Here is a 219,664-nt window from a genome sequence, read left to right as displayed (position 1 = left end):
AACTCTTCTGTATATTGATTACGTGGTTGTTTCTCCATACAGGACACCCCTTCTCGTTATTGTCATTATCCTCATACACTTAACGAGTGTCCACTTTTTATTCTAGCTGCAGTAATGCAACCTTAGCTGACTTCTAGTGCCGTCCCCACTGATTTGATTGCACTACATACAATGTAGCTCCAGCGCGCACAATTAATTAGTCAATCTCGCTTGATGCAGACTGTTTTTCATACAACCTTATGGCGATATATCAACAATAGCTTGCTATACATTGTACTCACTACAATTCAGTTTCCTGAAATTTACTTTTATGCGCCGAAACAACGGATTTGGTTGTATGTGATACAACCTTAGCTGACTTCTAGTGCCGTCCCCACTGATTTGATTGCACTACATACAATGTAGCTCCAGCGCGCACAATTAACTAGTCTATCTCGTGTGATGCAGACCGCTGAGCGGTGAGCAAGATCCGCGCATTAGCGTAATAAGGTTCACGAATAACGAAAAGGATTGCGCTAAGGAATCGTCAAGCAGGGTTACAGACATTATGCGGTCTTAAATAAACGAAGGACCCATATTCCCGAAGTCGGGAACGAGGGTCCTTCATTTATTTCTATGCTATTCCCGTGTGAAGCCTTCCTCTTCCATATATTGCTCAGCTTCCTCATGAGTTTCGAACGCCATCTCTAAGCTTAAGCCGGCGTACACATACCACATATCCTCTTCCAGCTTCAGCAGCAGATGCTGATCGTCCGGTCCAACCCAGCGCTCTTCCTTGTATTTCTTGCGGCGGCGGGATGCTTTGGGCTCTGGTGCCTCAGGCAGCTTGGATAGGGAATCGATCGCATCGCGGATCAGTGTCCGAAGCTGTTCGGCACTATAATCGCGAATGTTGACGAGCCCCTTCTCATCCTGCGAGAAATTGCGCAATAGACCTGCATATACATAGCCGTTGCCATTAGGATGCAGATGGTACACGACATTCTTGCGATCGTATACGCTGTCTTCAAATTGAAAGTTGATGCGTCCAAGCGAGACATCATTCCTCTGCAGCTCAGTGAATGACTCAATAATAGCTAGTTTATCTTCAAAAGTTAACATCGTTTCCTCCATCGTTGCTCACATCATCTGTGTGTAAGCCGTTTACTTCCTTGCTGGTAGTTGATTATACCATATAACCCGCCAAAGGCAGCATTATAGATGCTCCTTATTTACCTGCTCATTGCGAACCATCTGCTCCAGCTTCTCAACCAGCCGTTCATGCTCGGGCGTCACTTTGCTCAAGCCGAAAAAAGATGTACGCTTCTTCTCCTTCAGCAGCTTCAATAAATATAGCTTTTCCTTCAAGGTGAACATCGTAATCAACTCCGTTTATAGGCTTCTGCTTGCTATAATAAACGATTCGAGCGATGGCGGCTACCTGAAAGTCGAATTCAACAATGTTCGGAAATTCAAACAGATAGCTTAATAAATGTTAATAAAACTAACGTATTCCCTTCGAAATGTGCATGGAAAACAAATATAGGTGATGATATTGTTCCCTTATACAAATATAGTGTTAGGTTAATTGACGTAATCGGCGCTTGAATCTATGCTAAGGCTACAAAGAACTTCTGAAGCACGACAACAATGATAGCTAATATTTCATTAATATGGAATGAGGAGAGAGACGATGAACCAAGCTGCAGCTTCACCTTCACTAGAACGATCCCCAGAGCTAGTCGTCATGAACAAACTTGGCAAAATATATCCCGGCGGCATCACAGCGGTGAGCAACGTCGATCTCCATATAGTAGAAGGAGAGTTTCTTAGCTTCGTCGGTCCGTCAGGCTGTGGCAAATCAACGATCTTCAAGATGATCACAGGACTTACGAAATCCACTCATGGCAAGCTGGAGATATTGGGTACGACAGCGGAGGAAGCGCGCAAGCATAGTGATACAGCCTTCGTATTCCAGGATCATACGCTATTGCCGTGGAGCTCTGTTCAAGACAATGTCATGCTTCCATTAAAGCTGAAGGGAATGCCGAAGAAGCAGATGCTTGAGGAAGCGGAGAGAGTGCTTGAGCTGGTCGGACTGAAGGATTACATGACCTCGATGCCAAGGCAGCTGTCTGGCGGTATGAAGATGCGGGTGTCAATTGCTAGAGCGCTTATATCAAGACCGAAGCTGCTACTCATGGATGAGCCGTTCGGAGCACTTGATGAAATAACGAGACAGACGCTTCAGGATGAATTATTGAATATATGGCAGCAGGATAAAAAAATGACCGTGCTGTTCATCACCCATAATGTGTTCGAAGCTGTATTCCTATCGACAAGGGTCGTTGTGATGACACCGAGACCCGGCAAAATATCGGCGACAATAGACGTGCCGGTTCCTTTTCCAAGAACGGAGCATTTCCGTACGACGCCCGTATTCGGTGAATTAGTAAGAGAGGTATCCGCAGCACTAGAGCACTAAAGGCAGCGAGTAGACGATAAGGGGTTGATCAGTATGGGAGACATGAATCAAACGCCAGCAGTAATGACACCTGCTGCAAATTCAGCGCAAGCGGAATCAATGGGGGGGCTTAAGAAGCCGAATAAGCTTAACACGTATCTCGCTTCCTTCATGCCGCCTTTCATCGCATTCATTGTATTTATTGGTGGCTGGGAGCTTATTGTTACGCTAATTGGAACACCGAGCTATATTCTTCCGAAGCCCTCGGACATCGTTATCTCTGCAGTAGATAATTGGAGCAAGCTGACCGTATCGGTATGGACGACGATTGGCGAAGCGGTATTTGGTTTTATACTCAGTATTATTTTTGGGGTAGGCGGGGCTGTCCTGCTGGCAATCTCCAAGCTAGTGGAGAAGAGTGTGTATCCTTATGCAATCATTCTTCAGACCATTCCGATTGTTGCTATCGCTCCTATTATTGTCATATGGTTCGGTGCAGGGATGAATGCCATCATTATTATCGCGTTCCTGATTGCCTTCTTCCCGATGCTGTCCAATACGCTGATCGGACTCAATTCCACCGACAGCAACATGAAGAACCTGTTCTTCCTATACAATGCGAACAAGCTTCAGACGATGTGGAGACTGCGCCTGCCAGCCGCTCTTCCGTATATTGTAGCCGGACTCAAAATCTCCTGTACGCTGGCAGTCATCGGCGCAATTGTTGGTGAGTACATCGCGGGCATTGGCGGCGGAAAAGGTGGACTTGGCTATGCCATTACGATGGCTTCCTCAAGACTGGATACTCCTTATCTATTCGCTTGCGGGTTGGCAGCATCCGTACTAGGCATTGTATTCTACCTTTTGGTAAATGCCTTCTCGAAGTGGATGCTTAGCTCATGGCATGAGTCGGAGATGAAATCCGAAGGCTAATGTGTGCAGCATTACTTAACAACGTGAACAAGGGAGACAAGAGCAATGAAACAGGATCATTTGTATTATTTGCGCCAATGTATTGAAGTGTCTCAAAGCTCCAGAGCGAATGGAAATACGCCCTTTGGCGCGATATTGGTAGATGCGGAAGGTGAGATTCTGCTGAGGCAAGAGAACGTTGAGCTGACTGAGAAGCGTTGCACGGGTCATGCGGAGACAGCACTCATGGAGAAAGCTTCGCATCTTTACTCGCATGATTTTTTATGGAGCTGTACGCTGTACACGACCTTCGAGCCCTGTGCGATGTGCGCAGGTGCGATGTATTGGGGTAATGTAGGCAGAGTTGTATATGCAACTACAGAGGAGGTTCTGCTGGAGCTTACAGGAGCACATGAGCAGAATCCGACCTTCAATCTTCCGTGCAGAGATATTTTCTCCAAGGGTCAGAAGCCTATAGAGGTTATAGGGCCATTCCCGGAGATCGAGGCAGAAGTTGTAGCAGTGCATGATGGGTATTGGGTATAACGGGTTGCCGGCAAGTCTGGCGAGTCGAGCCACATATAGATTAGAGGAGTGGGATGAGAATGCTGGGTCGAAAAATGGGAATGAGAATGCTTATGCTAGTATCGTTGGTGCTTACAATTATCATTGCGGGATGCGGCGGCAACAACGCGAACAATACGGCGGCTACCACTGAGGCGATTCCGACTGCAGCGCCGACAACGGAGGCAACAGCAGAGCCAGCGCCTGAAGCGAAGGAACCGGTGGATGTCAAAGTCGTGTTGAACTGGTTCGCCAAAACCGAGCATGGCGGATTATTCGCTGCGCAGCAGCATGGTATTTATACAGAAGAAGGTCTTAACGTTACCATTGAGCAAGGTGGCCCACAAGTATCATCCATTCAGATCGTAGCCTCAGGCAAGGCTGACTTTGGCCTAGCGCATGCCGATCAGATTCTGCTTGCTCGTGAGCAAGGAATTCCAATCGTAGCGATTGCAACGACATTCCAGATCAGCCCGCAGAGCATCATGTTCCATGAAGGTGCGGTCAAAGACTTCGCCGACCTCAATGACCGTACTGTCTTCATCCAACAAGGCCAGCCTTACTGGGAGTACCTCAAATATACGTATAAGCTGGATAAAGCAAAAGAAGTTGCCTATACAGGCCAGCATGCGAACTTTATCAGCGACAAAACGTCTGCCAGCCAATCATTCGTAACTGGCGAGCCGTATGCTGTGGAAGAGCAAGGTATTCCTGTTGATACGCTGCTCGTAGCAGATTCCGGCTACCAGCCTTATGCGGCAGTTATTTATACGACCGAGAAGTTCATCAAAGAGAATCCGGACGCTGTCAAAGCATTCGTAAGCGGTACAGTGAAGGGCTGGGCAGATTACAAAGAAACCTTCGCTGAGATCGATCCTTACATCCGTACGATCAATACGGCGCTAACTCCGGGAGAGATGACTTTCGCCGAAGAAACACAAACGGAATTTATTTTTGGTCATGATGCAGCTGAGCATGGTGTAGGCTACATGACGGAAGAACGCTGGACTACTCTGATGGATCAGCTTGTAGAGATTGGCGTGCTGAAGGAGAAGCTGGATGTGAAGTCCGCATTCACGACAGAGTTCCTCCCAGCAGAATAGATCGTTCCATGTAGAAGAGAAGAGGGCTTGCGCTGCAAGCCTTCTTCTTTTTTGTCCTAGCTCTGCATAAGGATGTAGAGCTAGGACAAACGGATAGGGGGCGACGCATGTGGCTAAGTGGGGAAGAAGGGGATGGCTGTTTCGTATGGTGGGCCGGAACCGGCAGCTCTTATGGTCGAATCGTCCATTCAAAAGAGTCAAGACGATAAGTTGGGGCAGCCGCGCTTCAGCATCTCCATCAGGCGCGAGGTGGCATTCGCGCAAGCCAGCGGTTAACCGTGCCAACTCCTGGGGAGGAATCTGGCAGCCGAGAAAACGGGTTAGACCAGTCAGAACAGCGAGCGCTAAGCCAAGTAAGCCGGCTGCCGGAGCAGGAGGCTGGGGCTCTAAACCGATGGCTCCGAAGCGGCGGAGAAGGCTGTGGATCACCATAACACTGCTTATTCTGCTATTTGGGGCGGTGCAATCGTTCGTGTACATAGAGAAGCATTTGCGTCCTCCGCTCATGCATCTGGCGCAGCTGCGAATTAAGCAGGTGGCTACGCAGGCGATTAACAAAGCGACCACCGAAGAGGTTGCAGGCAGCTCGGATCTGGAGAAGCTGATTGATTGGAAGATGAACAGCAATGGCAAAATCTCAGGCTTCATGCTCAATTACGCGGAGCATACGAAGATTCGTGCCCAGACGATTAATACCGTACAATCCACACTTGATGAGCTGAAAGGTATTCCGGAGCATATCCCTATCGGCAATGCGCTGAAGAGTGCGATCATCTCATCCTATGGTCCGCGTATCGCTGTTATGTTCGAGCCGGTCGGCGCCGTGAAGGTGGATCTGAATACGAGGCAGAAAAATGCGGGCATTAATATGATCTTGATTGAAGTATATATTCGCATCGTTGCAGAGGTAGCGATCATCGTACCATTCGAGACGGACCCACAGCAGGTAGAGACCGAAATACCGATCTCTTACTTGCTCGTCGTTGGCGACGTTCCGATGTATTACTACGATAATAAAGGCAACCCTGTCGGGGAATCGGCTCCTAATGCACCGAACATATCCGTACCGTTAAATAATGGCTCGGGCGTATCGAAGCCTTCTGAGGGTGATGATGCAGAAGCGGGGACAGGAGTAACACAGCCTTCAGATGGCAGCATGCTTCAAGAGTATTTGGACGACTCCGAGAATCCCCTTGGCGGAGATACGGCTGTGAGCGGCTCTAGCAATGCGGGTAACGCTCCATAAAGAAAACGAACCAGCCGCACCTGCGGCTGGTTCGTATGTTTTCATTCCGTAGCTGGCTTAATTTCTGATCTTCAATCGTTTGCGCTCATCCTGCTCCCATCGCTTCAATAGCGGATACGGATCGAAGGACCATTCGATCAAGCCCCGGTCTCGGTAGACTCCATAATGAAGATGCGGCGGAAATTTCCCCTGTGTACCGGGCTTGCCATAGCCGGAGCTGCCGACCCAGCCGACCACTTGTCCGGGCTTCACGAGCGTACCGATTCCAACCGTCTTGTCGAAGCCGGACAAATGCGCGTAATAGTGATAGTAGTTGTTCAAGTCGCGGATGCCAATCCGCCAGCCGCCGTAAGGATTCCAGCCCTTAACTTCTACAATGCCGAAGCAGGTGCTTCTAACGGGCAGGCCATAAGAGGCGAAGATATCGGTGCCTTCATGGCTGCGCCTGCCACCCCAGCTGCGGGCATTGCCCCAAGTGCTCCTGTAAGAGTAATTCGTACCGACAGGTACGGGAAAAGCATGCTCATACAGATCAAGCCTCTCGAATGCGGCGTAGATCTGGGAGAACTGCTGAACGCGCTGAACGGCTCTGCTGTTATGATAATACTCCCATAATCCGATGGCGAAGTCGTCTTCTGTTGTGCCTCCGTACTGCAGCAGTCTAGTTGCTATGGCATACAGCAAGTCAGAGTCATTATACCGATCGGCTATCCCATCCCCATCTCCATCTCGTCCGATGCCGTTGAACCATTTGATCGTCGCGGGTGTATGGTCAGTAGGATCGGGATTGAGAGCACCAGCCCAGTTCTCCTCTTCAATATATATACCAACAATACTGCCAAGCTGAGGTCTTACTTTGGGACGGGCCTTGGAGAGCGTGCGCTCGTATTGGTCAACGGCAGCGAGGCGGTACCAAGGAATGTCGGTCTGTGCACTTAATTGTTCATATAGCAGTTGCCTAGATTGCAGGATCTCGGCCTCCTCCGGAGTAACCGAAGCAGATCGGGATGGTTCATTCTGCTTCCCGGTCCACTCTCCAGCTGCCTGACATATCTGCCCTGTCAAGAGCATGGAGGCGACAGTCATTGCCGCGACAATACAAATGGTTTGTTTCAATCGCTCCACCCTTTCACAAGCTCACAGCATAATCGTTATGTTCTGCAAATCATTGGATTTTATGCGAAGTATCATTTGAATTTGCGTATGGAGCCGGACGATCATACGTAGGGTTTGGTCATGCATGACAAATGAAGATGGTCCAATGTCTCCCCGTTAAACACCCAATCAATTAACAGCATCCCTTCATAACTTAAAGAGTACTCAAAACTCCAGGAGGTGCTGTTAAATGTCTGGTTTTGCAGGTGGAAATAACATTGGTATCATTCTTGTGCTGTTCATCTTGTTAGTCATTATTGCTTGCAGTTGCGGTGTCTTTGGAGGTAGTCATGTAGGTGGCTACGGTGGTGGCTGCGGTAATGTCGGCGGCAGCAATGTAGGCCCATACGGTAAAGGCTACTAATTCATTTTAATAACATGCCTCCATGTATGTTAGATTGAGAATATAAATAACTGCTTCGAATAAACACAAATGGCCCATTCTATGAGCCATTTGTGTTTATTCTTTTCAATAGGTATGTTCCAGGAATATTGTAGTGTGAGAAAGTGGAAAGGAAGGCTCATAGAAATAGAATGGCATTCTGAAAAAAAGGGATAAACATAGCACAAATGAACAGGAATGAAATTATGTGAAAGTGCTATTTTTATTCGAAACATGGTATAATAGACGGTATGGAATTGGACTTTTACAATAGAAAGTGAAAGTAGGGTGCGACATTGAAACAGAAACCGGAAGAAAAGTTGAAGAAACCGGACTGGCTGAAGATAAAATTAACGACTGAAGGCAATTATGCCGAGATCAAAGATATGATGCGTTCCAAAACGTTACACAGCGTCTGCGAAGAAGCGCGCTGTCCGAATATATATGAATGCTGGTCTAACCGGACAGCAACTTTTATGATTCTAGGCGATATTTGTACACGTGCATGCCGTTTCTGCGCGGTGAAGACGGGACTGCCTACGGAGCTTGATCTTCAAGAGCCAGAACGCGTTGCAGATGCAGCGGAGCAGATGGGACTACGTCATTGTGTCATCACTTCGGTAGCAAGGGATGATCTTGCAGATGGCGGTGCTTCGATATTCGCCGGTTCCGTAAGAGCTATTCGCGAGCGTATGCCATTCTGCAGAGTTGAAGTACTTATTCCAGATTTCCTTGGAAATACAGATGCGCTTCAAGTCGTAATGGATTCGAAGCCCGACATATTGAACCACAATATCGAGACAGTAGCACGCTTGTCTGATCGTGTACGCGCACGTGCGAAATATAAGCGTTCTCTTGAGCTTCTGAAGAATGCCAAGGAAATGAATCCGAAGATCCCGACCAAGTCGAGCATCATGCTCGGTCTAGGCGAGGAATTCGAAGAAATATTGCAAGCGATGGATGATCTGCGTGCAGTGGACTGCAATATCCTTACATTAGGTCAATATTTGCAGCCTACGCCTAATCATCTGCCAATTGTACGCTATGTACATCCTGACGAGTTCGCTAAGCTGAAGGAAGAGGGGCTGAAGCGCGGCTTCCGTCACGTGGAATCTGGCCCGCTCGTTCGCAGCTCCTATCATGCGCATGAACAGACGGATTCGGCTGTAGCGGCCGAAGAGCGCGAGCTAAGCAATGTATAGGTAATAGTTGAAGCATCGAGAGGTGGGAAACGGCATTGATCCAAATGAGCGGTAAAGTATATGAGCTTGTTCATGAGAACCGGAACGGATGGAATGCCGAGGCTTTCCGTGAACGATATAGCGAAGTGTTGGAGCGTTATGATTATATTATTGGCGACTGGGGCTATAGCCAGTTGAGGCTTAAGGGCTTTTTCAAAGACAACCATATGAAGGCTACTAAGGAGAGCACTTTCTCCAGTCTGTCCGATTATATTAATGAATATTGCAACTTCGGCTGCGCTTATTTTGTTCTAGAGAAGACAGGCAGTGTGAAGAAATCTACGGATGATGAAGAGCATGAGGAAGACGATTCGGTCGTTAAGCTGGATATTGACTATCGGCGTCATGCTTCTGAAGAGGATGCGACAGCATCGTTGACAGAGGCTGTGCTGGCAGCGGCTGCAACGGCTAGTATCGACAGCGGTTACAAGGAGACTGGCAGCGAAGAGCAGCAGAGTCAGTCACCTAAGCAGCGCAATTCTCGTCATGAGCATCAGCATCGCCGGAGCTATCGTCAGAATGGCGGGGAACGCAGCAAGAAGCCAATCCGACCAGCTGGCGGCAAGGACGTAGCAGCGGGTTCCGAGAAGGTACAGGCTAATCAGGCGAGGGACAACAGGGAGCACCGTGAAGCCAAAGAAGGCGGGTCGAGGGAGCCTAGGGAACCCAAACAGTCGAAGGAACATAGAGAGCCTAGAGCTCCTAGGGAGCCTCGAGAGCCTCGAGATCCAAAGGAGTCCAGAGAATCTAAGGAGCCTAGAGAATCTAGAGAAAACAAGAATTCGAAGGGTCAAGGCAATCCATAATGCACGAGATAAGAGCATTCTGACCACTAGTTAAAGTGGATTAGGATGTTCTTTTTTTACGTCATTTTACAATTTCTTCTTGACTTCATTTCATAAGGGTTGTTATATTGTATAGCAAAACCTATACAAGGCAATGATCAAAGACATGATCTGCTTCGTGAGCTGTCCAGAGAGAGAGGTCCAGGCTGTAAGCTTCTCCAGTTATCCATTGTAAGATTACCCCTTTGTAGCCGTGACGCCCAACCTATGGAGCTTGTTGCCTATAGCTGTAAGCGGCACCGATTAATCCTCGATATCGGATACCAATGAAGGATCTAGCAGCTGTATGCTATGGCGAATTGCCAGCGCAGTGGACACTGCAGATCGAATTAGGGTGGAACCACGAGCTTGAACGCGCTCGTCCCTTTCCGGGAGAGATGCGTTTTTTTTGCGTTCAATAATAATCGACAATCGAGGAAATGGAGGCTAAATCATGGAGATCGAAGTAACTTTGCCAGATGGAACAATTAGGAGGTATTCACAAGGAACGACCACCTTGCAAGTGGCGCAATCGATAAGCTCTGGATTGAAGAAGGGCGCAGTAGGAGGGAAGATAAATGGTACGGCGGTTGATCTTACACGGCCGATCGACCATGATTGCCACATTGAGATTATTACCCTCGATCATATAGACGGCCTGAGCATTTACCGGCACAGTACAGCACATGTTATGGCGCAGGCCATCAAGCGAATATATGGCGATCAAGCCGTGAAGCTTGGCATCGGTCCTGTTATCGAGGATGGCTTTTACTATGATATGGATATCGACAAGCCGCTCTCCACCGATGACCTTGCTGCTATTGAGAAAGAGATGAGCCGCATTATTCAGGAGAACCTGCCTATTGAACGCCGAGTTGTCAGCCGAATGGAAGCAGTAGAGTTGTTCAAGAGGCTAGAGGAGCCCTTAAAGCTGGAGCTAATACGCGATCTACCGGAGAATTCCGAGATTACGATATATGAGCAAGGTGAATTCGTGGATCTATGCAGAGGGCCACATCTGCCCTCTACAGGCAGAATCAAAGCATTCAAGCTGCTCAGTGTGGCAGGCGCCTATTGGCGTGGAGATTCCAATAATAAAATGCTGCAGCGTATTTATGGCACGGCCTTTCCGACGAAGGATCAGCTCGAGCAGCATCTGCATGTGCTTGAGGAAGCGAAGAAGCGAGATCATCGCAAGCTTGGCAAGGAGCTGGAATTGTTCATGTTCTCGGAGGAAGCGCCGGGAATGCCATTCTATCTCCCGAAGGGGATGACGATTCGTACAGAGCTGGAAGACTTCGCTCGTGAATTGCAGAGACAACGGGGTTATGATGAGGTGCGCACTCCGCTTATGATGAATAATCGAATGTGGGAGCAATCCGGGCATTGGGATCATTACAAGGATAATATGTATTTCACGAATGTAGATGATACCACATTTGCGCTTAAACCGATGAACTGTCCTGGGCATATGATTATCTATAAAAACAGCCTGCATTCCTACCGGGAATTGCCGATCCGCATCTCTGAGTTCGGTCAGGTGCATCGCCACGAGTTCTCTGGAGCGCTTAACGGGATGATGAGAGTTCGGACCTTCTGCCAGGATGATGCTCATCTATTCGTATTGCCGGAGCAGATTGAGGATGAGATTAATCGCGTGATGGAGCTGATTGACTATATTTATCAGGTGTTCGGGTTTGAATACCGAATCGAGCTGTCTACTCGTCCAGAGGATTCGATGGGCTCGGAGGAGCTGTGGAGCCAGGCAGAGGCTTCCTTGCGCAATGTGCTCGATAATCGTGGTGTTGATTACCGGTTGAACGAAGGGGATGGCGCTTTCTATGGGCCGAAAATAGATTTTCATATATTAGATGCCCTTAAACGGAGCTGGCAGTGCGGGACTATACAGCTGGATTTCCAAATGCCTGAGAAATTCGAGCTGTCCTATATTGGTGAGGATAATCAGAAGCATCGTCCGGTCGTTATTCATCGTGCGGTGTACGGATCGATTGATCGCTTCATCGGCATTCTAACCGAGCATTACAGCGGAGCTTTCCCGTTATGGCTAGCGCCTGTTCAGGCCAAGCTGCTGCCCGTATCGGAGCATGATCTGGATTACGCGCTTCAAGTGAAGCAATCACTCGAGAAGGCTGGCATTCGCGTTGAGGTGGATAGCAGGAATGAGAAGCTCGGTTATAAAATACGGGAAGCTCAGCTTGAGAAAGCGCCTTATATGCTCGTTCTCGGTGAGAATGAGAGAAATTCCGGTATGGTGTCGGTTAGAAAACGCGGCGAGGGTGATCTCGGAATGATGGGCACGCTAGAGGCTGCTGGGCTAATGAAGGAAGAGATTCAAGCGAGAAGATAATAACGATATGAACCACAAGCCCCACAAGGGACGGCAGCTGCTGGGCTGTCATCCCTTGTGGGGCTTGTGTGTATAGTCTGCACTACATATCAAGGAATGCGTCGCGTACCCGATTCCAGAACGGGAACGGGCGATATCGAGCGAAGCTGACTTTGCGACTGCCGACGCAGCAGCGAATGGAGGAGATGTCACTGCGCTGGATGTTCAGATGATCGATCGTCAGCAGCATCCGCTGTTCTTTTTTGGAGATGATATCGCAGTGGTGATGCTGTGGAAGCAGGACAGATGATCCCAGCGTCCGGTACACTCGATTGTTAATGGAAGCAATCTCAGCGATCTGGAGCGATTCGATCGTAGGGTGTACGATGGCTCCCCCAACGCTCTTGTTATAGGCGGTGCTGCCAGATGGTGTGGAGATGACGATACCGTCTCCTCTGAACATTTCGAATGGCTCATCATTAATATTAATCTGGGCAACGAGCGTGCCGTCAACGCCCTTGAGCGTAAATTCGTTGAGAGCTAAATAGTTATAGGTCTGATTAGACGTCTCGACCTGGATCTCAGCTAGAGGGTAACGGACGATACGCGGTGATTCATTCGCCATCATCTGAACGAGCTCATGGAGCTCATTGGCCTGCCAGTCGGCATAGAAGCCTAGATGTCCGGTATGTATACCCACGAAGGATACGTCTGTAATACGATCTACATATTTGTGAAAGGCCTGCAGAAGCGTGCCATCCCCACCGATAGAAATGACGATCTCCGGTGTTTCTTCGTGACGGATGAAGCCATGCTGAGCAGCCAATTGGTGTAGTTGTTCCGCTAATGATTGTGATAATGTGTCGCCCCGGTCAATCACGGCATATTTCAAGAAATTAAACCCCTTCCGATCTTCCATAGTTACTATAGATGATATCGGAATCTACAATGAAATTCAATGTTTGAGAGGAATGTTTACATGGGGATTACACGAAACAAGCAAGGAACTGTTACGGCGCCATCCAGCCCCATAGAGCATAGACAAGTGCAGCAGCGATGAAGCTGTGTGCGAGCCGAGCTAGGAATAAGGGGCGATAGCGCATATCCGTCCGGCTTAATAAGCTGATGACCTGCGCATGAACGGACAAGCCGCCCCAAGAGAGCACCCATGCTGCAATTGCGGCCTGATGCATTAGACCGCCCGTCGCACCTCCCGCCGCTCTTGAACCGAGTGTAACCTCGAAGATCCCATAGATGGCGGCATCGGCAAGCTGAGGTGCCAATCCGACGATATTGAATACAAATCGAAGCCCTTCTGCCAGCAGCTCAATAGCTCCAGCTCGAGTAAGCATTTCCATAATGACGGAGAAGAAGACGACTAGGCCGCCAACGACCATCATGAGCCGCAGTGCCGATTGGACCGAATCCTGCAGCAGCTTGCCTAAGGAGCGGCCATCGAGCAGCCTGGCTTCATGCATCGCACGGATTGCTGCTGCAAGTCGTGATTGACGCTTCCCACGGAGCCTTGCGCTAAGCTGAGGATCAACAGAAATAGGTGCATGCCGATCATGAAATCTCATCAATAGGCCAATAATCATAGCGCCGCCATAGTGGGCCGCAGCAAGGATAGGGGCTAGAGCGACATTGTGGAAAAAGCCAACCGACACCGCACCGATCAAGAAGATAGGGTCAGAAGTTGTGGTGAAGGCAACAAGTCTTTCTCCTTCTGCTCTTGTAACGAGCCGCTGCTCCCATAACTGGGCCGTAAGTCTTGCTCCTACGGGATAGCCCGATACGTAGCCCATAGCGACTACGAAGCTGCCGATGCCAGGCAAGCGGAATAATGGACGCATGAGCGGGTCCAGCAGCTTGCCGAAGAAATGGACGATCCCGAAGCCAAGCAGCAGCTCGGATATGACGAAGAACGGGAAAAGGGCCGGGAATAGCACCTGCCACCAAATGGATAAGCCCCGCAGCGAGGATTCAAGGGTTTGGACTGGGAATAAGGCCATGAGCAAGACAATGAGCAAAGCGCTCAGCGCTGTTAATGAAGCGGGATGGGTTAGCGTGCGAAGCATAGGGGCTGTCCTCCTTATAGGCCCAAGAATAATTGTACAACCTCTTATCAGATATATGTAAGCAAGAGGCCATCCATCACCTCTTGCTGCCTACAGCAAGCTTTAAATTTTGTAGGAGAGCCTTGCCCATTCGGTCCTCAGGAACCGCATAAAAGACCGCAGATTCGGTTATTATAAGCTTTGGATTTTAGAACGATGGTACAAAAAAATAAATATTAGAAAATAAAGAAAACGCTTGCAAAAAAGGGTGGACTCCGTGTTGTTTTATGTTACAATGAAAGTACCTTAAAGGCTTGGAGTGATGAGAATGAGTATAATCGCTGGCATCCTAGTCTGCGCATTCGTTTATGTCATCAGGGAGTCCCTTACTGCACCCGGGGAAGAGGACTATGAAGGTTAATCCATATAATTGAATGAATACCATAATAATGAACCCGCATTGGTGACGATGCGGGTCTTTTTTGTATAAGAGCTCGAGTGGCTTATTGAAGGGGCAGAGCAGCTAAATTTCTGACAGGGATGGCTTGCTGATTAGACGATGAAGCGGTATGGTGTTCTATGTCTGATAGATGGTTAATGAAATAGTTATTCTACAATTTAATTTGTGATATAATTCTAAATACCTACATAATGGAGCTGAAATTGACGATGAATAGGAATATAAGCATATATGAAGCGATGGGTGGATCTGAGACTTTAAGACGAGTAGTTGAATCATTTTACCCAAAGGTGCAGGCTCATGCCTTATTAGGCCCCCTGTTCCCAGAAGATATTTTACCCGTAATGGACAAGCAATTTTTGTTCCTGACGCAGTTTTTTGGAGGTCCGATGCTCTACTCTGAGCAGTATGGCCATCCGATGATGAGGGCAAGGCATTTGCCGTTCCCGATTACGCCAGAGAGGGCGGAGGCTTGGCTGGACTGTATGCGCAGAGCGCTGCAAGAGGTAGGGCTGGATGAGGAGCTGCAAGCGATCATTATCGAGAGGCTGTCGGGACCGGCCCATCATTTTGTGAATACACCACAATAGGGAGACGTGAGGGTTATGGAGCCGCTCTATCAGACAAAAATTCAATGCATTTGCTGTGAAACCAATTACATGACATCAAGAGTCCGCCCGAGTTTCAAAAAAGCGATGAAGACGGATACTGATTTTTGCGGTTACTATAAAAATGAAGTGAATCCCGATTTCTACGTCGTACGGATATGTCCAGCCTGTGGATTCGCATCGACAGAGAATGGATTAAGCATGCTTAATGACCAGCAGAAGCTGGAATATCGTAATACAATCGGTCTACGCTGGACATCTCGCGATTATGGGGGCGAGCGGGATGCCGCTCAAGCCTTGGCAAGCTATAAGCTGGCTTTGCTGACAGCCCAAGCTGTTGGAGAGAAGCAGCGTGTCATCGCAGGAATCCTCCATCATATTGCATGGCTGTATCGTTATGAAGGCAATGAGCAGGAAGAGGGACGTTTTCTAAGATTCGCTCTGCAGGCTTATATTCGTGTCTATGAGGGTGAAGGGGCAGAGCTCAACAACGCTAAGCTGATGTACATTATTGGTGAGCTGAATCGACGGATTGGCGAGCGGACCGAGGCGGTTAGATGGTTCTCTCGTATCGTCAATGATAAGCGTATTATGGATTCGGCAATGATTCGGGCGAGTAGAGAGCAGTGGCAGAATATTCGTCAGGAGATGGAGACCGGATCATTCGAAGTGTCTGGCACCACTATAGAGGGAAAGTCGGGCAAACAGGTGCAGACTACGGCATAGCTGGTAAATAGCTCGCAAGTCTGCACAGCTTGTCCAGGCTGATTAACGACGACGGGTATTGCGAAGAGATTCATCCGCAAGCAGATAATCGCGGTCCATATCGATAATCGTTACTTTATTGTGGCAGCAAGGAAAGACGAGAAGTTTTTTTTTACCCGTCTGGATCTCTGATACTTCTTTCATACGAATCGGAATAAGAACATTGTCCGTGCTGCAGAACGGACAGCTAGGAACGTACAGATCGTTCATAATGATGTCGTACGGCCATGTGTGGTCGAAAGGAATCATGAGGAAGAATCCTCTGATTCAGACTTCTCTCCAGCGGCAGCAGGTGCTTCGGCATCAGCCTTGGCAAGCTCGGCGAGCTTCTGCAGAAGAATGTGGCGTGGCATATGCATCAAGTGCTCGATTGGCACCCCTAGCTGTTCGGAAAGCTTAATGGCTGTGTCAGCTGAAATTTGTAATGGTTTTGACATGGTGAAATTCCTCCATTCTGGATATAATTAAGTTATACACCGCTGATAGAGATTGCGCAAATGAAACGCGGATCTTGTGGCGGTGTTTTTTGCATTGCTGCGAACAAATAAAGCGTTACATATGGAGAGGAGATGGCGGAATGACATTTGGACAATATCCAATGAAATGGGATTTGGATGTGTTCTACGAAGGTGGCTCAAGTTCGGCCGCCTTTGCTAGAGAGATCAGAGGAATTGAAGATGACGTAGAGAAGCTAGACCATCTGCTATCGAATACGGAGGGCAAGCTGCTTCAGACGATTGAGGCTGCAACGGAAATCGTGCAATCCATCCTTATACGTCTTAGAGAATCGGAATCATTCGTAGGCTGTCTTATGGCACAAGATATGAGGGACTCTGCAGCAAGTGGCTTGAATGACCGGGTGAAGACGGTTGCCGCTAAATTAATCGGTGGATTAACTCGTTACGATAATGCGCTTCGTCAGGTCGATGATGCTGAGTGGCAGCAATGGGTTCATACGGGAGCTGCTGCGGATGTAGCATTCAGTCTCTCTGAGAGACGTGAGCTCGCAAAAGAAAAGCTCGCGCCTGAGCTAGAAGCATTGGTAGGCGATCTGGCTGTGGATGGTTACCATGGCTGGGGTGACTTGTACAATCTGATCGTGTCCAAAGCCAAATTCACGATTACAGGTGCAGACGGGGAGAGCAAGACGCTGTCTGCTGGACAAATGCATAATAAGCTGTCTGATGGCGACCGTTCTGTTCGCCAAGCTGCATTTGCCGAGTGGGAACGCGAATGGGGCGAGCAGGCTGATCTATGCGCAGATACGTTAAATCGGATTTCCGGTTTCCGACTCAAGCTGTATGATAAGCGCAGTTGGGAGTCTCCGCTGAAGGAGCCGCTGCTAATGAATCGGATGAGCGAGGCGACGCTATCGGCAATGTGGTCTGCTATTAACGAGGGTAAGCCTGCGCTTGTACGTTATATGGAGCGCAAAGCAAAGCTTCTTGGGTTAGAGAAGCTGGATTGGCATGATGTCGGAGCACCTATCGGTTCCTCTGCACGAACAATCAGCTATGACGAAGGAGCGAAGTTTATTACAGAGCAATTCCGCAAATTCAGTCCTGATCTAGCGGCGTTCACGGAGATTGCCTTCAAGGACAGCTGGATTGAAGCCGAGGATCGCGCAGGCAAGCGGCCGGGCGGATTCTGTACCTCTTTCCCTAAGAGCGAACAGACTCGCATCTTCATGACGTACTCCGGTACAGCAGATAACGTGTCCACGCTCGCACATGAGCTGGGACATGCATACCATCAGCATGTGATGAACGATCTGCCAGCCTTGTCTCAGGAATATGCGATGAACGTTGCAGAAACAGCATCGACCTTCGCTGAGCTCATCGTATCGGATTCGGCAATGAAAGCCGCTGTAGACCATGAGGAGAAGCTTAGCCTGCTGGAAAATAAAATTCAGAACTCGGTTGCGTTCTTCATGAACATTCATGCTAGATTCCTGTTCGAGACACGCTTCTATGAGCAGCGCAAGCTTGGTATGGTGACAGTGGAAGAGCTGAACAGCTTGATGGAGGAAGCTCAGCGCGAAGCGTTCAGCGGAACGCTTGGAGAAGCACATCCTCTTTTCTGGGCATCGAAGCTTCATTTCTATTTGACAGATGTGCCATTCTACAATTTCCCGTATACCTTCGGCTACCTGTTCAGCGCGGGAATTTATGCAAGAGCACAGCAGGAAGGCGAGGCCTTCTCCGATCGTTATGTGCAGCTGCTTCGTGATACCGGCAGAATGACCGTCGAGGAGCTGGCATTGAGGCACCTGGGCGTTAAGCTCGATGAAGCCGACTTCTGGCGCGATGCTGTCGCTCTGACGACAGCTGATATAGAGCTGTTCTTGGAGATGACGGAGGAGAAGTAGAGATAAGAGCCAAGCAGCGGCCTTAGGGCTGCAGCTTGGTATTTTACTCCCAATAAAAATATTACGTTATCTAGGAGGTGCTTCATGCGACTAAGTACTCTCATCAAGATTTCGTTACTAACCGTATGCTTCGTAATCATTGCTATACTATTATTTCCGGGGAATATACCCAGTTCACTAAAATTATATTCTTCACAACAGTTGAAATCAAACTCATTAAGTACTGCTGTTGATATGAACGTGACATCTAGTTTGGAACAATTGGGACAACCATTCCAGGCACCAATTTACGCACGTAATGTTTGGGATATGCAAGTGTATAATGGGAAAATATATCTAGGTTATGGAAACAGCAGTAACTCTGAACCGTCTCCCAATGCCGGACCAATTCCAATCTATTACTATGACTTGCAAAGCCAAACTTTTTCTGCAGAAGATGTTACATCCATTCTCCCCTCAACTAACCCTCCTGTTATCAAAAACAACACAGATGAAGAACAAATCGATACCTTAAAGGTACTGAATAACCAGCTCTACATACCTGGACATGATGCTAAGAATGAAAGCTGGTCTCTAGGTAATTTCTATAAGTGGACTAATGATAAATGGGTGAAGTACAGAAATATACCAGAAGGTATTCATATCTATGATATGGCTTACTATGAAGGGAGGCTATTCGCAGCCCTAGGCACTGATAAAACAGCTGATGTTGTTATGTCAACCGATAATGGGGTTACTTGGACTAAGGTGGGTGCAATTAAAGGACCGCCAAGAGCTTATACTTTATTTGTATTCAAAAATATACTGTTCGCAGCAGGTTCATTGATCCCCAAGAACAGCAAAGTGCCTGATCGAGCGAATCTACTCTCTATTAGTGTCTCGAAGGCAGGTGGGGTAGAGAAAGTCGAATCATCTCAGGTGCCAGTCAGCGGAAGTAAGATGTTGCCGGGGGTTGATGAACAGCCTAATGAGTTACTTAACTTTGTTAAAATGGTTAGAACTAATGTTGTAAATGATGTTCTATTGTATATCGCGGGTGAAACTTATAATGACCATCAATGGAAGCCAAGAGGTCTGATGGTTGCAACGGAGATTAATGATGCTCGTAAGGTTGTCTTTCCTGATTCCGAAGCGCTGCCTATGGACATCTTGATACGGGGTAATGCAATCTATGTCCTAACTTTTACGCAAACCTCTAGTGGCAGATACATGAACAGGGTTTATAAGATTACTTCGAATGATCTTAAGAGTAACAAAAAATGGACGCAATTGTTTAAATTCTCACATGAAACGTTTGCTAGGTCATTCGAAGAAAGCTCTGGAGATTTCTACTTTGGAATGGGCAGTGATACAGAAAAGCTACCTGAATCTACTGGCAGTATAATAAGAGTTAAGAAATCATCATATATACAGCAGGGTAGTACATTATAAATAGACAAGAAAGCTCTCTTTCTTCAGGAAGAGGGCTTTCTTGTTGTATATAAGTCATATAGATGAATATATATTGTACATTAAATATATATATGATATATTAATCCCTGATAATGACGAATACTTCATAAAATGTGTGTAATAAATAGAAGGGGAGGGACTCGTTATTCAGTTATCTAGTCGGCAGCTGGAGCTTCTAGAGCTAGTGAAGAAGCAAGCGCCTATCACCGGAGAGCAATTGGCAGAGAATCTCGGCGTCAGCCGTCCAACTCTGCGGTCCGATCTCTCACTGCTCGTGATGCTAGGATTGCTGGATGCCAAGCCGAAGGTTGGTTATTTTCTTGGCACCGCGTACCAAAGCTCGGATAATTCAGCGGCTCGGCAGCGTTTTGACCGGATTAAAGTTCATGAGATTCAAGGCGTGCCAGTTAATGTGCCGGAGACATTGTCCGTCCATGATGCGGTCATCACCCTGTTCACAGAGAATGCGGATACATTACTTATAATTAATGAAGATAAAAGATTTGTTGGTATTGTGACACCGAAGGATTTATTGAAGATTACGTTAGGTAACGCAGGGGCTGCCGCTATTCCAGTTAGTATGGTCATGACTCGCTTCCCGAACATCGTCTCGCTATTTCCCGATGATTCCGTGTCGGATGCTGTTCGTCTAATGATGCTTCATCAAGTAGATTGCTTGCCTGTCATAACTCCTGCTGATGAGCAGGGCCGCGGGCCAGAAGCTACAGGATGGGTATCCAAATCGAATATCATCAGGCTGATCTCGGATGTTACAACAGCAGCGGAACTGGGGGAGTAAGGCAATGACAGAGCAGATTATTTACGTATGTTCTGATGCAGTAGGTGAAACAGCTGAAGCGGTGGCGAAGGCAACTTTGCGGCAGTTCACTTCGGACCAAGTGAAGATCAAGCGGTACGGGCACATCAAGACTGAGGATGAGGTTATACAGATTGTAGCGGAAGCTGCAAGAACCGGTGGATTCATCAGCTATACACTCGTACAGCCGGAGCTCTGTGAATTAATGAAGCAAGAAGCCATTCGCTGGGGTGTAAGAGCGGTTGATGTTATGGGACCGATGATGCAGGCTTATGTGGATACCTTCGGGAGCTTCCCGAAGCAGAAGCCTGGACTGCTGCATTCTGTAGATGATGATTATTATCGCAGGATGGAAGCGATTGAGTTCGCGGTCAAATATGACGATGGAAAAGACGCTCGTGGCTTCACACAAGCACAGGTCGTACTTATCGGTGTGTCTCGCACGTCGAAGACTCCGCTCAGCATATTTCTATCCCATAAAGGGATTAAGACAGCGAATTTGCCACTTATGCCTGAGGTAAGGCCGCCTGCTGAGTTATACCCAGCAACAGGGAGACTGATTGTAGGGTTAACCATGCAGCCAGAGCATCTTCTAGATATACGAACGGAGCGATTGAAAGCGTTAGGACTTCCAGGCTCCGCCCAATATGCATCCATGGAGCGAATCATGGAGGAGCTGGATTACGCCTCTAGTGTGATGGAGTCCTTCGGCTGTCCTGTTATTGATGTTACTAATCGAGCTATTGAAGAGACGGCGGGTATGATTACAGAATTACTATATCGATAATAAAATGCGATAAACGTATGGAACTTACAAATTTGGTAATACGGATGAGAGAGGGAGTTAGAATATGTTGGAACGCGAATTGTCTTTGGAGCTTATTAGAGTTACTGAGCTGGCAGCGTTGGCGTCAGCGCCTTGGATGGGACGAGGTGATAAAAACAGCGCGGATGGTGCCGCCACTGAAGCGATGCGAAGCATGTTCGACACTGTATCTATTCGAGGAACTGTCGTCATTGGGGAAGGCGAAATGGATGAGGCGCCAATGCTATACATTGGTGAGCAGGTAGGCAGTATGAACGGACCTGAGGTAGACGTAGCTGTAGATCCCCTTGAGGGAACCGAGATTGTAGCCAGAGGGTTAAATAATGCCATGGCTGTATTGGCCGTTGCTGGCAAAGGGCAGCTGCTCCACGCTCCCGATATGTATATGGAGAAAATGGCTGTCGGACCTGCATTGGTAGGCAAGCTCTCACTCAAGGACCCGATTCATACCACACTAGAGAAAGCAGCTATAGCGCTGGATAAGCCCGTATCTGATCTAACTGTTATGATACTGGATCGAGAGCGTCATCAGGCTATGATTTCCGACTTAAGGAAGGCAGGCGTTCGTATTAAGTTTTTGTCTGACGGAGATGTCGCAGGCGCGATGGCACCTTCATTCCCAGAAGCGGGTATCGACCTGTATGTGGGCTCTGGAGGAGCACCGGAAGGTGTGCTTGCGGCGGCTGCGCTTAAGTGCCTAGGTGGTGAGATTCAAGGACGACTCATGCCGGAGAACGAGGAGCAGTTCGAACGTTGTATTTCTATGGGCCTAAGCGATCCTCGTAAAATACTGACAGTCGACGATATGGTCGGCACCGATGATGTAATCTTCGCTGCAACCGGCGTAACGCCTGGCGAATTTCTAGGTGGCGTCCGTTATTTGCCCGACCAGCGGGCAGAGACTCATTCTATGGTAATGAGGGCGAAGACACGCACCATCCGCTATATTAAAGCGGAGCATTATTTACCGAATAAGCCGTTGCTGCGCAAATAAAATAAGAGATGAGAGAAGGAATGGGTATGGAGCGTACGTTCGTTATGGTGAAGCCAGATGGTGTGGAGCGTGGACTTATTGGAAGCATTGTATCTAGATTTGAGAACAAAGGCTTCAAGCTTGCGAAGGCTAAGCTAATCCAAATCGACAGGCCACTTGCTGAGATCCACTATGGTGAGCATGTGCAAAAACCATTTTTCGGCGAGCTCGTAGATTTCATTACCTCTGGCCATTGCTTTGCAATGGTGTGGGAAGGCAAAGGCGCTGTCAACAATGCCCGTTCACTTATAGGTAAGACCAATCCAGCAGATGCAGCGCCAGGAACGATTCGTGGGGATTACGGCCTTATTGTGGACAGTAACGTTGTTCATGGCTCGGATTCAGATGAGAGCGCGGAGCGGGAGATTAGGTTGTTTTTTGAGTAGGTGTGATTAGTTAATAGAAGAATACGAAGCCCGTATAAGGTCGAATACCTTATACGGGCTTTTCTTGTCAGCCATTCTTTCTGCCATATGGGGCATTTGAAGAATGGCTGTGTAACGTTTTGCATAATATATAAGCGCTTATGATACCAATTGTATCAATTGACATATCTGAGATTCTTCCCCCTCTATAGAAATACAATTGCACAATTTCTGTAAAAATAGCATATCCGATAGAAAAATAATAACCTCCTTTATATTTACCTAAATTCGATGCAAGTAGAGCCAGTAAAAAGAACCCTGCCATATGTGCTAGTTTTTTCAATACCCACTTTGTGCTTGAGAGATCTATGTCAGATAGTTTGAATAAATCCATGTAATCCGGCGTTTTATTTAATTCGAAATGAACATAGGAATGAGACATGAGTAGATCAAAATTGATGGAGCATGCAAAGACGAACAATATGATGCACCACACCACGATTGTTAATTTTCTCAGAAAAAAACCTCCCAAATCATGCTTAACTTATTAAATTTAGAATATTTTGATTCTGTCTGTAATAGGAATTGATCTAAGCTCCAGTTCAATAAAGTGCGACATTTCGTTGCAATTTTATGAAAATTCATGAAAAAAGGCGTTGACATGTTACGTTTCGTATCGTAATATAAAACTCAGATAATACATATTGTATCACAATCTGTTGCCCTTTGACTTTGAAAACGATGCGTTAATAGTAGTCTTTTGTCGGAAAGAGGAATAAGAGAGATAGGAAAAAGAGAAGCACATACGGGAGGAATCTATTGTGGAATTAAAGCAGTATTTTAAAATTATTAGGAAAAAAATGTGGCTTGTACTGGCAATTGTAATCCTTGCAACTTTAGCGACAGCAGTCAAAAGCTTCTTCTTTACCACCCCTATTTATGTAGCTCAATCCAAACTAATCGTTAATCAATCCCCTGAGCAAGCCGGTGTGCAACTGCCAAGCGTAAGCTTAATGCAGTCCAGCCTAATGCTAATTAACTCCTATAAGGACATTATTAAATCAGCAGCAATCATGGATAATGTTGCTGAACAATATCCGGATCTGGGAGTTTCCTCTGAACGCATGGCAGCTGGCATTAATGTATCATCAACTAAAGATTCTCAAGTTATGAGCCTTAGTTATTATGATACGTCATATACCAGAGCAGCCGAGATTGTGAATGCTGTTTCTACTGTATTCGCATCTCAAATTCCTCAAATCATGAGTGTTGACAATGTGACGATTCTTGATGAAGCAAATCCAGATCGCTCATCCTACCCAATTAATTACAATCCAATAATGAACATTATCATTAGTATCGTCGTATCCTTCATGATCGCAATCGGATTAGTCTTCTTCCTTGATTATCTAGATGACACGATTAAGTCTGAAGCCGATGTAGAACAAACATTAACAATTCCAGTACTTGCGATGATCACCAAGATTGGAAAAGATGATTTGCGTTCGAAGAAGACGCGAGCAGCAAAGCAAACATTAGAAGCGGGTGAAAGTAAATATGCGACACTCAACTAGTAAAACTTACCTCATTACTCAAGCTAATTTACAATCTCCTGTATCTGAAGCTTACAAAGCCCTGCGAACAAAAATTCAATATGCCGCAAATGATATGCCGATGAAAGTCGTTATGGTTGCTTCAACCCAGCAGGAAGAAGGGAAAACAACGACGATTAGTAATTTAGCTGTCGCTTTCGCACAAGAAGGAAAGAAGGTTCTTCTTATCGATGCGGATCTACGGAGGCCATTCCTTCATAAAGTGTTTGATCAACAGAATGGCAGAGGCCTCAGTAGCTACTTAACCAATAAAATCAGTGTCCAGGAAACGATTATAGAAACGATTGTCGAGAATTTATCTCTAATCACTTCTGGCCCTCTCCCACCCAATCCTGCTGAGTTGCTCGGTTCGGACAGAATGAAAGAATTAATGGATGAGATGAAGAAGCATTATGACATCATCCTAGTGGATACCCCCCCAGCTTTGGCTGTAACTGACAGTCTCATAGTGAGTGTAATATGTGATGGAGTTATTCTTGTGGTTGCTTCAGGCAAGGCTAAGAAGAGCAATGTAATAAAAACGAAAGAGAACCTTGAACACGTCAGTGCAAAAATAATTGGATGTGTGTTAAATAAAATTGACAGTAAAGATTTTAAAAATAGTGCCTATAAATTAAGCAATATTAAGTAAATAAAGGAACACAATATGCATTCTTAGGTAATGTCTACTGTACCTTTATCATTGTAGACACTCGGTCATGCTGTGGGTCAATAGACCTTAGACATTATTGTCATCGGTGTGATGTGAGGCGGGGTTTAATGCCCCTTTCTTAAAAATACTAGCTATGTCCTCTTGGCAGCGATAAGAAGACATACCTAGCATTTTTACTTCATGAGCTGTTCAAATAGATAAATAATAGGATAGGGTGATGGATGATTATGAAGGTGAAAAAAGCGATCATTCCTGCAGCGGGCTTGGGTACCCGGTTCTTGCCAGCAACAAAGGCAATGCCGAAGGAGATGCTGCCAATCGTCGATAAACCGACAATTCAGTATATTGTCGAAGAGGCGATTGAATCAGGAATTGAAGACATTATTATCGTAACGGGGAAGGGAAAGCGATCCATTGAGGATCACTTTGATCATGCATTCGAGCTGGAGCACAATTTATTCAGTAAAGGAAAGTTTGATTTGCTTGACGAAGTGCGGCGTTCCTCTAATGTAGATATTCATTACATTCGTCAGAAGGAAGCGAAAGGCCTTGGACATGCGGTATGGTGCGCTCGTAACTTTATAGGTAATGAACCGTTCGCTGTTCTTCTTGGTGATGACATTGTGCAAGGGGAGGTACCTTGCGTTAGACAATTGATTGAGCAATTTAATGTGCTACATCAATCAGTTATAGGTGTACAGACTGTTGCAGATGATCAGACACATCGATATGGAATTGTAGATCCTTTAGAGAAGCTGGATCGGTTGTATAAAGTGAATCATTTTGTTGAGAAGCCCATGAAGGGAAAGGCGCCTTCTAATCTCGCTATCATGGGGAGATACATATTGACCCCTGAAATATTTGATTATCTTGAACTACAAGAAGAAGGAGCAGGTGGCGAGGTTCAACTGACAGATGCCATTCAAAAGCTCAATGAAAGTCAAGGCGTGTATGCTTATGATTTTCAAGGCACACGATATGATGTTGGAGAGAAGCTAGGATTTATAACAACAACGTTGGATTTTGCGTTGAAAAATATGGAGTTAAGGGTCCCGCTGCTAGCCGCTATTGAAGATATTCTTGAACGTGAGAAGTTAAACAAGATTATTTAATTAAGAGGTGATAGAAGATGTCTCCAACTCCGCAAAGAAACGATGTTGAGGCTATATTCGACGGTGGTTCACTCTATACGAATTACGAAAGAAGAAGATCGTTGCAATTGTATTTAATGATGAAACGTGCATTTGACATTATAGGTGCGGCCGCAGGTATTCTTCTTCTCTCTCCAATTTTCTTTATTGTTGCTATTCTTATTAAAATTGAAGATCCTAAAGGTTCCGTGTTTTTTTATCAGAAACGTATTGGCCGTAATGAAAAGTCGTTCAATATGTACAAATTCCGATCAATGGTTTCTAACGCAGAGGAGTTACTAGAAGGATTATTAAGTCAGAACGAAATAGACGGGGCAATGTTTAAGATGAAAGAGGATCCTCGTATTACGAGAATAGGGAAGTTCATACGTAAAACGAGTATCGATGAATTACCGCAGTTGTGGAATGTGATTCGAGGCGATATGTCGTTAGTCGGCCCAAGGCCTCCACTACCAAGAGAAGTGAAAGAATACAGCAGTTATGACAAGCTTCGGTTGAAAGTAACACCAGGTTGTACGGGATTGTGGCAGGTGAGCGGGCGTAATGATGTCAGCTTCAATGAAATGGTTGAGCTCGATCTGCGATACATTGAACAGCGTGGGATCTTTCTTGATTTGAAGATTGTATTGTTGACCTTCAAAGTCATCCTACGATCAAAAGGCGCGTTCTAATAATAATGGGAGTTGATCATGTAATTATGAATTCTGGATCTAAGATATATGTTGCTGGTCACAAAGGATTAGTTGGTTCAGCTATTGTAAGAGCGTTGAAGGAGCAAGGCTATACGAACCTTCTTCTGAAATCGAGCTCAGAAGTCGATCTTAGAAACAGGGATGCCGTATTTGAATTATTTCAGCAAGAAGCAATCGATTATGTCTTTATGGCGGCAGCCAAGGTCGGGGGAATTGCTGCGAATAACAATTATCCCGCTGATTTCATAAGAGATAACCTACTCATTCAGAACAATGTCATTGATGCAGCCTTTCAGACAAACGTGGAGAAGCTATTATTTCTAGGATCTACATGCATTTATCCAAAGTTCGCCCCTCAGCCGTTGAAAGAAGCGTACTTGCTGACAGGTGAATTAGAGCCTACGAATCAGCCTTACGCAATAGCGAAGATTGCGGGGGTTACGATGTGTCAATCTTATAACCGCCAATATGGCACGAAGTATATTTCTGTTATGCCAACTAATATGTATGGTCCGAATGATAATTTTGACCTGGCGACCTCACATGTGCTACCCGCACTTATTCGTAAATTCCATGACGCCAAAGTCAGTGGTGCTTTGCAAGTAGAAGTATGGGGTACTGGAACACCTAGACGTGAATTCCTTCATTCGGATGATCTAGCAGAAGCTTGCCTGTTCTTAATGGATCATTACGAGGACAGTGAAATTGTAAATGTAGGTATTGGTGAAGATATCTCCATTCGTGAATTAGCAGAACTAATTAAAGACATTGTGGGATACGAAGGACAGATCGTATTCAATGACTCCATCCCGGATGGAACACCAAGAAAATTAGTTGATGTTGCTAAGATCAATCAGCTCGGATGGAAGGCACGAATCAACTTGGAACAGGGCTTACAAGAAGTGTATAACACATTCCAAAAAGAATATTTAATTAAACAATAAATGAGAATAGTGGAGGAAACAAACATGAAGAGAGCACTGATTACAGGTGTAACTGGACAAGATGGATCGTATTTGGCTGAATTATTATTGGATAAAGGTTATGAAGTATATGGGATGAGAAGACGTACAAGTACACCGAATTATGAGAATGTTCAGCATATTAAAGATAAGATTAAGTGGATTTCGGGGGATTTAACGGATCTGGCTTCATTAATCGAGGCGGTAAGAATCTCTAATCCGGATGAAGTGTATAACTTGGCGGCACAATCGTTCGTTGCTGCGTCTTGGCCACAGCCTTTGGCAACAGGACATTACACGGCACTTGCTGTTACGAACATGCTCGAAGCTGTTCGTATTATGAAACCTGACGCTAAATTCTATCAAGCATCCAGCTCAGAAATGTTCGGTAAAGTTGTGGAAACCCCGCAAAAGGAAACAACCCCTTTCTATCCCCGCAGTCCCTATGGTGTGGCTAAAGTATATGGACATTGGATAACAGTGAACTACCGGGAGAGCTTTAATATGTTCGCATGCTCTGGCATTTTATTTAATCATGAATCCCCCAGACGAGGATTAGAATTTGTTACGAGAAAAGTAACGGATGCAGCAGCAAGAATTAAGCTGGGACTTCAGAGCGAGCTTCGTATGGGGAATACGGATTCACTTCGTGACTGGGGCTTTGCTGGTGATTACGTCAAGGCGATGTGGCTCATGCTGCAGCAAGAAGAGCCGGATGACTATGTAATCTCAACCGGTGAGATGCATACCGTTCAGGAATTGTTAGAAGTAGCTTTCTCTTATGTCGGCTTAGACTACAAAGATTATGTCGTTATTGATCAAGAATTTGTAAGACCAGCAGAAGTGGATCTATTGCTTGGAGATTGCACGAAAGCAAAAGAAAAACTCGGTTGGAAACTAGAGGTTGGGTTTAAACAACTAGTGCATATGATGGTAGATAGCGATTTGGAGAGAGTAAGCCAAGAGAAAAACATACTTATAAAAATATAATATGAGAGCAATAACGGCTATCTAACGTAAAGATAGTCGTTATTGTTATTTATGGGGAATTTATTATGTCACAAAACATTTCTCAAGTACAAATTGGAAAAAAAAGTCTGCTCTTAAATATTTCTTGGTTGTTTGGTGATAAAGTTATTCGAATGTTTCTCGGCTTAACAGTAAATGTACTAATGGCACGTATGCTTGGTCCTGAGGACTTTGGAAAATGGAATTATGCTGAGTCATTCTTTGGTATGTTTCTAATACTAACAACTCTAGGATTTGATTCTATTGTAGTTAGGGATATAGTAAGAAATCCTTTAAAAAAAGACATCTTGGGTACCGTAATAGTACTTAAATTACTTGGGACAACTTTAGCGATAGTGCTGTCTATATTATTTATCGGTATTGTTCGTCCTGAAGATTCAACTGTTAGGCTTATTAACTTAATACTTGCGACAGCGTCTATATTTCAGCTATTTGATGTTATTGATTATTGGTTTAGGTCACAAATGTTACAAAAATTTACTGTAATTTCAAAAAACACAGCTTTTATAACTAGTAGTGTTTTGAAAATAATTCTGTTGCTAAATGGTACGCCAATATTATATATTGCTGTAATTTCGTATGTTGAATTTCTGATTGGAAGTATATTGTTGATATATTTCTATAAGAAACAGAGTCAAAGTATTAGATTATGGAAATTTAAATTTAGCACAGCTAAAGAAATAATGAGTAATAGTTGGATGATAATCATTTCTTCATCAGCAATCTACATTCAGGCTAGAATTGACCAGATTATGATTGGGGAAATGCTTGGAGATGCTGCAGTAGGACAATACTCAGTAGCATTACGGTTAATTGAAGTGCTTGGTTTTATCCCTGTTGTTATTAGTTCGGCATTTGCGCCAATCATTACAAGATCAAAAATGGAAAGTGAAGCTAAGTACAGAGAAACACTAAGAACTATCTACAGACTAATGTTCATTATATTCCTAATTACTGCAGTGCCGGTATTCTTAATGTCGAATATACTTGTTATTTGGTTGTACGGAGAAGACTTTGCTGAGGCAGGTTCATTGTTATCTCTATTTGCTATTCGATTGTTTTTCACGAATTTTTCCGTTGCCAAAAGTTTATTTATAACGAATGAAAACTTATTTAAATATATTGTAATTACATCATTAATCGGGGCAGGTAGCAACATACTGTTTAATTATTATTTTATTAGGCAAATGGGCGTTACCGGATCAATTATTGCTACTATTCTATCCTTCACCATTTCAGTATTCATGGTTGATTTATTCTTCAGAGGAATCATAAGAAAGAACTTATATTTAATGATTAATTCAATTATGTCATTTTATAAGTTTAAATTTAAAGACATGAAAGTTGGAGAAATCAATGATTCAAATTAAACCGGCAACGAGTCAAAAAATAACCTGCATTTCTTGTGAAAGAGTATTAAATGAAAATGAAATTATATGGCAAGGAATTCATGTCTGTATAAAGAGCCACTGTATGGATTGCAACAGAGATTATATTGAGGATTTGAAAGTAGGTCATGCAACATATTCACCATACATGGTTGATTTAACAAATAAAGAGCTGTTTGGTCATAATGGATCTAGAAAATGGTTGGGTGAGCCATTGATGGAATCGTTAATAAATCCTAATCCTCAAGAAGTTAAGTACACAATAAAAAAAAATAAAGTAGTTGATGATGTTATCATTTTGAACTGTATCGATTATTTGTATGGCCATTCTTTGTTGAAATTGTTAAATGCTCAAAGAGAGCAGGAGCAAAATTTTAATAAAGGTATTATTGTAATTATACAAAAACCACTTGAATGGATGGTCCCGGATTTTGTTTCTGAAATATGGGTAGTTAATATACCATTTAAGGATGCAAGAAATTATTATCCTCATCTTAACAATGTTATTTCATCAGAAATAAAAAGGTTTGATAATGTTTATTTGAGTCATGCGTACTCTCATCCGAATAAATTTGCAATTGAGAAATTTACTGGAGTACAACAATTTAATAGAGAGACTCGTTCTGAGAAAAGGATAACCTTTATCTGGAGGGAGGATCGACTATGGATTAATAACTATTTTATTTCAAAGGTTATACAGAAATTTCCAAAGCTCAATACACTTACAAAACCTATTATTTATTATCAAAGATGGAAAGTCATTAAATTATTTAAAAAACTTAAAAAACACATTCCAGATCATGTCTATTCTATTATTGGGTTCGGGAAGTCGGGGCAATTTCCAAAATGGATTGAAGATAAGCGTGTTTTGCAATTCAACAAGGAGATCGAGATACAAACCTGTGAGGTCTACAGTCAAAGTGAGATTGTTATTGGTGTACATGGTTCGAACATGTTGCTCCCATCTGCACATGCTGGAATGACATTTAATTTAATGCCTCTCAACAGATGGGGGAATTTTGCCCAAGATATTTTGATGCATGAGAGTAGTAACAAACTATCTGTATATAAATATAGATTTATACCAATTGAAACAAAAATTTCTGTTTTATCAAAAATAATATATAAGCAAATTGTAGGATATAACCATTATCAAATGCAAATGTCAGAGGATGAATCTCAAAGTTATATGCAGGAACAGGTAGTTTAATTTAATAGTAACGCTGATTAAAATGAGATGTAATTATTTCTAATTCAGTTGGGATGATGATATGAGAGCGTTATACATCCGAAATTTCGCCAGTAAAGTAAATCCAAATTCATATAATCTCCAAGAAATTGGTTTTGGAAAAGCATTAATAAAGAAAGGTTTTGATTGTGACATTGTCTATTATCATGATGATAAAAAAGTCATAATTGAAGAAATTGAACAATTCCAAAACCATAAACTGAGAATTATTTGGATGAAAGGGATAAAGATATTAAGCAACAGCGTCTACAGCAGCATACTAAAAAAGGATTACTTAAGCGAGTATGATGTCATTATAACGACAGAATATAATCAGATTATGACTTATTTATTATCATTGGCATGTCCAGAGAAACTTGTATTATATCATGGGCCGTACAACGACAATCATAATCAAATCGTTCAAAAAATTTATGATTTGATCTGTCTGCCTACGATGAAGAAGAAAATGAAGAATAATTTTGTTAAATCTGATCTAGCAAAGAATTATCTCATAAGTAAAGGGTTCTCGGAGGTATATACCTTGGGTGTTGGTCTCGATCGGGATAACATAAGCCAAAAGAAGCAACTAGATCCCGTATTGGATGAAGAGTTGTTGAAATTGAAAGACAAGAAAGTACTGCTATATCTAGGAGTGTTAGAGGATAGAAGAAATATTATGTTTTTACTCGAGGTGTTCAAAGAGATAATCAGTAAGAACAAGGATGTTTCTTTATTATTAATTGGTGAAGGAACCGCAAAGGATAAGAAAAAGTACTGGGATTATATTACTGTGAATGAATTGGAACAATTCATTGTATATGTTCCAAAGGTTGATCAGAAATTTATTTGGCAAGCATATGAAGCAAGCGATGTAATGGTATTCCCTACTACTTATGATATCTTCGGGATGGTATTAATGGAAAGCATGAACTTCCAGGTTCCCATTATTTCTTCCGTAAATGGCGGAGCATCAACATTAATCCAGAATAATATCAATGGAATAATAATTGAACAGTTTAATAAAAATCTGTGGGTTGAGCAAATTGAGAGAGTATTACATGATGAATTCTTTAGAAATAGCTTGATGGTAGCAGCGGCCAATACAATAACGAATGTAACGTGGGATAATATTGCCGATACAATGTTAAACAAGATCGGAGTTATTGATTGGAGAGATCATAATGAGAAGAGTGCTAATTATTCATAATTACTATCAGCAAAGCGGAGGAGAAGATAACGTTGTAGCACAAGAAGAAGCTTTGTTACGATCCAAGGGAATGGAAGTAGAATTATATGCCGTACATAATGATTCAATTAAACATCAGGGATTAGTTGGGAAGATAAATACTGCAGTAGATGCTGTCTGGTCTAGATCTGAATATAAAAAAATAAAGAAAAAACTTATGGATATGAAACCTGATGTGGTTCATGTCCATAATTTTTTTCCTTTAATTTCTCCTTCCGTTTATTATGCATGTCATCATATGAGAATTCCAGTTGTTCAGACACTGCATAACTATAGGTTGATATGTCCAGCAGCTACATTTCTAAGAGAAAATAAAGTGTGCGAAAAGTGTTTACATGGATCATTAATTAACTCGGTAATGAATGGATGTTATAGAGACTCTAGAGTACAAACGTTACCAGTCGTTTCTATGATTTCATTGAATAATATAGCAGGGACTTGGGATAACAAGGTTAGTAAGTATATTGCACTTACAGAATTTGCAAAGAGCAAGTTTATTGAAAGTGGAATAAGTGAAGAAAGAATTGTTGTTAAACCGAATTTCATATCCAATAAGAAACATACCATTGCTCAAAACTCTAATGATGATAAATATGTTCTCTTCGTAGGTAGAGTATCGGTTGAGAAAGGTGTACAGAATCTGTTGAAAGCCTGGCAAGCAATCGAGGATAAGAAGCAATACAAGCTCTTAGTCATAGGTGAGGGTCCTGAAAGAGAACGGTTATCTCAATTATTTCCCGGTGAAAGCATTGTTTTTTTGGGAAATCAACCATCGAATAAGGTATTAGAATACATGAGAAATGCTGCGTATTTAATAGTACCTTCCATTTGGTATGAGGGGTTCCCGATGACAATTGTAGAAGCATTCTCTGTTGGAACTCCAGTTCTATGCAGCAGAATTGGTTCTTTACAGGAGATTGTAAGTGATGGTAAGACTGGATTTCATTTTTTACATGACGATTTAAATCATATTCAAAGTGTAATTAGTAATGCATTAGATTATAAAAACTACGAACTCCTTCGAGAGAATGTAAGAAACACATTTGAGACTTCTTATACCGAAGAGATGAATTTTCAGACACTTATCAGTATTTATAATAGTGTCATAGAGGAGAACAATGAAAAATATGCAATCAAATTATAATATGGCGAGGGTTGTAAGTTCCAATATTACTGCATTAACCTTTGAGCAGACTGTGGCAGAGATAGAAAAATGGATTGAGCAGAGAGAAAATCAATATGTATGTATTTGTAATACACATTCAATTGTTACGGCAAGTAATGATAGTGATTTTGCCAAAACATTGGATCATGCCGGAATCTGTACACCAGATGGAATGCCTTTAGTATGGGCCCTAAGGTCTTATGGCTTCGAGCAACAAAATCGTGTAGATGGTCCGAATTTAATGCTAAAGCTATGTGAGTTATCTGATAGTAAGAAATATAAGCTGTTCTTCTACGGTGGTTCTGAGCAAACACTCGAACTTCTATCTAAAACATTAAGTGAACAGTACAGTGAGATTGAAATAGTAGGCAGTTATTCTCCACCGTATCGTAAACTAACGAGCATAGAGAATGATGGCATAGTTACAATGATAAACGATAGTGAACCAGATGTCATATTTGTAAGTTTGGGGTGTCCGAAGCAAGAGTTATGGATGTATGAACAAAAAGATAAAATCAAAGGAATTATGATTGGTGTAGGTGCAGCCTTTGATTTTGTGACTGGCAATATAAAGAGACCACCGCAAGTTTTTCAGAAAATGGGCCTGGAATGGTTATTTCGATTAATAAGCGAACCTAGAAGACTCTGGAAACGATATGCCTATAATAATCCGGTTTATATTTATCGATTTCTAAGAACATATACTCGAAACAAAAGAAATAGCGTTATCACAAATAAGTCTCCTAATGGAGGCTTTTTATAATTGGAGGGGTTAAATATGAAAATTGTACTGTTATCTGGAGGTTCAGGCAAACGACTCTGGCCGTTATCGAACGATGCAAGATCGAAACAGTTTCTTAAAGTCCTCGAGAATGGTAATGGTGACTTGGTATCAATGGTACAGCGGGTTTGGGGGCAGCTGATGGCTAGCGGATTAAGTGATTCCAGTTATATTGCAACAAGCAAATCACAGATTGAAATGATGCATAGTCAAATTAGTGAAGATCTGCCTCTTATTGTCGAGCCCGAGCGTCGTGATACATTCGCAGCAATTGCCTTGACTGCGACCTATTTATATTCCCATGAGGGAGTAGGGTTGAATGAGACTATAGCTATCCTACCTGTTGATCCTTATGTAGCCAGTGATTTCTTCGATGCGGTGAAATGTCTGGAGAATGTGTTGAATGAATCAGGTTCGGACTTAGCGCTAATCGGTGTTACTCCGACTTACCCTTCATCCAAATACGGATACATTATTCCTTCCGAAATGCTTGAGATTGGCGAGAAGGAAAACGAATATAAAACTGTAAGTCATTTTCGAGAGAAACCATCAGAAGAGGTTGCCGAGCTCTTAATTAGTAAGCAGGCGTTGTGGAATTGTGGGGTATTTGCATTTAAGCTAGGCTATCTTATTGATCTATTAGAGAGCAAGGGCCTCCCAATACAATATGAAGAGATGCTAAAGCAGTATGATCAACTGCCCATGATCAGCTTCGATTATGAGGTTGTTGAGAAGGCTAAGCGAATTGCTGTGCTGCCGTATAATGGATTCTGGAAAGACCTAGGTACTTGGAATACGTTAACAGAAGAAATGCAGAACAAGCAGATAGGTAGAGGCATTATTAGTGAAGATTGCGGTAATACCCATCTTATTAATGAGCTCGATATTCCTGTATCGATATTAGGTTTGTCTAACATCGTAGTGGCTGCCAGTCCCGATGGTATCTTAGTGACAGACAAGAGTGCAAGCCCACGCATTAAGGATTTCATTAACTTTAATCAAGGGCCAATGTACATGGAGCGACAGTGGGGATGGATCCGAGTACTGGATGATCAAATATATGAGGACGGGAGATGCGTTTCTACAAAACGTGTAGCTGTTCATGAAGGGAAAAATTTGAGCTATCGTATGCATTCCAATCGGGAGGAAGTATGGACCATCGTGAAAGGGAGCGGCGAATTTATTCAGAATGGGAACTTTATGCAAGTGAAAGCTGGGAATGTACTTCATATTCCGATGAAGACGTTGCACAGCATTAGAGCATTGTCAGAGCTAGAGATCATAGTTGTTCAGAGTGGCATAGAGCAAGAACGTAACCAAGTTGTTGAACTATACAACACATGGGATGAAGTTTCCCGGCATTGTATTAAAGCATAAGGGGTTCCTCAACCATTGAAGACGATCTGTTATTATATTTCGGATTACGGTTATGGCCATGCGACGAGAAGTATTGCTGTTATACGTGGTTTATTGCAGGAACTTCCTAGTCACTATCGTATAGTCATCTGTTCAAACGATACATTAGCGTTTGTTCAAGCATCGTTAGTCGGTATGGATCCAGCTATAATATCTTACCGCAAATGTGCATCAGACTTAGGATACGTGCTTCAAGATGGATCTATCGAGCCAGATATTTCATTGTTTCGAAGCAGATATATGGAATATATAAAGTCCTTTCCCTCTGAAATTAATAAAGAGGCTGCGTTCATAGCAAGAGAGCAGGCGGACTTGGTTATTTCTGATATATCTCCGATTCCGATTGCAGCTGCAAAGATTGCACGAGTGCGTTCGGTAGGCATTTCCAACTTCACTTGGTATACAGCATATGGTCGGATGCTTACAGAAGAACTATTAGAGCCATTGTATCAAGCTTATTCGCAAATGGATCATTTCATTAGTCTAGCAGGAGCAAATGAGCCTTGCTGGGGTAACCAGATACAGGTTGGCTTTCACAGCCGTAAGCCTGATACTGCAGAAGTAAATCGTATTATTAAAAGGTTAAATCCAAATCGAAAAAAAACAATTATATATTTTGCAATCGGTATGAGCATTCAAACTCGTAATCTTGATTCACTCAAGATGTGGAGGGATGATTCATGCTTATTTGTCGTGTCTTCTAATATGAGAGTCACTGGCAGCAATATCCAAGCAATCCCTGAGTGGTACACTGAATCGCAAAATTATGCAGCTGCAGCAGATGTTGTCATAACGAAGCCTGGATGGGGAACAGTGGCAGAGGCAATAACCTTTAGAAAACCATTAATTCTTCTGAACAGAGGCCAAATGAATGAGGACCAGAATACGATCAATGGGCTGGACAGCCATTATCCTTTTCACTTAGCAACATGGGATGAATTACAGGAAATAAACATTGAAGAAACATTGTCTCAATTGCGAGCATATCAAGAGAATTATATTGCATCGGTTGAAGATAGTAAGGAACCAATAAGCACGATTGTTGAGTTCATAGAAAGATTGCTTGTGAAGTAAATACAGATAACGCGGTATAGGGAGAGAGGAGTTAGTAAGATGAAACTAGCTGTAATTGGAACAGGGTATGTTGGTCTAGTATCGGGGGTTTGCTTCTCGGAGCTGGGTAATGATGTTGTATGCGTAGATAAATTGAGCGATAAGATTGAACTCCTAAATCGAGGAGAAGTGCCCATCTATGAGCCTGGCTTGCAGCAGCTTATCCTTAATAATAAAGAGAAGGGCAGGCTTATCTTTACTACAGATTTATCTGAAGCTGTCAAAAATTCCGATATTATTATCATTGCGGTAGGAACTCCTTCATTACCTAATGGCCAAGCAAATTTAAGTTATATTGAGCAAGCAGCAATGGAAATTGGTCAATCGCTTAATGGCTTCAAAGTCATTGTAACGAAGAGCACAGTGCCTGTGGGTACGAATGAGAAAGTGCAGTCCATTATTGCAGCGCACTCGTTGTACCCGTTCGAGGTAGCATCCGTGCCAGAGTTTTTACGTGAGGGAACTGCCGTACTGGATACCCTCAATCCGGATCGTATTGTAATTGGAACATCAGGAGAAACGGCGAGAGCTCAGTTAATGGAGCTGCATAAACCATTGACAGACAATATTCTAATTACAGATATTCGTAGTGCTGAGATGATCAAATATGCTTCCAACGCATTCCTAGCAACCAAGATTTCATTCATTAACGAAATCGCGAACATATGTGAAAAAGTTGGAGCAGATGTGACGGAAGTTGCTTCTGGAATGGGGTACGACAAACGAATAGGTTCTTCTTTCTTGAAAGCTGGCATTGGGTATGGCGGTTCATGCTTTCCGAAGGATACGCAGGCATTAATTCAAATTGCAGGTCAAATGGATTATAACTTTAAGCTGTTGAAATCGGTTGTGGAAGTTAATAGCGATCAACGATTTAATATTATACGGAAGCTTGATGTAATCTTAGGTGACTTAGAAGGAAAGACAATTGCAATATGGGGACTTGCATTCAAGCCGGAGACGGATGATGTAAGGGATGCTCCAGCATACGATATTATTTCGGTTCTCTTGCAAAGGGGAGCCAAAGTGAAAGCTTACGATCCAATAGCGATCGATAATTTCCGAATGATGATTAATCATAAAGATGTTGATTATTGTATGGATGCACAAGGAGCAGCTGAAGGTGCTGATGCTTTATGTGTACTGACGGAGTGGAAGGAATTCAGGGATATTCCTCCGATTGTTATTCAATCATGGCTGAGACAACCGAACCTTATAGATGGTCGTAACATGTACAGTGAAGATGAGCTTGCAGAAACTCAATTAATATATTATTCGGTGGGACGTCCTAGTATGAATAATGGCATTAGGGCAAACAGACCGATTCTATCCATATAAAAATCTGGAGAACAAAGAGGTTATCCAATGTTGAAATCGATTGATATTGGCCAAAATGATATTTCTAAAGAACTTTCATTTATATTGCTGCTCTTGAGAGAAGATTTTCTGCACAAAGAACAGACAATTAGCAATCAAATTGCTGAGATAGACTGGAATTTATTTTTAGAACTTGTTAATCACCATCGGGTCTATCCACTTATCTATATGAAATTGAAACAAGTTGGGGCTACAGATATTCCAAATCATGTTATGAATTATTTATGCTCCCGCTATAATCATAATGTCTTTAAAATGCTGCGCTTAAGTAGTGAAATGAACAAAATAGGTAAAGTTATGTCTTCACACCGAGTACGCTCTCTTTGGCTAAAAGGTCCTGTACTTGCCGTACAGCTATACGGAGATCTGTCACACAGAACATCAAAAGACTTGGATCTGTTGGTCAGTATAGAGGATGTTGAACAAACGGAAGATTTACTCATTCAACTTGGTTATGTGGCTAAGGAGGAGCGTACTCTCTCCAATTGGAAAAAAAAATCACATCACTTATCTTTTGTCCATTCACAGAATGGTGTGCAGGTTGAAGTTCACTGGGGTTTGAATCCTAATTTAGGAGAAGCCCATTCTTTCGATCAACTTTGGCAGCGTCGAAATGAAGTATTAATTTCGAACCAAACATTTCAGTGCATGGGCGATATGGATTTGTTGTTCTATCTCTGTGATCATGGCGCCAGACATGGTTGGTTTCGAATTCGTTGGTTGGTTGATATTGACCGCCTAATACAGCAACAGTATTATGTGTATACTTCTGACTACAATAAACAAAAGAGTTTAATCTATGTTGAACAAGCTTGCATACTTGCACATCAGCTATTAGGAACAAACATACCTGATTCGATTGAACCTACTTATATAAATGATAAATTAAAAAAATTTTTATCCCTAGCCTGCATTTGTATCAAGGAAAGTCACCGTAATCCAATGTATGTGGAAAACGAATATAAGAAATTTCTGCTCTCAACATTAACTAGTAAGCAAAAAATAAAATATTATTTGGCAAGAATTCTACCTTCCCAGCAAGATGCTTTTTTACTTCCCCTTGCCCAACCGTTTCATTTTCTATATATACCTTTGAAGCCTTTCTTATGGCTCTGGGGTCGTAAGAGGAGACAGTCAGCATGATGGAATGAAGCTGATGATGAGTATGGAAATTGTACCCTAATCAATGCAAGCGATTAGGGTACAATTTCTGTTATTCGTAATAAGAGACTCAGCTCCAGTATTGATTTTCGAATTTTTTTAATTGAGTACGCGGATCGCGAAAGGAAGGTTTTCTATGGATGGACAAATGGTTGCCAATTTAATTTTTTATGGAATGCTACTAGTGATTATATGTTTACCACTGAAATTTTCAATGCTGGCCTACATTATAATGTGTAATATTGATATGCCTGGTACTGGTAACATTATCAAAATTATTATTGTGCCCTTGCTAATTCTATTGAAATTCAGAAATTTAAGAAAAAAAACTTTACCGGATATTCGTATAGAAGAAAACAGCATTAAAAATAAATTTCCATATATTACATGGATTTCATTTACTATTTATGTATCGATTGCAATTTTGTGGTCTCAAACAGGAAATACGTTAGCAGGAATTAAGGTTCTCTACAATTTGGTAGGGATATTTTTGACCTACCTTATCTTTAAAGAAGCTAGTAAACACAGCCTACTGAATAATCGATTTCTTACAAATACAATAATTGTTACTTTATCGTTAGGATTTATACAAACTTATGTTGTAGAACAAACTTATGGTTCCCAATATTCCAGATTTACAGGCTTTATGGCTTCCCAGCCTTATGCAGGTTTTTTAGTCGGTTTATTAGCTTTGGTTGTATGGAATCATAAATATACGTTACTAAGTAAGATCACCCTAAGTTCTCTTCTTTTGATATTTTTAGTAATGAATGGAAGCAGAACTTGGTTTTTGGGGGCCTGTCTTGTATTAGGTATTTATACCTTGGCTCGCAGTAGAGTAAGTTCATTACATATGGGAGTCGTTTGTGCTTCTATTGGTGTATTCATTGGAGGGATTTTCTTATCCTACAATTACGTAATGGAACATAAGGAGAAACTTGAAGAGTCAAGTCGGTTGTTTGCGGGGCTGTATGCTTTAATTGACGATGAGGAAGAAAGCAGTGGTACAATTGGATTTCGTGAAGTTATGAATGCAGGGATGATTCGTGAAATAAAAAATAGTTCTCCTACTGAGCTATACTTTGGACATGGCACATCTACTTCAGAGTATGTCGGAAGACTATATTATCCATATCAATTTAATGGGGAGGTAATCGATGCGAATCGTGTGGCACACAACGAATGGTTAAGAATAATTTATGAGTTCGGAATATTTGGAATGACACTATGGCTTATGTTTCTTATTGGCTGTATTACTCATCTAATAAAACGAAATACAAAAGTAATTCCAATAATATCCTATGGATTAGGGATGGTTCTTGCACTGTCTACAGAAAATGTTTTATTGAGTGCTGGAAGTGCAGGGTTATGTGGTTTATTAATATTAATCGCTGTGAGACAAACTGCTAGTGTTGAAGAGAAGGTAGTTGTTATGAGTAAGGAAGTTCCTGTGACCATTCCTCAGTATATTTAAAGTATTAATTTATGGTTTGTTTCAATATACGATTATTTAGGAGGGTTATATCATTAGAATTGCATATTTAATATTAGCTCATATAGATCCCCATCATATAGCGCGATTAGCCAATAAAATAAGTGAAACTGATAACGCCGACGTCTATATTCATATCGATAAAAAACGGATATTATACCTTTTAAACATCAGCTATCAACTAATAAATCCATTTTCTTTGTTGAAAAAGGGGTTGCTATAAGTTGGGCAGCATACAGTTCAGTTGAAGCCACTTTAGCGTTAATGAAAGGTAGAATAGCAATTACGATAGATATGTTTTACTTAAAGACTTGGACTATCAGGTTGTTCCTTATAGTGAAAACATTAATTTTTTTGAAGTGAATTCTCTAATAGAGTTTATAAGGGCTTGTAAAATTACAGGCTCCAAGGATAAGAACCATACAAGGAAATACGAATGTTTTTGGTTTTTCAAAAATAATAATTTATTCAAGGATCAATAAATAAATTCAATGCTTTAGTTCCATTAAAATTAAGAAAGGGATACATCTATGATAGCGCTCGATTCGACATATATTGGGGAAGTGCGCAGTGGGCAATTACAGATGAATATGTGCAATATATTAAATTTTGCAAAATCACAAAAAAAATTCAATAACTACTTTAAGTATGTTTTTGGACCGGATGAGACCTATTTTTAATCGATAATCTTTAACTCTCCTTTTTCAACAAACACTTCGGCAAAAGAACCTGAGCCTGAAAAGAGATATCTTGTTAACTGGATAAATTTACATTATTCCGAATATGATTGAATAAAAATATTTACAGAAAATGATTATGAGAAAGTAATACATTCAGAGTGTTTATTTTTTCAAAAGCTACACCGGGAAAATCCACAAAGCTACTGGATAAAATAGATCAATATAGTTCAGCATTTAAGCTAATCGTATCGAGTACATGCATCATTGTCTTGCTTATGTGGTGGAAAGCGTACAGGAGATTCGAGGAAATCATTCAACATACGCTTTCACCGCAGCTATCTCATGCATTTATGCTCCAAGGCGATTTTTGTTGCAATATCGTTCGAGCAAGTATAGTGAATTCCAATGAATTTTAAGTGGTGGCAAGTTTTCGCCATTCTCCAATACTCGATGTTCCTGTTGAAATATAAATCACCTTATTGGTAGTATCAACATACTGTTGACCTGTAAAATTCGGAGCAGTTGTTGGTGCTCCAGAACCAGTAATATTCTGACCTACAAACTGTCGCCATTCATTCATATTCCCAATCCCTGTAGCAATCCACGATTTCTTACTGACTGCATCCGTCCAAAGTTGACCTACATATTCTGGAAGGTTTGGTGGTGGAATGTTGCCTGAACGGACTTCTCCATACAATCTTTTCCATTCTTTTACATTGCCAGTACCCGTTGCTATATAGATTCCACGGTTTGTAAAGTCGATATATATCTGGCCTATATACCTTGGATTAATGGCAGGAGGCCCATCTCCCTCAACTATTGAAGCAATATTATGAGATTCGCCATCGTATGTTATAACTGGTCGCCCGGACAGTATATACAATAACCAATTCTCTAGCTGATCTTTGTTACTATTTCGAACAGGTAACTGTATGGGGTCATTGACTTCAACTCGATCCTCTGACGTCCCTTTTGAATGGAATTGTAAAAATTTCTTCCGGCCTGATTGATTTAAAGTGGATGCCAGACCAAAGTATTCTTCACTTGCATAAAAATCAACGTATGACTCCTTGTTTTCGCTAGGATAGACACGCCAACCAGGTTCAGTTAGGCTTCCAAACCGACGGACAGATGCTTTATTAATATATTCTCTGTTGCCGCTTAATGCTTTAGTATCGTTCTGACTCCCAATAAGCAAGAGTTCTCCAATAAATCCTATTGTAGTAGAAATATCCGGCAAATGATCAGCGTTTAGACCAGATTTTTTCTTGAAAATTGAAAAGCCAGAAGCTGAATTATACCCATTGGAGTGCCCAAGATAAAATACCCTTGTTCCTGTATCCAAGTAACGGAAATACGCCGAATCAGTCAATAGAGAATTCCCCATATGCGCGCAGGATACTTGACCAATGTGTACGATATGAGAACTTGCAATATCTATACCATAAGCCAAAGCCTCCATGTGGATTTTATCGATTTGCAAATTAGCTACACGATTAATAAGAATTCCTTTTCCTCGTTGGGTCTGATCTACACGTGAATTCCAGTTAGCTTTACTTCCAACTGCGAACGGGATCGTATTCTCGACATAAAGATTCTTAATATTAACAAGACCGTCTTGCCCACTCGTTGAATCCTTATTGAATTCTATAGCATATCCATCGGTGATTTGAAAGCTTAGCCAAATATCCTCTAGAAATACATCAAGACCATATCTGAAAGAAAGCCCTGGGCCTTTCGTATTATAAATGAATACGTGTTTTAGATAACTACCAACGTAAGCACCCCAGAACATGACTGCTATATTTTCAGAAGTTTGTCCGCCTCCATTTCCATCAAAAACTAAGTTTTCAATTGCCATGTAATGTGTAGCATAGATAGAGCTTCCACCATCGACGCGGGGGGTTTTCAGCATGGAGCAATTGGAATTGTCAGCTAGAAAAATTGTAGAACCATTAATATTGTCTACTGTTGCAGATCCTCTTAAAATAATTCCACATTTCATTAATATTGGGGAACTGATTTTGTATTTTCCTGTTGGAAAAAAAACAACGCCACCTTCAATACTTCCTATTGCTTATTGCTTCGTTGATAGCGGAAGTGTCGTCGGTCACTCCGTCACCTTTGGCTCCTTTCCATTTAACATTAACCCCTCTGTCTCGCATTTCTTTGTCTAATGCTTCGAAATTCTGATTTAGCTCCTGCTGAAGGACTATATCATTATCAGTCCATTTGTTCATCTTCATATTTTCGGTTTTATTACTGGACATGTCCTTATACCAACCTCCTGAAAATTAAATAATATGACAAGCGATAGTTAACCTCCTCGAAATGGTTATAGGGGATCCAAATTTCAACAGAATAATAACAATTAAGGCTGATACTATTATGGAACTGGCTGCTTCTATATCTAATATATTCAGCCATATACTGTTTTTGATCCTGATATAGTTGATGCTTTAGAGAGAAATTAAATGATTAATGAAATTAATATTTTCATACGAAGTGATTTCAGGATTTTTTGAATTCTTGTATTTAAAGCATATAAGACTGATGGACCAAGATATTAGTTCCAGTGTGATGATACAATAAGTTTCGTCTATAGCAAAAAGAGGGAGTTTTTTGTAAATAAAAGGTTGAAATATTTCTAATCCATGCTATAATTGATACATAACGTAGCATATTTTATAGTTAATTATAACTACTTCTCGCACTTGGAATGGAGGACGCCATGAGCGCAATTACAGGTATTGTCGAACTTACAGACCAAGTGTTGAATTGTAAAGGGCTATATTTAATGGAGGCATTAAGCCTATTTCCTTCAGACGATGTTCAGACCTGGAGCAGCTCTGATGAATCTGTTTTTCTCGGATGTCATGCTCAATGGATGACCCCAGAGTCGGTGAATGAACAGAACCCGTTCTATGATGAACTAAGACAACTCGCTATTGCAGCAGATGCCATCATAGATAATCGTGAAGAGCTTTTTGAAAGACTCCAGATTGGCCGTGATCGGTGGGGAACAATTACGGATAGCGAGCTTATTCTACTAGCTTATCGCAAATGGGGTAAGGCTGCACCTCAGTATTTGATTGGTGAATATGCGTTCGTCATTTGGGATGAGAAAGAGCAGCTGCTGTATGGAGCTTGTGATATTTTCGGTAATCGGACATTGTATTACACGATGAATGAGCAGCGGTTCGCATTTTGTACGGTCATTGAGCCATTATTCACATTGCCTGGTGTTATCAAAAAAATAAATGACCAATGGCTATCAGAATTTCTAGCTTTACCAATGGTGCATGATGAGACGGATACGCAATCGACGGCATACGAAGGCATTCTTCAAATTTTGCCGGCACATTCCTTTATTGTGAAGGATGGTAGAATTCTTCTGCATCAATATCAACAAATTGGTGATGCTGATCCAATAAAATTGAAGTCCAATGGAGAGTACGAAGAGGCATTTCAAGCGGTATTCGGAGAAGCAGTTAAAGCTAGAACTCGAACGTTTCGACAAGTAGGCTCTACTCTTAGCGGGGGATTAGATTCAGGCGCTGTTGTGAGCTTCGCTTCGAGAGAACTCGAAAAACAGAATAAGGTACTTCATACGTACAGCTATATACCTACTAGTGACTTTCATGACTGGACATCAAATCGAATACTAGCAGATGAAAGCCCTTTTATCAAAGAGGCAGTGAATCATATAGGAAATATTAACGCCAACTATCTGGATTTCCTCGGGAAAAATCCGGTTGAGAGTATGGATGAATGGTTGAAAGTGCTCGAAATGCCCTTTAAGTCAGTCGAAAATTCATTCTGGATTAAGGGTATGTATGAGCGCTCTCGCCAAGATGGTATAGGAGTATTAATGACGGGGGCTATGGGGAATCATTCCATCTCATGGGGACCTGCGATAGGCTACTATTCCATATTATTAAAAAGGCTGCAATGGCGGCGTTTCTATCAGGAGACCAAGTTATTCGCTAGACGCAAAGGGGTAAGACGCAAGCTGCTATTGCGAGTAATTATGCAACAGACTTTCCCCAGCCTTGCATCACGAGGAGAACAAGCTGAGGAAGCCTTATCTTTAATTAACTCTGAATTTGCGGAACGAACCAAAGTATATGAAAGACTGAAGAGTCATCACATTTCGTGGAATGATGAACCCAAAAGTGACATATATCAATCGAGGCTAGATCATTTTCAAAAACAATCATGGCTTAATGTTGGGGGAACACAGAGAACTAAGTTTTCTCTCCAGTATGGGGTATGGGAAAGAGATCCGACATGTGACCCAAGGGTAGTTAACTTTTGTCTCTCTGTTCCTATCGAGCAATATGTACAGAATGGATACGACAGATCTCTGATTCGAAGATCGACGGCCAATTACTTGCCAGACCGTGTACGGTTGAATCAACGAATTCGGGGTATTCAGGGGGCGGATTGGCTTCATAGATCGATTCCTGCTTGGGGAGCTCTGACGGAAGAATTGGAGCATTATTGCAATGATTCGGCAATTGCGGGATACATGAATGTCGAGCAAATAAAAGCTTTGCTTCGAAAGATTGGCTCTCGTCCAAACCCAGCGGATGCGATGAAGGAAGATACGAGATATTTACTTCACAGTCTTGTGGCATGCAGATTTATTAATAAAACAATTCATTTATAGCTATGAGAGGAGGTGAGAAAAATGAAAAAACAATGGCAAGCTCCTGTTCTAGAGAAATTGGCTGTTAGTGAGACAATGGCTGGAAACGGAACAAAATACTTAGACTGGGTTAAAAAAGGCGATCTTGACATCAATGACTGGAATACTGACTTCCCAATCGGCGGTCCGTTGCCTGGTGAGCCATCTTAATTACTAGATAATTAATTGCTTACTGTGCCCTTATACGCAGATTAAGGTGTATAAGGGCTCCATTTTATTCATGAGTGCTGTGGGGGTGAAAGCAATTATTGGGATATCGAAGAAAAGTTATGTAGCATTTGGTATGAAATGGTGCAGTGAGATCCCTCTGCCAGAACTGATCGAGGCGGTACATACGACAGAGGGTACAGCAGATGTGCTCATCCAATATGGCTATATGCCTGCTTCCGAGCATGGTATCGTAGAAGAGGGTTTCCGATTCTCAGTCAAAGAGGAAAGGATGTATATCCAAATACCGGGTGCAGCAATCTTCTGTGTGCAGGGAGGCAGTAGAATCACAATCTCGCCTTTACCTGAAAGTGATGAAGCTCGAATTCGTCTTTATTTGTTAGGGTCTTGTGTGGGTGCACTGCTGCTGCAGAGGAACTTGCTCCCGCTCCACGGAAGCGCAGTTGTTATTGACGGCAAGGCATACGCATTCGTAGGTGACTCAGGAGCAGGCAAATCAACGACTGCAGCTGTTTTCCTGGAAAAAGGGTATCGATTGCTGACAGATGACATCATTGCAGTCACTTGGGATGAAGAGAATAAGCCTCTCGTTATACCATCTTATCCTCAGCAGAAGTTATGGCAGCAAAGCCTCGATCAGTTAGGTCTTAAGAACAATGACTATTCTCCTCTTACGAATGAATACACGAAATTCGCAATTCCTGTGCAGTTACAGTTCCGATCTGAGGCTATTCCTCTTGGTGGAATATTCGAGCTTATGAAAACAGATAGCTCTAGTGTCCAAATCAGAAGCTTGAATAAGCTTGAACGCCTCCCCGCCTTGCTCCATCACACTTACCGCAATTACTTTATTCCTTATCTCGGAATGAATCAATGGCACTTCAGTTCTATTGGCAGTATCGCTGGACAGATTAATATGATTCAGCTTCAACGGCCGGAATCATGGTTTTCTGCATATGATTTAGTAGAGCATATCTTAAATTCCATTGAAAAAGGAGATACGCAGCATGTCTATTGAGCTACAGCTTCTGGATAAATCCTTCGTACAAACGGAAGGTCATCTTGTTACTAATATGGATGAAGAGAAGGTTATGTTAAATATAAGCAAAGGGACCTATTATAATCTCGGTACAGTTGGCGGAAGAATATGGGATATTGTAGCTGATCCTGTATCGGGTCAACATATTGTAGAAACCCTTTTGAATGAGTATGAAATTGAACGTAAGACGTGTGAGGAACAAGTACAGTCATTCCTCCACCAGCTCTATGAACAAGGAATTATTACATTAAGCGAGTAAGAGGCTTAGAAAGGAAGACAGCCGTGTGGACTAAAGCGTACCGATTGCTGCAATTGCCAATTGGCATGAAGCTTCTATTATTGGAGGCTTATGTCTATCTAGGTTGGGCACGAATTCTGAAGCAAATTCCTTTTGCTAAGCTCGCTCCTACCTTAGGAATATCTATGAATGAAACGACGTATGAGTTAGATCCCTCTCAGGTAAGAACACTTAAGCAGGTATCACGAGTTATTCATACGATGAGCAAATATACATTTTGGGAGAGTCAATGTCTAGTGAAGGCAATTGCCGGCATGAGGATGCTTAGTAGAAGGGGAATTGAATGCACCATGTATTTGGGGACAGCAAAGGATGAACACGGCTCTTTTATTGCCCATGCTTGGCTTCGCAGTGGGCCAATGATCCTTACTGGTGCAGAAGGTAGAGAGAAATTCGCAGTCGTCGCGATTTTCGGTAAACAGGCAACAGCTAGGCAGCAATTGAAAAGGGTGAGCTTATGAAATATATTGTTAATTATTTGAGTAAGCTGCATCGGTATGCGGGATTGAAACTGTACGTTACCATAATCGGGATGATCTTTATCAGCTTGCTTGACAGTATAAGTCTATTGATGCTGGTACCATTGCTTGGGCTCGTAGGTTTATTTCCACTGAGTTCAATTGATCTTCCATTAATACCACAAGTAGTAGAGCTCATGCAAGGTATTTCTATTAATGTAAGCTTGGCTATTATATTAGGATTATTCATTGTATTAATGATCGGTCAGGCACTGCTGCAACGGTTACAGGTTGTGCAAGGAATGATTATTCTGCAAGGTTTCGTTAGCCATTTACGATTGGAAATTTACCAAACCCTGTTGCAAACTAACTGGAGATTTTTTCTGCGAAAAAGAAAATCGGATATTAATCACTTATTATCTTCTGAGCTCGCTCGAGTCAACCAAGGTACACAATTGTCTTTACGTGTTGTAACGACACTTGTGTTCATGCTCGTACAGATTGGGCTCGCCTTTTGGCTGTCTCCATTGTTGACGGGAATCGTTCTTGTATGCGGATTGTTATTAGTTTTCATATCTCGCAAGTTTCGTAGAGCAGCACGCACAATCGGGAATGAATCAACAAATTTATCACAAAGCTACATTGCAGGCATAATTGATCAATTTAATGGTATAAAAGAAATCAAGAGCAACAGGCTCGAAGTTCCCCATCTCTCATGGCTCCGTTCACTCTCACGTCGTATGGAAGATAATAATGTGGAGTTTGTAAGACTACAATCAACGAGTCAATTATTGTACAAAGCTGCTTCGGCTATTATCATCGGTCTATTTATTTATTTTTCTTATGTTATTCTTGAGGTGAAGCCGGAAGCTCTTATGCTTATCATCCTTGTTTTTTCTCGCTTATGGCCTAAATTTACAATGATGCAGAGCGTCATGGAGCAGCTTATTCAGACAGTACCTGCCTATTTGAATATCACTAATGTTCTTAAAGATTGCGAGAATAATAAAGAATTAACGCTGCAGGAGAAAAGACATATCACTGTACAACCGGCTGTAATCAAAGATTCTATTGAATGCCAGGACATGTATTTCAAATATGATAGTGAAGGCTCTTCTTATGCACTATCGAACATTCAATTACATATTCCAGCAAACAGTATGACTGCTATTGTAGGAAAATCAGGTGCGGGTAAAAGCACTTTAATTGATATATTAACGGGTCTTATCTTACCAGACGAAGGCCAGGTTCTACTGGATGGAGTACCATTAACGAATCAGAACATTTTGTCTCTAAGAGAATCTGTCAGTTATGTTCCCCAAGAGCCATTTCTCTTTAATGGGTCAATTCGTGACAACCTGCTGCTAGTTGCACCTGATGCTGCAGAACAAGAGCTGTGGGAAGCTCTGGAGTTCTCAGCATCAGCTCAATTCGTCCGTAATCTTCCGCAAGGACTTGATACTGTACTTGGAGATCGAGGAGTCAGACTGTCTGGAGGCGAGCGGCAACGCATTGTATTGGCGAGAGCCATTCTTAGGAAGCCGTCCATACTGGTATTAGATGAGGCTACCAGTGCATTGGACAGTGAGAACGAAAGTAAAATACAGGATGCATTAACATCGCTAAAAGGACACTTAACCATAATAATCATTGCCCATAGGCTGTCTACGATTCGTAATGCTGATCAAGTTGTCGTTCTAGAGGACGGGAGAATTATTCAACAGGGCGGGTATCAGCAGCTCTCAAGAGAAACAAGAGGTACGTTCAAGAAGCTACTGGAGTTCCAGGCAGGAGTCACTTCATGAAATAAGCGCTCACTTCCATTGGAGGTGAGCGCTTATTTTATGTTGAGAGAAGTTTAATGTTAGGTAATACACTAATTTCCCCTAACTAAGACATTGTGACTACTCCCATAGTCATGCTATAATTGATACATATTGTAACATAGTGCTTAGGGAGGCTGTTCCATGTCGGACTTATTTTATTTCCTAAAGAGACTCCATCTTACAGCAGGCTTTCGCTTGTACGTTAACTTTATTTCTATGCTGTGTATTAGTTTTATCGAAGTAATAAGCATTTATCTCCTTATTCCTCTTCTGGGCGTTATTGGTGTTTTAGATTTTACTATGGATAACATTCCTGTCGTATCTGGTCTGCTGGAGAGGCTCGATAAGTCGTCGCTCCAATTAAATTTACCAATCGTTCTTCTTATCTATCTGATGCTTATTATTGGGCAAGCATTACTGCAGAGAACTCAAGCTATCATGAGCACGAAGCTTCAGCAGGGCTACATTCAGGATTTAAGAAAAGAAACCTACAGAGCTTTAATGCAATCACAATGGTCATTCTTCCTCGGCAAAAGAAAATCAGACTTCAACGAAATATTATCCACGCAATTAAACAAAGTAAGCCAGGGTGTTGGTCTCCTTATTGGACTAAGCACAACCCTCGTATTCACAGTGATTCAGATTGTATTCGCCTTATGGCTTTCCGTCGAGATGACGGTTATTATTCTATTTACTGGATTATTTCTTATGCTATTCTCCCGCCGCTATATGAATAAGTCACGCGAGCTAGGGGCAACAGCTAATGAGTTGTCTCAGAGTTTTTTTGCTGGATTAACAGACCATTTCAATGGAATGAAAGATATTAAGAGCAATCGGCTTGAGCATTCCCATATTCAATGGTTCTACAATTTATGTACGAAGATGGAGACAAACTATATTCAATTCGTTCGTGTGAACAGCTATTCCCAGCTTTTATACAAGACGGTATCTGCCGTATTGGTTGTTTTCTTCATATATATAGCAATAGGCTGGTTGAAGGTAAGTCCGGAGCAGCTGATTCTGATCGTTCTTATTTTTTCAAGATTATGGCCGAGGTTCATGGGAATTCAATCAAGCTTGGAGCAGTTCATGACGAGTTATCCTTCTTTCAAAATCGTATATGACCTGCAACGGGAATGTGCTGCTAATGAAGATCACTCGATTAGTAGAGAAATTCCTCTCCGTTCTTCAGATCCTATGAAGCTTGGCCTAGAGTGCCGGGATGTATATTATCGTTATGACCGTACTCAATCTTCGTATGCGCTTACAAATATAAATCTTGAGATCCCTTCGAATAAGATGACAGCTATTGTAGGCAAATCGGGTGCAGGAAAGAGTACGCTTCTGGATATCTTAATGGGGTTGATAGAACCAGACAGGGGAGAGGTCTTGATCGATAATAAGCCGCTAAGTAGTGAAGAAATTACTGCTCTAAGATCCTCTATCGGGTATGTCGCTCAGGACCCCTTCCTATTCAATGGGACCTTACGGGATAATCTGAGAATGGTAGATCCTCATGCGACAGAGGAACAGCTATGGGAAGCACTGAGGTTCTCAGCATCAGATGATTTCGTAAGTAAGCTTCCCCAGAAGCTGGATACCATGATTGGGGATAGAGGCATTCGATTATCAGGCGGGGAGAGACAACGAATTGTTCTGGCACGTGCCATTCTGAGGAGGCCATCTCTGCTTGTTCTTGATGAAGCAACCAGCGCTCTGGATAGTGAGAATGAGCACAGGATTAAGGAGGCTTTGGATAGATTAAAGGGTACAATGACGATTATTGTAATTGCGCATAGACTGTCTACTATCCGTAATGCAGATCAGGTAATCGTGTTAGACAAGGGTGAAATCGTGCAGCAAGGAGGGTATTATCAACTTTCACAGGAAACACGCGGAACGTTCCGCAAGCTTCTTTTATATCAAACTGAGTTTCAAGTTCAATAGTAATTAAATCGCCCCTAGAATGCCGATAGGCCATTCTAGGGGCGATTGTTTTCAATAAGTACAATTCAGACTAGGAATCAGTTGGATCGCCACCACCACCGGGCCAACCGCCACCGCCGCCACCACCGCCGGGCCAACCGCCGCCGCCGCCACCGCCGGGCCAACCGCCGCCACCACCACCGCCGGGCCAACCGCCGCCGCCACCACCGCCGGGCCAACCGCCACCACCACCGCCGCCGCCACCGCCGCGTGCCATCGTCATTTTAACATCAAGGATTTCCAAAGAAAGATTTTGCCATTCTTTTTTCTTGTTAGACATTTGTCTTTCCTCCTTTTTTTGTGAAGCGCTTTCACATATCATAATAAAAGCGCTTCCAATTTGAACGAAACCACTCATTGTTACATATTGTATAGCAATTGTGTTTCAATAAGTAGTACTAGACTTCATCATTTTATTAGTGTAATCGGGATTTCTATTAATTAATGAAGTCTTTTGTACTACTTATTGATAGTAGTATAGCACCAATGATACAGTTTGTAACCATCTATTTTAGGTTTTTATTCACATTTTTTTCTTGCATTTTTTTTGGGGGTTGAGGCCTTAATTACACGGCGAGATCAGTATTTTTAATTCCAATAACTTATGTTTTTTATTGACGACACAACACCCCATATGGTAAATTCTTCTTAATCTTATATCGGCAAATACGGAAGCACCGTAGAAGGTCGCAGGTAACTGCGCCTTTTACGGTGCTTTTTTTGCGTTTGCCGGTGATGAAGGAGGGACTTTCTTTCATGCGGTATCAATTGATTGTTGCCGTGAAGGAGCAGGAATACATTAGAAGACTAGCAGAATATGTGCGGGATAGTCCATTTGGCAAACAGTGGCAATTGACTGCCTTTACGAATCCAGAGGCATTCGTTCATTTTCTGAAGGGTGGCTATCGAGCTGATCTTATTGCTGCGCAGCCAAGTATGCTGGAGGCAGCAGGAGACGCGATTTCTAATGTGCCGATTGTAGCTCTCGTAACTGGAAGGGGGCAAGCTTCTGAGTATCAGGAGCTGCTGCAATTTCAGCCCTTGCCGGAGCTGCTGCAGAGCTTTGCCTCTCTACATGCAGCATCAGGCAGCAGCACTACTCACACAATAGGTGAGAAAGCAATGCGGATCATTACAGTTTGTTCGGCCTCAGGTGGAGTAGGCAAAACAACGCTTGCCCTGCAATTGGTGAACACAGCTGCGAACAATGGATTACGTGTATTTTATCTTAATCTGGAGCGTTGGAATACGATGTCTGCAGGGCTGGGCAAGGAGACAGCTGCTGGATCAGAGGAAGGCTTCTCACAGTTGTTGTATATGGTGAAATCTCAGCCTGATAAGGTTGGGGGCTGGCTGGTACAGCATCGTCAGCGTCATTCAGCTTTGAAAGGTGATTTCTTACTTCCTTGCTCGAATGTGGATGATCGGCTGACTCTTAGTGCTATAGATGCAGATGCTGTCGTTCAGGCCATAGCCGCAACTGGTCAATATGATTGTTTAATTGTTGATTTGGATGATGGTCTGAGTGAACTGGAGCTGGTTATGCTCGAACGCAGTGATCAAGTGATATGGATGATGACGAATGATGTGACTGTGCAGCAAAAGCTGGAATGCGTTCATCAGTACGGGAGCAGCATATGGGAGGAACGCTTCAAGACTGCCTCAAAGCGCTTCAGGTATGTCATAAATCGTCATCGAGCCGATGCACCAATCGTGAAGCATTATAGAACGATATCTGATTATTTGCCCGCCGTTGATGTTATTCATCAGACAGGTGCCTCAGCTATGTTGGCTTCACCCTTATATAAAGCGGCTGTGGAGAAGCTGTTCCAGCAGTTAATTAAGGAGGGGGGAGTCGGGCAGCTTGTTAACCGATAGTATTGCGCTCGAACTTCGTGATCGCATCCGCTCTCAAATGGATTTCAGCGGCTCAGTATCTGATGAGCAGCTAATGAATATGGTGGAGCAGACGGTATTCGCTTGGTGCACTAGTCACCCGCTAACTGCAACGGATAAGGTAAAGCTCGTAAGGCGATTATTTCATTCCTTTCGGGGCCTCGACATTCTGCAGCCGCTGATGGATGATCCGTCTGTTACGGAAATTATGATAAATCATCATGAGGAGGTTTTTATAGAGCGACAGGGACAGATGTATCTGCTTCCTACGGCATTCGAGAGCAGGGAACGGCTGGAGGACTTAATTCAAGCAGTAGTCGCAAGCGTGAATAGGGTCGTAAATGAATCGTCTCCGATTGTTGATGCTAGGTTGAAGGATGGCTCTCGTGTCCATGTTGTCCTTCCTCCTGTGGCACTTCGCGGACCTTCGATGACAATAAGGAAGTTTCCTGAACGACCGATGTCCATGGAGGAGCTGGTGGCGATTGGTTCATTATCAGCTGAAGCGGCAAAATTTCTGAAGCTGCTGACGGCGGCGCAATACAACATTTTTATAAGCGGTGGAACAGGAACAGGCAAAACAACGTTCCTTAACGCATTATCGCAATACATTCCGCAGGATGAGCGGATCGTTACAATTGAGGATTCGGCTGAGCTTCAGATTAGAAGCGTGCCTAATCTGGTTTCCCTAGAAACGCGCAATGCGAATACAGAAGGAAAAGGGGAGATCTCAGTTAGGGAGCTTATTCGCGCTTCTCTGCGCATGAGGCCAAATCGAATTATTGTCGGAGAAGTACGAGGCGGCGAGTCACTGGATATGCTGCAGGCTATGAACACTGGACATGAGGGTTCCATGTCTACCGGCCATAGTAATGGTGCAAAGGATATGATGGCACGGCTGGAGACGATGGTGCTGAGCGCTGCAGAGATGCCTGTACCTGTTATTCGCCAGCAGATTGCATCGGCACTGGATATTGTCATCCATTTGTCTCGTTTCCGTGATCGATCTCGTCGGGTTACAGAAATTTGTGAGGTGACTGGAGTGGAGGAAGGTGAGATTCAGATTCGGCCATTATTCCGTTTCGTAGAGCAGGGTGAAGCGGATGGGAAGGTTATTGGTTCCTTACAGCGGACCGAATATTCTCTTCGAAGCAGAGATAAGCTGCGAATGGCCGGTGTATCTGAGGAGGAGGGGATAGATGCTTGAAGCTTGCTAACCGGTTGACGCGAGGGAATAGCAGATCAGTAGGACAAGGCACTAGGGGTCGACTAGCAGCGCTATTGGCATGGTGTGGTCTTGAGCTCGATGGACAAGCTTATACCGGTCTGAAGCCAGCTTCACTTCAAGACTATAACGTGTATCGCTTAACAGCGAAGCAATTCTGCATCTCTGCATGTGTTGGTTATGGTATGGCATTCACTGCATTCTACCTCATCTATCATTCGGTGGCGCTGTCTCTATTGCTGGGATTAGTCGGAATAATCGCTCCGAGAATCTATCGAGAATCTCTACTCATCAGTCGCAAAGAGCGTCTTAAGCTGCAATTCAAAGAGGCGTTATATTCACTCACTTCCTCCCTTGCCGCAGGACGATCAGTAGAGAATGCTTTCGTCGCAACACTTGATGATCTGAAGCTGCTGTATCCTGACCCAAGGACAGAACTGTTAATCGAATTTCAGATCATCAAATATCGATTGGATAATGCTGAGCCGCTCGAATATGCGCTGCGGCTGCTGGCAGGTCGAGCGCATATTGATGATATGACCCAGTTCGTCGACGTGTTCTCTGCCTGTAAGAGATCTGGTGGAGATCTAGTAGAGGTCATGAAACGAACTTCACAGACGATAGGAGAGAAGCTCGAGGTACAGCAGGAGATTATGGTCATGATCGCGCAAAAAAAATTCGAAGCACGCATTATGATGGCCGTCCCATTCGTCTTTTTAGGCTTTCTGAGTATAACCGCCCCCGATTATATGGCTCCACTATACGGAGGAGCAGGTTATGCTCTTCTGACGATTGGATTAGCCATTCTTGGCCTCTGCTTCTGGTTCATCCATCGAATTATGAGCATCCGTGTATAGCACAATTGAAGGGAGGAGAGAGGATGGCCCTGCTACCAATGTTACTGATCGTTGGTTGGCTGCTGCTCGTAGGGAAACAAACACTTTGGGCCATCAGTTATGGCTTATTGAAGAAAAAGAAGCAGGCATTAGATTGGAGAACGATGCTGCTTATGGAGCCATTCGCTAGCGTGATTGAGAAAATCGGTGTGTATGAGCATCTGCAGCTCCCTATTAGCAGCTTTCATGTGAAGCTGGTTATTCTTCGGGGGACGGACTGGCAGTTAGGTCAGACGAAGCAGCAGCTTGCATCCGCAGTTGGTAATGGTTATGCGGCATTAACAGGCTGCACCTTGCTAGCTTCGTTAGCTCAAGAGCGAGCCTTGCTGGCAATGGGGATAGTACTTGGTGTAATTATGTCCATACGCCCATTCATGGAAGCTGGAAGGCTGGTGGCAAGGCGCAAGCAGACAATTATTCTAGAGCTCCCAGAAATATTGAGCAAGCTGATGCTGCTAGTTGGGGCAGGAGAGACGGTGCTTCAAGCACTGGCACGCTGCCTTGAGGGAAAAGATACAGCAGGGCATCCCCTGTACAAAGAATGGGCCAGAGTCGTTCAAGCTACGCGTAACGGCGAGTCCTTCAGCACTGCGGTAGAACGTTTCAATCGAAGCTGTGCGGTACAGGAGGTTTCCATATTTACGACGGTGCTGCTGCTGAATTACCGAAGAGGCGGTGAGCATTTTGTTCTCGCGTTAAGAGAGCTGTCTTACACGCTATGGGACAAGCGTAAGGCGGTTGCAAGGACTCGCGGTGAGGAGGCATCCTCCAAGCTGGTTTTTCCGTTAGTCGGTATTTTGCTTGTGTTGATGGTATTCGTAGCAGCTCCTGCCATGCTGCTCATGTCTTAGCTGTTGGTGTACACATTCTAGTAAATGGAGAGAGGAAGCTGATTGATAATGAGGAAATTAGGCAAAGCTATGAGGTCGTTTTGGCGGTCGGAGAGTGGACTTGGCACACTAGAGGTTATTCTAATTATTGCTGTAGTGATTATTATCGCGCTGCTGTTCAAAGACTGGATTATTGAGCTTATTGAACGCTTAATGGGCAAAGCCGATGATCAAGCGGACCAAATATTCTCGTAGCTTGCGGCTGAAGCTGCATCAGTGGATCAGTCAGGAACGAGGAAGCTTTACGCTGGAATCAACACTCGTTTTTCCGATTTTGTTTCTACTGATTCTGCTGTTTATTCTGTTCGGTATGTATATCTATCAGAAGGTAGTGCTCTATTATTCAGCATCTATTACAGCGGAGCGGACTTCCTTCAGCTGGGATAACAGCTATCGCAATTCTCGTAGTGGAATGCTGATTGAAGGACAGCATGATGGCCTTTATTGGCGACTTGGAGAGGACCATATATTGCAATCTCTGTTTGGTGTTCATAACAAGGAGGACCTTATTCAACTGCAATTGCCAGCAGAAGAGAACAGTACTTCTACAGAATCTGAGCTTGCTTATCGTAAAATGGCAGCTGCCTCTGAATGGATGGGGAGTGCGGGGCTAACCTACCAGGGGGATGTTAGCTACTCTCCTGAACTATTGAAGCGAAGGATTACAGTTAAGCTCAAGCAGCCTGTGTCATTCGTGCCACTCGAGAGGATGCTAGGAAGGACAGAACCGAAGTCAGTGGCCTCTGCAACGATTGTTGACCCGGTTGAATTTATTCGAAGTGTGGACATGGTCCGCTATTATACAATGAAATTTGCTAAGTCGAGCGGTGGAATAGGAAATTCTCAAGCAGGCAGCGCTCTTGCGCCATATCACGGCAAATGAAGGGGAGAAGCAGGGAATGAGGGAGAGCAAGCTGCGAAGCGTGACAATGCTTAGAATAATTCAACGCGATGATGGGGCAGTGACGATCTTCTCGGTCGTAGTGCTCTCTGCTCTGCTTCTTTTTGTATCTGTATTAATTGATTACGCGAGAATTGCCGCTTTGCACAAAATGGCGGAGGATGCTGCCAGAGCCGGAGCGCGGTCAGTTCTCTCCGCCTACGATAGCATGCTCTATGAGAGGTATGGGTTATTCGGCCGGGGAGGAACAGAGGGCAATTCGATATATACGAAGGTAGCACAAGCGAATCTGGAGCAGGAACGATCTTTTTATGGCAATAGCCTGCGGATGGTGAACGCACAGATGGAGTCCGCACATGTGAATAACGCCGAGGTGCTCGGGAGCCATTCGGTTTTTGTGAGGCAAGTTCTAGAAGAAATGAAATATAAAGCTCCTGTGGATTTTACATTAGAGCTGGCATCTAAGTTCGCACCATTGTCAGCCACGATGAAAGAAGCATCCGTAACGGTTAATCTGCTGGAGAGCCTAAGAAAGCTCTATGATCGAAGAGAAGCAAGATTAATTGCCGTTCTAGAGCTTCAGCAGCAGGCGGCGAATTCACTTGGCAATAGTGGGCTTCCTAGTCTGCTTCCAGCCCAATCTATGGAGCTGGCAGCGGCAGGCAGCACGGCTATACATCTAGCAGGAGAGTACAAGCAGTACACCGCGTGGGCAATCCATGATCAGTCTACAACAGGACAAACCCCTCCCAAATATAAGAAAGAGAGAGAGGCATATGAACGTAAAGCTAGAGATTTGATAAATGAGCTGACCAAGAAGAGCCAAGCGGTTTTGGATGACCATGAGAAGCTGCATGGAAAAGCTATTCAAGAGCTTAAGGGAGCTGAGCAGCTTAATGAAGATATGAAACGAATTGCAGAAGAGGCAAGGACTGCTCCTGTCGACAATAGCTATGACCGAGTAGCAGGCTCGACTGTGACTGGCTCGGCTGAGTATCGGTTGGCAGGCGGTAATCCGGCGAATGAACTGCAGGAAATCCAGCAGCTATCAGATGAACTCGTATTGCCAGACAGCTGGTTCACAGAATATGAAGAAGAGCTTGCGAATCAGAGCAGCTCGTATGCATCCTTTCATATGGAGGCAGGGGGCTTCTCCTCCAATATGACGGCCAGCTTGGCAGCTCCGCAATCCTTCAATGAAACGCTCATGGAAGGTGTCGTTAACATGCGAATGGCGTATGAACAATATGAGAGAGACTATATTAGTCCGGATTCCATATTGAAGCAGCGAGAACGGAGTCTGACGAATAATGAGATTAGGAAGCAGCGTCAGGCACAGGAAGCGAAGGCAGATTCACTCTGGAAGCAAGCACGAGGCATCCTGCATGGGTTGACATCCGTCCCGCAGTCCGAAGAGCATCTGAGCGTAGTTCGGCAGGTTGAGGAAAGGTATAACCATAACCTCCTATTTAACCAAGCTACCCCATCGGCAGGAGAATCATCATTGAAAGGTGAGACACCCTCCGATGCATATGAAGAAGCAGAAGCTGCCTCCTCCTTGATGGGCGGACTGTTCGGAGGGCTTGCAGATATGCTTGAGCAAGCGAGAGATTCCGTCTATATGGGAGAGTATGTCCTGCAACGGTATTCCGTGTTCGCTCCGCAAAATCTGCGGGCTATGGTTCAGAATGGCGATACGAACGAGCTCACTCATTCGTTAGCCTTCAATAATCAGGAGGCTGAGTATATTATTTATGGATTTCATAGCTCGACAGCTAACCTTGCTGCGGCCTATGGGGAGCTGATTGGCATACGTATGGCTATTCGGACAATGGAGGGATTAGCGGCGTGCAGAGCTTCCGGACATCCGCTTCTTATCTTATCTTGTTCAGTCGTATATGGTCTTGAGAAAACGATAGAAGACATGCTTGCATTCACAGAAAGGGGAGCAGCACCACTGTCCAAATATGTGCAGGTTGACGTGTCCTATACGGATTATTTGCGATTATTCATGCTTGTACATGGAGGCTCAGACAATCCGGTGAGCTTGGCGAGAATGATTGCCGTCATCGAACTGAATGGTGGGGTTACTCTATCTAAGATACCGACTGCTGTAACAGGAGAGATTCAAGCTGCTGCAGATTTATGGTTCCTGCCAGGTGTGATGCAGCTTGTGGGCCACTTCGGGTTATTGCAGGGAAAGGTTGTCGACGGACGATATGAAACGACGCAAACGATGGGTTGGTCTTATTAACAAGCGTCGAAGCAATGAGCAGGGAAGTATTGTTCTGGAAGCATCACTCGTTATGCCGCTGCTTCTTATTGTCCTTCTTCTGTTTATTGTCATGATTCGCATGTGCGCAGTCCAGATGGCGCTGCAGGCAACAGCATCGCAGACAGCTAGACAGATCGCTGCACATATTCATCCTGTGGAGCTGGCTATGCAGCAGATGTCCTCAGCGATCCCATCTTTCGAGCCGATAAACATACCGATGTCAGAATGGAGCGAGGTAGCTGCACAAGCAGCAGAATGGCTGCCAGATCCAGTGGGGGCTGTTGCCGAAGCAGCGCTGCGGGGAGATTGGCAGCCTCTCGTTGATGCAGCGTCAACAGAGCTAGGCAGAACTGCTGTTGAGCCGCTGCTGCAGCAATATGCGGATGAAGCAATCCTTGAGAAGGAGAGAATCAAGCTTTCCAGTCTGTCATTGCCTGATTTGAAGGATAAAGAAGAGCCTTATATAACAATTGAGGCAGAGTATGAATTTCCAATGCGACTGCCGTTTATCAATAAGAAGCTTATACTGCGTGAACGGGCATCCGAGAGAGTATGGGTAAGTGATGCAATTCTCGCAAGGGATGATAGCGGGAATACGGAGTCGATCCCTATACAGATCGTCTCAATTGAACCGACTCCGCTAAGGCCAGGCCGCAAGGCGACGGTAACTGCCCTAACCGCTCCTGGAACGTCCGCAGCTCTTGAGGTTGTATATAAAAGCGGTCACAGCCAAGCGAAGAACTTGGGACAAGCTGCGGCTGATAACAACGGCTATGTGCAGTGGACATGGCTCGTATCAGGCAATACGACACCAGGCATTTGGGAGCTGACAGCTGCGTCAGCCTCAGGAGAGCAGGTATCGATGCATTTTACTGTAGAGAAGAAGGAGGCCGCACCGTGAATGCACCTGTTGCTGCTGCGTTTATAATAGTAGCTGTTGCTTTATATACAGACATGAAATTCCTGAAAATTCCTAATTGGCTAACCGTTCCTTTCTTCGCTGGAGGATGCCTTTATCATATGATAACAGGCGGATGGGCAGGTATTGGATATGCTGCTTGCGGCGCAGCAGCAGGCTTCATTCCTCTATTCATGCTTCATATAGCCAAAGGCGTTGGTGCGGGTGATGTGAAGCTGTTCGCAGCGCTTGGAGCTTGGGTAGGGACGCTCGCGATCTTGTATTTGATGATGTATGCCATTCTTTATGCTGGGCTGATTGGTATCGTATTACTGTTAATCAATCGACCATTTGCAAGGCGGATGGCTATGGGGATTATGTCGTTGTTCATCCAGAGCCAAGCACAGACAAGGAAAGAATGGCCAGTATGGGTCGCTGCCGGAAAGACTTTCCCATTCATGCTGGCGGTTGCACCTGGTGCTGTGACGGTATGGGTATTTCTATAGAATATAAGAAAAGGAGGCAAGCCATTATGTTCACGATGGATTTCTCTATGAGTCGAGGTCATGAGTTGATGATTAGTCGAGAGCAGGGAATTCGTAGAGATGAGTTAGATGAAATAGAGCTGCAGATGCTGCAATCCAGTCGCATCCCTCAGATGCTCCCGATTGAATGGTTCGAGCTTGATGGCGTCATTACCTTCCGGTATGCCTTGTCAGGCAGGAAGATGCTTTCGCATAAGCTGCAGATGCAGCAAGTGACAATGGAGCAATTCTATACCATGCTGCTAAGTATTGTTGAAGTACTGAATGAATGCAGACATTACATGCTGCGTCCGGAGGGCTGCTTGCTAGATGACCAGTATCTGTTCGTAGGCGAGCAGATAAGTGATATAGCTGTCGCTTATGTTCCATTGAAGGATATTGATTTAGGCAGCAGTGTACCAGGGATTGGCAGCTTGATGCCGCTAGTTGTTAGGTGGACAGCTTATATAGACATGATTGATGGGGAAGGGCTGCAACGAATTCTACAGCATTTGAGTGGAAGCGGGAGGCCGCTTGCGGAGCTCAGAACAACGCTGCTGGAGCTGATCGGCAGGGAAATTACATCACCTCTGTCGGGGAAGCAACAGCAAGCTGTTCAGGAATATGTACGATCAGAGCCAGCGACTGGGCAAGAAATAGACGACAGACAGAATTGGAGTGAGGAGCTCCCTCCTTATGAGTTTGAAATAGAGGAAGAGCACTCTGCTCCAGAGTCTCGTACAAGAAAATGGGTGCTTAGTGCAGCTATTCTGATTGCAGTAGCTTGCGCATGGAGATTCTTGTATATGCCGAATATGGCTAAGGGTGGATTCCTGATGAGTGCTGGCTTATCTGTCACGGGATTAGTCGGTCTTGCTGTTCTGTGGCTGAAGGGGCAGAGGGAGTCGAATTTCGAGCAGGAGCCTGATGATTTCATTCCGATCTCCCTCCCATTAGGAGAACGATCAGGAGGTGTTGGGAAATTCTCAGCAGCAGTGAGTATGCCCGTTCCTAGCACTGGACCCTATTATGGAGAAGCTGCTTCAATACCGTCAGCATATCCCTTTTCAACACTGCCTAAGACGCAATCGGGCACACCTGAGCCTACTGTTTTTTTAGGCAAAGAAGACCGGGAGCAGTCTATTGATCGTTCAAGCACGGCTTGGCTGCAGAGAGAGTGGAGAGGGGAACATACGAAGCTGCTCCTGACAGAAAAGAAATATACGATTGGTAGAACAGGTGAGAATGTAAGCTATGAGGATGCGGCAGAAGGTATATCTCGTCTACACCTGGAGGTAGAGCTGCTAACAGGGGAGAGCTATCAGGTTAAGGATATCGGATCTCGTAATGGGAGTCTATTGAATGGACAGACGATGATTCCGTACAAGGCTTACAAGCTGGAGCTGGAGGATACCATTCAGCTGGCCGGTACGAGCGGACCGAAATACGTATTGAAGCGGTAGAGTTGGATAGGTCTTGCTAGGAGTGAATAAGGTATACTCGTCCATATGACTGTTTCCTTTGTCCAATCGGCCTTCAACAGAAATAAGGCCCTACGAGGGCCTTATTTCCTTATTAGCACTATAATATCGATCACTTAAGACCCTCTCAGTCTCTTAAATTCCGTTATTCTCTCTTGTTTTCTCACCCAATCGGCCTTCAACAAAGAAATAAGGCCCTCCAAGGGCCTTATTTCCTTGTTACCGCCATAATTCCGATCACTTAAGACCTTCTGAGGGTCTTAAGCGATCGACGTTATCATGGAGTGGAATTGTTCTGAAATACCGAAAAAAAGCTCAAAAGCTGAATTTGAAATTGTGCTATCCATATAATTGTCAGACTTAACGCTAACCGATTGCCTTTAAGCCTTACCGGCAATCTCTTGCAGTGCACTGTCAATATCCGGATAACGGAATGTAAAGCCATGCTCTAGGGCCTTATTCGGTAAAGCCCGTTGACCGTCAAGCAGCAGTGTCGACATCTCGCCTACGACAGCTTTCATGAGGAATGCTGGCAGTGGGAACCAATGGGGTCTATGTATGGCTTGTCCAAGGGAACGTCCAAACGTATCATTCGTTACTGGATCTGGGGCGGAAGCGTTAATAGCCCCTCGAATCTCACGGTTGTCCAAGGAGAACAATATAAGACGAACAATATCCTCTAGATGAATCCAGGAGAGCCACTGCTGACCGCTGCCGATTCTGCCGCCACCGAACAGTCGATGAGGAAGAGACATTAAGGGGAAAGCGCCGCCTTGTTTATTAAGAACAACACCGACACGCAGCTTCACGAGTCGCTCTACCTTAATAGCATCAGCGGCTTTCTCCCATTGCTTCACGACTTCGGATAAGAAATCGGTAACCGCAGTTGGACTAGACTCATCGAACGTTTCTGTTAATGAGCTGCCATAAGCAGAAATACCGGAAGCGTTAATAACGACTTCCGGTTTGTGATCTAGCTCTTGAACGGTTCGAGCAATGCGTGCTGCTGCAGTAAGTCTGGAGTCAAGAATACGTTTCTTCGCTTCAGCAGTCCATCGTTGGTTGATGGACTCTCCCGCTAGATTGATAATAGCATGAACACCTGCCAGCTTAGCTGGGTTCTGTGCAAGCTCGGTCCAGGTCACATAATGCAATCCTTTGGCAGATTCTGAGCCTTGACGTCTGCCTGCTCTGGATATGACGATGACCTCATCCTTCCGGTTCAGTAGGGCCTTTACTAAAGCTTTACCGACAAAGCCGGTTCCTCCTGTTACAGCAACCCGCATTCCCTCACGCATCCTTTATTTATCGAATTTGATCGATTTGGGTCAGCCAGAATTGAGTGATCTTCTCGCCCCCGCCTTCAACTATCTTTTCCGTATATTCGAATTTCACATCTGCATCGGATTCAAGGTTGTTCAGTGTGTCTGTGAACTCGTCTGTAATCTGGAACACCTGCGGGCCATTATCGGTTTCTATTTCAATAGAATGAGAATCTATTTGACCTGTGTATATGCCTGTCCCAGTCTTAACAGCAGCACTATCGCTGTCGCCGCTTCCGCTACCGTTGCTAGGGTCAGCAGTTGCATCCGGCTCAGCAGTCCCAGGCTCCGTTACCCCATTATTATTATTGCTATCCTCTGGCGCAGTCGTTGACTCCGGTGCTGGTGTTTCTACGACATTGCCTGGGGCAGCGGTTTCTTGATTGTTGTTATTCGGTGTGTTGGCATTGTTGCTTCCGCACGCTGAGGCTGTCAGCATAATTGCGAGAAGCACCGCTCCAGTTACCATTCGTGTGCTGTTCTTTTTACTCTTAGTTGTTTTCATTACAACCACCTCCTGCCAATATTAACGAAAGCAAGCTGTTTAAGGTTTCATTTCTTTTGCCAAGCTGATGGAGAGTGGAGCTGCTGCATTCTAATTACACTACCTAGAGCTTAAATAAACAGCCATCGGGCTATCGGCCTATTTATTAAGCAAATGGCGATAGGGGCTGTAATCGATTCCTTGACGATCAAGGAACGAGACGAGACTCCGGTAATCGCGTTTCGGTGTGGCGCGTATGTATCCTTCTATGCAATGCGCCCGAGTCACCTCAGATGCTCCGTTATCAATAGCTACTTGTCCGATTCTTGCCGCGATAGAATGCTTGGCAATGTCACGAAAAGGGCCAGGCACAGGTGCGACAATCTCATCCAAAAAAGCTTTGGATTCGTTGGTCCACATGCTGCGGCTGCGTTCAACCCAATAGTTCTGCCAATCAAGCTTGGACTTCCCATCACGCTTAGGAAGCACTTTGAGAAACTTGCGGAACATGAAGAATCCGCCGATTGCCATAAATCCGACCATTACGATTCCCCAGAATACGATGAAATACATGAACCAATCAGGAGCTGATTTCATATTGGATAGTCACCTCAGCATGAATTATACCGTATTCCTAGATTTATTTCGACATTCCTTGTAAAATAAGGTTTGATCAACCGAAAGGGGCGTTTAAAAGATGTTGAAAATCGGTTCCCATGTTTCTTTTTCGGACAAAGGGCTGCTGACTGCAGCAAAGGAAGCTGTATCATATGGTTCGAGCTCATTCATGATTTATACCGGGGCACCGCAGAATACCCGGAGAAAGCCAATCGAATCTTTATATATTGAAGAAGGCAAGGCAGCTATGGCAAGTGCAGGGATCGGCGAGATCGTCGTCCACGCGCCTTACATCGTTAATCTGGGCTCTTACAAGGATTCTACGTTCGAGCTTGCTGTGAATTTTCTGCAGGAAGAAATTCGTCGTACACACCATATTGGTGTGAAGAACATTGTTCTTCATCCTGGTGCGTATACGGACAAGGATGCCGAGTATGGCATTGCAAGAATTGCTGAGGGCCTGAATGAAGTGCTCGAAGGCACCAAAGAAACCGATGTGAACATTGCACTGGAGACGATGGCAGGCAAAGGCACAGAGATAGGCCGCAGCTTCGAGGAGCTTGCCTCAATTATTGATAAGGTACAGAGCAATCACCGTCTGACCGTATGTATGGATACTTGTCACATGCACGATGCGGGCTATGATCTAGTTGACGATCTGGATGGCGTTCTGCAGCAATTCGACCAAATCGTTGGATTGGACCGCGTAGCGGTTGTACACGTCAATGACAGTAAAAATCCGCGTGGAGCCTCCAAAGACCGCCATACACCAGTTGGATCTGGCTGGCTCGGACATGAAGCGATCCAAGCGATTGTTCATCATGAGGCGCTCGCTGGTCGTCCATTTATTCTAGAGACACCTTGGATTGGCAAGGAAGACAAAACGCAGCGTCCGATGTATGAGACGGAGATTGCACTTCTTCGCGGTGATGTGTCGGGGCGCTTCGGCGAATCCTTCCTTGACCATGTTGAACGTCTGCATCATTTCTTCGGCAAGCAAGAAATCGACCAGCGTACTTTCGTACTAGGGACTTGGGAAATTCTTAAGAGTGATGCCAAAGCCAAAAAAGCCGATCCACGCGAGCCGATGGAGCGTCTGTACGATCTAGTCGCTGCAAGCGATGCACTGCCAGCCGAACTGACAGAGGAACAAATCAACCAACGGATTACGGCTTGGTTTGCTGGCAAACAGCTGCTTGTTAATGCGTAACAAATGAAATTTCGAACACACTATTATAGGAAGGAAGTTTGACTTACATGTCTTCTTCATCGAACAACAACCCGTCCGCTTCAACAAGCGGACGAGCACGCATGCTTATCTCTTGCCCCGATAGATCGGGAATCGTAGCGGCCGTCTCGCATTTCTTGTACGAGCATGGCGCTAATATCGTTCAATCCGATCAGTACACCATGGACCCGGAGGGCGGAATGTTCTTCATCCGTTTCGAATTCGATCTATCCGATTTGGATAAGGAGCTGCCAGTGCTTGTCGAGGATTTTGCCCGAGTGGCTGATCGCTTTGATATGAAATGGCATACGTTCCGTGCAAGTCGCAAGAAGCGTCTTGCGATCTTCGTATCCAAAGAGGACCATTGCCTGATGGAGCTACTATGGCAGTGGAAAGCAGGGGATTTGGATGCTGATATATCTATGGTTATTAGCAACCATCCGGATATGAAGGAAATGGTAGAATCCTTCGGCATTCCTTATCATCATATTCCGGTTACTCCAGATACCAAGGCAGAGGCAGAACGCAAGCAGATTGAGATTGTGTCCGATAACGCGGATATTATCGTGCTTGCACGTTACATGCAGATTATCTCACCTAAGTTCATCGAGCAATTCCCTAACCGTATTATTAACATTCATCATTCCTTCCTGCCTGCATTTGTTGGAGGAAAGCCTTACGCTCAGGCCTATACCCGCGGCGTGAAAATTATCGGCGCTACTGCTCACTATGTAACGGAGGAGCTTGATGGCGGCCCGATTATTGAACAGGACGTACAGCGCGTGAGTCACCGTGATAATGTAGATGAGCTCAAAAGAATTGGCCGAACGATTGAGCGCGTCGTGCTTGCACGTGCAGTGAAATGGCATATCGAAGACCGTGTTATCGTGCATCATAACAAAACGGTTGTATTTAATTAAAGCCGCTACGATGCCCGCAAACATTTTTTAAAAGATGGCAAACCGCTTTTTGGAGTGGTACAATATTCAAAGCCATTGCGCTTATTCATTGCGCTATATAAAGAAATAGAGAGAAAAACACGCAAGAAACACGAATGGATATCTAGGAGGAAGAATGTAATGACAGTTACTCAGAAATCGATTGACCAGCTTTCCATTGACACAATTCGTACACTAGCGATCGACTCGATCGACAAAGCCAACTCAGGTCACCCTGGTATGCCAATGGGCGCAGCACCAATGGGCTACCAGCTGTTCGCTAAAAACATGAACCACAACCCATCAAACCCAACTTGGATCAACCGTGATCGGTTCGTACTATCTGCAGGCCACGGCTCCATGCTGCTATACAGCTTACTTCACCTGTCGGGTTATGATCTTCCGCTTGATGAGCTGAAAAACTTCCGTCAATGGGGCTCCCTGACACCAGGTCACCCAGAGGTTGGACATACTGCTGGTGTTGATGCGACTACGGGTCCACTTGGACAAGGTGTTGCAATGGCAGTAGGTATGGCTATGGCAGAAGCGCAGCTTGCTGCTACTTATAACAAGGAAGGCTTCAACGTTGTTGATCACTTCACATATTCCATCTGTGGCGATGGCGACTTGATGGAAGGTATTTCTCATGAAGCAGCTTCATTTGCAGGTCATTTGCAGCTTGGCAAATTGGTTGTTCTCTATGATTCAAACGATATCTCTCTTGATGGTGAGCTTAGCTTGTCATTCTCCGAGAGCGTACAGAAGCGTTTCGAAGGCTACGGCTGGCAAGTCCTTCGAGTAGAAGACGGCAATGATCTGGAAGCTTTGTCCAAAGCGGTTGCAGAAGCGCAAGCTGAGACTGGCAAACCGACATTGATCGAAGTGAAGACGGTTATCGGCTACGGCAGCCCGAACAAAGGCGGTATCGGCGGCCACGGCGGTACACACGGTTCACCGCTTGGTGCTGAAGAAACGAAGCTGACGAAGAAATTCTACGGCTGGTCTGAAGATCATCAATTCCACGTGCCGGACGAAGTTCGTGCACACTTCGCAGAAGTGAAGAAGAACGGCGAGCAAGCCAATGAGAAGTGGAATGCCCTGTTCGCAGCTTACAAAGAAGCAAATCCAGAACTAGCAGCACAGTTCGAGCTTGCGATCTCTGGTGGACTTCCAGAAGGCTGGGATTCCGACCTTCCTGCATATACAACAGAAGACAAGCCTGTATCTACTCGCGTAGCTTCGGGTAACGCACTAAATGGTCTTGCGAAGAACGTTCCTCACCTAGTGGGCGGTTCCGCTGACCTAGAGAGCTCGACAATGACGCATCTGAAAGGCTTGACTCAATTTAAGCCTGGCAGCTATGATGGCCGCAACATTTACTTCGGCGTTCGTGAATTCGCGATGGCTGCTGCGATGAACGGTATCAGCTTGCACAGCGGTCTGAAAGTATTCGGCGGTACGTTCTTCGTATTTACGGATTACCTGCGTCCGGCTGTACGTCTTGCTGCTATTATGAAACAACCGGTTGTTTACGTATTGACGCATGACAGTATCGCTGTTGGTGAAGATGGTCCTACGCATGAGCCGATCGAGCAATTAGCTTCACTTCGTATCATCCCTGACCTGACTGTTATCCGTCCTGCAGATGCGAACGAAACCTCTGCAGCATGGGCATACGCGGTTGAGAATCAGAGCAACCCTGTAGCACTCGTATTGACTCGTCAGAACCTGCCAGTTCTTGAAGGTGCTGTCTCGGCTTCACGTGAAGGCATTCGTCGCGGTGCATATGTTGTATCCGATGCTGCTAACGGCAAGCCGCAAGCGCAAATCATTGCAACAGGTTCAGAAGTGCAATTGGCAGTCGCTGCTCAGAAAGCACTTGCTGAAGAGGGCATTCAAGTTCGTGTCATCAGCATGCCGAGCTGGGATCTGTTCGAGAAGCAGGATCAAGCTTACAGAGAATCGGTTATTCTTCCAGAAGTTAAAGCTCGCGTAGCGGTTGAGATGGCTCATCCATTCGGCTGGGAACGTTATGTAGGCGACAAAGGTGCGATTATTGGTATCGACCGTTTCGGCGCATCTGCACCTGGCGACCGTGTGATCAAAGAGTACGGCTTCACCGTTGAGAACGTAGTTAGCAAAGTAAAAGCAGTCCTGTAGATTACTTTAGAGGAGCCTAGATAACCATGTCACAATTCGAAAATGTAACAATCGTCAAGGAAGCTAATGTGTACTTTGACGGCAAAGTAACGAGCCGCGCTGTTCTGTTCGCAGACGGTACGAAAAAAACGCTGGGCATTATGCTTCCTGGCGACTATGAGTTCGGCACGGATTGCGTGGAAATTATGGAGATCCTTGCTGGCGACCTGAAGGTGCTGCTCCCAGGCGAGTCCGAGTGGGTACACATCCAAGGCAAAGGCGAGTTCACGGTTCCTGCTAACACGAAGTTCAAGCTGCAAGTAGCGACAGTGTCAGACTACTGCTGCTCTTATATCTACGAGTAAGCCTCGTAAGATAACGAGAGAATCCCGTTCCACTTCTTAGTGGAGCGGGATTTTTTTGTGAAGAATGTGCCTCATCTAATGGTTATGTTGGGCATAAGTATGACTCGCCTCTGTGCAAAATTCGGTTTTTCGTGACAAGTAAGACCGAAATCGAATTGTTTTGCGGCGCTGATTCCTATAAAGTTTAGATATAACTTGTACGACGACTGTAGGAGGATAAAATGAAACAAAGAAATTACACCCCGTTGGTTGCGATTCTAACGATTGTGTTGGTTGGGATTATCACGGTCCTGTTCTTCCTGCCGGCTTATGATGGGGAGATAGGCTTCGATGTGACAATACTGCCACTGCTCAATGCGATATTTAACTGCTTCACCTTCATAGCTCTTGCCATAGCATTGATCGCTATTATGAAAAAGAATGTGAAGATGCATCGCCGATTCATCGCTGCTGCGTTCACATCCACAACGCTGTTCCTCGTTTCTTATGTCACTTATCACTATTTGACAGAATCGACCAAGTACGGCGGAGAAGGCGCGCTAAGAGGCATCTATTTCTTCGTGCTGCTGACGCACATTGTTCTCGCAATCGTTGTTGTACCGCTTGCGCTTATCTCAGTCGTTCGCGGCCTGTCTAACCAGATCGACAAGCACCGCAAGATTGCAAGATGGACAATGCCAATCTGGCTCTATGTCAGCTTCACAGGCGTTGTTGTATATCTCATGATCTCACCTTACTATTAAGAGTCCAAAAAGGCCTATCCTCAGTTGTATAGAGGACAGGCCTTTTCCATTTATTCAGCGGGTTATCCTGACCTCGGACAACAAGCTCTAAGGCTGTTTTTCGTCTTAATGGCTGCTTAGAATCTGCGATCCGCACACTTAAGGTAGTTTTCCGGCTTATCGAGGCATAATCAGACGGGAACCGGTCCTTTGAGCGACAAGGCACATTATTAGAGGGGCGGGAGTTAAAGACCACTGCTGCGCAGCTCCCACCAACAGGCTCTATCTCGTTTCTTCGCGGTTCCCGCTCAGCTTGCGGCCGATCCAGAGCTCGTACGCCTGTGCTACACTGCACATATCCAAATCTCCAAGCCCCATGGAGTCGCCGATCTGGAATTGGCTCTTAGCAGCTTCAAGCAGCGGAGTCGGCACATGAAGGCCGTCTGACATCACTGATGACAACCGCAGGTCCTTCAGCATGAGCGCTAGGGAAAATTGTACATCATAATTGCTATCAAGCAGCTTCTGACCCTTGAGATCGGCTGCCTTACTAGCTGCGCCCCCTGATTGTACGAGCTCAAGGAATGCACGGCCATCAATGCCGCCGCTTGCAGCAATGGCCATACCTTCTGCCAAGGCTACGACATTAATGCCTACGATGGTATTATGGGCGAGCTTAGCCGTTGAGCCACTTCCGTTCGCCCCCATAGGTATCACTTTGCGCCCCATAGCCAGCAGTACGTCTTCAACGCCTTGCAGGGTGTCAGAAGAACCGCCTACCATGAACACGAGTGTACCATCTATTGCAGCGGGCTTGCTGCCTGTTACCGGCGCATCTAGGAATGCTGCGCCATGCTGCAGTGCAGTATCGGCAAGCTCCCGTGCGAGCGCAGGCGAGATTGTGCTGCTGTCGATCAGAGTCGTACCTGCACGTACAGCACTGAAGATGCCGTTATCTCCGAAGTATACCTCACGGATCGCATCGTCATTGCTGATCATCGTAATGACAATATCTGATTCACGCACAGCCTCTAGAGGAGAAGACACTTCCCGTGCTCCCAATTCAAGCAGTTCTCTTGCTTTGCCTGGGGTACGGTTATAGACGGTAACTTGATGTCCCCTTCGCAGCAAGTTGGCTGCCATTCCGATTCCCATTACACCGAGTCCAATAAATCCAATGTTTTTCATTCTCTTTCCTCCTGTGCATTGAATTGTGGATGAAGAAGCGGGAACAAGCTTCGTTGTATCATCAACCAATCAAGGCTTTTCTTTTCATTATAATGTTTCTTTATTCATTTTTCATCGTTTGTTAACTTGTTTTTACTAGGTAAATCCGATATCCTAAAACCTAAGCCAATGATCAATAAGCACGGTTACCCGGGTAAGGAATTACCTTTCATGAAAAACAAGTTTAGGGAGGCTTTATCAATAATGAGTAAAACAGTACAATTCGATTACAGTAAAGCACTAGGTTTTCTCGGTCAGAACGAAATCGACAACCTGACAGAGCAAGTGCGTCTCGCGCACGACCAACTACATAATGGCACAGGAACAGGTTCAGACTATCTGGGATGGATTGACCTTCCTCATAACTATGATAAAGAAGAGTTCGCTCGTATTCAAAAGGCAGCGGACAAAATCAAATCCGACTCCGAGGTTCTTATCGTAATCGGTATCGGCGGCTCCTATCTAGGAGCACGTGCAGCCGTAGAGATGCTCTCTAACTCCTTCTATAACCTGCAGACAAAGGAACAGCGCAAAACGCCGCAAATTTTGTTCGCAGGCAATAATATAAGCTCCACTTACGTTACACATTTGCTTCAATTGATCGAAGGCCGCGAGTGGTCGATCAATGTGATTTCCAAATCCGGTACGACTACCGAGCCTGCCATCGCATTCCGTATTTTCCGTGAAGCGCTTGAGCGCCAATATGGCAAGGAAGAAGCGCGCAAGCGTATCTATGCGACAACGGACAAAGAAAGAGGCGCACTGAAAGAGCTGGCTACTGAAGAAGGCTATGAGTCCTTCATTATCCCTGATGATGTTGGTGGACGCTATTCCGTACTGACAGCAGTAGGCTTGCTTCCAATTGCAGCAGCAGGCATCGACATTGAAGCTATCATGCAAGGTGCGGCAGATGCTGCCAAGGAATACAGCAATCCTAACCTGGCGGAGAACGAAGCTTACCAATATGCAGCGGCTCGTAACGCGCTGTACCGCAAAGGTAAAACAACGGAAATTCTCGTTAACTACGAGCCATCCCTTCATTTTGTATCTGAGTGGTGGAAGCAGCTCTTCGGCGAGAGCGAAGGAAAAGACTACAAAGGTATCTATCCAGCGTCGGTAGACTTCTCTACAGACCTGCATTCCATGGGACAATTCATTCAAGAGGGCAACCGGAACATTTTTGAGACGGTTATCCAAGTGAATGAGGTTACTGAGCATATTACAATCGAGCATGATGCTGCTGATCTGGATGGCTTGAACTTCCTGACTGGCAAAACAATGGACTTTGTGAACAAGAAAGCATTCGAAGGAACGCTGCTTGCTCATACTGACGGTCAAGTTCCTAACTTTATTGTGAACATTGCAGACTTCAATCCGTATACCTTCGGCTACCTCGTGTATTTCTTCGAGAAAGCTTGTGGTATCAGCGGCTACCTGCTAGGCGTGAATCCGTTCGATCAGCCAGGCGTGGAAGCATACAAACGCAACATGTTCGCATTGCTCGGCAAGCCGGGCTATGAGAAAGAAAAAGCCGAGCTCGAAGCGCGCCTGTAGGCCGCGAAGCAGCAGGGCGGCTCTTCTAGTATGCTAGAACGTTATTCGACCATCAGAGAGCAGGCAAATGCGGAGATTGTGATCAAAAAATCACGGTTCATCGGCTATGCGAAGCCTGTGGAGACGGAAGAGGAAGCGATCCAATTCATCGATGAGATCAAACGGATGAATCGGAATGCCACTCATAATTGCTCAGCCTATATGGTCGGTGAACGCGATCAATTCCAGAAGGCATCTGATGACGGTGAGCCCAGTGGAACGGCAGGCAAACCGATTCTTGAAGTCATTAAGCATAAAGGACTCAAAAATGTAGTAGTCGTTGTAACCCGGTATTTCGGCGGTATTATGCTTGGAGCGGGCGGCTTGGTCAGAGCGTATACGGACGGCGCAGTAGCTGGCATTGAAGCCGCAGGCGAGATTGTCAGAGTGCTGCATAAGGAAGTATATGTGGATGTCGACTACACCTGGTATGGGAAGCTGGAGAATGAGCTTCATGGGCGAGGTACAAGAGTCGGTGGTACGGAGTTCACCGATCGTGTGATCGTCAGGTGCTTGCCTGAGGTGCCTCAGGCGCCAGCTTTTATCGACTGGATTATTGATCTAACTGGGGGACAAGCCGTTATCACCGAAGGTGAGAGCGTCTACTATATTGAGGGCGAATAAGCTTGGCAGGAAAATTTAATCTCATACAAAGAGGCTGTGCAGCATGCTGCACAGCCTCTTTGTATGATACTGCCTTATTCTGCTAGCTGTACATATGCACATATTCGTTCAATATTTGTTAATTTGGGATTGACTAGAACCAATGATGTCTGATAAATTAATAATACCAAGTGAGTCAATGGGAATTCTGTTTATTGTTTCTGTATCACCTACGGCACGAGCCGATGGTCTGGAGGTCAAGTCACAGTGAATGTCATGTTTCGCAGCAAATGGTGGAGCTTTGGATTCCGCAGCACGATTATGGTTTATTTTTTCTTTCTTATTGTGCTCCCCATCTTAGGAATTTACACACAATCGCTCTCTAGCGGCTGGTTGCCGTTCTGGGACAGCATCTCAGATCCACTCTCATGGAAGGCTGTTCTTCTAACCGTCAAGCTTGCTATTATTGCAACGGTTATTAATGTATTAATCGGTACGATGATTGGCTGGGTGCTTATTCGCTATCGATTCCCCGGCAGGAGATTACTCAACAGTCTTGTTGATCTTCCATTCGCTCTCCCTACCGCTGTAACAGGTCTTATGATTCTGCTGCTGCTCGGTCCTGGCAGCTTCGCAGGAGGACTGGCTGAGAAGCTTGGCTTCGAGATTGTATTCCATGAACCGGCGATCGTTATTGCGATGGTATTCGTAACATTCCCATTCGTTATCCGTGCGGTACAGCCGCTGCTTGAAGAGCTGGATAAGTCGGAGGAGGAAGCCGCTTATACGATGGGCGCTTCTCGTGCTCGGACCTTCTTCAGCGTCATCTTCCCATCTATGCTTCCAGGCATTCTAAGTGGGGCGATGCTTGCTTTCTCTAGAGGATTAGCCGAATTCGGCGCTGTTGTGCTGGTTGCAGGCAATATTCCGGGGAAAACACTTATTGCATCGGTTTATATTTTTGGTGAAATTGAAAGTGACAATCCGCAAGGTGCAGCCGCAGTATCGGTGCTTCTGCTCACGCTCTCATTCATTATCCTATGGACCGTTAACCTCATTCAGTCGAGGAGGCCAGGACAATGACATCGAAGCTAAGCGTAAGGAATTTGTGGATTAGTCTTACCTATATCGTGTTCACGCTGTTGTTGATTATACCGCTTATTGAAATATTTACAGGGTCATGGGCTGATGGCTGGAGCGGCTTTGTCGATGGCCTTACTCGTCCTCAATCGCTTCATGCACTTGGAATGACTGCCATTATTGTCGTTGTTGTGACCGCTATTAATACCGTGTTCGGCGTTATGCTCGCACTTTATCTCGTCCGTGCCAAATGGATTGGAGACCGAATGAAGCGTCTGCTCAACAGTCTGGTTGATTTGCCGTTCGCGGTATCACCTGTTATCGGTGGTCTTATGATCGTCCTGCTACTCGGGCCTAGTACCGTAATCGGTGCGCTGTTCGAGGATGTAGGCATCAAGATCGTCTACGCGCTACCCGGCATGATTCTAGCTACATTGTTCGTTACGTTTCCGCTGATGGTGCGTGAAGTGCTCCCCGTTCTGCAGGAGATCGGAGCACAGCAAGAAGAAGCGGCCTCTACACTTGGCGCTTATTCCTGGTACACCTTCTGGAAGGTCACATGGCCTTCGATACGCTGGGGCGTTATCTATGGCGTTGTGTTGACAGTAGCACGATCGCTAGGCGAATTCGGAGCCGTGCTCGTCGTATCAGGCAACATTATGAATAAGACGCAGACCGCGACGACTCTCGTCTATCAGGATGTAGAGAACTTCAATGTCGTAGCTGCCAATGGTGTAGCGCTGGTTCTGGCGGTATTCTCCGTCGGACTGCTGCTGCTGATGGAATGGGCCAAAAAACGAAAGGAAGTGCATTAAGCCATGCATATTGAAGTTCGTAATCTAAGCAAAAGCTTTGGCGATTTTCACGCCGTGCAGAATGTCAGCTTCGAGATTGAAAAAGGTCATTTGATCGGGTTGCTAGGGCCGAGCGGCGGTGGTAAAACATCCATTCTTCGTATGCTGGCTGGTCTTGAGTCTCCTACTTCTGGCGATATTCTGTTCCACGGCAAGCGAGTGAATGATTTGCCGCCGCAAGAGCGGGGCATCGGCTTCGTCTTCCAGAACTATGCGCTCTTCAAGCATATGACGGTCTATGATAATATTGCGTTTGGCCTCAAGGTCAAAAAAACACCGAAGGACCAGATTCGTGACCGTGTCATGTCCCTGGTAGAGCTGACAGGCCTCAAGGGCTTCGAGCATCGACATGTGCATCAGCTGTCCGGCGGACAGCGCCAACGGGTCGCATTCGCTAGAGCATTAGCACCGGAGCCGCAGCTGCTGCTGCTGGATGAGCCTTTCGCCGCTATCGACGCTAAGATTCGGACAGAGCTTCGTACATGGCTGAAGGAAATGATCGAGCGTGTTGGTATCACTTCTATCTTCGTCACGCATGACCAGGATGAAGCGATTGAGGTAGCCGATGAGATTATGATAATTGGCAAAGGCAAGCTTGAGCAGAAGGGCACGCCTTGGGAAATTTATAAAAATCCGGAGACGCCGTTCGTGGCGAGCTTCATTGGCGAATCTACAATTGTGGAGGATCTCTCCGTGCTGAAAGGCTTCGAATCTGCTGCGAGCCGTCCTGGCACGAAGGCACTTATTCGTCCTGAGTATATTGAGATTGGCAAGCCAGGGGAGATTCGCTTAGCTTCAGCGACACTGGATGCGACAGTGAAGGCCCTGCATTTCCGCGGCAGCGAGTGGATGGTAGAGCTTCAGGTTGGTTCTGTGAAGCTGATTACGTACCGTTCACTAGAGAAGGAAGTGCTGCAGCCAGGTGAGCCTGTGCAGGTCTTGGTGCACCGTGCTTACTTATTCAATGACAGTGAGAGCTGGATATCGGAGAATAGCTTGAAGGTCGACCCGATGCCGATTCATATTTAACCATCATCCAAGCAGAAAGAGTTGTATGCGAACATGATTATTAATCGAGTAACAAGCCGGCGCATGCTCATCCTGCTGCTTGCTGCCATGCTGCTGATCCTAGCAGGCTGCGGCAGCAACCAGCAGACGAATGATCCTGATGCCGAATCTTCCGCACAAGCCGGTGATGTTACGCTTGTAATCGGTGCATATTCGGTTGTGAAGGACGCCTTCAGTGAGATCCTGCCGCAATTCCAATCGTATTGGCTGCAGCAGACTGGGCAGAAGGTTACGTTCCAGGAATCATACGAGGCATCAGGCACGCAAGCACGTGCTATTGCCGGCGGTTTCGAAGCGGATGTTGCCATTCTGGCGATGGAAGGCGATCTGAACAAAATAGCCGACGCAGGCTTCATTACGCATGATTGGAAGGCAGCTCAGAATAATGAGGGGCTGATTACGAATTCGGTTGTCGTACTCGGAACGCGTGCTGGCAACCCTCTTGGCATAACGGACTGGGATGATCTGACCAAGGATGGCGTTAAGGTGCTGTATCCGAATCCGAAGACATCAGGCGGCGCACAGTGGGATATCAATGCCATCTATGGTGCTGGACTGAAGAAGTCGGAGGAGCTGACTGGCAAGAAAGATCCGGCCTATGCCAAAAGCTATCTGGAATCCATCCACGCCAACGTAGAGTCACTTGATAAGAGCGGCCGCGCTTCGATGGCTGCGTTCGAATATGGGGTGGGAGATGTTGTCGTCACTTATGAGAATGAGCTGTTAGCGCGCATTAAACAAGGTGTGGATTATGATATCGTTGTTCCCCGGGATACGATTCTCATTGAGAATCCAGCAGCGCTCGTCGATGTGAATGCGGATAAGCATGGCACCCGTAAGGTAGCAGAGGCGTTCATTACTTATTTGCATAGCGATGAAGCGCAGCGAGTATTCGCAGATTATGGCTTCCGTCCGGTGAACGAGAAGATTGCCGAAGAGGTGAAAGACCGGTATGTGATACCGGAGGGCCTGTTCGATGTTAGTTATTTAGGCGGCTGGGCTGATATAAGAGAGACGCTCTACTCGAAGAAAGGTGTCTGGTATCAGGTTCTAGCTGGTATATAAAAGATAGCCTTGGCTAGAAGCGAGTCTGCTTCATGCCAAGGCTATTTTTTATGCTGAAAATGATGTTCTTTATTCTGCTTTCTGCAGAACGAATTTATTGATCACATGGGCTACGCCATCTTCGTTATTCGTAAGCGTCACATAATTGGCTACTTCTTTTAATGCCGGAATCGCGTTGCCCATAGCAACACCCAGACCAGCAGCTTCGATCATCTCATGGTCATTCCAAGCATCGCCGATTGCGATGGTCTGATCAATGGAGCAGCCAAGATGCTCTGCCATGAAGCGCAGTGCATGTCCTTTGGTGCCTTCCTTATGCATGAACTCCAGATAATGAGCTTTGGACTTCGTAATATGGACCCGGTCACCTATCAGCGGCTTCAATTGCTCGGCAACTTCATCTAGATAGGAAGGCTCGTCGATAATGAGCATCTTGGTATTCGGCTGCTCTAGCAGCAGCTCGAAGTCTTCGGCAACGACATAAGGAATCTTCGACAGCTTCGAATAGTTCTGTGCTCTCTCGTTATCTTCCTTGACGTATAGAATATCATTCACATAAAGCTGCAGATGCAGTCCATGCTCCTCTGTATACGCGTAGAGCTGCTTGGCAGCATCTGTAGGTACACTGCGCTCATAGAGCACTTGGCCGTCCAGCAGCGTCTTCACGAGCGAGCCTTGGTATGTAATAATCGGCACGTTTAATTGAATCTGGTCGGCGATTTTTCTAGCAGACGCATACATGCGGCCGGTGGCAAGCGTAACCGTAACCCCTTGGGCAATGGCTTCTTCCATTGCGCGCTTGGTTGCTTCCGTAACAAGAAGCTCATCATTCAACAGCGTATCATCTACATCAATGGCAATAAGTTTATACATAACAGCGGTTTTGCTCCTCTCAGGGCTCTATCTGTTTCTCACAAGCTAGGTTGATTGTAGCTAAAAAAGAGACGAGGTTCAAGCTATACCTCGTTTTCGGTTATAATGAAGGATAGCGGATATAGAAACGAATGGATTGGAGGATAGAAGCTGAGAATAGTAGGACAGCATAGTGGACAGACAGAGATGAATAAAGGAAGTGACTGAATTGAACTATTTTACAAGTGAGGCAGCTAAACAAAGGGTGATTGCTCTATGTGTTGGTGGTGGAGCCATCTGTATAGCAGCAGGATTCTTGTTAGGCTGGTTATGGATGGATTCACGTTATCCGATGCTCAAAGAACCATCTTTTCGTAATTTTGCGGCCTCGTATGAGACTATTCTAGACGATTATTTGAACGATACAGATGCAGAGAAGCTTATTAATGGTGCTTCAGTAGGGATGGTAGCCTCGCTTGAAGACCCATATTCCAGATATTTGGTCAAAGAGCAGGGCAATGCCTATACGGATAGCTATGAAGGTGAATTCTCCGGCGTAGGCGCTGAGGTTAGACAGGAGGACGGGCGTTTCATCGTATCAGGGCTGACCAAGGGCGCACCGGCCGAACGTGGCGGCATTAAGGCAGGAGATATCATCGTTGCAGTCAATGGCGAGACGGTGGAGGGGAAAACGTTCGAAGAATTGATCGGCATGCTCAGGGGAGAGACAGGCTCGGAGGTCAAGCTCTCGCTGCGGCGCAGCGAACAGACAGAGCCAGTTGAGATTAAGCTCATCCGTGAAGCTATTCCTGTACATACGGTAACAGCTGAAATGCTGGAGGATGGAATCGGACATGTAACCATTAGCCGCTTCGCCCAGAAGACAAGCGACGAGTTCAATGAAGCAATCGAGAAGCTTAAGAAGGAAGGAATGACTTCGCTGCTGCTGGATATGCGTTCGAACCCAGGCGGCTTGGTGAAGCCAACCATTGATATTGCGAGCAAGCTTATTCCGAAGGATAAGGTTATTCTCCAGGTCGTCTACAAAGACGAGCGCAAAGTCATTACGTACAAATCGACACAGGAAGAACCTTGGACGATGCCTATCGCAGTGCTCGTTAACGGGCAGTCAGCGAGTGCCAGTGAAGTGCTGACGGCAGCGCTCAAAGAGTCAGCAGGGGCTGTCGTTATCGGGGAGAAAACATTCGGTAAGGGAATCGTGCAGGCTTTTCAACAGTTCAAGGACGGCTCCGTGCTTAGTCTTACGGAAGCGCAGTGGAAGACACCGAATGGAACTTGGATTCACAAAGCCGGTGTAACGCCTGATGAGGAGGTAGCACTTCCTGCATACGCAAGCCTCAGTCCACTTCCTATCGGAAGTGAGCTTATGGTTGGCAGCTATGGGGAGGATGTGAAGACGCTGCAGCTGATGCTGAAGGAGCTTGGTTATTCTCCGGTTGGCAGTGTCGGATTGTTCGATGAAGAGACAGAGACGGCGCTGCGCAAGTTCCAGACAACCGAGAAGCTGGCCGTGAGCGGCCAATTCAATGACCAGACAGCTTATCGTCTGATCGAGCTGCTGAGCAAGAAGCTGGACAGTGAAGACAGCCAATTGCAGCGGGGCGTCGAGCTTTTAAAAAAATAAAAAGAGCTTCTAGCACGCTTTGCTATTGACAACGGGAATGATAATTAATATCATTTGAGAAGGTAATCAATACACCGTTGCGGTAGTGAGGTGACACGGCTTGAAGAAGATTAAGTATTGTACGAAAAATCTCAAGAACGGCACGAAGCCGGTCTACAAAGCGATGAAGGATAAGTTTCCCGACATCAAAATGAAAAAAAGCGATTGTCTGGGCAATTGCAGAACGTGCAAGCATGAATGCTTCGTTGTGATTAAGTCTAATACAGTAAGTGCATCATCAGCGGATCAACTATACAAGCAATTGAAGAAAATGATCGGCTGACGTCATAGATTTGGATAAATTTATAAGGACGGCTTTTGCCGTTCTTTCTTTTTGTGTTAAAATAAGGACAAATATAAAAAATGAGGTGCATAAGCGATGAATGACGTATTAGCAGATGCTTTAAATGAACAGATGAATTTTGAATTTTATTCCGCGCATGTGTATCTTGCAATGGCAGCCTACTGCTCCGCTGACAGTCTTGATGGATTCGCCAATTTCTTTGTCATTCAAGCTGAGGAAGAACGTTTTCACGCTATGAAAATATATAAGTTCCTTAATGACCGTGGACGCCGCGCTATTCTCAAAGGAATGGGCGATCCGAAGAATGAGTACACCTCGATGCTTGATGCATTCGAGCATGGTTACGCGCATGAGCAGCAGAATACAAAACGCTTCTACGATCTCGCTGACCTCGCGCTCAATGACCGTGAGCATGCTACCATGTACTTCTTGAAGTGGTTCATCGATGAGCAGGTTGAGGAGGAATCATTGTTCGACGGCATCATCCAGAAGCTGAAGCGTATCGACAAAGACAGCAATGCATTCTACATGCTTGATGCTGAGTTCGCACAGCGTTCCTTCACTGCACCAGCAGAGTAAGGCATACTTAAAGAATGGGATTAGCAGCAGATATACTTCGAGCTGCTAGTCCCATTTTGCATATAAAGAAGTCTGATGAAGGAGGAGAAGTATGCCATTAGCGGTCATTGAGAAAGCAGAGGCCGGCTACATTGCCCGTTACGAGCGTCACACGAAGCATTCTGCTGCGAAGGTCTGGTCTATGCTGACGGATAATGAGCAGCTGGCACAGTGGTTCTCAGAGCTGAGTGTAGACGAGCTAAGGGAAGGTGGAAGCTTCAAGTTCGATATGCAGGATGGGACCTTTGAAGAGATGGAGATTACCGAGCTCAAGGAGCAATCCATTCTCGAATATACATGGGGAGACGATAGCGTCCGCTTCGAGCTGTACTCAGAGGCTGATAGCTGTCGCTTGGTTCTCATCGAGAAGATAACGAAGCTCACGAGCCACACTCCTAAGGATATTGCTGGCTGGGACGTGTGCCTGGATGCCATTGAAGCCCTTCTGGATGGCAGGAAGACTGACGATCGCATGGACATATGGACCGTGAAATATGAGCAATATCAAGAGCTATTGAATAAGCTGCAATAGGGATAGGTAGCGACTGTTCTCCGAAACGCATTCGGGGAGCAGTCGTTTTTGTTTATAGGATGTGTAGATGTTTTTGGAAAATGAAGCTGCCCTGTATGTTATACAGCCAAATGAGCATGTCCAGCAGAAAAGCACCTTTATTCTGTATTTCATACAGTCAAATTAACCGGATCCGACTCTACTTGTGCTTTTACAGCTAATCTACTGTAATGAATGCAGTCTGGCCTCGCAATTAGCCTCTCATTCGCGAATAATCCTGTACGTACTGCAGGGTAGTGGCACATCACATAAGCATGAGGAGAAGTTGAAGGGATTATATGGTAATATTAGGTTTGAATAGGCATGGGAGGAAGGGGATGCAGGATGGGGAAAACGATTATGAAAGCTCTCGCTACAGGAATCATATTCGTCGTTGTTTATTATGCTGTTCAGATGGTAAGAGGAATGTATTTCACAGCGACTGACGTACCAGATATCATTGAGGCCTATGAGTCGGTGGATAACTTGCAAAGCACGGTTTCAATTGGATATGACCTAGCCCTCAGTCCTCTGTGGATCGTTGTTCAAGTAGTTGGATTGCTGCTGCTGGGAGCCGGTGTATACTTCATTGGTCGGGCAATAAGAAGCAGGCTGTCACGTGTATGATGAGAATAACTGGCTGGTTCCGGGCTCGAAGATTGAAAAAGAAACTAGAGCTGGTCGAGCCTTTATACATCATTATGAACGATGAAGAGATGATCTGGTATGAAGAACAATGGGGACTGGCGCAATCAAAAGAAGGACTGATTGACGAATTCAAAATAGCTGCAATAGTAGCCTTTATCAGCAGAAAAGTTGATGAATGCTCGGCATATCTGAACGAAACAGTTAAGACGAGAAGAGCGAATGATGAGCTAGCCTTTTATAGAGAATACGTAGAATTATTAAAGAGATTCACAGCTAAAGGATTTAATAATGATTTTATTATGATGTATATGTATTTGTTTAATGAGCTTGCTCTAGGCTGTAACGTAAAGATAAGAAGTGCGTTAGAACAGCAATCCGTCAGGGATTAATAAAACACTTTGCTCTGGAGAAGATCAAGAGCTTGCTCGATTTGCTTCAGTTCGTCCTCGGTGAGGTGGCTCATTCGTTCGGACAGGCGAGCTTCAATATGGCCAAAAGCTTCATTCATAACGGCTTCACCGTCATCCGACAGATGTATATACTGCTTGCGTCGATCTTCCTCATCGGTAATCTTCTTACATAATTGTCTCTCCGTTAATTTGCGCAGCTCTCGGCTCGTGTTCGGCATAGACATATGCATGCAGTCACTAATTTCACTTAATGTTACAGGCTGGCTGACAGCAATGTATTCCAGAATTTTGTATTGAACAGGTGTAATATCCTCCAGCTTCACGTCTTTCGTAAAGTCGGCTGATATTTGATGAACGGCTGTTGTAAATGCTACGAATTTTTGGAACAGAACATTATTGTCCACGTGATCACCTCTACAGCTACGATATCAAATTTATTATCATAAAACAATTATCTTTTGACAACTAAATTGGGGTTGTGGTATCTTTTACTTATCAAATGATAAGTAAAGGGGTTTTGACGATGAACTTGTTAGTTGTGTACACGCATCCGAATCATAAGAGCTTAAGCTATGCTTTTTTGCAGGAGGTCCTGAAAGGCAGTAAGGAGAATGCTCATATTGATGAGATTAGAGTATTGGATCTATATGAGGAAGGGTTCAACCCGGTCTTGGTGTTTAACGAGAACAAACGCAGAAGAGATATGCATGCCGATCCTGATCTTGCCAAGTATAGGGAGCAGCTTACTTGGGCGGACAAAATCGTATTCGTATATCCGATCTGGTGGGGACGTCCTCCTGCCATGCTTATGGGATATATTGATCAGATGTTTGCATCGGGGTTCGCATACAAGGATACAGGAAAGATGCTGCCGGAAGGTCTGTTGAAGGGCAAGTCCGTTGTCTGTATTTCCTGTATGAAGGGGCCAGCGCTCTATCCATTATATTGGCTCAATAACTCACACAAAGCATTAATGCGCAAAGCGCTGTTCAATTATGTAGGCATCAAAAAAGTGAAGTTCTTCGAATTCGGCAGCATGGAGAGCCCGCGCGGCAAGCATAAAGAGAAATTATCCAAGATTCATCGTTATTTCACAACGGTCAAATAATAGCTATTCATCGGCTCGAGGCACTTATATCTAATTGGAGTAATAACGACCGTAAGCAGCAGCTGCATGTGGAGTAACGAATGAGTAGATACGGAGGAGAAGCATCATGTTAGTTACGTTACAGCGGCTCTGCGGGTATGCGTTGTTATTGTTTGGATTCATGATTGTCATTGTTGGCGATTTGCCGGGAAAGTTGTTGGAGCAGGGTTAGTTGTTGCTGGATTTATCCTGATATCCTTGGCTGAGCTCGTACAGCTGCAGAAGGGCTCCTATTATCGCTCGCTAGGACTGCCTTATACGAAAGCAGATCTCAACATCATCATTAAACGTTCGGAGAAAAAATGTAAAATCAGATTCTCTGCGTGTATGCCCGCAAGATGAGACAGAGTATCCGCTCATTCGATTGAATGGCGAGCTGTATGTGAGAGCAAGAGCATTTCTCACATACATGAAGCAGAATGAGATGGAGTATACATTCGCGCTTCCTAATCGATCACCAATTCGTCTAGACTGCTCAGACTATTATTTCCCGGGTGTTAAATTGTTCGGCTTTCGTGACCAAGTCTTCGTTATGCTCTCTGAGCTGCCTGTTGTATCTCGAATCGAAGGAGAATTCCTTCATATTGAAGTTACCTCTGAAGCCTTCTTATAACGGGAGGGTGAAGAAAAAGGATGAGCTGCCGGAGAAGCGAAGCGTGCGCAGCAAGCAACGAACGCGATGAAGGAATCCAAGGAAACGGCTCTGAAAATCGACCCGCCCTGGTCAAGTTGATGCAAGAGATGAACGCGATCCGGCAGAAAACCGACAACTTTCTGGACAATCAGAGCGTGCAGCTCAAGAATGCCGTTCAGGACGTGGTGAGCCGAACGAAGCGCGCGGTTTTATTTTCACTGAAATAAGGAGCAGAACCAAATGATACAAAACAGAGAAGCAACTGTTAATGGCTATGAAATGATTGTAAATATTTGGGAAGGATCGGTAATGGGCACTCATCATTTTTTGAGTCTTAAGGATAGAGAGGAAATAAAAAAAGAATTACCCATGTATTTTCCTCATCTTGATGTACGTCTCTGGTATACCGAAGACTCTATCATTGGTTTTACCGCCATCAATGAAAATCACTTGGAAGCACTGTTTCTCGATTTCGATAAAATTGGCAAAGGGTATGGGAAACATATTATGCAATCATGCATCAATAGTTTTGGGATCACGTCCGTTGATGTGAATAAACAAAATGAGAATGCGACAAGGTTTTACTTAAAAAGTGGTTTCGTAATAACCGGTGAAGATTTGACGGATGGAGCAGGCCGCCCTTATCCCATTTTACATTTGAAATACAATGAACAGCAGAAGTAATTCTTCTGTCCAGGCTGTCGAGAAATCGACAGCCTTTTAAATAACTATTGACTATTTTTTGGACGACACATAGAAGTTTAATGATTCTACGATACATAACTTTACATGCTTTTAGGTGATTCAACAATTCGTCAAGTTGTAACTCGATAAAATAGCATTACTCTAATGTTAAGAAATGTTTTTTGTTTATTGTTGTTCTTTGTTAGTTGTACCATTAAGCTAAAGGGAGACTTTAGCTGATTATCAAATGAAATAAATTTCCAGATCAGGAATATGAATGGGGGGTCCGCAGATGGGTAACCAAGCATTAGAGCTATATAAGGAATTCATTGATGATCTGGTAGAACTTCGCCCAAGTGTGTATCCTCGTTGGATAACGGGTAATGGCTGGCCGGAAACAGTAGAGAATGAGAAGATCAATAAAGTCTTGAGTGAGTTGACTATAGAACAAAAAGAGGTATTAGCACTAATCACCCAATCGGCAAGAGACAGTGGGATTCATGATGTACTTGTCTATCTGACGGACCAAATCAATCTTGAAGGGGTCGAAATCGTTAAGAATGGCATCAAGATGGCCACCGATACATTTGAAGCCGGTATGCATTATGACTGGGTATGCCGAAGAGAAGGAGATTCCTGGCCGGATCAGAATAGCTAATTATCCGTCACTTGTTAGAATGCGCTGTTGAGCTACCACCTACGGTTTCAGAAACAAAAGCTTTTGCAGAGAACTTTTCTGACTTTTCATCAAATCGAATTATGTTTACTATTGAGAATTTGGAAGGTGAAAATGTTGGAGGAATTAATCTAAACAGTATCGATGAAAGAAATGGTACCTTTAGCATCGGGATTCAAATTGACAGAGATTATCGAGGTAAGGGATACGGTACTCGAGCTGTACATATACTCTTAAAATATGCATTCTTTGAGCTGAGACTTAATAAATTCAATGATTACTTTCTTGAAGGGAACGAGGCATCGGCCGCAATGCTTAGGAACGTGGGCTGTATTCAAGAAGGGGGTCGTCGGCAAGTGTTTTACACTAATGGAAGATACTACGATTCAATATTGTTTGGGCTAACAAAGGACGAATATATAGAACGTTTTTTCAAAGGTTCAGTGTAATACTTAAACAGGGATTGAGCTAACTAAGAACTTTAATATAACATTTGGAAAGCAAGGTGAGCGGTGATATGTTGGAAGATACATTTGTCTGGGGAATATTCGTAGCAGATAGTTCTACTTCTAAGCCATTCCCGAATTTCTTTCCGGTTGGACTATATACAACACGCGAATTAGCTATTAAACAAATTGAGACAATGGCTAGGGAAAATAATTATCAACTTCTTAAAATGCCAATTAATAAAGATTTCTCGTATTACCATAAAAAGAATGGGAAATTAGTTGGAATGGATGCTATCTATCACGAACATTTTCATTTCAAAGACGAGTCTCATTAACTAACCATTAAGCTATTGGGTAACGTATAATAAAACAGTGGCATTGTGGGACTTTATTTTTCTATCCAGGGCTGCCACTGTTTCTTTTTTATGTGCCATGACAGCCAGATCTTGGCCGCACAGAATCGTTAGGTGGATGCTAAGGGGAACGGTAGACGGAAAGGGCCTTTGTCCATGGATTTCTACATCATCAGATGTAATAGAGGAAATCCGTGGACAACAGCGCTCCAAAGATCCATCCTTTTTCGCAGCAATCCCCACCCACTCCATCCCTAAGAATAGCCGACCGCAAGAAATCCGGTCGGCTATATCTTTCCCTCATCCAATGTTCTAGATGGATGAATGAATGAGGCGGTGGGTGGGAGAGCGGAGAAAAGAGGATGGATTCTGGAGAAGCGAAGCGTTCGCCTTTGTCCACGGATTTCTACATTTTCAAATGTAATAGAAGAAATCCGTGGACAACAGCGATCGTAAGAACCATCCTTTTTCGCAGCAAATCCCATCCCATCCCATCCCATCCCATCCCATCCCATCACAGCCAAATAAGTTCAAATACATCTAGAACAACAACATAAACGACTCGACCACCTCAGGATCGAACTGCTTCCCTTTTTGCTCACTTAAGTAGGTTAAGGCTTGCTCTGTGGGCCATTTCTCTTTGTAGGGACGTTTGCTAGTAAGCGCATCGAAGACGTCGACCACGCTGACGATGCGAGCTTCAATCGGGATCTGGTTACCGGCCAATTGATGAGGATAGCCGATCCCATCCCAACGCTCATGGTGATGCAGAGTAATATTCTTGCTGGCTGTCAATTCGCTCATGAGCAATTCATCATTGAAATCACTAAATATTTTCTCAATAATATCGGCGCCGATCTGTGTATGCATCTCAATAATGGTACGCTCGTAATGCGCTAGAGGTCCTGGCTTATACAGAATCCCTTCCGGTATGCCGGATTTGCCAATGTCATGCAGAATACTGGCAGAAGACAATCTGCTCATGTAGGCTTCGCTCCAGCCGAGCTCTAGCCTGTCATTATGGGAGCGCGTTAGTCTCTCTGTGAGCTCTTTAACGCGTAGGAGATGCGGCTCAATGCCAGGATCACGGATTTCGCAGGATATAGCGAGAACCTTCAGTAGTGAGCTCTGAATCGAACCGATCCGTTCTTCAGGCAAGTAGTATCCACTCCGAAGCTGCTCGAGCTCACGGAAAACCCCAATATAGTAGAGTGTATCCTCAACCTTATAAGGTGTGATCGTAATGGAGGAATGCCATAAATGCCCATTGCGCTTCCGATTCGTGAACACTCCAGACCATGAACGCCCAGCTTTTAGTGATGTTTTCATGCTGTTATGTGTTTCGGTGGGGGTGAAGCTGGTTCGTAGAATACTGGCTTTTTTACCTATAACCTCTGATCCCTGATAGCCAGTCATTGTCTCATAGCTAGCGTTGACAGCCAGAATATGATGATGCTCATCTGTAAGGATGACGGCATCAGCGAGGCTAAGAAAGGGCTGTAATGGTTCAATCATGCTGATAGGCTCCTCAATCGTAAGCAGATAGGATAAAAGGTGATACGGCCGCAGGCTTGCCGCGGTAATAAGACGGTGAGCTGATATACAGCTCCTCCTGCGCTCTAGTGACTGCGACATAAGCAAGCCTTCGTTCCTCTTCAAGTGCGGCTTCTGCTTTATTGTCGCCTACCTGAATGGCGCTCCGATCGCTGTTCTTATCCGCAGATAGCGCAGAGCTATGCGGCAGAATTCCCTCGGATACACCGCACACGAACACAATAGGAAACTCTAGACCTTTGGATTTGTGTATCGTCATGAAGTTAACGGCGTCGGCTGTCCGATTATCCAGCTTCAATTGCTTCATCTCGGCGTGCTTCGCCGCAATCTCATCAATGAAAGCTAGGAATGGTCCAATCTTATCGAAGCGCTTCGCGGCAGCTTCAAGCTCATCAAGCATCTCTCTCAGCGAATCTTTGTGCTCGGTCAAGCTCTGTCCCTTGTTCGCCTCAATAAATTGATCATAGAATTGCCCGCGAAGCAGACGTATGGCTATGTCCGGCTTCATGGCTTCCAGCGAGCGGATCAGCTTGATTCGTTCTTTTATTTTTTCTTTATGAAATTCCTTAATGGCCGGAAAACGGGTAAGATGAATCAATGGCCATTTTTTGGCCTGCTGCTTCTCTTGATTCCAGATAAACGCCATAGCTTGATCCGGCTTCACATACAGCGTCGCAAGCATAGCCTCCATAGCATCGAAATTCCGACGCTCGGTGGCAAGCCGCAAATGGGCGATAACAGGCTTAATGACCCACTGCTCATAGAAAGACTCACCGCTTCCGTAATCGATGAACGGTACTTGTCTAATTACGAGCTGATCGAAGATTGCACGGCTGCTGCTTGCTGTGCGGAACAGAATTGCGAAGTCTCCGAAGCGGCGTTCCTTCTTGCTCTGCTGGGACACAATCGTATTGACGATAAGCTCTGCTTCGTCATCGCTGTTGCCAGGACGAGCGAATACAGGCGGAGCTCCATGCGGCTTGGCAGTTTGTAACGTCTTGCTGCGGCGCTGCTTATTATGGCGTATGACAGCATTGCCGAGCCCGACAATGCCAGAGCCCGATCTATAATTGATATCGAGTATGACATTCTTCGCTCCGGGGAATTGCTGCTCGAAGTTAAGAATGTAGTCATTCCTTGCTCCATTGAAGGAATAGATCGTCTGATCGTCATCGCCTACGACCATCAGGTTCCGGTGGGGGGCAACGAGCAGCTTGATGATCTCGTATTGGACTTTGTTCGTGTCCTGGAACTCATCGATCATGACATATTGAAAGCGGCTTTGCAAAGTGCGCAGCAGGGATTCATCACGCAGGAGCAGCTGGTAAGCTTCAAGAAGCATATCGTCATAATCGATCAGTCCTGCTGCCGTCTTCCATTCCTCGTAGAGGGTGAATAGCAGCTTAATCTGCTGCTCTTCTTCCGTAGAGCTTGGGAGATCACTAGTGGCGATCATCTGCATTTTGTAGGCCGAGAGCAGCGTAATGAGTGTCTCAGGCTGGAAAGTCTCATGCAGATTGCGCTCACGGAGCAATCGCTTGAAAAAAATCTGCTTGCGTCCGGACTCTCCCAGAATACCCTGCTTGTATCCGCGTCTGCGAAGCATCAGCAGACAGAAGGAATGGAAGGTTCTCGCTTCGATGGCAGCTGCTGCGCCATGAGGAATATTCGGCAGACGGCTGATCCGCTCACGCATTTCTTCAGCTGCCTTCTTGGAGAAGGTCATGAGCAGCAGCTGCTGCGGACGAATGCTGCGAACAGACAGCAAATAACCCGTTCTGCAGACGAGCACGGAGGTTTTGCCTGAGCCGGCACCCGCAAGCGTCAGCAGAGGCCCTTCGTTATGGCGTACGGCAGCGATTTGACGCTTATTGAGGCGGATGCCATCCTGCTCCAAAGCACGGAAGTAGTAGGCATCGTTCTCTGTATGACCGACCAGCTGCTCGCTTGTATCACCGGAAGCAAGTGCGGCAGGGGCAATGTTTTTATTCGTGATGCCATGTGGTCGTTTGACATACGTTTTGTTATTTGTGTTGTAGTTGCTATTATTATTGTTGTTCATATCGTTTTAATCACCTGTGCTTGATTATAGCATGATAGTATAGGACATATTACGATAAATAAAGAAGAAGAAAGTATAAATTTGTGAGGTATTCCTATGATACAGACAGCTAAGATTGAAGATGTTGCACAAGTTATGCCCCTCATTCATGCGGCAATTGGCGATATTGCCTGCTCGCTTGCCGGCGTCGATAATGAGAAGGAAGCCATGGAGATATTGGCATTATTTTATGCAGAGGAAGGCAACAGGATCAGCTATAAGCATGTTATCGTCGATAAACAGAATGACATCGTGACTGGCATTCTGGTCTGCTATGGCGGCAATGATGCAGAAGAGCTGGATAAGCCTTTTATTGAACGAGTGAAGAGAGAAACGGGCCAAGCAGATTATACGATAACACCAGAGACGAGACCAGGTGAATTCTACTTGGATTCCATTGCAGTGGATGATAGATTCCGAGGGCAAGGCATTGCGAAAAGTCTGATGCAGGCGTTCGAACAGAAAGCTGTTCAAGAAGGCTATAGCTTGGTATCCCTCATCGTGGAAGAAAATAATGCTCGAGCAGCCTCCCTGTACGTTAGGATGGGCTACGAAGAAGACGGCGTGCTTGTCGTCAGTGGACATCTGTATAAACGAATGGTTAAAAAGGTTGGTTGAACAAAAAGCACTCCTGACTTTCCCCAAGCAGCAACAGGGGGGAAGAACAGGAGTGCTTTATGTTTATGGAGCCTGATTCGCTCTAATCACATCAGCTCTTCCATCGCGGAATGGTAATAGTGACGGTCTGAGCTCCTCCGGCAGTCGTAATGGTTCGATTGGTAATATCAGCGCCGCCGGATGCGACCTCAACATTGCTCCAAGCACCTTTAGTGAATTTGTATTGAAAAGCTGTACCAGAGGCTATATCGAGCTTAATGCTGTAAGTGCCGTCTGTATTCGCAGTCAGCTTGTAATTCGGATCCGCTGGAGCCCAGTTATTCAATGTACTCGTCATGTACAGATCCGAGGTTGTGTTAGCAGGCGGCGTTACATGGAAGGTTACGCTGTCTGGCTGCGGAAGCCCTGCTGTTATGGTACCTGCGACGAAGGTGGATGTGCCGGCTGTGAACTGATAGTTCTGACCGCCTCTATTATCCCATGTGCCGCTGCCATTATTGAAAGCAACGTTCAGGCCTGTAGCCGCACCAATATCAATTGTAATGACGTTGTACCCGGCAATATCGGATGCTGGCATTGCGACTCCAGGAGTTGTTGTCCAAGCGCCGCCGATCGGCTGGTAATGAATATAGGGTGTTGCATATCCACGCTTATAGTAGATGGTCGCTTTATTGCCAGTCTCAGTCTTAACCGTGATGGAACTGCTTGGGTCGGATACATTGCCTACAGCATCACGTGCTTTGACAGTAAAGGTATAATCCGTATCCGAGCTTAAGCCTGCTGCAGTATACGTTAAGACCGTTCCAGTAGTAGAGCCGACTTTTGTACTGCCTTGGTAAATATCATACGCTGTAACAGCGACATTATCCGTTGCAGCTGTCCAAGAGAGTGTTACAGTTGAGCTTGTTTTGGCTGTCGACTGGAGCGCAGTCGGTGCAGCTGGCGCCACGGAGTCTGGGGCACCGCTCGTAATTGTACCTGCGCTGTAAGTCGATGTACCGGCAGGGAACATATAATTAAGTCCACCTCTGCTGTCCCACACTCCGCTTCCATTGTTGAAGGCTACTTCAAGCTGAGTAGCTGTGCCAATGTTAACGGTAATTTTGTTGTAGCCTGCTACCTCAGCTGCTGGAATAGCGATGCCGGGTAGAGAATTCCAGACGCCATTAAGCTTGTAATGGAGATAAGGTGTCGTATAACCCTGCTTATAGTAAATGGTTACGGTATTGCCTGGTGCAGGTGGACCTGTCGTTACGGATACGGCGTTGCTCTCATCCGAGACGTTGCCAGCAGCATCATAGGCTTTTACGGTAAAGCTATAGGAAGTCAATGCTGTTAAGCCTGTTGCTGTATAGCTTGGTGTAGGTGATGTGCCTACTTGCACACCGTCTCTCCATATTTGATAGCCCGCAACTGCGATATCATCGGTTGACGCTGTCCAAGCCAGTGAGGCTGTTATATCTGTATGTGCCGTGGAGGTGAGGTTAGTCGGCACAGTCGGCGCCCCAAGATCTACAGGCTCAGGATTATGATCATATAATTGACCCGAGTACCAGCTGTCTTGAGTAATCAATATGCCAGCTGCACTGACTCCTGGAGTCTGATGACCGCTGCTGTCTTTGAAAATAACTCTTACACTATCGAGTCCGATGAAGGTATAGCTGTACCAACCGCTGCCCTCAGACGTCATCGCAGGTGAAGCAGCCCAGAGAGGCTCTGCTATGACAGGAGAGGTCTCGTAAAAATAGAGTAGAGGAGCACTCCAGTTAGCTGGCTTCTTAAAATGTATCGTTAATGGCGCATTTGGATCTTTTTTCGTAAAAGTATATTCCTTGGTGGAAGTGCCGAATTCATTCTCCGCATACAGCTTGAGTGTCTTACTCTCATTAAAGGCCATATCTTGGCCGATTGTTAACTGCGTTCCAGAGGTGAATGTTGTTCCTTGCTGTGGATTGCTGCCGTCCAATGTATATTTGCCATCGGTAGCTCTGGCTAGGGACAGCGTTATGTCGAGTGTCTCTGTCTTGAACGTGCCACTTGTTGGGCTGGCGCTAAGGGCAGGCAGGTTGGATGGATGAGTCTGCTCAATAAGGATGACACCGTTCGCATGCGCGGTAAATTCGGCTTTGCCTCCGCTGACCATAACGCTAACGCCAGTGTAAGCATCTCTTACCGTTGCTCCATCATCGAAGACAGACCCCACATTGACCTCTACTGTTCCAGTAGCTCCTGTTACGACAACAACATTATCTTGTATGCCGTTCTTGTCATAGGTTCTGCTGAAGGTATAAGGGCTTGCTGCTATTTGTTTGTGACTGCCAGCCCCTACTGATAGATGATTGTTCCGGAATTGTCCAAGCTTCTGCCAATGTGTCAGAACACTTGTATTGATGGCATTCCAGTTCATGAAGGAGCGTGTGCCTTGATACGGATCTGACCCAGTCTCTCCAAAAGGCCGTCCAGTCTCGTCGCCATAGAACACCTGCACGCCGCCAGGCAGCAGCATAAGCGCAGTTCCGGCCTGCATTAATTTGGTTCGATCATAGAGCTTCGTATCATGTGAGGAAATATAGCTGAGTACGTTAAAGGTAGGATCGTTATTGATCGCTGCCGCATAAGAGGAATAAGTCCCCTCTAGGGAGTTGATATTCGAATCTTGGAAGGCGAAGTTAATGACAGAGTCGAAGCCGTTGCTGAAGTAGGCGCTTTTGCCAACTCCATGGCCCCATACCTCGGCTGTCATCCAGAAATTATCGGTCCAGTCGGCACCCGGCTTGGTCGGGTTATTCTCTCTCCATGTAGTAAGTGCTGCGTTGGCATCGGTCTTCAGCTTGCTCCAGGCAGATAGATCGGCATGCTTGGCCGTATCTACGCGGAACCCGTCGATCCCGAATTCCTCCACCCATGAGGCTAACCATTTGGAAATAGAGTCAGCAGGCGACAGATTGAGATTCTGTCTGAGATTGGCTGCAGCAGGGATGATCCACGGTTCGAAGCCAGTGGCTTCCTGAGCCCATTTGGTCGTTAAGACATTCGCGGCTCCAACACTGCTGGTCAGCTCTGTCCGGAAATCGGGCAGGCCTGCAAGACATTGCGTCTTGTCATCGCCACCGCAAGCGGTGTAGCCGCCAATACCCGCACGTACCCAGCTGCCCCACCAAGGAGCCCAGGCGGTAGCGTTGGTGAAGTCTACAAAATCATTATAAGTATGCCAAGTTTGACCGGAGCCTGGCGTCCATGTGCTGTTGATCGTCCTGGCACCGAATCCGTACTGCTCCATATCCTTCAACGTGGCATAGCCAGCATGATTCATGACTACATCCATGACGATCCGAATCCCTTGGGAATGGGCAAGATCGACGAATTCACGCATTTCCTCTACGGTTCCCATATTTTTATCCATTTCCGTATAATCAAGCGCATAGTAGCCGTGGTAGGAATAATGGGCAAAATCACCGCCGCTGCCGCCTCCGACCCAGCCATGGATTTGCTCATAAGGAGCCGTTATCCAGATCGCATTGATACCCAGATCGGTGAAATAACCATCCTGCAGCTTCTGAGTTAAACCTTTAATGTCTCCACCCTGAAAAGTACCGATATTTTTGCCTGTTGCATCTGTCTGAACCCTGCCGTAGGAATTATTATTGCTTGTATTGCCGTCCTTGAATCGGTCAGTCATAGTGAAATAGATACTTGCATTATCCCAAGAAAAAGCAGGCTGTGACGCCGTAGTAGTGACGGTCTCTGAGGCATGAGCCACCTGCGATTGATAAGGAATGAATGAAGCAATTACGATGATATAAGCCAGAAGCATGGATAACCACTTACGGTTTGCCGTAGACATTGTGAACCTCCTCATTGGATTAGAATGGAACTGCTAAATGAAATACGTGTTGTGCAAACGTTTTCCATTTGTTGCATAATGTAGGGAGTACCACCTCCTAGAAAGAGTAATAGCCTGCTATAAATGTAATCGCTTTCAAATATGCTTGGTTAGGCAGACAATTTAACGGTCAATAGAAAAGATAACAAATATCCTTGTAAATACGTGGTTTTGGATTAAGTATGTTGGGGAAGCACTAGACTAGTGGGAGTTAAATAAGAAGTGAGAGTAGGTTACATAATTATGGTAATCCAAGAGATGAAATAATACAAACGTTTGCACACATTGAAAGCGCTAACAAATTAGATTAATTCTTCAGAATTCTCTTTTTATCTCTTTTATTCTCTGTTTTTTGGAAATTTAGAATGTGCAATTCTATCCAATTAATTCTTCGGAATAGAAGGCGGCTGCAGTAATAAATGGCTTGTCTAAAAGGGACATTCATCAACAGCATTCGACAAATAAGCGGTCATTAATTTCGTGGAATAAATAGACATTTTCGGGTAAAATGGAGGGGGTTGGATATGTGAATAGTAGGAGAGTGAAGCTAATGGCAGGGGTAAGCTTAGGTAAAAAGGTAGCTTACAGCTCGGGGAATTTATCTGTAAATTTAATTGCACAGGCATTCGCGACTTACATTGTGTTCTATTATGTTGATGTTCTGGGAGTTCGGCCTTACCTGATCAGCGTGGCTATGGTTATTCATGGAATTATCAATGCTGTATTGAATCCACTATTCGGATATATGTCCGACAGAACGAAATCTCGATTCGGCAGACGTGTTCCTTACATGATGTTCGGGATGGTGCCGTTAGCTGCTTTGTTCACAGCTATTTGGTTCCCTATCGGTACAGGAATGAGTCTGTTTTGGTATTTTCTCATCGTCATTCTTGTCTATGATATCTTCTTTGTTATGGTTGTATTGAACTATTCCGCACTCTTCCCCGAGCTGTTCGTAACCATTAAAGAAAGAGCGAACGTCTCCTCATGGCGGCAAATGCTTGGCATAGTCGGGATGATTATTGGAGTTGCACTGCCTCCAATGCTATATGGGAACTTGGGCTGGGGTCCTATGGGAGCCATATTCGCAGCAGTAGCTCTTCTGTTCTTTGTCATTACCTTGACTGCGAGTAAGGAAAAAGGTACGGCACCCGAAGCGACCATCGGTTTTCTCGCATCGATTAGATTCACCTATTCTAACAAAGCATTCTTGTTCTATGTTATAGGGAGCTTCCTCGTTCAGTTCACCTTCGCTCTCCTGCCCGCGATGATCCCATTCTTCACGAAATACGTGCTTGCGGCACCTGAGAGTAACAACACAATTCTGCTTGCTGCCATATTCATAGCTGCGATCCCATTCGTCTATTTCTGGGGACGCGCAGTTCAGAAATGGGGACCGCGAAGCACGATTATTGTGGCTGTCATTTGTTATATGCTTGCGATGCTTCCTTTCTTATTCGTTACAAGCGTAGCAGCAGCAGCGGTTACAGCGGCGCTTGTGGGCGTTGGGCTGGCAGGGCTAATGGTCTTGCTTGAAATCCTGCTGTCGGAAGTGATTGATGAGGATGAGAAGCGCACAGGCGAGCGCCGGGAAGGGATGTACTTCGGCATGAACGGTTTTATAGTCCGCTGGGGGGTATCCTTGCAGGCAGTCGTACTGGGCGTCGTCTTAGAGACGACAGGGTATGTTGCAGATGCGGCTGAGCAGACCGATGCTGCAATCTGGGGTATCCGCTCAATGCTTGGCCTTATTCCAGTCGCAGCACTAATCGGCGCGGTGGTGTTTTTTTATCTATATCCGATCCGTTCTCAGGCTCAGACAACTGCTTCTAAGGATGAGACTATCAATCACTAGGATGATGAGGTAAATTGGATATAGGCATAATACTGAAGGTGTGATGAAGTGGTTACGGTAACAACACAGATTAGAATAGAAGCTCCAACCCAGCGATGCTTCGATCTAGCAAGAGATATTGATGTTCACACTCGAACAGTGTGGAAGCATACGAAGGAGAAGGCTGTAGCTGGCGTTACCTCGGGTCCTATACAGGGAGGCGAGAGCGTCACCTTCGAGGCGACACATTTCGGCATTCGTCAGAGGCTGACTTCTAAGATTACGGAGTATGATCCACCTTATTTATTCGTCGATGAGACGCAAAAAGGAGCGTTCAAAAGTCTTAGGCATATCCATCAATTCAAGCAGCAGGGCGGTGCAACGATTATGCTGGATACGCTGCATTTTGAAGCTCCTTTCGGTATCATCGGCTGGACTGTTGAACGGCTCATCCTTAAGCGCTACATGAGAAAATTTCTAGAGCATCGCAATCTAGAGCTGAAGAAGCTGGCTGAACTTAGTCAAGCTTATGAAGTGAAGTCGTCAGGCAGCCTGCCGGTATAGGTGGACTGGGGACGATAGATTCGATTGACGGAGGCTTGCTCAAGCATATGAGTCGTCCAGCCAACGATTCTTGCTACAGTGAATGTTGGTGTGAAAAGATCAGACGGCAGCTTGATGGCCCTCATGATAGCGGCGGCGAAAAATTCGATATTCGTATATAACCGCCGTGCAAAGCCCCTTTCATCGCACGATAGCCCTTAGCCCAATGACCGCGATATACCAAGTACCCTCGTTATCCATCCACCAGACTAATGTCTGAATCGGCTGCAACAATATCCTCTAATCCAGTTACTTTTTCCATTATTTGCATATCCCCTCCCTTTTGCAAGAGTATAACGAAGCTTGCTGATATTGTAAAACTATCGTTTGTTCTCATGGTGATAAATAAAATTGATTGAAATCACAATCCTGTAGTCTGAAACGACCAAAACATCCATGAATGAAATGAGGGGCATTTGTTTAAATTATATGGCAGACAAAGCGGGAGGACGTGTGAGCTTCTTTGAAGGATAAGAAACGATTGGACTTGGCTGCATTAGCCTCCATCCCATTGATTATGACACTTGCTAATTCCATGCTTATTCCTGTCCTTCCTTTGATGAAAAAGGAACTGAAGATTTCAGCTATGCAGTCAAGCTTAATTATAACGGTATACGCAGCCATCTCCATTCTGTGTATTCCAATTGCCGGTTACCTGTCGGATCGATACGGCCGCAAGCTAATCATTATAATTGGTTTATCGCTCGCTGCTCTTGGCGGAGCCATCTCAGGACTTGCTGCCTGGCTGCTGGATCAGCATGTGTATGCCATTATTTTGCTCGGACGGTTCATTCAAGGGATTGGTGCAGCTGGAGCTTTCCCAATTGTCCTTCCTCTGGTTGGCGATATGTTCGACAGTGAGGAAGAGGTGAGCAGCGGGCTCGGCATGATTGAGACGTCGAACACGTTCGGTAAAGTAGTGAGTCCCATACTGGGCTCGGCCCTGGCGTTAGTAGTATGGTACTTGCCTTTGGCGATCATTCCTATCATATGTATCATCTCAATTGCAGCTGTGCTGCTGTTCGTTCATACCCCTAAGAAGAAACAGAAGGAGAGCAGCACGATCAAGCAGTTTCTACACTCCATCAAGTCTATTTTAGCGGAAAAAGGACATTGGCTCTATGCCATATTCGCTATCGGCGGCATTGCCATGTTCATTATGTTCGGTTTCCTCTATTACCTGTCTTCTGTACTGGAGGATCATTATCAAATCGATGGCATCTGGAAAGGTGTTCTGCTGGCCATCCCTTTGAGCGCCATTTGTTTAGCCTCATTTGTCACAGGCAAAATGGTAGGGGAAAACAAGAATAGAATGAAATGGTTCACGGTTGCTGGGGCTGTTGTTGCTGCTGCAGCTATGCTGGGATGCGGAATGGTGAATACGAAGGGGATTGTTGTATTGTTATCCCTAATGTTCGCAAGTGGAGCGGGTATCGGTCTTATTCTTCCAAGCCTGGATGCTCTAATTACGGAGGGAATTGAGAAGCAGGAGAGGGGAACGATTACTTCTCTTTACAGCAGCACGCGATTTATTGGAGTCGCTGTCGGGCCTCCGGTGACGTCACTCATTCTAAATAAAGAGTCGTTGTTATTTTATCTGTTCGCAGGGTGTGCCGTCTTATGTTGTCTATTGGCGCTAATTGCGATTAAGCCGAAGGCGGATGCTGATGCTAAGGCAAAATAATGAGAAGCAGCAGTCTTAATTGGGATTAAGGCTGCTGTTTCTGTTTTAATTCACCTTTTAATTGTGCTTGCTCCACGCATTTTTTGCAGACACATGATTTATTCCTTTCCTCAGGGGGAATTCTGTTAAGTAAAGCGCTTGGGATGTGTGTATGGAAGCACCAGCAATCAGCCTCAGTCTGATTGGTACTCAGCCCACAGCTATTCGGCTCTCCGCATATGGGACAATTCAATGAAATCAGCTCCTATTCAATAGCCAGTCTTTCATTGCTTCTAATTTATAATTATGTTAAAGTTATAATTATTATATTTAAGAAACAACATGGAGGCGGTGATTAGCCTTGATTATAGAAGAGCAATTCCAAACAATCAACCGACAATTTGTTCAGAAGGGGTCTAAGCTTACTCCTCAGCGAGAAGCGACGGTTCGTGTATTGTTGGAGAATGAGAAGGACCATCTAAGTGCCGAGGATGTATATATGCTTGTCAAACGAAGCTATCCCGATATCGGGCTTGCTACTGTGTATCGGACGCTCGAGCTTCTCAGCGAGCTTCATATTGTAGAGAAAGTGAATTTCGGTGATGGAGCGGCAAGATTTGATCTGCGCAGCAATGATCAAGCTCATCACCACCATCATCTAATATGTGTCGAATGCGGGACGATTGAAGAGATTAAGGAAGATTGGCTGCTTCCGATGGAGCAGCGGGTTGCACGAGAATTTGGCTTCACCGTGCAGGATCATCGTCTTGATTTTCAAGGAATTTGCGCCTCCTGCAGAAGCAAAGCGCAGTCAATCAAAGAGCAAGTTGGCAAATTAGCTTAACCATAGCTGCAAGCAATGATAAAGCCGGGATGACCTTCAGCGAAGGAATCCCGGCTTCTTTGTGTCTATAGCCACTGCTCTAGAGCATGTTCGTATCAATAATACGCCAATGGTATTTGAGCGCACATTCCAGGGCATATTTATCTTTGCTGCGGAACAACTCAATCATTTTGCGATGCTCGCTGTTTACTTCTTTTAGGACAGAAGATAGCTTGCTCTTGTCTTCACTTGAATAGGATTGACGGATAAAGCTGTTCTTTAAGGAAACCAGCATTTCAATCAGGGTAGGATTATCACATTTATACGTATATAGCTCGTGGAAAGACAATTGATCCTTATAATAATCTGCGAAATTAAGCTGATCAATATCATGGTCAATTTTGTCCACTATAGCAGTCATTTTCTCCAGATCGGATTTTTGCATAAAGTCTACAGCAAGGGTAGCCGCTAGTGCGTCCATAGAGCCAATGATTCTAGAATAATCAAGCTTTTTTTTGGGATCGAACGCTTTCACGGTGAAGCCTCGGCGAGGCAGGTATTCTAATAGATTATCAGACGTCAATTGGAACAATGCTTCACGGGTTGGCGTTCTGCTAATGTCCAAACGTTTGCATATCTCGGCCTCATTGATTTTTTGATTGGGTAGCAGCGTCCCATCTTGAATCTTTTCGGCAATATAATCATATACGTGATCTTTTAGCGATTGGTATTTGGGCGCATGCATACCTAATTCTCCTCTTCATACATAGTCACCTTACTTTGACGAATATTGTCATTATAGCCAAATTCGTCCGAGCAATATCATGCGGTGCAATCACTTGTTGAATATATGAGAATGCTAGCAATCATGATAATTAAAGGATGTACAATGTACTATTATTATTATAAATAGGTACTACTATCTTAACATTGAAGGTTAGCTCCGACAAGGAGGGGAAGGAACTATATTGAATGTCATTATACATGACATACTATAAGCGATTTTTAGAATATGTTGGGTGAAATACAAATTAATGTTGTGGTCACTAAAGATAGATGGTATAATTTCTCACGTAAACACTGTGTATTGTTTTCTGTACATTGTGTTATGTATATTGTATACAAATTTGTGAGAGAGACTAATTAAATAATGGGAGAGATGCGAATTGAAGAAGAGGCTCATGTTACTTATGGTTGCGGCAATGGTAGTGCTATCTGCTTGTGGACAGAACAAAGAAACGAATTCCACAGCTGGAGCGAACAATGGGAGTCCTGCGCCAGTTGAAGAGAAGACTAAGCTCATACTTGGGACAAGCGCTGATTATGCTCCATTTGAATTCCATAAAACAATTGATGGTAAAGACACTATAGTAGGCTTTGATATTGAGATTGCAAAAGAAATTGCGAAGGACATGAATGCAGAGCTTGAGATTCAAGATATGGATTTCGATGGGCTGCTGCTGGCTCTGGATACCGGTAAGGTGGACATGGTTATCTCTGGACTGACGCCTACAGAAGAGCGTAAGCAAAATGTCGATTTCTCTGAAATCTACTATTTCACAGATCAAGGAATTTTAGTGCAGAAGGATAAGGCAGATGCCTTTAAATCCATGGATGATTTGAAAGGGAAAAAGATTGGGGTTCAGAAGGGCAGTATTCAAGAGGGCATTGCTCAAGAAGTCGAGGGAGCTAATCTGACATCACTAGGTAAAATTCCTGAGTTGGTGCTTGAGTTAACTAGCGGCCGTGTAGATGCAGTTATACTTGAGAGGCCTGTAGCTGATCAATATGTGCTTACGCAATCCGCTATTGTCGTATCAGATATTAAGATTGAACAGTCTGAAGATGAATCAGGAGTAGCGATCGCTGTTAAGAAGGGGAATACGGAACTCGTAGATAGTATGAACAAGACGATAACCCGCTTGAAAGAAGCTGGAGATATTGACCGATTCGTTGTTGAAGCAAATGAGCTGGTTAGTGAATAATGGACGGATGGAGTAGTTGCAAATGGATTTTGATTTCTCATTCCTTGAAGACCATTGGCAGACTTATTTAAGAGGAGCATGGCATACGCTGGAGTTATCTTTCTTCGGCGTGGTGCTGGGCACCGTGCTCGGCGTGGTCTTTGCCTTGCTGCGGATTTCGCGCTTCTGGCCGCTTAAGGCGTTCGCGTCCACTTATATTGAAGTCATTCGTGGTACGCCAATGCTGGTTCAAATCTTTATTATTCATTATGGATTAACAAGCTTCGGTATTAATCTTCCCGCATTTATATCCGGTGTTGTTGCACTAACGATTAATAGCTCTGCTTATATGGCTGAGGTCTTACGCGCAGGCATTCAAGCGATTGATAAAGGACAGACGGAAGCGGCGCGCTCTCTCGGTATGACGCGAGGAATGGCGCTGCGCTATATTGTACTGCCGCAGGCTTTTCGCAACATGCTCCCCGCAATTGGTAATGAATTCATCATTATTATTAAGGATTCTTCCTTAATATCAGTAGTAGGCATAGCTGAATTAATGTATAATGCACGAACCATTCAAGGCGTTACCTTCCTTCCGATGAAACCACTGTTAGTTGCAGCCGCTCTATATTTCATTATGACGTTCACACTCTCCAGACTATTAACGGCACTTGAAAGGAAGCTGAGAAGCCAATGATTACAGTTAAGGGACTACGCAAATCATTTGGCAAGAATGAAATACTGAAGGGTATTGATACGGAGATTCATAAAGGAGAGGTAGTCGTCATTATTGGTCCTAGCGGCTCTGGCAAAAGCACCTTCCTGCGCTGCCTGAATCGTCTGGAAGAACCTACAGCAGGTGTGATCCGGATGGAAGGGGCGGAAATTACGGGAACCCAATCAGATTTGAATAAAATTCGTGAGCGGATGGGCATGGTGTTTCAGCATTTTAATCTCTTTCCTCATATGAATGTGATCGATAATCTGACGTTGGCACCTCGTAAGTTGAAGAAGAAGCTATCGAAAGAAGAGATTGAACGAACCGCAATGGAGCTGCTTCGCACGGTAGGGTTGGAGGATAAGCACGAAGCCTATCCGGATAAGCTGTCAGGCGGACAGAAGCAGAGAATAGCTATCGCTAGAGCGCTAGCTATGCAGCCTGATGTTATGCTGTTCGATGAGCCGACATCGGCTCTAGATCCTGAGATGGTTGGAGAAGTGCTTGATGTCATGAAAGGGTTGGCTGAGCAGGGGATGACTATGGTTATCGTGACCCATGAGATGGGCTTCGCACGTGAAGTTGGTGATCGACTGCTGTTTATGGACGATGGTGTCATTGTCGAGGAAGGCGCTCCGAGAGATGTTTTTCAAAATCCACAGCATATGCGTACCAAGGACTTCTTATCTAAAGTGCTATAAGCCAATGTAACGAAGAGGTGAATGCAGCAGTCACCTAGAAAATAAAGCTGATTTTCAGGTTTTCTGCGATTATTTATGTATATTGTATACAAATTGGGGTTGAAATCATGACAAATCAACAAACAGCTGCTGTCATGGCGTTATCAGAGCAGTATGGCGCTAACAATTATCATCCTCTGCCAATTGTTATTCATGAGGCACAAGGCGTTTGGGTAGAGGACCTGAATGGCAAGCGCTATATGGATATGCTTAGCGCTTATTCAGCGTTAAATCAAGGCCATCGGCATCCGAAGATTATAGCTGCGTTGAAAGCTCAGGCGGATAGAGTAACGCTGACCTCGCGCGCTTTTCATAACAGTATGTTAGGAGAATTCTACGAGAAGCTTTCTTTGTATACGAATAAGCCCAAAATATTAGCAATGAATACAGGAGCAGAAGCAGTGGAAACGGCTATAAAAGCTGTCCGGCGATGGGCTTATAGAATCAAAGGAGTTGCTGAGGAGCAAGCGGAGATTATCGTATGCAGCGGTAATTTCCATGGTCGAACGATAACCGTGACTTCATTTTCTTCATCAGAGGAATATAAGAAGGATTTTGGCCCATTCACCCCTGGCTTTAAGCTGGTGCCTTACGGAGATATTGAAGCACTCAAGCAGGCGATTACACCTCATACAGCAGCTTTTCTTGTTGAGCCTATTCAAGGTGAGGCAGGTATTGTTATTCCTCCAGAAGGTTACTTGTCAGCCGCATCTCGTCTCTGCAAAGAGCACCAAGTATTGTTCGTAGCGGATGAGATTCAGACCGGCTTTGGACGAACGGGAAGACGATTCGCCTGCGATTGGGAGCACGTTACTCCTGATGTATACATTATGGGCAAAGCACTTGGAGGAGGCGTAATGCCGATATCCGCGGTTGCTGCTGATGAAGAAATATTGGGTGTATTCGAGCCTGGCTCGCACGGCTCAACATTTGGAGGGAATCCGCTCGCTTGCGCTGTTGCTGTGGCTGCCATTGACGTGATGGAGGGAGAGAAGCTGGCACACCGATCCGAGTATCTTGGGGATTATTTTAGAGAAAAGCTGAATGAAATTTCTAGTCCGCACATCCGGGATATTCGTGGACGCGGACTCTTCATTGGTCTGGAGCTTGATACGAATGCAAGGCCTTATTGCGAGCGCTTGATGGCAGAAGGTCTGCTGTGTAAGGAAACCCATGATACGACGATTCGTTTCGCGCCTCCGTTAATTATTGAGCTGGAAGAAATTGATTGGGCTCTAGAGAAGATTAGGAAGGTATTGCTGGACGAGCATTAGAGAACGCCCCTGGTAAGAGAGGACAGATGAATATGGACAAGAATAGAGCAGTTGCTTCCGACAAAACAGAAGGGATGATCGCTATGCTTAAGGAGAAGAAGAAGGTGAGGCTAATTAGCGTTCCTTTTTGGCTGGGAGGGGGGCGTGCAGGTGCAGAGTTCGGTCCAGAGAGTATCATTCAAGCGGGCTTAATAAGACAAATTCGCAGTATGGGTATTGAGCTGGTTGGCGAGCATGAAGTGGATTGTCCGAGAAGAGGTGTATTGGACAAGAGTGAGCCCAAGATGAAATATCTAACAGAAGTGAAAGAGATGAGCGCTCTAGTAGGTGAACAGGTTCATCGGGCTGTCTCGGGTAAGTCCTTCCCAATAGTGCTTGGTGGAGATCATAGTATAGCTATCGGCACGCTGGCTGGGTTGACCGGTCATTATAACAATCTTGGTGTGATCTGGTTCGATGCTCATGGGGACTTGAATACGGAGAATACGACTCCTTCAGGCAATATGCATGGGATGGTTCTGGCTATTGCTCTTGGACTGTCTAAGTTCAAATTAACGGATATACCAGGTGCTGGTACCTTGATTCGCAAGGAGAATATCGTCATTGTGGGGGCTCGTGACCTTGATGAAGGTGAGAAAGAGCTTATTCGCTCTGAAGGAATTACTTGCTTCTCCATGCATGATATTGATCGGCTGGGAATTAAGACTGTGGTGGAGAAGGCGCTGGAAATAGCGGGCAACGGTACGGATGGCGTTCATCTTAGCTTCGATCTGGATTGCCTCGACCCTTTGGAGGCTGCTGGAGTGGGGACGCCTGTGCCTGGAGGACTTAATTACCGCGAGGCTCATTTTGCAATGGAGATAATGGCTGAATCGGAGCGAATTACATCTATGGATATCGTAGAGGTTAATCCAATGCTGGATACGAATAGAAGGACAGCAAGGCTGGCTGCTGAGCTGGCTGCTTCTTTGTTAGGAAAACGGATACTATAACAGTCAAAAATACGTGGATAGCTATGGATCAGCAGTGTCAGGATAGGTATATGTAACTATATCTAACATAATTTTGAGTGAAACGAAAGAATTAACTGTTTATAGTAAAATTTTCTTGTTTAAGTGATAGGCTGATGTTATGATATCTAACGAATAAAGTATATTGTGTTAAGTATATTGTATACAGATTTTGACGCTCTTATTTATATAGCATGCAGCATGGCAGTCAAAATGAATGAATGCTTTTGCGGAATGGGAGAGATGCTCATGATTTGATGCCGCAGTCGTTTTTCTTTTCTATCGTTTTTCTATTGCAAGATTACTAGAGATAAGAATCGAATAGGAGGAACACCATGTTAAGGAAAATGATGTCTAAGAGATTGATATCTCTTATGCTGCTGCTTACACTTGCGGTATCTGTAATTGCACCGACTATGACTTTTGCTCTGGAGCCTGACAGTGAGTCCATCGTATTGGACACGATTACGGAAGAAGTAGTAACGGAGGCTGAACCGGAGACAGAAGGAACCGCGGGAGAGGAACCGTCATCAGTTGAACCGGAAGTGGTAGAAGAAGAGGAATTAGTAAACCTCTCAGCCAAGCTTGCTGATGGTGCTTCCCTTGCTGAAGGGGATACCGGTTATATTGCATTAGGTCATGTGAATGTTCTGGACAGCGTGTACGGCAAACGTGCAGCTAACACAGATGGAGAAGTAGCCGCTCGCGACTATGTCGCCGAAGAGTTCGCCAAGCTCGGCTATCAGGCAGAGATTCAAGATTTTACTTATGGCAGCAATCGTAAGTCCAGCAACGTCATTGTTACCAAACCGGGGGTTTCCTCGAAGGTTGTTATTGTCGGTGCCCATTATGATGCGGTGACAGCAGGCAATGGCGCGGACGACAATGCTTCGGGTGTTGGCGTTATGCTGGAAACGGCTGCGGCATTGTCTACGATCTCTACACCTTACACGATTAAATTCATCGCATTCGGTGCAGAAGAGGCTGGCAAACGAGGCTCTCTCTACTATGTCTCTCAGATGACAGCAGAGGACAAGAAGAATACGGTTGCTATGATTAATATGGATAGCCTTGCTGTTGGTGATTTCATGTATATTTACGGCAGCAAAGGTCCTGAAGCAGGCTTCGTTCGAGACCTTGGCTTAAGCATTGCCGATCGCTTGGAGCTTGACGTGATCACGAATCCAGGTGAGAATCCTGCTTATCCAGAAGGTACAACCGGCAATTGGAGCGATCATGATCCGTTCGATAAGGCAGGCATTCCTTATGCTTATTTGGAAGCAACCAACTGGTCGCTAGGGGATAAGGACGGCTACGACCAAACGGTGAAGGATGGATCAATATGGCATACCTCCAAGGATAAGCTCAGCTACATTAATGAAAATTATTCTGGAAGAATCGAACAGCATCTGAATACGTTCGTTACACTGCTCACTACTATTTTAATGGAAATAGAAGAGCCTGAGGCTCAGAAGTTAGAGCTGAGCAATGATAAAGCTTCTATGACATTGGTTCGGACCATCAAGGTGCAATTCGAGCTTCCATCTACTTCGACCTTGAGCGATCTGAAATGGACGTATGGCGGCAAGCCGCTGGAGGAATGGAAGAAATGGGGCTCCAATGGTTATAACGGGGATCCGTTCATTACACTGGAAGGAACGCCTGTATTGGATGGGACGACCGTAACAGCTAACATCAAGTTCGACTTGCTCTACGGTACGACCAACCTGTCAGGAACGCATCGTTCCCGCTATCCTGCTATGATGGGAACTTGGGATTTGGAGGTTACAGGCAAATTCGACAATGTCATTGCCAAAGCGCCTATTAAGCTAGTGCCTTATGATAGCTTCCATACTTATAGCGAGATTAAACCAGCTATTGATAGAATTACGGCAGAAGCAGAGGCAACTACAGGACGTTATATTGAGAATCGTGTAATCGGACAATCCGTAGAAGGCCGCGATATTTACTTCACTATACTTGCGAAGGATAAAGCTTCCGTTGACCAGTATGTGAATGAAACGCTGCCAGCTATGATGAATGATCCTGCATCCTTGCAGACCAAGATCAAGAATGGTCAATTACAAGACTATAAGGTTCCGGTATGGCTGAACAACATTCACCCCGATGAAGCGCCGGGAATCGATGCAATCATTAACTTCTTCGAGACAATGGCAACAGAGGATAGTATAACGTACAACACGAGCAAAGATGCTCAGAATCCTGTGCCAGTAACACTGAATATGGACTCTGCCTTAGATAATGCTATATTCCTGCTCAATTTCACTGAGAACCCAGATGGCCGTGTGAAGAATACTCGTGCCAATGCGAATGGCTTTGACTTGAACAGGGATAATTCCTATCAAACACAGCCAGAGACGCAAGCGGTAACGGCGGAGATTGCCAAATGGTCACCGTTATCCTTCCTTGATCTTCATGGCTTTGTAGGAAGCTTCCTGATAGAGCCTTGTACGCCTCCGCATGATCCGAACTTCGAGTTCGATCTGCTCATCGACAGCATGGTCGAGCAGGCTAATGCAATGGGAGCAGCGGGAATTGCAAATACAGATATTAAGGCTTACCATATCCCTTATGTAGAGCAGCAGAAGAGTGCGGCAGATCCTAGCTATGTATCTCCAGGCTACACAAGCGGTTGGGACGATGCATCTCCTGCCTACACGGCTGTGTATGCGATGCATCACGGCGCACTAGGCCACACCTTGGAAATTCCAGCGTTGAATGAAGATTCCACAAGTGCTTTGTTCTTCGCCAGTCTTGCGGCTACCAAATATGTCGTAGACAACAAAGAGAAATTGTTCTTGAATCAGCTCGAGGTATACAAGCGTGGTATTGAAGGAACAGATAGCGAAGCGGTAGACCCTCACTTGGTTAACGCCAAGAATGAAGAAATTGGCCGTCCGCGTGAGGAAGGCAAGAGCTTCTTCCCGGAATACTATGTACTGCCAGTAGAGAACGCTCTGCAAAAAAATACTCTTGAAGCTTATGAAATGGTCAAATACTTGCTTCGGAACGGAGTGAGGATCGAGCGGACCACTGCGAAGGTGACGATTGGCTCAACTACGTACCCGGTTGGTACTTATATTGTCAACATGCATCAGGCGAAGCGCGGTTATGCTAACCTCGTCTTGTATGATGGAATCGACGTATCTGACTTTACAGAAATGTATGCCGATATCATTCAGAGCTTCCCGGATATGAGGGGCTTCGACAGCTATACGATCTATGAGTCGGGAGCATTTACAGGGAAGACGAATGCAGTCTCTTCCGTAACGATTCCTTCATCAACAGGAATACCTGGCAATGCGACCCATTATGTTATCAAAAATACGAATAATGATGCCATCAAAGCGGTTAACGAGCTGTTGGCTAATAAAAAGGCAGTTACCTTGCTTGATAATGGCGGTAACGGATATGAAGCGGGAGATTTCCTCGTATCCAAGTCTAATCTCCAAAGCATTGCTAATCACTTCTACTTGAATGTATATCCGTTCCCTCAGAAAGGGAATAGAGAGGGCAAGCTTCTTAAACAATCCACGCTTGCTGCGACCGGTGTACCAGCATTTGTGTTGAAGGAACTAGGCTTCGTTACAACAACGGAGCAAGCATCAAGCGACGTGTTAATCAACAGTGTTAATGCTAATCTGATTAAAGCAGGCAAGCCGTTTATCGGCTTCGGCAGAAGTGCAATGAATTCATTCAGGAATGCCAATCTTGTTACTGGCTTTAATTTCTCAACAACAGGCTCCTCACATGAAGGTCTGTTCAAAGCGCAATTGGTGCAGGATAGTGTGATTACAGCTCCTTATGACAGTGAGGAATATCTGTATACGGTATCCGGCTCTTGGATTACTGCGGTTCCAGAAGGTGCTGAAGTAATCGCTACTATTAGTAATGAAGAGGATTTCTTCAAAGCAGGATGGTGGCCAGGTTATACAGGAGCAAAAGGGCAAACATTGGCTTTCACCTATGATACAAGTGACTTGCATGTAACCATGTTCTCCAACGATCTCTTGAATCGCGCTCATACGAAGCATCAATTCCGTTTGCTGGCTAATGCTATCTATGCTGCAGGGCTATCAGCTGCGGTTGGGGAAATGGATGATGGTGTGGTCGATACAACACCAACTCCGGTGCCGCCAACGACGGGAACACCAAGCCCGACAGCAACACCTGAGCCAACACCGACGCCAAGTCCTGAGCCAACACCAGTACCTGTTACGTTCACCGACATTGGTCCAGTTGCTGGCTGGGCTAAGGATGCCATCGAGCATCTTGCGGCGCAGGGAGTCATTAATGGTATAGCAGAGGGGAAATTCGCTCCGCTTGCTCAAGTCACACGTGCTCAATTCTTAGCTATGCTTGTACGTGCATTCAGCTTGGAGGACAGCAGCGCGACAGTATCCTTCACTGACGTGGCAGCTTCGGATTGGTATTACCAAGAAGTAGCTGCGGCGGTAGAAGCGGGAATTGCACAAGGAATTGGCGGTAATAAATTCGATCCGAATCGACCAATTACACGTGAGGAAATGGCGATTATGGCTGCGAATGCATGGAAGAAAGTTACGGATATTACAGCAGACGATGCTGATCTGACTAAGTTTAAAGACAAGGATGCCATTGCTGATTATGCCAAAGAAGCGATTGCTCTCTTGACCAGAGAAGGTATTATTAATGGTATGACTACGGATACTTTTGTACCGAAGGGTGTAGCTAATCGAGCACAAGCAGCTGTTATCATTTATAGAATACTGACGCTTATTGAGTCTTAATAAAGACAATAAAGGAACTGCCACAAGGCAGTTCCTTTATTGTTTCTACATAATGAAGCATCCATTTCACTCATTCACTCAGCAAGCTATAGACACGGCTTCCCATTGATATAATAGCTGTCCTCTTGATAGGTACGGAATGCGACCTCTACATCGCTAATTCCAATTTCTGCAAGATGGGCCGTTACCGCAGCAGCAAAGCTGTTGCGCGTTTCCTGCCCGCGCTCGAACCACCCCACCTCTACGAATGGATAGGAGGAGCCGTCGTCATTACCGCCGAATATCGCGGTTGTGTGCTGGCACTCCATCGTGAAGTTGTCCGTTCCACATTCGCATATGTCGGCAAGCTCCTGCGCCAGTCTGTTACTGACGCTCCTTAGCTTGTCTGCTGGAACGCCTCGGAATATTAATTGTGGCATGATGGTTGTTCTCCTTTTGCCTCACGAAGATGAGTTAATGGTAGAGATCCTTTAAGATTACTGTTAGAAGGGCAGACTCTGCAACCTTTTGGCATTTGCAGTCGGCAGGAAAGAACGTTAATGTAGTATAGAAGGCAGGAATCGTTAAAGCGTTACATCTAGGAGGAAAGAAAACATGAGTACGAAATTTATGATCGGCGTTGATATAGGAACGACCAGCACCAAATCTGTTTTATTTACTCGCGATGGAGCGGTTGTCGCAAGTCATGGCATAGAGTACCCCTTGCATTCACCATCTTCTGCAGTTGCTGAGCAGGATCCTGATGAAATATTCGGCGCAGTGATAGAGACGGTTCAGCAAGTTATTCGGAAGAGTAATGTTCAAGCTGCTGATGTATTATGCGTTTCTTTTAGCTCTGCGATGCATAGTGTCATTGCGGTAGACAGGCATGGGACGGCCATAACACAGTGCATAACGTGGGCTGACAACCGGAGTGCCGAGTGGACGGACAAAATTAAAAACGAGTGGAATGGACACGAGATTTATATGCGTACAGGAACTCCGATTCATCCGATGTCTCCATTATCCAAGCTAACCTGGCTTCGATATGATGAGAAGGAGCTGTTTGACCGCACCTATAAGTTCATTTCTATTAAAGAATATATATTCTTCAAGCTGTTCGGTCGATATGTCATCGATTATTCGATGGCGTCCGCTACAGGAATGTTCAATCTCGAGCAGCTGGCCTGGGATGAGGAAGCTCTTCAGGTTGCTGGAGTAACGCCGGAGAAGCTGTCGGAGCCCGTTCCGACCACTTACATTTTAGACGGTATAGATGCTAACTATGCGGAGCAGATGGGGTTAGCACCATCTACACCATTCGTCATTGGTGCAACAGACGGTGTATTGTCCAATCTGGGTGTCAATGCGATTGCACCAGGTGTCGTTGCAGTCACCATTGGAACGAGCGGTGCCATTCGGGCAGTAACGGACAGACCGGTTACCGATCCGAAAGGGCGGATATTCTGTTATGCGCTGACAGAGAAGCACTGGGTCATTGGCGGCGCAGTGAATAACGGAGGGATGATATTCCGCTGGGTGCGAGATCAGATCGGCACATCTGAGATCGAAAAGGCGTCACGCTTGGGGCTAGATCCGTACGAGCTGTTAACGGAACTGGCTGCCAAGGTGAAGCCGGGTTCTGACGGACTCCTCTTCCATCCTTATTTGTCAGGGGAGCGCGCCCCTCTATGGGACGCGAACGCAAGAGGCTCTTACTTCGGCTTAAGTCTGCTTCACAAGAAAGAGCATCTTGTGAGAGCAGCGCTCGAAGGAGTAATTTATAACCTGTATACCGTTCTTTTGGCGCTTGAAGAGCTGACGGGCAAGCCTACTAAAATTCAAGCGACAGGCGGGTTCGCTCGTTCTGAGCTGTGGCGCCAGATGATGTGCGATATATTTGATCAGGAGCTTCACGTTCCAGAGAGTATTGAGAGTTCATGCCTCGGGGCTGTTATTCTAGGGCTCTATGCACTTGGTGAAGTAGATTCACTGGATGTGGTGGCAGACATGGTTGGAGGCTCCCATCATCATTACCCGAATAAGCAGAATGCAGAAATCTATCATGAGCTCATCCGTATCTACATTCGCGTGTCGCGTCTGTTAACGGAAGAATATGCGAACATAGCGGAATTCCAGAAAAAATGGGTGTAAGCGAATTGGAATGCTGAATAGAATACAAGCCAAGGGCTGCCGGGAATCGATAGGTTCGATTTCTAGCAGCCCTTGGCTGTATATGCTTAATAAGTCTATTCAAGCACCGTATTTCTTCAATGCGGCACAGAGTGTCAGCAGCGGCCAAATATAGTTATTGCTCGGATAGTGTACGTAGACGCTGCCGGGCAATCCCGAGCCAGTCGGATATGTGTAGGTCCAATCACGAACGTCAAGCGTCTGCAGCAGAGCTTCGATGCCCTGCTCAATCTCAGGTATCAGCTTCGCATTCGCAGCGATAAGAGCATCAAGTGCCCATGCCGTCTGTGAGGGGGTGCTTCGATTCAGAGGAACATATTTCTTTACTTGATCACTAAGACAGGATTCCCCCCACCCTCCGTCCTCGTTCTGTATACTGATCAGCCATTTGACGGCTTTTCGAACAGCCGGATGGTCATCTGCAACCCCCACTGCATTTAAACCTTGTATAGCAGCGCCGGTTCCATGAATATAAGCAATCCCCCAGCGTCCGTACCAGCTCCCATCCCTCTCCTGCTGAGACAGCAGCCAGCGAACAGATTGATCAATCCAGCCATGACTCGTATTCATATCCAGCTCTTGGCCCAGAAAGAGCAGCGTCCGTCCCGTTAAGTCCACGGTAGAGGGATCGGCAGCTATGTCAGCTGCTCCCTCGAAAGCGATCAAGTTCATGGCAAGTGAAGAGCCTTGTCGCTCGAAGGCAGGCCAGCCGCCATCCTTATTGCGCATCGACAGTACCCAGTTCAGCCCTCGCTGCCATGAGGCGTGAAGAGAATTGGAGGAGGCAAGGTAGGGGCGAATGGAGCGAAGTGAAGCCGTACTATCGTCTACATCGGGATACAGCGTATTCACATCAGAGAATCCCCAGCCTCCTGGAGGAGTGCCAGGATTGCGAATCGCCCAGTCTCCTTCCTTGATCTGCTGCCTTGCGAGCAAGTAAGCTGCAGCACGTTCGAGGGTGGAGGATGCTGAATCAAGGCCAGCTTCACGCAAGGCATAGCTCAGCATAGCGGTGTCCCAGACTTCTGATGAGGCAACTTGAATATGAGGGCGATCCCTGCACATCAGTGATCGGATTCCAGCGTTCAGTTGGTAGATGAGGGGGGAGTTCACCGGGTGACCAAGCACTACTAGCGCCAGAATCATGAACATCGTAGCAGTGGAGTAGGTCAGCAGCGTACCGTTCGGCTCTAGTCGATCCATCATGAACTGCTCAGCTTCTTTCTTGGCGGCAGGGGAGTTTAACGGCAGCAGCTCGGATAGGGATAAGGATTGGATGATTTCAATTAAGCTGGATATCCAGGTGGAGTCCCCGCTGAACTGCCTGCTGCCACCAAGGAACAAATCCGACAGATCAGGCATTGTTATCGTGCGCAGCGCAGCTTGATCATTCGCAAGAATGAGAATGGGGACGAGATGCACACGGGCATGGCCAGAGATAGAGAAGAGATCAATGCCTATACCCTGATTGGCGAAAAAAGCTTCCAGCGGCAGTCGTAGAGAGCGGGGCCACTCTGCCTGTCCGGTAACGGCGAATATCGCTTGAGACAGCATATTGCGTATTTCAGACAAGCCGCCTTTCCTGCGAATGAACTGCTTAGCAAGCAATATTCGAGGATGATTAGGCGCGTAATAGCCGGCATACAGCAGAGCGAAGCAGGCTTCTGCCGTCGTCTCCAGATTGCCATCCTGTTCATCAGGATAGATTTTCCATGCGCCGCTTTCGAGCTGCTTGGTAGCGATTCGCTCTGCTAGAGAGCGGATGAACTGCTCATCCTTGCTGCCTAGCAGCCTCAGCACAATAATGTAATAGCTGTCTGTCATCGTGCCGGAGTCGAAGCATAGCCGCCAAGCGCCATCTGACCATTGCTGATTGAGCAGCTCGCTCGACATCCGATTTATGCGTGAACGGATCCGCGTAGCATCCATGAAGGCATTCATCCTTTGCACAGTTGTAGTTAATTATGTATATGCATGGCGGTTGTCATTAAAGAAGATCGGTATAATAATGCATGCTTGCTTGTCTTCCTATGCGGCTTGAATGGACTACGTTTTGTACAAAAAAAACATCTTATTTGTCCATTGCCAGCAGGATGTTAATTCATTTATAATACAATTTGCGTCAATGAGAATTAATATCAATAGTGCCGGGGAGCTTAGCGCCTCTGTCCGCTGACCAAATCTGCTGTTACATCGAAAGAGAGGAATACCGTTATGCTGCGCCGCTTTTTTGAGTATTACCGTCCTTATAAAGGATTGTTTATTTTGGATTTCACCTGTGCAATTATCGCCGCTCTGCTTGAACTTATTTTCCCGCTGGCGATTAATCAAGTCGTGGATGATCTGCTGCCTACAGGCAATTGGAAGTGGATTGTATGGGCCTGTGTTGGATTGATTGGTATCTATTTCATTAGTGCCTGTCTGCATTATGTCGTTACGTATTGGGGCCATATGCTCGGTATTAAGATCGAAGCTGATATGCGGAGCCGTCTGTTCAACCATGTGCAGAAGCTATCATTCCGTTTCTTCGACAATAACAAAACCGGACATCTGGTATCTCGAATGACCAATGATCTGATGGACATCGGGGAAATTGCGCATCATGGCCCAGAGGATTTGTTCATCGCCATTATGACGCTTTTAGGTGCTTTTGGATTGATGTTATCCATCAATTGGAAGCTTGCCGTGCTCACGTTCATCATCATACCGCTCATGATCTACCTGTCCTTGTATTTCAGCAAAAAGATGTCCAGAGCTTTCAAGCGGATGTTCTCCGATATCGCTGATTACAATGCCCGAGTAGAGAATAACGTCAGCGGCATTCGCGTCGTTCAAGCTTTCTCCAATGAGAAGCATGAAATGGCTCAATTCGAAGTAAATAATGGCCGTTTCCTTCAGACGAAGCTGATTGCTTACCGCATCATGGCGTGGAACTCGTCCATCAGCTATATTCTTATGAGATTTGTTTCCCTGTTCGTATTAGCTTGTGGAACGTGGTTCGTGATCCAGAAGCAAATGACATTCGGTGAATTTATGGCATTCGTTCTGTTGTCTAATGTATTTCTTGAGCCTATTCAAAAAATCAATTCGGTCATCGAGACTTATCCGAAAGGCATTGCAGGCTTCAGAAGATATTTGGAGCTGCTCGAGACAGCGCCGGATATTGATGATGCGCCTAATGCGCTTAAGGTTGATGGGCTAAAAGGCGATATCAGCTTCCGTAATGTATCCTTCGGCTACGAGAATAGAGAGACTGTCCTGCAGAATGTCGATCTATCTATTCGAGCAGGAGAGACGATCGCGCTGGTTGGACCTTCTGGTGCGGGTAAAAGTACCGTCTGCAGCCTTCTCCCACGATTCTATGAAGTCGAGGAGGGCTCGATCAGCATTGACGGCATTGATATTAGAGATATGCAGCTTGCATCGCTTCGCAGTCAGATCGGAATTGTACAGCAGGATGTGTTCCTATTCGATGGAACGATCCGGAGCAATATTGCTTACGGCAAGCTGGATGCGACAGAGGAGCAGATCTGGGAAGCGGCGCGCCGAGCACAGCTGGAGGAGCTTATTCTGTCTCAGCCAGAAGGCCTTGATACGCTAATCGGCGAGCGGGGTGTGAAGCTGTCCGGTGGACAGAAGCAGCGGCTGTCCATTGCCAGAATGTTCCTGAAGAACCCGCCTATTCTTATTCTGGACGAAGCAACCTCTGCGCTTGATACAGAGACGGAAGCAGCGATTCAGCAGGCGCTTGCAGAGCTGTCTGTAGGCCGTACGACACTCGTTATCGCACATCGACTGGCAACGATCAAGAACGCTGACCGTATCGTTGTCGTTGCTAATAATGGTATTGCTGAGCAAGGCAGTCATGATGAGCTGCTGGCTGCGAAGGGTGCTTACAATCGTCTGCATCAGGCACAGTTCGGGGCCTAACAGATGTACAAAAAGAAATGGCAGTGGAAGGTTTAACCTTCCACTGCCATTTCTTTTTGTAGGATGACTACGGAGCAGACGAATGATTCTTAGGAAGCGCTAGCGTTCACCTCTATTACCGAATGACTATTTCAATCGTCCGTCTCCTTTCCCGTTTGGAAGCTCAAGTGAAAAAAGAAGTCTGCTTTACGAGGTTTGTCTAAGCAATCTAGGTAGAGCCTCGAGCATTCTCTCTCGGGTGAATGCATCTCCATGATTCCAGAAGGATGCTTCAATAGGGTGAACCTTGCCGCTGCGTACGGCGGACAAGCTCAACCAGATAGAGCTATTCATTAATTCGATGGTAGCTGCCCTGGATTCCTCATACGAGGACAGCAGTACGAATATCCGATCGCCTGTATATTGTGGCAATTGCTGTGCCGAAATTTCTTTGTAGCCGTCCCCTGCATCGAGTAGAGCTTGAATAGTCTTCACCGGCTGGAAGCCATGTGGGTGGTAGATGGAGGCTGAGAGGCCGGTTGCTCCCATTACAAATAGACGCTTCCCGCGATCATGAATAATGACGGTAGCCGTTTCTCCAGGGTTCAGGGTGGTGTGAAGCTCCCGCCACATCAGATTCTCTCTATGCTGATACTCGGTGAGCCAGCGCTGTGCCTCCTGTTTCTTCCCAAGCCACTCTCCAAGTATGAGCATGCGCTCCTCCAGCGGCCCCCAAGAATTAAAGGTCAAGGTTGGGGCAATCTTGGAAATTTGCTTGTATTCACTCTCGTTAGCATTGGCAAATATGATCAAGTCTGGATTCAGCATATAGGTTTGTTCAGCATCAATAGGGAGATTGATAGCCTCATTAGATATCTGCAGATTCTCTCGAATAGACTCGGATAGCCCCTCCGTGTAGAAGCCTACTGGTGAGACGCCGAGGGTTAGCAAATCACCCAATGTCTCCCCGCAATAGATGATCCTCTTAGGAGAGAGCGGAATATCCACCTCATGGCCTGTCCAGTCTTTGACACGGGTTCTGTGGAAGCTCAACCGAGCGTATTGCTTAGGCGTTATGCCGGTAGATTGGCTGAAGCGACGGTTGAAATAATACTCATCCTTGAATCCAACCTGATGAGCAATGGTTCTAAGAGGCTCATTGGAATGATCCAGCAGCTCCTTGGCACGTGATATTCGAATAGCTGTCAAATAATCAAGCGGCTTCTGCCCCGTTAATGCTTGGAAGATTGAGCTGTACTGTCCGGGAGCAATAGGAATTGCTTCTGCTAGCTGCTTCACTGTTAGGCTCTCATTATAATGCTTCTGTATGTATTGGATGCTGTTCTCTACAGCTTTCTTGGAGCTGTTCATACGATCCGTGCGCAAATGATAGCCAAATATGAGCCCAAGAAGCTCTTGGAAGCGAGATTGCTCATAGTACCATTCCATTTCATTGCTGGTGTGTCTATTCTCGTATAGTTCCTCTGCTAGGCGGAGCAAACGGAAGAAAGGATAGATGGAGACATCAGGCTGACAAGGCAGCAGGTTCCCCTCATAAGCCTGATACTGACCGGGAATATCTGTACGAATAACGGTAAATACGGCTCTGAACATGACAAGCGCATTATCGGTCTGCCGCCATTCCATAGAGGTGTCCGGAGCCAGCAGGAAGCTCTTGCCCTGTGCGAGCAGGATCACATTGTTGTCTATTAGCGCGTTGCCTTGACCATTAAGCACAATGAATAGGGCATACTCATCGCTGCTCGGTCTGCTGCCCGTCCATTCCTGTGAGGAGTTGAAGCAATCTATAGTAGACAATCGGATTAATACAGATTGGAGAGGAAGTGATTCTTGGCTAGGCATGATGAATAGCCTCCTTCGATATTGAGAATTATTATCAGTTATTGGTCATTGTATATAAAAAAAAGAAGCAATTCAATCCGAAAATTGAATTGCTTCTTTTACAAGTGTAGAAATGTCCTAATTCTTCAGCATAGCAGGAAGCTCAGATATCAACCATTCCCTCGTGCTAGCATCACTTGAAGCTTTGAGAATATCAATGGAATAGACATATCCATTCTTAACGGTAGTGAGGTTCTTCCAAATAACACTTTCTTTCATAGCTTCTGTCGATTTCTGTGCTTCTTCCGCAACAGGATTAAGAATGAAGATTCGGTCGCCAGCGAAGTCCGGCAGCACTTCTTTTGAAATTTCAACGAAGCCAGTTCCTTCATCGATGACTTTCTGGATGCTGTCAGGCGTTTTGAAGCCGTCCTCGTGATAGAGGAATTGAGGCAATCCAGCGGTAGCCATAATGAACAGTCGATCACCTGGATAATAGGTAATGACGGAAGCTGTTTCCCCTTCTTTCATTCCCGAAGCTTTGATCTCTTCCCACATCGCTGCTACTTGAGTATTATAATTGGCCAGCCAAGCCTCAGCCTCTTGCTTCTTACCCAGTATGTCGCCTAGAAGCAGCATACGCTCTTCAATTGGTGCGAATGTGTCGAAGTTAATGGTAGGAGCAATCTTGGACACAGATTCATACAAGGTTTCGTCCGTGTTGGCAAGGAAGATAAGATCTGGGCTAAGATCCAATGTTTTCTCCAGGTCAATTGGGAATCCAACATCGGTAACGCTGCTTAATTTATCTTGGAAAATCATTCCGTTGGCCGATTCCATATCTGTTCCTACGACGTCTACACCTAGAGCAACAAGATCCCCTAGCGTTTCACCGTGAAAAACAATACGTTTGGGAGCAGTCGGAATTTCGGTCTCATGCCCCATGTAGTCTGTATATGCGCGTGTTGCTGCTGCTGGCGCTTCGGTAGCAGTTGTTTCTGCGGCAGGCGCGCTAGTCGCATTCGATGTGTTAGCAGCAGCGGCAGAGTTATTGTTTGTATTGCCTCCGCAAGCCATTAAGAGAGTCCCCATTAGAGCAATCATACATACAACAAGAGAGAGTTTACGTTTTTGTATCATTTTGTTCTTTCCTCCAACTGTTTTCTTGTTCAGATAATGAGAATCATTATCGACTTTTCCTATAATAAAGGATAGTCTTTCTGCCTACAATGGACAAAAAGAAATGGGAGACATTTTTTTTGTGCAAAAATAGAAGGCATCCCAAGAGCCGATGGCAGCGTTCGATCCGGTGTTCACAATCGGCAGTCAGATTGTCGAGGTCATTGCACGTCATAAGGCGGGGAATAAGATTGAGGCTTGGGAGCATGCCGCGTATATTTGCTTCGCAGAGTAGACATTCCTGAACCTAAGGTGAGGATGAAGGAGTACCCGAGCGAGCTGTCGGGAGTGATGCTGCAGAGTGCCATTATCGCTATGGTATTAGCTTTCTAAGATAGGTAAGGAGTTGTTCCGCTAGGTTGCAGACCTTGAGGGACAAGCTCCTTTTTTCTTGTAAGTGGAGGAAGTTGGTGGAGACGCAGGGTGTTTCGGGGGAATTAAAGGCGATATAAGAAAGCAAGTTCACGAGGAGCGAAAATGGTTACTCAAAGCCCGGCGGATGGAGCGAGTGCGGTGGATATAGCGAAATTATCTTCGCCAATAGCGAAAGTGATTTCTCTAATGCGTAGACGCTACCGGTTTGCATCGGTAATAAGGAAAGTCATTACCTAAATAGCGAAATCAAGTTCACGAGGAGCGAAATTGGTTACTCAAAACCCAGCGGATGGAGCGAGTGTGGTGGATATAGAGAAATTTTCTTCGCCAATAGCGAAAGTGATTTCTCTAATGCGGGGACGGGACGAAGTGTGACATGATGGGACGGGGTTGCAGAGGAAATTGAGAAGGTAGTTCCCTATTCGGGCTATTTGTTTTGCATTCCATTAAGGAACGAGGTATCGTAAACATACGTAAAAATAGAAATCGGCAACTTGGAGATAGGGAGGTTTTGAATTGAAGCGAATAGCCTCAATGATGCTGTTGACACTACTGATAATGCTTGGCACGGTTCCATCTGCGTCTGCTGCAGCTGTTCCTGAGAAGCAGGGTTACGTGCTGGATCAAGCGGGTATGTTCGAACAAACCTCGTTAGAGCAGTTGGAGCAGTCCGCACAGGAAGGCAAGTTTCATTATTATGTACTCACAATTAATAGCCTGAATGGCGAGGATTCTGCTGTATATGCGACCAAAGTATATGAGGCATGGAAGCTGGAGACGAATGATGTGCTGCTCGTTATAGCGAATAATGAGAAGCGGATTGAAATGAATTTCAATAATGCTGCACTACAGGATGCGATTGATCGATTGTCTGCGGATTATGATGGCAATGGGGATTCCTCGGAATCCAAACTAACAGAGCTTATAAATGCACACTTCATTCCTCAGGCGAAGGCAGGGGATTTCGCTCTAGCCTCCTTGGAGCTGATGCAAGCTGTTGACGGACTTGATGTGCAGCAATCGGCACCTACATCGGCACCTACCGCTGGAGCAACAGGCTCTGGATCAGCAGGCTCGGGTTCCCAGAATCCGCAGCCGAATTATACAACGAAGCCAGTTCCATCGGTTACTAATCAGGCGCAGCAATCTGCTGCCATGGATACGTCAACGCTGCTCGCTGTAATTGCGGGTCTTCTCATTATAGGTCTAATCTTTCTAGCTGCTGTCGCCTGGCAGAAGAAACGGAAGCTTGAGAAGCAGCGGGCAAGAATAGCTGAGCTGATGGTAGAGGTGGAACGGACGAATAGTGAGCTGAAGCCTTATATCGGCTTAGTCATGGGCGCGACGGAGCAACTGGTGGATAACGTGGACCAGAGCCTGTCACAGCTGCTCGTCAGCTTGGATCAATTGCGCAGCAAGGCGGAGTCGGAGGCGGTATTTGTCCTTCATTTCAGTAAGTTGAATGCACAATATGCAACTCTCAGGTCGGAGCTTGATAAGTGCGAGACGACACTTGAAGCGCTTAGAGGCGAGATTAGACGAATGATGGATGCGGATAGAAATGTTCGCAAAACGACAGATGAGCTGCATCAGCGTCTTCGTACACTCAGAAATGAGACGGATGAACGCAATAAACATCTAGGTTTTCCATTCACTCATCTATATAAGGAGCTTAATCGTCTCGATCTTAAGCTGGCAGAGGCTGATAAGCTTGAAGTATTCGACCCGATTGAGGGAGACAAGCAAGCCAGGGAAGCATGGGAGGATAGTGGCGTCCTGGAATCACATGTGACAGCCATTGACGACTATCTTGCGAAATACCGTTCCTTCCCTACAGTTGCTGGACAGCATAGAGCAGAGATTGATCGCATTACAGAAGAGAATCACATCCACAAAGCGATCATGAGGCTTAATCCCTATGCTTCGATTGATAAGGCTCAGGTAGTGATGGAAGAGCTTAATAGCAAGCTGCAGGAAGGTGTTATGCATGAGGTTATCAGTCTTGGTGAGAAGATAGACGGAATGCTGCGTGATGCAGTAGCCACGGCGAAGCGGCAAGCCGAGCTGAAGCTGCAGAACAGCAAGGATATTACTTATCTAGAATCGAAGCTGGCACTCTATCGAACGGATACAGCAGTCATTGAAGAACAATTCCCCTTTATTCGCACTCATTATGCGGAGCATCATTGGGCCGAGCTGCAGCAGCGATTCGACCAGATGAAGTCCGACGTGAGGGAGGCAGCGGAGCAGCTTCCGGAGCTTAAGCGGTTGACCAACGATGACCATCAAGAATACGATTACGCGAGAGAACGGATTAATGCATGGCTGACCCGATATTTGGCGGCAGATGCGGTCGTAACGGATTGCAGCCGTATGTTCCGCGAGCTGGAGGAGCGACTTGGCAGGGCTAAGCAGCAGGTCGGCAGCCTATGGAACCAGTTCGACGGTATTCAGGCGCTGATCCGCAGAGAAAGACTTCCAGAGAATTCAGGCTGGCAGCAGTCCTTCTCGGTCATTAATGAAGCTTATCGCAAGCTTTTCGGTTATCTTGCAGCCGCTCCTTATCATATGGATCAGATCGAAGCGGAGCTCCGCCAGTTCGAGAGCGATGTGAATGCGCTGCAAGGGCAAGTGAACCGTAAGGTGGAGGAGAAAAGAGAAGCAGAGCGCCGGATGCGTGAAGCACAAGCGATGTATGAGAAGGTGTATCAGCGCGCCGGCTCCAAGATTAACCGCGGCGCCTACAATAGCAGCTTTGGCTCTATGAGCAAGCAAGCCGAGCAGATGATTGCCGCTGGGATGTATGCGCAAGCCATTAGCGAGATGTCTGGGCTCAATCAGATCGTTGATCAGATGAACCGGGAATATCAGGCGGCGGAGGCTGCCGAGAGAATGGAAGAGATGAACCGACGCAATCAATCCTCGGGAGGCTCAGGATTCGGCTCCGGCGGAGGCGGAGGACATTCCTCAGGCGGGGGCGGCAATTCGAATGGCAACTCCTCTGGCGGCTCGAATTGGTAAACGAACTTAGGCGATAGAGTTGGGTTGCCTGCCTGCCGACATGTATCGTTCCGCTGGAGTCGGGATGATACATGCGGACGGAGACTAGGCGTACAATGAATGAGTAGACAGGAGCGGTAATAGTAGTGAAGATAGATAACAAGATAACAGCCGTATTTTTTGACGTAGACGATACGTTGTATGATCATTTAATTCCTTTTCGTACAGCAGTAGATGCCGTAGCTGGACCCCCTGCGGATTTCCCCTATGAGCATGCTTATCACCGTATGCGTTATTATAGCGATAAGCTGTCGCTTGAGCTGGGTGGAGCAGGCGCTATGGAGCTAGGGGATTCTACGGAGACGATGAGAAGGCGCCGCTTCGAGCTGGCTCTCGGAGAATTCGGCTTTGTCCTGACGACCGAGCAATCGCAGGAGATGCAGGATGCCTATATCGGCTGCCAATATGACATTATCATGTTCGAGGGTGCACGAGAGCTGCTGGAGAAGCTGGTTCATGAGGGCTATATCGTAGGTCTCCTAACCAACGGAGCAGAAGGGCATCAGATGAACAAAATCCGTGCCATGGAGCTCGGCGAGCTGATTCCTCCAGAGCGGCAGTTCGTATCTGGCAAGGTTGGCTGGGATAAGCCGGATGTCCGAGTGTTCTATCATATTAATGAGCAGACGGGTACACTGCCTGAGCAATGTGTATACATTGGGGACTCATGGCGCAATGATGTCATTGGTGCGCTTGAAGCGGGCTGGCGTATCATCTGGTTCAATCATCGCGGCGCTTCTGCGGAGTCGGAGCATACTCCCCATCATACGGCTGCGAGCTATGCTGAATTGAATGATTTACTGCGGTCTTAGCTAAGCTAAGCTGACTGCAACGATAACTAGAAGTCCAATCAACTTATGTCAAGGTGGTTGGGCTTTTTTGCGTCGCCTGAAATATGGATACCAAATATAAAAAATGGAGCCTACTTTTATGCAAGCTGCCATCTTACAATAAAGACACAAAGTGAAAGCACTTACAATCATAGTCGAACTTGGAGGTCTGATGTATGAAGGTGAACCTCAGACATGAGCTTACCCTAGACAAGACAAGCCGCAAGTACAGAGCCATGAAGCTTGTCCGTAAACTTGCTGCTCAGCGATATTTGCAAGCAATGGCTCTGCTTGGGGCAGCATGGATGATTATTTTCAACTATATTCCGATGTATGGGGTCATTATTGCTTTCAAAGAGTACAGCATTATCCAATCGATTGCGGATGCGCCATGGGTAGGATTCGATCAATTCAGGGAATTTCTGAAGGATGATCAGCTTCCTGGTGTCGTATGGAACACGCTCGGAATGAGCTTGATCAAGCTGGCTATCGGCTTCCCGCTGCCGATTCTATTCGCCTTATTCCTCAATGAGCTCAAGTCGCTGCGGTTCAAGAAGCTAGTTCAGACGATATCGTATTTGCCGCATTTTCTATCGTGGGTCATTCTCGGAGGTATTCTGGCGACATGGCTCTCCGATGTAGGTATCGTCAATAAATTGTTAATGGCCTTGCAGCTTATCGATGCGCCAATCAGTTACTTGGCAGAGCCTAAATACTTCTGGTCCATAATTATTACTTCGGATATATGGAAGGAGCTCGGCTGGTCAGCAATTATCTATTTGGCAGCGATGGCAGGCGTGTCTCCTGATTTATATGAAGCAGCAACGATTGATGGAGCGGGACGGTTCGCAAAAATGTGGTATGTAACGCTTCCCGGTATCGCCGGTACAATAACGATTCTGTTCATACTTGCAGTCAGCGGTGTGTTGAACTCCAACTTTGACCAGATCCTCGTGCTGAAGAACTCGCTAAACGAGAGCGCCAGCAGCGTTGTAGATATTTATGTGTATCAGACAGGGCTTGTCTCCTCCAGATACTCCTATGCGACAGCGGTCGGACTGATCAAGTCGGTTATTGCTCTAATATTGCTCTTAATTGCCAATGGAGTATCGAAGAAAATCAATCAAACCTCATTATTCTGAGAAAAGAGGGCTGCTATCATGCTGTCACTGAAACGACGAACCCTTGGAGAAGCCGCATTCGACGGAATGAACACCGTGCTTATGCTAGTCATATGCTTCCTTACGCTGTACCCGATCTGGTATGTGCTCATCAATGCGTTTAATGACGGGCAGGATGCAATGAGAGGTGGGATTTACTGGTGGCCGCGTATATTCAGCCTCGACAACTTCGGAGCGGTATTCCAAAACTCCGGCATTATGACAGCTATGGGTGTCACGGTAGCGAAGACGCTGGTCGGAACGGCTGCACATGTTATTTTTACTGCAATGGTGGCTTATGCCTTCTCCCGCAGAGAGCTGATTGGCCGCAGCCTATACATGCTGATGGGCACGATTACGTTGTTTTTCGCAGGAGGACTAATCCCTTACTTCTTGTTAATTCGTGATCTGGGCCTGCTGGATAACTTTCTCGTCTATATTATTCCGGCCTTATTCAGCTTCTTCGATCTGATTATCTTCCTCTCCTTCTTCCGTGAAATTCCGCAAGGGCTGGAGGAGGCTGCCAAGATTGATGGCGCTAACGACTTGTCTATCTTTATTAGAGTGATCATTCCTGTATCGCTGCCTGTTATCGCGACGATTGCCTTATTCCATGGCGTGTATCAGTGGAATGATTATTTCACCGGGATGATCTATATCAATGATATGAATATGCAGCCGATCCAGACATTCCTATACCGAGTTGTGGCACAGAGCAGCTCCAGCCAGATGGTTGCGCAAGCAGCAGGGGGTGTGACGAAGACGGTCACCTCACAATCCGTCAAGCTGGCTACGATGGTCGTAACTACGCTGCCAATCGTACTCGTCTATCCGTTCCTGCAGAAGTATTTCGTCAAAGGTCTCATGATCGGCTCGATCAAAGGCTGATTCTACTAATGGTTGCCGGTCTTCGGGAACAAAGACTTGATATAATGATAATGAGAAAAGGGGTTATGTCATGCAAAAACGAAAGTCTGCAAGATTAATGATGCTCTCCCTAATGACTGCACTTGTCGTCCTATTAGCCGCTTGTTCAGGTGGGAACACGAATAACGGAGGAGGCACAACAGCCGAGAAGACACCAGAGGCCAGCACGAATACAGACGCGGCAACCGCTAAGCCAGTATCGGCCGATGATCCAGGCTGGATGGGGGATACTTCACCGATTACCTTCGATTGGTATTTGAACTTCTCTTGGTTCCCTAACAAGTGGGGCGAGGACCCAACCTCTCAATATATTACGAAAAAAACGGGGGTTAACGTCAACTTTATCGTGCCAGCGGGCAATGAGAATGAGAAGCTGAACACGATGATTGCATCCGGCAAGCTGCCTGATTTCATTACACTTGGCTGGTATGAGGACGCGGTGAAAAAAATGGTAGAGGGCAAGCTGGTGCTTCCTCTTAATGAGCTGGCTGATGAATACGATCCTTATTTCGTCAAAGTTGCCGATCCGGCTAAGGTTTCCTGGTATACGCAGCCTGATGGCAATCTGTATGGATATCCGAACGCGTCCTCATCGCCGAAGGACTTCGAAAAATATGGTACCAACTATACCTCCAATCAGACCTTCCTAGTCCGCAAAGATATGTATGAAGCGATTGGCAGTCCAGATATGCGCACACCTGAGGGCTTCTTGAATGCCTTGAAGGCAGCGAAGGAGAAATTCCCGGATGTGAACGGCCAGCCGCTTATTCCGCTAGGTCTTCATGAGTTCACGGATACAGGCAACTCTTCCCTGCAAGACTACCTGTCCAATTTCCTGGCGATTCCTCGCGAGAAGGACGGCAAGCTCTATGACTGGGCCACAGACCCTGAGTATGTGAGCTGGCTGAAGGTATTCCGCCAAGCGAATCAGGATGGACTGCTGTCCAAAGATATTTTCATCGACAAACGTCCGCAAATGGAGGAGAAAATCGCGCAAGGCCGTTATTTCGCGATGCTGTTCCAACGCTCTGATATGGCTGCTCAGCAGAATGTGCTGTTTGCCAAGGACCCTAACTCCGTCTATATAGCGGTTGATGGCCCATCGAATGCAGCGCTGGATGCGCCGAAGCTGGCAGGACCATCGATTTCCGGCTGGACAGTGACCCTCATTTCCAAGAATGTGAAGGACAAAGCCAGAGCGATCAAATTCTTGAGCTACCTGATCAGTGAGGAAGGCCAGAAGGATATGTATCTAGGTGAGAAAGGGGTCTCCTACGACACGATCGACGGCAAAGACCAGTTCAAGCCAGAGGTGCTGACGTTGCTCCAGACGGACCGCTCGGCATTCGACAAGAAATACGGCTCCTCTCATACCTTCTGGATGCTGATGGATACGAATATGAATCTGCAATGGACGCCGCCAAGCGTAGAGCCGTTCAAGCAATTGGAGGATTGGACAAAAGGGAAGACGCAGAGCTATTCGCAGTTCGACCTGCTTGATCCGCCAGCCACCTCGCCAGAGGGGATCAGCAAGACGAAGATCGACCAGACGTGGGGGAAAGCACTGCCTAAGCTGCTGCTCTCCAAGACGGATGCTGACTTCGATACAACGTTCGAGGCATACGTGAAAGACCGTGCAGCCGCAGGCTTCGACAAGCTGCAGGCTTACCGCCAGACCAAATATGAGGAGAACGTGAAGAAGTTAGCTGAATTTCTGAAATAGGCGTTATAATAAGGTACTGGCCGCCGCCCCTAAGAGGGGCGGTATGGCCGTTTCTGTCTGTATAAAAGGGTGATGGTATGAAGATGACCTTGAATGGTCTCATCAAAAAGCTGCAGTATCGACACGGGCAATGGTCACTGCAGAAGCGGCTGATCTTATCCTATGTTCTCATTATGCTCATTCCGAGTATTCTGGTGTCGCTCTATTTGTTCAATCAATTCTCAGATATGTATATTGAGGATATTCAGAAAAAAGGCGAGAATACTCTTGAAATAGAAAGGCTGAACGTCAGCAATCATATTGAGACGATGGAGAGGACGGCGCAGCTCTCGATTTCGGACAATGATGTGCTGGATTATTTGGTTACGAGCACGGAGCCAGAGACGAGCGAGCTGATCGATTTCAGCCAGAAAGCGATCGCTGATATTACAAGACTGCAATACAACAATCCCAATATTGAGCATATCCGGCTGTTCACGGACAATAAACGGGTCAATGAGCTGTATCCGGTTATTTGGCAGGAAGATAGAGTAGCAAGCGAGTCTTGGTTCGATTCGGTGAAGAGCTCGAACGAATTGGAGACCTGGAGATTCATACCTCATGACCGCAGCTTGTTTTTCTACCATGTTGAGGATGGCAGCCAGAACTTCCCTAAGATCGCGCTGCTGCGTGAGATAGAGTACCCGCAAGGCAATCATGCAGGCATTCTGGAGATTGATATGCGGCTCAATAAGTTTTTTCCTAAAACATTTGGAAGCGCTGCCGACGAACAGTCGCAGATCATTATTGCCGATAATAGAGGGCAGCTGTTCTACAACGAGGATCAGGCCTTATTCCTGAATGCAGGTATTACACAGGAGGATCTGCGCAGCAAGCTCAGTCTGCTTCACGCTGGTGTAGGCATGCAGAGCTTCCGCATCGAGCTGGGCAGCAAGCCCTTCCTCGCTATCTACAGCTATATGGAAACGCTCGATGCATATATGATCAACATCGTCGCGCTGGAAGGCGCGCTTCGCGATATGCATCATACCCGCAATCAAATTATTATGGCGAATGTGATTCTTATTGTGTTATTGTCTGTTGCCACCTATTTCTTGAACGCCTTGATTCTGAAGCAGCTTCATATGCTGACTGATTCGATGAAAAAGGTGCGCCAAGGTAACTTCCAGCTGCATATTCCGGTTGGGGGCGGGGCTGAGGTAGGCGAGCTTGCTCATCATTTTCGTAAAATGCTGCGCAAAATCAATGAGCTTATTGCCGATGCAGTCAATAAGAAAGCAGCTAGCAAGGAAACGGAGCTTCGTTCGCTCAAAAATCAGATCGATTCCCATTTTCTATACAACACGCTGGAGAATATTAAAATGCTGGCGGAGATCGAGCAGCAGTACGTCATCTCGGATGCGCTTACATCGCTCGGCGGACTAATGCGCTACAATCTGAAATGGACCAGCGAATATGTCAGGCTGCGAGATGAGATTATCCATATTACGAATTATATCGCCTTGATGAATGTGCGCTTCGAGCATCAAATTCAGCTGAAGATGGACATATCCACACTGCTGCAAGGGCAGGAGCTGCTCAAGATGTCTCTTCAGCCGATTGTTGAGAATGCGGTGAAGCATGGCTTCCATGGCTCTACAGCTGCCGATATGACGATTTCCATTACAGCAGAAGCAGAAGAGGGTATGATGATTATCACGATCAAGGATAACGGGGCGGGTATGCCGGAAACCAGCCTGCAGGAGCTGAACCATAAAATAAGGCGAAGCGGCAGGAGCAGCCTGTCTGCTGAGAACATGGATCTTGCAGCTTATGCGATGGAGGAGCGAGGGGAAGGCAGTGGGATCGGGCTTCGCAACGTGCAGGAGCGTATTGAATTGTATTACGGCAAGGAATACGGCATTCGCGTTGAGAGCAAGGCCGGGGAATATACCTGTGTCATTATGCAAATCCCCTATTTGATACTGAGCGGAGGTGCATCGTAGAGATGCGGACATTACTCATTGTCGATGATGAGAGAAACATTCGGCTCGGGCTTAAAGCGATCATTGAGCGAGAATTCCAGAATGAGTATAGCATTCTATTCGCAGTGGACGGGGACGAGGCACTTGCCTTGCTTCAGCTTCATCGGGTCGATATCGTCATTACCGATATTCGGATGCCCAATCGGGATGGCCTGTCCTTCATTGAGCAGGCGAGAGCTAGCAGCATTACCCCTGCTATTATTATTCTGAGCGGATATGATGATTTTCAATACGCGAAGGCAGCGATTAAGCATAATGTCAAAGAGTATTTACTTAAGCCTATCGTGAGGGAAGAAATGTACAGCGCACTGCGGCGAGTGGAGCAGGAGCTGGCGCAGGAGGAGGAGCTGGCAGGCCGCCTGGGCGCTTCCGAGCAGTATCGTTCTGAGCTGCGTGCAGCAGAGCTCAATTATATGTTCGTTCACGGCAGCATCACGAGAGAGGAGATCGCTGCACGCGTTAGCCGTGCGGGGCTTGAGAGTCTAGAGCCTGCTTATTATACGGGAGTGCTCCGATTCGCGGGAGAGGATAGCCAGAATGTGAAGGCTACCCAATATTTAAGCCGCCCGGAGATGGCGGATAAGGCGATTTATCTGGAGGATAAAGACGGGCATCTGGTCGTTCTGACCGCTCATGAATCGCTTTTTCAACAGGTGATGCAGCATCTTATGGACCAGAGCAGTTCCCCGTTCTATATGGGGATGAGTCAGTTGACAGGAAGTACGGCAGATCTTATCGAGAGCTACAAGCAAGCGAAGCATGCGTTGAAGTACAGCTTGTTCCAGACGTATGCATCTGCTGCGATTATCCGATACGAGGATATTCGTGTGCGTAATGCTTCTGTTCAGGTCCCAGCAGAGGATATCCGCAAGCTATCGAATATGATAGGCACGGATCGAGAGAAGGATATGAATGCGCTGCTCGTCAAGGTGCTGGACCTCAAGCAGGCAGAGCATGCCGATATTTCTTACATGGAAGGAATCAGCAGGCTGTTGAATGAGCTGGTATTCGATAAAGTATTCCACGAATATGGGGAAGAATCCGTGGGCATTATTAGTCTCTACAAAAAGGTAGGGAATATCTATCATTTTGCCAGTATCCATGATTATTTTCATCAGGTGAGGGATTTATTGTTCGTGCTGAACGATTTTGTCCGGAACATTAGATCCGTTCATGCCGAGCATCGGGAGATGAAGAAGGCTGTCGAGTACATCCATGCGAACTATAATCGTGAACTGAATATGGCTATCGTATCCAATCATGTATCGCTTAATTACTCTTACTTCAGTCAAGTGTTCAAGGAGTATACAGGGCAGAGCTTCGTCAGCTACTTGAAGAAAGTGCGCATCGAGAAGGCTAAGGAGCTGCTGGAGCAGACGGAGGACAGAGTATACGAGATAGGCGAGAAAGTCGGGTTCGAGAATGTGAAGCAGTTCATCCGGGTATTCAAGGAGCTTGAAGGTATATCGGCTATGGAATATCGAAGCAGATAAGGTTTCTTGAGAATAAGGCTGCTGCCCTCTCGCAAGTGGGAGGGGGTGGCCTTTTTGGCTTTGCCAGAGCCGTCATTATGGTGTATTCTAACGTTGATTATGGAAAGGGGCTGGAGCGGTATGTTCGATATTACCATTGATTTATATAAGGACTGGAACGATACAGTGAAAGAGATATTCCTCGGTTCGGGTTATCCTCTGCCTGATGATTGGAGTGACGTGGAGCTTGGGGTCGCTTATTTCATGCAGACAGCTGGCTCTGAAGAAGAGGCAGAACGCCTACGCGCCGCGAATGAAGACCGAATGAAGACGATGCAGCGGACAATTAAGGACAACTTTGAGTCGGTTATTCTGCCAGATATCCGTACCCGAACAGGCTACCAAGGCGATCGCTTCTCCTTCAAGTGGGTATACAAGAACGGCGAGCATATTATTGAAGAGCATTCATCCTATCGGATTCCGTTGTAAAATAAACCGAGGCAGAACGAGGCTAAGCGCAGCGAGAGCGGATGCATGAGATTAGAGCAACAAGGTTCACCAACAGCGAAGCTGATTTCGCTATTGTTCGTGCATTCGTATGGATGAGCGTGGATAGCGCAGCGAATTACCGTAATAGCGCAAGCAGCTGCGCGAATAAAGAAACGGGTTACTCTAAAGCTCTGGAGCGGTAGCGGATGCATGAGATTAGAGCAACAAGGTTCACCAACAGCGAAGCTGATTTCGCTATTGGCCGTGCAATCGTATGGATGAGCGTGGATAGCGCAGTGAATTACCGTAATAGCGCAAGCAGCTGCGCGTTTAGAGAAAATGGTTACTCTAAAGCTCTGGAGCGGTAGCGAATGCGTGGGAATAGAGTAACAAGGTTCACCAACAGCGAAGCTGATTGCGCTATTGGCCGTGCAATAGCAAGTTCCAGCTAATGAACAAACGAGGCTGTCTCTAGTCACTAATAGTGACTTTTGAGACAGCCTCGTTGTTCGTTTATGCTATTCCGCTTCGTTATAATGCTCTAGGCAGAAAGCTGCCACCAGCTGCTCCTCTTCATCCTCAAGCTCGAAATCGAGATGAAGATCGGTTTCCTTCTCGATAATCTCATGCTTAACGATGCGATTGCCCGCTGCTTCTACACTATATACGACTCGTATGTACAGCCCTTTGTCAGAATGGAGCTCATCGTCCTCAGGGAGATCGATATCGATTAGAAACTCATAACGCTTGCCCTCTAATATACCGAAAGGGTCCTTCACGAACTCTACGCTGTATTCTCCGATAGTTAACATATCATCATCCTTTATTTATTGATCATTTCATCATTATATATGATAACTGGCATGGAAGGACAGCTTCGTTCGCCCGAAGGATATTTTTAATGCAGCAGGACGGTGTGTTACTATTACGAAATAAGATTATGACAGGCATAAGGGGGTTCAAGGATGAGCGAATCCATATTGATTGTAGAAGATGAGCGCAGGTTCGCCCGTGTATTGGAGATTGAGCTGGAGCTCGAAGGCTATAGGCCCGTCATCGCAGATAATGGCATGACCGGGCTGGAGCTGTATCGTGAGGGAGTATTTGACCTTATCCTATTGGACGTGATGCTGCCCGGGATGAGCGGCATTGAGCTGCTAAGACGAATTCGTTCAAGCGATACAAGTACGCCAGTCATTCTGTTGACTGCCAAGAGCTCCGTAGAGGATAAAGTATCCGGATTGGATCTTGGAGCCAATGATTATATGACGAAGCCATTCCAGATCGAGGAGCTGCTCGCTAGAGTAAGGGCTGCTTTGAGACAGCGTGTGGTTCGCTCCAATGAGGAAGAGACTTCGGTATGGCTAACAGCTCAATACAACAACAACTGCTGCTAATAAAGTAACATCCAAAGAGCAAGCAGGCACTATCGCTGCTAAATACACGAATGGTACAGTTATTAAGGTAGACAAGGATAGGGATGACGGGCAAGTTATCTATGAGGTGGATTTGACAATCGAAGGCGGTAAAGCCGAAGTTGAGATTGCAGCAAGCACAGGGAAAGTGATTTCCGTAGATAAGGATTTTTACGGCGACGATGACGACGATAACGATGACGATGATGATGATCGCTATGATAACGACTAATAGATAAACAAAGGTGGAGTAGGAATTCCTGCTCCACCTTTGTTTGTGTCTAGCTACGATGTTATTTCTTCACTGGATTATTCTCATTGCGCAGTGGTGACAAGAATAGCTTCGGAATGCCAGTGTCGAAGCGCTCCAGCTTCCCGGTAATCGGATGCTCGAATGAGAGGATGCGTGCATGAAGGCCAAGACGTCCAATCGGCTTCGCCTTGGAGCCGTATTTCTTATCGCCAACGACCGGATGGCCGATGTCCTGCATGTGCACACGAATCTGATTTTTTCTGCCCGTCTCAAGATTGACCTCGAGCAGGGAGAAAGCTCGGCCTGCTTGCAGCAGCTTATAATGGGTAACGGCATGAAGGCCGTCATTCGGTACGGAGCTGGAGTACATTTTGAGCGTACTGCTTTCTCTCAGCCACGAGGTGATGGTGCCCTCCGGTTTTCTCACTGCCCCTTCTACAAGGGCGATATAGGAGCGTTCCTTGACGATATTCTGCCAATCGTTCTGCAGCAGCTGCTGCACGTTCTCGCTTTTGGCGAACATCATGACGCCTGACGTGTCGCGGTCCAGCCGATGAACGACAAATATACGACTCTTCGGATCCTTCGTGCGGACATGAGCGGTAAGCTGACGATAAGCGGTGATGTCATTTTCCTTATCCGACGCGATGGAGAGAAGCCCTGCATCTTTGTTCACGACGATAATATGATCATCCTCATGAAGAATGACTAGCCCCATTAATGGGACGACTTCAACCGCACGTTCTTTCTGTATGGTAACCGTTTGTCCCGGTTGAAGCGGATAGTTGTATTTGGTCTCTGCCTTGTTATTGACATAAACCTGACCATGCGCCAATAGTGATTTGACCGAGTTGCGGCCTTGATTCTTAAGCTCTGTTAATAAAAAAGCCAACAGCTCTGACGGTTCATTCACCGTAAAGGATTTATTCGGTGCCTGGCCTTTGCCCACGCTGCGTTGTTTCTTAGACATAAACGGAAAACCTCCTGCATATTCACTGCTCCCACTATACCACGATGAGCCCCTCAATTCTATGTAAGCTCCAGGCCAAGCAGAAGCTGCGATCCGGGTTTCATAGTCCGTTCATAATTACCCTCTATAATGAAGTAGAGTTTCAGAGAGAGCTCTTCTATGAAAACCGTTTTCATAGACAACCGTTCAGCAGAATGGTACTATAGCTTAATCTACATAGTGAATTGGCAACCTAGTAAAATAATGGAGGTAATACTAGAAGTGAGAACAAAATTAGTACAATCGCTTGTATGCCCGCTGCTTGCTGCTGGCCTCTTATTCTCGCCTATTATAGGCACAGGACAAGCTTCGGCAGCATCGACATCGAGCGCAGTCCAGCTAGCATCTACTACTGTGAAATCTGCGATAGCCGTATACGTTGATGATGAGAAGCTTTCCCTCTCCTCTGCTCCTTATGTGAAAGACGGCGTTACCCTCGTCCCAATGCGTGAGATATTCACAGCCCTAGGCGCGACTGTAACCTGGGAAGATACAACTCAGACGATCATTGGACGCAAACAATCAACGGCTGTCACTCTTACCATTGGCAAAAAAGAAGCGGTCATTAACGGTAATTCGGTCAAGCTCGATGCTGCTCCAGTCGTGCGTGGAGGGGTAACCTTTGTCCCAGCCCGATTCATCGCCGAGTCGCTCGGAGCTACGGTGAAATGGGATAAGCAAGCACAGACCGTCCGGATTAAAACGACGGAATATACGTTGGAAGAAATTTATGCGGAATATGAGGTAGAACAAGCAAATCGCACGAAGCTGACAGCAACGCAGATTGTTGACCTGTATGATGAGAGTGTCGTTCTTATCTCCACTAACGCAGGACTCGGCAGCGGTGTCGTCATTGGTGACCGCTACGTATTAACGAATTATCATGTGATTGAAGATGCCGCTTCAGCTACCGTTACAACAGTCTACGGTGATGAGCTGAATGTGTCTGGCGTCGTTGCCTATAGAGAAAATTCCGATCTGGCGATTATTCAGACGGAGGAGTCCATTGGAGCTGCTCCAGTAGAGCTTAGTCTTGGGATTTCGGTGAATAAAGGAGACAAGGTTGTTGCTATTGGCAGTCCGTTAGGGTTACAGAACACGGTATCGGACGGTCTGGTCAGCAACATTCTGTATGAAGGAGGCGTTCGTTATATTCAGACGAGCACGCCTATCGATCACGGAAGCTCAGGCGGTGCGCTCTTTAGCGAATATGGTGATTTGATTGGCATTACGTCCTCTGGCATTACGTCACAAGCCGATTTGAACTTTGCGGTATCTACCACGCATGCCGTGCTGCTTATGGGACTGCTGCCTGATGAGCCTTCGGAGGATGTTGCCTTCCTTGATCCTACTCTGCCAGATACGCTAGTTGGCGCGAGCAATGATGAGATAGCCGCTCTGATGAAGGAGCAGTACAGCTCGGTTCAGACATCGGAAGGCACAGTTAGCTTCACGGACTGGGCTGTTACTCGTGATTCGCAGGGCTGGCTCGTATTCACAGCGAATATTGATCCTGTATTCTACACCTACTACGGTGGCTCGGTCGCGAATGAGCTTCGCTTCTGGTCCATTAATCTAGGGTATGAGCTGCATCGTATGCTTCCAGAGGAACGGATTCAATTCATCGTATCCTTTGATCGTACCTTCGGCTTCGAACCGCGAGGCTTCGAGGCTGGCGAGGTTACGGCGCTTGGTAATGACAAATGGCGGGTACGTTTCCCTGTTATTGATATGCAGCTCAAAAATCAGCTTTATATTGAAGTAAGGGACTAATACGAATTATATCTTTATAAGAAGCAGAAGAGGCTTTTCCCGGCGCCAGTTAGGGCTGAAGGGAGGCCTCTTCTTTTTTACTCTGCTTTTCTGTACAATAGAAGTCATCATGTAAGAAGTTAGAGAGGTTATGCTATGAAGGTTGTACTATCCACGCTCAATGCCAAGTTTATTCACACTTCACTTGCTCTACGCTGTCTGAAAGCTTATAGCGGAGAGCATTTCGATATGGAAATTGCTGAGTATACGATTAAAGATCCCGTGATGAATATCGTCTCTGATATTTTCTCCCGTAATCCGGATGTTGTGGGCTTCTCCTGCTACATCTGGAACATTGAAGAGACCATTACGGTTATCAATATGCTGCGTAAAATTATGCCGAATGTCAAAATCATTCTAGGCGGGCCTGAGGTCAGCTATGATACGGATCATTGGATGGAACGTATCCCTGAGGTTGATTTCATCGTAATGGGTGAAGGAGAAGAGACCTTCCACCATCTTCTGACTGAGCTCGAGGGAGACGGCAAGTTCCATATGGTATTCGGAATTGCTTATCGGAAGCAGCGGGCAGACAAGCTCGAAGCCCTTATCAATCCAGGGAGACCGAAGCTGGATCTTGCCACATTGCCTTCCCCGTATAGGTTCGAAGAGGATATTCCGCACCTGGGCAGTCGTGTCGTTTATTTCGAGACAAGCCGTGGCTGTCCGTTCAGCTGTCAATTTTGTCTGTCGAGCATCGAGGTTGGCGTTCGTTATTTCGATATTGAGCGGACGAAAGCAGATATTCTATACCTTATCGATTCGGGTGCGAAGCTGATTAAGTTCGTAGACCGTACATTTAATATTAAGCGGGACTACGCGCTGGATATGTTCCAGTTCCTCATTGAGAATCATCGCGGCTGCGTGTTCCAATTCGAGATTACGGCTGACATCATGCGGCCTGAGGTGCTTGATTATTTGGCTGAGAATGCCCCTCCAGGTGTATTCCGCTTCGAGATTGGCGTTCAGTCGACCAATGATGTAACGAATGATGCTGTTCAGCGTCGTCAGAACTGGTCGAAGCTTGTGCGTACAGTGACCAAGGTAAGAGACTCTGGCAAGATTGACCAGCATCTCGACTTGATTGCAGGCCTGCCTCTGGAGAACTATGATACGTTCCGCGGAACGTTCAATGATGTGTTCGCACTTGGTCCTGAAGAGCTTCAGCTTGGTTTCCTTAAGATGCTTCGCGGAACGGGCCTCCGCAATGACGCAGACAAATGGGGATACATCTATATGGACCGTGCCCCGTATGAAATGCTTGGCAATGACTTGATGCCATTCGGCGATATCGTTAGAATCAAGCGGGTAGAGGATGTTCTCGAGAAGTATTGGAACGCCCATCGGATGGATCGGACACTACTGTATCTGGTACAGAACGTATTCGATTCGCCATTCGATTTCTTCCAAGCCTTCGGCGATTATTGGGAAGGAAGAGGCTGGCAGAAGATTGGCCATCAGCTGGAGGATCTGTTCTCCCGACTATGGGCGTTCTTAACCAGCTATCAGGAGCATGCCATTGCCAGCGGCGATAAGATGCTGGATATGGAGGTTGTGCTTGGCCTGATGAAGTACGACTATTTCTTGAACCATAATTATAAACCGCGCAAGACATGGTGGGAGTTCACAATGGAGAAGTCGGTATGGGGCAGCTGGATGCGCAGGCTGGCTGAGCGTCCGGAGGACGTATCCGGTTCGTTCGCGTCGCTGGGTCTGTCTGAGAAAGAGCTGTACAAGCATGCGGCTATCGAGCTGCTGCCCTTCGATCTGGAAGCTTATTTGGAGACAGGGGTTGTATGCAAAGACAATCATACCCTGCTCGCAGTGCTCTATGCGCTTGACAGTGGCGGTTCCAATGGAGGTAAGCCAGTGCCGAAGCCGTTCATGCTGAAGCTTCCTCAGGATCAAGTATTGACGATCGGATTGTAAGAATACGGCGTTAACCAGCCCGAGCCTTATATTATAAGGGCTCGGGCTGGTTTTTTTGTGCGTAATGATCCGGAGTAGTGACTCATAAAAGCCTTAAGCTGGTTGCATAATAGATTCGGCTTGCTTATAATGGACATTACAGGTCTATAATGATATATAGATTATATCCTGTGCGAAGGGGGAGACATACGATGCAATTTTCCAAGAGTACGGGCTATGCATTGCATGCTTTAATTCATTTAGCTCGCAGCGAGCGTGGCTATAACATCGGAATTAAGGAGCTGTCGACAGCCCTCGGCGTGTCGGAGAGTTACTTGTCGAAGATTATGTCCAAGCTGCGGCAGGATGGGATTGTACGTGCTGTGACGGGAGCGAGCGGAGGCTACGAGCTTGCACGAGCAGCAGATCAAATTACGTTCCTTGAGGTTATTCAGGTTGTCGAGGGCAGACAGCAGCTGTATGAATGTTTCCATGGAGATACACAGCATCAAGCATTAATTGTGGAAGCGGAAGCTCCTGCTCAAGAGGATGAGACGACCTATAACTTATACCATAAGGAATGCCTTGTGAAAAAAGTGATGGATGGCGCCGAGCAGCATATGCAGCAATATTTGCAGCAGCATACGATTCAAGGGGTGCTTGATTCGGCATCTATTACTAGATAGCAATTATTTGGTTAACAAGAAGCATTAAGCTTCTTTTGTTTCTATTATGGACATTAAAGATCCAGGAGGGTGATTGTTATGATGGATAATCAGCAGATTGATGTCATTATTATTGGCGGAGGACCGGCAGGACTGAATGCAGCGTTAGTACTGGGCAGGGCAAGAAAGACGGTAGTCGTTATTGATGAAGGACGTCCGCGTAATCGGGTTACTCAGGAGTCTCACGGTTTTGTTACTAGGGATGGCATTCGGCCGAGTGAATTCCGGCGAATTGCGGTGGAGCAGATTAGCGCTTACCCTACTGTTTCATTTGTTGAAGATATGGCTGTATCAGCTGCGGGAGCTGATGGTGAGTTTCAGATTACAACTGCTCAGGGTGCAGCCTATCAGAGCAAGAAGCTGCTTTTTGCTGTAGGAAAAAAAGATCTTCCTCTTGCTGTTAATGGGTTAGAGGCTGTGTACGGTAAGAGTGCCTTTGTCTGCCCCTACTGCGATGGCTGGGAATTGAGAGATCGGCCGCTCGTATCGATTGTTAAAGGTGCGGGAGCGATGCATCTGGCTAAGGTGCTGTCAGGATGGACCGATAACAATACGATCTGTACGAATGGGCCGGATGAGCTGACGGACGAACAACGCGAAGAGCTTAGGCAGCATAACATTACGATCTTCGATTCCCCAATACAGCGAATTGAATCTACGGAAGGTATGGTACAGGAAATCAAGCTGGTGGATGGCACAAGTGTGCCTTGCCAAGGTATTTTCTTCGCTCCGAAGCTTGCTGCTGGATCGGAACTGCCGAAGGAATTAGGCTGCGACATGTCGGAGCTGGGGACGGTTATCACTGATCCTATGGGTAAAACGAATGTTCCCGGTGTCTATAGTGCTGGTGATGCGGCATCGGAGCTCTATCAGGTGATTACAGCTGCATCTCTCGGTTCATTGGCTGCTGTCGGCATCAATAGCGAGCTGCTTACTGAGGCATGGAATAGTCATACCTAGTCATTGGAGAGCATGATTACCCTATTTTACTAATAAGGATTAGAGAAGGGATAGATGATCAGCTAGCTGGAGCTTGCTTTCACATGAGGAGGTTTACGTATGCGGCCTGAACGAAATAACAACATTACGATTATTGGTGTGCCGATGGATCTGGGAGCTGATAGACGTGGAGTGGATATGGGACCAAGTGCCATTCGCTCCGCCGGCGTGCAGCAGAAGCTGGAATCCTTGGGTTATCTCGTTCACGATGCTGGAGATGTGCCGGTTCATCGACCGTCCGTTCCTCCTGCACCTGGAGAAAGGCTGAAATATCTCGATGAGCTGGTTAAGGTCAATAGCAAGCTGGCGGAGAGAACAGCACACGAAATCAGCCGCGGACAATTCCCGCTCATACTCGGGGGCGACCATAGCATTGCGATAGGCACGATAAAAGGGGTGCTGCGCCATGTGGAACGGTTAAGTGTACTATGGTTCGATGCTCATTGCGATGTGAATACGGCGGATACTTCACCTTCAGGAAATATACATGGAATGCCGCTTGCGGTTAGTCTCGGACATGGACATCGGCGTCTGCTGCAAATTGGGGGCCATTCGAGAGTGGTCAGGCCAGAGGATGTTGTTATCATCGGAGCGAGATCTATTGATCCTGGCGAAAGGCTGCTTCTGAAGAAGCTTGGTGTACGTGTGTTCACCATGCATGACATCGATCGCCGGGGAATGGAGAGAGTAATGGACGAGGCGATGGAGCGTCTAGCCTCATCAGCTGGCATCCATCTCAGCTTCGATCTGGATGGGGTTGACCCGAACGATGCTCCTGGAGTTGGAACTCCTGTGATTGGAGGCGTTAGCTATAGAGAGAGCCATCTTGCCATGGAGATGCTGTCAGAGACTGGGAGGCTGGTATCTGCCGAATTCGTCGAGGTTAATCCTATTCTAGACTATCGCAACAAAACAGCATATGCAGCCGTAGAGCTGATCGGCTCGGTGTTCGGCGAGCAGATTCTATGAACGAATAATTGCTTAATAAGGATGGAGGCTATAAGATGGATGAAGATAAGCTGGCATAATAGTAGGAGGTACTAGTCATGACCGATGAATTATGGAAGAACGACATTGTTACGTCTGCCACTGAGCTGAGAGGGTTGATGGATGAGCCTCATGAGGCTGTAGTTAAAAAAACAATCACTCAGATTGACTCACATATCGCGAATTATTTATTGAAATCATCTTTGTTTTTTCTAGCAACATCGGCTGCTGACGGCCGTGCTGATGTGTCTCCTAGGGGCGATACAGCGGGCTTCGTGAAGGTGCTGGATGAGAAGCATCTGGTGTTCCCGGACCGCCCGGGCAATCGACGGATCGATTCACTTACGAATATGACGGAGAACGACCAGATTGGAATGATCTTTATTATTCCAGGATTGAATGAAGTGCTGCGGATTAATGGCAAGGCTGTTATTACCCGTTATGAGGAATTTATTAGTAGCCAGGGGTGGAGTGGGAAGACATCAGGATTAGCTGTTGTCGTAGAGGTTGCTGAATGCTTTATTCATTGTCCTCGTGCATTCAAGCAGGCAGGCTTGTGGAGCACAGCTGACTGGACGCCTGAGGAAGAGCATCCTTCCGTTGAAGACATGTTCAAGGCTCACCTGCTCATTAATGGCTACAACAAGTAAATAAGGTATTCTTAATAAAACAAGCCTGCACTCCGCTAATGAAGCGGGATTGCAGGCTTGTGTCGTTTATAAGGGCTAGATAGCAGGTACTACGCTGCGCAGTGCGACCCATTGGCCGTCCAGCTTATACTCACCGAGGCATGCCGGAAGAAGGAAGCATTGCCCGGCTTGTACGCTAAGCTCGCCATCCTGCCACTTCAGGCTTCCAGTACCTTCAGCCGCGACGAGAATAACGAAGCTGTCCGCTGTAGTGGAGAAGCTGGCTTCACCATCGATAATCCCTTTTTCAACGATAAAATAAGGAGAGGAGGCAATGGTCAGCCAAACACCTGCTGCTACGCCATCCGTCGTCATTCGGCTGGCGCCTGAGCCTTCATATGCGATGACATTCAAGGAGTCTTCAATATGCAGCTCACGAAGCTGCCCATCGAGACCTAGACGGTCATAATCGTAGAGACGGTAAGTGGTGTCGGAGTTCTGCTGAATTTCTGCTACAACGACGCCTGAGCACAGTGCATGGACCGTTCCAGCTGGTATGTAGAAGGCATCCCCTGCTTGCACAGAAACCTCTTGAAGCGTATCGGTAATACGACCTTCCGCCATAGCAGCTTCCATCTCTGCACGGCTGATGCCCTCTTTCAGTCCGTAGATGATCTTAGCATCCGGCTTGGCATCGAGAATGTACCACATCTCGGTTTTGCCAAGCTCACCCTCTGGCAGACCCTCATAATGATCCGTTGGATGAACCTGAACCGATAAGTCATCATTGCAATCAAGCAGCTTAATGAGAAGGGGGAAGCGTCCGTTCTTCTCGGAAAAGCCTTTCTTGCCAAACCACTCGCGTCCGTAGACCTCGCGAATTTCGTCTAGCCCTTGCCCAGCCAGCTCACCATTAATAACTTTAGTCGTGCCATTCTGATGGTCGCCGATCATCCATCCTTCACCAATCGATCCATCAGGAAGCGTCAGGCCGAATTGCTCCAGAGCGCGTCCTCCCCAAATACGTTCTTTCATCTCAGGCTGAAATTGAAGCGGATAAGGTTTCACTGTCATTGGTCTCTCTCCCACATGTTCATAATAGGACAATCGTTGAATCGGTGTGCTTAGCGTTGTTTCTTCTCGACAGCAATGAGATAAGGAGCTGTCGCTCTTTGTGGCTGGCGGTATAGTACCGCGGCATAGCTCACTCCTGGCAGCTCCGATGCCCAGCTCTCAACAGCGGCGGCCTCAATCTCGCCGCCAGGATGCCCCGGATAGAGCACACAGGTAACAATTCCACCGGGCCTTAGCAGCGTTAATGCCGCTTCCAGAGCGGCAATCGTTGTAGTAGGCTGCGTTATAACCGCCTCGTCGCCTCCTGGCAAATAGCCGAGATTGAACATAACAGCGGCAATGGTACCATGTGCCTCAAGGGCGACCTTCTCAGCCATTAGTGCATGATTGCCAAGTACGAGGTTGAGTGTAGGCTGCTTATCTGCAAGGGCGAGCGGACGGAGCCGTTCACCCGTGCGATTCAGTGCTTCTTGCTGAATATCGAAGGCGTACACCGTACCTCGCGGGCCGACCAGCTCAGCAAGGGTGAGCGTATCGATGCCTCCTCCTGCTGTAGCATCAATCACGGTATCTCCCGGCTGAGCTCGCTCAGCAATCCACTTGTGCGCGGTGCTTAAGACGGATTGAAATCCCATATTATGTGCTCACCCACAGCTTTCCTTGCCAAGTATTCCTGCGCTTGAGCTCATTGTCTATGGCGTTGAGCACTTCCCATTTCCTCATACTCCATGTCGGTCCAATGAGCAGGTCACGAGGGGCGTCACCGGTAAGCCTGTGAACAATCATCTCTGGGGGAAGAAATTCAAGGGAATCGATGATTAGCTTCACATATTCATCCTGCTCCAGGAAACGCAGCAATCCAGCCTCGTATTGGCGAACCATAGGCGTCTTGCGCATTAGATGGAGCAGATGGATCTTAATTCCCTGCACATCCATAGCAGCTACAGCGCGTCCCGTATCGAGCATCATCTCATGGGTTTCCTGTGGCAAGCCATAAATGATATGTGCACAGACACGAATGCCGCGTTCACGCAGACGGCGGACGGCATCGAGATAGCAAGCGGTGTCATGAGCCCGATTAATAAGCTCGGAAGTAGATTCATGCACGGTTTGCAGACCCATCTCCATCCACAGATAGGTTCTCTCGTTCAGCTCAGCCAAATAATCAACCACATCATCGGGCAGACAGTCGGGACGGGTAGCGATAGACAAGCCCACCACGCCGGGCTGCCTCAGAATTTCTTCGTAATATTCGCGCAGCTCCTCTACAGGAGCATAAGTATTCGTATAGGCTTGGAAGTAGCCGATGTACCCTGCTTCTGGCCACTTCTGATGCTGCCGGGCACGTATTGTGTTGAACTGTGTAACGAGATCATCACGTCTGCTGCCGGCAAAATCCCCCGATCCGCGTGCACTGCAGAAGGTACAGCCGCCCTTGGCAATCGAGCCGTCACGGTTGGGGCAAGTAAAGCCGGCATCCAGCATCACCTTGAATACCTTGCCACCGAATTGCTCTCTCATCTCGTAGTTCCATGTATGAAATCGTTTATCACCCCACAGCTGTGGCTGAGGCGGTGTTCCTTGCTGTGTTGAATTCATGCCGTACTCCTTTGTGAGAATCAAAAATGCTTATTAACCATTGCCCTCTCTATCTTATCGAAAATCAGGTTGAATTGCCACGGGTGTAGGACAATTCGCTGGAAAAGGGAGGGACAGCGAAAAAAACTGGAAATTATTTTTCGAAGAATAAGAAATAGGCTTGCTATACCTTACATGATCTGTTATATTAAAAGTGCGACAAAACAACAAACAAACCTTACACGCCTTATTCGTAATGATCGTCATAAAACGTCGATAAACTGGAAATGCTGTATAATAAATCGATGAGGTGATATGAATGAAAGAGCTAACTAAAATTCCGCATGGTGATGACAAAGTGACAGTAGAATTAACGGTCAAAGAACTGATGGCGCTTACAGGAATTAGGTTCCACAACAATCATCATGTAGAGGTATCTGCACGCAAAAAAATTAACGAAGCGCTTGAAATCAATCGTGAGATTGAGCAGAACAATGGTCCAATCGACTATCAACTGCTTGTCTGATTTGATCGGCGAATACAATAGACATACGAATAGAGCTGTCCTAGCGGTTGAATAACCGCAATGGGGCAGCTCTATTCGTATGCGCTCGAGGTTAGACTATAGCCGGTCATCGGAGCCTCTATCGCGTAGGTAGCAGGCCAGCTCAAGTCTCAGCATATGCTCAGGCTCTTTGAGGGAGAGCTGGAGGGTGTCCTCAATTTTCTTCAATCGCTGATATAGCGTGTTCACATGAATATGAAGCTGCTCGGCCGTCTGTTGGATGGAGCGGTTCGCTCTTACATATGCTAGTAAGGTTTCCTCCAGTCGGCTTCCATCTGACCCAGAATCCCTAAGCGGCCCGATGACCTGATAGACGAAGGACTCCAGATCTTCGGATGATTGCTGCAAAAAGAGCTGATTAACCCCGATCTCAGGAAAGCACATATAGCCTGAGCGTTTCTTGGATACGAGATAGGTAAGCGCCTTATTCGCCTCGGTATAGCTTCCCGCAAGTGATTGCAGGCCAGTGAAGCTGGCACCTATGCCGGAACGCAGAGTGCCGTCTCCATATTGCGACCACTCCTTGAACAGAGCTGCTAGACGCTCCTTCAGATTATGCTCAGACTCCTTGCCTGTAATCTGGACGATAGCAGTCAGCCTGTTGTCAAGCGCGAACACAACAGCTGCTGTTTCTTGGAAGGTCTTCTTCACTAGAACGACCAGCTTATATATTTGCACATTCATCAATTGAACTCCAGGGGCAGGCAGCAGATCGAATATAATCGTACACAATTTCTGCTCTTCCAATAAGCCCATTTCCTCGCCTTTGCGACGAAGTGCAGCTACATCCTGCAAAGACAGCAATTCATGAAAACGATCATTTGCTTTCTTATGATAATAGTCCGCTTGAGATTGCTTGCGAACCATCTCAAGTGAGAGAATAGAGCTGCCTTGCTCCAGAATAAGCCGATCCAGCACATTTAGCTCCCTAGGGAGATCGATTATAACGAAGCCAAGCGTTGCATCAGCTGCGAAGATCGGTACGACATGCCTTAGGAGCAGCCCCGTTGCGCTCTTCACTTCATAAGTAGCAGGCTCTCTCCGCGTGCTGAATCTCCGTTCAATAGCAGCAATGGACACGGAGCTCCGTGCTTTTTTGGTGGAAGCTGTAACGGCATATTCGATTAGATCGATAAAGATGAGCTGCATGCCTATCATTTTCTCAAGCTCGCGTAAGATCACGGAGGTCCCCTTATTCCTGATAGATAGCTTCATTAGTATGGCATGAATCTCGTCGCGCTTGACGAGCATCTGATTCTGGCGCTGGACCTCGCTGAATAGACGAGCATTCTGGATGGCGATAGCAACCTGATCAGCGAAGTTCTGAAGCAGCACGAAATCATAGTCGGTAAAAAGCGGATAGCTGCCGAATTGATACAGAATGAGCACACACTCAGGCTTTCCATTAACCTTAACGGGAACACAGAGCACTCCTTGGTGATCTAAAAGATCATGCGAATGGGAAGCTTGCAAATAATTCATATTCTCTTCAGACATATTGGAAGCAGCGCTCATAATCGACTCGAACCCCGCATAAGCGCGAGGGACTCCCTCTAGAAAAGCTTTTCCGATCATGCCTTCCCCAGGCTTCATACGCATGAGACCCATCGTTTCGTTCACAAGCTTCTCAGAGACGGTACGTACCTTCAGCACGTCCTCTTCTTCGTCATACATCCACAGTACACCCGTTGTAGCCGCTGGGATAACAGCCATCGTATTGTACAGAATTTCGGATAGCAGCTTGTCCAGATCGAGCAGAGAGGTAACGCTCTGAATGCTGTTATTCATTTTATGAAGCGTATCGTTCTGACGGGAAATCACATATTCAATGTAATAAGGAGGCAGAGAGGCGGATAGCCGTTCAAGCAGCTTCTCGGGCGCCGGATCGGACAAGTTATAACAGCGAACCGTTATTCGAAGGCCAGTCGGATAGCGGAGATGAAAATCTGTACAGTCGAGCTCTAGATTCGCTGTGAAGCTGGAGGCTTCAGAGCCTGCATTTGTTGTCTTCGGTGCAACAGTCCTCTGGCTGCCTTGAATGGCAAGCAGCTGGAAGGGCTGTCCTTTTTCACCTGCCCACAGTTGGAAATCGCAGCCTCTCAATTCTCGTGTTATGTATTCTTCCATCAATATTAACCTCCGAATCGTAAATAGGGATGGGATATGTGTATTTATCCACATTAACACCTAATAATTATAGAGTATCATACATTGTTTTGGGTGACTAGCTTAGCTATCATAAGTACATGTTCAGTTATATAACATCTCAATAAGGGGCTGCGGGATTATGACAACATCAAGATTTGCATCCAAATGGAAGTACCTGATTCTAGCATTGTTGTTTCTAGGCTGGTCGGTTGGCAACCTTGACAGGTTCGCTATTAGTTATGCCGTGCTTGGTATTAATGAGGATTTGGGACTAAGTGCTTCGTCAACAGGCATCATTTTAAGCAGCTTCTTCGCTGGTTATGCACTTATGCAGCTGCCAGGTGGATGGCTAGCTGACAAGTTTGGCTATCGGAAGGTTATTATTACTTCTATTATTCTATGGTCTATTTTCACCATACTTACCGGTATTGCTTGGTCGTTAACTTCATTGATTCTGGTTCGTTTCTTGTTCGGGCTTAGTGAAGGCAGCTTCTTCCCATCGGCTTCCAAGGCGATCACCAACTGGTTCCCTACGAATGAGAGAAGCCGGGCAATGTCGATTCTGCTGACTTCCGGATCTGCTATGGGTGTTGTTACTCCAATTGTGGCTACTCAAGTTATGGCTAATAATGGCTGGCGTTCTTTATTCTACATTATAGGAGCGATTGGTCTTGGGTTCGCTGTTGTATTCCTGTTCCTCTTGAGGGAGAAAAACAAGCCGGAGACGAAGTCTGCAGTCAAACAGGATACAGCTAAGCCTGCTGTCAAAGGGGCTCCGTTAAGATCGATTCTGAGATCCGCATTTGTATGGAAGCTGTTCGTCGGTTACTTCAGTATTTATGTCGTTAGCTGGGGCCTCAATTCCTGGATGCCAACTTATATGATGAATGTGCGAGGTCTTGATCTTGCGTCCATTGGCTACCTGTCTGCTATACCTGCTTTTGTCGGAATATTCGCAATGGTTATCAGTGGCGTTGTGCTCGATAAGCTTCCGCGTGGAAGAGAGCTGCAGGTTGCTGCGATCTCAGCGATCCTTATTGCCGCTTTGCTCTATTTGATGGAAACAGCTAGTACGACAGGGATGTTCATTGCGTATCAGTGTCTCATCATCGTATTCCAGTCCTTCGTCATTATTCTGATTGCATCTGCGGCTCTGAAGCACTTGCCTGAAGAAAGTGCAGCTACGGCTAACGGATTTATTAATACGGGAGCGCAGCTAGCTGGCTTCTTGGCGCCAACGATGATTGGATTCATGGTTCAGGCTTCCGGCGGCTCGTATTCTTCTGCCTTTATACTAATGATGGCATTCGCTTGTGTCTCGGCAGTAGCCTTGATGTTGATATTCAGAAGCAACAAGACTTCTAATATTCAGATGAAAGAAGGAATCGTGAATGAATAAACAATTGGCAGATCAACTATCTGATTTAGTAAATAGTAAGAGTGATAAAATGGTTCAAATCAGCGATGCGATTTGGGATTTCGCGGAAATTCGGTTCGAAGAGTTCAAATCGTCTGCGTTATTGGCAGATACTCTGGAGGCAGAAGGCTTCACGGTTGAGCGTGGTATTGCGGGACTGGAGACGGGCTTAATTGCCAGCTTCGGCAGCGGAGGTCCGGTTGTTGGGATTCTGGGAGAGTTCGATGCCCTTGCTGGATTAAGCCAGCAAGCAGGCGTCTTCGAGAATGATCCTATTCAAAAAGGCGGAAGCGGACATGGCTGCGGCCATAACATGCTAGGAGCGGGTGCGCTTGCAGCAGCGATTGCTGTTAAGGACTATTTGCTGGAATCCGGCATTGCCGGAACGGTTCGTTATTATGGATGTCCGGCGGAGGAGAGCGGCTATGGTAAAACGTACATGGTACGTGAAGGTTATTTCAACGATGTAGATATCGCGGTTTCCTGGCATCCGGCTACGATGAATATGGTTCTGTCGGCATCGAGCCTTGCTGTTATTCACGCTACCTTCCGATTCGAAGGGAAAAGCACGCATGCAGCGGTGTCGCCGCATCTCGGCAGAAGTGCTCTTGATGCAGTGGAATTAATGAATGTAGGCGTGAATTACATGCGAGAGCATATGATTGATCAAGCGCGTATTCATTATGCCGTGACGAATTCAGGAGGCTCTTCTCCGAATGTGGTACAACCGGAGGCAGAGGTTACGTATCTGATTCGGGCTCCGAAATCGGATCAGGTCAAAGCGTTGTATGACCGGGTTGTCAAAACTGCTCAGGGAGCTTCCCTTATGACAGAAACATCGATGGAACATGTTATAGAGGGAGCTTGTATGAATTTGGTCCCTAATACTGCACTGGAAACCGTTATGCATAGCTATATGAGTGCTTTGGAGCTTCCTGAACATACAGCAGAAGAACTGGCAGAGGCGAAGGCGGCTTATGCTTCCCTTCCTGAGGTGGATAAAGCAAGCGCGCTCGGAATGCTTCCGAAGGCGCTGCGTGAAGGGATTGCAGAGCGTCCATTACTGAACAGTGTACTGCCTTACAATCCATTTCATACACAAATGATGGGCGGCTCAACGGATGTTGCCGATGTTAGCTGGGTCGTCCCAACGGCACAATGCATGACTGCGACATATGCTTACGGCACGCCATTCCACGCATGGCAGACAGTAACGCAGGGCAAGTCAACGTATGCACATAAAGCGATGCTGCTCGCGGGCAAGACAATGGCTTGTACAGCTGTTGAAGCATTGCTTAATCCAGAGCTAATTAAACAAGCCAAGGCTGAGCTTATTGAAAGGCTAGACGGCGAGAGCTATGAATGTCTTGTACCGAAGGAGATCACGCCGCCGAGGATGTCTGAGCTGGCGGATACAAAGCCGTTAACGGTCTAGTTCGAGGAGGTTTCCATGCGATTTAAAGATGTATTCTCCATTATAGGCCCTGCTATGGTTGGGCCATCAAGTTCACATACAGCAGGTGCGGCTCGCATTGGGCGCTTCGCCCGGCAATTACTCGGACCGCAGCCAGATCGTGCGGAGATACTGTTCTACGGCTCGTTCGCGGCAACCTATCAAGGTCACGGCACAGATGTAGCGATTGTCGGAGGGCTTCTCGATTGGCAAACCGATGATCCTCGTATCCCTAATGCGCTGCAAGAGGCTGAGGCCCGCGGAGTAGTTGTCACCTTCGATGAAGGGAAGGGGCTGTTCTCTCATCCGAATACAGCTAAGCTGCTTCTATCCAGAGGAGATGGCGATACGAGAGAAGAGCTTGTGATGACGGGCACCTCTATCGGCGGAGGCAATATTGAAATAACCGAAATTGACGGCTTCAGCGTCAGGCTATCGGGTGTATATCCAACCGTTATTGTGCGTCACCGGGACTGGACAGGGGTTGTTGCGAGCATTACCGATGTCATGAGACGAAGCGGTCGCAATATCGCGCATATGTCTGTCGATCGAAAGGCTAGAAGTGGTGATGCATTAACCGTTCTGGAGCTGGATAGTCTGCTTACAGTCGACATGATTGATGAGATTGCCGCACTGGACAATGTAGATACGGTTCGCACAGTTGATCTTACAGATGCAGGATCTTCATAAGAGCAGCATAACGAAAGTGGAATTGAAAATTGGCCAAAGAACGGAGGGGACTGTCATGAATTTTCGCAACCTAGAGCAATTAGCGTCCCTAAGCACAGAAAAGGGTATAACGATCGGCCGTCTGATGCTGGAGGAGCAGAGTCTTGAATCAGGACGGACGGCTGAAGAGGAATTTGCTACTATGGCGGAGTATTACCGCATAATGAAGGAAGCGGTTGAGAAAGGACTCACAGAGGACACGACATCGCGCAGCGGTCTGACTGGTCGTGATGCCCAGCGGGTAATGGCATTTGGTGAAGGGCAGGAATTGAATCTAGGACAAGCGGCGGGTGAAGCAATGGCCTATGCGCTAGCGGTGTCTGAGATCAATGCATCGATGGGCAGAATCATCGCTACGCCGACGGCAGGCTCGGCTGGTATTATTCCCGGTGTGTTCGTCAGCATTCAGAAGCGCTTCGGCTTCGATGATGAGCACATGGTATACGGCCTGTTCGCTGCTGGCGCCATTGGCTATGTCATTGCTAACAATTCCTTCGTATCGGGCGCAGAGGGCGGCTGTCAAGCGGAAGTAGGCTCAGCTATCGGTATGGCGGCAGGTGCGCTTACTGAGCTTCGCGGAGGCACACCGGCCCAAGCGGTGCATGCGGTCGGCTTAGGCCTGAAGAACACGCTTGGTCTGATCTGTGATCCGGTAGGCGGATTAGTAGAGATTCCTTGTATCGTTCGCAATGGGTTCGGAGCTGTAACCGCACTCGCCGCTGCCGATATGGCACTGGCTGGTGTGCGCAGCGTCATTCCGTCCGATGAGGTCATTCAGGTGATGCTGGAGGTAGGCTCGAGCATGCCTGAGAAGCATCGCGAGACTGCTGGCGGTGGTCTTGCCCAGACTCCGACTGGCAGAGCCATTATGAGCAGCCTGCGGAAGAAATAAGAGCTAAGGCAATTGTAGAGACGGCACGCCGCCATATGCGGCGTGTCTTTTTGTGCTTGCGCACTTTACAAGCGGGCTGAACTTGGGCACAATAGGGACTAGCTTAACCGTGTGGATGAAGAGGTATTTATACATTAGGAGGATTTACAAATGCGTTTACGAGGTAGAAAAGGAATACTTGAAAATTTACAGGGGCAGCCGGAGCTTGTCGTTCTGGACGCAGCACCGCTCAAAGGAAAATGGCAGGCGTTCTTCGGTAACGACAATCCGATTTATGTGGAGCTGGGCATGGGTAAAGGTCGTTTCATCAGCAACATGAGCTTCCGTAATCCGGATATTAATTATATTGGCGTAGATATGTATGATGAGCTGATTCGCCGTGCAAGTGACAAGGCGCGTGCCATCTGGCAAGAGCGTGATGTAGAGCAGCCGCCGAATCTAGCGCTGCTGCGTGCGAATATTGAGAATATTGAAGAGATGTTCGAGCCTGGAGAAATTCAGCGTATCCATTTGAACTTCAGCGATCCTTGGCCAAAAAGCAAACATGCCCGCCGCAGGCTGACGCATCCGCGATTCCTCGCGAAGTACGCCCAGCTGCTGAACGAGCATGGGGAAATTCATTTCAAGACGGACTCGCAGTCCCTGTTCGAATTCTCATTGAACAGCTTTGCGGAGATGGAGCTGCAATTGCGTAATATATCACTTCATCTGCACAAGGACGAGCCTCGTGAGGATCTGGTGTTCACAGAGTATGAGATGAAGTTTATGGAGAAGGGCCAGCCGATCTACCGGCTGGAAGCCGTTATTGGGGAGACGGCACTTCGGGAGTACCGCTCCGGCAAGCGTGACAAGGCGCTCAAGGAAGCGGCTGAAGCCGCTGCTGCCGATCAGAGTGATCTTAGCGACAGCAGCGACGACTCCAATTAAACGGTAACCCAGCTGTATTCAACCGCAAGGGCGCTTAGAGTACCAACAAGCGCGCCTGCGGCGACATCTGAAGGGTAATGCAGGCCTAGGTACATTCTCGACCAAGCAACCGATAAACCAATGAATAGGGCGACTGGCAGAACGATGCCGATCCAGACGCCGCTAGCAGCGACTATCGGAATGAGCCAAGCGAATATCGCTGTCGTATGTCCTGACGGGAAAGAGGAGTCCACAAGGGGCTTCCTTCCCGTATTCAGCCCTTCAAGCTTTTGATAGGGCCGCAGCCTTTTGAGCTTTCTTTTCGCAATGAATACTGGAAAATGGCTAATAATGACGGCAGTGAAGCAATGCCAACCGAGTGCGTTCCAAGGTGTCGGTGCCAGCAAGGCATAGAGCAGCGAGCTTGTGAGCGTGAATGTAGCTCCCCCCATATGGGTTACTGTGCTCAGCCATTTCCCAAGCCACCGATGCAGCCTCTTATGCTCCCGTCGCCGATTCGCCCAGATGATCATCTGCTGCTCGCGGGTTCTCAGCCATCCAATCATTCGTCTCATCCGTATCCTCCTCGAACTTCGAGAGCTTTTGCTCTGGGTCTGAAACATTATAAACGATAATGACCTATTTTTGTTTAAAAATAACAAAGTATAAATTTAAAATTTATACGAAGATCATTGTCTTTAATGAAACAATTATTAATGAAATTTTATTTTAGCGTTGATTTCGGGCTAACACAGCTCCCTTACAATGAAGCCAGCTTAGGTGGCAGAATGATGGATAAGGGGATGGTGAAGCATGAGGTTAGCACTTTTTACCGATACCTATGAGCCCGATGTGAACGGTGTTGCAAGGACGCTTGGCCGCTGGACAGATTATTTGAAGCGAAAAGGAATCGAATGCTTAATTCTCGCGCCGGATTCGGCGGGCAAGGTCGCCCAGCAGGAAAGCCTAACCGTAAGTACAGTAGAACGCATCGCTAGTCTCCCTCTTTTTTTGTACCCCGAATGTCGATTCGCCTTACCTAATCCAAGCTATATCCGCGAAGAGCTTCATCACTTTCGTCCAACCTTAATTCATGTTGCTACTCCCTTTAACCTCGGTTTATGTGGCATTCATTATGCGAAAAAATACAATATTCCGCTCGTTGCATCGTATCACACCCATTTTGATCAATATTTGCCGTTTTACAATTTGCAATGGATGGCAAAGATGTTAGGGAGATACATGGAATGGTTCCACCAGGATTGTAGGAAGATTTATGTTCCGTCCAGATCCACATTCGAAGATTTGAAGGAGAAGGGCTGGGATGCTGATCGATTGGCTGTATGGAGCAGAGGGATAGATACGTCAGCCTTTCACCCGGATGTGAATAGGGAGGAATGGCTGCTGCAGCATGATATAGAACAAGATAGCTTTGTAGCGCTTTATGTCGGAAGATTGGCGCCAGAGAAAAATGTCGATATTGCAATTGAGGCTTTTGCCGCATTCCAGAAATCGGTATGTCCGAAGGCGGTAATGGTATTCGCAGGGGAAGGGCCTGCTGCTCATTCGCTCAAGGAGAGATGCAGGCGTGAAGATATACCATCACGGTTCGTGGGATACAGCATGATGCCGGAGCTTCAGAAGTGGTATGCAGCATCGGATGTATTCTTATTTCCTTCAGCTACGGAAACCTTTGGCAATGTTGTGCTGGAAGCGATGGCATGCGGAACGCCTGTCATAGGGGCAGATACAGGAGGCGTAACGAACCTGATTAAGCATGGTGTGACGGGTATGCAGTGCAGATCCGGCGATACAGATTCATTTCTGGCGGCACTTAAGCTTTTATATAAGGATGCAAGCCTTCGTGGCAGGATGGGAGCGAAGTCCCGAGAGGATAGCTTGCACCAATCATGGGATGCTATATTCGAGGAGCTGCTTGCGAGCTGTAAGGAGCAATCGGAGCCGGTTCGTTCACTCTTTCGACACAATGCCAAAGGGCAAATAAAGAAACATTATCAGAGCTTTTATCGTAAGTAAGGACGGAAGTGCTAAAAACTCAGCAAATGGATGAAAATAAGGGTGAATAGCCGCAAAAGGAGGTAACACAATCATTCATCCATGATGCAAGCGCTTTTCCGGCAAGATTAAGCAATATGTAGCTTAATTGGGGTTTTGACAAAAAGTCCAATTGTGTGGAGAATCAAAAAGGTCGCAGGACGCTTACACAGAGAAGAAGCGCCGCATACAAACAAGAGAGAGATGAATAAAGAGCCTGATTGTCAGTTCTCGGTCAAGAACGACAAGCTACACGGGCAATTAAAAAGGGGTCTCAAGGGGGCAGTACAATCAATGGTTAATGCTGTAATGATTGGCCTACAATTGTTTTTGGCATTTGTAGGGATTTATCAGTTCGGTCTAGCTTTGTTCGGAATTGTTAAGAAAAGCTCGAGTAAATCTTCTAAGCCGCAAAAAACGTTTGCCATCCTCGTAGCCGCTCATAACGAGGAAAAAGTTGTAGGCGAATTAGTTAACAATCTTAAAAAAATGGATTATCCGAAAGAAATGTACGATGTATTCGTGATCTGCGACAACTGTACAGACAATACCGCTGATGTTGTAAGAAAGAATGGTGCAATCGCTTGTGAGCGTCACAATCCGGAGCTTCGGGGCAAAGGGTACGCGATCGAATGGATGCTCCAAGAGCTGTGGGCTATGCCGCGTGAATATGACGCGATCGTGATGTTCGACGCCGACAACTTGGTCAACACCGACTTCCTAAGCTTGATGAATGATGATTTGTGTGAAGGGCATCAGGTTATTCAAGGCTATCTGGATACCAAGAATCCGACGGATTCATGGGTAACAGCTTCTTATGGGATTACCTACTGGTATTGCAACCGTCTATGGCAGCTATCCCGTAAAAACCTGAAGATGAGTAACTTTCTCGGCGGTACGGGCATGTGCTTCGATTCTAAGCTGATGAAAGAAATGGGCTGGGGAGCTACGAGCCTTGTAGAGGATCTTGAATTCTCCATGCGCTGTGTGAAGCGCAATGTGTACCCCGTGCTGAATTATGATGCGAAGGTGTATGATGAGAAGCCTGTAAGCTTCAGAGCGTCTGCACGTCAGCGCTTGCGCTGGATGCAAGGGCATTTCACTGTAGCCCGGCATTTCTTCTTCCCACTTCTATGGGCCAGCATTAAAGAACGCAATATCATTAAGTTCGATGCTGCGCTGTACTCTATGTCAGCATACAACACGCTTCTTGCTTTTGTGGGAACGCTCATTATTTGGGGAGATTCAATAATGCCTGGAGATAATGCATTCACCTCCATCTATTCCTTCCTCCCGTGGTGGATTCCCGTCGTAGCAATGGCAGCAACAGTCATTATGTTCCCACTCGTAATGATTCTGGAAGGAATCAAGTCGAAGAAAATGTACGCGCATCTGCTGTCGATGGTCGTATTCCAAATTTCTTGGCTGCCGATAACCTTCTACGCATTCTTTACTCAGAACAACAAAACTTGGAGCCATACGCAGCATACACGTGTGATTCGGCTTGAAGAGGTACAAGGTAAGCAGCTGTAAATCAAGCGCATCAATAATATGTGATTTATGTTTGACAATGCGTTTTTAATTATGATATAGTAAGTCGGTAGTGTTTAGGGAATACAATTTAAACGCACAAGCAGAAGCACCCGCTTCTCACCTTTCGGCCTGGGCTGACTGGTTCGCGATAATCGATTAGGCTATCGAGAGATCTTCCTCGGAAGATTCTGCGAGCAGCATGACAGGACGATTATGGGATGCGGGTTCTAATGAACCTGCATCCCTTATTTTATGAAAGTATCCAAATTTGGAGGTGGCACGTTATTAGCAGAGAACATCAAATTAACGATGAAATCCGGGCCAGAGAAGTACGCCTGGTTGGTGCGGAAGGCGAGCAAATCGGCATTAAGTCGATTCGTGATGCACTGCAGCTAGCTATAGACTTGAATCTGGATCTGGTTAACGTCGCTCCGACGGCTAAGCCGCCGGTATGCCGGATTATGGATTACGGCAAGTTCCGCTATGAGCAACAAAAGAAAGAAAAAGAAGCCCGCAAAAACCAGAAGATTGTTGACCTCAAGGAAGTATGGTTCCGTGCTAACATTGACGAGCATGACTACCAGACGAAATTCCGCAACGTGGTGAAGTTTCTGAATGAGGGTGACAAAGTTAAGGCTTCCGTCCGTTTCCGCGGCCGTGAGATCGCACATGCGTCAATCGGACAAAAGATTCTGGATCGCCTTGCACAAGAGGTTGCCGAAATATGCAGCGTAGAACGCGCTCCTAAGCTGGAAGGCCGGAGCATGATTATGATTTTGGCACCGAAGAGTAACACTTAATTTAAGGGAGGATAATTGACATGCCTAAGATGAAAACGCACAGCAGTCTGAAAGACCGTTTCAAAATTACTGGTACTGGTAAAGTAAAACGTTACAAAGCTTACCGTAACCACTTGCTTTCACACAAGTCCGGACGCCAAAAACGCGTTCTGGCTGGCCAACCACTTATGGCAGCTGGCGATGTTCGCCGTCTGCAACAAGGTCTTGGAAACTTGAAATAATCGTTCGACAATTATAATTAAGCAAATACAACCTACAGGAGGTTTCCACTAATGGCAAGAGTTAAAGGCGGATTTGTCCGTACTCGTCGTCGGAAAAGAATTTTAAAGCTAGCAAAAGGTTATTTTGGTTCGAAGCATCGCCTGTTTAAAACAGCGAAGGAGCAAGTTGGTAAGTCCCTTATGTACGCTTACCGTGACCGTCGCAACAAAAAACGTGACTTCCGCAGACTGTGGATCGTTCGTATCAATGCAGCAGCTCGTTTGAATGGTTTGTCTTACAACAAATTCATGCACGGCTTGAAACTTGCAGGCGTTGAAGTTAACCGTAAAATGCTTGCTGACCTGGCTGTTAACGACATCAACTCGTTCAACTCCCTTGCAGGCGTTGCAAAAGAAAAAATCAACGCTTAGGAATTTTCCGATGCGTTTATAGATAGAGGCTGTCCCATTTGGGACAGCCTCTTTTTGCATTCTGTTGACGGAAGCCGGTGCGTCTGCAGGCTGCCTGGGAGCCTCTGTGACGCTGTCAGACGAGTTCAATAGTGATATCGCGTCACTGTGTGAATGCGTCACTGCGAGAGTCTGATAGCATGCTGCAGGGCTGCTGAAGCAATGGGAAGGGTATTGCAGCGGAAGGATCTCCTTTTTACTGGGATGGACAGTGGACAGGATTGGATGCGCTGTGCTGGGTTGGACTGAACTGAACTTGGACTGGATTTGAATTGAACTTGAACTGAACTTGAAGCAAGCTGACTGTTGCTTGTGTGACGCTCCACTAACGACCATGTGAGTCGTCAACCACAATGCCTTCGAATCATCGACCTCTGCCCGACCGTTCCCAGCAACTCCCCCTCAAACGTTACGCTATCCGTCCGCTAATGCAAAAAGTTCTTTAACTAAATCAATTATTGCTCTATTGCTGTACAGATTTCTACCAACTGATGCGATAAGGAAGAAATAACAGTAAGAGCAGAACATGATTACCGTACTAGGAATAAAAAGCAGTAGTGGGTGGTTTTCGTGCTACGAAAGGCTAAATGAAGCCCAAACGAAAGAAATAAAGTCATTAAGGAAAGAAAAAAATGACTTAAAGAGATTTTGAAGAGAGAAGCTTTGGACAAAGAGCAAATTAGAATCACATCTAGCTGCTGCGCGAACTCAAACGTGAGTTGCCAACCATTATGTCTTCGGAATCATCCACCTCAGCCGGACAGTTCTCAATCTGCTCCCCCCTCAAACGTTACGCTATCCGTCCACTAATGCAAAAAGTTCTTTAACTAAATCAATTATTGCTCTATTGCAGTACGCCTTCCTACCAACTGATGCGATAAGGAAGAAATAACAGTAAGAGCAGAACATGATTACCGTACTAGGAATAAAAAGCAGTAGTGGGCGGTTTTCATGCTACATAAGGCTAAATGAGCCGAAACGAAAGAAATAAAGTCATTAAGGAAATAAAAGATGTCACTAGAGCTAACGAGCTAGCTAACTTAAGGGCGGCTCGGGTCATCGCACATAATTTGTTAGTGAGTAAAAGGAGACTCGTTTGGCATCGGCATTACAACAGAGAATCCCTTCGTCTCTCAATTTATGGAGCCAGTTAATTGCAGTTCTTGGTGATATATCGAAGTGCTGAGCGACTTCATCGGGTTTAATTTTACCGTCTCTGCGCATGGCCATTTGAACAATTAACTGCTTTTTAATTTCCCATAGTTGATTTGGTTTCCCGCTGTCGGTACTGTAGGCTCGTGACCACCAGTAACCTATTGCTTGCATTAACTGGCGCTGACATCGTTCAGGTTGATGCTCGACTTGCCAAGCTGAGAATCGTAGCACTAACCAGCCCGAGAGAATCAGATCATTCTGTCTCGACAGATGGTCATTGAAATCTCCAGGTGTAATATCCCTAGCATGTGTAGTGAATCCATCAATCTCAATTACTAACCGCACGCCATTCCTCACATATACGAAATCAGCAAATCGCTGTCCCCCTTTATAATCACGAAAGGGGTGTTCTGCTTGGAGACCATCATAGCTGTGTTCGAATGCAGGTCCCCATACTCGTTCCAAAAAGATCAGTTCAATCTTTCCGAGCTTATTACGATAACTCCCGCTTATGGCAGCTTCACGTTCAAAATTGTCCACAAACCTATCTAAAGGATGTTGCATCTAGTCACCTCCAAAAATGTTAATTGTGTTATTAGAACGATAATCAAGCCCTGGCGCATCAACAAAACGATAGCAAATCTATTGATAGCTTACCTGTCTAGCATTCAAAGCTTCTTGCTACAACCACCTCCAACCCTTCAGCCAGAAAATAAAAAACACCCCGACTGCCTACGAGCATAGCTCGCTGCAGTCAGGGTGTGCTTCACTCCTGATAATCTCCTGAAAATCAATATATTCTATTATAGTAACAATCAGGGAGTATGTTCAATACCCCTTGCTAACGTACAATTCGCGTCACAAAGGACAAACAAACAGACATAATCTCTCTCTCTCGAATATTCTATAGGACAAAGGGAAAGGAGGGATTTTATCATGAGTAAAGTTTCTAATGAGCAAGTGCGGAAGCTAGTTGGCAAGTCCGTGTATGCGGTACGCAAAGACGGCTCTGTAGTAACAGGCAAGCTCGTTCAAATACGTCAAAACAAGCTAGTCTTGGAACCTCTCAAGAAAAATAAAGGTAAAAAAGTTCAGACAAAAGCGATACTGCCGCTTGTATTATTTGATCTTCTTGCTATAGGTACACTTGGCTTCGGTGGTGGTTTTGGTGGCTGTGGCTGTGGCGGCGGATGTGGCGGCGGCTGCGGTAAAGGTTATGGCGGTGGTTATGGTGGCGGCTATGGCGGTGGTTACGGCGGCGGATACGACAGCGGCTATAATCAATATGGTCCTAATCAAGGCTATAACTATGGAAATTACTACTAATAGCTAGAAGGCTGTAAGTATAGGATTAAGGAGTATACGGTGGAGTAAGCGGCTTAACCATCTCATAGCAGCGAAGCTCAGGATAATAATGGATCGTAGCATACCCGAGTCTTGTATAAAGATTATGCGCCTTCGGATTTGATTCATCTACGAACAATCTTGCAGCTAAGCATTGATGTGCGATACCGTAAGCTTCACAGCTCCCCATTAATTTTTTTGCCCAATTGCGGTTGCGATGCTGAGGATGTATGACAAGCATATCGACATACAATACCGCTTGCATAGCCTCAAAATGGACGAATCCGAATGGCGTGCTCGATTTTCCAGGTGCTGCAACATAAGTCATTCCTCTTCGGAATCGCTTCGGCAGATCACGGATCGTCTGAGGATCGCTAGAATGAACAGTATGCGAGAATGGAATAAGCTCGGTCTGGATTAATCGGAAAATTTCTGCGTCATCGATTCTGGCGTTGCGCTCTCTAATCATTAATTATCATTCCTGACTGAATGAGTTTGCCGATTGCGGGCTAAGCTAGTATATGAGTGAAGGGCTGTGAATGCGCCGCAGCTTTTTTACAAATGACTATTGTTCTTGACGAACCGAACATCGCGGCATATAATAAGGAAAGTCTTATTTAATAAAGCAATCGGCAATGATGAGGACGAAGTGTTAAGGGCTCTTTTGTTCAGAGAGCAGACGGACTTGCTGCAACCGTCGCCAGAATCCCTTTTTACGAGCTCACCTCGGAGCTGTTTCCCTGAAAAGCAACGGTAGTTGCGCATTAGGGGGAATCGCACGGCATGCGTTAAAGTGCCAAAGGTATGGACGCTCTGTGCGCACACGTTCTTACCTGTGGAGGTTATACATTGCAAAATGTATAACGAATTTGGGTGGTACCACGGAAGATTAATAACCTTTCGTCCCTCGACGCTTCGATTTAGTTCGGAGTAAGAGGGGCGGAAGGTTTTTTTGTTGTTTTCGAGAGGAGGATGACTGATGGTCACGCAAGGTGCAACACTGAAGTCAAAAGAAGAGTTAATGGAAAAGCTGAGGAAGCCTGAAGTAATTACAGGTTCCGAAATTTTACTTCGTAGTTTGGTGTTAGAAGGTGTGGAATGCGTATTTGGCTATCCTGGCGGTGCGGTGTTGTACATTTACGACGCGATGCACGGGTTCTCCGATTTCAATCATGTTCTTACTCGTCACGAACAGGGAGCGATTCACGCAGCTGATGGCTATGCGCGTGCAAGCGGCAAAGTCGGCGTATGTATCGCTACATCCGGACCGGGCGCGACTAATCTTGTAACGGGTATCGCCACAGCGTATATGGATTCCGTACCTTTAGTTGTTATCACAGGTAACGTTATTTCCAGCTTGATCGGCAGTGACGCTTTCCAAGAAGCGGACATCACAGGCATTACGATGCCAATCACGAAGCATAGCTACTTGGTTCGCGATGTAGAGGATCTGCCAAGAATTATTCACGAAGCGTTCCATATTGCAAATACCGGACGCAAAGGTCCAGTATTGATTGATATACCGAAAGATATTTCAGCGAACAAAACATTGTTCAAGCCGGTGACAGAAGTTAGCATTCGCGGCTACAATCCTACTGTATCGCCTAATAAGCTGCAAGTAGATCGCCTGATTAAAGCCATTGAGCAATCCTCACGTCCGCTCATTCTTGCAGGCGGCGGGGTTGTATACTCGGGCGGACATGAAGAGCTGCTCGAATTTGTAACGAAGACAGAAATTCCAATCACGACGACATTGCTCGGACTGGGAGCTTACCCAAGCGGCAATGATCTGTGGCTGGGAATGCCAGGTATGCACGGCACTTACACAGCGAACAAATCGATTCAAAGCGCGGATCTGCTCATTAACATCGGAGCACGCTTCGATGACCGGGTAACAGGCAAGCTTGCTGGATTCGCACCGCATGCGAAGATCGTTCATATCGATATCGACCCTGCGGAAATCGGCAAGAACGTTCCGACAGACATTCCGATTGTTGGCGATGTGAAGACCGTTCTCCAGCTTGTGAATCAACAAGCGAAGCGTGCGGATAAAGCGGATGAATGGCGCCAGCAGCTTCAAGAGTCCAAGGCAAAATATCCGTTCAGCTACCAGGATTCGGACGTTGAGCTCAAGCCGCAGTGGGTTATTGAGATGATTCACGAAACGACGAACGGTGATGCTATCGTTACGACTGACGTAGGCCAGCACCAGATGTGGGCTGCTCAGTATTACAAATTCAACAAACCACGCTCATGGGTAACATCCGGCGGCCTTGGTACGATGGGCTTCGGTTTCCCTTCAGCGATTGGTGCACAGATGGCTAACCCGGATCGGGTTGTCGTATCGATCAATGGTGATGGCGGCATGCAGATGTGCGCGCAGGAGCTTGCGATTTGTGCAATTAACAACATACCAGTTAAGGTTGCTATCATTAATAACCAAGTACTTGGTATGGTTCGTCAATGGCAGGAGCTTATCTATGATAACCGTTTCAGCCACATTGATCTTGCCGGCAGTCCCGACTTCGTTAAGCTTGCAGAAGCTTATGGGGTAAAAGGGTTCCGTGCTTCCAATAAAGAGGAAGCTGCAGCTGCTTGGGAAGAAGCGCTTCGCCATCCGGGTCCTGCGGTCGTTGAATTCGTTGTTCGCAAAGGGGAGAACGTGTACCCGATGGTAGCGCAAGGAAGTACGATCGACGAAATGATCATGGGGGATGCGGAATGAAAAAACACACGATCGCAGTAATCGTTAACGATCAGCCCGGCGTTCTACAACGCGTATCTGGCTTGTTCGGACGCCGCGGCTTTAATATCGAGAGTATTACAGTAGGTACCAGCGAAGAGCAGGGCTTGTCCCGTATGGTTATCGTCACTAGTGGCGATGATCATACGCTCGAGCAGGTTACTAAACAGCTGTACAAGCTGATTGATGTTATCAAAGTTATTGATCTCAGCTCGAATCCAATGGTAGCACGTGAGCTTGCGCTTATTAAAGTAAGCGCAGAGCCATCATCGCGCCCGGAAATTCTCGGAGTTGTCGAGACTTTCCGCGCAGCGGTGGTCGATATTGGCACTCATTCTCTTATGGTACAAGTTGTTGGAGATACGGAAAAAATCGACGCTATGGTAGAGCTGCTTAAGCCTTACGGTATTCGTGAACTATCAAGAACAGGTGTTACTGCTCTAACTCGGGGCAACAAGTAGTCGTTAGCCAATCATTCATTTACATTTTTAAGATCCCGCTTTGAGCGGGAGTTTAAGGGGAGAAGCGTATTTGCAGCTATTCTCTACTTAAACACCCGTTCAAAAGGGTTAAATCAAAGGAGGCAATTATTAAAATGGCAGTTACAATGTACTATGAAAAAGACGCAGATCAGAACTTACTTCAAGGTAAAACAATCGCAGTAATCGGTTACGGCAGCCAAGGTCACGCGCAAGCGCAAAACCTTCGTGACAGCGGTCTGAAAGTAGTAATCGGACTTCGTCCAGGTAAATCTGCAGACGTAGCTAAGAAAGACGGCTTTGAAGTTCTGACAGTTGCTGAAGCTACTAAAATTGCTGACGTTGTTCAAATCCTTCTTCCTGACGAAACACAAGCGAAAGTATATAACGAAGAAATCGAACCAAACCTCAAAAAAGGCGCGGCTCTAATGTTCTCTCACGGCTTCAACATTCACTACGGCCAAATCGTACCTAACAAAGATACAGACGTATTCTTGGTTGCTCCTAAATCTCCTGGTCACATGGTTCGCCGTACGTACCAAGAAGGCTTTGGCGTACCAGGCTTGATCGCAATCGAGCAAGATGCAACTGGCAATGCAAAAGCAATTGGTCTTGCTTATGCAAAAGGTATCGGCTGTACGCGTGCTGGAGTTATCGAAACTTCCTTCAAAGAAGAAACAGAAACAGATTTGTTCGGTGAGCAAGCTGTACTATGCGGCGGTGCTTCTGCACTTGTTAAAGCTGGTTTCGAAACGCTTGTTGAAGCTGGTTATGCTCCAGAAATGGCATACTTCGAGTGCTTGCACGAGCTTAAGCTGATCGTTGACATGATGTATGAAGGCGGCATCTCCTCGATGCGCGATTCTATCTCCAACACAGCTGAATACGGCGACTATGTAACTGGTCCACGTATCGTTACAGAAGAAACGAAAAAAGAAATGAAACGCGTTCTGGAAGATATCCAATCCGGCCGTTTCGCTCGCGACTTCATCTTGGAGAACCAATCCAACCGTGCTATGCTTACAGCTACTCGCCGTAACGAAGCAGCTCACCCAATCGAGCAAACGGGAAAACAACTTCGCGAATTGATGCACTGGATCAAAAAATAAGGTAGTCGCTGGAATTATTGTTCAATTGGACATAATGGCGATGTAACGAAATAGACTGTAGATGAACGATATCCCGGTTCGTAGAAGGAGTATGTAGATATGAGACGATATCCTCATGCTTCTTCGCGAGTCCCGGGATCATTTTGTTCCCGGAGGTGTAAGGCATAAATGCGGAAAATTTATATTTTCGACACAACATTGCGTGATGGGGAGCAATCTCCTGGCGTTAACTTAAACACAAAGGAAAAGGTGGAAATCGCGCTCCAGCTCGAGAAGCTTGGAGTCGATCGCATGGAGGCCGGCTTCCCTGCGGCATCACCAGGCGATCTGGCAGCGGTTAACGCAGTTGCTCGTGCCGTTAAGAACGCTACAGTTATCGGCCTGTCCCGCTCTCGTGAGCAGGATATTGATGCTGTTCGTGAAGCTCTGCAAGGAGCACAGGATCCGTGCATTCATTTATTTCTAGCAACAAGTCCGATTCACCGCAAGCATAAGCTTCGGATGGAGAAGGATCAGGTTCTAGAGACAGCAGAACGCTCGATTCGTTATGCGAAGCAGTATTTCGACAAGGTCGAGTTCTCCCCAGAGGATGCTGGACGTACAGAGCTTGATTTCTTGTGCCAAGTAACGGATATGGCGATTCGTGCTGGAGCAACGGTCGTTAATATTCCAGATACAGTCGGTTATCTGTATCCGCAGGAGTTCGGGAACATTTTCAAGACACTCAAAGAAAACGTACCGAATATCGAGACGATTCAGCTAAGCGCGCACTGCCATAACGATCTTGGTATGGCAACTGCTAACGCGCTGGCCGCAATTCTCAATGGTGCTGATCAGATTGAAGGCACGATTAACGGAATTGGCGAACGCGCTGGTAATACAGCTCTTGAAGAGATCGCTCTTGCCCTTGAGACACGTGCGGACTTCTTCGGTGCGAAGACGACGCTCAACTTGAAGGAAATTGCCAAAACAAGCCGTCTGGTCAGCAAACTGACTGGTATGGTCGTGCCAGGCAACAAGGCGATTGTCGGTGCGAATGCGTTCGCACATGAATCCGGCATTCATCAAGACGGTATGCTGAAGGAGAAAACGACGTATGAGATTATTTCTCCGGATACGATCGGCTTGAAGGAATCTCTGCTGGTGCTTGGCAAGCACTCTGGACGTCATGCGTTCCGTGAGAAGCTTATCGATCTGGGCTATGAGCTGGAAGAGGAGTCTGTTAATGCTGCGTTCGCTAAGTTCAAAGACTTAGCTGACCGCAAGAAGACAGTAACAGACGAGGATATCCGCGCTATGCTGATCGATACGCTGATCGATACGCCAGAAGTATTCACACTTGAGACAATTCAAGTGAACTATGGCAATCAGTCAACGCCTAACGCAACCGTACGTATTCGCTTAACAGAGGGTGACGTTCGTGAAGAGACCGCTGTCGGCAACGGTTCCGTTGATGCGATCTACAATGCGATTGATAAAGTGACGGAAGAAGCGGTAGAGCTTGAGGATTATTCAATCAAGTCTGTATCGCAGGGGAAAGACGCGCTTGGTGAAGTGCATGTTGTGCTGAAGCAAAATGAGGTGTCCGCACAAGGCCGCGGCCTGAGCACGGATATTCTTGAAGCGAGCGCTCGCGCATATATTGATGCACTTAATCGGTTGATTGAGAAGCGCAAAACACCGGGACGCCGCGACAAAATGAGCTTGATTTAACTTACTTAAAAGTCCATTAGGGATTGTTCGCCACAGGAGCAATGCAACTGCAGAGATGAGTGAAGGGTTAGCCGTTTCTCTTTGTGCTCCGCACGAGCTGCGAACAAGCCCTTCTGGGCTTTTTTTATTGATTGTAAGGAGGAATGATCATGTTGTTCACCGAAACGCTGCGGACGTCCAGAAGAGATGAAATGGTTGATATTACAAGGCAAGTGGCGGCCATCGTTGCCCGTGAAGGGGTGGGGGAAGGGCTAGCCGTTGTCTATTGTCCACATACGACAGCAGGGATTACCATCCAGGAGAATGCTGATCCTGATGTGAAGCATGATATTCTGATGCGGCTGAATGAGGTATACCCTTGGGAGCATCCGAAGTACCGTCATGCCGAGGGGAATACATCGTCCCACTTAAAAGCATTAACGACTGGGACAAGCCAGACGATCATTATTAGCGGAGGCAAGCTGCTGCTCGGAAGATGGCAGGGTATCTATTTCTGCGACTTCGATGGACCGAGAACACGGCAATATCATGTGAAACTGCTTAAAGGGTAGAAGGAAATGATCATTTATAAGCATTTCCTATAAAGATGATAGATTTTATATCTTTGTCTTAGAAGCTGAAATGTGGTACAAATGATAATAGTGTGAGAATAGCTAAAATGAGCTCAAATAAGGGAGTGTACAAATTATTATGGCAGACGTTAAAAAAATCGCGGTAATCGCCGGTGACGGTATCGGTCCAGAGGTAGTAGGCGAAGCACTTAAAGTATTGAAGAAGACAGAAGAACTGTTCGGCTACCAATTCGAAACGGAGCACGGCTTGTTCGGTGGTATCGCAATCGACGAGAAAGGTACGCCTTTGCCGCAAGAAACGCTTGATCTCTGTAAAGGTGCTGACGCTGTATTGCTTGGCGCAGTTGGCGGGCCGAAGTGGGACAACAACTCCAAAGAGCTTCGTCCAGAAACAGGATTGCTCGGCATTCGCAAAGAGCTAGGCCTATTCTCCAACATCCGTCCGGCTACTGTATTTGACTGCTTGAAAGAAGCTTCGACGCTCAAGCCAGAAGTGCTCGAAGGCACAGATCTGATCGTTGTGCGTGAGCTGACAGGCGGTATTTATTTCGGTGAGAAATTCCGTCGTGAAGGCGCTCAAGGCGTAGAAGCAGTAGATACTTGCGTATATAACGTACAAGAGATCGAGCGCATCGTTCGTCAAGCATTCGAGATTGCTATGACACGCAGCAAACGCCTTGCGTCTGTTGATAAAGCCAACGTTCTCGAAACATCCCGTCTGTGGCGTGAAGTAGTTAACAAGATTGCTCCTGAATACCCAGAGGTTGAGCTCGAGCATGTACTTGTTGACAACTGTGCTATGCAATTGCTTCGTCGTCCGTCAAGCTTCGACGTAATCGTAACAGAGAACATGTTCGGAGACATCCTAAGTGATGAAGCGGCTATGCTGACAGGCTCTATTGGTATGCTGTCATCTGCATCACTTGGTGAAGGAAGCTTCGGCTTGTACGAGCCGGTACACGGCTCTGCACCTGACATTGCTGGACAAGGCATCTCGAACCCAATTGCTACAATCTTGTCTGTGGCGCTTATGTTCCGTCTGACATTCGGTTACCATGAAGCAGCTCAATCGATCGAAGATGCAGTTAAGCAAGTTCTTGATGCAGGTAACCGTACTAGCGATATTGCTGTTGATAAGAGCACAGCGATTGGTACAACTGCAATGGGCGATCTGATCGTTGCTGCTATGAAAGCTTAATTATAATAATTATAAAAAAATATCTATTATAATATTGACTTTATTACAGCCTAGTGATAATATTTATCAAGTGAGTCACAGAAATAAAGTGACAAAAAATATATGATGAATAGGTCAAGGAGGTTTTTATTATGGCAGAGCGTTTGGTAGGCCGTCCGGCTCCAGATTTCACAATGGAAACAGCAACTGGTGATGGTAAAGATTTTGGAACAGCATCCCTGTCCGACTACAAAGGCAAATGGCTGGTATTCTTCTTCTATCCACTAGATTTCACATTCGTATGCCCTACTGAAATTACAGCACTCAGCTTGGCTGCTGATTCCTTCAAAGCGCTTAACACTGAAGTTCTTGGCGTTAGCGTAGACAGTAAACATAGCCACCGCGCATGGATTAACACGCCGGTTAATGATAACGGTCTTGGCCAATTGAGCTTCCCACTTGCTGCTGACATCACGAAGAGCGTTGCTCGTGATTACGGCGTTCTGATCGAAGAAGAAGGCGTTGCACTTCGCGGCTTGTACATCATCGATCCAGAAGGCGAAGTGAAATACCAAGTCGTTAACCATAACGATGTAGGTCGCAGCGTTGACGAAACGCTTCGCGTATTGCAAGCACTTCAATCCGGTGGTCTGTGCCCAATGAACTGGAAGCCAGGTCAACAAAATCTGGTTGCGAAGTAAGCTTAATTGAATGAAAAACAAGAGCCCGTGCCGACTATCGGTACGGGCTTTGTTTGTTTTAACCTACAAGAGCGATAAGAATAAGGAGTGCATTTCTCTTCGTCAAGCAGGAATTGTAGGGGTTAAGGACGAATAAGTTATTTCAAACGGACCATGTTTGCTGGCTGCTGGCAAGCAATGAAGGGGGTAGTCGTCGATGAGTTTTTGCTGTGGAGCTAGTATGATTGGTACGAAAGGTACTTTGAAGCATTTCCGAACACATATTCATAATGTTCCTATTATGTTCTGTCCGGTATGCCATCGTGTGGAGATTCATTATCTTGTTGAGAATGAGTATGAAATATTAGCAGAATACGCACACGGAGACGGCGCCGCTGAAGTTGATTTTCAGGAGTATGTTGAGCAGGAAGGCAAGGCTTTGTTTGAGAATTGTGTGAATCACGAGAATGAAGATCCAATGGAGGTTGTCCTAAGCCAGATTGATATTTCACTAGATCTGCTAAGCTTTGCGAATCAAATAGGGGATACGATGTGGCAGGATGAGCTGAAGAAGCGACTTGCCATCTTAAGCGGTAGACGTATTAAGCTCAAGCAACGGAGAACTTCTGTCTAATTTTTAGTTTACATTTAAAAATTAAGCCTCCGATTTGGAGGCTTTTTCATTTTTCTCAGAATAATTGCATCACACCCCCTGAAGCAGATAAGGACGACCGAAACATATACATAGAGAGGTGGAGCAGTTGTTACTCTTATTGTTCAAACGGTTTTTGCGGAAGACGACTTCGGCCAAAGCTGCCAAGAATGAACAGACATTAGCTCCCGAACAAATCGTAGAACGGATTATGCACGGCGACGAGCTGCTGCGGGAGAAGTTTATTTCAGATTACAAGCCCTATATCACGAAGGTGACTAGCAGGTTTTCCAAACGATATATAGATCCTTCCAGAGATGATGAATTCAGTATTGCACTGATGGCATTTAACGAAGCGATTAACCAATTTTCCTCCGAATCCGGCAGGTCTTTTCTAGGCTTCGCTGAAACGGTTATACGAAGACGTCTCATTGATTATGTACGCAAAGAACAGCGGCATACGCAGTCTGTTCCTTACAGCGCATATGACTTGCAGGACGAAGAAGAACAGGTCTACAATCCAATCGAAACGAAGCAGGCGCTTCTGGCTTATGACAAGGAAAGAGCTGCGGAAGATAGGCGATTGGAGATTGGGGAATACAGCAAAGAATTAGAGCAGTTCGGCATATCGTTCAACGAGTTGGCGGATAACTCTCCTAAGCATGCAGACTCAAGAAGGATGCTGCTTGGGATGGCCGAGACACTGGCAAATGATGTTAAGCTGTTCGAGCAGCTGCGAATGAGCGGCAAGCTGCCGGTCAAAGAGCTGACTGAAAGATGCGAAGTGTCACGCAAGACGGTTGAGCGCAATCGAAAATACATTATTGCGGTATCTATTATTTTGAATGGTACATATCCGTTTTTACTTGATTATTTGAACATCACCCCACAGCTAAGTGAAGAAGGTAAGGAGGCGGGATTATGAATCGTGGAGTCGTTATGCAAGTTGGAAAAAAAGAAGCTGTAGTCATGACTGCGGACGGCGGATTCGTAAAGGTCCCGCTTAAAGGGAATATGCAGGTTGGGGAAGAGATTCGGTTCGATTCCGTCCTCACAGAGAGAAGCAGGCCTAAGCTCTGGTATGCGGGTGCGGCAGCGGCGATTCTCCTGTTCATATTGCCTATCTTCATGCTAGTACAGAGCAAGGACCATCCAGTAGTCGCATACGTTAGCATGGATATTAATCCAAGCATCGAGATAGGTGTCGACCAGAACAAGCTCGTTAGGGAGCTGCAGGCGCTGAACGAGGATGGTGAGGCGATTATTGCGGGACTGGATTACGAAGGTCAATCATTGGAAAAGGTGACGGCAGCGCTAATGAAGAATCTCGCGGATTCCCATTACCTTGATGAACCGGACAAAGATATTGTCATTACCAGCTTGCTGCTTAATGAGCAGATTTCCTCAGACTTCGAAGCAGTAATATCGGATCAAATAGATCAGGCTATCCAATTGACGCTTAAGCAGTTAACGACGGAGCTGACCGCTAATGTTACGACTCTATCTATTCCAACAGAGCTGAGGGAAGCGGCATCAGCTAGTGGTGTATCTTCCGGTAAGATGGCGGTGTATTTAATAGCGAAGGATGAAGGATATGATATTGAGCTGGATAACCTTCGCGAGCAATCCATAGACAAGGTGACACAATCGATCGGCGGCGTGCAGACGATTGTTGAGAAGTCGGAGAACTCCAGCAAGGAGAAGCTGAAGGAATTGGTGCAGAAGGAAAAGAATGAGAAGAAGGCTGCGAATGCAACGGCAAAGCCAGTCAAAGAAGCAGCAGTGAAGCCTCCTGCACAAGCGACACCGAACGAGAAGCCTGCAGCTGTAATCAAGCCTCAGCCGACTCCGGGCCTGGGTAAGAAGGATGCCGCTAATCCGAAAAGCTCTAATAAGCCTAAGCAGACTAATGAGCCTGGCAGGTATGAGGGTTATTGGAAGGATAAAAACCACATATGGAACAAGGATAAAGACAACAACCACGACCGCGACGACGATGATGAGGATGACGAAGACGACGACGACGACAAGAACAAGGATAAGAAGAATACCAATTGGAATTCCAGCAATAAAGAAAGCAACAAAAACAATAATAATCAAAAAGCAACACAGAAAGATGAGGAGGAAGATAAAGAAAAAAATAATGATAAGCAGAAAAATAATGACAAAGATAAAAACAATAATGACAATAATAAACAAAACGAAATTAAAAATAACCGTAATAACAACGACTAAAGTAATGAATAGAAGTAGGATAAGGGCGGACGTTAAGCCCTATTGGATTCTTGAAAAAGAAGATAATAGGCGACGATTGGACCTTTTTGCTGTATATGGCGCATTATTGCTGTTGAGATGAGGCTAGGTCATTAGTCTCGTTCTCTCCTGAAAACCTAGCATGCTTCGACAAAGTCTCCGATTGACAGGTATTGCCAATAACTCCTATGATTAAGTTAAATCATGTCAATGTCCATAGTTGCTGCCGGGGGGGTTAATCATGCAAGCCATTCGAAAGCGCTATTTCCCGGTGCTTGCCGAATATATTCGCAGTGGTAAGGAAATATCCCTATTCAAAGCATCGGAGCTCGGAGAAGAGTTAAATGGCATTCACCCTGAAGAACTGATCGTAATCCATGAGGAATGCATGCACACCTTGGTGGCCAATGTCGAATCTGAGGATGTTATTAAGCTGTATAACCGTTCTTTTATTTTTTTGATTGAGGTAATGGTTTCCTATCGGTTCCAAACCGTGTCAGACAAAACAACAGAACAGAAGTTTACAGAAATGCGCGAGATGCTGTTTCGCTCGAATCGATCCTTCGAAATGGTTAAAAACAAATATGAAAATGTTCTGCAGCATATGGACAGCGGCATAGCATTGTTTGATAGTGACGGTATTTTATCTTTCATTAATGTCAAAATGGCGAAGCTGCTTGATATACCTCGTAAGACGTTAGTCGGGTGCAGTCTAAAGGAAATTTTGCTTCATCGGCAGCTTAGTCCTGTAACGAAGCGAGTTGTTCTAAGGCTATACAAGGAATTATTCTTAAGACGCAGCGGTTATTATGAATTTCAGGATAAAGATGGCAAGCATCTGCTGGTCACGGTTACATATGGCGATGAGCTTGATGGCGATTTTCTCATTAGTGTCAAGGATGTATCGGAGTACAAGCAGATTGAACAGACGGCTCTGCAAAATGACAAGCTAGCAATGCTAGGCCGAATTGCAGCGGCGATTGCACATGAAATACGTAATCCGCTGACCTCTATTCGTGGATTCATTCAGCTGCTTCGTCCCTATTTGCTGCAGCTTGGCAAGGAAGAATACGCACGGATTATTCTGGCTGAGATTGATCGAGCCAATGACATTATTTATGAATTTCTGAATTCGTCCAAGCCTTCCGCTCCAATGAAGAAGTCAGTGTCTATTCATCGGCTCATTCAAGAGGTTGTTCTATTCACAGAGAGTGAAGCTTTAATGAGGAATTGTCAGATTCAGATGGAATCTTACGATAATGATTCAAAGTTAATGGTGTCGATAGATGTGAAGCAGATTAAGCAGGTCATATTGAATATAGTGAAAAACTCACTGGATGCTATTGAAGAGCTGCAGGGTGAACGCAGCGGACGAATTGATCTGATTATGCGCTCTGACGGTCAGTATGCAGAAATTACGATTAAAGATAATGGCAAAGGAATGGATAAGGGTACCCTTGCAAGATTATTCGATCCGTTCTTCACGACCAAGGAGGCTGGCACAGGCCTTGGATTGTCGGTCAGCTACCGGATTATCCGCAATCATGGAGGATCAATCCAAGTGGATAGTGTGGACGGAATAGGTACGTCTTTCGTGATCTATTTGCCATTAGTTGAATAAAAGATTAAAATCGGGGTATTAACCCCGATTTATTTGTTGTTGTGAGGAAGAGAGGAATTGGATAAAGATGAGTGTACATTTCACATATGAGGCTGCTTCAGCAGCAGGCTCTGCAGATGCTATTGTAAGGTTGATTAGTGCGAAGGAGCTTAAAGAGGAGCTATCAGCAGAGTGGATTCATCCACAAATTGATGAAGCGGTAAGAGGCTTATCTGCCAAAGGGTTATTCACAGCTGAGCCGGAGCAGACAGAGGTTATAGCAACATTAGGCCTCCATTCCGCAGGGCATGTCATATTCGTTGGTTATGACGAAGAAGGCGGTATTAACAGCTTGCGATATGCGGCAGCGGCAGCAGCTTCAGCATTGAAGAGCATTAAGGCGCTTACGGCTCAAATCAGGCTGCCTGAAGCTATCATAGCGGAAACGACTGCGTACAGCGCGGAGCAAGCAGCACAGGCACTGACAGAGGGATTGCGTCTGGCTGTCTATGACCGTATCCCAGAGCTGCGTAATCCGAAGCAGCGTTACGCACTTACACATGTATCTTTCGTAGCAGCTTCTGGCTCAGAAGCAGCTTCAGAGGCTTGGAATAAAGGGATTACACGCGGCAACTTATTCGCCCAAGGCGTTATTGCTGCTCGTGACTTGACGAACCAGCCAGGCAATAAGCTTATTCCGGAAGCGCTGGCTACTCAGGCTGAGGATCTGGCGCGTGAGTATGATCTTGATATCGAGGTTATCGATGAATGGGGAGCTGCTGAACAAGGCATGGGCGGACTGCTCAGTGTGGGTCAAGGCAGCGTGAATCTGCCCCGGATGATTGTGCTTCACTATAAAGGGGCGCCTGATGTTGAGGAAACATGGGGCATTATCGGCAAAGGTGTAACATTCGATACTGGTGGTATTTCTCTCAAGCGAGCGGAAGGAATGCAGAATATGATTTCTGATATGGGCGGAGCAGCAGCTGTATTCGGAGCTATGCGTATTATTGGTGAGATGAAGCCAGCGGTTAATGTCATTGCCGTTATTCCTACTGCTGAGAATATGCCATCCGATCGCGCATTCAAGCCTGGGGATGTCATCAAGATGATGAATGGTACGACAGTCGAGATCGTAAATACCGATGCAGAAGGCAGGCTTGTACTGGGCGATGGCTTAACTACTGCTATTCGCCGCGGTGCTACGAAGCTGGTTGATGTCGCGACATTAACAGGCGCTGTGGTTGCTGCTCTTGGTACAGAAGCGACAGGCGTTGTAACGAACAACTCCAGCTTGCTCGCACAGCTTAACGAAGTGACAGAGCGTACTGGTGAGAGAGTATGGCATTTCCCGGCGTATCCGGAGTATAAAAAAATGCTTCGAAGCGATGCGGCTGATCTGAAAAACTCTGGCGGCCGTTATGCCGGTACGATTACTGGTGGCTTATTCGTTGGGGCTTTTGCCGAGGAGCTGCCTTGGATCCATCTGGACATTGCTGGAACGGCATTCCTTGATAGAAGCCGCGGCTGGGAGCCGAAGGGCGCAACCGGTGTTATGGTACGTACGCTTGTAGAGCTAGTAACGAACAATTCCTAATAATCGTGCGAAAAAGTGCGGATATATTTTTATCTTAATTGGGCGTATGATAGAGTTATGTGCACGTGTTGCTGCATAGATGAATGATTTCATATGGTCATAGACGGAGGTAAACATGCGAATCATCGATCAATCACAGGTTCAGTATCGAATTAACAGCCTTGTAGGCGAGGATCTCTATATCCATCTTGAAATGACGACAGGTGCCTATGCCGCTCATCATGATAGTACCAAGCATCCGGCAGCAACGTTCATTACGAACGCAGTTATTCAATATTCGACAGGAACGATCTCTGGACAAGGTCCCTATCGTGTTGGATTGAAGGCGACGAACGGCTGGATCTATTCAGAAGGTCTAACCCACTGGGAAGAGAGCGATTCGGAAAGACTGATAATGGCGGGCCATGATGCTCAAGGCAAGCTCGTAGTGGCATTGCAGTTAAGCCGGACGCCTTTCTAAGAAAAGACACGAGAGGTGATTATAGATGAAGCAACGTATACTAGTTGTATTGCCGCATCCGGATGATGAAGCTTTCGGCTTGTCCGGTACTTTGGCCAAATATATAAGCGAAGGGGCTCAGGTCACCTACGCATGCTTGACCCTTGGTGAGATGGGCAGAAATATGGGAGTCCCGCCTTTTGCTACGAGAATCACTCTCCCCGCCATTCGCAAGAAGGAGCTGGAAGCCTCTTGCCAAGCTATTGGTTTGCAGGATTTACGGCTGCTGGGCTTTCACGATAAAACGATTGAGTTCGAGGATCAGGACAAGCTGGACAGTGTGATCCTTGCCTTAATTGAAGAGCTGGAGCCAACGCTTGTGTTCACCTTCTATCCAGGGTATGGCGTCCATCCAGATCATGATGCTACGGGGGCTGCTGTTACTCGGACGATCAAGCATCTGCCGCAAGAACGCCGTCCTGTCGTGCTCGCAATGGCTTTCGCCAAAAACACAGTCGAGGATCTAGGCATGCCAGATGTACGTGTACCCATCATTCCGTATCTTCAGCAAAAGATGGCGACGATTGCAGCTCATAAATCGCAATTCCAGCTCGATCAGATGCTTGGTGGAGTCAAGCTGGACGACAAGCAGATTGAAGAACGGTTCGGAACGGAACGGTTCTATACGTATAAGTTCGAATAATTAACGGAATAAGCCAGGTGCACTGTTGTGTGCCTGGCTTTCTTTATCGATAGATTGTTCCCAGCTAGAAAACCTTTACGTGTGTAAGCAGCATATAGTACACTTACACGAGTTGTGTCGTTCGATGTACGGTCAAGTCTAGCAAAGGTAAGGGCAGGATAAGCAAATAGGGCAAGGGGGTGGAAGGATTGGCAAAAGGACCGAAAAGGCCTACGAGGGACGAGTTTCAAATGGAAGAAATGGGAGAGAGGCTGGTAGAAGCGTATCAGGAAGGCTCGGAGCTGCTGCTGACCGTCTGGAACTGGGAAGAGCGGGTGCGTGGCAGAATCACGAAGATGGACTCTCGAACAAGGCTTGTGCACGTAGAGCATGAGGCAGAAGTTGTGAAGGTGCCGTTCATGGATATTATGAGAATAGATAGTCCCCGCGATTAATGCTGGGGGCTATTTTTTTTGGACTCATTCATTGAACTTGACAACAGTGAACTGTGTATAATATCATTACAGTAATAGAAATAGTTACAGTTAAGTTGCAGCGGGGAACAACTGCTTGGAGTCTCCGACTTGACAGTATAAACTGTATGTATTATGATTACAGTAACAAGTTCGATTACAGTTATTAATAAATAGGTGGTGGGGAAATGAAATTTGAAACAAGCGACTGGGTACAGGGGAAAACGAATAACGGAGAATTAATTCAAGGCTTTATAGAAACGATAGATACATTGGAAGGTATCGTTAGAATTCAGGTCGTAAAGTCGGATAATGAAGATGCCGTAGGAAAAATGACTGCTGTACGCGAGCATTGGATTAGAAAGCTTCCTGAGGTTTCCCCGCAAAATATTGAACAAATACAGAGTTTAATTGACCTTGCCTTATCAACGTGGGATGAGCCTTGGTTCATGGAGCTTACACAGCAGTTGAAAGAAGCAAAAGAGCAATCTAAGCTTGAAGGAAATAGGAGCGATCAATCAGATGAATCCCAATTATCAACCTCTGTTTAACACTTTCTCATTGAAGAGCGGTGTTGAGCTTAAGAACCGTATCGTAATGGCACCCATGACGAATATGTCATCCAACGAAGATGGGACAGTATCCGATACTGAGCTTGACTATTATGCCCGCCGCTCGGGTGGAGTCGGTCTCGTTCTGACAGCATGCATCTATGTTACACGCAACGGTAAAGGATTCCCAGGCGAGTTCGCTGGAGACACGGACGACATGATCCCAGGTCTGCGTCGTCTGGCGAGCACGATTAAGGAGAAAGGCTCCAAAGCGGTTCTGCAGATTTTCCATGGCGGCAGAGAATGTCCACCGGAGCTCGTTCCGAGTGGTGATGTAGTAAGCGCGAGTGCTGTTAAATCCGAGCAAGGCAGGGGGAGCAGCAGAGTGGTTCCTAGAGCTCTGACGGATGAAGAGATCGAATCGATTATCCGTGATTTCGGTCAGACGACAAGAAGAGCTATTGAGGCGGGCTTCGACGGTGTTGAAATTCATGGCGCCAACGGCTATCTTCTGCAGCAATTTTTCTCGCCACATTCGAACACACGGGACGATCGCTGGGGCGGAAGCTTGGAGAAGCGACTGGCCTTCCCGCTGGCTGTTGTGGATGAAGTGAAGCGAATCGTTGCTGAGCATGCCAAGGAACCGTTCCTCGTGGGCTACCGCTTCTCGCCGGAAGAGCCGGAGACACCAGGAATTACCATGGAGGAGACATTCAGACTAATTGATGCGCTCGCTGACAAACAATTGGATTATCTTCACGTTTCCTTACAGGAATTCGATTCCACTCCACGTCGTGGTGCGGATGAGAGCAAGACTCGACTCGAATGGATTCAAGAGCGTGTAGGCAGTCGTGTTCCCGTTATGGGCGTAGGTTCTATTAACACTCCTGACGATGCCATTAGAGCATTAAGCACTGGGATTCCTCTCGTCGCAATCGGTCGTGAATTAATTGCCGAACCGGACTGGGTAGAGAAGGTTGCTGAGGGGCGCGAAGCAGAGATCAGAACGACGATCAGCAAGAAAGACCAAGAAGCACTGGTTGTACCAACACCGCTATGGCAAGCCATCGTCCATACACCGGGTTGGTTCCCAATTGGTGATTAATATAGATAAGAGAACCGTAGATCAGCTAGCTAGCGCTGATCTACGGTTCTCTTTTTGTGGAATTGCAGCTGCAACTATTCCGCCTTTACAAGGATTTTCACATGATTCTTTTCTCTCAGCAGAGCATCGAAGCCCTCTTCCATTACTTCATCCAGCTTGATTCGCTTCGTAACAAGCTTGTCAGCTGGGAAGTAGCCTTGCTCCATCAGACTAATAACAGCAGGGAATACGTTGCGATACCCGATAATTCCTTTGATGGTACGCTCCATCATGACAATGTTGTTAGGTTTAATAGATGCCTCTTTCTCGAAAATACTAACGATCATTAATTCGCCGCCGATTTTCGTTGCATTCAGAGCTTGAGTGAGAACCGGAGGAACACCCGTAACTTCATAAGCGACGTCTACTCCGCCATTCGTACGATTATGGATTTCTTGAACAACATCATATTCCTTCGGATCGATTACAATTGCACCTAGCTCTGCTGCTTTTTGTTTCCGCTCAGGTGATAGCTCAACTGCGTAGATTTCTGCGGCGCCTGAAGCCTTTAGCGCTTCAATAACGAGTAAGCCGATCGGGCCTGCACCGAACACGCCTGCTTTGTCGCCAACTTTGAGCTTGCTCTGGCGAACCGCATGGAGAGCTACTGCTGAAGGCTCGACAAGCGCACCTTGCTCATAAGAGACGCCATCTGGAATTTTGTGAACCATATATTCTTCAGCAGCTACATACTCGGAGAAGCCGCCTCCGCCACCAGCAAGACCAAGGAAGCCCATTGTCGAGCAGAGATTGTAATAGCCTTGTTTGCAAGCATCGCACTTGCCACATGCATAGATAGGCTCGACAACAACACGATCACCAGCCTGCACGCGTGTTACGCCTTCTCCGACCTCAACAACTTGACCGGAAAACTCGTGGCCCATAACGATGGGTGCTTGCTCCCCTGTAATAGGATGAGGAACGCTTTCCGGGATAAAGATAGGACCAGCTGTATATTCATGCAAGTCGCTGCCGCATATGCCGCACCATTCGACTTTAATTTTCACTTTTCCAGGCTGTGCAGCCGGTTCTTCAATGGTGTCCAATCGCAAATCCTTAAGACCATGCCATCTTAATGCTTTCATAGTGTACATCTCCCTAGACGTTTAGAATAATAGATCAGAACAGACTATATGAACGGAAATAAATAAGTGAATGAGGAAACGTTTCCGAAAACAACTATGTCACAGCACCGACACATTGTCAACACTCCACAGTCGGGCGACCGTCGTTCTTCATCATTTTTGCTGGATATGATATAATAGTTGGACAACTAAATACGGAAACAATTTCATGAAGATTAGGAAGTGTGGAATTGGGAGTTAACAAAGTAACGATAGAGGATGTAGCCGCACGAGCTGGAGTCGGAATCGCAACAGTCTCAAGAGCTATTAATAATATGGGGGGCATTAGTCCCAAGACAAAAGCAAAGGTTCTGGAAGCTGTAGAGGAGCTTGGATTCGTTCCGAATTCTTTTGCCCAGAACCTAAAGGTGCGTCAAACCAAGCAAATTGCGTTGGCAGTTCCCGACATTCGAAATGCATTTGTTCCGGAAATTTCCTATGCCGTTGAACAAGCGGCGAAGCATTATGGCTATCGCGTTGTTCAGATTAATACCCTTGGTAATGTACGATCAGAGCTAGAGCTGCTGCGTGATGTGAAGAAGCTTCATGTAGATGGCTTAATTATATTGCCTCTAGCTTATCCACGAACGTTGATAGAGCTTATTAATAAATCCAGTCTCCCTATATCCATCATTAACTACGGAAAGAAATTAGAAACGGATGTTAAGGCGGATATCGTCAGTCTTTCTACGCAAGAGGGCAAGCTAGTTATGGAGCATTTGATTAGCATTGGGAGAACGAGAATTGGATATGCCGGTGCCCCTAAGGAAATCATTGAAGAGAGATTTTTTGCTTATGAGGATGCTTTAGAGCATGTCGACCGTTCTTTGGTTTATTTCGGAGATGATTTCTCCTTGCAGACAGGTACGAAGGCTGCCGATTATTTCGTTAGCTTGACTCATATGCCTGATGCTATCTATGCAGGGAATGATATGGTGGCCATCGGATTACTGAATCGGTTCAAAGAATTAGATATTCGTGTGCCTGAAGATATTGCTATCGTTGGAATTGACAACAATCTGTTATGTACGATCACAACCCCGAAGATTAGCTCTGTCTCGATTATGGGGGCTGAAGTTGCCAAAGTCGCCACGGAGCTACTGCTGCAGCGTATACAAGAGCAGAAAAAAAATCTCTATGAGAGAATCCAATTCGAGCCTAGGCTCATCGTTAGAGATTCAAGCCTAGCAAGGACCAGAGTCACTGAGCAGATTGAATAGCTTGCTATTGAGAAGTGGAGGTCACAGTAATGACTTATGAAGAAGTGATGAATGCACTCGAGGACATGGGCACGGAGCAGACGAAGAAGACGCTTGGAAGGCATGGGGCTCAGGAGCCTTTCTTCGGCGTTCGAGTTGGGGATATGAAGAAGCTCGTCAAGCATGTGAAGAAGGATCAGGGCGTGGCACTTGCTCTGTATGACTCCGGGAACACCGATGCGATGTATTTGGCTGGGCTGACTGTTAACCCGAAGCAGATAACGAAGGAACGTCTTCAAGCTTGGATGAAACAAGCCTACTGGCATTCCCTTGCTGAATACACAGTGGCGGGCGTAGCTGCTGAAAGTGCTTATGCTAGAGAGCTGGCTGTCGAGTGGATCGAATCACCGGAAGAGATGACGGCAGTTGGCGGCTGGAGTACCTATGCGAATTATGTAGCTATCACCCCAGACGAGCAGCTGGATCTGGAGGAGCTTCACCTCCTGCTGCAGCAGGTAGAGAGGACCATACACTCGGAGCGCAATTGGGTTCGCTATACGATGAACACCTTCGTCATCTCAGTAGCAGCCTATGTCCAGCCGCTCGCGGCAGAAGCGAAAAAGGCTGCCGCCGCTATAGGCAAAGTGCACGTCGATGTTGGCAATACGGCCTGCAAGGTTCCTCTCGCGACTGATTATATTGAGAAGATCGATTCGATGGGCAAGATCGGCAATAAGAAAAAGACCTGCATATGTTAACTATATAGACAAGACAAGGGCTGTACCCCAAGCATAAATGCCTAAGGTACAGCCCTTCCGCTTACAAGGAAATGGCCTCGTTCTGTGACGAAGCGGGATGTTCTGCGATTTCTTCACGTACCAGCTTCAGAAATTCTCTCATGAAGCCAGGAAGATCAGGCCATGCATGACCGCTGACGAGCTTGCCGTCTACATGCAGCTTATCAGCCGCATAAGTAGCCCCAAGCCGCTCCACATCGAGGCGACAAGCGTTATAGGCAGTCAGTGTACGTCCTTTGAAGTAAGAGGTGTCCGGCAAGGAGAGGAATACCTGTGCTCCGTGACAAATAGCTCCTACTGGCTTATCCTCATCGAGGAAATGCTGAATAATGCGGGGGAGATCGGCGTCTGAGCGAATGTATTCCGGAGCTCTGCCTCCAGGTATAAGGAGTCCAACATACTCCGAAGGATCTACATCAGCGAAGCTAATATGGGAATCAAGCAGATGGGCGGGCTTTTCCGTATAGGTATCCCAGCCATTAATGAAATCATGCACAACGGTATGTAGCGTTTTCTTAGTTGGTGAAGCGATAACGGCTTCGTAATTCTCTTCTAGCAATCGGTAATAAGGATAGTAAATTTCTAGAACTTCCGCAGCATCGCCAGTCACGATAAGAACCTTAGTACACATGAGCTCACTCCTTAGAAATTGGATTTACATACATCCTGCAACAGATTTAGTATGCTGGCTGTCGCAAGAGAACGTCAATCATCCAGAAGTCACAAGGCTTGAGATACAAGTCAATCACAATATGTCGATTCACCCGTTGTGGGAGAGTATACTACAAAAAACCGGACATTAGACGGGGGATAGCCCATCTCTTGTCCGGTTAGTTATTTATTTATTTAGTTATTTATTTCGCCGAGCGGTCAGCAGACCATAGTGATTCAATCTCTTCCAGTGATCTTCCTTTGGTCTCAGGTACAACCCGCCAAGTGAAGAGGAAGGTCAGAAGCGACATAACGCCGAATATCCAAAACGTTATAGCAGGTCCAGCTGATGACAGCATCGGTGGGAAGGATTGTGAGACGACGTAATCCGCTGCCCAGAGCGCCATAGATGCGATTGCTGTTGCTTTCCCGCGAATCCGGTTCGGGAAGATCTCAGACATGATTACCCAGACGACTGGTCCGAGTGATACCGCGAAGGAAGCTACATACATAAGCAAGAAGATTAGTACGAGCGGTCCTGTCGTATGGCCTGTCTGGAAGGCAATGCCGATCACAGCAAGACATATCGTCATCATCGATGAGCCGACGAGCAGCAGCGCTTTTCTGCCAACCTTATCGATAAGCCAGATCGCAACGATCGTGAACAAGAAATTGACGAAGCCGATGAGAATAGTCTGAACAAGGGATGCGTTCGTTCCTGCGCCCATCGTCTTGAAGATCTCTGGTGCATAATACATAACGGCGTTAATACCGGTTACCTGCTGCAGAATAGCAAGCGTTACACCAACGATAAGGGCCATTCTCAGCCCTGGACTGAACAATTGCTTCAGCGAGCCATTCTCTTGCTGGAAGGATTGCTTGATGTCCAGCACTTCCTTCTTCGCATCTTCTTCTCCGTGAATGCGCAGCAGAATGGGGAGCGCTTCAGCCGATTTGCCTTGCTTAATGAGCCATCTAGGGCTCTCTGGTACGAAGAATAACAAGACAAGGAACAATAGGCCTGGAAGGACGCCGATTCCGAACATCCAGCGCCATGCTGTGGAGATGCCCCACGCTTCGTCACCGAGGCCGGCAATACCAGAGTTGACGAAGTAAACGAGAAAAATACCTGTTACGGTAGCAAGCTGATTAAGCGCTACCAAGCGTCCCCGGTATTTGGACGGTGCAATCTCAGCATTATAGAGCGGACATAGGGTGGATGTAATGCCGATGCCAATACCGCCGATCATCCGAGCAATAATATACATACTGAAAGTGTCTGGGAGAGCTGAGCCTAATGAACCAATGATGAAGAGAACGGCTGCAGCAATCAATACCTTTTTTCGACCGAATCGATCACCCAGCACACCTGATAATGCCGCTCCTACTACACAGCCGATAATGAGCGAGGATACAGCCCATCCTACTTGAACCTCATTCAGGTCGAACCGATCCTGCATGAATCCGATGGCCCCTGATACGACTGCGGTATCAAAGCCGAACAGGAGTCCGCCAATTGCGGCAACCATCGATACAAGCGTCACGAATTTCATGCTGCTTCGAGAGTTTGCTGCGTTGTTTGTTGTATTCACTTCTATATACCCCTTTCGATTCTGTGACTAATTAACCAGAGAATAAAGTCTGTTTCTAGGAAACGAGCTTCATTATATCATCAGATTTACCGCAACAAGGGGGCATTCGTCTTCACTTATTTGTCATGTTTCTGCATGGGATTCTAGAGTTATCATTGCCTCATCGCATCAAGGCCATACGAGTAGCATTATTATGTTCGGGGGGATAAAAAAGTCCATGCCCTTCTGGGCATGGAGCTATATTCTGGATTGGCTGCGATATTCGGAAGGCGTAACGCCAGTTACCTTCTTGAATACTCTGCTGAAATAATTGGGGTCCTTATAGCCAACCTCGAAGCATACTTCCTTGAGTGATGGCTCACTTGCTGAAGTGATGAGCTGCTTCGCCTTCTCAATGCGGAGGCTCGTTACATAATCGATAAATGTGTCGCCGTCCTGCTGCTTGAACACTTTGCTGAAGTAGTGGGGATTCAGGTGCACATAATCAGCAACCTCCTCCAAGGACAAATCCTCAGTGAACTTACTCAGGATATATTGCTTGGCCTTATCCATAACCGTAATGGTCTGCTGCTCCCGCTGCTCCCGTATCCGGTGCAGAGCAGACAGCACGTAGGAACGGTGACCGCCGGGATCGTCCTCTGGCTGACCGATAAGAGGCCTTCTGGGGGGAGAGGGCGACTCTGCCTGCTCCTTCACAACCGATTCGAAATCGCATACAAGACCGGCATGCCGATCATCATCGGATGCGAATACCGCCTCGTAATAAGATCTCCGGAAGCCTTCTGAGCCGTTCTGCAAGGACCCGACGCCTACTGTCACTGGGAAGTGGAATTGCCTTTCCGATAATGCGCACAGCTTCTGACCGAATAGGTTAATCGAATTTTTGAATGCTTGAAGAGCCTCACTTGGTTTTCTACGCAGGAACAAGGCCATGTGCTGGTCAATCATTGAGCTTACTATACAAGGAATGCCATACGTGACGGCGAAGCCGCGAAAGGTTTCGTAGAGCTTCTTCTTATCTTGCCCATATACCTGCTTGGGGAATGCGATTACGACAGCGCAGCCTTCATCCAGCGGGAAGCTGAGCCAGTCGGTTAGCTGCTCCTCGCCCGCGTCCATCACTTGCCCAACCATGAGGATAAGGGCAAGCTCATTCTCAACCAGCGGCATAAGCTGGGACATTTTATCCCGCAGGGCAAGCTCTTCCTCACGCCCCTTTTTCTCTTTATCCAGTTCGTCCAATAGCTTCTGAAGCGTTGCGGCAATCTGCTCTCTTCCAGCAGGCTTGAGCAAATATTCACTGACTCCCAGAGAGATGGCTTCCTTGGCATACGCGAAGAAATCATACGCTGTAACTAGAACGAACTTCGCTTCCGGCAGCCGTTCCTTAATCTCGCGAATGGCATCCAAGCCTTGAATACCGGGCATATTAATATCCATCATAACAATGTGGGGCCGAAGCTCCTCTGCTTGCTGAATAGCGGTTCGTCCGTTCTCCGCAACTGCGATCTCGAATGTATCTGGCATCATGCGATGAATGAGATATTCGAGCCCTTCGCGTTCAAGTGCTTCATCATCGGCAATTAATAGGCGATATTTCACGTCTATGGCACACTCCTTTCTCTTAGATTCAAGGCAGAGTCTGGAATAAGGATCGTAACGGAGGTTCCTCGTCCCAGTTCACTGTGAATATCTATAATATCTTCCCGCTCATAAAATAATCGCAGGCGTTTGATCACATTACTTGTGCCCAGCCCTGTTGATGCCTTGTTGGCTGCTAGATCTGCAGGGAGGGGATTCAAATGAAGCAGGGCTTCCCGAATATCCTCTGCCATCCCAGCACCATTATCCGTAATAACAAGGCTTATCCCTTCAGCGACTAGACTGATCTCAAGCTTGATTGAAGCTCCCTTCTCCATCCTCTCGATGCCGTGCAGGAAGGCATTCTCCACAAGCGGCTGAATCGTTACCGCTGGAATTAACGCATCCAGCGCTGCCTCATCAATCTGCTGCTCGATGTGCACTCTGCTCCGGAAGCGGGCCTTCTGAATGGCTAAGTACTCCTGAACATGCGTTAGCTCGTCCCGAAGTGTGACAGGCTGATCCAGCTTACGCAAGTTGTATCTCATCATATTGGATAGAGAGATAATGAGATCACTCGACTTATCGGCACCTTCAAGCAGGGCAAGCTTAGACAGCACATTAAGGGTGTTGAATAGAAAATGAGGATTAATCTGACTCTGAAGAGCTTGCAGCTCAAGCTCCTTCACGAGCCGTTCCGATTCTAGCCTCTGTTTATCTTTCCCGATTAGCTCGGATAGATCAATCATCATGTGTCTCATCGCTTCAGACAGAATGCCAAGCTCGTCTTCGGGGGGCTTCTCTTCATTAGGTGTGACATGAAGGTTCCCTTGAGAGATTCGCCCTGCTGTTTGTACAAGCTTAGCAACGGGCCTTGTAATGCTTCGTGATATCCATATAGCAAGAACGATACTGAGCAGAGTATTGACGACGAATACGGAGGGACCCAGCCAGTTCATCCTTGCGATCTCGATCTGAATATGACGGTAGATCGGCTCATAAATACTAAGCTCAAAATCGATAAGCCGCAGCTCCTCCTCGCGGATGAACGATGTTGTATGCTCGGCTTGCTCATAGTGGGCAAACGCAGCGCTCTGGGACTCAGAAGCAGCGGCGCTCAGAGAAGCCGCTTCTTGTTCTCTAAGTGTAGTGATCAGCTCGATATAGCTCATAAGAACAGCTGGCTGAGAGGAGGCAGGAAGCTCACCTGTCAGATCGTTCTGATTCTGAAGCAGCGATGCCTGCTCGTCCAGCAGCCGCTGCTTGCTCGTGTCGTCAGGATTGAGTAAATAATTGTACAAGGCGTTCAGATTTCCTTCCGCTGTCTGAGCGGACCTTGTGTATAGCAGCAGGCGGTCCATCATCATGTCGTAGCTGTGCTGAACGGACGTGCTGCTCACGAACAGAAAGAAGGTTACACCATTCGTCAGCAGCACGAGCAGCGGGATGAAGAGCAGCAGCTTTTTACGCAGAGTCATGATGATTCCTCCTTGCTCCTAAGCTGAGCTGCACGCTGATCGAGCACGGACATAGGCGTGTAATGCTGCTGGTTAATAGGCAGACCAGCGAGATGGCTGTGAAGAAGCGTTACGGCCTCATAGCCCATTTCATAAGGCTGCTGAACGATAGTGGCGGAGATAGCGCCATGCTCTACTGCTTCAATCGTATCGTTCAGATCATCGAATGCGTATATTCGGACGTCTGTAAGCTTCATACGCTTCACCGCCTCCGCTATGCCAATGCCATCGAGAGCGCTGAATCCGACCATGTAGCGTATATCGGGATGCTGCTGGAGCATTTCTTCAGCCTGCTGAGCAGCTTGCAGATGAGAGATGTTGGAGGATCTAATATCGGCTATCGTCAAATGCGAATAGGAATTGATGATGGTCTGGAAGCCTTCCAGACGAAGTTGCTGATTAGCAGCTTCCATGCTACCTACCAGCACACCAATCGAGCCTGCTGAAGCGGCTTCCTTAGCAACGAGCCTGCCCATATGCTCACCGGCTGCTGCGTTGTCTGTACCGACATAGGCGAGGCGCTGGCTGCCTTGTTCATCTGTATCTACTGTTATAACCGGAATGCCGGAGCCTGCAGCAGCAGCAATCCATTCTTGATAGGTGTTATCGCCGATACCTTGGAGAATAATCGCATCCGCCTTCGCAGCAATGCTCTTCTCCAGCAGCCGGATCTGCTCTTTCGGATTAATCCGTAGCGGGCCCATATATTGCAGCTCCATGCCATATTGCTCGGCAGCCGTTCTTGCTCCGCGCTCGACGGATCTCCAGAAAGGGTTATCCGCTTCTTGGGAGATGAGCATAACCCGCAGCCGCGTATCCGCCGACTGCTGCGCTCCGGATGTTAACGGGGCAATAAGCTCCTGTATTCGCTGCGTAGAGAAAAAGAATTGCAGAAGCATGTACATAAAGACGATCATTAAGGCAATAATGCCGATATTCCATCGGTGCTTGTTCATGCTGACCCCTCTCACGCCTGTTAAGAATAGGAACATTATACATGAAAGCCGGATTGAACCCAAAAGAGCCTCAAAAAAAGATGGACAAGAGAACGGTTTCAAATGTTACTATAATAAAATAAGTATGTAGAACGTACAGAAGAGGAGTAAGCATAAGGAAATGGACACAGAAGTAGAAGCAGGGGAAATTAAAAATGAGGGCCTAGTCACATTTTTGTTAAGCATTACAGTAACAATGGTCGTCATGAATACGATGATGTTCAACCTGGCACTTCCGGAGGTTGCGAAGCAGTTCTTGCTGTCATCGATTTCTACTTCTTGGATTGTTACAGGCTATTCTATTGTATTTGCAATATCCTCAATTACTTATAGTAGATTGTCGGATTTCATTCCGATCAGAACGTTATTCATGATTGGACTAATCTCTCTCGGATTTGCATCCATCATTGGTTATTTCAGCAATAGTTTTGTTCTATTATTAGGTGCAAGATTAATACAAGCGACAGGTGCAGGAGCTATGTCGGCACTCGGGATTGTACTGATTACTAGGTTTATTCCGGCCATCAGACGCGGTAAAGCGATGGCAATGGTTATGTCAGCGAGTTCATTAGGGCTTGGTCTTGGTCCTGTTATTGGAGGATTGATCGTTCAATATTTAGGATGGCATTATTTGTTTGCTGTGACCGCCATTACAATCTTTTTGATTCCGGTGTTTTACAAGCTGCTGCCATCAGAGGCCAAGCGAAGCGGCACGTTCGATATGGCTGGTGCTGTATTAATCGGAATTGGCACGACTGGCCTATTATTATTTTTGACCAGTCATTATATGATTGCATTAATTGCAGGTGTGCTCTCATTGGTGCTGTTCTGGCTGCGTATCCATCGTACAGCGGAGCCCTTCGTACAGCCAGAGCTGTTCCGGAACAAGAGATTTATGGCACTTGGGGCACTTGGCGTTACATCGTATATGAACAACTTCGCGACATTGTTCCTGCTTCCTCAGGTATTTGCATTCTTATATGGACTAACGCCCGCACAGTCGGGATTAGTTATATTCCCAGGGTCGATTGTGACTGTATTCGCATCCAGGCCAATCGGTAATCTAATTGATCGCTCGGGGAACAGCCTGCTCATTCGATGGGCACCCGTGTCGTTGCTGACAGCCTCTATTCTGCTGTCATTCACAGCTTCACACTCTTATATTGCTATCATGCTGGTCTACATGCTGATGAGCGTCAGCTTCTCCGCATTAACGAGCAGTGTCTCGAACGAAATATCGTTGCTATTGCCAGCGAAGCAGATTGGATCGGGCATGGGCTTGTTCCAGTTAGCACAGTTTTTCAGTGGCGCCTTTACGGTAGCGCTGGCCGGAAGTGCACTTGTATGGCAGGAAAAGCTGTCTCAGGTACAAGCTTATAGCCATATTTTCTGGGGAATGACCGTTGTCGTTGCTTGTACTCTTATTATTTCGGTTATTTACGGCAGACGTGTGGTTCATCGCTTGCCGGAAGCAGGTCAATCGCAATAACTCTCATAAGATAGAGTTTAGAATGATAAGTAGAGCTTGATATCCCTTGAAGAGGTGTAATCATTCTTATGAATAACGAGGAGAATAATCCTATTCAGCACTCCATCATGAGCTCTATTTGGAATCACACCAACGATGGCATTATAGTGGTCGATCTCGAAGGTAGAGTGCTCGATGTGAACCCTGCCTTCGAGACTCTCCATGGCTGGACCAAGGAGGAAGTGCTTGGCAAGGTGCTGCCGATTACGCCATCTTATCTCTACAATGAAGCGAAAGAGCTTCACGCTAAGGTGCGTCAAGGTGAACAGGTGAGCGGCTACGAAACGTACAAGCTGCGAAAAGACGGAACGATGTTCTATGCCAGCGTTTCGATATCTCCTTTCATGGACAGGAATGGGACACTTATTGGATTGATAGGCATCGAGAGGGATATTACAGACAAGAAGAAGATCGAAGCTTCTTTATTGGAAGCCGAGAGCCTATACAGCCATCTTGCGGAGAGTGTTACGGTTGGGGTATATCTGGGGCAAAAAGGATTAACGTTGTACGCTAATCCTTATTTGGCTGCTCTATTCGGTTATACCCGTGAGGAGTTCCTGCAATTAAGTCATGCGGAATTGTTCGATAACGATACGTTTGAGCTCATTCAGCGCGAGACGAGGTATCGTCTTGTTGATAAGGCAGAGCAGGAATACAGCTTCACGATCAACGGCATTAGAAAAGACAACAGTCGGTTTATTCTGGAGGGCAACACCTGTCTCATTACGTACAATGGCGAACAAGCCTACCTGTCGACCGTTCAAGATATTACGGGGAAAATGGCAAAAGAGCAGCATCGGATCGACAGTGCAGAGCTCTATCTCCGAGTCGTGAAATTTCTGCCTGAGCCGATTGTCATATCCGATAATGGAAGCATTGTCTATGCGAATAAATCAGCTGTGAAGCTGGTAGGAGCCCAGAATGATGCCGAATGGATCGGCAAGTCAGTTCTTGAATTTATTCATCCAGAGGATCATGCCATTACAATGCAAACGATTAGCCAGGTTATGAATTCTGATTATCCGACGCCATTCGTGGAACGTAGGCTGCTAAGCGAGCAAGGTCACATGATTGATGTGGAATTATCAAGCATTCGTATTCATAATTATAAGGGCAGTATGGTCATTCTAACGGTTATCAGAGATTTGTCTGACCGAAAACGGGCTGAGGAGAGACTCATACGCTCCGAGAAGCTGTCTGTCATCGGACAGCTTGCGGCAGGGGTAGCTCATGAAATTCGCAACCCTCTAACCGCCTTGAAAGGCTTCACACAGCTGCTTAAATCCAAGAACGAGGACAATCATTATTACTGCGGCATTATGCTCAATGAGCTGGACCGCATTAACCTCATCGTCAATGAATTCATGACACTAGCCAAGCCGCATTATACGCATTATGCAGATTGGAACTTAGAGCATATTATGCAAGGTGTTATATCTATACTGGAAACGCAGGCCATTATGATGAACATTCATATTGTAACTGAGTTTGAGGAGAGCCTGCCTCTTATTCATTGCGATGCCAATCAATTGAAGCAGGTTTTTATGAATATTATTAAGAATGCAATCGAAGCGATGCCAGGCGGAGGTCAGATCTATATTACAGCGGGGTCAGGGTCTGAGGGGGATGTGCAGCTGATCATCCGTGATGAGGGAGAAGGCATAGCCGACTTGATTATGGACCAGCTTGGTCAGCCGTTCATCACAACGAAGGAAAAGGGGACCGGACTCGGCATCATGATCAGCACACGCATTATCGAGGAGCATCATGGCACCTTGCAAATCTCCAGTAAAAAAGGAGAAGGAACAACGGTTCGAATCGTTATTCCCTCTGTTTCGTTATAAGGTGCTGACAGAGCTGCGGACAATGAGATCCGCTGGCAGTACGATTTTTTTCCAAGGGCCTGCTTCATCCTTGCTCTTAATTCGATCAATCAGCATCTGCATGCCCAAATAGCCGAACTGATACGCCTGCTGAGAGACGACCGTAATGAACGGATGAATATCCGAATAGGGGCCGAAATCATCAAAGCATACGATAGACATATCCTCAGGAATACGCAGCCCGCGCTGCCGCAAGAGACGAATAAGCTGGATAGCGAGAACGTTATTGCCAGCCACAATAGCGGTTGGCAGCGGGTCCAAGGATGAGATCCATGCATCGATACCGGATAGATCGCTTTGCGGTCCGAAGCTAGTCTCGAACACCTGTGTATCATCCCAAGGAAGACTATTAAGCTTCAGCGCTTCTTGGAAGCCTTGAAGCCGATGTCTTGCGCTCGATACAGATGAAGAGCCGTTGACCATCGCTATCTGCTTATGTCCGTGGCTCACAAGATGATCAACAAGCTGGCGAGCGCCTTCCTTCCCATCCCCTAGAACGATATCGCATTGAACCCCCGGCACCTCACGATCCAGCAGCACGAATGGGATGTTATGCTTATGCAGCAGCTCCAATGATGGCAGCGACGGATCTCCAGCAGGTGCAATCATTACCCCATCTACACGTGTAGTCAGAATCGTCTGCATATAATCAGATTCCTTGTCCAGATTCTCATCACTGTTGCCGAACAGAAGGCGGTAGCCGCTCTTCGTAGCCGCATCCTCCGCTCCCCTTGATAACGTCGTATAGAATGGATTGGTAATATCCGTAATAAGCAGAAACAATATGCGAGTTTCCTGAAGGACCAGGCTGCGTGCCATCTGGTTAGGCACATAGTTCATATCCTCCATTACTTTCCGCACTTTTGTCCTCGTCTTCTCACTAATTCTACCTGTGTTATTGATAACTCTAGAAACAGTCATTGCAGAGACATTGGCTTTCTCAGCAATATCATAAATAGTAACCATAAGCTAGACTCCTTATCGCTCAATCATGCATTCATTCTACAAGAGAAAAGGATTGACAGCAATAGAGCCTCTTGTTAAATTAGAGTTATCGATAACTCTAAAATTAATATTTAAGCGTTTTCATCCTATTATATTCATTGGAGGTTTTTAAGGTGGCAAACACAGCGTATCGGTTCAAAGACGGGTTCCCCAAAATCGGAATCAGGCCTACAATTGATGGTCGTCGCAAAGGGGTTCGTGAATCACTGGAAGAGCAAACGATGAATATGGCGCGGTCGGTGGCGGGTCTGCTAGCCGAATATTTGCGTTATCCGAATGGAGAGCCTGTGGAATGTGTCATCGCTGATACGTGTATCGGAGGCGTTGCGGAGGCTGCTGCCTGCGCACAGAAATTCGCCGGTGAGAATGTAGGGGTATCGATAACGGTCACACCATGCTGGTGCTATGGCACAGAGACGATGGACATGAATGCGCAGATCCCGAATGCGGTATGGGGATTCAACGGGACTGAGCGTCCAGGTGCAGTATATTTGGCTGCGGTGCTGTCTGGTTATGCGCAAAAGGGGATTCCGGCATTCGGCATTTATGGTCAGGATGTGCAGGAAGGTGGAGACACCTCGATCCCTGAGGATGTGAAGGGCAAGCTGCTAGGCTTCGCCAAAGCTGGCTTAGCTGTTGCTTATATGCGCGGCAAATCCTATCTGTCGATGGGCTCTGTATCGATGGGCATTGCCGGATCAATCGTAAGCGATTCGTTCTTCCAAGAATATCTGGGCATGCGTACGGAATATATCGATATGTCCGAATTCGTTCGCCGCTTCGAGGAGCAGATCTATGATCCAGCTGAGTTCGAAAGAGCGCTTGCGTGGACCAAAGAGAATTGCATAGAAGGACCAGACAACAATCCGGCCGCTATTCGTACAAGTCGCGAGCAGAAGGATAAAGACTGGGAGACGGTAGTGAAGATGGCAATTATCGCTCGTGACCTGATGATTGGGAACCCTCGTCTTGCCGAGCTTGGCTTCGGCGAAGAGGCGATGGGACATAATGCCATCGTATCGGGCTTCCAAGGACAGCGTCAATGGACGGATCACTTCCCGAACGGCGACTTCATGGAAGCGATCTTGAATTCCTCCTTCGACTGGAATGGCATTCGCCCGCCATACATCGTATCTACGGAGAATGACAGCCTCAATGGCGTTGTCATGCTGTTTGGTTATCTGCTGACGAATACGCCTCAGATTTTCGCTGATGTACGTACGTATTGGAGTCCGGATTCCGTGAAGCGGGTTACGGGACATGAATTGTCGGGTCACGCCGCGAATGGCATCCTGCATCTCATTAATTCCGGATCAGCAACCTTGGATGGAACAGGTGAGCAGCAGCAGGATGGACAGCCGGTGATGAAGCCATTCTGGGATATGACAGAGAAAGATGCTAAGGCTTGTCTAGAGGCTACTTCTTGGCGGCCAGCAGGTCTGGAGTATTTCCGCGGAGGCGGTTATTCGTCTGATTACTTGACTCGCGGAGGGATGCCTCTAACGATGTCCCGTATCAACCTCGTTAAGGGAATCGGACCTGTTCTGCAGATTGCCGAAGGCTATTCGGTAGATCTGCCGCAAGACGTTCATGATGTGCTCGACAAGCGTACGGACCCGACTTGGCCAACCACGTGGTTCGCGCCGATCCTAACAGGTGAAGGTGCATTCAACAGTGTATATGAAGTGATGGACAACTGGGGAGCCAATCATGGATCGATCAGCTACGGTCATATTGGGGCAGATCTGATCACGCTTGCTTCCATGCTGCGTATACCGGTGAGCATGCATAATGTGAGTGCCGAGCGTATTTTCCGCCCTCGAGTATGGGGGCTGTTCGGAACAGAGAACAAGGAGAGCGCGGATTACCGAGCATGCACGAACTTCGGGCCTTTATATAACTAAGCAGCTAAGCAAGCCAATAGGAGGGATAACGAATGAGTAGTCAGGACATTAGACGAGAGCTGTGCAAATATGCGAGGAAGACGGTGGCGAATAAGCTGGTCGTCGGTCCAGGCGGCAACATTAGTGCCAAGCATGAGGGGAAAATGTACTTGTCCCCGAGCGGATTCGCTCTTGATGAGGTAGAGCCGGACCAGTGGGTAGAGGTGGATATTGAGACAGGTGAGGTTACGGATATTGGACTTCGTCCTTCCTCTGAGGTGCTCATGCATTTGTACGCGTATCGAGCTAATCCTTCGATTGGAGCTATCGTTCATACACATCCGCCATATTGTATTGCCTTTACACTGATTGAACAGGAGCTTCCTATTATGTTCCCAGATCAGGCAGCTTTAGTAGGCAGGACGGTCTACGTTCCTTATGTATTGCCTACGACGGATAAGCTGGCAGATGCGCTGGTAGAGAAGGTTAATGAAGCGAGCAGCATTCTGCTCGGCAATCATGGTCTGGTGACGACGGGCCGCAATCTGCGAGAGGCGTATTACCGTACAGAGGTCGTGGAGGAGAGTACAAAAATATTCCTAATTGCCCAGGCGATCAAAGAGCCTAAGGTGCTGACGAAGGAAGAATACGAAGAAATCGCCTCGCTGGAGAGTGAAGCCTATCGCATTAAGCTGCTTCAAAAAATGCAATAAAGCGGCACCTGTGTACGGTGTAGGGAAGAGAGGAGGTGCAGCATGACATTGCTTACTACCGTCTTGGCTTTCGACCTCGGAGCAAGCAGTGGCAGAGCACTAATCGGTAAGCTGGTTCAGCTGGAGGATGGAAGGCGAGAGCTGCAGGTGGAGGAGATTCACCGTTTTCCTAATTATGCGATTCAGGTGGGAAGCCATCTGCACTGGGATATTCTAAGGCTGCTGCAGGAGATGAAGAAGGGGATTCGTCAAGCGTTTCAGCAGGGGCATAGCCCGGTAACATTCGGCGTAGACACTTGGGGTGTTGACTTCGGGCTGCTCGACGCGAGTGGCGAGCTGTTAGGCAATCCTTATCATTATAGGGATCCTCAGACGGAAGGGCTTATTGAGGAGATTAACGAAATGATTGGCAAGGAGGAGCTGTTCCGCCTGGGAGGACTCCAGTTCATGCCCTTCAACACAATCTATCAGCTGTATGCGATGAGTAAGGCCGCTTCTCCAAGGCTGGGTGCTGCTCAAACGCTGCTGCTTACGCCTGATTTGCTCGTGTACTTCCTAACAGGGCGCAAAGCTTGTGAATTCACGATGGCGACGACCACACAGCTGTTCCATCCTGAGCGTCAAGAGTGGAATACGGAGCTAATGGATCGACTGGGAATACCTTCACATCTATTCCTGGAGCCGGTTCATCCCGGCGTGCGTATCGGTCCTCTATCAGCCGAGGTATGCGCAGAGCTGGATGTGCCGGCGATAGAAGCAGTAGCTGTCGGCACTCATGATACGGAATCTGCGGTCGCCGCTATTCCTGCCAGCAGTGCAAATTTCGCTTATTTGGTATGCGGCACTTGGTCACTCCTTGGGACAGAGCTCAAGCAGCCGCTAGTATCTGAGGGAGCGATGGCGCAGCAATTCTCTAATGAAGGCGGCGTATTCGGGACTTACCAGCTGCTCAAAAATATTATGGGCCTGTGGATACTGCAGGAGTGCAAACGGGAGTGGGATGAGCAGGGAACGATCATGTCCTTCGAGGATCTGGTCATTCAGGCAGAGCAGGCGGAGGCGTTCCGCAGCCTTATTAATCCCGATGACCTCCGCTTCTACAGACCCTCTAGCATGATCGCGAAGGTGCAGTCTTATTGTGAGGAGACGGGTCAGCCTATTCCAGTAACAGCTGGGGAGGTTGTCCGATGTATTCTAGAGAGCTTAGCGCTCAAATATCGGCATGCTTTGGAGCGGATGGAGGAGCTGACTGGCGTCAGCTATAAGGGCATGCACATGGTAGGCGGAGGGATTCAGAACCGGCTGCTGTGCACTTTCACTGCTGCTGCCTTGGGGCGGCCCGTGTGGGCAGGACCCGTAGAAGCCAGCGCTATCGGGAATATGCTCGTTCAGTTAGTTGCACAGGGACATTGTACTAATCTCGAGGATGCCAGGAGGCTGTCTGCGGCGTCCTTTCCTGTTACGGTATACATGACTGCTGGGGAAGAGGGATCTACTAACTGGAATACAGCTTACAGGCGGTATATGAAGCTGTCATAAAGGGGATGATAGAATGCTTATTGGAATATCCAAGCTTATTTCACCTGAGCTGCTAAGAATCTTAATGGAGATGGGACATAGCGATGAAATCGTACTTGCTGACGGCAACTTTCCTGCTGCCAGCCATGCGCAGCGTTTGGTCAGATGCGATGGCCATGCTATTCCTGAGCTGCTGGATGCTATTCTGAAGCTGTTCCCGCTTGACTCCTATGTAGAGAAGCCAGTATCACTAATGCAGGTGATGCCGGGAGATTGTGTAGAGACGCCTATCTGGGCAGCCTATGGTGAAGTTGTTGAGCGTCGAACAGGACTTAAGGAGCCCTTCGAGGAGGTTGAGCGGTTCGCCTTCTACGAGCGTGCGAAGGAGGCATATGCGGTTGTCGCAACAGGCGAGAGTGCGCTGTATGCGAATATCATCTTGCGAAAAGGTGTCATCAAGGATGAGCAATAGATAGAGCGATAAAGCCAAGAGGCGAGCAGGGAACTATGCTCAGTCTCTTTTTTATTACAATTTCCATCCAACTATTGACACCTTAAGGGAGCTGAATTAAGATTAGTGCTACTTATTTATAATTCCTAGTTATATAATAGGAAAAGTAAGAATAGACACCATATAGCCTACAAAAGGATAGAGAACGTCGTTGTGCTTATGCTCACAAAAGGGAGGTATACTATCATTTATGAATATAGAAAATATTGAGGCATTCGTCTATGTCATTCATTATGGCAGCTTTAATAAAGCGGCTGAAGTATTGTTCCTGTCCCAGCCATCGGTGACGGCAAGAATCCAATCACTCGAGCGAGAGCTCGACTGCAAGCTGTTCGATCGGCTTGGCAAGCAGATTCAGCTTACTGAGGAGGGGAAACGATTCCTTCCTTACGCGCAGCAGCTGCTCCAGATTTTGCAAAAGGGAAAAATGCAGCTGCATCAGAATAAAGCGCTCCCTAATGAGCTGAGGATCGGCTGTACAGTATCGGTAGCCAACTATGTAATACCCGAGCTGCTGACAGCATTCAAAGCCAAGTACCCTACGCTGCATTTCAAGCTTGTGACGGGCACAACCGATGAGATCGTGAACAAGGTGCTGAATAAGGATATTGATGTCGGCTTCGTTCGGCATACGAATCATCCGAATATTCAATCCGTCAAGCTGTATGAGGACCCGATCTGCCTGCATGTCTATGAAGGACATCCTTTTATCGGGGATGACCATGTATCGATTGAGCAGATTGGAAATCACCCCTTCGTGTTCTTTGAATGCGGGGCGCTGGATTGGATTCGGATTCATCGTGTGTTCGAGGGGCTGGATGAGCCGCCAGCGGTTGAGATTCTGACGGATAACTTGGAGACGGCGAAGAAATTAGTGCTTCAGAAGACGGGCATATGCTTTCTTCCAAGCCTGTGCGCCTTCGAGGAGGTCAATGACGGGAAGCTGTACCCGATTTATTTTCCCGAAGTTGCCGGCATCTCCCTACAGACGAACATGATTGCCCTGAATGGTGAGAATAGCTTGTTTTTCGATGCATTGCTGCAGCTCGCCAAAGAGCTTCCATTCAACACTAAACAACGCTAGAGCTTAGTATCAGATTATTATATCTTTCTATAGAAAAACTCTATTATCCGGCATATTGACTACATTCCCACCGGGTGATAAATTTATGTCAGCATAATTCTTACAAAAACAGTAGGAATTATTGGTTTAAAAAATAATATTATTCGGGGGAATTGAAATGAAAAAATTATCGTTGATTTCCGCACTACTTATACTGACGCTATTGGTATCTGCATGCGGCGCAAACAGCAATTCGGGCAGCAGCAATGAGTCATCATCCACTGGTAACACAGGTGCTGCAACAGTGAAAAAAATCATCGTCGGCACAGGAACACAATTTCCTAACGTATGCTTTATTGATGAGAACGGCAATCTTACAGGCTTCGATGTAGAGCTCGTGAAGGAAATTGATAAGCTCCTTCCAGAATATGAATTTGAATTCAAAACATCTGAATTCGATAGCTTGCTTCTAAGCCTAGAGACGAACAAGATTGACTTCGTTGCACACCAAATGGAGAAAAATCCGGAGCGTGAGGAGAAGTTCCTATTCAATAAAGAGCCGTACAGCATCTTCTTGACGAAGGTAGCCGTGGATAAGAATGATACAACGATCAATTCAATCGAGGATTTGAAAGGCAAGAAAGTATACACCTCTGCGACTAGCAACCAAGGCTATTTCCTACAGCAATACAACAAAAACAACAATGACGCCATTAACATCGTGTACTCGAGCGGCGGCGCAAATGATATCGTGAACTTAATTCAGAACAAACGTGTAGACGCAACACTGTCAACTGATTTCGCACTTGCTTTCTACCCTGGCGCTGATGGTAAGCCTGCACTCAAAACAGTAGGTGAGCCGCTGATTCAATCGGATGTCCTGTTCGTTCTTCGCAAAGACAGCCAAGAGCTGGCTGACAAGCTGGACGGTGCGATCAAATCCCTGAAGGAAAACGGAACGCTAGCGAAATTAAGTGTGGAGTGGCTAGGTCAGGATTTCACGAAGACGCTTGATGAAGCAACAACGAAATAAGAATGAAGCCATCCATTATAGTGGGTGCAGAGCGGGGTGCATAGAATGGGAAACCAATTTGATATCAGCAATGTGATTGATTTTATACCCAAGCTATTGTCTTACCTTCACATTACGCTGTTTATCGTCGTTGCATCTATCTTGCTTGGGGTGGTTATCGGCTTCATAGTGGCGCTGCCTCGGATGTACAACATCCCGGTGTTGAAGCGTGTGTCACAGGTGTACGTCTCCTTCTTCCGCGGTACGCCAATCCTGATTCAGCTGTTCCTGATCTATTACGGCGTGCCTGAGCTGCTCAAGCTCATTTCTATTGATTTATCAAAGGCGCATGTGCTGGTGTTCGTTATTCTCACCTATTCACTCAACAGTGCCGCGTTCATCTCGGAGGCGATCCGCGCTGCGGTCAATGCGGTGGACAGAGGTCAAGTCGAGGCTGCTTATTCCATTGGAATGAGCGGCTTCCAAGCTTTCACAAGAATCGTGCTGCCTCAGGCGCTTGCGATCTCAATTCCGATATTCGCCAATCTCGTCATTGGCAATCTGAAAGATACCTCGCTAGCATTCTCATTAGGAGCGATGGAGATGACAGGCAAGTCGCAGACGCTAGGAGCGTCAACGCTGCATTTTATCGAGACTTATATTGCGCTTTCCTTCATTTATTTCGTTATCAGTACGATTCTCGAAAGGTTGTTCCTCACAGCGGAACGTCGCTTGCTGCGGCATGAGAAACAGCTCTCTGGAGAAGAAAAGCTGCTAGGAAGACGAGGATTACGGCGAAAAACATTCATTCCGCGGATTGAGAAGGAGGCCTGACCGTTATGAAGCTTGATCCCTCATTTATCGTTACTGCATTCTTCAGTTTGTTCCAAGCCCTTCCGAACACCCTGCTCATTACGGTAGTGTCGGTATTGGTCGGGTTCCTGATCGGAACCGCGGTTGCAATTATTCGCATTTATAAAATTCCGGTGCTTAATCAGATCGCTGCAAGCTATGTGCTATTCATTCGTGGTACACCGATGCTGATGCATCTGCTGCTCATCTATTTCGGACTTCCGATACTGCTTGATGGTCTAGCGCAAGCGCTCGGCTTAGGCTTTCGCTCAACAGCCATTCCTTTAATTGGGTTTGCTTATATCTCATTCTCCCTGACAGCTGGCGCCTATATGTCTGAGGTCGTTCGTTCTGGCATATTGGCTGTGAATCGGGGGCAGGTAGAGGCGGCTTATTCTATCGGAATGACGACTACTCAGGCGCTTCGCAGAATTGTGCTCCCGCAAGCGTTCGCGGTCAGCCTCCCGAATCTGTCGAACAGCTTGATCGGCATGCTGCATGGCTCCACACTAGCTTTTACCGTATCCGTTGTCGATATTAACGCCCAAGCACAGATCGTTGCAGCTACAAGCTGGAAGTTCCTAGAGGCTTATATTGCAGCAGCTATTCTGTTCTGGGGAATGACGATTCTCATCGAGAGAGGGACGGCACTGCTGGAGAGACGGATCAACAACTACAATCGAGGTGGCGTAGCATGATAAGGCTGACAGGCATTTCCAAATCGTTCGGCAAAAATAATGTACTGCGAAATATCGATCTGACGGTGGAAAAGGGTGAGGTTGTCGTTATTCTTGGGCCGAGCGGATCGGGCAAAACGACCCTGCTGCGCTGCATTAATTATCTCGAGCGGCCGAGCGACGGACACATTGCAATCGGCGATTACAACGTCAACTGCAAGCATCCGAGTAAGAAAGACATCCACAGCCTCAGGCAGAAATCAGCGATGGTGTTTCAGCATTACAATCTATTCAAGCATAAGACTGCGCTTGAGAATGTAATGGAGGGTCTCGTTGTCGTGCAGAAGCTGCCGAAGGAAGAAGCCAGAGTAAGAAGCGTGGCGATGCTGGAGAAGGTGGGACTTGGCGCCAAGCTCGATGCCTACCCAAGCCAGCTGTCGGGCGGACAGCAGCAGCGCGTCGGTATTGCCAGAGCGCTTGCGCTTAATCCGGAAGTGATCCTGTTCGATGAGCCTACCTCTGCACTCGATCCCGAGCTGGTCGGCGAAGTGCTGGACGTTATTCGCAAGATTGCTAGAGAAGGAATCACGATGATTGTTGTCACTCATGAGATGAGCTTCGCACGCGAGGTGTCGAATCATGTTGTGTTCATGGACGGTGGAGTCATTGTAGAGGAGGGCAAGCCGAATGAGCTGTTCGGGGCGCCTAAGGAAGAGAGAACGAAGCAGTTCCTGAAGCGGATTACGCCAGAGTGGACCTATAACATCTAATGAGATAACTCGAATACGAATGGAGTGGTATAGGGATGACGATCAGACTTAGTATTTTGGACCAAAGCCCAGTGTTTCCGGGAGAGACAGCAGCTGATGCGCTAGGACATACGATTCGCCTTGCACAGCAGGCGGAGGAGCTGGGCTATCACCGATTCTGGGTATCCGAGCATCATGATTCCGGGTTTGTAGCGGGCTCCTCACCAGAGGTGCTGCTTGCCTATCTGGCTGCTCGAACCAAGAGCATCCGTCTTGGATCAGGCGGTATTATGCTTCAGCATTACAGTTCTTACAAAGTAGCGGAAAATTTCAATCTGCTGGCTACACTGGCTCCTGGACGAATTGATCTGGGTATCGGAAGAGCGCCAGGCGGACTTCCCCGCTCAACACAGGCACTGCAGAAGGGTATCACAGAGCCGCAATCCTTGAACGAAAAGCTGGTTGAGCTGGATCAATATGTTCACAACACATTAGGAGAGGAACATCCGCTTGCTGGCCTGCAGGCTGCTCCTGTTCCTGAGCAGCCTGCCTTTATTTATTTGCTGGGAACGAGCGTATCAAGCGCAGAGCTTGCTGCAGAGCTAGGGCTCCCTTACGTATTCGCCCAATTCATTAATAGTGATCCCGAGACGGCGGAGCAGGCACTTTCCCTCTACCGCGAGCGCTTCGATGAAAGCAAGGGTACGAAGCCAGAAGCGCTGCTCGCCCTATCTGTTATTGTTGCGGATACCGATGAAGAAGCGGCTGCACTGGCTGTAGCGATGAAGAACGTCAGGGTTACTCTTGCAGACGGCAAGACGCTCAACCTTGGCAGCGTGGAGCAGGCTGAGCAATTCGGCAAGGAGTCCGGCCAACCATATACGATTATGGAGAGAGAAGCGGAAGTAACCAAAGGCTCCATGGATAGCGTCCGCCGCAAGCTGCTGGAAACGCAGGAGGCTTATGGGGTGAATGAGTTCATCGTTGTAACAGGAATTAAAGATCCAGAGCAGCGTACCCGATCTTATGAGCTGCTCAAGGAAGCCTTCTCAGAATCATCAGTACAGAGCTAGTGATAGGCAATAAGCTGCACTTAACATGTCAGATTGGACTGAGCATTAGGCGAGGGAGGGCTAGAAATGTCAGACAAATCAGTGAATTTATCAGCACCGGATTTCAATCAGCAATTGATCGATATTCGGCGTCACTTCCATCAATATCCGGAATTGTCTAATGAGGAGTTCGAAACGACGGCAACGATTAAGCGGATACTGGAGGAAGCAGGCATTCTAGTGGTCGATTATTCGCTTCGTACCGGTGTAATTGCGGAGGTAGGAGCTGCGAGTGGTGGAGCGAGCCAAGGACCTATTGTAGCCATACGCGCTGATATTGACGCTCTGCCTATTGTGGAGGAGACAGGCTTTGACTATGCATCCAAGGTCCCAGGCAAAATGCACGCCTGCGGGCATGATTTTCATACAGCTGCCGTTATCGGTGCAGCATTAGCACTGAAGCAGAAGGAACACGAATTGAAAGGCACGGTTCGGTTTATTTTCCAGCCTGCTGAGGAGAAAGCGGCCGGAGCGCTGCAGGTACTAGAGAGCGGCGCTTTAGAAGATGTGCAAGTGATATTCGGCATGCATAATAAGCCTGAGCTGCCTGTCGGGACAGTAGGAATAAAAGATGGTCCGCTTATGGCAGCAGCAGATGGGTTCATTATTGAGGTGGACGGTGTTGGCACACATGCCGCTGTACCGGAAGCAGGCGTTGATCCTGTCGTCACTGCCGCACATATCGTTACAGCACTGCAGTCTATTGTCAGCCGTAATGTCAGCTCGCTCCAGAGCTCCGTTGTCAGTGTAACTAAGATTCATAGTGGCACGACATGGAATGTAATCCCTGATAAGGCCATTCTGGAGGGGACCGTGCGTAATTTCGATGAGCAGGTACGGACGCATGTACTACAGAGGCTAGAGCAGGTCGTTGACGGAGTTGCCGCTGCCTTCGGTACAAAGGCAGCTGTGCGCTGGATTCAAGGGCCGCCGCCGGTTCATAACGATAAGCATTGGGCGGAGCTTGCAGTAGCAGCCGCCAAGCAGGCTGGACTAACACCTGTGACGGCACAGCCTTCACCAGCTGGCGAGGATTTTGCCTATTATCTGAAGAAGATTCCAGGTGTATTCGTCTTCATGGGAACCTCCGGTACGAGGGAATGGCATCATCCCGCATTCAACCTGGATGAGCAGGCCTTGCCGCTGAGCAGCCGCTTCTTCGCAGAGCTGGCGGAGCAGGCGCTTGAGCAGCTGTCGGCTCAGTCTCAAGCTCAATCCTCTACGTGGATTGGACAGGAGCAGCTATGAGCTTAGCTTATGACGTCATTGTGGTAGGTTCAGGCTCGATGGGCATGAGTGCAGGCTATCATCTTGCGAGACGGGGTGTAAGAACGCTGCTCATTGATGCATTCGACCCGCCTCATGTGCAGGGAAGCCATCATGGTGAGCCGAGGCTGATCAGGCATGCTTATCATGGCGGAGCCGTGTATACGGAGCTGGCATTGCGGGCTCATGAGCTATGGAATGAGCTGGAGGAGCTGTCTGGTGAATCGCTGCTGGTGCAAGCGGGCGTAGTAAATATGGCTCCAGCAAGCCTATTCTCTCAGAGCAGCAAACTGGATAATGCGGATGCATTTAAGCTTAATGTCGAGCGGCTGGATGCAGGGGAAGCACAGAAGCGATGGCCTGGTATTGTCCTGCCGGAGGATTACCAAGCATTATACGAGCCTAATGCGGGATATCTAAATAGCGAGCGCTGCGTAGCTGCTTATCGCAAGCAGGCATTGGAAGCGGGAGCGGAGCTGCTCGTCAACACACCTGTTGAGCGCATTGAAGCAGATGGCGAAGGAGCTGCTGTTCATACGAAGGGCGGAGTCATTCGGGGTGGGAAGGTTATCTTAAGCGCAGGCGCATGGTTCAAGACACTGGAGCCTTTCGTGGCGCTGCCGATTAAGCCGGTGCGAAAGGTTGTTGGCTGGTTCCAAACCGCTGAGCCATTGTTCGATGCAGGCCGCTTCCCAGGGTTCACGATTGGCACCGCTACAGGGGCAGGCTACTACGGCTTCCCGAGTATTGGCGGGGCGGGGCTTAAGATTGGTCGGCATGATACAGGAGTACCGTGGCTGCCAGGAGAGGAGCTTCAGCCATTCGGCGCTTATCCCGAGGATGAAGCAGATATACGCAGTGCGCTTGAGACCTTCATGCCAAGTGCTGCGGGCAAGCTTCTGAAGGGTGTCGTGTGCAAATATGAGCATACCCCGGATGAGGATTTTATTATCGATGTTCATCCAGAGCATCCGAATGTGCTGTTAGCAGGAGGCTTCTCTGGGCATGGCTTCAAATTCGTAAGCGCGGTAGGAGAGCTGCTGGCTGATCTGGCAGTGACTGGTGCGACGAAATCTGATATTGGCTTATTCCGATTATCTCGATTTCAGGATCAGGTATAGTTAGGCAGCACCAGTAACGGCAGTACAAGCGGAAGCACTAACTAATAAAGATATAAGATGGAGGAATCGGGTTATGAGCCAGTCGTCTATTGATTTGCAAGCATATGTGAACACATATCAGCAGCTGAAGGATGCGCTTGATGGGCTTGATAACGAGCAATTGCACTGGAAGGCAGCGCCAGATAAGTGGAGTGTAACAGAGGTTCTATCACATGTGACCGATCATAACCTCGTGGTCTCCTTCCGTATAAGAGAGATTCTGGCTGATTCGTCTGCAATACTCCCAGCTTTCAGTCAGGACCAGTGGGTGAGCGGGACCTTGGCGAATGAATTCTCCCCAGAGGAGATTCTTGCGGTATTCCAAGCGCTGCTTACCTATAACAGCTTGCTGCTGCGCAGGCTATCCCCGGAATCGCTTGAGAAGACGGGGATTAACTTCAAGGGTGAGACAGTCACGCTGCCTGTTATTATAGAAGCTTTTATCAACCATGTGCACAGACATATCGGTCAGATCGAACGTATCAAGGCAAGTTATACAAAAGTTTGATTAAACAATAGAAAACGTTAATTATACATCGTGTGGATGTTCATGGTACGGTAGAGTCATAATGTAATTCATACTAAATTCATGGGTATTATTAGGTTTATTTATTAATTCCGTATAAGGAAGTGAACTTCGTATGGGACAGGTAAGCGCCATTCATATTCGTGATGCGGAGGAGCGGGATCAAGAGGCCATTCTGAAGCTGATGCTGGATTCCTACGGGGAATACGAGCCATTCATGCCTGCCGAGAGATGGACCGAATATGCTCAATCCATCAAGGATTCCGTCTACAAAGAGGGCCCCTACGCTCGGATCATTGCTGAGCTGGACGGTGAGATCGTCGGCAGCTTACAGCTGTTCCTATCCTCAGAGACCGCCTACGGCAGGCCAGAGCTTGGCATAACTTCCCCTATTGTGCGGCTGCTCGCCACGTCGCCTGCGGCACGGGGCAAGGGCATAGCGACGGAGCTTCTCAAGGAAAGCGCGCGCAGATCATTGGCGCTTGGAGCAGATACGCTTCATCTGCACACCTCCGATCTGATGGCATCGGCTGTGCGGCTATATGAGAGACTCGGGTTCAATCGCGCACTCGACAAGGAAATGTACAACGGTGAGACCTTGGTGAAATGCTATCGGCTGCAGCTGAGAGAGACAGCCTTGATCTAATTTTATATACAAATCCAAATAGAGGAGGAATTCATATGGCATCACGCAAAAAAATTAAGTTCGGCGCAATTATTCACGGAGTTGGGGGCAGTGTGTCAGGCTGGCGGCATCCTGATGCGCTCACGGATGCTAGTGTCAATATCAACTTTTACAAGCAGCAGGCCCTCAAGGCGGAGGAGGGCAAGTTCGACCTCGTCTTTATCGCAGATGGCTTATATATTACGGAGCAATCGATTCCTCATTTCTTGAATCGCTTCGAGCCTATTACGATTCTGTCAGCGCTTGGAGCTGTAACCTCGAACATCGGTCTCGTTGGTACACTTTCAACCTCCTATAGTGAGCCGTTCACAGTAGCTAGGCAATTCGCTTCTATTGATCACATTAGCGGAGGGCGTGCAGGCTGGAATGTCGTTACTTCTCCGCTGGAGGGTTCGGCCAAGAACTATAGTAAGGAAAATCATCCCACACATCCTGAGCGTTACAAAATTGCTGAGGAGTACTTGGAAGTCGCTCGCGGACTATGGGATTCATGGGAAGATGATGCTTTTGTGCGGAATAAGGAAACAGGGGTCTTCTTCGATCCAGAGAAGCTGCATCGCTTGGATCACCAAGGCGAGCATTTCTCCGTTCAGGGACCGCTTAACATTGCCCGTTCGAAGCAAGGGCATCCTGTTGTATTCCAAGCAGGCTCCTCAGAAGATGGGAAGAACCTGGCAGCGAAGAGTGCAGATGCTGTATTCACTGGACATGAGACGATTGAAGAGGCGAAGGAGTTCTACCAGGATGTGAAGAGTAGAGCGGCTGGCTATGGCAGATCGCCAGATGAGATCGCCATCCTGCCGGGAATCGGTCCTATTATCGGGCATACGGAGGAAGAAGCAGAGCGCAAATATGAGGAGATAGCAAGTCTAGTTACAATTGACAAGGCGCTTCAATATCTGGGACGCTTCTTCGAGCATCTGGACTTCTCGCAATTCCCGCTGGATGAGCCGTTCCCTGATCTGGGCGATCTCGGCAGCAACAGCTTCCGCAGCGGTACGGACAAAATCAAGCGGGTAGCGAAGGAGCAGAACTTGACGCTCCGCCAGGTAGCACTTCGTTCAGCAACGCCGCGCAGTCCGTTCATCGGTACGCCGGAGAAGATTGCGGACCTGATTCAGCAGTATCATGAGGAGGGCGCTGCAGATGGCTTCATCATTCATTCCTCTACGCCGAAGGCGCTGGATGAGTTCGTTGATTATGTTGTTCCGATCTTGCAGGAACGCGGAATCTATCGTACGGAGTATGAGAGTGATACACTTCGCGGCAATCTGGAGCTGCCGATTCCCGAGAACCGTTATTCGAAGGTGAAGGTTAATCCATAACAGCTAATGACTGCAAGAGGAAACGAGGCGTTAAGAGCTTTGGATATAGCTGGCTTGTTGGCTGACATCGAATCATCGGAAGAAGAGCTTGTCTCCTTGCGCAGAGATGTTCACAAGCATCCCGAAGTCCTGTTCGATGTAGAGCGGACAGCTGCTAAGGCAGCAGAGCTTCATGAAAATGGTCAGTCAATTGACATTGTTGCGTCTTAAGGGGAGAGAACGGCCTTGTTCGAGGGCTGCTTTCTCCCCTTTACCTATTCATCAAATGCTGGGGAGAGCAATATCACAGATGACCATACTGTATATCATATCGATTCATATTTGTAATAGTTGATGTGATTGCGCTGATAGGATGAAGTCTAGCTAGCATATATGTTCGTATAGTTAACTGTGGGAACAAAAAGCTAACAACCCACAGCACAATTAGAAGCGAAACGATTACGATCATCGTAGTTCGATGGTTTATCTTCAAAAGCTCGCACCTCGCACCTATCTTGTTAAGATACAGCAGGATCCTATGTCTAGAAAAGTTACTCGTTGGGTTGAAGCCCACTCTTCTCCCGCAGCACCTGTTCCACTTTGGTCAGATGAGCTTCCATCAGAGCAGAAGCCTGCGCTTCGTCACGCGCTTCGATTGCATCGACGATGAGGCTGTGCTCCTTCAGCAGCCTCTCGGCGGATCGAACCTCCGCATAGAACCAGAGCGCTCGCGTATCCTTCATGCTGTCATGCATCCGCTGAGATAGGGAGCTCATCATTTCGACTAGAGCCGGATTGCGGGTTGCTTGTGCGATCAAGCTGTGCAGTCGAACATCCGCCTGCTCGCTATAGCTCTCATCATGGACATGATTCTCCATCTCCGCAATAATACCACGTAATGCTGCAATATCATCCTGCGCATGATTTCTTGCTGCGAGTGTCGCGCAGCCGGTCTCGAGCACCTTGCGCACCTCCAGCACCTGTCGCAGCGTCTGTGCCCGGCTTGTCCAATCGGATCGGAAGAAGGGGATCTCATTCTCTTCCTGGGGAGCCGCTTCCTTCACATAGGTGCCTCCGCCTTGGCGAATATCGAGTAAGCCCTTGGCTTTGAGCGCGCTAAGTGCTTCTCTTATGGTAGATCGTCCTACGCTGTATTCTACTGCCAGATCAACGACGGAGGGCAGCTTGTCGCCTGTCTTGTATTTGCCTTCCTTGATGTGCCGGAACAGCTCACCGGATACCCATTCATTACTCTTCATTGGCCGTTCTGCCATATCGGATCATACCTCACTTTTGCATGGTGGCGAAATTAGTCTACCTGTTCTTTTGTATCTTATGATAATATAAGGCTAAATCAAAGTCATCAGATGACCTGACTTATTTTGTAGGGGGAGAGCTGTATGCTGCAAGAACAAGTGAAACAGGAGCTTCGAGCTATCGTGGGACCATCATGGCTGAAGGATGATTCGGAGGCGTTAATCACGCATTCCTATGATGGGACGCCAATGCTGCAGGTATTGCCCGATGCAGTTATATATCCAGAGGATACTTCGCAGGTATCAGCAGTGATGAAGGTGCTGCATGAGCATCTTATTCCGCTCGTAAGCCGAGGCTCTGGCACGAATCTATGCGGCGGAACGGTTCCTGTTCAAGGGGGAGTCGTCATGGTGATGCACCGGATGAACCGCATACTTGAGGTGGATCTAGAGAATCTGACCGCAACGGTTCAGCCAGGGATCATTACGAAGCAGTTCATTACCCATGTGGAGCAATTGGGACTATTCTATCCACCAGACCCGAGCAGTATGGCGATATCGACGATCGGCGGTAACATTGCGGAGTGCTCGGGAGGACTACGCGGCTTGAAATATGGCACGACTAAGGATTACGTCATCGGGCTTGAGGCTGTTCTTGCTAACGGAAGCATCATTCGTACAGGCGGCAAGCTGATGAAGGATGTAGCTGGCTATGACCTAACGAAGCTGCTCGTTGGCTCTGAGGGAACGCTTGCCATTATTACGGAGGCCACCTTGAAGCTGATTCCTCCTCCAGCTGCGAAGAAGACGATGCTTGCGATGTTCAAGGATATCTATGGCGCTGCCCGCACCGTGTCCAAAATTATTGAGAATCGTATTATTCCAGCAACACTCGAGTTCATGGATAACCCGACGATTCGCGTCGTCGATGACTATGCGAAGCTAGGTCTGCCGCTTGATATGGCAGCTATATTGCTGATTGAACAGGATGGCGATGCAGAAGCTGTTGAGCGTGATATTGCTGTCATTGCATCGATCTGCCACAGCGAGAATGCTGATCGGGTAGAGATTGCTGCAACACCAGAGGAAGCCTTGAAGCTGCTGACTGCGCGGAGGAGCGCATTCACGGCTTTGGCGCGATTGAAGCCTACGACCATTCTGGAGGATGCTACGGTTCCCCGTTCCAAAATTGCTGAGATGGTGCTAGAGATTAATCGTATTGCGGAGAAGCATCGAGTTACGATCTGTACGTTCGGCCATGCAGGCGATGGCAATCTTCATCCGACTGCAACGACAGACGCACGCGATCATGATGAGATTCACCGGGTGGAGGAAGCTTTTGCAGAAATATTCGAAGCGGCTATTGCTCTTGGAGGAACAATTACTGGCGAGCATGGCGTAGGTCTAGTGAAGGCGCCATTCCTAGAATGGAAGGTAGGGGAAGCGGGTATTGAAGTGATGACGGGAGTCAAGCAAGCCTTCGATCCGCATCAGCTCCTGAATCCGGGTAAAATATTCGCCAAATCAGCAAGAAAGAGAGTGGTTCTGAATCATGGCTAACCGGATTGAAGCCTTGAAGCTGACGCTTGATTACGATCAATTGACGAACTGTATGCGCTGCGGCTTCTGCTTGCCAGCATGTCCAACCTATCGAGAAACAGGTGTCGAAGCCGAATCGCCACGCGGAAGAATTGCGCTGATGAAAGCGGCTGTGGACGGATTAATGGAGCCAGGTGAGGCGTTCGAGAACCAAATGAATCATTGTCTGGGCTGTCGTGCCTGTGAGCCTGCTTGTCCGGCCGATGTGAAGTACGGTCAACTGATTGAGCAAGCACGTGAAGCGGTGGAGCAAACGACGGAGAGCCATCGCTGGTGGGTGAAGCTGGCGAGGAAGACAGCCTTCGAGGGCGTATTCCCGCATCAGAATCGAATGCGCCTGCTGGGAGGGGCAATCGCTTTCTACCAGAAATCAGGATTGCGTAGAGTAGCAAGAGGGAGCGGAGTGCTGCGTCTGCTGCCTTCTTCCATGAGAGAGATGGAGGGAATTTTGCCGGATGCCTCCTATCAAGGGGTTGTCGAGCAAATGGGCGGCCATCATGCGGCTGTAGGAGAGAAGCTGGGGAAGGTTGGATTGTTCCGTGGCTGTATTATGGATGTATTGTTCACGGAGACGAATAGGAATACGGTTCGCCTGCTCACAGAAGCGGGCTTCGAGACAGTCATTCCGGATACGCAGAATTGCTGCGGAGCGCTGCATGCGCATAGCGGTGAGAGAAGCAGCGCGAAGGAGCTGGCGAAGCGCAATATTCGAGCTTTCAAGGAAGCAGGCGTGGATTGGATTGTATCCAATGCCGGCGGCTGCGGCGCTATGCTGATCGATTATGGACATCTTCTACATGATGATCCACAGTGGAGAGAGGATGCAGAGTGGTTCGCCTCCCGTTCTGTAGATATCAGCAAGCTGCTGGTAGAGCAAGGAAGATTGCCGCAGCTGTTCGACGCATCCTCCTGTAGTTCTGCATGCGGAGGACATAAGCATGAGGATCAGGATCAGGATCGAGTAAGGGTAACCTATCAGGATTCCTGCCATCTGCGTAATGCGATGGGCTCCTCGGAAGCGCCGCGCAAGCTCATTCGCTCATCAGGCGTTAATGCTGACTTCATTGAGCTGTTCGAGGCTGATCGGTGCTGCGGCTCGGCAGGCATTTACAATCTGACACAGCCAGAGATGGCTGGTCAATTGCTTGATCATAAGATGGAGCATGTCAAACGGACAGAGGCCCATTATTTGCTGACGAGCAATCCAGGCTGTCTGCTGCAGATGAAGCTTGGCATCGCTAAGCATAATATGGGCAAGCAGATGGAGGCTGTCCATCTCGTTGATTTCCTGTACGGTCAGCTAACGAAGAACTCCCATTCCTAGCAATCAAGAACGAAACCCTCTCCCTACCGTATGGAGTTCCAGTGGAGAGAGGGTTTGTTTATAGTAATCCGTAGCCTTCATTCTATGAATCAATAGGAGAATTGGGAGCGTTTGCTAAATGTCGCGTTCCTTGAACACATTGCGGATGACGTCGCCTCGGCTAATAATACCAACCAGTACGCCACTACGTTCAACCGGCAGCTTTTTAATATGCTTTTCTCCTAATATAGCCGCAATATTCTCGACCTCTTCGTTCCAAGGAACGGTAACGACCTTGCGTTTGGCAATATCCATCACATTGGAGCAGAGCAGGCTTGTCGTTTTCTCATCAAGATTCTCTACATCGCCTCTTAGAACAGCTGTGAAATAAATACTGTGAATAACGAGATTGGGATGCTTACCGATATATCTCATAATATCCCCGTCACTAATATAACCGACGATCTCATTCCTATCATTAACGACAGGAAGACCGCTGATCCGATGCTTAATGAATCGATCGATAACCTCACTAACCGTATCTTTTTCCTTCACTTTGTATACTTGTCTAATCATCATTTCATGCGCTTGCATGGCTGGTCCTCCCTCTTACTTAGTAGAATTCAAGTGAACGGTTTCGTGAGGCTCATCTCTTATGTGATGAGTAACCTATCATACTGCTTCTACCGCGTCAACGTCATTATGCAGGAAATGATGGATCATATAGAATATAAATATTCAGCAGCAGTGCGACTTGTTCTGGTCATCTACTACAGGATATTATACTGTATAGTTAGGTAACCTATCTATATAAAAATTGGACAAGCTGCCAGTCGGAAATAAAAGGGATTTCGTAGGCTCGATGAATGATCGAACTTACTGAAATCCCTTTTTTAATCAAATGCTTTGTTATTCTGCTGCTCTGTGTATTGGAATACTTGATCCAGCAGCAGGATAAGAGTCTCGCTCTGCTCCTGTCCAAGATGATCAATTAATCCTTGAAAATAGGCGTGGTAAGTGTCAGCAAATTTCTGAGCGAATTGCTCGCCCTTCTCTGTCAAGGTGATGTAGGCGATACGTCTATCCTTGGAGTCGTTGGTGCGTGTTGCAAAGTCATTCGTAATCAAGCTGTTGACCATCTGGGTCACGGTAGGAGAAGTGATCTGAAGCTTTTTGCTAATGAAGGATACGGTGGTCCCGTTGGCATCCTGAAGATTGTTTTCTTTTATACATAGCATGACGCGGACTTCACTGGCCTTGACTCCCCACATCGTCTTCTTGCGCCAATCGGCTCTTCCGAACCGCTGGAACATCTCAATCATCTTATTAACGCTGCTGTATTTATCGTCAGTCAATGGTAAGACCTCCGTATAGAATAATCATTCTGGTAATTAAGCTACCGTCATTATAGGTCGGTATGCTTGACTCGTCAACAAAGCTGGACAGCTTGGGCAATCAGCAGCATTGGAACCGAGTAGGATAAAGGATCATACAGTTCCTCCATTCCAACCCTTTAGTTAAAGGTTTATTTTAGGAGCATGGAGGGTGATGAGGATGGAAAATTTTTATGGAAAAGAAATTGTACTAGAGAACGCTTATGTGAAGCTCGTGCCGCTGTGCAGCTCCTATAGAGAAGGGCTTCGGTCGATTATATTCGATGAAGAGGTGACCAAGTTTACCGGCAGCCATCGGAGGAGTGAGAGCGATCTGGACCTGTATATCGATAAGACGTTTTCGGGCCGCGATGCGAAGTGCTCTTATCCTTTTATTGTGATTGATCAGATATCCGGTCAGGTTGCAGGCTCAACAAGCTTCGGGAATCTGGTGTTTCATAGCAAAAGATTAGAGATAGGCTGGACATGGTATGGAGAAGCGTATAGGGGAACGCACATCTACAAGGCTGTCAAATATGAGCTGCTTCGCTATGCTTTTGAGCAAATGCTGTTTAATCGTGTTCAGTTCAGTGTAGACTCCGACAATATAAGGTCGCAAAAGGCGGTTCTTAAGCTGGGGGCAAGGTTCGAGGGGACCTTCAGATGCAATTATGAGAACGCAAGCGGGGAATGCAGAGATGACTTCTATTACAGCATTATTAAGACGGAATGGCCGGAGCTGAGGAGCACGGTGTTCCGTGAATTTGGATAATGAGCCTGTGCTACTAATGCTATTGAAGAAGCATTCCAAAGCTGTTACGCTTAATGGAAATCGCTGTTGCAGGAGGTGTCTGAATGATTACGAAGGATACTGACCCGATGCTGTTCACTTTTCCTGAGAGCTTGGAGAGTAAACGCTTGCTCATAATAGCTCCTGAGTGGAATGAAGGCGCGGCTGTTAATGAGGCTATAGCAGAAAGTATAGAGGAGCTGCGTCCATGGATGCCATGGGCACAGACGATTCCTACCATTGCTGATTCGGAGTTGAATATTCGACAGGCCAGACTGAAGTTTCTGGAACGAACCGATTTAAGGCTGCATCTTATGAACAAGGAAACCAAGCAATATGTAGGCGCCAGCGGTCTGCATAGGATTGATTGGGGAGCACGAAAATTCGAGATCGGCTATTGGGTAAGGACCTCTTGCAGCGGCCAAGGGTATATAACGGAAGCTGTTGAAGCGATTGTCGCTTTTGCCGTCACAGAGCTTGCAGCGAATCGGATTGAAATCCGGTGTGATAGCCGCAATGTACGAAGTGCAAAAGTAGCTGAGCGACTGGGCTTTACGCTTGAGGGCGTTCTTCGGAATGAATCGGTTGACGTCTATGGAGCATTAAGCGATACGATGATATTTGCTAAGGTTCGCGGTGTGGAATTTTAGTTGTATAGTAAGAAGGGGAGGGGCCGGGGGCTAATGATTCAGTATGAGAATGAGCACATTACCGTGTTCCAAAGCGCACTATATCAGACGACCTCGTCGGTCATTCAGACGGCAGACATGGTGCTGATCGTGGACCCGAATTGGCTTGCAGATGAAGTGAAGATGATTCAGCAGTATGTGGAAAGAGTAAAAGCGGATCGGCCTACGTATCTTCTTTTCACACATGGAGATTTCGACCATATTATTGGCTATCAGGCATTTCCTGATGTGAAGACGATTGGAAGCATTGGCCTTCAAGAGCATCCGGGCAAAGAAGCACAGCTGCAGGCCATTAGGGAGTTCGATACGAAGCATTACATTGAGAGAAGCTATCCAATACTGTTCCCGGAGCTGGATGTGGTCATTCATGAGAATGGGCAGCAGCTTCAGGTGGGGGACACGACGCTTAGTTTCTATCTAGCACCTGGGCATACGTCGGATGGATTAATAACGATCGTGGAGCCGCTCGGCATAATGATTGCGGGAGATTATTTGTCAGATTTCGAAAAGCCATTCATCGATCATAGTGCACGCGCATATCGGGAGACGTTGGACAGCCTATCCGACCTATTCGCGGAACGCGCGATTGCTGTGTTCGTTCCTGGACATGGACAAGCTACAACGGATTCGAAAGAGATGGAGAGGCGCCTATATATGGCTTCCGATTATTTGGAGCGGCTCTGCCTCGCAGTTATCGCGAGTGATGAGCAGGCTGTGGAGCAGCTGCGTGAGGAGCATGGCTTCAGGTCCGCATTCACCGATGCCTGCCATGATGAGAATGTGAGGATCATCAGAAGTGAGTATGTCGCCGGGGAGCAGGGCTAGCCGATCACATCGCACAGTGGGGCTCGTTGTAGGTGGAATGCTGCATAAAGTGCAGCATGATGGGTGCTGAGAGACGCCGTGGGTTGATAATGTTGCACATAAGTCAACATTAAGGGTGCTGAGAGGCCCGCGTAGTGATAATGCTGCACAAAAGTCAACATAGAAGCACAAATACAATAGACTGGTACAAACCATATAGGGGGAGTTCATCCAATGTCTAGATTGTTTCAGACGAATGTAGTCAGATCAGTTACAGAATTAGACGGGATATGGGATTTCGTTACCGTTCCTAATGGAGACGTAGATTTGAAAGCGCTGCAATATACTCATCGACTTCCAGTGCCGGGCTGTTGGGAGATGCATCCGGATTTCCTCACCTATAGAGGACAGGCTGTGTATCGACGATTCATCACTGTAGCAAGTCAGACTTCATTGCGTTTTATATTCAAAGGCATCAGCCATACCGGGACTATATTCTTCAATGGGACGAAAATATCCAAGCATTACAACGCATACACAGCGTTCGAAGCGATTGTTGAGCAGGTTGAGCCCGGCACGCATGAACTAGCCATACTCGTAGATAATTCCTTCAGCGAAGCCTCCTCGCTCCATGTCGCGAATGATTATTATACCTATGGTGGACTGATTCGTCCGGTCATGATGGAGGAAATATCAGAGGTGTTCATCGAACGGATCGCTTTCAACCCCATTCAAGAGAGCGCTTACGAGGCGGGTAGCTGGAAGGCGGATATTCGAGTAACGGTTCGACGACATGCTGCTGTGACGACTGAAGGTGCTCATCTTCATTATAGTGTAATAGGCTCTGCAGCCGGACAATCGATAGAATTCGGTTCTATAGCTGTAGCGCCAGGAGAGTCGGCTGTCGTTGGCGGAGTCTATGAGTTTCCTCAGGCGCAGTCATGGTCTCCTTCTAATCCAGTGCTGTATGAGCTGCAGACGCAGCTGTATGCTGAGCATGGGGCTTCTCCAGTAGATGATCTGATTGAGCGGGTCGGCTTCCGGACAGTCACAACGGAGCACGGCAAAATTCAGGTGAACGGGGAGAATGTTATTCTAAAAGGCTTCAATCGCCACGAGGATCACCCGATGGTTGGTGCCGCATTCCCTATTGCGCTGATGGCGCATGATCTGGATCTTATGATAGATATGGGCTCTAATGCTGTTCGAACGAGCCACTATCCGAATGATGAGCGCTTCCTTGATCTATGCGATGAGCAGGGCATTCTCGTATGGGAAGAGAATCATGCAAGGGGCCTCAGTATCGAGCAGATGCGCAACCCGAATTTCATCTGGCAGTGTGAGCAGGTCAATCGCGAGATGGTAGAGCAGCATTATAATCATCCATCGATTATTATTTGGGCTATTCTCAATGAATGCGCGAGCGATCTGGAGGAAGGCCGCGAGCATTACAAGCGTCAGCTGGAGCAGATTCGTGAGCTGGACAGCAGTCGTCCATTAACCTTTGCTTCCCATCATCGGGATAAGGAGATTTGTTTTGATTTGGCGGATATCGTGTCCTGTAATCTGTATCCTGGCTGGTATGGGGATGAAGATCCAGGTGAGCTGTGTGATCAAGCGAGAGGCTGGGCGGATACTGCGGGCGGAGCAGGCAAGCCGATGATCATGAGTGAATTCGGCGGTGATGGCCACTATGGACATCGTGACCCGAGCCGAGTAAGAGGGACAGAGGAGCGTCAAGCTGATATTATTGAAGCCAATCTGAAGGCGTATACGACCAGAGAGTACATGTCCGGCATGTTCATCTGGCAGTTCTGCGATTGTCGAGTGACGGAAGGCACAGGTTGGCTGCTGGCAAGGGCGGGAACGCAGAACAGCAAAGGAATTGTCGACCGATATAGACGGCCCAAGCTGGCGTATTCGGTAGTGCAGCGTTATTTTAAAGATCATCAATAATTCTATTGATCGATAGCATAACAACAGAGGGGGAGCAGGATTTCTCCTCTGTTTCGGGATGTAGAGAGGTTAAGGAGTATGAAATTCCATTAGGACAATCTTGCGCAGGAAATGCGAACTAGGCTACACTTTAGGTTAGGGGGCGAATCGTCATGAATATGAATCGAAACTTGCAGGTAGGACCACCGCGTTTCGGAATTGCCGTTCATGCGCTTGTCTGGCTTGCCCAAAGCGGTAGATTACTGACCAGCTCCATGATAGCTGAACAAGTGAATACTCACGCGACCTTTATGCGTAAAGTGCTAGCCTCATTGTCTCAGGCTGGTATTGTTGAGGCAAGGGAAGGGAGAGATGGCGGCTATTGTTTGAAGAGGTCTGCAGATGAGCTTAGCTTGGCGGATGTCTATCTGGCGGTTAAATCCGAATGCTCAGAGTCAGATCAGCTTGTGGCTTGTGGTGAGGTAGGCGCTCAGCTGGACAAAACATTAGGAGCAATTATGCTGAAGGCGGAGCAGCACACAATTGAGCTGCTTAAGCAATATACCATTCAAGATATGATGGATGAGATTGCATTCATATAAGGAAGGTACTAACTATATTGAATAAAGTGACTTGCAAAAATAGAGTCGATAGGTTTATAATGTGCGTAGGGTAATTGCAGTTGGTAGAATGCTGGCTGCTTTTTATTTGGTTGTAACTGTGCCTTTGTAGAAGACAGATAAACCAATACTCACACATTATATTATCGGAGGTAATACTCATGGCAAACGTTCTATTCATCAAAGCAAATGACCGTCCAGCGGATCAAGCTGTAAGTGTTAAACTGTATGATGCATTCTTGCAATCCTACAAACAAGCGAACCCGCAAGACAGCATCACAGAGCTCGATCTGTTCGCAGCTAATCTTCCTTACTACAACAACAACACGATTACTGGTCTGTACAAGCTAGCTAATTCGTATGAGCTGACTGCTGAAGAGCAAGCTGCTGCTGATATTGCTAACCAATACCTGGATCAATTCCTAGCTGCAGATAAAGTCGTAGTTGCATTCCCACTGTGGAACTTCACGATTCCTGCTCAACTGGTCACTTACATTTCGTACCTGTCACAAGCAGGCAAAACGTTCAAATACACTGCTGAAGGTCCAGTAGGTCTTGCTGGCGACAAGCAAGTCGTTCTTCTATCTGCACGCGGCAGCGATTACTCCAACGAGTATATGGCTTCTGCCGAAATGGCGCTTAAGCTCGTGAAGCAAACGTTCGGCTTCTGGGGTATTACTAATCCTGAGGTTGTTGTTATCGAAGGACATAACCAATACCAAGATAAAGCACAAGAAATTGTGGACAATGGTCTGAAGCAAGCTGCTCTAGTGGCTGCAAGCTTCTAATTACATGGAACATATACAAGAGCGGTCCCAGTGGGACCGCTCCTGTGTTATATATTGACATGCCCGTATCCTAGCTACCGACACGGGTCTGCTTGCCGATTATTTTACGGACACTGTCTCCCGACAGGTAATAAATGCGCTCAAGCTCTTCGATGGACCGTCCACCGCAATAAGCTGTATAAATCTCCTCATTCCGCTTATCCAGCTTCTTCTTGGAGCCGCTAAGCTGTCCCCAGCCGGCTTTCTGATCGCTTTGCTTCGGAATGTATAGCAGCTCGCCATCAATATATTGCTGAATTTGCTTCAGCAGAATGGGGGGAAGCACATCTCTCCCGTTTTTGTAACTCCCCATCGACGCCCTCCTTCATTCAATCGTAGTGCATAGTCATCGCTGGCTTGTTCCGTGTTGAACATGGCTAACCCTCCTCCTTTCATTTATCAGATATTCATCTAAAATGGAGGGGAGTCCGCTAAGACTCCCCTGTACGGATATTCGCTTACGCGAATATCACCTCATGGATCTGAATCATTTCGTTCAGCCTCCTTTCCCGTCATTTCGTCGGTCCGACACCCTTATTACACCATATTTGTTAGAACAGCCGCAAGTCAGAAAACAGTTATAATCGTTTTTTATCGGTTGTAAGAATGAGAGGGAAGGTGGAAGTAGAGGGTGCTAATCGTGTGTATAGGTAAAGGTAGAGGATGAACAGATCAGAGTAGAACTGCACCTTACCATTTCTAGTGTTGTTACAGTATAGTACGAACTAGCAACGCTGCTGTGGTGTGGAACATGTACAACACAAGTGTAGACTGTATTTCGTACAATAGGATTGGGTATTAATGGTGGAAATCAGGGTGTAGGTTGTATTTTATACAGTAGATCGGTGTGTATTACGAGTATGTAGCCGAATCAGAATAATTTGATTGCATAGATGGACCTCTGTCAAGAAAGTGGACAACATCAATCATTTAGCTTCCCCTTTTGTAATACATGGACTCAAACTGAACAGGCGATACGTACCCTAAAGTTCCGTGAATTCGC

The 219,664-nt window shown here is 46.6% G+C and carries 208 protein-coding genes and 3 pseudogenes; 163 read left to right on the top strand and 48 right to left on the bottom strand.

The window, feature by feature from the left end:
• Positions 1–618 precede the first annotated feature (618 nt).
• Together AC6ESP_RS09785 and AC6ESP_RS09780 are read right to left on the bottom strand one after the other, a co-directional pair.
• The gene (locus AC6ESP_RS09785) at positions 619–1,101 is read right to left on the bottom strand and encodes a hypothetical protein (protein ID WP_497096518.1); all 483 of its coding nucleotides are present in this window, start codon (positions 1,099–1,101) and stop codon (positions 619–621) included.
• Between the two features lie 93 nt (positions 1,102–1,194).
• Positions 1,195–1,365, bottom strand: a complete 171-nt coding sequence (locus AC6ESP_RS09780; RefSeq protein WP_497096517.1) for a hypothetical protein — start codon at positions 1,363–1,365, stop codon at positions 1,195–1,197.
• Positions 1,366–1,672: 307 nt separating this feature from the next.
• Between AC6ESP_RS09780 and AC6ESP_RS09775 the strand changes: the two genes are divergently transcribed.
• The 5 genes from AC6ESP_RS09775 to yunB all read left to right on the top strand — a co-directional run bounded on the left by AC6ESP_RS09775 (position 1,673) and on the right by yunB (position 6,268).
• Positions 1,673–2,464, top strand: a complete 792-nt coding sequence (locus tag AC6ESP_RS09775) for an ABC transporter ATP-binding protein (RefSeq protein WP_497096516.1) — start codon at positions 1,673–1,675, stop codon at positions 2,462–2,464.
• Between the two features lie 99 nt (positions 2,465–2,563).
• On the top strand, positions 2,564–3,376 hold the full coding sequence (locus tag AC6ESP_RS09770) for an ABC transporter permease (RefSeq protein WP_497096535.1): 813 nt from the start codon (positions 2,564–2,566) through the stop codon (positions 3,374–3,376).
• A 45-nt stretch (positions 3,377–3,421) separates the two neighbouring features.
• On the top strand, positions 3,422–3,901 hold the full coding sequence (locus tag AC6ESP_RS09765; RefSeq protein WP_497096515.1) for a nucleoside deaminase: 480 nt from the start codon (positions 3,422–3,424) through the stop codon (positions 3,899–3,901).
• A gap of 80 nt (positions 3,902–3,981) precedes the next feature.
• Positions 3,982–5,022, top strand: coding sequence for an ABC transporter substrate-binding protein (locus AC6ESP_RS09760; protein ID WP_497096514.1), 1,041 nt, complete (start codon positions 3,982–3,984; stop codon positions 5,020–5,022).
• A gap of 109 nt (positions 5,023–5,131) precedes the next feature.
• Positions 5,132–6,268 (top strand): sporulation protein YunB, encoded by a 1,137-nt coding sequence (yunB, locus tag AC6ESP_RS09755; protein WP_497096513.1) that lies wholly within the window; start codon positions 5,132–5,134, stop codon positions 6,266–6,268.
• 57 nt (positions 6,269–6,325) lie between these two features.
• Here yunB and AC6ESP_RS09750 read toward each other — a convergent pair whose 3' ends face one another.
• Positions 6,326–7,339: a M23 family metallopeptidase gene (locus AC6ESP_RS09750; RefSeq protein WP_497096534.1), complete on the bottom strand. Its 1,014-nt coding sequence runs from the start codon at positions 7,337–7,339 to the stop codon at positions 6,326–6,328.
• Positions 7,340–7,613: 274 nt separating this feature from the next.
• Here AC6ESP_RS09750 and AC6ESP_RS09745 point away from each other — a divergent pair, with 274 nt between their 5' ends.
• The 4 genes from AC6ESP_RS09745 to thrS all read left to right on the top strand — a co-directional run bounded on the left by AC6ESP_RS09745 (position 7,614) and on the right by thrS (position 12,238).
• A complete protein-coding gene (locus AC6ESP_RS09745; RefSeq protein WP_497096512.1) occupies positions 7,614–7,787 on the top strand; it encodes a hypothetical protein in 174 nt (57 codons plus the stop codon).
• Positions 7,788–8,101: 314 nt separating this feature from the next.
• On the top strand, positions 8,102–9,007 hold the full coding sequence (gene lipA / locus AC6ESP_RS09740) for a lipoyl synthase (RefSeq protein ID WP_497096511.1): 906 nt from the start codon (positions 8,102–8,104) through the stop codon (positions 9,005–9,007).
• A 44-nt stretch (positions 9,008–9,051) separates the two neighbouring features.
• A complete protein-coding gene (locus AC6ESP_RS09735) occupies positions 9,052–9,852 on the top strand; it encodes a YutD family protein (protein ID WP_497096510.1) in 801 nt (266 codons plus the stop codon).
• Between the two features lie 472 nt (positions 9,853–10,324).
• Complete coding sequence (gene thrS, locus AC6ESP_RS09730) at positions 10,325–12,238, top strand: threonine--tRNA ligase (RefSeq protein WP_497096509.1); 1,914 nt, start codon at positions 10,325–10,327, stop codon at positions 12,236–12,238.
• 82 nt (positions 12,239–12,320) lie between these two features.
• On the opposite strand, the gene AC6ESP_RS09725 is transcribed toward thrS, so the two are convergent.
• Positions 12,321–13,109, bottom strand: a complete 789-nt coding sequence (locus AC6ESP_RS09725; RefSeq protein WP_497096508.1) for an NAD kinase — start codon at positions 13,107–13,109, stop codon at positions 12,321–12,323.
• A 118-nt stretch (positions 13,110–13,227) separates the two neighbouring features.
• Positions 13,228–14,295 (bottom strand): sporulation integral membrane protein YlbJ, encoded by a 1,068-nt coding sequence (gene ylbJ, locus AC6ESP_RS09720; protein ID WP_497096507.1) that lies wholly within the window; start codon positions 14,293–14,295, stop codon positions 13,228–13,230.
• Positions 14,296–14,943: 648 nt separating this feature from the next.
• Here ylbJ and AC6ESP_RS09715 point away from each other — a divergent pair.
• On the top strand, positions 14,944–15,324 hold the full coding sequence (locus tag AC6ESP_RS09715; RefSeq protein WP_497096506.1) for a globin domain-containing protein: 381 nt from the start codon (positions 14,944–14,946) through the stop codon (positions 15,322–15,324).
• A 15-nt stretch (positions 15,325–15,339) separates the two neighbouring features.
• A complete protein-coding gene (locus tag AC6ESP_RS09710; protein ID WP_497096505.1) occupies positions 15,340–16,068 on the top strand; it encodes a DUF2225 domain-containing protein in 729 nt (242 codons plus the stop codon).
• Positions 16,069–16,110: 42 nt separating this feature from the next.
• Here AC6ESP_RS09710 and AC6ESP_RS09705 read toward each other — a convergent pair whose 3' ends face one another.
• Together AC6ESP_RS09705 and AC6ESP_RS09700 are read right to left on the bottom strand one after the other, a co-directional pair.
• The gene (locus tag AC6ESP_RS09705; RefSeq protein ID WP_497096504.1) at positions 16,111–16,356 is read right to left on the bottom strand and encodes a hypothetical protein; all 246 of its coding nucleotides are present in this window, start codon (positions 16,354–16,356) and stop codon (positions 16,111–16,113) included.
• On the bottom strand, positions 16,353–16,544 hold the full coding sequence (locus tag AC6ESP_RS09700; RefSeq protein WP_497096503.1) for a YycC family protein: 192 nt from the start codon (positions 16,542–16,544) through the stop codon (positions 16,353–16,355). Before AC6ESP_RS09700 ends, AC6ESP_RS09705 begins: the two co-directional genes overlap by 4 nt.
• Before the next feature lie 140 nt (positions 16,545–16,684).
• Here AC6ESP_RS09700 and AC6ESP_RS09695 point away from each other — a divergent pair, with 140 nt between their 5' ends.
• The 6 genes from AC6ESP_RS09695 to ndk all read left to right on the top strand — a co-directional run bounded on the left by AC6ESP_RS09695 (position 16,685) and on the right by ndk (position 22,989).
• The gene (locus tag AC6ESP_RS09695; protein WP_497096502.1) at positions 16,685–18,475 is read left to right on the top strand and encodes a M3 family oligoendopeptidase; all 1,791 of its coding nucleotides are present in this window, start codon (positions 16,685–16,687) and stop codon (positions 18,473–18,475) included.
• An 84-nt stretch (positions 18,476–18,559) separates the two neighbouring features.
• Positions 18,560–19,906: a beta propeller repeat protein gene (locus AC6ESP_RS09690; protein ID WP_497096501.1), complete on the top strand. Its 1,347-nt coding sequence runs from the start codon at positions 18,560–18,562 to the stop codon at positions 19,904–19,906.
• Between the two features lie 145 nt (positions 19,907–20,051).
• On the top strand, positions 20,052–20,726 hold the full coding sequence (locus tag AC6ESP_RS09685; RefSeq protein ID WP_497096533.1) for a CBS domain-containing protein: 675 nt from the start codon (positions 20,052–20,054) through the stop codon (positions 20,724–20,726).
• Between the two features lie 4 nt (positions 20,727–20,730).
• A complete protein-coding gene (locus tag AC6ESP_RS09680) occupies positions 20,731–21,531 on the top strand; it encodes a pyruvate, water dikinase regulatory protein (RefSeq protein WP_497096532.1) in 801 nt (266 codons plus the stop codon).
• Between the two features lie 67 nt (positions 21,532–21,598).
• Complete coding sequence (gene glpX / locus AC6ESP_RS09675; RefSeq protein ID WP_497096531.1) at positions 21,599–22,564, top strand: class II fructose-bisphosphatase; 966 nt, start codon at positions 21,599–21,601, stop codon at positions 22,562–22,564.
• 26 nt (positions 22,565–22,590) lie between these two features.
• Positions 22,591–22,989, top strand: coding sequence for a nucleoside-diphosphate kinase (gene ndk / locus AC6ESP_RS09670; RefSeq protein ID WP_497096530.1), 399 nt, complete (start codon positions 22,591–22,593; stop codon positions 22,987–22,989).
• Between the two features lie 67 nt (positions 22,990–23,056).
• Here the strand turns inward: ndk and AC6ESP_RS09665 are convergent, their stop codons facing one another.
• Positions 23,057–23,464 (bottom strand): VanZ family protein, encoded by a 408-nt coding sequence (locus AC6ESP_RS09665; RefSeq protein WP_497096529.1) that lies wholly within the window; start codon positions 23,462–23,464, stop codon positions 23,057–23,059.
• A 325-nt stretch (positions 23,465–23,789) separates the two neighbouring features.
• Here AC6ESP_RS09665 and AC6ESP_RS09660 point away from each other — a divergent pair, with 325 nt between their 5' ends.
• The 16 genes from AC6ESP_RS09660 (at position 23,790) to AC6ESP_RS09585 (ending at position 41,419) form a co-directional block, all read left to right on the top strand.
• Positions 23,790–24,542 (top strand): YveK family protein, encoded by a 753-nt coding sequence (locus AC6ESP_RS09660; RefSeq protein WP_497096500.1) that lies wholly within the window; start codon positions 23,790–23,792, stop codon positions 24,540–24,542.
• Positions 24,526–25,212 (top strand): CpsD/CapB family tyrosine-protein kinase, encoded by a 687-nt coding sequence (locus AC6ESP_RS09655; RefSeq protein WP_497096528.1) that lies wholly within the window; start codon positions 24,526–24,528, stop codon positions 25,210–25,212. The genes AC6ESP_RS09660 and AC6ESP_RS09655 overlap by 17 nt, the downstream gene beginning before the upstream one ends.
• A 242-nt stretch (positions 25,213–25,454) precedes the next feature.
• Positions 25,455–26,345, top strand: coding sequence for a UTP--glucose-1-phosphate uridylyltransferase GalU (galU, locus tag AC6ESP_RS09650; RefSeq protein ID WP_497096499.1), 891 nt, complete (start codon positions 25,455–25,457; stop codon positions 26,343–26,345).
• A 17-nt stretch (positions 26,346–26,362) separates the two neighbouring features.
• Positions 26,363–27,055, top strand: coding sequence for a sugar transferase (locus AC6ESP_RS09645; RefSeq protein ID WP_497096498.1), 693 nt, complete (start codon positions 26,363–26,365; stop codon positions 27,053–27,055).
• A gap of 26 nt (positions 27,056–27,081) precedes the next feature.
• The gene (locus AC6ESP_RS09640; RefSeq protein ID WP_497096497.1) at positions 27,082–28,020 is read left to right on the top strand and encodes a GDP-L-fucose synthase family protein; all 939 of its coding nucleotides are present in this window, start codon (positions 27,082–27,084) and stop codon (positions 28,018–28,020) included.
• A gap of 24 nt (positions 28,021–28,044) precedes the next feature.
• Positions 28,045–29,028 carry a GDP-mannose 4,6-dehydratase gene (gene gmd / locus AC6ESP_RS09635; RefSeq protein ID WP_497096496.1) on the top strand — a complete coding sequence of 328 codons (984 nt, stop codon included), beginning with the start codon at positions 28,045–28,047 and terminating at the stop codon, positions 29,026–29,028.
• Positions 29,029–29,093: 65 nt separating this feature from the next.
• Positions 29,094–30,437, top strand: a complete 1,344-nt coding sequence (locus AC6ESP_RS09630; RefSeq protein WP_497096495.1) for a flippase — start codon at positions 29,094–29,096, stop codon at positions 30,435–30,437.
• Positions 30,424–31,665, top strand: coding sequence for a hypothetical protein (locus AC6ESP_RS09625; RefSeq protein ID WP_497096494.1), 1,242 nt, complete (start codon positions 30,424–30,426; stop codon positions 31,663–31,665). Before AC6ESP_RS09630 ends, AC6ESP_RS09625 begins: the two co-directional genes overlap by 14 nt.
• A 61-nt stretch (positions 31,666–31,726) precedes the next feature.
• Positions 31,727–32,893, top strand: coding sequence for a glycosyltransferase (locus tag AC6ESP_RS09620; protein WP_497096493.1), 1,167 nt, complete (start codon positions 31,727–31,729; stop codon positions 32,891–32,893).
• Positions 32,868–34,076 (top strand): glycosyltransferase, encoded by a 1,209-nt coding sequence (locus AC6ESP_RS09615; protein WP_497096492.1) that lies wholly within the window; start codon positions 32,868–32,870, stop codon positions 34,074–34,076. Before AC6ESP_RS09620 ends, AC6ESP_RS09615 begins: the two co-directional genes overlap by 26 nt.
• Positions 34,051–34,860: a WecB/TagA/CpsF family glycosyltransferase gene (locus AC6ESP_RS09610; RefSeq protein WP_497096491.1), complete on the top strand. Its 810-nt coding sequence runs from the start codon at positions 34,051–34,053 to the stop codon at positions 34,858–34,860. The genes AC6ESP_RS09615 and AC6ESP_RS09610 overlap by 26 nt, the downstream gene beginning before the upstream one ends.
• Positions 34,861–34,875: 15 nt before the next feature.
• Positions 34,876–36,255 carry a sugar phosphate nucleotidyltransferase gene (locus AC6ESP_RS09605; protein WP_497096490.1) on the top strand — a complete coding sequence of 460 codons (1,380 nt, stop codon included), beginning with the start codon at positions 34,876–34,878 and terminating at the stop codon, positions 36,253–36,255.
• Positions 36,256–36,270: 15 nt separating this feature from the next.
• Entirely contained in the window at positions 36,271–37,368 is a 1,098-nt protein-coding gene (locus AC6ESP_RS09600) for a hypothetical protein (RefSeq protein WP_497096489.1), read from the top strand.
• A 39-nt stretch (positions 37,369–37,407) separates the two neighbouring features.
• Positions 37,408–38,745 carry a UDP-glucose dehydrogenase family protein gene (locus AC6ESP_RS09595; RefSeq protein ID WP_497096488.1) on the top strand — a complete coding sequence of 446 codons (1,338 nt, stop codon included), beginning with the start codon at positions 37,408–37,410 and terminating at the stop codon, positions 38,743–38,745.
• 27 nt (positions 38,746–38,772) lie between these two features.
• A complete protein-coding gene (locus AC6ESP_RS09590; protein ID WP_497096487.1) occupies positions 38,773–39,927 on the top strand; it encodes a nucleotidyltransferase domain-containing protein in 1,155 nt (384 codons plus the stop codon).
• Between the two features lie 154 nt (positions 39,928–40,081).
• Positions 40,082–41,419, top strand: coding sequence for an O-antigen ligase family protein (locus AC6ESP_RS09585; protein WP_497096486.1), 1,338 nt, complete (start codon positions 40,082–40,084; stop codon positions 41,417–41,419).
• 1,110 nt (positions 41,420–42,529) lie between these two features.
• Here AC6ESP_RS09585 and AC6ESP_RS09580 read toward each other — a convergent pair.
• Together AC6ESP_RS09580 and AC6ESP_RS09575 are read right to left on the bottom strand one after the other, a co-directional pair.
• The gene (locus tag AC6ESP_RS09580) at positions 42,530–44,122 is read right to left on the bottom strand and encodes a hypothetical protein (RefSeq protein WP_497096485.1); all 1,593 of its coding nucleotides are present in this window, start codon (positions 44,120–44,122) and stop codon (positions 42,530–42,532) included.
• Between the two features lie 55 nt (positions 44,123–44,177).
• The gene (locus AC6ESP_RS09575; RefSeq protein WP_497096527.1) at positions 44,178–44,282 is read right to left on the bottom strand and encodes a glycosyl hydrolase family 28-related protein; all 105 of its coding nucleotides are present in this window, start codon (positions 44,280–44,282) and stop codon (positions 44,178–44,180) included.
• A gap of 566 nt (positions 44,283–44,848) precedes the next feature.
• Here AC6ESP_RS09575 and AC6ESP_RS09570 point away from each other — a divergent pair.
• From AC6ESP_RS09570 to AC6ESP_RS09540, 7 genes are all read left to right on the top strand, one after another.
• Positions 44,849–46,789: an asparagine synthase-related protein gene (locus AC6ESP_RS09570; RefSeq protein ID WP_497096484.1), complete on the top strand. Its 1,941-nt coding sequence runs from the start codon at positions 44,849–44,851 to the stop codon at positions 46,787–46,789.
• Between the two features lie 21 nt (positions 46,790–46,810).
• The gene (locus tag AC6ESP_RS09565; protein ID WP_497096483.1) at positions 46,811–46,978 is read left to right on the top strand and encodes a paeninodin family lasso peptide; all 168 of its coding nucleotides are present in this window, start codon (positions 46,811–46,813) and stop codon (positions 46,976–46,978) included.
• A gap of 85 nt (positions 46,979–47,063) precedes the next feature.
• Positions 47,064–48,014 carry an aldolase gene (locus tag AC6ESP_RS09560; protein ID WP_497096482.1) on the top strand — a complete coding sequence of 317 codons (951 nt, stop codon included), beginning with the start codon at positions 47,064–47,066 and terminating at the stop codon, positions 48,012–48,014.
• Complete coding sequence (locus AC6ESP_RS09555) at positions 48,004–48,294, top strand: lasso peptide biosynthesis PqqD family chaperone (RefSeq protein WP_497096481.1); 291 nt, start codon at positions 48,004–48,006, stop codon at positions 48,292–48,294. Before AC6ESP_RS09560 ends, AC6ESP_RS09555 begins: the two co-directional genes overlap by 11 nt.
• A gap of 65 nt (positions 48,295–48,359) precedes the next feature.
• Positions 48,360–48,794 (top strand): lasso peptide biosynthesis B2 protein, encoded by a 435-nt coding sequence (locus AC6ESP_RS09550; protein ID WP_497096526.1) that lies wholly within the window; start codon positions 48,360–48,362, stop codon positions 48,792–48,794.
• Positions 48,791–50,596, top strand: coding sequence for an ABC transporter ATP-binding protein (locus AC6ESP_RS09545; protein WP_497096480.1), 1,806 nt, complete (start codon positions 48,791–48,793; stop codon positions 50,594–50,596). Before AC6ESP_RS09550 ends, AC6ESP_RS09545 begins: the two co-directional genes overlap by 4 nt.
• Positions 50,597–50,758: 162 nt before the next feature.
• Positions 50,759–52,564: an ABC transporter ATP-binding protein gene (locus tag AC6ESP_RS09540; protein WP_497096479.1), complete on the top strand. Its 1,806-nt coding sequence runs from the start codon at positions 50,759–50,761 to the stop codon at positions 52,562–52,564.
• A 70-nt stretch (positions 52,565–52,634) separates the two neighbouring features.
• On the opposite strand, the gene AC6ESP_RS09535 is transcribed toward AC6ESP_RS09540, so the two are convergent.
• On the bottom strand, positions 52,635–52,961 hold the full coding sequence (locus AC6ESP_RS09535; protein ID WP_497096478.1) for a paeninodin family lasso peptide: 327 nt from the start codon (positions 52,959–52,961) through the stop codon (positions 52,635–52,637).
• A gap of 398 nt (positions 52,962–53,359) precedes the next feature.
• Here AC6ESP_RS09535 and AC6ESP_RS09530 point away from each other — a divergent pair, with 398 nt between their 5' ends.
• The 10 genes from AC6ESP_RS09530 (at position 53,360) to AC6ESP_RS09485 (ending at position 63,571) form a co-directional block, all read left to right on the top strand.
• On the top strand, positions 53,360–54,481 hold the full coding sequence (locus tag AC6ESP_RS09530; protein WP_497096477.1) for a nucleotide-binding protein: 1,122 nt from the start codon (positions 53,360–53,362) through the stop codon (positions 54,479–54,481).
• 37 nt (positions 54,482–54,518) lie between these two features.
• Positions 54,519–55,706, top strand: coding sequence for a TadA family conjugal transfer-associated ATPase (locus AC6ESP_RS09525; protein ID WP_497096525.1), 1,188 nt, complete (start codon positions 54,519–54,521; stop codon positions 55,704–55,706).
• Positions 55,703–56,581, top strand: a complete 879-nt coding sequence (locus AC6ESP_RS09520) for a type II secretion system F family protein (protein ID WP_497096476.1) — start codon at positions 55,703–55,705, stop codon at positions 56,579–56,581. The genes AC6ESP_RS09525 and AC6ESP_RS09520 overlap by 4 nt, the downstream gene beginning before the upstream one ends.
• Positions 56,582–56,604: 23 nt before the next feature.
• Positions 56,605–57,471: a type II secretion system F family protein gene (locus tag AC6ESP_RS09515; RefSeq protein WP_497096475.1), complete on the top strand. Its 867-nt coding sequence runs from the start codon at positions 56,605–56,607 to the stop codon at positions 57,469–57,471.
• A gap of 69 nt (positions 57,472–57,540) precedes the next feature.
• The gene (locus tag AC6ESP_RS09510) at positions 57,541–57,705 is read left to right on the top strand and encodes a Flp1 family type IVb pilin (protein WP_497096474.1); all 165 of its coding nucleotides are present in this window, start codon (positions 57,541–57,543) and stop codon (positions 57,703–57,705) included.
• A 1-nt stretch (position 57,706) separates the two neighbouring features.
• On the top strand, positions 57,707–58,393 hold the full coding sequence (locus AC6ESP_RS09505) for a TadE/TadG family type IV pilus assembly protein (protein WP_497096473.1): 687 nt from the start codon (positions 57,707–57,709) through the stop codon (positions 58,391–58,393).
• On the top strand, positions 58,371–60,665 hold the full coding sequence (locus tag AC6ESP_RS09500; protein ID WP_497096472.1) for a TadE/TadG family type IV pilus assembly protein: 2,295 nt from the start codon (positions 58,371–58,373) through the stop codon (positions 60,663–60,665). Before AC6ESP_RS09505 ends, AC6ESP_RS09500 begins: the two co-directional genes overlap by 23 nt.
• Complete coding sequence (locus AC6ESP_RS09495; protein ID WP_497096471.1) at positions 60,631–61,587, top strand: hypothetical protein; 957 nt, start codon at positions 60,631–60,633, stop codon at positions 61,585–61,587. The genes AC6ESP_RS09500 and AC6ESP_RS09495 overlap by 35 nt, the downstream gene beginning before the upstream one ends.
• Positions 61,584–62,090: an A24 family peptidase gene (locus AC6ESP_RS09490; RefSeq protein WP_497096470.1), complete on the top strand. Its 507-nt coding sequence runs from the start codon at positions 61,584–61,586 to the stop codon at positions 62,088–62,090. The genes AC6ESP_RS09495 and AC6ESP_RS09490 overlap by 4 nt, the downstream gene beginning before the upstream one ends.
• Positions 62,091–62,116: 26 nt before the next feature.
• Positions 62,117–63,571: a DUF6382 domain-containing protein gene (locus AC6ESP_RS09485; RefSeq protein WP_497096469.1), complete on the top strand. Its 1,455-nt coding sequence runs from the start codon at positions 62,117–62,119 to the stop codon at positions 63,569–63,571.
• A 398-nt stretch (positions 63,572–63,969) separates the two neighbouring features.
• Here the strand turns inward: AC6ESP_RS09485 and AC6ESP_RS09480 are convergent, their stop codons facing one another.
• The 3 genes from AC6ESP_RS09480 to AC6ESP_RS09470 form a co-directional block, all read right to left on the bottom strand.
• A complete protein-coding gene (locus tag AC6ESP_RS09480) occupies positions 63,970–64,875 on the bottom strand; it encodes a TIGR01777 family oxidoreductase (protein ID WP_497096468.1) in 906 nt (301 codons plus the stop codon).
• A 19-nt stretch (positions 64,876–64,894) separates the two neighbouring features.
• Positions 64,895–65,416, bottom strand: coding sequence for a LytA/YqiH family protein (locus tag AC6ESP_RS09475; protein WP_497096467.1), 522 nt, complete (start codon positions 65,414–65,416; stop codon positions 64,895–64,897).
• Between the two features lie 138 nt (positions 65,417–65,554).
• Complete coding sequence (locus tag AC6ESP_RS09470; protein ID WP_497096466.1) at positions 65,555–65,992, bottom strand: DUF2621 domain-containing protein; 438 nt, start codon at positions 65,990–65,992, stop codon at positions 65,555–65,557.
• Between the two features lie 100 nt (positions 65,993–66,092).
• Between AC6ESP_RS09470 and AC6ESP_RS09465 the strand changes: the two genes are divergently transcribed.
• The 5 genes from AC6ESP_RS09465 to AC6ESP_RS09445 all read left to right on the top strand — a co-directional run bounded on the left by AC6ESP_RS09465 (position 66,093) and on the right by AC6ESP_RS09445 (position 71,426).
• Complete coding sequence (locus tag AC6ESP_RS09465; RefSeq protein ID WP_497096465.1) at positions 66,093–67,223, top strand: deoxyribonuclease IV; 1,131 nt, start codon at positions 66,093–66,095, stop codon at positions 67,221–67,223.
• A 47-nt stretch (positions 67,224–67,270) separates the two neighbouring features.
• On the top strand, positions 67,271–68,161 hold the full coding sequence (gene purU / locus AC6ESP_RS09460; protein ID WP_497096464.1) for a formyltetrahydrofolate deformylase: 891 nt from the start codon (positions 67,271–67,273) through the stop codon (positions 68,159–68,161).
• A 159-nt stretch (positions 68,162–68,320) separates the two neighbouring features.
• On the top strand, positions 68,321–70,339 hold the full coding sequence (gene tkt / locus AC6ESP_RS09455; RefSeq protein ID WP_497096463.1) for a transketolase: 2,019 nt from the start codon (positions 68,321–68,323) through the stop codon (positions 70,337–70,339).
• A 26-nt stretch (positions 70,340–70,365) separates the two neighbouring features.
• Complete coding sequence (gene ppnP / locus AC6ESP_RS09450) at positions 70,366–70,683, top strand: pyrimidine/purine nucleoside phosphorylase (protein WP_497096462.1); 318 nt, start codon at positions 70,366–70,368, stop codon at positions 70,681–70,683.
• 221 nt (positions 70,684–70,904) lie between these two features.
• Positions 70,905–71,426, top strand: coding sequence for a DUF420 domain-containing protein (locus AC6ESP_RS09445; protein WP_497096461.1), 522 nt, complete (start codon positions 70,905–70,907; stop codon positions 71,424–71,426).
• Positions 71,427–71,687: 261 nt separating this feature from the next.
• Here AC6ESP_RS09445 and AC6ESP_RS09440 read toward each other — a convergent pair whose 3' ends face one another.
• Positions 71,688–72,593 carry an NAD(P)-dependent oxidoreductase gene (locus AC6ESP_RS09440; protein WP_497096460.1) on the bottom strand — a complete coding sequence of 302 codons (906 nt, stop codon included), beginning with the start codon at positions 72,591–72,593 and terminating at the stop codon, positions 71,688–71,690.
• A gap of 243 nt (positions 72,594–72,836) precedes the next feature.
• Between AC6ESP_RS09440 and AC6ESP_RS09435 the strand changes: the two genes are divergently transcribed.
• From AC6ESP_RS09435 to AC6ESP_RS09410, 6 genes are all read left to right on the top strand, one after another.
• Positions 72,837–74,186, top strand: coding sequence for a glucose-6-phosphate isomerase (locus AC6ESP_RS09435; RefSeq protein ID WP_497096459.1), 1,350 nt, complete (start codon positions 72,837–72,839; stop codon positions 74,184–74,186).
• A gap of 30 nt (positions 74,187–74,216) precedes the next feature.
• Positions 74,217–74,849 (top strand): YigZ family protein, encoded by a 633-nt coding sequence (locus AC6ESP_RS09430; protein ID WP_497096458.1) that lies wholly within the window; start codon positions 74,217–74,219, stop codon positions 74,847–74,849.
• Between the two features lie 255 nt (positions 74,850–75,104).
• Entirely contained in the window at positions 75,105–75,911 is an 807-nt protein-coding gene (gene cysT, locus AC6ESP_RS09425) for a sulfate ABC transporter permease subunit CysT (RefSeq protein WP_497096524.1), read from the top strand.
• Entirely contained in the window at positions 75,908–76,723 is an 816-nt protein-coding gene (locus tag AC6ESP_RS09420) for a sulfate ABC transporter permease subunit (protein ID WP_497096457.1), read from the top strand. Before cysT ends, AC6ESP_RS09420 begins: the two co-directional genes overlap by 4 nt.
• Positions 76,724–76,726: 3 nt before the next feature.
• Positions 76,727–77,791, top strand: coding sequence for a sulfate/molybdate ABC transporter ATP-binding protein (locus tag AC6ESP_RS09415; RefSeq protein ID WP_497096456.1), 1,065 nt, complete (start codon positions 76,727–76,729; stop codon positions 77,789–77,791).
• Between the two features lie 33 nt (positions 77,792–77,824).
• Positions 77,825–78,895 (top strand): sulfate ABC transporter substrate-binding protein, encoded by a 1,071-nt coding sequence (locus AC6ESP_RS09410; RefSeq protein ID WP_497096455.1) that lies wholly within the window; start codon positions 77,825–77,827, stop codon positions 78,893–78,895.
• Between the two features lie 69 nt (positions 78,896–78,964).
• Here AC6ESP_RS09410 and AC6ESP_RS09405 read toward each other — a convergent pair whose 3' ends face one another.
• Positions 78,965–79,768 (bottom strand): Cof-type HAD-IIB family hydrolase, encoded by an 804-nt coding sequence (locus tag AC6ESP_RS09405; RefSeq protein WP_497096454.1) that lies wholly within the window; start codon positions 79,766–79,768, stop codon positions 78,965–78,967.
• Positions 79,769–79,967: 199 nt separating this feature from the next.
• On the opposite strand from AC6ESP_RS09405, the gene AC6ESP_RS09400 reads away from it, so the two are divergent.
• The 6 genes from AC6ESP_RS09400 (at position 79,968) to AC6ESP_RS09375 (ending at position 83,940) form a co-directional block, all read left to right on the top strand.
• Positions 79,968–81,392 carry a S41 family peptidase gene (locus tag AC6ESP_RS09400; protein ID WP_497096453.1) on the top strand — a complete coding sequence of 475 codons (1,425 nt, stop codon included), beginning with the start codon at positions 79,968–79,970 and terminating at the stop codon, positions 81,390–81,392.
• Positions 81,393–81,492: 100 nt separating this feature from the next.
• On the top strand, positions 81,493–81,714 hold the full coding sequence (locus AC6ESP_RS09395) for a DUF1450 domain-containing protein (RefSeq protein ID WP_497096452.1): 222 nt from the start codon (positions 81,493–81,495) through the stop codon (positions 81,712–81,714).
• A 96-nt stretch (positions 81,715–81,810) separates the two neighbouring features.
• Positions 81,811–82,314: a ferritin gene (locus AC6ESP_RS09390; protein ID WP_497096451.1), complete on the top strand. Its 504-nt coding sequence runs from the start codon at positions 81,811–81,813 to the stop codon at positions 82,312–82,314.
• A 91-nt stretch (positions 82,315–82,405) separates the two neighbouring features.
• On the top strand, positions 82,406–82,885 hold the full coding sequence (locus AC6ESP_RS09385; RefSeq protein ID WP_497096450.1) for an SRPBCC family protein: 480 nt from the start codon (positions 82,406–82,408) through the stop codon (positions 82,883–82,885).
• Between the two features lie 363 nt (positions 82,886–83,248).
• Entirely contained in the window at positions 83,249–83,530 is a 282-nt protein-coding gene (locus AC6ESP_RS09380; RefSeq protein ID WP_497096449.1) for a hypothetical protein, read from the top strand.
• Positions 83,531–83,562: 32 nt separating this feature from the next.
• Complete coding sequence (locus AC6ESP_RS09375; RefSeq protein WP_497096448.1) at positions 83,563–83,940, top strand: hypothetical protein; 378 nt, start codon at positions 83,563–83,565, stop codon at positions 83,938–83,940.
• Here the strand turns inward: AC6ESP_RS09375 and AC6ESP_RS09370 are convergent.
• A complete protein-coding gene (locus AC6ESP_RS09370) occupies positions 83,937–84,365 on the bottom strand; it encodes a MarR family winged helix-turn-helix transcriptional regulator (protein ID WP_497096447.1) in 429 nt (142 codons plus the stop codon). The two genes, AC6ESP_RS09375 and AC6ESP_RS09370, sit on opposite strands and share 4 nt — an antisense overlap.
• Before the next feature lie 119 nt (positions 84,366–84,484).
• On the opposite strand from AC6ESP_RS09370, the gene AC6ESP_RS09365 reads away from it, so the two are divergent.
• The 7 genes from AC6ESP_RS09365 (at position 84,485) to AC6ESP_RS09335 (ending at position 87,886) form a co-directional block, all read left to right on the top strand.
• Entirely contained in the window at positions 84,485–85,069 is a 585-nt protein-coding gene (locus AC6ESP_RS09365; RefSeq protein ID WP_497096446.1) for an NAD(P)H-dependent oxidoreductase, read from the top strand.
• A gap of 448 nt (positions 85,070–85,517) precedes the next feature.
• Positions 85,518–85,721 (top strand): hypothetical protein, encoded by a 204-nt coding sequence (locus AC6ESP_RS09360; protein ID WP_497096445.1) that lies wholly within the window; start codon positions 85,518–85,520, stop codon positions 85,719–85,721.
• 20 nt (positions 85,722–85,741) lie between these two features.
• Positions 85,742–85,969 carry a hypothetical protein gene (locus tag AC6ESP_RS09355; protein ID WP_497096444.1) on the top strand — a complete coding sequence of 76 codons (228 nt, stop codon included), beginning with the start codon at positions 85,742–85,744 and terminating at the stop codon, positions 85,967–85,969.
• A 13-nt stretch (positions 85,970–85,982) separates the two neighbouring features.
• Complete coding sequence (locus AC6ESP_RS09350) at positions 85,983–86,426, top strand: GNAT family N-acetyltransferase (RefSeq protein ID WP_497096443.1); 444 nt, start codon at positions 85,983–85,985, stop codon at positions 86,424–86,426.
• Between the two features lie 292 nt (positions 86,427–86,718).
• Positions 86,719–87,084, top strand: coding sequence for a DUF6547 family protein (locus AC6ESP_RS09345; protein ID WP_497096442.1), 366 nt, complete (start codon positions 86,719–86,721; stop codon positions 87,082–87,084).
• Between the two features lie 11 nt (positions 87,085–87,095).
• A complete protein-coding gene (locus AC6ESP_RS09340) occupies positions 87,096–87,551 on the top strand; it encodes a GNAT family N-acetyltransferase (RefSeq protein WP_497096441.1) in 456 nt (151 codons plus the stop codon).
• A 44-nt stretch (positions 87,552–87,595) separates the two neighbouring features.
• Complete coding sequence (locus AC6ESP_RS09335; protein WP_497096440.1) at positions 87,596–87,886, top strand: hypothetical protein; 291 nt, start codon at positions 87,596–87,598, stop codon at positions 87,884–87,886.
• Between the two features lie 558 nt (positions 87,887–88,444).
• Here the strand turns inward: AC6ESP_RS09335 and AC6ESP_RS09330 are convergent.
• Entirely contained in the window at positions 88,445–89,419 is a 975-nt protein-coding gene (locus tag AC6ESP_RS09330) for an HD-GYP domain-containing protein (protein ID WP_497096439.1), read from the bottom strand.
• A 13-nt stretch (positions 89,420–89,432) separates the two neighbouring features.
• The gene (locus AC6ESP_RS09325) at positions 89,433–91,520 is read right to left on the bottom strand and encodes an ATP-dependent helicase (protein ID WP_497096438.1); all 2,088 of its coding nucleotides are present in this window, start codon (positions 91,518–91,520) and stop codon (positions 89,433–89,435) included.
• 96 nt (positions 91,521–91,616) lie between these two features.
• Between AC6ESP_RS09325 and AC6ESP_RS09320 the strand changes: the two genes are divergently transcribed.
• Complete coding sequence (locus AC6ESP_RS09320; RefSeq protein ID WP_497096437.1) at positions 91,617–92,177, top strand: GNAT family N-acetyltransferase; 561 nt, start codon at positions 91,617–91,619, stop codon at positions 92,175–92,177.
• Between the two features lie 91 nt (positions 92,178–92,268).
• Here the strand turns inward: AC6ESP_RS09320 and AC6ESP_RS09315 are convergent, their stop codons facing one another.
• On the bottom strand, positions 92,269–96,021 hold the full coding sequence (locus tag AC6ESP_RS09315) for a carbohydrate binding domain-containing protein (RefSeq protein WP_497096436.1): 3,753 nt from the start codon (positions 96,019–96,021) through the stop codon (positions 92,269–92,271).
• 565 nt (positions 96,022–96,586) lie between these two features.
• Between AC6ESP_RS09315 and AC6ESP_RS09310 the strand changes: the two genes are divergently transcribed.
• Together AC6ESP_RS09310 and AC6ESP_RS09305 are read left to right on the top strand one after the other, a co-directional pair.
• Positions 96,587–97,915: an MFS transporter gene (locus tag AC6ESP_RS09310; RefSeq protein ID WP_497096435.1), complete on the top strand. Its 1,329-nt coding sequence runs from the start codon at positions 96,587–96,589 to the stop codon at positions 97,913–97,915.
• A gap of 48 nt (positions 97,916–97,963) precedes the next feature.
• Positions 97,964–98,458 (top strand): SRPBCC family protein, encoded by a 495-nt coding sequence (locus AC6ESP_RS09305; protein ID WP_497096434.1) that lies wholly within the window; start codon positions 97,964–97,966, stop codon positions 98,456–98,458.
• On the opposite strand, the pseudogene AC6ESP_RS09300 reads toward AC6ESP_RS09305, so the two are convergent.
• Positions 98,422–98,625: pseudogene (locus tag AC6ESP_RS09300) on the bottom strand (citrate/2-methylcitrate synthase); the annotation flags it as partial. The gene AC6ESP_RS09305 and the pseudogene AC6ESP_RS09300 overlap by 37 nt on opposite strands.
• A gap of 335 nt (positions 98,626–98,960) precedes the next feature.
• On the opposite strand from AC6ESP_RS09300, the gene AC6ESP_RS09295 reads away from it, so the two are divergent.
• Complete coding sequence (locus AC6ESP_RS09295; RefSeq protein WP_497096433.1) at positions 98,961–100,181, top strand: MFS transporter; 1,221 nt, start codon at positions 98,961–98,963, stop codon at positions 100,179–100,181.
• A 25-nt stretch (positions 100,182–100,206) separates the two neighbouring features.
• On the opposite strand, the gene AC6ESP_RS09290 is transcribed toward AC6ESP_RS09295, so the two are convergent.
• Complete coding sequence (locus AC6ESP_RS09290) at positions 100,207–100,413, bottom strand: cysteine-rich CWC family protein (RefSeq protein WP_497096432.1); 207 nt, start codon at positions 100,411–100,413, stop codon at positions 100,207–100,209.
• A 114-nt stretch (positions 100,414–100,527) separates the two neighbouring features.
• Between AC6ESP_RS09290 and fur the strand changes: the two genes are divergently transcribed.
• Positions 100,528–101,004: a ferric iron uptake transcriptional regulator gene (fur, locus tag AC6ESP_RS09285; RefSeq protein ID WP_497096523.1), complete on the top strand. Its 477-nt coding sequence runs from the start codon at positions 100,528–100,530 to the stop codon at positions 101,002–101,004.
• Positions 101,005–101,083: 79 nt separating this feature from the next.
• Here fur and AC6ESP_RS09280 read toward each other — a convergent pair whose 3' ends face one another.
• On the bottom strand, positions 101,084–101,728 hold the full coding sequence (locus AC6ESP_RS09280; RefSeq protein WP_497096431.1) for a GntR family transcriptional regulator: 645 nt from the start codon (positions 101,726–101,728) through the stop codon (positions 101,084–101,086).
• A 445-nt stretch (positions 101,729–102,173) separates the two neighbouring features.
• Between AC6ESP_RS09280 and AC6ESP_RS09275 the strand changes: the two genes are divergently transcribed.
• The 6 genes from AC6ESP_RS09275 to AC6ESP_RS09250 all read left to right on the top strand — a co-directional run bounded on the left by AC6ESP_RS09275 (position 102,174) and on the right by AC6ESP_RS09250 (position 111,479).
• Positions 102,174–102,968 (top strand): transporter substrate-binding domain-containing protein, encoded by a 795-nt coding sequence (locus AC6ESP_RS09275; protein WP_497096430.1) that lies wholly within the window; start codon positions 102,174–102,176, stop codon positions 102,966–102,968.
• A gap of 22 nt (positions 102,969–102,990) precedes the next feature.
• Positions 102,991–103,644 (top strand): amino acid ABC transporter permease, encoded by a 654-nt coding sequence (locus AC6ESP_RS09270; RefSeq protein ID WP_497096429.1) that lies wholly within the window; start codon positions 102,991–102,993, stop codon positions 103,642–103,644.
• Complete coding sequence (locus AC6ESP_RS09265; RefSeq protein WP_497096428.1) at positions 103,641–104,366, top strand: amino acid ABC transporter ATP-binding protein; 726 nt, start codon at positions 103,641–103,643, stop codon at positions 104,364–104,366. Before AC6ESP_RS09270 ends, AC6ESP_RS09265 begins: the two co-directional genes overlap by 4 nt.
• 107 nt (positions 104,367–104,473) lie before the next feature.
• Positions 104,474–105,679: an ornithine--oxo-acid transaminase gene (locus AC6ESP_RS09260; RefSeq protein ID WP_497096427.1), complete on the top strand. Its 1,206-nt coding sequence runs from the start codon at positions 104,474–104,476 to the stop codon at positions 105,677–105,679.
• A 32-nt stretch (positions 105,680–105,711) separates the two neighbouring features.
• Positions 105,712–106,671, top strand: coding sequence for an arginase (rocF, locus tag AC6ESP_RS09255; RefSeq protein ID WP_497096426.1), 960 nt, complete (start codon positions 105,712–105,714; stop codon positions 106,669–106,671).
• 368 nt (positions 106,672–107,039) lie between these two features.
• Positions 107,040–111,479, top strand: coding sequence for a M20/M25/M40 family metallo-hydrolase (locus AC6ESP_RS09250; RefSeq protein ID WP_497096425.1), 4,440 nt, complete (start codon positions 107,040–107,042; stop codon positions 111,477–111,479).
• 86 nt (positions 111,480–111,565) lie between these two features.
• Here AC6ESP_RS09250 and AC6ESP_RS09245 read toward each other — a convergent pair whose 3' ends face one another.
• Complete coding sequence (locus tag AC6ESP_RS09245; protein ID WP_497096424.1) at positions 111,566–111,898, bottom strand: DUF1904 family protein; 333 nt, start codon at positions 111,896–111,898, stop codon at positions 111,566–111,568.
• A gap of 190 nt (positions 111,899–112,088) precedes the next feature.
• Here AC6ESP_RS09245 and gntK point away from each other — a divergent pair, with 190 nt between their 5' ends.
• Positions 112,089–113,612 carry a gluconokinase gene (gene gntK, locus AC6ESP_RS09240; RefSeq protein WP_497096522.1) on the top strand — a complete coding sequence of 508 codons (1,524 nt, stop codon included), beginning with the start codon at positions 112,089–112,091 and terminating at the stop codon, positions 113,610–113,612.
• 99 nt (positions 113,613–113,711) lie between these two features.
• Here the strand turns inward: gntK and AC6ESP_RS09235 are convergent, their stop codons facing one another.
• Positions 113,712–115,580: a squalene cyclase gene (locus AC6ESP_RS09235; protein WP_497096423.1), complete on the bottom strand. Its 1,869-nt coding sequence runs from the start codon at positions 115,578–115,580 to the stop codon at positions 113,712–113,714.
• Between the two features lie 285 nt (positions 115,581–115,865).
• On the opposite strand from AC6ESP_RS09235, the gene AC6ESP_RS09230 reads away from it, so the two are divergent.
• Complete coding sequence (locus tag AC6ESP_RS09230; protein ID WP_497096422.1) at positions 115,866–117,581, top strand: ABC transporter ATP-binding protein; 1,716 nt, start codon at positions 115,866–115,868, stop codon at positions 117,579–117,581.
• Between the two features lie 186 nt (positions 117,582–117,767).
• Here AC6ESP_RS09230 and AC6ESP_RS09225 read toward each other — a convergent pair whose 3' ends face one another.
• Together AC6ESP_RS09225 and AC6ESP_RS09220 are read right to left on the bottom strand one after the other, a co-directional pair.
• Positions 117,768–119,423, bottom strand: a complete 1,656-nt coding sequence (locus AC6ESP_RS09225; RefSeq protein ID WP_497096421.1) for a helix-turn-helix domain-containing protein — start codon at positions 119,421–119,423, stop codon at positions 117,768–117,770.
• A gap of 117 nt (positions 119,424–119,540) precedes the next feature.
• On the bottom strand, positions 119,541–120,542 hold the full coding sequence (locus tag AC6ESP_RS09220) for an ABC transporter substrate-binding protein (RefSeq protein ID WP_497096420.1): 1,002 nt from the start codon (positions 120,540–120,542) through the stop codon (positions 119,541–119,543).
• 151 nt (positions 120,543–120,693) lie between these two features.
• Between AC6ESP_RS09220 and AC6ESP_RS09215 the strand changes: the two genes are divergently transcribed.
• From AC6ESP_RS09215 to AC6ESP_RS09165, 11 genes are all read left to right on the top strand, one after another.
• Positions 120,694–120,816 carry a hypothetical protein gene (locus AC6ESP_RS09215; protein ID WP_497096419.1) on the top strand — a complete coding sequence of 41 codons (123 nt, stop codon included), beginning with the start codon at positions 120,694–120,696 and terminating at the stop codon, positions 120,814–120,816.
• A 656-nt stretch (positions 120,817–121,472) separates the two neighbouring features.
• Positions 121,473–123,977, top strand: a complete 2,505-nt coding sequence (locus AC6ESP_RS09210; RefSeq protein ID WP_497096418.1) for a septation ring formation regulator EzrA — start codon at positions 121,473–121,475, stop codon at positions 123,975–123,977.
• 119 nt (positions 123,978–124,096) lie between these two features.
• Positions 124,097–124,828, top strand: a complete 732-nt coding sequence (locus tag AC6ESP_RS09205; RefSeq protein WP_497096521.1) for an HAD family hydrolase — start codon at positions 124,097–124,099, stop codon at positions 124,826–124,828.
• Positions 124,829–125,082: 254 nt separating this feature from the next.
• Positions 125,083–125,988 (top strand): ABC transporter permease, encoded by a 906-nt coding sequence (locus AC6ESP_RS09200; RefSeq protein WP_497096520.1) that lies wholly within the window; start codon positions 125,083–125,085, stop codon positions 125,986–125,988.
• Between the two features lie 18 nt (positions 125,989–126,006).
• Entirely contained in the window at positions 126,007–126,894 is an 888-nt protein-coding gene (locus tag AC6ESP_RS09195) for a carbohydrate ABC transporter permease (RefSeq protein WP_497096417.1), read from the top strand.
• 70 nt (positions 126,895–126,964) lie between these two features.
• On the top strand, positions 126,965–128,656 hold the full coding sequence (locus tag AC6ESP_RS09190) for a type 2 periplasmic-binding domain-containing protein (protein WP_497096416.1): 1,692 nt from the start codon (positions 126,965–126,967) through the stop codon (positions 128,654–128,656).
• 77 nt (positions 128,657–128,733) lie between these two features.
• A complete protein-coding gene (locus tag AC6ESP_RS09185) occupies positions 128,734–130,641 on the top strand; it encodes a sensor histidine kinase (protein WP_497096415.1) in 1,908 nt (635 codons plus the stop codon).
• A gap of 2 nt (positions 130,642–130,643) precedes the next feature.
• Positions 130,644–132,173, top strand: a complete 1,530-nt coding sequence (locus tag AC6ESP_RS09180; RefSeq protein WP_497096414.1) for a response regulator — start codon at positions 130,644–130,646, stop codon at positions 132,171–132,173.
• A gap of 54 nt (positions 132,174–132,227) precedes the next feature.
• Positions 132,228–132,641 (top strand): hypothetical protein, encoded by a 414-nt coding sequence (locus tag AC6ESP_RS09175; protein ID WP_497096413.1) that lies wholly within the window; start codon positions 132,228–132,230, stop codon positions 132,639–132,641.
• Positions 132,642–132,682: 41 nt separating this feature from the next.
• Entirely contained in the window at positions 132,683–132,844 is a 162-nt protein-coding gene (locus AC6ESP_RS09170) for a hypothetical protein (protein WP_497096412.1), read from the top strand.
• A gap of 3 nt (positions 132,845–132,847) precedes the next feature.
• On the top strand, positions 132,848–133,009 hold the full coding sequence (locus tag AC6ESP_RS09165) for a hypothetical protein (RefSeq protein WP_497096411.1): 162 nt from the start codon (positions 132,848–132,850) through the stop codon (positions 133,007–133,009).
• A 150-nt stretch (positions 133,010–133,159) separates the two neighbouring features.
• Here the strand turns inward: AC6ESP_RS09165 and AC6ESP_RS09160 are convergent, their stop codons facing one another.
• The gene (locus AC6ESP_RS09160) at positions 133,160–133,453 is read right to left on the bottom strand and encodes a DUF6509 family protein (protein ID WP_497096410.1); all 294 of its coding nucleotides are present in this window, start codon (positions 133,451–133,453) and stop codon (positions 133,160–133,162) included.
• A 153-nt stretch (positions 133,454–133,606) separates the two neighbouring features.
• Here AC6ESP_RS09160 and AC6ESP_RS09155 point away from each other — a divergent pair.
• Together AC6ESP_RS09155 and AC6ESP_RS09150 are read left to right on the top strand one after the other, a co-directional pair.
• Positions 133,607–134,014: pseudogene (locus AC6ESP_RS09155) on the top strand (response regulator transcription factor); the annotation flags it as partial.
• Between the two features lie 46 nt (positions 134,015–134,060).
• Positions 134,061–134,288: pseudogene (locus AC6ESP_RS09150) on the top strand (PepSY domain-containing protein); the annotation flags it as partial.
• Between the two features lie 61 nt (positions 134,289–134,349).
• Here the strand turns inward: AC6ESP_RS09150 and AC6ESP_RS09145 are convergent.
• A complete protein-coding gene (locus tag AC6ESP_RS09145) occupies positions 134,350–135,279 on the bottom strand; it encodes an RluA family pseudouridine synthase (protein ID WP_497096409.1) in 930 nt (309 codons plus the stop codon).
• A 261-nt stretch (positions 135,280–135,540) separates the two neighbouring features.
• Between AC6ESP_RS09145 and AC6ESP_RS09140 the strand changes: the two genes are divergently transcribed.
• The 6 genes from AC6ESP_RS09140 (at position 135,541) to AC6ESP_RS09115 (ending at position 142,399) form a co-directional block, all read left to right on the top strand.
• Positions 135,541–137,091 carry a stalk domain-containing protein gene (locus AC6ESP_RS09140; protein WP_497096408.1) on the top strand — a complete coding sequence of 517 codons (1,551 nt, stop codon included), beginning with the start codon at positions 135,541–135,543 and terminating at the stop codon, positions 137,089–137,091.
• Between the two features lie 135 nt (positions 137,092–137,226).
• On the top strand, positions 137,227–139,059 hold the full coding sequence (locus AC6ESP_RS09135; protein ID WP_497096407.1) for a B12-binding domain-containing radical SAM protein: 1,833 nt from the start codon (positions 137,227–137,229) through the stop codon (positions 139,057–139,059).
• 191 nt (positions 139,060–139,250) lie between these two features.
• Positions 139,251–139,724, top strand: coding sequence for an RrF2 family transcriptional regulator (locus tag AC6ESP_RS09130; protein WP_497096406.1), 474 nt, complete (start codon positions 139,251–139,253; stop codon positions 139,722–139,724).
• An 81-nt stretch (positions 139,725–139,805) separates the two neighbouring features.
• Positions 139,806–140,723 carry an NAD(P)/FAD-dependent oxidoreductase gene (locus tag AC6ESP_RS09125; protein ID WP_497096519.1) on the top strand — a complete coding sequence of 306 codons (918 nt, stop codon included), beginning with the start codon at positions 139,806–139,808 and terminating at the stop codon, positions 140,721–140,723.
• A 99-nt stretch (positions 140,724–140,822) separates the two neighbouring features.
• On the top strand, positions 140,823–141,731 hold the full coding sequence (gene rocF / locus AC6ESP_RS09120; RefSeq protein WP_497096405.1) for an arginase: 909 nt from the start codon (positions 140,823–140,825) through the stop codon (positions 141,729–141,731).
• A 77-nt stretch (positions 141,732–141,808) separates the two neighbouring features.
• Positions 141,809–142,399 (top strand): pyridoxamine 5'-phosphate oxidase family protein, encoded by a 591-nt coding sequence (locus tag AC6ESP_RS09115; protein WP_497096404.1) that lies wholly within the window; start codon positions 141,809–141,811, stop codon positions 142,397–142,399.
• Between the two features lie 75 nt (positions 142,400–142,474).
• Here AC6ESP_RS09115 and AC6ESP_RS09110 read toward each other — a convergent pair whose 3' ends face one another.
• From AC6ESP_RS09110 to mnmL, 3 genes are read right to left on the bottom strand one after another with little or no spacing between them, the layout of a single operon-like run.
• Positions 142,475–143,452, bottom strand: coding sequence for a type I phosphomannose isomerase catalytic subunit (locus AC6ESP_RS09110; protein WP_497096403.1), 978 nt, complete (start codon positions 143,450–143,452; stop codon positions 142,475–142,477).
• A gap of 50 nt (positions 143,453–143,502) precedes the next feature.
• Positions 143,503–144,087 (bottom strand): tRNA 5-(aminomethyl)-2-thiouridylate-methyltransferase MnmM, encoded by a 585-nt coding sequence (mnmM, locus tag AC6ESP_RS09105; RefSeq protein ID WP_497096402.1) that lies wholly within the window; start codon positions 144,085–144,087, stop codon positions 143,503–143,505.
• A gap of 1 nt (position 144,088) precedes the next feature.
• The gene (gene mnmL / locus AC6ESP_RS09100; protein ID WP_497096401.1) at positions 144,089–145,051 is read right to left on the bottom strand and encodes a tRNA modification radical SAM protein MnmL/YtqA; all 963 of its coding nucleotides are present in this window, start codon (positions 145,049–145,051) and stop codon (positions 144,089–144,091) included.
• A gap of 298 nt (positions 145,052–145,349) precedes the next feature.
• Here mnmL and AC6ESP_RS09095 point away from each other — a divergent pair, with 298 nt between their 5' ends.
• Positions 145,350–145,556 (top strand): hypothetical protein, encoded by a 207-nt coding sequence (locus AC6ESP_RS09095; protein WP_497096400.1) that lies wholly within the window; start codon positions 145,350–145,352, stop codon positions 145,554–145,556.
• A gap of 96 nt (positions 145,557–145,652) precedes the next feature.
• Here AC6ESP_RS09095 and AC6ESP_RS09090 read toward each other — a convergent pair whose 3' ends face one another.
• Positions 145,653–147,722 carry a helix-turn-helix domain-containing protein gene (locus tag AC6ESP_RS09090; protein WP_497096399.1) on the bottom strand — a complete coding sequence of 690 codons (2,070 nt, stop codon included), beginning with the start codon at positions 147,720–147,722 and terminating at the stop codon, positions 145,653–145,655.
• A 160-nt stretch (positions 147,723–147,882) separates the two neighbouring features.
• Here AC6ESP_RS09090 and AC6ESP_RS09085 point away from each other — a divergent pair, with 160 nt between their 5' ends.
• The 5 genes from AC6ESP_RS09085 (at position 147,883) to trmB (ending at position 153,161) form a co-directional block, all read left to right on the top strand.
• Complete coding sequence (locus tag AC6ESP_RS09085) at positions 147,883–149,142, top strand: MFS transporter (RefSeq protein WP_497096398.1); 1,260 nt, start codon at positions 147,883–147,885, stop codon at positions 149,140–149,142.
• On the top strand, positions 149,135–150,595 hold the full coding sequence (locus AC6ESP_RS09080) for a M20 family metallopeptidase (protein ID WP_497096397.1): 1,461 nt from the start codon (positions 149,135–149,137) through the stop codon (positions 150,593–150,595). Before AC6ESP_RS09085 ends, AC6ESP_RS09080 begins: the two co-directional genes overlap by 8 nt.
• A 15-nt stretch (positions 150,596–150,610) precedes the next feature.
• Positions 150,611–151,303 carry an L-serine ammonia-lyase, iron-sulfur-dependent subunit beta gene (gene sdaAB, locus AC6ESP_RS09075; protein WP_497096396.1) on the top strand — a complete coding sequence of 231 codons (693 nt, stop codon included), beginning with the start codon at positions 150,611–150,613 and terminating at the stop codon, positions 151,301–151,303.
• A gap of 55 nt (positions 151,304–151,358) precedes the next feature.
• The gene (sdaAA, locus tag AC6ESP_RS09070; protein WP_497096395.1) at positions 151,359–152,234 is read left to right on the top strand and encodes an L-serine ammonia-lyase, iron-sulfur-dependent, subunit alpha; all 876 of its coding nucleotides are present in this window, start codon (positions 151,359–151,361) and stop codon (positions 152,232–152,234) included.
• A gap of 150 nt (positions 152,235–152,384) precedes the next feature.
• Entirely contained in the window at positions 152,385–153,161 is a 777-nt protein-coding gene (gene trmB, locus AC6ESP_RS09065) for a tRNA (guanosine(46)-N7)-methyltransferase TrmB (protein WP_497096394.1), read from the top strand.
• On the opposite strand, the gene AC6ESP_RS09060 is transcribed toward trmB, so the two are convergent.
• A complete protein-coding gene (locus AC6ESP_RS09060; protein WP_497096393.1) occupies positions 153,158–153,715 on the bottom strand; it encodes a phosphatase PAP2 family protein in 558 nt (185 codons plus the stop codon). The two genes, trmB and AC6ESP_RS09060, sit on opposite strands and share 4 nt — an antisense overlap.
• A gap of 238 nt (positions 153,716–153,953) precedes the next feature.
• On the opposite strand from AC6ESP_RS09060, the gene AC6ESP_RS09055 reads away from it, so the two are divergent.
• From AC6ESP_RS09055 to rplT, 5 genes are all read left to right on the top strand, one after another.
• Positions 153,954–155,177, top strand: coding sequence for a glycosyltransferase family 4 protein (locus AC6ESP_RS09055; protein ID WP_497096392.1), 1,224 nt, complete (start codon positions 153,954–153,956; stop codon positions 155,175–155,177).
• Between the two features lie 312 nt (positions 155,178–155,489).
• On the top strand, positions 155,490–156,728 hold the full coding sequence (locus AC6ESP_RS09050) for a glycosyltransferase family 2 protein (protein WP_497096391.1): 1,239 nt from the start codon (positions 155,490–155,492) through the stop codon (positions 156,726–156,728).
• Between the two features lie 230 nt (positions 156,729–156,958).
• The gene (gene infC / locus AC6ESP_RS09045) at positions 156,959–157,528 is read left to right on the top strand and encodes a translation initiation factor IF-3 (RefSeq protein WP_497096390.1); all 570 of its coding nucleotides are present in this window, start codon (positions 156,959–156,961) and stop codon (positions 157,526–157,528) included.
• Positions 157,529–157,548: 20 nt separating this feature from the next.
• Entirely contained in the window at positions 157,549–157,749 is a 201-nt protein-coding gene (gene rpmI / locus AC6ESP_RS09040; RefSeq protein WP_497096389.1) for a 50S ribosomal protein L35, read from the top strand.
• Positions 157,750–157,800: 51 nt separating this feature from the next.
• The gene (rplT, locus tag AC6ESP_RS09035; protein WP_497096388.1) at positions 157,801–158,160 is read left to right on the top strand and encodes a 50S ribosomal protein L20; all 360 of its coding nucleotides are present in this window, start codon (positions 157,801–157,803) and stop codon (positions 158,158–158,160) included.
• 1,095 nt (positions 158,161–159,255) lie between these two features.
• Here rplT and AC6ESP_RS09030 read toward each other — a convergent pair.
• Positions 159,256–159,918 (bottom strand): DUF559 domain-containing protein, encoded by a 663-nt coding sequence (locus tag AC6ESP_RS09030; RefSeq protein ID WP_497096387.1) that lies wholly within the window; start codon positions 159,916–159,918, stop codon positions 159,256–159,258.
• 372 nt (positions 159,919–160,290) lie between these two features.
• Between AC6ESP_RS09030 and AC6ESP_RS09025 the strand changes: the two genes are divergently transcribed.
• Positions 160,291–160,680: a hypothetical protein gene (locus tag AC6ESP_RS09025; RefSeq protein WP_497096386.1), complete on the top strand. Its 390-nt coding sequence runs from the start codon at positions 160,291–160,293 to the stop codon at positions 160,678–160,680.
• Between the two features lie 25 nt (positions 160,681–160,705).
• On the opposite strand, the gene AC6ESP_RS09020 is transcribed toward AC6ESP_RS09025, so the two are convergent.
• Positions 160,706–161,167: a GNAT family N-acetyltransferase gene (locus tag AC6ESP_RS09020; RefSeq protein WP_497096385.1), complete on the bottom strand. Its 462-nt coding sequence runs from the start codon at positions 161,165–161,167 to the stop codon at positions 160,706–160,708.
• Positions 161,168–161,677: 510 nt separating this feature from the next.
• Between AC6ESP_RS09020 and ilvB the strand changes: the two genes are divergently transcribed.
• From ilvB to AC6ESP_RS08935, 17 genes are all read left to right on the top strand, one after another.
• Positions 161,678–163,423: a biosynthetic-type acetolactate synthase large subunit gene (gene ilvB / locus AC6ESP_RS09015; RefSeq protein ID WP_497096384.1), complete on the top strand. Its 1,746-nt coding sequence runs from the start codon at positions 161,678–161,680 to the stop codon at positions 163,421–163,423.
• Positions 163,420–163,902, top strand: a complete 483-nt coding sequence (ilvN, locus tag AC6ESP_RS09010; protein ID WP_497096383.1) for an acetolactate synthase small subunit — start codon at positions 163,420–163,422, stop codon at positions 163,900–163,902. Before ilvB ends, ilvN begins: the two co-directional genes overlap by 4 nt.
• Before the next feature lie 134 nt (positions 163,903–164,036).
• Positions 164,037–165,029, top strand: coding sequence for a ketol-acid reductoisomerase (gene ilvC / locus AC6ESP_RS09005; protein ID WP_497096382.1), 993 nt, complete (start codon positions 164,037–164,039; stop codon positions 165,027–165,029).
• Positions 165,030–165,197: 168 nt separating this feature from the next.
• Entirely contained in the window at positions 165,198–166,742 is a 1,545-nt protein-coding gene (locus tag AC6ESP_RS09000; protein WP_497096381.1) for a 2-isopropylmalate synthase, read from the top strand.
• A 149-nt stretch (positions 166,743–166,891) separates the two neighbouring features.
• The gene (locus tag AC6ESP_RS08995) at positions 166,892–167,293 is read left to right on the top strand and encodes a secondary thiamine-phosphate synthase enzyme YjbQ (protein WP_497096380.1); all 402 of its coding nucleotides are present in this window, start codon (positions 166,892–166,894) and stop codon (positions 167,291–167,293) included.
• A 139-nt stretch (positions 167,294–167,432) separates the two neighbouring features.
• Positions 167,433–168,512 (top strand): 3-isopropylmalate dehydrogenase, encoded by a 1,080-nt coding sequence (gene leuB, locus AC6ESP_RS08990; RefSeq protein WP_497096379.1) that lies wholly within the window; start codon positions 167,433–167,435, stop codon positions 168,510–168,512.
• A gap of 131 nt (positions 168,513–168,643) precedes the next feature.
• Positions 168,644–169,192: a peroxiredoxin gene (locus AC6ESP_RS08985; protein ID WP_497096378.1), complete on the top strand. Its 549-nt coding sequence runs from the start codon at positions 168,644–168,646 to the stop codon at positions 169,190–169,192.
• A 196-nt stretch (positions 169,193–169,388) separates the two neighbouring features.
• Entirely contained in the window at positions 169,389–169,805 is a 417-nt protein-coding gene (locus AC6ESP_RS08980) for a hypothetical protein (RefSeq protein WP_497096377.1), read from the top strand.
• A gap of 118 nt (positions 169,806–169,923) precedes the next feature.
• Positions 169,924–170,748, top strand: coding sequence for an RNA polymerase sigma factor SigI (sigI, locus tag AC6ESP_RS08975; RefSeq protein ID WP_497096376.1), 825 nt, complete (start codon positions 169,924–169,926; stop codon positions 170,746–170,748).
• Positions 170,745–172,058, top strand: coding sequence for an anti-sigma factor domain-containing protein (locus AC6ESP_RS08970; protein WP_497096375.1), 1,314 nt, complete (start codon positions 170,745–170,747; stop codon positions 172,056–172,058). Before sigI ends, AC6ESP_RS08970 begins: the two co-directional genes overlap by 4 nt.
• A 259-nt stretch (positions 172,059–172,317) precedes the next feature.
• Entirely contained in the window at positions 172,318–173,697 is a 1,380-nt protein-coding gene (locus tag AC6ESP_RS08965) for an ATP-binding protein (RefSeq protein ID WP_497096374.1), read from the top strand.
• 67 nt (positions 173,698–173,764) lie between these two features.
• Positions 173,765–175,273, top strand: coding sequence for a leucyl aminopeptidase (locus AC6ESP_RS08960; RefSeq protein WP_497096373.1), 1,509 nt, complete (start codon positions 173,765–173,767; stop codon positions 175,271–175,273).
• A gap of 115 nt (positions 175,274–175,388) precedes the next feature.
• Positions 175,389–175,733 (top strand): YojF family protein, encoded by a 345-nt coding sequence (locus AC6ESP_RS08955; protein ID WP_497096372.1) that lies wholly within the window; start codon positions 175,389–175,391, stop codon positions 175,731–175,733.
• A 25-nt stretch (positions 175,734–175,758) separates the two neighbouring features.
• Positions 175,759–176,415: a bacillithiol biosynthesis deacetylase BshB2 gene (gene bshB2 / locus AC6ESP_RS08950; RefSeq protein ID WP_497096371.1), complete on the top strand. Its 657-nt coding sequence runs from the start codon at positions 175,759–175,761 to the stop codon at positions 176,413–176,415.
• 188 nt (positions 176,416–176,603) lie between these two features.
• Entirely contained in the window at positions 176,604–176,849 is a 246-nt protein-coding gene (locus AC6ESP_RS08945) for a YolD-like family protein (RefSeq protein ID WP_497096370.1), read from the top strand.
• Positions 176,850–177,055: 206 nt separating this feature from the next.
• Positions 177,056–177,418, top strand: coding sequence for an IDEAL domain-containing protein (locus AC6ESP_RS08940; protein WP_497096369.1), 363 nt, complete (start codon positions 177,056–177,058; stop codon positions 177,416–177,418).
• Entirely contained in the window at positions 177,390–178,523 is a 1,134-nt protein-coding gene (locus AC6ESP_RS08935) for an NADH-dependent flavin oxidoreductase (RefSeq protein ID WP_497096368.1), read from the top strand. The genes AC6ESP_RS08940 and AC6ESP_RS08935 overlap by 29 nt, the downstream gene beginning before the upstream one ends.
• A 74-nt stretch (positions 178,524–178,597) precedes the next feature.
• On the opposite strand, the gene AC6ESP_RS08930 is transcribed toward AC6ESP_RS08935, so the two are convergent.
• Positions 178,598–179,647 (bottom strand): 2,3-butanediol dehydrogenase, encoded by a 1,050-nt coding sequence (locus tag AC6ESP_RS08930; protein ID WP_497096367.1) that lies wholly within the window; start codon positions 179,645–179,647, stop codon positions 178,598–178,600.
• A gap of 230 nt (positions 179,648–179,877) precedes the next feature.
• On the opposite strand from AC6ESP_RS08930, the gene AC6ESP_RS08925 reads away from it, so the two are divergent.
• A complete protein-coding gene (locus AC6ESP_RS08925) occupies positions 179,878–180,906 on the top strand; it encodes a LacI family DNA-binding transcriptional regulator (RefSeq protein WP_497096366.1) in 1,029 nt (342 codons plus the stop codon).
• Between the two features lie 29 nt (positions 180,907–180,935).
• Positions 180,936–181,643: a DNA alkylation repair protein gene (locus AC6ESP_RS08920; protein WP_497096365.1), complete on the top strand. Its 708-nt coding sequence runs from the start codon at positions 180,936–180,938 to the stop codon at positions 181,641–181,643.
• 61 nt (positions 181,644–181,704) lie between these two features.
• Here AC6ESP_RS08920 and AC6ESP_RS08915 read toward each other — a convergent pair whose 3' ends face one another.
• From AC6ESP_RS08915 to AC6ESP_RS08895, 5 genes are all read right to left on the bottom strand, one after another.
• On the bottom strand, positions 181,705–182,313 hold the full coding sequence (locus AC6ESP_RS08915) for a DJ-1/PfpI family protein (RefSeq protein WP_497096364.1): 609 nt from the start codon (positions 182,311–182,313) through the stop codon (positions 181,705–181,707).
• 223 nt (positions 182,314–182,536) lie between these two features.
• The gene (locus AC6ESP_RS08910; protein ID WP_497096363.1) at positions 182,537–183,925 is read right to left on the bottom strand and encodes a sugar porter family MFS transporter; all 1,389 of its coding nucleotides are present in this window, start codon (positions 183,923–183,925) and stop codon (positions 182,537–182,539) included.
• 237 nt (positions 183,926–184,162) lie between these two features.
• A complete protein-coding gene (locus AC6ESP_RS08905; RefSeq protein ID WP_497096362.1) occupies positions 184,163–185,527 on the bottom strand; it encodes a response regulator in 1,365 nt (454 codons plus the stop codon).
• A gap of 2 nt (positions 185,528–185,529) precedes the next feature.
• On the bottom strand, positions 185,530–186,984 hold the full coding sequence (locus AC6ESP_RS08900) for a sensor histidine kinase (protein ID WP_497096361.1): 1,455 nt from the start codon (positions 186,982–186,984) through the stop codon (positions 185,530–185,532).
• Positions 186,981–187,979: a sugar-binding protein gene (locus AC6ESP_RS08895; RefSeq protein WP_497096360.1), complete on the bottom strand. Its 999-nt coding sequence runs from the start codon at positions 187,977–187,979 to the stop codon at positions 186,981–186,983. The genes AC6ESP_RS08900 and AC6ESP_RS08895 overlap by 4 nt, the downstream gene beginning before the upstream one ends.
• Positions 187,980–188,139: 160 nt before the next feature.
• Here AC6ESP_RS08895 and AC6ESP_RS08890 point away from each other — a divergent pair, with 160 nt between their 5' ends.
• Together AC6ESP_RS08890 and AC6ESP_RS08885 are read left to right on the top strand one after the other, a co-directional pair.
• Entirely contained in the window at positions 188,140–189,507 is a 1,368-nt protein-coding gene (locus tag AC6ESP_RS08890) for an MFS transporter (protein WP_497096359.1), read from the top strand.
• 68 nt (positions 189,508–189,575) lie between these two features.
• Positions 189,576–191,390 carry a PAS domain S-box protein gene (locus AC6ESP_RS08885; RefSeq protein ID WP_497096358.1) on the top strand — a complete coding sequence of 605 codons (1,815 nt, stop codon included), beginning with the start codon at positions 189,576–189,578 and terminating at the stop codon, positions 191,388–191,390.
• Here AC6ESP_RS08885 and AC6ESP_RS08880 read toward each other — a convergent pair.
• A complete protein-coding gene (locus tag AC6ESP_RS08880; RefSeq protein ID WP_497096357.1) occupies positions 191,385–192,395 on the bottom strand; it encodes a LacI family DNA-binding transcriptional regulator in 1,011 nt (336 codons plus the stop codon). The genes AC6ESP_RS08885 and AC6ESP_RS08880 overlap by 6 nt on opposite strands.
• 152 nt (positions 192,396–192,547) lie before the next feature.
• On the opposite strand from AC6ESP_RS08880, the gene AC6ESP_RS08875 reads away from it, so the two are divergent.
• The 16 genes from AC6ESP_RS08875 (at position 192,548) to AC6ESP_RS08800 (ending at position 207,696) form a co-directional block, all read left to right on the top strand.
• Positions 192,548–194,338: an L-fucose isomerase gene (locus tag AC6ESP_RS08875; RefSeq protein ID WP_497096356.1), complete on the top strand. Its 1,791-nt coding sequence runs from the start codon at positions 192,548–192,550 to the stop codon at positions 194,336–194,338.
• Between the two features lie 32 nt (positions 194,339–194,370).
• Positions 194,371–195,030, top strand: a complete 660-nt coding sequence (locus AC6ESP_RS08870; RefSeq protein WP_497096355.1) for a class II aldolase/adducin family protein — start codon at positions 194,371–194,373, stop codon at positions 195,028–195,030.
• 42 nt (positions 195,031–195,072) lie between these two features.
• A complete protein-coding gene (locus AC6ESP_RS08865) occupies positions 195,073–196,569 on the top strand; it encodes a rhamnulokinase (protein ID WP_497096354.1) in 1,497 nt (498 codons plus the stop codon).
• Between the two features lie 13 nt (positions 196,570–196,582).
• On the top strand, positions 196,583–197,020 hold the full coding sequence (locus tag AC6ESP_RS08860; RefSeq protein WP_497096353.1) for an RbsD/FucU family protein: 438 nt from the start codon (positions 196,583–196,585) through the stop codon (positions 197,018–197,020).
• A 229-nt stretch (positions 197,021–197,249) separates the two neighbouring features.
• Complete coding sequence (locus AC6ESP_RS08855) at positions 197,250–198,143, top strand: LysR family transcriptional regulator (protein WP_497096352.1); 894 nt, start codon at positions 197,250–197,252, stop codon at positions 198,141–198,143.
• 157 nt (positions 198,144–198,300) lie between these two features.
• Complete coding sequence (locus tag AC6ESP_RS08850; RefSeq protein WP_497096351.1) at positions 198,301–199,155, top strand: transporter substrate-binding domain-containing protein; 855 nt, start codon at positions 198,301–198,303, stop codon at positions 199,153–199,155.
• Between the two features lie 45 nt (positions 199,156–199,200).
• Positions 199,201–199,968 (top strand): amino acid ABC transporter permease, encoded by a 768-nt coding sequence (locus tag AC6ESP_RS08845; RefSeq protein WP_497096350.1) that lies wholly within the window; start codon positions 199,201–199,203, stop codon positions 199,966–199,968.
• Positions 199,969–199,973: 5 nt separating this feature from the next.
• Entirely contained in the window at positions 199,974–200,684 is a 711-nt protein-coding gene (locus AC6ESP_RS08840; RefSeq protein ID WP_497096349.1) for an amino acid ABC transporter permease, read from the top strand.
• Positions 200,681–201,433 (top strand): amino acid ABC transporter ATP-binding protein, encoded by a 753-nt coding sequence (locus tag AC6ESP_RS08835; protein WP_497096348.1) that lies wholly within the window; start codon positions 200,681–200,683, stop codon positions 201,431–201,433. Before AC6ESP_RS08840 ends, AC6ESP_RS08835 begins: the two co-directional genes overlap by 4 nt.
• Before the next feature lie 35 nt (positions 201,434–201,468).
• Positions 201,469–202,485, top strand: coding sequence for an LLM class flavin-dependent oxidoreductase (locus tag AC6ESP_RS08830; protein ID WP_497096347.1), 1,017 nt, complete (start codon positions 201,469–201,471; stop codon positions 202,483–202,485).
• Between the two features lie 66 nt (positions 202,486–202,551).
• Positions 202,552–203,772 (top strand): amidohydrolase, encoded by a 1,221-nt coding sequence (locus AC6ESP_RS08825; RefSeq protein WP_497096346.1) that lies wholly within the window; start codon positions 202,552–202,554, stop codon positions 203,770–203,772.
• Positions 203,769–204,911, top strand: a complete 1,143-nt coding sequence (solA, locus tag AC6ESP_RS08820; protein WP_497096345.1) for an N-methyl-L-tryptophan oxidase — start codon at positions 203,769–203,771, stop codon at positions 204,909–204,911. The genes AC6ESP_RS08825 and solA overlap by 4 nt, the downstream gene beginning before the upstream one ends.
• Positions 204,912–204,984: 73 nt before the next feature.
• On the top strand, positions 204,985–205,458 hold the full coding sequence (locus tag AC6ESP_RS08815) for a DinB family protein (protein WP_497096344.1): 474 nt from the start codon (positions 204,985–204,987) through the stop codon (positions 205,456–205,458).
• Between the two features lie 133 nt (positions 205,459–205,591).
• Entirely contained in the window at positions 205,592–206,122 is a 531-nt protein-coding gene (locus tag AC6ESP_RS08810; RefSeq protein ID WP_497096343.1) for a GNAT family N-acetyltransferase, read from the top strand.
• Positions 206,123–206,157: 35 nt separating this feature from the next.
• Complete coding sequence (locus AC6ESP_RS08805) at positions 206,158–207,486, top strand: LLM class flavin-dependent oxidoreductase (RefSeq protein WP_497096342.1); 1,329 nt, start codon at positions 206,158–206,160, stop codon at positions 207,484–207,486.
• 6 nt (positions 207,487–207,492) lie between these two features.
• Positions 207,493–207,696, top strand: a complete 204-nt coding sequence (locus AC6ESP_RS08800; RefSeq protein WP_497096341.1) for a hypothetical protein — start codon at positions 207,493–207,495, stop codon at positions 207,694–207,696.
• A gap of 73 nt (positions 207,697–207,769) precedes the next feature.
• On the opposite strand, the gene AC6ESP_RS08795 is transcribed toward AC6ESP_RS08800, so the two are convergent.
• Positions 207,770–207,934 (bottom strand): YjcN family protein, encoded by a 165-nt coding sequence (locus AC6ESP_RS08795; RefSeq protein ID WP_497096340.1) that lies wholly within the window; start codon positions 207,932–207,934, stop codon positions 207,770–207,772.
• 82 nt (positions 207,935–208,016) lie between these two features.
• Complete coding sequence (locus AC6ESP_RS08790; RefSeq protein WP_497096339.1) at positions 208,017–208,739, bottom strand: FadR/GntR family transcriptional regulator; 723 nt, start codon at positions 208,737–208,739, stop codon at positions 208,017–208,019.
• Between the two features lie 126 nt (positions 208,740–208,865).
• Between AC6ESP_RS08790 and AC6ESP_RS08785 the strand changes: the two genes are divergently transcribed.
• Together AC6ESP_RS08785 and AC6ESP_RS08780 are read left to right on the top strand one after the other, a co-directional pair.
• Positions 208,866–210,281 (top strand): FAD-linked oxidase C-terminal domain-containing protein, encoded by a 1,416-nt coding sequence (locus AC6ESP_RS08785; RefSeq protein ID WP_497096338.1) that lies wholly within the window; start codon positions 208,866–208,868, stop codon positions 210,279–210,281.
• Positions 210,274–211,644 (top strand): (Fe-S)-binding protein, encoded by a 1,371-nt coding sequence (locus AC6ESP_RS08780; protein WP_497096337.1) that lies wholly within the window; start codon positions 210,274–210,276, stop codon positions 211,642–211,644. Before AC6ESP_RS08785 ends, AC6ESP_RS08780 begins: the two co-directional genes overlap by 8 nt.
• Positions 211,645–211,758: 114 nt before the next feature.
• Here AC6ESP_RS08780 and AC6ESP_RS08775 read toward each other — a convergent pair whose 3' ends face one another.
• Together AC6ESP_RS08775 and AC6ESP_RS08770 are read right to left on the bottom strand one after the other, a co-directional pair.
• A complete protein-coding gene (locus AC6ESP_RS08775) occupies positions 211,759–212,217 on the bottom strand; it encodes a CBS domain-containing protein (protein ID WP_497096336.1) in 459 nt (152 codons plus the stop codon).
• A 299-nt stretch (positions 212,218–212,516) separates the two neighbouring features.
• Positions 212,517–212,978: a MarR family winged helix-turn-helix transcriptional regulator gene (locus tag AC6ESP_RS08770; RefSeq protein ID WP_497096335.1), complete on the bottom strand. Its 462-nt coding sequence runs from the start codon at positions 212,976–212,978 to the stop codon at positions 212,517–212,519.
• A 199-nt stretch (positions 212,979–213,177) separates the two neighbouring features.
• On the opposite strand from AC6ESP_RS08770, the gene AC6ESP_RS08765 reads away from it, so the two are divergent.
• From AC6ESP_RS08765 to AC6ESP_RS08740, 6 genes are all read left to right on the top strand, one after another.
• Complete coding sequence (locus AC6ESP_RS08765) at positions 213,178–213,768, top strand: GNAT family N-acetyltransferase (protein WP_497096334.1); 591 nt, start codon at positions 213,178–213,180, stop codon at positions 213,766–213,768.
• Positions 213,769–213,851: 83 nt separating this feature from the next.
• A complete protein-coding gene (locus AC6ESP_RS08760) occupies positions 213,852–214,436 on the top strand; it encodes a GNAT family N-acetyltransferase (RefSeq protein ID WP_497096333.1) in 585 nt (194 codons plus the stop codon).
• 33 nt (positions 214,437–214,469) lie between these two features.
• Entirely contained in the window at positions 214,470–215,300 is an 831-nt protein-coding gene (locus tag AC6ESP_RS08755; protein WP_497096332.1) for an MBL fold metallo-hydrolase, read from the top strand.
• 213 nt (positions 215,301–215,513) lie between these two features.
• A complete protein-coding gene (locus AC6ESP_RS08750; RefSeq protein ID WP_497096331.1) occupies positions 215,514–217,235 on the top strand; it encodes a glycoside hydrolase family 2 protein in 1,722 nt (573 codons plus the stop codon).
• 152 nt (positions 217,236–217,387) lie between these two features.
• On the top strand, positions 217,388–217,816 hold the full coding sequence (locus tag AC6ESP_RS08745; RefSeq protein WP_497096330.1) for an RrF2 family transcriptional regulator: 429 nt from the start codon (positions 217,388–217,390) through the stop codon (positions 217,814–217,816).
• Positions 217,817–217,995: 179 nt separating this feature from the next.
• On the top strand, positions 217,996–218,622 hold the full coding sequence (locus AC6ESP_RS08740; protein ID WP_497096329.1) for an FMN-dependent NADH-azoreductase: 627 nt from the start codon (positions 217,996–217,998) through the stop codon (positions 218,620–218,622).
• 70 nt (positions 218,623–218,692) lie between these two features.
• Here the strand turns inward: AC6ESP_RS08740 and AC6ESP_RS08735 are convergent, their stop codons facing one another.
• Positions 218,693–218,974, bottom strand: coding sequence for a CD3324 family protein (locus AC6ESP_RS08735; protein WP_497096328.1), 282 nt, complete (start codon positions 218,972–218,974; stop codon positions 218,693–218,695).
• Positions 218,975–219,664 lie beyond the last annotated feature (690 nt).

Source organism: Paenibacillus xinjiangensis (assembly GCF_059686975.1).
This window is presented reverse-complemented; position numbering and strand designations above follow the sequence as displayed.

Coding starts and splice junctions, on each gene's coding strand:
- AC6ESP_RS09785 (WP_497096518.1), bottom strand. CDS start 1,101: ATGTTAACTTTTGAAGATAAACTAGCTATTATTGAGTCATTCACTGAG.
- AC6ESP_RS09775 (WP_497096516.1), top strand. CDS start 1,673: ATGAACCAAGCTGCAGCTTCACCTTCACTAGAACGATCCCCAGAGCTA.
- AC6ESP_RS09770 (WP_497096535.1), top strand. CDS start 2,564: ATGGGGGGGCTTAAGAAGCCGAATAAGCTTAACACGTATCTCGCTTCC.
- AC6ESP_RS09765 (WP_497096515.1), top strand. CDS start 3,422: ATGAAACAGGATCATTTGTATTATTTGCGCCAATGTATTGAAGTGTCT.
- AC6ESP_RS09760 (WP_497096514.1), top strand. CDS start 3,982: ATGAGAATGCTTATGCTAGTATCGTTGGTGCTTACAATTATCATTGCG.
- AC6ESP_RS09750 (WP_497096534.1), bottom strand. CDS start 7,339: ATGCTCTTGACAGGGCAGATATGTCAGGCAGCTGGAGAGTGGACCGGG.
- AC6ESP_RS09745 (WP_497096512.1), top strand. CDS start 7,614: ATGTCTGGTTTTGCAGGTGGAAATAACATTGGTATCATTCTTGTGCTG.
- AC6ESP_RS09735 (WP_497096510.1), top strand. CDS start 9,052: ATGAGCGGTAAAGTATATGAGCTTGTTCATGAGAACCGGAACGGATGG.
- thrS (WP_497096509.1), top strand. CDS start 10,325: ATGGAGATCGAAGTAACTTTGCCAGATGGAACAATTAGGAGGTATTCA.
- ylbJ (WP_497096507.1), bottom strand. CDS start 14,295: ATGCTTCGCACGCTAACCCATCCCGCTTCATTAACAGCGCTGAGCGCT.
- AC6ESP_RS09715 (WP_497096506.1), top strand. CDS start 14,944: ATGAATAGGAATATAAGCATATATGAAGCGATGGGTGGATCTGAGACT.
- AC6ESP_RS09710 (WP_497096505.1), top strand. CDS start 15,340: ATGGAGCCGCTCTATCAGACAAAAATTCAATGCATTTGCTGTGAAACC.
- AC6ESP_RS09705 (WP_497096504.1), bottom strand. CDS start 16,356: ATGATTCCTTTCGACCACACATGGCCGTACGACATCATTATGAACGAT.
- AC6ESP_RS09700 (WP_497096503.1), bottom strand. CDS start 16,544: ATGTCAAAACCATTACAAATTTCAGCTGACACAGCCATTAAGCTTTCC.
- AC6ESP_RS09695 (WP_497096502.1), top strand. CDS start 16,685: ATGACATTTGGACAATATCCAATGAAATGGGATTTGGATGTGTTCTAC.
- AC6ESP_RS09690 (WP_497096501.1), top strand. CDS start 18,560: ATGCGACTAAGTACTCTCATCAAGATTTCGTTACTAACCGTATGCTTC.
- AC6ESP_RS09680 (WP_497096532.1), top strand. CDS start 20,731: ATGACAGAGCAGATTATTTACGTATGTTCTGATGCAGTAGGTGAAACA.
- ndk (WP_497096530.1), top strand. CDS start 22,591: ATGGAGCGTACGTTCGTTATGGTGAAGCCAGATGGTGTGGAGCGTGGA.
- AC6ESP_RS09655 (WP_497096528.1), top strand. CDS start 24,526: ATGCGACACTCAACTAGTAAAACTTACCTCATTACTCAAGCTAATTTA.
- galU (WP_497096499.1), top strand. CDS start 25,455: ATGATTATGAAGGTGAAAAAAGCGATCATTCCTGCAGCGGGCTTGGGT.
- AC6ESP_RS09645 (WP_497096498.1), top strand. CDS start 26,363: ATGTCTCCAACTCCGCAAAGAAACGATGTTGAGGCTATATTCGACGGT.
- AC6ESP_RS09640 (WP_497096497.1), top strand. CDS start 27,082: ATGAATTCTGGATCTAAGATATATGTTGCTGGTCACAAAGGATTAGTT.
- gmd (WP_497096496.1), top strand. CDS start 28,045: ATGAAGAGAGCACTGATTACAGGTGTAACTGGACAAGATGGATCGTAT.
- AC6ESP_RS09630 (WP_497096495.1), top strand. CDS start 29,094: ATGTCACAAAACATTTCTCAAGTACAAATTGGAAAAAAAAGTCTGCTC.
- AC6ESP_RS09625 (WP_497096494.1), top strand. CDS start 30,424: ATGATTCAAATTAAACCGGCAACGAGTCAAAAAATAACCTGCATTTCT.
- AC6ESP_RS09620 (WP_497096493.1), top strand. CDS start 31,727: ATGAGAGCGTTATACATCCGAAATTTCGCCAGTAAAGTAAATCCAAAT.
- AC6ESP_RS09615 (WP_497096492.1), top strand. CDS start 32,868: ATGAGAAGAGTGCTAATTATTCATAATTACTATCAGCAAAGCGGAGGA.
- AC6ESP_RS09610 (WP_497096491.1), top strand. CDS start 34,051: ATGAAAAATATGCAATCAAATTATAATATGGCGAGGGTTGTAAGTTCC.
- AC6ESP_RS09605 (WP_497096490.1), top strand. CDS start 34,876: ATGAAAATTGTACTGTTATCTGGAGGTTCAGGCAAACGACTCTGGCCG.
- AC6ESP_RS09595 (WP_497096488.1), top strand. CDS start 37,408: ATGAAACTAGCTGTAATTGGAACAGGGTATGTTGGTCTAGTATCGGGG.
- AC6ESP_RS09590 (WP_497096487.1), top strand. CDS start 38,773: ATGTTGAAATCGATTGATATTGGCCAAAATGATATTTCTAAAGAACTT.
- AC6ESP_RS09585 (WP_497096486.1), top strand. CDS start 40,082: ATGGATGGACAAATGGTTGCCAATTTAATTTTTTATGGAATGCTACTA.
- AC6ESP_RS09580 (WP_497096485.1), bottom strand. CDS start 44,122: ATGAAATGTGGAATTATTTTAAGAGGATCTGCAACAGTAGACAATATT.
- AC6ESP_RS09575 (WP_497096527.1), bottom strand. CDS start 44,282: ATGCGAGACAGAGGGGTTAATGTTAAATGGAAAGGAGCCAAAGGTGAC.
- AC6ESP_RS09570 (WP_497096484.1), top strand. CDS start 44,849: ATGAGCGCAATTACAGGTATTGTCGAACTTACAGACCAAGTGTTGAAT.
- AC6ESP_RS09565 (WP_497096483.1), top strand. CDS start 46,811: ATGAAAAAACAATGGCAAGCTCCTGTTCTAGAGAAATTGGCTGTTAGT.
- AC6ESP_RS09555 (WP_497096481.1), top strand. CDS start 48,004: ATGTCTATTGAGCTACAGCTTCTGGATAAATCCTTCGTACAAACGGAA.
- AC6ESP_RS09550 (WP_497096526.1), top strand. CDS start 48,360: ATGAAGCTTCTATTATTGGAGGCTTATGTCTATCTAGGTTGGGCACGA.
- AC6ESP_RS09545 (WP_497096480.1), top strand. CDS start 48,791: ATGAAATATATTGTTAATTATTTGAGTAAGCTGCATCGGTATGCGGGA.
- AC6ESP_RS09540 (WP_497096479.1), top strand. CDS start 50,759: ATGTCGGACTTATTTTATTTCCTAAAGAGACTCCATCTTACAGCAGGC.
- AC6ESP_RS09535 (WP_497096478.1), bottom strand. CDS start 52,961: ATGAGTGGTTTCGTTCAAATTGGAAGCGCTTTTATTATGATATGTGAA.
- AC6ESP_RS09530 (WP_497096477.1), top strand. CDS start 53,360: ATGCGGTATCAATTGATTGTTGCCGTGAAGGAGCAGGAATACATTAGA.
- AC6ESP_RS09525 (WP_497096525.1), top strand. CDS start 54,519: ATGGATTTCAGCGGCTCAGTATCTGATGAGCAGCTAATGAATATGGTG.
- AC6ESP_RS09515 (WP_497096475.1), top strand. CDS start 56,605: ATGGCCCTGCTACCAATGTTACTGATCGTTGGTTGGCTGCTGCTCGTA.
- AC6ESP_RS09510 (WP_497096474.1), top strand. CDS start 57,541: ATGAGGTCGTTTTGGCGGTCGGAGAGTGGACTTGGCACACTAGAGGTT.
- AC6ESP_RS09495 (WP_497096471.1), top strand. CDS start 60,631: ATGAAACGACGCAAACGATGGGTTGGTCTTATTAACAAGCGTCGAAGC.
- AC6ESP_RS09485 (WP_497096469.1), top strand. CDS start 62,117: ATGTTCACGATGGATTTCTCTATGAGTCGAGGTCATGAGTTGATGATT.
- AC6ESP_RS09480 (WP_497096468.1), bottom strand. CDS start 64,875: ATGCGGGTTGCTGTAACAGGAGGAACCGGCTTTGTCGGTAAAGCTTTA.
- AC6ESP_RS09475 (WP_497096467.1), bottom strand. CDS start 65,416: ATGAAAACAACTAAGAGTAAAAAGAACAGCACACGAATGGTAACTGGA.
- AC6ESP_RS09470 (WP_497096466.1), bottom strand. CDS start 65,992: ATGAAATCAGCTCCTGATTGGTTCATGTATTTCATCGTATTCTGGGGA.
- AC6ESP_RS09465 (WP_497096465.1), top strand. CDS start 66,093: ATGTTGAAAATCGGTTCCCATGTTTCTTTTTCGGACAAAGGGCTGCTG.
- purU (WP_497096464.1), top strand. CDS start 67,271: ATGTCTTCTTCATCGAACAACAACCCGTCCGCTTCAACAAGCGGACGA.
- tkt (WP_497096463.1), top strand. CDS start 68,321: ATGACAGTTACTCAGAAATCGATTGACCAGCTTTCCATTGACACAATT.
- ppnP (WP_497096462.1), top strand. CDS start 70,366: ATGTCACAATTCGAAAATGTAACAATCGTCAAGGAAGCTAATGTGTAC.
- AC6ESP_RS09445 (WP_497096461.1), top strand. CDS start 70,905: ATGAAACAAAGAAATTACACCCCGTTGGTTGCGATTCTAACGATTGTG.
- AC6ESP_RS09440 (WP_497096460.1), bottom strand. CDS start 72,593: ATGAAAAACATTGGATTTATTGGACTCGGTGTAATGGGAATCGGAATG.
- AC6ESP_RS09435 (WP_497096459.1), top strand. CDS start 72,837: ATGAGTAAAACAGTACAATTCGATTACAGTAAAGCACTAGGTTTTCTC.
- AC6ESP_RS09430 (WP_497096458.1), top strand. CDS start 74,217: ATGCTAGAACGTTATTCGACCATCAGAGAGCAGGCAAATGCGGAGATT.
- cysT (WP_497096524.1), top strand. CDS start 75,105: ATGTTTCGCAGCAAATGGTGGAGCTTTGGATTCCGCAGCACGATTATG.
- AC6ESP_RS09420 (WP_497096457.1), top strand. CDS start 75,908: ATGACATCGAAGCTAAGCGTAAGGAATTTGTGGATTAGTCTTACCTAT.
- AC6ESP_RS09415 (WP_497096456.1), top strand. CDS start 76,727: ATGCATATTGAAGTTCGTAATCTAAGCAAAAGCTTTGGCGATTTTCAC.
- AC6ESP_RS09410 (WP_497096455.1), top strand. CDS start 77,825: ATGATTATTAATCGAGTAACAAGCCGGCGCATGCTCATCCTGCTGCTT.
- AC6ESP_RS09405 (WP_497096454.1), bottom strand. CDS start 79,768: ATGTATAAACTTATTGCCATTGATGTAGATGATACGCTGTTGAATGAT.
- AC6ESP_RS09390 (WP_497096451.1), top strand. CDS start 81,811: ATGAATGACGTATTAGCAGATGCTTTAAATGAACAGATGAATTTTGAA.
- AC6ESP_RS09385 (WP_497096450.1), top strand. CDS start 82,406: ATGCCATTAGCGGTCATTGAGAAAGCAGAGGCCGGCTACATTGCCCGT.
- AC6ESP_RS09380 (WP_497096449.1), top strand. CDS start 83,249: ATGGGGAAAACGATTATGAAAGCTCTCGCTACAGGAATCATATTCGTC.
- AC6ESP_RS09365 (WP_497096446.1), top strand. CDS start 84,485: ATGAACTTGTTAGTTGTGTACACGCATCCGAATCATAAGAGCTTAAGC.
- AC6ESP_RS09360 (WP_497096445.1), top strand. CDS start 85,518: ATGAAGCAGAATGAGATGGAGTATACATTCGCGCTTCCTAATCGATCA.
- AC6ESP_RS09355 (WP_497096444.1), top strand. CDS start 85,742: ATGAGCTGCCGGAGAAGCGAAGCGTGCGCAGCAAGCAACGAACGCGAT.
- AC6ESP_RS09350 (WP_497096443.1), top strand. CDS start 85,983: ATGATACAAAACAGAGAAGCAACTGTTAATGGCTATGAAATGATTGTA.
- AC6ESP_RS09345 (WP_497096442.1), top strand. CDS start 86,719: ATGGGTAACCAAGCATTAGAGCTATATAAGGAATTCATTGATGATCTG.
- AC6ESP_RS09330 (WP_497096439.1), bottom strand. CDS start 89,419: ATGATTGAACCATTACAGCCCTTTCTTAGCCTCGCTGATGCCGTCATC.
- AC6ESP_RS09325 (WP_497096438.1), bottom strand. CDS start 91,520: ATGAACAACAATAATAATAGCAACTACAACACAAATAACAAAACGTAT.
- AC6ESP_RS09320 (WP_497096437.1), top strand. CDS start 91,617: ATGATACAGACAGCTAAGATTGAAGATGTTGCACAAGTTATGCCCCTC.
- AC6ESP_RS09315 (WP_497096436.1), bottom strand. CDS start 96,021: ATGTCTACGGCAAACCGTAAGTGGTTATCCATGCTTCTGGCTTATATC.
- AC6ESP_RS09280 (WP_497096431.1), bottom strand. CDS start 101,728: ATGCATGCGCCCAAATACCAATCGCTAAAAGATCACGTATATGATTAT.
- AC6ESP_RS09275 (WP_497096430.1), top strand. CDS start 102,174: ATGGTTGCGGCAATGGTAGTGCTATCTGCTTGTGGACAGAACAAAGAA.
- AC6ESP_RS09270 (WP_497096429.1), top strand. CDS start 102,991: ATGGATTTTGATTTCTCATTCCTTGAAGACCATTGGCAGACTTATTTA.
- AC6ESP_RS09265 (WP_497096428.1), top strand. CDS start 103,641: ATGATTACAGTTAAGGGACTACGCAAATCATTTGGCAAGAATGAAATA.
- AC6ESP_RS09260 (WP_497096427.1), top strand. CDS start 104,474: ATGACAAATCAACAAACAGCTGCTGTCATGGCGTTATCAGAGCAGTAT.
- rocF (WP_497096426.1), top strand. CDS start 105,712: ATGGACAAGAATAGAGCAGTTGCTTCCGACAAAACAGAAGGGATGATC.
- AC6ESP_RS09250 (WP_497096425.1), top strand. CDS start 107,040: ATGTCTAAGAGATTGATATCTCTTATGCTGCTGCTTACACTTGCGGTA.
- AC6ESP_RS09245 (WP_497096424.1), bottom strand. CDS start 111,898: ATGCCACAATTAATATTCCGAGGCGTTCCAGCAGACAAGCTAAGGAGC.
- gntK (WP_497096522.1), top strand. CDS start 112,089: ATGATCGGCGTTGATATAGGAACGACCAGCACCAAATCTGTTTTATTT.
- AC6ESP_RS09235 (WP_497096423.1), bottom strand. CDS start 115,580: ATGGATGCTACGCGGATCCGTTCACGCATAAATCGGATGTCGAGCGAG.
- AC6ESP_RS09230 (WP_497096422.1), top strand. CDS start 115,866: ATGCTGCGCCGCTTTTTTGAGTATTACCGTCCTTATAAAGGATTGTTT.
- AC6ESP_RS09225 (WP_497096421.1), bottom strand. CDS start 119,423: ATGCCTAGCCAAGAATCACTTCCTCTCCAATCTGTATTAATCCGATTG.
- AC6ESP_RS09220 (WP_497096420.1), bottom strand. CDS start 120,542: ATGATACAAAAACGTAAACTCTCTCTTGTTGTATGTATGATTGCTCTA.
- AC6ESP_RS09215 (WP_497096419.1), top strand. CDS start 120,694: ATGGCAGCGTTCGATCCGGTGTTCACAATCGGCAGTCAGATTGTCGAG.
- AC6ESP_RS09200 (WP_497096520.1), top strand. CDS start 125,083: ATGAAGCTTGTCCGTAAACTTGCTGCTCAGCGATATTTGCAAGCAATG.
- AC6ESP_RS09195 (WP_497096417.1), top strand. CDS start 126,007: ATGCTGTCACTGAAACGACGAACCCTTGGAGAAGCCGCATTCGACGGA.
- AC6ESP_RS09190 (WP_497096416.1), top strand. CDS start 126,965: ATGCAAAAACGAAAGTCTGCAAGATTAATGATGCTCTCCCTAATGACT.
- AC6ESP_RS09185 (WP_497096415.1), top strand. CDS start 128,734: ATGAAGATGACCTTGAATGGTCTCATCAAAAAGCTGCAGTATCGACAC.
- AC6ESP_RS09180 (WP_497096414.1), top strand. CDS start 130,644: ATGCGGACATTACTCATTGTCGATGATGAGAGAAACATTCGGCTCGGG.
- AC6ESP_RS09170 (WP_497096412.1), top strand. CDS start 132,683: ATGCATGAGATTAGAGCAACAAGGTTCACCAACAGCGAAGCTGATTTC.
- AC6ESP_RS09165 (WP_497096411.1), top strand. CDS start 132,848: ATGCATGAGATTAGAGCAACAAGGTTCACCAACAGCGAAGCTGATTTC.
- AC6ESP_RS09160 (WP_497096410.1), bottom strand. CDS start 133,453: ATGTTAACTATCGGAGAATACAGCGTAGAGTTCGTGAAGGACCCTTTC.
- AC6ESP_RS09145 (WP_497096409.1), bottom strand. CDS start 135,279: ATGTCTAAGAAACAACGCAGCGTGGGCAAAGGCCAGGCACCGAATAAA.
- AC6ESP_RS09135 (WP_497096407.1), top strand. CDS start 137,227: ATGAAGGTTGTACTATCCACGCTCAATGCCAAGTTTATTCACACTTCA.
- AC6ESP_RS09130 (WP_497096406.1), top strand. CDS start 139,251: ATGCAATTTTCCAAGAGTACGGGCTATGCATTGCATGCTTTAATTCAT.
- AC6ESP_RS09125 (WP_497096519.1), top strand. CDS start 139,806: ATGGATAATCAGCAGATTGATGTCATTATTATTGGCGGAGGACCGGCA.
- rocF (WP_497096405.1), top strand. CDS start 140,823: ATGCGGCCTGAACGAAATAACAACATTACGATTATTGGTGTGCCGATG.
- AC6ESP_RS09115 (WP_497096404.1), top strand. CDS start 141,809: ATGACCGATGAATTATGGAAGAACGACATTGTTACGTCTGCCACTGAG.
- AC6ESP_RS09110 (WP_497096403.1), bottom strand. CDS start 143,452: ATGACAGTGAAACCTTATCCGCTTCAATTTCAGCCTGAGATGAAAGAA.
- mnmM (WP_497096402.1), bottom strand. CDS start 144,087: ATGGGATTTCAATCCGTCTTAAGCACCGCGCACAAGTGGATTGCTGAG.
- mnmL (WP_497096401.1), bottom strand. CDS start 145,051: ATGAATTCAACACAGCAAGGAACACCGCCTCAGCCACAGCTGTGGGGT.
- AC6ESP_RS09095 (WP_497096400.1), top strand. CDS start 145,350: ATGAAAGAGCTAACTAAAATTCCGCATGGTGATGACAAAGTGACAGTA.
- AC6ESP_RS09090 (WP_497096399.1), bottom strand. CDS start 147,722: ATGGAAGAATACATAACACGAGAATTGAGAGGCTGCGATTTCCAACTG.
- AC6ESP_RS09085 (WP_497096398.1), top strand. CDS start 147,883: ATGACAACATCAAGATTTGCATCCAAATGGAAGTACCTGATTCTAGCA.
- AC6ESP_RS09080 (WP_497096397.1), top strand. CDS start 149,135: ATGAATAAACAATTGGCAGATCAACTATCTGATTTAGTAAATAGTAAG.
- sdaAB (WP_497096396.1), top strand. CDS start 150,611: ATGCGATTTAAAGATGTATTCTCCATTATAGGCCCTGCTATGGTTGGG.
- sdaAA (WP_497096395.1), top strand. CDS start 151,359: ATGAATTTTCGCAACCTAGAGCAATTAGCGTCCCTAAGCACAGAAAAG.
- trmB (WP_497096394.1), top strand. CDS start 152,385: ATGCGTTTACGAGGTAGAAAAGGAATACTTGAAAATTTACAGGGGCAG.
- AC6ESP_RS09060 (WP_497096393.1), bottom strand. CDS start 153,715: ATGAGACGAATGATTGGATGGCTGAGAACCCGCGAGCAGCAGATGATC.
- AC6ESP_RS09055 (WP_497096392.1), top strand. CDS start 153,954: ATGAGGTTAGCACTTTTTACCGATACCTATGAGCCCGATGTGAACGGT.
- AC6ESP_RS09050 (WP_497096391.1), top strand. CDS start 155,490: ATGGTTAATGCTGTAATGATTGGCCTACAATTGTTTTTGGCATTTGTA.
- infC (WP_497096390.1), top strand. CDS start 156,959: ATGAACCTGCATCCCTTATTTTATGAAAGTATCCAAATTTGGAGGTGG.
- rpmI (WP_497096389.1), top strand. CDS start 157,549: ATGCCTAAGATGAAAACGCACAGCAGTCTGAAAGACCGTTTCAAAATT.
- rplT (WP_497096388.1), top strand. CDS start 157,801: ATGGCAAGAGTTAAAGGCGGATTTGTCCGTACTCGTCGTCGGAAAAGA.
- AC6ESP_RS09030 (WP_497096387.1), bottom strand. CDS start 159,918: ATGCAACATCCTTTAGATAGGTTTGTGGACAATTTTGAACGTGAAGCT.
- AC6ESP_RS09025 (WP_497096386.1), top strand. CDS start 160,291: ATGAGTAAAGTTTCTAATGAGCAAGTGCGGAAGCTAGTTGGCAAGTCC.
- AC6ESP_RS09020 (WP_497096385.1), bottom strand. CDS start 161,167: ATGATTAGAGAGCGCAACGCCAGAATCGATGACGCAGAAATTTTCCGA.
- ilvB (WP_497096384.1), top strand. CDS start 161,678: ATGGTCACGCAAGGTGCAACACTGAAGTCAAAAGAAGAGTTAATGGAA.
- ilvN (WP_497096383.1), top strand. CDS start 163,420: ATGAAAAAACACACGATCGCAGTAATCGTTAACGATCAGCCCGGCGTT.
- ilvC (WP_497096382.1), top strand. CDS start 164,037: ATGGCAGTTACAATGTACTATGAAAAAGACGCAGATCAGAACTTACTT.
- AC6ESP_RS09000 (WP_497096381.1), top strand. CDS start 165,198: ATGCGGAAAATTTATATTTTCGACACAACATTGCGTGATGGGGAGCAA.
- AC6ESP_RS08995 (WP_497096380.1), top strand. CDS start 166,892: ATGTTGTTCACCGAAACGCTGCGGACGTCCAGAAGAGATGAAATGGTT.
- leuB (WP_497096379.1), top strand. CDS start 167,433: ATGGCAGACGTTAAAAAAATCGCGGTAATCGCCGGTGACGGTATCGGT.
- AC6ESP_RS08985 (WP_497096378.1), top strand. CDS start 168,644: ATGGCAGAGCGTTTGGTAGGCCGTCCGGCTCCAGATTTCACAATGGAA.
- AC6ESP_RS08980 (WP_497096377.1), top strand. CDS start 169,389: ATGAGTTTTTGCTGTGGAGCTAGTATGATTGGTACGAAAGGTACTTTG.
- AC6ESP_RS08970 (WP_497096375.1), top strand. CDS start 170,745: ATGAATCGTGGAGTCGTTATGCAAGTTGGAAAAAAAGAAGCTGTAGTC.
- AC6ESP_RS08965 (WP_497096374.1), top strand. CDS start 172,318: ATGCAAGCCATTCGAAAGCGCTATTTCCCGGTGCTTGCCGAATATATT.
- AC6ESP_RS08960 (WP_497096373.1), top strand. CDS start 173,765: ATGAGTGTACATTTCACATATGAGGCTGCTTCAGCAGCAGGCTCTGCA.
- AC6ESP_RS08955 (WP_497096372.1), top strand. CDS start 175,389: ATGCGAATCATCGATCAATCACAGGTTCAGTATCGAATTAACAGCCTT.
- bshB2 (WP_497096371.1), top strand. CDS start 175,759: ATGAAGCAACGTATACTAGTTGTATTGCCGCATCCGGATGATGAAGCT.
- AC6ESP_RS08940 (WP_497096369.1), top strand. CDS start 177,056: ATGAAATTTGAAACAAGCGACTGGGTACAGGGGAAAACGAATAACGGA.
- AC6ESP_RS08935 (WP_497096368.1), top strand. CDS start 177,390: ATGAATCCCAATTATCAACCTCTGTTTAACACTTTCTCATTGAAGAGC.
- AC6ESP_RS08930 (WP_497096367.1), bottom strand. CDS start 179,647: ATGAAAGCATTAAGATGGCATGGTCTTAAGGATTTGCGATTGGACACC.
- AC6ESP_RS08920 (WP_497096365.1), top strand. CDS start 180,936: ATGACTTATGAAGAAGTGATGAATGCACTCGAGGACATGGGCACGGAG.
- AC6ESP_RS08915 (WP_497096364.1), bottom strand. CDS start 182,313: ATGTGTACTAAGGTTCTTATCGTGACTGGCGATGCTGCGGAAGTTCTA.
- AC6ESP_RS08900 (WP_497096361.1), bottom strand. CDS start 186,984: ATGACTCTGCGTAAAAAGCTGCTGCTCTTCATCCCGCTGCTCGTGCTG.
- AC6ESP_RS08895 (WP_497096360.1), bottom strand. CDS start 187,979: ATGAACAAGCACCGATGGAATATCGGCATTATTGCCTTAATGATCGTC.
- AC6ESP_RS08890 (WP_497096359.1), top strand. CDS start 188,140: ATGGACACAGAAGTAGAAGCAGGGGAAATTAAAAATGAGGGCCTAGTC.
- AC6ESP_RS08885 (WP_497096358.1), top strand. CDS start 189,576: ATGAATAACGAGGAGAATAATCCTATTCAGCACTCCATCATGAGCTCT.
- AC6ESP_RS08880 (WP_497096357.1), bottom strand. CDS start 192,395: ATGGTTACTATTTATGATATTGCTGAGAAAGCCAATGTCTCTGCAATG.
- AC6ESP_RS08870 (WP_497096355.1), top strand. CDS start 194,371: ATGAGTAGTCAGGACATTAGACGAGAGCTGTGCAAATATGCGAGGAAG.
- AC6ESP_RS08865 (WP_497096354.1), top strand. CDS start 195,073: ATGACATTGCTTACTACCGTCTTGGCTTTCGACCTCGGAGCAAGCAGT.
- AC6ESP_RS08860 (WP_497096353.1), top strand. CDS start 196,583: ATGCTTATTGGAATATCCAAGCTTATTTCACCTGAGCTGCTAAGAATC.
- AC6ESP_RS08855 (WP_497096352.1), top strand. CDS start 197,250: ATGAATATAGAAAATATTGAGGCATTCGTCTATGTCATTCATTATGGC.
- AC6ESP_RS08850 (WP_497096351.1), top strand. CDS start 198,301: ATGAAAAAATTATCGTTGATTTCCGCACTACTTATACTGACGCTATTG.
- AC6ESP_RS08845 (WP_497096350.1), top strand. CDS start 199,201: ATGGGAAACCAATTTGATATCAGCAATGTGATTGATTTTATACCCAAG.
- AC6ESP_RS08840 (WP_497096349.1), top strand. CDS start 199,974: ATGAAGCTTGATCCCTCATTTATCGTTACTGCATTCTTCAGTTTGTTC.
- AC6ESP_RS08835 (WP_497096348.1), top strand. CDS start 200,681: ATGATAAGGCTGACAGGCATTTCCAAATCGTTCGGCAAAAATAATGTA.
- AC6ESP_RS08830 (WP_497096347.1), top strand. CDS start 201,469: ATGACGATCAGACTTAGTATTTTGGACCAAAGCCCAGTGTTTCCGGGA.
- AC6ESP_RS08825 (WP_497096346.1), top strand. CDS start 202,552: ATGTCAGACAAATCAGTGAATTTATCAGCACCGGATTTCAATCAGCAA.
- solA (WP_497096345.1), top strand. CDS start 203,769: ATGAGCTTAGCTTATGACGTCATTGTGGTAGGTTCAGGCTCGATGGGC.
- AC6ESP_RS08815 (WP_497096344.1), top strand. CDS start 204,985: ATGAGCCAGTCGTCTATTGATTTGCAAGCATATGTGAACACATATCAG.
- AC6ESP_RS08810 (WP_497096343.1), top strand. CDS start 205,592: ATGGGACAGGTAAGCGCCATTCATATTCGTGATGCGGAGGAGCGGGAT.
- AC6ESP_RS08805 (WP_497096342.1), top strand. CDS start 206,158: ATGGCATCACGCAAAAAAATTAAGTTCGGCGCAATTATTCACGGAGTT.
- AC6ESP_RS08800 (WP_497096341.1), top strand. CDS start 207,493: ATGACTGCAAGAGGAAACGAGGCGTTAAGAGCTTTGGATATAGCTGGC.
- AC6ESP_RS08795 (WP_497096340.1), bottom strand. CDS start 207,934: ATGATCGTAATCGTTTCGCTTCTAATTGTGCTGTGGGTTGTTAGCTTT.
- AC6ESP_RS08790 (WP_497096339.1), bottom strand. CDS start 208,739: ATGGCAGAACGGCCAATGAAGAGTAATGAATGGGTATCCGGTGAGCTG.
- AC6ESP_RS08785 (WP_497096338.1), top strand. CDS start 208,866: ATGCTGCAAGAACAAGTGAAACAGGAGCTTCGAGCTATCGTGGGACCA.
- AC6ESP_RS08780 (WP_497096337.1), top strand. CDS start 210,274: ATGGCTAACCGGATTGAAGCCTTGAAGCTGACGCTTGATTACGATCAA.
- AC6ESP_RS08775 (WP_497096336.1), bottom strand. CDS start 212,217: ATGCAAGCGCATGAAATGATGATTAGACAAGTATACAAAGTGAAGGAA.
- AC6ESP_RS08765 (WP_497096334.1), top strand. CDS start 213,178: ATGGAAAATTTTTATGGAAAAGAAATTGTACTAGAGAACGCTTATGTG.
- AC6ESP_RS08760 (WP_497096333.1), top strand. CDS start 213,852: ATGATTACGAAGGATACTGACCCGATGCTGTTCACTTTTCCTGAGAGC.
- AC6ESP_RS08755 (WP_497096332.1), top strand. CDS start 214,470: ATGATTCAGTATGAGAATGAGCACATTACCGTGTTCCAAAGCGCACTA.
- AC6ESP_RS08750 (WP_497096331.1), top strand. CDS start 215,514: ATGTCTAGATTGTTTCAGACGAATGTAGTCAGATCAGTTACAGAATTA.
- AC6ESP_RS08745 (WP_497096330.1), top strand. CDS start 217,388: ATGAATATGAATCGAAACTTGCAGGTAGGACCACCGCGTTTCGGAATT.
- AC6ESP_RS08740 (WP_497096329.1), top strand. CDS start 217,996: ATGGCAAACGTTCTATTCATCAAAGCAAATGACCGTCCAGCGGATCAA.
- AC6ESP_RS08735 (WP_497096328.1), bottom strand. CDS start 218,974: ATGGGGAGTTACAAAAACGGGAGAGATGTGCTTCCCCCCATTCTGCTG.